Below are 222712 nucleotides of genomic sequence, written 5' to 3' on the forward strand. Positions count from 1 at the left end.
GGACAGCGCGTGGCTCCAGCAGGTCGTGGACACGGTGGGGCTCGCCGACCGTCTCCAGCACCGTCCGACCCAGCTCTCCGGCGGCCAGCAGCAGCGCGTCGCCGTGGCCCGCGCGCTCGCCGCGCGGCCCGAGATCATCTTCGGCGACGAGCCGACGGGGAACCTGGACTCGCGGGCCGGCGCCGAGGTCCTCGGCTTCCTGCGCCGCTCGGTGGACGACCTGGGGCAGACGATCGTGATGGTCACGCACGACCCGGTGGCCGCCTCGTACGCGGACCGGGTGCTGTATCTCGCGGACGGCCGGATCGTCGACGAGATGACGCGCCCGACCGCCGAAGCCGTACTCGACCGGATGAAGGACTTCGACGCGCGGGGGCGTACCTCGTGACCGTCCTCAAGACCTCGACGCGCAACTTCCTCGCGCACAAGGGACGCATGGCGCTCTCCGCCGTGGCGGTCCTGCTGTCGGTGGCGTTCGTCTGCGGCACGCTCGTCTTCACCGACACGATGAACACGACCTTCGACAAGCTCTTCGCCGCGTCCTCCGCCGATGTCACCGTCAGCGCGAAGGAGGCCGAGGACGCCTCGGAATCGGGTGGTTCGCAGACGGGCCGTCCCGGCTCGCTGCCCGCCTCCACGATCGGGACCGTACGGAAGGCGGAGGGCGTACGGTCCGTCGAGGGCGCCGTCAGCAGCATGAGCGTGACCGTCGTCGACGAAGCGAACAAGGACGTGGGCGGCAGCAACGGCGCCCCGACGATCGCCGGCAACTGGACCCGTAACGACCTGCGGTCGATGCGGATCACCTCCGGCCACGCGCCGCGCGGCCCGACCGAGGTGATGGTCGACGCCGACACCGCCGAGAAGCACCACCTCGCGATCGGCGACGAGCTGCGCACCATCGCCGTCACGGGCGACGTCACGGCGAAGATCTCCGGCGTCGCGACCTTCACCGTCACCAACCCCGGCGCGGCGGTCGTCTTCTTCGACACCGCCACCTCCCAGCGGGTCCTGCTGGGCGCCACCGGCCGCTTCACCCACCTCAACGTCACCGCCGACCAGGGGGTCGGCGACACGCGGCTCAAGCAGGACGTCGCGGCGGCGCTCGGGGCCGGCCCGTACCAGCTCCGGACGCAGCAGGAGGCCGCCGACGCGAACCGTTCCGACGTCGGCTCCTTCCTCGACGTCATGAAGTACGCGATGCTCGGCTTCGCCGGGATCGCCTTCCTCGTCGGCATCTTCCTCATCGTCAACACCTTCTCGATGCTGGTCGCGCAGCGGACCCGGGAGATCGGCCTGATGCGGGCCCTCGGGTCCAGCCGTAAGCAGGTCAACCGCTCGGTGCTGCTGGAGGCGGTGCTCCTCGGGATCATCGGCTCGGTGGCGGGCGTCGCCGCCGGGGTGGGGCTGGCCGTCGGGCTGATGAAGCTCATGTCCTCCATCGGCATGGACCTGTCCACCGACGATCTGACGGTGAAGTGGACGACCCCGGCGCTCGGCATGGTCCTCGGCGTCGTCGTCACGGTCGTCGCCGCGTACGTACCGGCACGGCGGGCCGGGAAGATCTCCCCGATGGCCGCGCTGCGCGACGCGGGGACCCCGGCGGACGGGCGTTCCGGATGGGTACGGGCGGTCATCGGCCTGGTCCTGACCGGCGCCGGCGGAGCCGCGCTGCTCCTGGCGGCGAGCTCCGGCAAGGCGAGCGAGGGCTCGCTCTACCTCGGCGTCGGCGTGGTCCTGACCCTTCTCGGCTTCGTCGTGATCGGCCCGCTCCTCGCGGGCGGCCTGGTCCGGGTGCTCGGCGCGGTGGTCCTGCGGATGTTCGGCCCGGTCGGCCGGATGGCGGAGCGCAACGCGCTGCGCAACCCGAGGCGTACGGGGGCGACGGGCGCGGCCCTGATGATCGGGCTCGCACTGGTGGCCTGCCTGTCGGTCGTCGGCTCCTCGATGGTGGCCTCCGCGACGGACGAGCTGGACCGGTCGGTCGGCGCGGACTTCATCATCCAGAGCGGCAACGGCCAGCCGATCGTGCCGCAGGCCCAGGCGGCGCTGGAGAAGGCGCCGGACATCGCGCACTTCACCGAGTACAAGTGGGTCGAGGTCCGGATGACCGCGCCGGACGGGAGGACGGACCGCGTCGGCCTGGCGGCGGCCGACCCGACGTACGCGACGGACCTGCGCCGCGAGACGGTGGGCGGTGAACTCACGGCGGCGTACGGCAAGGACGCGATGTCGGTCGGCGACGACTACGCGAAGCGGCACGGCGTCGAGGTCGGCGACGAGATGGCGGTGACCTTCGATGGCGGGCGGACCGCGAAGCTGAAGGTCGCGGCGATCACCTCGGACGACGTGAACGTCGACAAGGGCGCGATGTACGTCAACATCACGACCGTCGAGCGGTATCTGCCGGCCGACAAGCTCCCCAAGAACATGATCATGTTCGCGGCGGCCGAGGACGGTAAGGAGAAGCAGGCGTACACGGCCCTCAAGGACGCGCTGGCCGCCTACCCGCAGTACAAGGTGCAGAACCAGACGGACTTCAAGCAGGACCTGAAGGACCAGATCGGCCAGCTCCTCAACATCGTCTACGGCCTGCTGGCCCTCGCGATCATCGTCGCGGTGCTGGGCGTGGTGAACACCCTGGCCCTCTCGGTCGTCGAACGCACCCGCGAGATCGGCCTGCTCCGCGCCATCGGCCTCTCCCGCCGCCAGCTCCGCCGCATGATCCGCCTGGAGTCGGTCGTCATCGCCCTCTTCGGCGCGCTGCTGGGCCTGGGACTGGGCCTCGGCTGGGGCACATCGGCCCAGAAGCTGCTGGCCCTGGAGGGCCTGGGCATCCTGGAGATCCCCTGGCCCACCATCGCCACGGTCTTCGTGGCCTCGGCCTTCGTCGGCCTGTTCGCGGCCCTGGTCCCCGCGTTCCGGGCGGGCCGCATGAACGTCCTGAACGCGATCGCGACGGAGTAGGACGTACGAGGCGCGTGCGCACGCATGTACGTACGCACACCCCGGACCGGTACGGTGGTCACCCCGGCCCCGGTGGGCGTCCTCCAACGCCCATCGGGGCCGGAGTGCGTCTGCGGTGGCGCGGGCGGGGCCTGTCGGGGCGGGCCCGGGGTGTGTCATGACGGGCGGCCCGCCCCCTCCAGCTCCGATGATCGCGGCTCCAGGGCGCGCGTCAAGGGCGCTCCTGCGTCGCGTCGGCTGCGCCGATGTCGCTGCGCTCCACCCTTGACCCGCACCCTTCCGCCGCTGGTAGAGCTTTTTCGGGAGGGGGCGGGGGGGGGGGAGGGGTCCCCTGGGACACACGGCTGTGCCCTCGCTCCGTTCCAGGCTGGCGGTGGGTTCGCCCTGCGGGGCGCGCGGTAGTGGAGTGGGGCGGTGGCGCGTCTCGTCAAGCGTCCGTCGACCGGATGGCGGCCGGGCTTCATGCCCCGCTGGTCACTCGCCGTGGGTGGGGGCGGTGGTGAATGCGGCTTGGCCGGGACCGACTTGGCGGAGCTGGCCGACTTGGCGGAGGGGGCCGCCGTGACGGAGGAGGCCGACTTGGCGGAGGGGGCCGCCGTGACGGAGGAGGCCGGCTTGGCGGAGGGGGTCGACTTGGCGGAGCTGGGTGTGGCGCCGGGTCAGGTTGCGGTGCCGGGAGACCGATAGGGCGGCCCCATCAAGAAGCATGCACTATGCCCCACTTTGCCCTGGTTGGTTGGGGGTTGGTCATTCGTTGTTCCGTGACTGCGCGCAGCCAGCGCATCCATGCGGGACTCTCGGCACACAGATCCCCGTTGCGCACCACTCCCGCCCCGCACGTCACATCCGCCCCGACTCCACCCGACCCCTCCCACCCACGGCGGGTGACCAGCGGGGCATGAAGCTCAGCCGTCATCCGGTGGGGAGCCGCTTGACGAAAGCCGGGCCACCCCACTCCACGACCGCGCGCCCCGCAGGGCAAACCCACCCGCCAGCCTGGAACCGACCCCAGCGACAAGCAATGCTCCCCAGGGGACCCCTCCCCCCCCGCCCCCTCCCCACGCCTTTTCCAGCGGCGCAGGGGTGTGGGTCAAGGGTGGCCGGAGGCCATCGGCGAAGCCGACGCGAAGCGCCCTTGACGCACACCCCGGAGCCGCGATCATCGAACCAGGGAGGGGGCGGGCCGCCCGCCATGAAGCACCCCCGGCCCACCCCGATTACGTGACGAGCAGCGACACCTGTTCGCCGTCGCGCGTGACGCTCAGGCGGGCCCGGTCGCGTTCCGGGCGGCCGCGCTCCTCCCAGCGCCGGTAGGAGCGTTCCGCCTCGTCCCACAGGGAGCGCGGTCCGTACTGCGTGACCGCGTACTCGCCGGCCCCCGGGACGTGGTCGGCCGCCGCCCAGGAGCTTTGGTCGTCCGCCAGGATCCAGAAGGTCGCCTCACCGCTGTCGTCGTCCGCGTCGACCCGCACGTACCAGGCGTCGGGCAGGTCGAGGCCGATGAAGAACAGGGCGTCGGGGTCGCCGTCGAAGGTGAGGGGCGACAGGGCCGTACGGGACTCGACGGCCTCCTCCCGATGGTGCAGGAAGTCGGCGAGGTGGCCCCGGTGCGGGCGGTTGTGGCGGGTGCGCATGAAGGCGGGGTATCCGGTGAAGCGGCCGTGTGCCTCGCCGTCGGTCACCTCCAGCACGGCGAAGCTGTACGGGAAGAAACTTCCGCCCCAGGGGGTGATGATCCGGCCCGTGGGCGCCTGCTCGACCCAGGCGTACGGGACCTCGGGCACGGTGTACGTCGCGATGACGCGATCGTAGGGAGCCTGGTCCGGCCATCCGTACTCGCCGGGCCCGCAGAACACCTGGGGGTGGAAACCGGCCGCGTCGAGGTTCCTGGCGGCCTGCTCGGCCAGTGCCGGATCGATGTCGACGCTGGTGACCTGGTCCGAGCCCAGGCGGTGGGCGAGCCAGGCCGCGTTGTAGCCGGTGGCCGCGCCGAGCTCCAGGACGCGCTGTCCCTCCCGTACCTCCAGGAGGTCCAGCATCTCCAGCATGATGCTCGGCAGGGAACTGGAGGAGGTCGGCAACCGATAGGTGCCTTCAGGGGTTTCCCGGCCGTCGTTGATCTGGGTGATGATGTGCAGGTCGTCGTAGACGGCGGCGAGCCACCACTCCGGACTCTCATCCCGGGAGATCGCGGAACCTCCGGCCTCGATCGTGTCCGGCAGGAACAACTCGCGCCGGACGGCGCCCACTGTGTCCGCCCATCCGGTGGGGACCACCCCCTGGGAGGTCAGGATCTCCAGCAGGCGCGCCGGGGTGCTCACGTCAGGTCACGTGTCCTTACTTCTTAGGGGGCGGCTCTCTGTCCAGAAGCCTCCCGCACCAGCATGACGCCACGCAGTCTTCCGTATGCACAACGTCACGACAAAGGGGCACTGTTGAGCGCCCCCACTCCCACCGCCCCCCGCCCCCGCACCGCCGGGAAACAGCCATCGCCCCGCCCCCTCCGGCCCCGTACCCCCGCTCCGGCCGCCACTGTCGTACCGGCGTCGTACGCTGGAGAACCCCGGCCCGTGCGACGTGTCGGGCCCTTCGCGTTGTCCCTCACGCCCCCTCACGAGCCACCGCTTGTCCCTCACGCCCCACCGCTTGTCCTCACGCCCCACCACACCTCACCGGATCTGGACGGAAACCCCCTTCATGAGCCTGCACGGTCTGCTCGACGCCGTCATCAAGGACCCGGCGCTCGCCGAAGCGGTGAAGGCCGCCACCGACGGTCACCGCACGCATGTCGATCTGGTCGGGCCGCCCGCCGCCCGGCCCTTCGCCGTCGCCGCGCTGGCGCGGGAGGCGGGGCGGACCGTGCTGGCCGTGACCGCCACCGGGCGGGAGGCGGAGGATCTGGCCGCCGCCCTGCGGTCGCTGCTCGATCCGGACACCGTCGTGGAGTACCCGTCCTGGGAGACGCTGCCGCACGAGCGGCTCTCGCCGCGTTCGGACACCGTGGGCCGGCGGCTCGCCGTGCTGCGCCGGCTCGCGCACCCGGTGGCGGACGATCCGTCGGCCGGGCCGGTCAGCGTCGTGGTCTCGCCGGTACGGTCCGTGCTCCAGCCGCAGGTCAAGGGGCTCGGCGAGCTGGTGCCCGTCGCTCTGCGCAGCGGGGAGAGCGCCGATCTGGGCGAGGTGACCGAGGCGCTGGCCGCCGCCGCGTACGCGCGGGTCGAGCTGGTCGAGAAGCGCGGCGAGTTCGCCGTGCGCGGCGGCATCCTGGACGTCTTCCCGCCCACCGAGGAGCACCCCCTCCGGGTGGAGTTCTGGGGCGACGACATCGAGGAGATCCGTTACTTCAAGGTCGCCGACCAGCGCTCCCTGGAGGTCGCCGAGCACGGGCTGTGGGCGCCGCCCTGCCGTGAGCTGCTGCTCACTCCGGAGGTACGGGAACGGGCCGCCGCGCTCGCCGAGGACCACCCCGAGCTGGGCGACCTGCTGGGCAGGATCGCCGAGGGGATCGCCGTCGAAGGCATGGAATCCCTCGCTCCGGTCCTGGTGGACGACATGGAGCTGCTGCTCGACGTCCTCCCCAAGGGCTCCATGGCGCTGGTCTGCGACCCCGAGCGGGTCCGGACCAGGGCCGCCGACCTCGTCGCGACCAGCCAGGAGTTCCTGGCGGCGTCCTGGGCGGCCGGCGCGGGCGGTGGCGAGGCGCCCATCGACGTCGGCGCGGCCTCCCTGTGGTCCGTCGCGGACGTCCGGGACCATGCCCGCGAGCTGGGCATGATGTGGTGGTCCGTCTCCCCCTTCGCGGTCGACGAGGAGCTGGGCGACGAGGCCATCACGCTCGGCATGCACGCCCCCGAGTCGTACCGGGGCGACACCGCCCGCGCCCTCGCCGACACCAAGGGCTGGCTGGCGGACGGCTGGCGGACCGTCTTCGTCACCGAGGGGCACGGCACGGCCTCCCGTACGGTCGAGGTCCTGGGCGGCGAGGGCATCGCCGCGCGGCTCGACACCCCGGGCGCGCGCACCGCGGGCGGGCTCGCCGAGATCGTCCCGGCCGTCGTCCATGTGGCGTGCGGCTCGATGGACCACGGCTTCGTCGACCCGGCGCTCAAGCTCGCCGTCCTCACCGAGACCGACCTGTCCGGGCAGAAGGCGGCCGGCAAGGACGGCGCCCGGATGCCCGCCAAGCGCCGCAAGACCATCGATCCGCTGACCCTGGAGCCGGGCGACTACATCGTCCACGAGCAGCACGGCGTGGGCCGGTACGTGGAGATGGTGCAGCGTACGGTGCAGGGCGCGACCCGCGAGTACCTGCTGGTGGAGTACGCGCCGGCCAAGCGCGGCCAGCCAGGCGACCGGCTCTACATCCCGACCGACCAGTTGGAACAGGTCACCAAGTACGTCGGCGGCGAGGCCCCGACCCTGCACCGCCTCGGCGGCGCGGACTGGACGAAGACCAAGGCGCGCGCCAAGAAGGCCGTCAAGGAGATCGCCGCCGACCTGATCAAGCTCTACTCGGCGCGGATGGCCGCCCCCGGGCACGCCTTCGGCCCCGACACCCCCTGGCAGCGCGAGCTGGAGGACGCCTTCCCGTACGTGGAGACGCCCGACCAGCTCTCCACCATCGCCGAGGTCAAGGAGGACATGGAGAAGACGGTCCCGATGGACCGGCTGATCTGCGGCGACGTCGGCTACGGCAAGACGGAGATCGCCGTACGGGCGGCCTTCAAGGCGGTCCAGGACGGCAAGCAGGTCGCGGTCCTCGTCCCCACGACGCTGCTGGTGCAGCAGCACTTCGGGACGTTCTCCGAGCGGTACGCGCAGTTCCCCGTCTCCGTGAAGGCGCTCTCGCGCTTCCAGTCGGACGCGGAGGCGAAGGCGACGCTCCAGGGGCTGCGGGAGGGCGCCGTCGACATCGTCATCGGTACGCACCGGCTGTTCTCCTCCGAAACCAAGTTCAAGGACCTGGGCCTGGTCATCGTGGACGAGGAGCAGCGCTTCGGCGTGGAGCACAAGGAGCAGCTCAAGAAGCTCCGCGCCAACGTCGACGTGCTGACCATGTCCGCGACGCCCATCCCCCGCACGCTGGAGATGGCGGTCACCGGCATCCGCGAGATGTCGACGATCACCACGCCGCCGGAGGAGCGGCATCCGGTGCTCACGTTCGTCGGACCGTACGAACAGAAGCAGATCGGCGCGGCCGTACGGCGCGAGCTGCTCCGCGAGGGCCAGGTCTTCTACATCCACAACCGGGTCGAGTCGATCGACCGCGCGGCGGCGAAGCTGCGCGAGATCGTCCCCGAGGCGCGGATCGCGACGGCGCACGGACAGATGGGCGAGGCCGCGCTGGAGAAGGTCGTGGTCGACTTCTGGGAGAAGAAGTTCGACGTGCTGGTCTCCACGACGATCGTCGAGTCCGGCATCGACATCTCGAACGCCAACACCCTGATCGTGGAGCGCGGCGACAACTTCGGCCTCTCCCAGCTCCACCAGCTCCGCGGCCGGGTCGGGCGCGGGCGCGAGCGCGGCTACTCGTACTTCCTCTACCCGCCGGAGAAGCCGCTCACGGAGACCGCGCACGAGCGGCTGGCGACCATCGCCCAGCACACGGAGATGGGCGCGGGCATGTACGTGGCGATGAAGGACCTGGAGATCCGCGGCGCGGGCAACCTGCTGGGCGGCGAGCAGTCGGGCCACATCGCGGGCGTCGGCTTCGACCTGTACGTACGCATGGTGGGCGAGGCGGTCGCGGACTACCGGGCGGCGCTGGACGGCGGGGAGCAGGAGGAGGCCCCGCTGGAGGTCAAGATCGAACTCCCGGTGGACGCGCACGTTCCGCACGACTACGCCCCGGGCGAGCGGCTGCGCCTCCAGGCGTACCGCGCGATCGCCTCCGCGAACACGGAGGCAGACATCGCCGCCGTACGGGAGGAGCTCACCGACCGTTACGGCAAGCTCCCGGAGCCGGTGGAGAACCTGCTGCTGGTGGCGGGCCTGCGGATGCTGGCTCGGGCGTGCGGGGTGGGTGAGATCGTGCTCCAGGGATCCAACATCCGCTTCGCGCCGGTGGAGTTGAGGGAGTCGCAGGAGCTGCGCCTGAAGCGGCTGCACCCCCGTACGGTCATCAAGCCGGCCGCTCACCAGATCCTGGTGCCGCGCCCGACGACGGGCAAGATCGGTGGAAAGCCGACGGTGGGGCGGGAGTTGCTGGCGTGGACGGGGGAGTTCCTGACGACGATCCTGGGCTGAGGCCGCTACGACGATCCTGGGCCGAGGGATCCTGGGCCGAGACGGGTCGCGGGGCCCGGCCGAGACCGGCCGCGGAGCCCCGCCGGCCTCCGGGAGGGGCCCGGCCGGTCCGCGGGAGGGGCCCGGCCGCCGGAGTTGTCCACAGGCCCGGCGGGCGGGTGGCCACCGGTGGCAGACTCCGTCCATGACCACTTCGGAGAAGATCACCGCGTCCGACGCGGGTACGTGGCGGCTCGGCGACCTGACCGTCAACCGGATGGGGTTCGGCGCGATGCGCCTGCCGCAGCACGGCGCGGCGTTCGGGGCCGACACCACCCCGAGCGACCGCACCCGGGCGATCGGCGTGCTGCGCCGTGCGGTGGAGCTGGGCGTGAACCACATCGACACGGCCGCGTTCTACTTCTCGCCGCTGCGCTCCGCGAACGAGCTGATCAACCGGGCGCTCGCGCCGTACCCCGAGGACCTGGTCATCACGACCAAGGTGGGGCCAGGGCGGGACCACACCGGAGAGTGGGTGTGGGCCGACACGCCGAGAGAGCTGCGCGGCCAGGTCGAGGAGAACATACGGCAGCTCGGCCGGGACCATCTCGACGTGGTGAACCTGCGCATGGGCGGAGACCGCTCGATCGCGGAACTCTTCGGCACGCTGGCCGAGTTGCGGGACGCCGGGCTCATCCGCCACCTCGGGGTCTCCAACGTGACAGCGGAACAGCTCGCCGAGGCGCGGGCCATCGCGCCGGTGGTCTGTGTGCAGAACGCGTACGGCATCGGCGCCCCGGACGGCGACGCGCTCCTGCGCCTCTGCGGTGAGCAGGGCATCGCGTTCGTGCCGTTCTTCGCGATCGCGGGGCAGGGGCGCGAGGCGGGCGCGGGCGCGGGTGCGGGGGAGAGCGCCGAACTCCTCGCCGTGGCGCGGGCGCACGACGCCTCGCCCCAGCAGATCCGCCTCGCGTGGTCCCTGTCCCGCGGCCCCCATGTCCTGGCCATCCCGGGCACCGGAAACCCGGACCACCTGACGGCCAACGTGGCGGCGGGCGCGCTGCGGTTCACGGACGAGGAGCTGGCCCGGCTGGAAGCGGTGCACCGGGGAGGGGAGAGCGAGGGCGAGGGCGAGGGCGAGGCGTCCTGACCCGACGCGCCTCAGTCGGACGGCGGTCGGACGGCGGCCGGACAGGGGTCGGGCTTCAGTCGGACGGTGGCGCGTCGTCGAGGGTCGACAGGTGGGTCGTCACATCGTCGGCGAAGCGTGACAGCAGCCGGCCGAGGTCCTGGCGGTCCTGCTCGGGCCAGTGGGCGACGGCTCCGGTGAACCAGCCGATGAGGGTGCGCGCGTAACGGTCCGCGGCCGTCGCCCCCTTGGCCGTCGGCTCGATCAGGCTGACGCGCCGGTCGTTGGGGTCGCCGATGCGGTGCACCAGGCCCCGGCGTTCCAACTGCTGGACCTGGCGGGTCACATGGGGCTGGACCACCTGCATCTTCTCCGCGATCTGGCTGATCCGCAGCGGCTTGTCGGCCAGGTGCAGGGCGACGAGCATGGAGAGAGCGGGCCGGTCCAGGGTGATCCCGGCGGTCTCGATCGCGTGCTCGACCAGTCGGCCGCGGGTGATGGCGTTGCTGAGCTGCGCGAGACGGGGCATCACGGCCAGGATGTCGTCGCCGTCGCCGGGGGTGCTGCGGTCGTCGCGGTCGTCCGGCGGTGGCGTGCTCATCACAGCTCCATTTACATACTTAATAAAAGTATCTACAGTGTAGTGGTCGGCGGCGCGCGCAGGTGCACCCTGTGCGCAGTAAACATACCTACAGTAAGTATCTATCGCGGGAGGCCCTCTGATGAACCACCGTACGATCCTCATCTCCGGCGCCAGTATCGCCGGTCCGGCCCTCGCCTACTGGCTGGTCCGCCACGGCTTCGAAGTCACCGTGGTCGAGAAGGCCCCCGCCCTCCGGGGTGGCGGATACCCCGTCGACATCCGGGGCACCGCGCGCGACGTCGTCGAGCGCATGGGGCTGCTGCCACGGCTCCGGGAGGCCCACGTGGACACCCGCAGGCTGACCTTCGTCGACCCCGACGGGGCCGTGCTGACCACCCTCCGCCCCGAGGCCGTCACCGGTGGCGCGGAGGGTCTGGATCTCGAAGTGCGCCGGGGGGACCTCGCCGACAGCCTCTACGGCGTGGTCGGCGAGCGGGCCGAGTTCCTGTTCAACGACTCGATAGCCGCCCTCCAGGAGCACGCGGACCGTGTGGAGGTCACCTTCGACAGCGGGGCCCGGCGCGTCTTCGACCTGGTGATCGGCGCCGACGGACTGCACTCCCACACCCGCGGGCTGGTCTTCGGCCCCGAAGAGCGGTTCCACCGCTACCTCGGCTACTGCTTCGCCGGCTTCACGCTCCCCAACGACCTGGGCCTCGAACACGAAGGGGTCACGTGGAACGTCCCGGGCAGGGCCGCGACCCTGTACGCCCCCACCCCCGGCAAGCCGGTGCACGGCTTCCTGACCTTCGCCCGGGACGAGCCGCCCTTCAGCGCCTTTCGTGACCCGCGGGCGCAGCGCGACCTGGTGGCCTCGATGTTCACCGACACGCGCTGGGAGATCCCCCGGATGGTGGCGGCCATGCGCGACGCCGACGACCTGTTCTTCGACGTCGTCAGCCAGATCCATATGCCCGCCTGGTCCGCCGGCCGTGTCGCCCTCGTCGGGGACGCCGCCCACGCGACCTCGTTCATGTCGGGCCAGGGGTCGAGCGTCTCCCTGGTCGGCGCCTACGTCCTGGCCGGCGAACTGGCCACCCACGCCGACCACACCGCCGCCTTCACCGCCTACGAGAAGAAGACCCGCGCGTTCGTGGAGCTGAACCAGGCGCTCGCCACGGCGGGCGGGGCCATGGTCGCGCCCCGCACCCAGGAACAGCTCGACGCGCGCAACGAGGCGCTGCGCGCCCCCGCCCGCCTTCCCTCCGGTGAGCTCGGCCGCGACGCCAACACCGCGCTCGTCCTGCCGGACTACGGTCCCACCACCCGCCCGTACGCCCCCGGCCTCCCCCAGCGGAACTGACGCTCCGTCATATGCGCACGTGGGGGGCGGTCCTGACCCCTGGGTGACGTTAAAGTGCCCAGGTGAGCAGAGTTGGGGAACACATAGCGCGGACCTGTCGTCGCGGAGGGGCCCTCGCCCTCTCCGCCCTGGTGCTGGCGGGGTGCGCGGAACCGTCGGGACCCGACGCCAAGCCCTCGCAGTCGGCGACGGGAAGCACGACCGGCGGCGGTGGCGGCGGCGCCGACGCCGGTACGTTCGGCGTCAGCCCGCTCGACAACGGCGACGGTACGAAGCCGGGGCTGGCGCCGCTGGCGTCCGACGCCGACAAGAAGGCCGGGCTGAAGATCGTCGAGCAGGTGACCACCAAGGGCCGGGGGCCCAGGACGGGCTACGACCGGAAGAAGTTCGGCTATGCCTGGATGGACACGGCGGACGGCGTGCCGCTCGCCAGGAACGGCTGCGACACCAGGAACGACCTGCTCGCCAGGGACGGGAAAGACCTCACGTACCGCTCGGGATCCGACTGCGTCGTCATCTCCATGAACCTGAACGACCCGTACACGGGCAAGGAGATCGACTGGCGCAAGGAGGCGGCGGCCAAGGTCCAGATAGACCATGTGATACCGCTCTCCTACAGCTGGCAGATGGGCGCGTCCCGGTGGGACGAGGCCAAGCGGAAGCAGCTCGCCAACGACCCGCTCAACCTCGTTCCCGTGGACGGCCCGACCAACGGCTCCAAGAGCGACTCGGGCCCGGCGTCCTGGCTGCCGCCGAGCAAGGGGATTCGCTGCTCGTACGCCGTACGGTTCGCGCAGGTCGCGCTCAAGTACGAACTGCCGGTGACCACGGCGGACAAGAAGACGATGCTGGCCCAGTGCGGCGGCTGACGTCCGTACGCACGACAAGGGACAGCGGACAGCGGTCGTGACGACGGGGTCCGGTCAGGCGCGGGCCCGGAGGAAGGCCGACGTGGAGACCTGTCCCAGCATCTCCAGCCGTGAGTCGCCGCCCGCCAGGTGCTTCTCGGTGGCCTGCTGGACACCCTGCCAGTGGGCGTCGCCGTAGTCGTCCAGGACGACGATCCCGCCGGGCGCCACGATCTCCTCGGCCCACTCCAGGTCGGCGAGGACGCCCTCCGCGGAGTGGTCGCCGTCCACGATGATCACGCCGTACTTGCGGTCGGAGACCGCCTCCCGGACCTCGGGATCGCCCGAGAAGCCCTGCTGGACCCGGGCTTCGGCGCCCGGCCTGCCGCCCAGCGCGAGGTTGGCGCGTACGACGTCCATCCGTACCGGGGTGCCGGTCGGATCGGCCGCCTGCTTCGTGCCCGGCTGGAGCTGGCTGCCCGCCAGCGGGTCCACGATCGTCAGCCGGGGTTCCGTACCCGCGCGGTGCAGCATCCGCGCCAGCGAGGCCGAGAACAGGCCGTACAGCGTGCCGATCTCCAGGACGTCCCGGTTCGGCGGGTCGAGCAGCGGCACCGTGGCGAGCTTGCCGCACACGTTCGACGTGGACCCGGCGAGCCGGCCGAGGGCCAGCGTCTCCAGGGCGATCACCTGGCGGAAGGCGACGGTGACGTTACGGCGCGCGTGCGTGGGGCTCTCGCCGGTCACCTGGGCGATCTGGCGTACGAGGGTCTCGATCTGGCCGGGGGTCGGCACCCGGGAACCGTTCCGGCCCGTCTTGTCGAACAGCAGACTGAACGCGTAACTCTGACCACGCAGTTCCGTGATCTCGCGCCGGAGGGTGTCGAGGTCGGAGCGCAGCGGTCCGGTGGATCGCCCGATGCGCCGGTCGACCAGGGCGGCGGCCGGACGAAGGATCCGCTTCGTCAGCCGGTTGCTCAGCAGAGAGGACATGCGCGGAAACTACGCCTCGTCAGGTCGCGGCGGACCACACCGCCGTGCTCAATGGGTGAAGGGTTGATGGCGCGCGGGCGACGCGTAGGGGGCGTGACGGCGGTCGGTACCGGTGGGCGGGGTGCCGTGATGTACGGGGGCGGTCCACCCCGTTGTGTCACACTCCTGGTGGTGCGGCACCCCGCCGCAGTCTGCCGTAGCCAGGGGGGAGGAGCCCGTACGCGGATGACGGTCCGTAGCCAGATGGTGCGATTCGCGCTCGTGGGAGCGGCGAACACGGGCACGTACTACGCCTTCTATCTGCTCCTGCTGACCCGGCTGCCGTACGTCGCCTCGCACCTCGTCGCGTCCGGGCTGAGCATGATCGGCTCGTTCTTCCTGAACAGTTGGTTCACCTACCGGACCCGCCCGACCTGGCGGAAGTTCCTGCTCTTCCCGCTCACCAACGCGGCGAACCTCCTCATCACCACCGTCGGCGTCTATCTGCTCGTCGACCTCGCGCACCTCGGCAGCCGGTACGCCCCGCTGATCGCGGCGGCCGGAGCGGTCCCCGTCACCTTCGTGGTCTCGCGGGCGATCATGCTGCCCCGCGACCCGGCGCCCGGCGGAGGCACACCGGGTCACGGGGCTCCGGCCCCGGGGACCACGGCCCCGGCGGCCGCTACGGCGCCGGCGGAGCCGGCAGGGAACGGGCGGTGAAGACGGGCGCGCCCGAGGCGCCGTCCGTCGCCCCGGCGCCCGGTCCGGCCTTGGCATCCGGCGCGGCCTTGGCGCTGCGCGAGAAGCGCAGGTCCAGGGAGTAGACCCGGGTCTGGTTGTCCGCGTTACGGAACAGGTAGGCCCAAGTCGGCCCCGACGCGTCGGTGTACGTGAACGCGGTCGGCTCGGTGGCCGCCTGTTCGGTGCTCGGCTGCTGCCAGGGCCGCCAGACGCCCGTGCCCTGGCTGGTCTCGCCGGTCTCGTGGACGGTGCCGTCCGTACCGAGCACCAGGACCTCGGTCACCCCGCTGGTCGGGCTGATCACCGCGGTGGGCGAGCCCTTCGCGGTGACCCCGTCGATCGGGGACCACGCCTCATACGCGCCGCCCTCGGCGGACTGGGCGGCCGTGACGACCGTCCCGTTGCCGTCGGTGGCGAAGACCCGCAGCCGGTAGCCGGGGTAGACGACGACCGCCGGGGTGCCGGTGACGCCCTGCGCGCCGAGCGTGCTCCACGCGGAGAGTGTGCCGGCCTCCTTGAACAGCGCGGTGCTCAGCACACCGGAGGCGTTCCGTCCGAAGAGCTGGATCCCGTCCCGTACGGTGGCAGCCGTGAACGGGCCCGTGAAGCCCGAGCCGGCCAGCGGCATCCACCCCATGAAGTCGACATTGGCGCGCTGCTGGATCCGGTACCAGGGCTTGCCGTCCGCGTCCGCCGCGAACTGGACGAGCAGCCCGGACGGGGTCGTCCCGGTGACGGCGTGCTGGGCCATCGCCCCGCCGAGGTTGATCCAGTTGCCCCAGTCCGCGGACGACGCGGAAGTCTGGTTGAGCTGCCAGACGCTGCCCGAGGTGTTGTGCGCGCTCAGCACGACGCGGCCGTCGGCGTGCGAGGCGAGGGACGGCTGCCCGGTGAAGGCCTCGTTGCCGGAGACCGTCGACCACTTGACGCTGTTGAAGTCGGACGGGTCGGACTGCCTGCCGTGCACCAGTCGGCCGATGTTGTCGGTGTACGCGTACTCCAGCGCGCCCGAGGAGGAGCGCATCGCGGAGCCCCGGCTGTACGGCTCCAGCGCCTGGGCCGGCGACGGCGGCGTGTGGTTGGAGTCGAGCCGGCAGGAGTCGGGGTTCGTGGACACCGAGGTGTACGCCGCCCAGCCGCTGCTCTCCACCAGCTTGTTGTAGACGGGGAAGTCCTTCGTCGTCTCGTCGTAGCGGTAGTAGCGGACCTCGCCGTTGCCCTTGACCCGGAACAGCGTGTCCCCACCGTACGAGCTCATGAACTTGGTGTCGCTCCAGTTGGCGGCGGACACCAGGACATGGCGCTCCAGCCAGCGCTGGCTGGTGTAGTCGTAGCGGGACCGGTAGAGCTTGCCGTCGGCGGCGGCGCGGCCGAACACGACACCCCGGTCACCGGCGTAGATCGCGTCGTAACGGTCCCAGCCCATGTCGACGATCTTGCCGCCCTCGTCGGCGAAGTCGTCGGCGGCGGCGTCGTAGCGCCACCAGCGCAGCCCGCCGCTGTCGGGGGAGAACGTCCAGAGGTTCCCGCCGCGGTCCATGGTGATGTCGTCGGTCCTGGTCCCGGACCGGAACTCGCTGAAGCTGGTGCTGATCTTCTTGTGGTGCACGTCCCAGGTGGCCGTCGCGCTGATGCGGTGGCTGTAGTAGATGCCGTCCGCCTTGATCCCGTAGAACGCGCCCGCGGGACCGGCCAGCATCCTGCCGTAGCCGGACCATCCGGTGTCGATGGTGGTGGCCGTGGGCAGGGCGTTGCCGACGCCCGGTGACGGCATGTCCTGGCGGAGCAGTTTGCCGGCCGTGTCGACCGCGTAGGTCGGGCCGCTGGTGTTGCAGGTGAGCGCCACGGCCGCCTGGGCCGTGCCGGGCACCGCGCCCAGCAGGGGCAGTGCGACGGCGGCCGCCATGGCGAGGGTCGTCCAACGCCCGGATCTTCGGGGCGAATTGAGAGTCATGTGCTGGACGCTAAGCGTCGCCGGGTGAACGGTGCGGTAGCGCCCACGTGAACAACAGCCTCTCGTAAGCGGCCAGTTGATGAACCTTTCGTGCCGCTCTCGACATGTCCATCACAGGTTCCTCATGCTCTGGTTGATCTTCTGCTCTGGTGGATCTTTTCGTCTCGGCTCAGTGGGGGGCCCGTGCCGGCGTACCGAAGACATGTGCGGAAGTTCCTGATGGCCCGGCTGCTCGGTGGCGGCTGGGTCAAGCTGATCGCGCTCTCCGCGATCGGCTTCGTCGCCGTCGGTACGCTGACCGTGGCCGGCGTGGGCTTCCCGCTCCTCCCCGAGCCGCTGCCCGCCGCGAAGGGGCCGGGGCAGCGCTGGGGCAGCGCCGAGGGCCGGGACCACCTCGTCGTGGACGGCGCCAACCGCACCACCGGGCAGTCGCTGCGCGCCAAGTACCCCCTGGACACCCGGCCCATGAGCCGGCCCGCCCCGGGGCGCAACACCGCCTCCGTCGCCGAGGCGCCCGCGCCCGAGGTCACCGGGTTCGACCGGAGGACCAGCAAGGAGATCGTCTCCGGGCGCGACGCCCGCACCCGTACGTACGCCAACGCGGACGGCACCGAGACCACCGAACTCTCCACCAGCCCCGTCAACTACCAGGACTCCCACGGTGACTGGCGGGCCATCGACGCGACGCTGACCGAGGCGGCCGACGGCTGGACCAACACCGCCGACTCCCTACGGGTACGCCTCGCCGGCCGGGCCGACGCCCGGCGCCTCGCGGCCCTCACCCTTTCCTCCGGCGAGTCCTTCGCGTACGGCCTGGAGGGCGCGGCCCCGGCGGAGGGCAGCGCCGGGCCCGCCGCCTCCACCACTGACTCCACCACCCCGACCGCCGACGGCCGCGTCGGCTACGACGACGTCCTCCCGGACACCGACCTCTGGCTGGACTCCCAGGCGGGCGGCGTCAAGGAGACCCTCGTCCTGCGCTCCGCCGACGCGCCCGCCGACTTCGTCTTCCCCCTGGAGCTGACCGGCCTCACCGCGCGCACCGGCGACGACGGCTCCGTCGTCCTCGCCGACACGCACAGACGTACGAAGGCGGTCATCCCCGCCGGATACATGGAGGACGGAGCCGGGGCCGTCTCACACGCCGTCCGCTACGAACTCGTCGAGCGGGCCGGCGGCGCGACGGCGCTGCGCGTCTCCGTCGACCGGGCGTGGCTGGCCGACCCGGCGCGCGTCTTCCCCGTCCTGGTCGACCCGTCCGTCGAGACGAACACCGCCACCACCTCCATGTACGTCACGCCCGGCGGCTCCGTCGTCGGCTCGAACGAACTGCGCGTCGGCAAGGGCCCCGACGGCGCCACCGCCTCGTACCTCGGCTTCCCCGGGCTCACCACCGAGCTGAGGAACCACAAGATCTTCGGCGCCCAGCTCCAGGTCGTGAACTACGACGCGGCCTCCTGCAAGCCGCGCCCCGTCACCGTCCACCCCGTCACCCAGGCGTGGACGGCGAGCACCGGCACCGGCACCGCCTACCCCGGCCCCTCGGTGGGCGCCTCCCTGGCGTCGAAGTCCTTCGCGTACGGGTACATCCCGCTCGGCTCGTCCTCCTCGGCCTGCCCCGCCGCCGGTGAGCTGTTCGACCTCGGCAAGGGCGGCCGGGACCTGGTGCAGGGGTGGGCGGACGGCAGCCGGCCCAACCACGGTCTTTCCCTGCGCGCCTCGGCCACCGACGCGCTCGGCTTCAAGAAGTTCACCGGGCACGCCTCCGCCAACCCGCCGAAGCTGTTCGTCACGCACTCCCCGTACAACGCGACGTACACCTTCCCGAAGCCGGTGCCCGACCCGCCGGTGCTCCAGAACCAGGCGGGCAAGGTCAAGGTCACCGTCACCAACAAGGGCGCCGAGACCTGGACCGCGAGCGGCTACTACCTCGCCTACCGGGCCTTCGACTCCAAGGGCAAGCTCGTCACGCAGCAGCGCGCCGCCAATGTCACCGGCCAGGTCGCCAACGGCGGCCGCATCACCTTCGACGCGACGATCAAGGCGCTGCCGCCCGGCACCTACATGCTCGACTTCACGATGGTCCGCACCGGCGGCAAGGTCTTCACCGACGAGCAGGTGGCGCCCGGCCGCCTCGTCCTCCAGGTCTTCGACATCGCGCCGGTGGTGAAGGAACAGTTCCCGCCCAACGGCTACCAGGCGCAGACCCTCACCCCGCAACTCTGGGCGAGCGGGGTCGACGTGGACGCGCCGCCCGGCTCCTCGCTCCAGTACAAGTTCGAGATCTGCACCGCCGACAAGGACGGCAAGCCGACCGCCTGCACCACTTCCGCGTACCAGACGGGCTCCGCCTACACCGTGCCCGCCGGGCGGCTGACCTGGGGCACCACCTACCTGTGGCGCGGCTTCGTCAAGGACGCGTCGAACGAGGTGCCGACCGCGCAGGTCGCGCTGGTCGCCGCCGTGCCGCAGCCCGAGATCACCTCGCGGCTCGCCGAGGCGCAGGGCAAGGAGTTCGACCCGAACGCCGGTAACTTCACCACGGCCGCCGTCGACGCCTCCGTGGCCGGGACGGGCCCGGACCTGACGCTCGTACGGACGTACAACAGCCTGGACCCGCGGCGCGACGCCGCCTTCGGCGCGGGCTGGTCGACGCGGTACGACATGCGGCTCACCCCCGACGGCGACGGCACGGGCAACGTCGTCGTGCGCTACCCGGACGGCCAGGACGTCCGCTTCGGCAGGAACGCCGACGGTACGTTCGCGCCGCCGCCCGGCCGGTTCGCCAAGCTGACCACGGACGCCACCGCCGGAACGTTCCGGCTCCAGGACAAGTCCGGCACGGTGTACGACTTCAGCTCCGCCGGGCTCCTGGTCAAGATCACCGACCCGTTCTCCACCGCCGTCACCTACACCTACTCGGGCGGGAAGCTGTCGACGGCCGTCAACGCCCGCACCGGCCGCTCCCTCACCTTCACCTGGACCGGCGCCCACGTCACCAAGGTCGCCACCAACGCCGTCGACGGAGCGGCCCTGAGCTGGACGTACACCTACACCGGGGACCGGCTGGACACCGCCTGCGACCCGGCGGGCGGCTGCACCCGGTACGGCTACGGCACCGGCAGCCACTACCGCACCACCGTCCTCGACGCCCGCCCGGAGTCGTACTGGCGGCTCGGCGAGGCGGAGGGCACCGCCGCGAACAGTGCCGTCGAGGTCAACCTCGGCAAGGACCGCGGCACCTACACCGACGTCACGCTCGGCGCGGCGGGCGGCATCGCCGGCGACCCGGGCACGGCCGCGGGCTTCAACGGCACCACCTCCCGCGTCGACCTGCCCTCGGGCACCCTCAAGAAGAGCCGGGACGCGGCGGTCGAGGTCTGGTTCAAGACCATCGCGTCGGGTGTCGGCGGCCCCCTCGTCGGCTACCAGAACAAGGCGTGGGGCACCGCGCCGACCAGCGGCGCGCCCCTGCTCTACGTCGGTACGGACGGCAAGCTGCGCGGCCAGTTCTGGACCGGCACCGCCGCGCCCATCACCGACATCACCAAGAACGTCAACGACGGGAACTGGCACCACGCGGTGCTCTCCGTCTCCGGCGCCACCCAGAGCCTCTACCTGGACGGCAAGCTCTCCGGCACCCTCACCGGACAGCTGAGCCAGAACGACCTGACGTACAACCAGATCGGCGCGGCCCGCCCCGCCTCCCCGGCCTCCTGGCCGGGCTGGGGCGCCACCGCCGCCAAGTCCTTCGCCGGGAGCATCGACGAGGCCGCCGTCTACCACCACCCGCTGGGCGCGGCGGCCGTCTCCGGCCACTACCGCGAGGGCGGACGGGCGGCGGAACCACTGACCTCGACGACCCTGCCGTCCGGCCGGACCGCCGCCGAGATCCAGTACGACGCCTCCCGCGACCGGGTCGAGGAGTACACCGACCGCAACGGCGGCACCTGGAAGATCGGCACCCCCGCGGTCTTCGGCAACGACCGGGAGCTGCGGCGCACCGTCGAGGTCCACGACCCGCTGGACGCCCCGTACTTCTACGAGTACGACGGTCTGACCTCGCGGATGCTGCGCTACGGCGAGCCGATGGCCCTCGGTGTCCGCGCCTCCGACACGCCGTCCGGGACCGATCCGCCGGAGCCGCCGGGGCAGATCTGCACCGAGCCCGACCCGGGCGACCCGGCGTTCTGCACCAACCCGCCCGGCGACGGCGGCAGCGAACCCGACTTCATCCGGCACCCCGCCGACGGCGTGGCCATCCGGACGTTCGGCTACGACGACAAGGGATTCCAGACGCGGATCACCAACGAGAACGGTGACAGCGTCGCCCTGGGGTACGACGACCGGGGCAACGTGGTCCGCCGGACGACCTGCCGGAGCAAGGACGACTGCCAGACCTCGTACACCACCTACCCGGTGGCGTCCGGCGACTTCGACCTGCGGGCCGACCAGCCGTCCGAGACCCGTGACGGCCGCTCCGGCGGCCCGACGGACAACACGTACCGCACCCAGTACCAGTACAACGACAAGGGCGCGCTGCTCAGCCAGACCGCGCCCGACGGCGGCACCGTCCGCCACACGTACACCACCGGCGCCGAACCGGCCGTCGACGGCGGCAACACGGCGACCGGGCTGCCGCTGACCACCACCGACCCGCTCGGCAAGATCACCCGCTACCGGTACTTCAAGAGCGGTGACCTGGCGCAACTGACCGAGCCCTCCGGCCAGATCACCAAGTACACGTACGACACGCTGGGCCGCAAGCTCACCGAGACGACCGTCTCGGACGCCCGGCCGGCCGGGGTCACCACGACCTTCACCTACGACAAGCTCTCCCGGGCCACCACCGTCACCGACCCCGTCGCGACCAACGCCGTCACCCTCGGCAGGCACCAGCAGCGGACCACCTCCGCCTACGACGCCGACGGCAACGTGGTGCGCACCGAGGTCGGCGACCTGCTCGGCGGCGACACCACCCGCGTGATGACCTTCGCCCTCGACGACCGGGGCCGGCCCGAGACGGTCACCGACGCCGAAGGCAGCGAGACCTCGTACACCTACGACGTCCTCGGCAACCGGACCTCCATGGTCGACGCCAACGGCAACCACTTCGACTACCTCTTCACCGCGCGCAACATGGCGGCGGAGACCCGGCTGCGTGACTGGGAGGACGACGGCGGGGACGACGACGAAACCGTCCTGGAGTCGTTCGCGTACGACATGGCCGGACGCGTCGCCAGGAACACCGACTCGATGGGCCGCACCGTCGCCTACGACTACTACGGCGACGACCTGATCAAGTCCGTCACCCTCAAGGACTTCCACAACCCCGACGGCACCAAGCGCGATGTCGTCGTCGAGGCCAACACCTACGACGGCGCGGGCAACGTCCTCACCGAGACGGCGGGCAACGGCAAGCTCGTCACGCAGTACACCTACGACGCGGTCGGCCGGACGAAGTCCACGGTCACCGACCCGAGCGGGGTGGGCCGCCGCACCACCCTCACCTACGACCTCGCGGGCAACGTGAAGGTATCCGCCTCCTCGGGGCTCGCGTCCAACGTGCCGTGGCCGGTGAGCGTCAACCCGGAGACCGTCAGCTACCTGTACGACGACGCGGGCAACGCCGTCCAGGAGACCGTCGAGAACGGCGCCGCCTCGCGCACCACGAAGTACACCTACGACCAGCGCGGGCTGACCACCTCACAGACCGACCCGGGCGGCCGCACGACGGAGTTCCTCTACGACGAGCTGGGCCGGCCGCTGGCCACCAAGGCGCCCGAGGTCACCACGGAGTCCGGCGGCTCGGCCCCCGTCAGGACCCGGCCCACGAGCTGGACCGGGTACGACACCTTCGGCGCGGCGACCGAGTCCGTGGACGCGCTCGGCAACACCAACCGCTCCACGTACGACCGGCTCGGCCGGCTGCTCACCACCACGGCGCCCGCCTACACGGCGCCCGGCAGCAGCACGCCCGTCACCCCGACCGTCACCAACACCTATGACGCGCTGGGCAATGTGACCGGGTCGACCGACCCGCTCGGCCGGATCACCCGCTACACCTACGACCGGCAGAACCGGCTCATGACCCGGGACGAACCGACCGGCTCCGGCCCCGGCGACGACCGGGCCCGCTGGTCGTACACGTACACCCGCACCGGCGAGGTCCTCTCGGTCACCGACCCGAACGGGGCGCGCGCCGAGACGACGTACGACGACATGGACCGGCCGGTCACCACGACCCAGCTCGAACGCGCCCCGGAGCCCGGCTCCTTCACCACCCGCAACGAGTACGACGACGCGGGCAACGTGGTGCGGCAGACCGCACCGGGCGGCGGCGTCGGCCAGTTCGGCTACGACGGCATCGGCCAGCTCACCCGGCTCACGGACCCGGCGGGGGTGGTCACCCAGTTCGGGTACGACATCGCCGGGCGCGAGGTGCGCCGCAGCGACGGCGAGGGCCGGACCTCGTCGAAGCTGTACGACGGGCTCGGCCAGCTGGTCAGGGACGCCGACCTGGACGCGTCCCACAGCGAGCTGCGCAAGGTCGGATACGGCTACGACCAGGCGGGCAACCTGATCAGCGCGACCGACGCGCAGGGCCGCAGCACGACGTACGCCTATGACGCGCTGGACCGGCTGAGCAGCCAGACCGAGCCGGTCTCGGACACCAAATCGATCACCACCTCCTTCGGGTACGACGCCCTCGGCAACCGCACCCGCTACACCGACGGGCGCGGCAACAGCACCCTCTACACGGTGAACACGCTCGGGCTGCCCGAATCCGTCGTGGAGCCGTCGACCGCGCGCGACCCGTCGCCCGCCGACCGCACCTGGACGACGGCGTACGACGCGACCGGCCAGGCCGTACGGGTCACCGCGCCCGGCGGCGTCACCCGTGAGCGGGAGTACGACAAGGCGGGGAACCTGCTCCGCGAGAGCGGCGCGGGCGCGGAGGCGGCCACGGCGGAGAAGCGCTACGGCTACGACCCGGCGGGCCGGCTCACCACGGCCTCGTCCGCCAAGGGCGACAACACGTACGCGTACAACGACCGGGGCCTGCTGCTGAAGGCGACCGGCCCCTCGGGCGACGCCTCGTACACGTACAACAGCGACGGCCTGCTGACCGCCCGTACCGACGCCGCGGGAACCGCGTCCTTCACCTACGCGCGGCAGCAACTGGCCTCGGCCAAGGACCCGCTGACCGGGGTGCAGCAGAGCTACGGCTACGACGGCTCGGGCGCGGTGGACCGCGTCGACTACGGCGCGGGCCAGTCGCGCGCGTACAGCTACGACGATCTGGGCCGGCTCGACACCGACACGGTGAAGAGCAGCGGCGGCGCGACCGTCGCGTCCACCGACTACGACTACGACAACGACGACCGCCTCACCGGCAAGACGACCACCGGCACGGCCGACGCGGGCAGGAACACCTACGGCTACGACCAGGCGGGCCGCCTCACGTCCTGGACGGCGGACGGCACGACGACCGAGTACGGCTGGGACGACAGCGGCAACCGGGTCGAGAACGGAACCAGGACCGCAAGCTTCGACGAACGCAACCGCCTCCTGACCGACGGCGACTACACCTACGACTACACGGCGCGCGGCACCCTTGCCTCCCGCACCAGCTCCGGCCTGACAGAAGAATTCACCTTCGACGCCTTCGACCGCATGACCAAGGGCGGCGAGTCCGGGACGGCGTACACCTACGACGCGCTCGACCGCGTCGCCACCCGCGACGGCAACGACTTCACCTACGCGGGCTTCGCCCCCGACCCGGTGAAGGACAACTCGGCGACCTACGGCCGGGGCGCGGCGGACGAACTGCTCTCGGTGGCCGAGGGCGGCCCGGCGCAGCTGTCGGTCACCGACCAGCACGGCGATGTGGTCGGCGGCATGTCCCCGACGAACGGCGCGTCGGCGTCCCTGGCCTCCTCGACGGCGTACGACCCGTTCGGGCGGACCCTCGCCACCTCGGCGGCCGAACCACCCGGCAGCGCGGGCTTCCAGGGCGACTGGACCGACCCGGAGACCGACCAGGTCAACATGGGCGCGCGCTGGTACGACCCGGGCACGGGCACCTTCGACTCACGGGACGCCTATACGTACGCGGCGGGCGCGTCGATCCTCGCCAACCGGTACGCGTACGGGGCGGGCGCGCCGCTGGACTTCACGGACCCGGACGGCAACTGGCCGAGCTGCGGCTGGTGCAAGAAGGTCTACAACAAGGTCAAGAACAGCAAGGCCGTCCGTACGGTGACCAAGGCGGCCAGGACGGTGTGGAAGGCCGCGGTGTACACCGTGCGCCATCCGCTCTCCGCGCTGAAGATCGCCACGAAGGCGCTGGGCCGCGCCGCGAGCTGGGTCTACCAGAAGTCCGGGCTCAAGACGGTCGTCAACGCGGTGGCGAGCGCGACCCGATGGGTCGGCAACAAGATCAGCGCGGCGGCGAAGAGCAGCGGCGAATGGCTCAGGGAGAAAGCGGCCGAGGCCCAGCGCCAGTACCGCGCGGCCCGGGCGGCGATCACCCGCAAGGCCAAGTCGGCCGCGGCGTACGTGGCCCGGCACAACCCGATCCCGGACATCGTCGCGGCGGCGAAACCCCTGATGGCGGTGGCCGCGGCGATCGTCACGGCCAATCCCAACCTCCCGGCGATCATCGTCTCGGCGACCCGTGACGTCATCGCGGACGTCGCCAAGGTGACGAACGCGATCCGGGACGCGGCGGTCGAGCAGATGGGCAACGTCGTCGAGACCGTGTCTGCGGCCGTCGACTACGCGATCGACATCGCCCCCGCGGTCTGGGACGGGGTGAAGACGGTCGGCAATGTCGTCGGCGAGGTCACCGGCTTCAACGACATCAAGAACTGCGTCACCAAGGGCGACATGGAGGCCTGCGCCTGGGCCGTCGCCACGGTGGGCGGCCTGGCCCTGGGCGGCGTCGGCGCGGGCGCGGTCCGGGCGGCGAAGGCCGGCCGGATGGGCATGAAGGCGATGAAGTACGCGGACGACATCGCGAAGGCAGGCCAGAAGCTCGAAAGGGTCGAGAACGCGGTGGACAAGGCCGAGACGGCCGTCTCCTGCGCGACGACGGCGGCGGCCCTGGCCGGCAACAGCTTCCTGCCGGGCACGGAAGTGGTGATGGCCGACGGGACGCGTAAACCGATCGAGCAGGTCGGGACCGGCGACGAGGTCAGGGCCACCGACCCGACGACGGGCCGCACTTCCGCGCAGGAGGTCACCGCGACGATCGAGGGCAAGGGCCTGAAGAAGCTGGTCGAGATCACGGTCGACACGGACGGCGCCAAGGGCGACGCCACCGACACGATCACGGCCACGGAGGGCCACTCCTTCTGGGTGCCCGACCTGAAGAAGTGGCAGAAGGCCGGCGAACTGAAGCCGGGCCAGTGGCTCAGCACCGGCGCCGGCAGCTGGGTACAGGTCGACGCGGTCCAGGGGTGGACGCAGCAGGCGGCGGTCTACAACCTGAGCGTCGACCGGGCGCACACCTACTACGTACTGGCGGGGGCCAAGCCGGTACTCGTCCACAACTGCACCGACCTCGCCGACGCCACGGACTTCGACCTGAGCGTCGCCGCCCTGCGCCCCATTCCCCCCAAGAAGGGGAAGGCATTCCAGTACGAGTACGACATGACGGAGGCGGGCAGGGCCCTGCAGAAGCACACCGATCCGGTCAAGCGGACGCCGGAACATGTCACGAAGTATGCTCCGTTCCTCGGTGGTGCCAACCGCCTCACCAACAAGGGTGCGCTGAACAGGGGTGGCGTGGACCTCCTGGGTGAGCTGCTCGGAAATCCGGCCGCGACGAGAACCGTCGAACCCTCGACGGCCCACTACGGCGGGTCGGTCCTGGACGTCATCGATTCGGCCACGGGACGCGGTGCCAGGTGGAGCAGACGCGGGGGCGGAATCCAGTTCGAGGGGTGGTTGTGAGAGGTTTCTCGGTTCAGGGGCGTGACTACGCCGCGCTGATCATTCTGGGTGACGACGACTTCGAGGCGATGGAAGTCGTCGAGATGACCGACGGGGTGCGGGGGAGCCTCCTCCTGGAGTTCCGGGTGGACGCGCACTCGGCCCGCCTGACCTTCATCCGCCCGGAGATCGAGATTCCGCTTCTCCGGGCCTCCCTCAGGATCTTCGAGGAGGAGTTCCTGGAGCCGAGGAGGGCGGGGGAGCCGGGGGGCCTGCCCTCCCCGCCCTGACGCCGCCGGTGTCGGGGCCGGCCGCAAGCAGATCCAGCAGCCCCGCGCGCAGGCCGCCGAGGGGTAGCGGGGGTGGGTCGGTGGTTGGCGGGTTGCCGTGGGCGAACGGGTCCGCGTCCTGGACGTCGGTCCCTGAGGGCGGGAGGCGGCGGCCCCGCGTCGGTACGTGCCCCGATCCGCTCGTGAATCGTTGGTCGAAGCAGTGGCCTGCGCCACGTCCACTGCCTACCATCGATCACTGCAAGGTCTTGTGCATCGCCGCACAATCACGCCGGGAGGCCCCCTTTGCACCGCCGCCGTCGCACCGCGCTCTCCTTGTCCGTCGCCCTGCTCGCCGCGGCCCCGCTGCTCACCGCCTGCGGCGGTGACACCCATCCCGGAGCGGCGGCGGTCGTCGGCGGGCAGCGGATCGAGGTGTCCACGCTCCAGTCCGCGGTACGGGATGTACGGGACGCGCAGCGGGCCACACCGGAGTCCGCCCAGCTCATCAAGGACACCGCGCAGCTCAGCCAGGCCAAGCTGAACGGCATGATCTTCGACAGGGTGCTCCAGCGCGCCGCCGACGACGCCGGGGTCGGCGTCAGCCGCAAGGAGATCCAGGACACCCGTGCGCGGGCCGCCGTGCAGTCGGGCGGGGAGAAGCGGTTCGCCGCGATGCTGCTCCAGCAGGGCGCGCTCTCCTCGGGGCAGATCGACGCCGCGATCCGCCGCGAGGTGCTGCTGACCAAGGTCGCGGGTGCGTTCGGCGCGAACACCTCGACCCCGGAGGGGCAGCAGAAGGTGCTCGCCGAACTGACGAGGACGTCGAAGGAGATGGGTATCGACGTCAATCCGCGGTACGGAAGCTGGAACGACCAGGAGGTGCGGCTCGGCGAGACCAAGACGCCGTGGATCACCCAGGTCACCCGCCAGGCACCGGAGCAGCAGCCCCCGGACGCCTGACGCCCGACCTCCGTCCGTACGTACGTTCGGGTCGTGATGCCCGTGGGTCGGGCGGGGTCCGGGCGGAGGTAGGTTCGAGAGGTGACAGACGAAGCTTCCGCAGCCCCCGGCCGTATCGTCCTGCTGACCGCCAGCCACCGGGTCGCGCCCGGCCTGCTGTCCTGGCCCGCCTGGCGGACGCTGCACGCCGCCGACCGCGTGGTGTGCGCCGACGCCGGTCATCCGCAGTTGCCGTATCTGCGCGAGGCCGGCGTCACCGTCGAGCACACCGCGCCCGGCGCGCAGGACCTGGTCGACGCGTGCGCCGGCGGCCGTACCGTCGTGGTGATCCCCGCCGCCGACGGGGACGGGACGGACGCGAGGCTGACGGACGGCCTCGCGCGGCTGGCTGGATCGGGCCGGGTCCGGATGCCGGACCTGGAGCTGCTGCCCGGATCGTACGACCTGCCGGGCGCCCGGCTCCTCGATCTCGTCCAGGTCATGGACCGGATCAGGAACGAGTGCCCCTGGTCGTCCGGCCAGACGCACGAGGGGCTCGCGAAGTACGCCATCGAGGAGGCGTACGAACTGGTCGAGGCGATCGAGGACGGCGACGCCGACGAACTGCGCGAGGAGCTGGGGGACGTCCTCCTCCAGGTCGTCTTCCACGCCCGGATCGCCCAGGAGGGCCCGGTAGGGGAAGAGGAGGAAGAGGGGGACGACGGGGAGGGGGACGGGAAGAGCGGGGCGTTCTCCATCGACGACGTCGCGGGCACCATCGTCGAGAAGTTGATCCACCGCCACCCCCATGTCTTCGGTGACGAGAGCGCCGACACCCCCGAGGAGGTCAAGGCGCACTGGCTCCGGATGAAAGCGGTCGAGAAGCGGCGCGCATCGGTCACCGACGGCGTACCACTCGGTCAGCCGGGGCTCGCCCTCACCGCGAAGCTCGCGAGCCGCGCCCGTACCGCCGGTCTGGAGGTCGCGCTCCCGGAGGGCGAGTCCATCGGATACGAGCTGCTGGCCCTGGCCGTACGGGCGGACGAGGCGGGCGTCGACCCGGAGACGGCGCTGCGCGCGGCGGCGCGTGTATATAGGGACAGGATTCTGGCCGCCGAGCGTGCGCCCGAGGGCACACCGGGCGCGTAAGGCGCGTAAGGCGCGTAAGGCAGACGGGGCGCGTGGGGCCGCCCCTCGGGCGCCGGGCGCGCTCTGCCCGTACGCGCCCCTCCGGCCGTGACCGTACGGTGCAGCGGTTACGGTCGGGGCGTGCCCGATGCGTCCGAGAATTCCGCTGCCAGCGCCGCTCCCACCCTCTTCACCTGGGAGTTCGCCACCGATCCTTACCCCGCGTACGCCTGGCTGCGCGAGCACGCGCCGGTGCACCGCACCGAGCTGCCCAGCGGGGTCGAGGCATGGCTCGTGACCCGGTACGGGGACGCCCGGCAGGCGCTCGCCGACGCGCGGCTCTCCAAGAACCCCGCGCACCACGCCGAGCCGGCGCACGCCCGGGGGAAGACGGGCATCCCGGGGGAGCGCAAGGCGGAGCTGATGACGCACCTCCTGAACATCGACCCGCCCGACCACACCCGGTTGCGGCGGCTGGTGTCCAAGGCGTTCACGCCCCGCCGCGTCGCCGAGTTCGCCCCGCGCGTACAGGAGCTGACCGACCGTCTGATCGACGGCTTCGCCGAGCGGGGCAGCGCGGACCTGATCCACGATTTCGCCTTCCCCCTGCCCATCTACGCGATCTGTGATCTGCTCGGGGTGCCGCCCGAGGACCAGGACGACTTCCGGGACTGGGCGGGCATGATGCTGCGACATTCAAAGCCGGGCCATACGGGCGGTCCGCGCGGCGGGGTCGCCCGCTCGGTGAAGAAGATGCGCGGCTATCTGGCCGAACTCATCCACCGTAAAAGAGAGAATCCGGGCGACGATCTGATCTCCGGTCTGATCCGGGCGAGCGATCACGGTGAGCATTTGACCGAGAATGAGGCCGCGGCGATGGCCTTTATCATTCTGTTCGCCGGTTTTGAGACCACGGTGAATCTCATCGGAAATGGCATGTACACGCTAATGCGAAATCCGGCCGAGCGTGAACGATTGCAAAGTTCGCTCGCGGCCGGTGAAACCGGGCTGCTGGAGACCGGGGTCGAGGAACTGCTCCGCCATGACGGACCCGTGGAGATGGCGACCTGGCGGTACGCCGTCGAGCCGCTGACCCTGGGCGGGCAGCGGATCGCGGCGGGCGACCCCGTGCTGGTCGTGCTGGCCGCCGCCGACCGCGACCCGGAGCGCTTCCCGGACCCCGACGTGCTCGACCTCGGGCGGCGTGACAATCAGCACCTCGGATACGGGCACGGCATCCACTACTGCCTGGGCGCGCCGCTCGCCCGCGTGGAGGGGCAGACCGCGCTCGCCACCCTGCTGACCCGCCTTCCCGACGTGCGGCTTGCGGAAGATCCTTCCGATTTGCGCTGGCGCGGCGGGCTCATCATGAGGGGGTTGCGCACACTTCCGGTGCAGTTCACGCCATTGTCCGGCCGGTAATTGCCTGACGGTTCGTCAATACTGTGACTTTCACGTGATCTCCGCTGCATCGACTTGTGACAAGCATTCGAGTACCGCTACGTTCACGACGACTCGGCAGCACCATGCCGGAGTTGAATTGACAGTCACACGGAAGGCAACCGCATGTCCCGGAACGGCCGACACCGTCGACCTCGTCAGGCCCCTGCTCTTCTCGTCGCCGCCGGGGTGGCCGGATCCGCGATCGCGATCCCGTTGCTCGGCGCCGGCGCCGCCAGCGCGGCGGACGGCTCCACCTGGGACCACGTGGCCGAGTGCGAGAGCGGCGGCACCTGGAGTGCCGACCTCGGCAACGGGTACTACGGCGGGCTCCAGATGTCCCAGGAGATCTGGGACGAGTTCGGGGGCGCGGACTACGCCGCGCGCCCCGACCTGGCCAGCCGCTCGCAGCAGATAGCCGTGGCCGAGAAGGTGTTCGAGGCCCAGGGGGCGCAGGCGTGGTCCAGTTGCGCCGGTGTCTCCGGGCTGACCAAGGCGGTCGGCGGCGCTGTCTCCGACGTCGTGGAAGGGGTGACGGGCGGGGGCGAGAGCGCCGACACGTCCGGAACCCCGTCGACCGACGCGTCCGGGAGTACGTCGCCGTCGGCTGACGGTACGACCGGCAAGGGCGCGGACAAGGGTACGGCGACGGAGCGGGACGGGGACGAGTACCCGGACGCCACCAGCCCGAGCCCCGGAGCCACCGGTTCCGCGACCGGCGAGGACGACGCCGACGACAAGGGCGGCACGTCCAAGGGCAAGCACCGCGGCCAGGCGGCCGACGAGAGCGCCACGCCGGGCGATGCGACGGAGGAGCGCGGGGCGGACAGCCGTGCGTCCCGCGGGGCCGCAGGGACGCGTGACGCCGGCAAGCTCACGGAGGGCGTGGAGCGCGAGGTCGAGCGGGTTGTCGACGCGGTCGGCGGCCACCTCTCCCTGTCGACCGGCGGACAGAAGGTCGTCGGCGGCTGGGTCTGAGGCGCCCGCGCCGGGGGCCGGGGGGCCGGGGGGCCGGGACCGACTGTTCCGGACCGGAACCGACGGCTCCGACCGGAACCGACGGCTCCGACCGGAACCGACGGCTCCGCCGACCGGAATCAAGGATTCCGGGACGGGATCGGCCGGTTCCGGGATCGGCGCGTACGGATCCGGCGGCCGGACGCGTACGGATCCCGCGGCCCGGAACGGACGGATCCGGAGCGGGCGCGGGCGAGTGCCGTTGAACGGCGCCCCGTTGACGCCTCCTCGGCCGCGTCCGTCCTGGCCGGCGCCTCCGATCTCCGGCCGGAACGCGGTGAGTTAGCGACCGTATGTCCCCTTCTGTGCAAGTGAGACAAGGGTCTCTTCACCGCAACTCGGGCTCTGTGTCTCGGCGGTTGGGCGAATTCGGTTCCCACCTGCGGAAACGTATTGTCCGTCGGAGGAGGTAAGGGCGTTTTTTCCGGGATGTTCCTCTTTGAACAACCGGCAGGCCTGTGATTACGGTCTGAACCGCTCGCACCGCGGGCCTCGTCGACCGTCACGCCGAATCCTGCCGTCGGTCGGGGGGAGTAATCGTCGCTTCAAGCGCCGAAGGCAGGAGCGGGGGACCCATAGGTTCGCGCCGGGCCCGGCCGTCGAGAGACGGGCGGTGACCGGCTTGGGGTGAAGCCGCGTGTGAGAGCACGCGGCCGGGCAACTCATTGGCCCGAACCCGACAGCTCACCTCGTAGGCGTCGGTGAGGAGATGTGTTCCATGCTGCTGCGTTCCAGCAAGGCCAAGCACCGTCGCCCGTCCAAGGCCGTCCGCTACGCGACGCTCGCCGGGATCACCGGTGCCGCCGTCGCGGCCCCCCTGCTCGGTGCCACCGCCGCCTCCGCCGCCACCGCCTCCGAGTGGGACCAGGTCGCCCAGTGCGAGTCCGGCGGCAACTGGTCGATCAACACCGGCAACGGCTTCTACGGCGGTCTGCAGTTCACGCCCTCCACCTGGGCCGCGTACGGCGGTACCTCCTACGCCCAGCGCGCCGACCAGGCCTCCAAGTCGCAGCAGATAGCCGTCGCCGAGAAGGTCCTCGCGGGCCAGGGCAAGGGCGCCTGGCCGAACTGCGGCGTGAACCTCTCCGGCGCCTCGTACGGCGGCGGCTCGACCGGCTCGGGCTCCGGTTCCGACTCCGGTTCCTCCAGCTCCAGCAACTCGGGCAGCTCCAGCAATTCCGGTAGCTCCAGCAATTCTGGTAGCTCCAGCAACTCCGGTACGCAGAAGTCCGCCCCGAGCCAGCAGGCGCAGCCGCAGCAGTCGAGCCGTGACGAGGCGCAGCCGGCCTCGCGCGGCCAGAGCCGTCCCGCCACGATCAAGAAGGGTGACGGCGAGTACAAGGTCAAGTCCGGCGACACCCTCTCCAAGATCGCCACCGCCCACAAGGTCAAGGGCGGCTGGGAGAAGATCTTCGACCTGAACAAGGACATCGTCCCCGACGCGGACGTCATCTACCCGGGTCAGCAGCTCCACCTGAGCTGATCCGTCCTCCCCGGCCCGGCGCGTCACCCCCGTACGCGCCGGGCCGGGGCCTTTTCGGGCACGGAACCGGGCCTCATGTCGCCCGGGAGGGTCCACGGCGGCGCCTTAGGGGCGGGCACCGGCTGGCCGATGACCCGGAGCCGGTTAGGCTCATGTCGCAAGGCCAAGAGACCCTGCACCCACGCGTCACATCCAGAAGGAGATGCTCGTGCCGTCCATCGACGTCGTCGTAGCCCGGGAAATCCTCGACTCCCGAGGTAACCCCACGGTCGAGGTCGAGGTCGGCCTCGACGACGGCAGCACGGGTCGTGCTGCTGTCCCCTCCGGTGCCTCCACCGGTGCGTTCGAGGCCGTCGAACTCCGCGACGGAGACGCCAACCGCTACCTGGGCAAGGGTGTCGAGAAGGCCGTCCTCGCCGTCATCGAGCAGATCGGCCCGGAGCTGGTCGGGTACGACGCCACCGAGCAGCGCCTCATCGACCAGGCGATGATCGACCTGGACGCGACCGAGAACAAGGGTTCGCTGGGCGCCAACGCCATCCTCGGTGTCTCGCTCGCCGTCGCGCACGCCGCCTCCGAGGCGTCCGACCTGCCGCTCTTCCGCTACCTGGGCGGCCCGAACGCGCACCTGCTGCCCGTTCCGATGATGAACATCCTGAACGGTGGCTCGCACGCCGATTCGAATGTCGACATCCAGGAATTCATGATCGCCCCGATCGGCGCGGAGTCCTTCTCCGAGGCGCTGCGCTGGGGCGCCGAGGTCTACCACACGCTCAAGAAGGTCCTGAAGCAGAAGGGCCTCTCCACCGGTCTGGGCGACGAGGGCGGCTTCGCGCCCAACCTGGAGTCCAACCGCGCCGCGCTCGACCTCATCCTCGAAGCGGTCAAGGAGGCCGGTTACGTCCCCGGCCGTGACATCGCGCTCGCGCTCGACGTCGCCGCGTCCGAGTTCTACAAGGACGGCTCGTACGAGTTCGAGGGCAAGTCGCGCTCGGCCGCCGAGATGACCGAGTACTACGAGGAGCTGGTCGCCGCCTACCCGCTCGTCTCCATCGAGGACCCGCTCTTCGAGGACGACTGGGCCGGCTGGAAGATCATCACCGACAAGCTGGGCGCCAAGGTCCAGATCGTCGGCGACGACCTCTTCGTCACCAACCCGGAGCGCCTCGCCCGGGGCATCGAGGAGGGCTCGGCCAACGCCCTGCTCGTCAAGGTCAACCAGATCGGCTCGCTGACCGAGACCCTGGACGCCGTCGAGCTGGCCCAGCGCAACGGCTTCAAGTGCATGATGTCCCACCGCTCCGGTGAGACCGAGGACGTCACGATCGCCGACCTCGCGGTGGCCGTGAACTGCGGTCAGATCAAGACCGGCGCCCCGGCCCGCTCGGACCGCGTCGCCAAGTACAACCAGCTTCTGCGCATCGAGGAGATCCTCGACGACGCGGCGGTGTACGCGGGCCGCAGCGCGTTCCCGCGCTTCCGCTCCGCGAACTAGTTGATCAGAGGGCGGGCGGCGCGTAACGCGTAGCCCGTCGCGGGCGGCGAACCGCCCGTCGTCCGTACGTCCCCGGCCGCGGTCCCGTACCGTGTCCGGGGACGTACGTACGTGACAGGGGAGGCGGGCCATGGCCGGGAACCGCGACCGGTTCTCCACCTCGACCAGACTGCGGCTGCTCGGCGAGCAGACCGCGGCCCGGGTCTACCGCTCGCAGAACCGCAGGCAGGACCGCCGGTCCCGGCTCACGGGACGGGCGGCCTTCCTCGCGCTGGTCGTCTGCACCCTGGTGGTGGCGCTCGCGTACCCGATGCGGGAGTACGTGTCGCAGCGGAACGAGATCGCCGACCAGGAGCGGCTGAGCCAGGAGGCCCAGCGGCAGGTGGAGGAGTTGCGCGACGAGAAGGCGCGGCTCCAGGACGACGCGTACATCGAGCGGCTGGCCCGCGAGCATCTGCACTACCTGCGGCCGGGGGAGACGGGTTTCACCGTCATCGACCCGGCGGAGGCGGAGGAGCGGCGCGCGGAACAGGGCGCGGCGGACCGGCCCTGGTACTCGAACGTCCTGGACGGCGTGGACGAGGCGGACCGCCCCGGCACCTAGCCCCCCGCCCCCGCACGCACGCACCGTATGACACGAATCCGCATGACATGAATCCGGAACGGCAGAACCAGGCAGGCATGAAGACGCCCCCTCCGCAGACCGTACGCACCGAGCCCACCGAGGCGGACGTCGCCGCTTTCAAGGAACAGCTCGGCCGCCCGCCGCGCGGGCTGCGCGCCATCGCGCACCGCTGCCCCTGCGGACAGCCGGACGTGGTCGAGACCGCCCCGCGGCTCCCCGACGGCACGCCCTTCCCGACGACGTACTACCTGACGTGCCCGCGCGCGGCCTCGGCCATCGGCACGCTGGAGGCGAACGGTGTCATGAAGGAGATGACCGAGCGCCTCGCGACCGACCCCGAGCTGGCCGCCGCGTACCGCGCGGCGCACGAGGACTACCTCGCGCGGCGCGACGCCATCGAGGTGCTGGAGGGCTTCCCCAGCGCGGGCGGCATGCCGGACCGGGTGAAGTGCCTGCACGTCCTGGTCGGCCACTCGCTGGCGGCCGGCCCCGGGGTGAACCCGCTGGGTGACGAGGCGTTGGCGATGCTCCCGGAGTGGTGGGCGAAGGGCCCGTGCGTCACGCCGTGCGGGTCCGGTCCTTCCGACGCGGGGGCGGGCGCGGCATGACCAGGGTCGCGGCCATCGACTGCGGTACGAACTCGATCCGCCTGCTCGTCGCCGACGTCCACCCGGAAACGGGCGAACTGGTCGATCTCGACCGGCGGATGACGATCGTACGGCTCGGCCAGGGCGTCGACCGGACGGGCCGGCTCGCGCCGGAGGCGCTGGAGCGTACCTTCGCCGCGTGCCGGGAGTACGCGGCGGTCATCGCGGAGCACGGCGCGGAGCGGATCCGCTTCGTGGCCACGTCCGCCTCGCGCGACGCCGAGAACCGCGACGACTTCGTGCGCGGGGTGCTGGACATCCTGGGCGTGGAGCCCGAGGTGATCACCGGCGACCAGGAGGCGGCGTTCTCCTTCACCGGCGCGACGAAGGAGCTGCCCGGGCAGGACAGCTTCCTCGTGGTGGACATCGGCGGCGGCTCCACCGAGTTCGTCGTCGGTGACGACCGGGTGCGGGCGGCGCGGTCGGTGGACATCGGCTGCGTACGGCTGACGGAGCGCCACCTCGTACGGGACGGCGGCGACGTCCTCGACCCGCCGACGCCCGCCGCGATCGCCGCGGTCCGTGCGGACATCGAGGCGGCGCTCGACCTCGCGGAACGGACCGTCCCGCTGCGCGAGCCCCGTACGCTGGTCGGCCTGGCCGGCTCGGTGACGACGGTGGCCGCGATCGCGCTGGGCCTGGAGACGTACGACTCCGCGGCGATCCACCGCTCCCGTGTCCCGTACGAGCGGGTCAAGGAGATCACCGACCGCCTGCTCGCCGCCACCCATGCGGAACGGGCCGCGATCCCCGTGATGCACCCGGGCCGGGTGGACGTCATCGGCGCGGGCTCTCTCGTCCTGCTCGCGATCATGGAACGGACCGGCGCCCAGGAGGTCGTCGTCAGCGAACACGACATCCTGGACGGGATCGCGTGGGACTGCGCGCTCGACGGGGCGTGACGGTACGGAAGTGAACGGGCCGCCCCGGGTCTTCGGACTCGGGGCGGCCGTGCCGTGCCGTGTACGCGGACTCATCCGTGTTCTGCGCGGAGACGTGAACCCCGTGGACACCCGGTGATCCACATGGAAACATTGCGCTCTCTTCGCCCGGGTTTACCGAGCGAATCGAGACGGGGGGAACAGTTGATTCCGAATAAGCGTGTCCGTATGCGTCGCCCGCTGCTGAGAGCGGGAATGGTCGCCGCGGCGACCGCGCTCGTCGGCACGATGCTGACCGGGGGAACGGCCTCCGCCGTACAGGCCGATCCGCCGATTTCGACGGGGGCCGTGTTCAATAATCCGCAGGGTTCCGCCGACGCGCAGAACGCGGTGAAGAACCACATCATCGGCGCCATCGACAATACCCAGAGCGGGCGGCTGATCCGTGCCGCGCTCTACGCCCTGAATGATCAGGACTACACGAACGCGCTGAAATCCGCCCATGCGCGCGGTGTCATGATCAGGGTCGTGCTCGACGCGAAATACGCGGACTCGGCGGCGGCCAGGAGCCTGGTCGCCGAGCTGGGGACGGATCGTACCGCCACCTCGTGGGTGCGGGTCTGTACGGCGGGTGGGGCGTGTATCTCCACCGGTCACAGCTCGATGATCAACCACAACAAGTTCTTCACCTTCTCCCGTATCGGCAGTGCGGGAGAGGCCGAGGACGTGGTGATCCAGACATCGGCCAACCAGACAAGTCTCAACACCGCGAAATACTGGAACAATGCCTATACCGTCGTCGGAAACACCGATCTCTATACGGCGTACGTGGGCTATTTCAATGACCTGGCCGCGATGAAGAAGAACGCCAACTACTTCACCAGCGGCAAGGTCGGCACGGAGAAGTACTACTTCTTCCCGCAGAGCACGGGCGACATCGTGGTGGGCCTTCTCGACAACGTTTCCTGCGCCGCCCGGAGCAAGGTGAGCGTGGCGGCCTTCGCGCTGCACCGGGACGAGGTCGCGGACAAGCTGAGGTCCATGGCCGCCCAGGGCTGCGTCATCCGGATCGTGTACGCGGAGAGCAACGACGCGTCCAAGCTCGCGGGCCGGGAGAACATCGACATCCGCCAACTCAACACGGCCGACGGCCACCTGGTGCACTCGAAGTACTTCCTGGTCGAAGGGACGTACGCGGGCCACGCCGACACCAAGTGGACCTTCACCGGCTCCCACAACCTGGACTACGCGTCGCTCCAGCGGAACGACGAGGCCCTGCTCCGTCTGGAGGGCGCCGCGCCGTACGACGCGTACAGCCGGAACTTCACGAACCTGCTGAACGCCGCCACCCGGGTCTGACGCCGGTACCCGGGACCGGCGCTGCCACCCGGGACCGACGCCGGTACCGCCCCGTCCGCGGCGCCCCCGGACCCTTCGCCGGAAACTTCGTGAACTTCTTCACAAGGAAAACGCTCCCGGTGGGCGCCGTACCCCGTCAGGAGGGTCCGCTGTCAGGAGTGCCGACCCTCCGAGCCCTTGTACCGGGTGGTTCGGGGTGCGGGGTGGCGGCGTGAATCGTATGGCCGGTTCGGTGCCCGGAGGGCGGCGGAATGGCCAGCTCACGAGGGGTGGACAACGTCTAAACACCCCGTCTGGTTCCCCTGGGTCGGCATGACCTGGATCACGTGAGCCGCGCAGTGTAACACAAGGGGGGTAACACCTTGTGAAGGGGCTCACGAGCACCCCCTCCGAGGGGGGTGGATACTCGATGGCATGAGCACCACGGAGCGTCCCAGGATCCTCGTTGTAGGCGGTGGGTACGTAGGCCTGTACGCAGCTCGTCGCATTCTGAAGAAGATGCGCTACGGGGAGGCGACCGTCACGGTCGTCGACCCTCGCTCGTACATGACGTACCAGCCCTTCCTCCCCGAAGCCGCCGCCGGCAGCATTTCGCCTCGGCATGTCGTCGTACCGCTGCGACGCGTGCTGCCCAAGGCTGAGGTGCTCACCGGCCGTGTCACCACCATTGACCAGGACCGCAAGGTCGCCACGGTCGCGCCGCTCGTCGGCGAGTCCTACGAGCTGCCCTTCGACTACCTCGTCATCGCGCTCGGCGCGGTCTCCCGTACCTTCCCGATCCCCGGCCTCGCCGAGCAGGGCATCGGTATGAAGGGCATCGAGGAGGCCATCGGCCTGCGCAACCACGTCCTCGAACAGCTCGACAAGGCTGACTCGACGACCGACGAGGAGGTCCGCCGCAAGGCGCTGACCTTCGTCTTCGTGGGCGGCGGCTTCGCCGGCGCGGAGACCGTCGGCGAGGTCGAGGACCTGGCGCGCGACGCGGCCAAGTACTACACGAACGTCAAGCGCGAGGACATGCGCTTCCTGCTCGTGGATGTCGCCGACAAGATCCTCCCCGAGGTCGGCCCGAAGCTGGGCGCCTGGGGCAAGGAGCACCTCGAAGGCCGCGGTGTCGAGGTCTACCTCAAGACCGGCATGGACTCCTGCGTCGACGGTCACGTCGTGCTCAACAACGGCCTTGAGGTCGACTCCAACACCATCGTGTGGACCGCCGGCGTCAAGCCGAACCCGGCGCTCGCCCGCTTCGGTCTGCCGCTCGGCCCCCGCGGCCACGTGGACACCAGCGAGAAGCTCCAGGTCCAGGGCACCGACTACATCTGGGCCGCCGGCGACAACGCCCAGGTCCCGGACCTCGTCGGCCGCAAGGCCGGCAACCCGAACGCCTGGTGCCCGCCCAACGCCCAGCACGCGCTGCGCCAGGCCAAGGTCCTCGGTGACAACGTCATCTCGGGCATGCGCGGCTTCCCGCAGGGCGACTACAGCCACGCCAACAAGGGTGCGGTCGCCGGTCTCGGGGTCCACAAGGGCGTCGCGATGATCGTCATGGGCAAGATGAAGATCAAGGTCAAGGGCCGGCTGGCCTGGTACATGCACCGTGGCTACCACGGCATGGCCATGCCGACCTGGAACCGCAAGATCCGGGTCTTCGCCGACTGGACGCTCGCGATGTTCCTCAAGCGCGAGGTCGTCTCGCTGGGCGCCATGGAGACGCCGCGCGAGGAGTTCTACGAGGCCGCGAAGCCGACCCCGGCGCCCGCCGCCGCGTCGGCCGCGCCCGCGGAGAAGGCCAAGGCCTCTTAAGCACGCGGTACTGAAAGGGCCGTCCGCCATCCGTGGTGCGGGCGGCCCTTCCGCATGCCCGGACCGCGCGCCCCGGAGTGCGCCGGTCGCTCTGACGGACCAGCAGGCCCGTTCTGGATCTTCGCGCCCTGAAGGGCAGGGAGGAGGCCGGGAGAGCGCTGGGAGGGCGCTGGGAAGGGGCCGGAAAGGGGCGGGGGGCGGGGCGGGGGAGAGCGCGGGCGCGGGTACGGGCCGAGGGCGCGGGGCCACACCCGGCCAAAGTCCGTGGTAGATGCAAGTATTTTGCCGTCTCATTGCCCGTCACAGGGACTGCATCCGTACCCGACCGGTGTTTACGTGGTGTTGAGCATGTCCGGTATCCACCACCACGGAGGTGTGCGCCATGGCCGACGCCGCGCTGCGGCTGACCACTCTTGCCGAAGAGTTGCTGGGGGCCCCGCTCCCGGTCCGTATCCGCGCCTGGGACGGCAGCGAATCGGGTCCTCCCGGCGCTCCCACTCTGATCATCCGTCATCGCCGCGCCCTGCGCCGTCTCCTCTGGAAGCCCGGTGAGCTGGGGCTCGCACGCGCCTGGGTCGCCGGGGAGATCGACGTGGACGGCGATCTGTACGCGCTCCTCGAACGTCTCGCCGGGCTCATCTGGGAGCGCGGCGCCGACCCCAAGGACAGGATCCACCCCGTACGCGACCCCCGGATGCGCGCCGCGGCCCGCGGGCTCGTGGGGATCGCGGGGCCCTGGCCGCCGCCCGCCCCGCCCGTCGAGGAGATCAGACGCAGGCACGGCGCCCTGCACACCAAGCGCCGCGACAAGGAGGCGATCAGCCACCACTACGACGTCGGCAACGACTTCTACGCACTGGTCCTCGGCCCGTCCATGGTCTACTCCTGCGCCTACTGGGACGCGGGCCCGGGCTTCACCCTCGAAGACGCGCAGCGCGACAAGCTCGACCTGATCTGCCGCAAGCTCGGCCTCCGGGAGGACGAGCGGCTCCTGGACGTCGGCTGCGGCTGGGGCTCCATGGCCATCCACGCGGCCCGCGAGTACGGCGCCCGGGTCACCGGGATCACGCTCTCCCGGGAGCAGGCCGCGTTCGCCCGCAAGCGCATCGCGGAGGAGGGGCTGACCGACCGTATCGAGATCCGCGTCCAGGACTACAGGGACGTCAGGGACGGCCCGTACGACGCGATCTCCTCCATCGGGATGGCCGAGCACGTGGGCTCGGTCCAGTACCGCGAGTACGCCGACGACCTGTACGGCCTGCTCAAGCCGGGCGGCCGGCTGCTGAACCACCAGATCGCCCGGCGCCCCGAGAAGGACGAGGGGCAGTACCACATCGACGACTTCATCGACTCGTACGTCTTCCCCGACGGCGAACTGGCGCCGCTCGGCCGCACCGTCTCCACCCTGGAGGAAGCGGGCTTCGAGGCCCGTGACGTCGAGTCGATCCGGGAGCACTACGCGCTGACCCTGCGCCGCTGGGTGGCCAACCTGGAGGAACACTGGGCGGAGGCGGTGCACGCGACCTCCGTGGGCCGCGCCCGCGTCTGGCGGCTCTACATGGCGGCGTCCGCGCTCTCCTTCGAGCGCAACCGGATCGGCGTCAACCAGATCCTGGCCGTCCGGCCCCCGGACGACGGCGCGTCCGGGATGCCGCTGCGGGCCCGCCGCTGGGGCGCCTGAGCAGACGAGAAGGGTCGGACCCCTGGAATCCGCCAGGGGCCCGACCCTTCCGTACGCCTGTCGCTGTACGTCGCCGTACGCCGTTCCGCCGGCCGCTACTCGGTCTTGATCGCCGTCAGCATGTTGAGCTTCGCCGCGCTGCGCGCCGGCCACAGCGACGCCAGGACGCCCACCAGCGCGGCCAGCGCCAGGAAGAGCGCGATCCTGTCCCACGGCATGAACAGCGCGTACCCGGGGATCGCGTTCATGATCGTCTGGCCGATCGCCCAGGCCAGGAAGGAGCCGAGGCAGATACCGACCACCGCGCCGAAGAGCGAGATCACCACGGCCTCCAGCCGGATCATCCGCTTCACCCTGCGCCGGTCCAGACCGATCGCCCGCAGCATGCCGATCTCCTGCTGCCGCTCGAAGACCGACATCGCCAGGGTGTTGATGACTCCGAGGACCGCGATGATCAGGGCCATCGCCAGCAGGCCGTACATGATGTTCAGCGCCGTGTTGATCATGCCGCTGGTCTGGTTCCTGATGTCCTGCTGGTCCATCACCGTGATCGCCGGGTTCTTGCCCAGGGCGTCCACGAGGGCCTGCTCATGGGCGCTGCTCGCGCCGCCGTCCGCCTTCACCCAGACCTCGCGGACGTGCTGCGTGGTCTCGTGCGGGTTGGCCAGGTCGGTCGAGACGAGCAGGGGGGAGAGGAACTCGATCCCCTTGTAGATCGCGCCGACCTTCAGGTTCTCGGTCTTGCCGTCGGCGAACTTCACCGGGACGGTGTCGCCGGTCTTCCAGCCGTTGGACTTCGCGGTGTCCTCGGCGACAGCGACCGCGTCGCCGGAGAGCGAGCTCAGCGAGCCGGAGACCGTGGTGAGGTTGAAGACCTTCTCGATGTCCCCGGGGGTGACCGCGGAGCCCGAGTGGTACTCGCCCTTGATCTCCAGGTCGACTGCCTGCTGCGGGGAGACCGCGCTGACGCCGGGCGCCTTCTCCAGCGCGCTCAGGGCGGTCGGGTCCAGCGGGCTGCTGTTGGCCATCATGACCATGTAGTCGGCCTTGATGTTGTCCGTGGTCACCTTGTCGATGGCCTGGCCGACCGTGACACCGAGCACCGTCAGAGCGGTGACCAGGGTGAGTCCGATGGCCAGAGCGGAGGCGGTCGCTCCGGTACGCCGCGGGTTCCGTACGGCGTTCTGGCTCGCCAGCTTGCCCGACACCCCGAAGGCCCGTACGAGCAGCGGCCGGACCAGCGCGATGACCGGCCGGGACAGCAGCGGGATCAGCACGATGACGCCGATCATCGTGACGAACGCGCCCGCGGCCAGGATGAACCGGCCGTCGGAGCCGATGTTCGCGCCCGCCAGGATCCCGCCCACGCCGAGCAGGGCGATGACGAGGCCGATGGAGTTGCGGACGACGAGGGACTTGGTGGTGGCCACGGCGTGCACGCTGTTCATCGCCGCCACCGGCGGGATCTTCGCGGCCCGGCGGGCGGGCAGCCAGGCGGCGAACACGGTGATCAGCACCCCGACGCCGAGTGCGGCACCGATCGCGACCGGGGAGATGATCAGCGGCCCGCCCGGGATCTTCGCGCCGAACGAGTCCATCAGGCCGCGCAGTCCGATCGCCAGGCCGAGCCCGAGGGCGAAGCCGATCACCGACGCGATGACCCCGACGATGGTCGCCTCGGCCAGCACCGAGCGCTTGACCTGCTTGCGGGAGGCGCCGACGGCGCGCAGCAGCGCCAGTTCCCTGGTGCGCTGGGCGACCAGCATGGTGAAGGTGTTGGAGATCAGGAAGATGCCGACGAACAGGGCGATGGCGGCGAAGGCCAGCAGCATCTGGTTGATGCCTTCGAGGCCCTTCTCGATGTCCTTCGCCTGCTGCTCGGCCAGCGCGTCGCCGGTGTCCGCCTCGGCGTTCTTCGGGAGGATCTTCTTGACCTGGGTGAGGAGCGCGGCGTCGGAGGCGCCGGACGCGGCGGTGACCGTGGCGTCCGAGTAGTAGCCGGGCTCCAGGTAGAGCTTCTGGGCGACCTTCGTGTCGAAGAGGACCAGGCTGCCGCCCGCGTTGACCGCGCCGTCCTTGGAGGTGAAGACACCGGAGAGGGTGTACACCTTCACCGGCCCGTTGGTGGCGACCCGTACGGCGTCGCCGACCTTGTACTCACCCTTGGTGGCGGTCGACTCGTCGAGGGCGATCTGGCCGGCCTCGCGGGGGCCGGAGCCGTCGGTGAAGGTGTACGCCGAGTCCTTGCCGTTCTCGCCGGGCGAGAAGTTGGAGCCGGTGTTCGACCAGCCGTCGCCGATCAGCTTGCCGTCGGGGTCGGCGACCCCGGCGAAGCCGTTGACGCGTCCGGTGACGGAGGCGACCCCGTCGAGCGCCTTGATCCGGTCCATGGCGGCCTCGCTGAGGCCCGGGCCCGACGCGCGTTCCTCCTTGTCGCTGCTCTCGCGGAGGTCGTAGGAGGTGACGGAGACGGCGACGTCCTTGTAGTTCTTCGCCGACTCGTTGCGGAAGGCGTTGCCTAGGGTGTCGGTGAAGACCAGGGTGCCGGAGACGAAGGCGACGCCGAGCATGACGGCGAGGACGGTCATCAGCAGCCTGGCCTTGTGCGAGAGCACAGTGCGCAGGGCGGTACGGAACATGGTGGGAGTCCTGGTGAAGGTGGGCCGGACGGGACGGGGACAGGGCGTACGGCGGGGACGTACGGACGCGTATACAGGCAGGCGTACGGCCGTACGGTCAGGCAGGCGGCCGTACGGTCGGGAAGGGCGGGCGTCCGGTCAGCTCGTGCGGCCCTTGGCGTCGAACGCCTTCATCCGGTCCAGCACGCCGTCGGCGCTGGGCGCGAACATCTCGTCGACGATGCGCCCGTCGGCGAGGAAGATCACCCGGTCCGCGTAGGACGCGGCCACCGGGTCGTGCGTCACCATCACGACGGTCTGGCCCAGCTCCCGCACCGAGTTGCGCAGGAAGCCCAGCACCTCGGCGCCGGAGCGCGAGTCCAGGTTCCCGGTCGGCTCGTCACCGAAGATGATCTCGGGCTGCGAGGCGAGGGCGCGGGCGACGGCCACGCGCTGCTGCTGGCCGCCGGAGAGCTGCGTGGGCCGGTGGCCGAGCCGGTCGGCCAGTCCGATCATCGTGATGACCTGGTCCAGCCACTGCTTGTCGGGCTTGCGGCCCGCGATGTCCATGGGGAGCGTGATGTTCTCCAGGGCCGTCAGGGTCGGCAGCAGGTTGAACGCCTGGAAGATGAAGCCGATCTTGTCCCGGCGCAACTGCGTGAGCTTCTTGTCCTTCAGGGTGGACAGCTCGGTCTCGCCTATGCGTACGGAGCCGCTGCTGAAGCTGTCGAGGCCGGCCACGCAGTGCATCAGCGTGGACTTGCCGGAGCCGGAAGGGCCCATGATCGCCGTGAACTCGCCCTGGCGGAAGTCGACGGAGACATGGTCGAGCGCGACCACTTGGGTCTCGCCCATTCCGTAGACCTTCGAGAGATCGGAGGCGCGGGCGGCCACCGCGGTGGCGCGGTGGGCGAGCGGGGTGGTGGTCACGGAAGAACACTCCTGTCGGGACGGAGCCGGCACGGAGCCGGCGGCGAGGACGCGGCGAGTGGAGGAACCCCTCCCTCGGCGACCCCTCCATCCTCGGCGCGGCAGCCCCCCGGGGCGTCCCTCCCGATGCCCGTTCCCGTGGCCCTCTTGGGGCTGACCGTCGGGGCGCGTTCTCCTCCTCGGGTATGACACCGTCCCTGAGAGGCTGTACGTACGCCCCCCTGAGGGATCCCCGATCATCCGTGACCATCCGTGCGCCCACACGCGCGCCGGAGGCGCCCCGGCGCTCGTCCGGAGCCGCGACTGTGCCGGATGCGTGACCGGGCGGCGACTTTTCGTCATTCTCATGTGCCTCGGTACGAGATGACCACCCGCGCCCGGCATGTGCCGATGGCTCGTTACGTGCCCTGACGCACCCTCAGACGTCAATAAAATAAGACAACATCGGGTAGGCGCTCGGCTGTTCGAGTGGTGTGTCCCGATAGGCTCCTGTGCCAACGCGGCGTCGCGCGCCTTGCCCGGATGGTGGAATGCAGACACGGCGAGCTTAAACCTCGCTGCCCCTCGGGGGCGTGCCGGTTCAAGTCCGGCTCCGGGCACATCACGCGCCACGTGCCGGTCGGCGCCGCGATCCCTTTGGGGTGGCTTTGTGACGAGCGGCACGTCGTGAGCGTCCCGATTTAACGAAAGATCCTCCCCGAGCACTAGGGCGTACGCTTTGCTGTCCCATTACTCTTGTCGCAAGGCCGCGCTGGGCGGCCATGGAGGAGTGAGATGAGGAGCAGCAACCCGGTCTTCTCGCGACGGGGCTTCAGCCGCGACAACGGCCACGCGGGCTTCAACGCGGCGCCGCAGGCCGGGGGCCCCGCCGTAGGAACCAACCCGTACGCGACGAACCCGTACGCGACCAACCCCTACGCGCAGCAGCAGGGCGCCCCGGTCGGCACGCCGCAGGCACCGCCGAACACCGGCGCCATGACCATCGACGACGTCGTCACCCGTACGGGTATGACGCTGGGCACGGTCGTGCTCACGGCGGTCCTCTCCTGGGTGCTGCTGCCGGTCGACCAGGCGAACATCGGCAAGTCGTACGGCATCGCCATCGGCGCCGTGCTCATCGCCTTCGTCCTGTCGATGATCCAGTCCTTCAAGCGCAAGCCGTCCCCGGCGCTGATCCTGTCGTACGCGGCGTTCGAGGGTGTCTTCCTCGGAGTGATCAGCAGCGTCGTCAGCACCTACATCGCGCCCGGTGTGGTGGTCCAGGCGGTGATGGGCACGATGGCGGTCTTCGCCGGCGTGCTGTTCGCGTACAAGATGCGCTGGATCCGCGTCACGCGCCGCTTCTACGGCTTCGTGATGGCCGCCGCGATGGGCTTCGTGCTCCTCATGGTCGCCAACATGCTCTTCAGCGTCTTCGGCGGCGGTGACGGCCTCGGCTTCCGCAGCGGCGGCCTCGGCATCCTCTTCGGGATCATCGGCATCATCCTCGGCGCGTGCTTTCTGGCGCTCGACTTCAAGCAGGTCGAGGACGGCGTCGCGTACGGCGCTCCGCGCGAGGAGTCCTGGCTGGCGGCGTTCGGCCTCACGCTGACCCTGGTCTGGATCTACATGGAGATGCTGCGGCTCTTCTCGATCCTCAGCGGCAACGACTAGCAGGACCGGGCGGAACGGCCGGGAGACCGGTGGCGGCCGACCGAGTGACGGAGGGGTGGGCGGGGGCGCGGGGCCCCCCCCCCCCCCGGGGGTGGGGGGGGGGGGGGGGTGGGGGGGGGTGGGGGGGGGGGGGCGGGGGGGGGGGGGGGGGCGCCCCGCCCCCCCCTCACCCCTCCGTCGTATTGCGTCGTGGTCGGTTTCCGTCGTGGTCGGTGCGGTTGACCGGTCAGGTGAGGCGGCGCGCCGCGCGCCTCAGGTCGTACTCGTGGACGATCGCTTTCGCGTGTCCGTACGCGAGGTCGTGCTCACTCCGCAGCCAGCTCACCTTTTCCTCGAAGCGGAAGAGGGACGGGCCGTCCTCGACGGTGCGGAGCCAGTCGGAGATCTCACGACCGGTGCAATGGGGGATACGGGCGAGCAGATTGCGATGGGTCTCTTCGGAGAAGACAAGGGACATCGGCGCCTCCGGACGCTCTGCGCGTGCTGGTCCTTCTGGACAGGATCCTTTCGGTCCTTCGGGTCCTTCTGGTCCTTTACGCCCACCGTGCCTGAGCCGGGAGCCGTTGGCAAGAGCTGTTGGCAAGCCGGTGGCCGTGCGTCCCGACAGCCGCGTAGGGTCGGGCGGGTGCTCGATACAACGCCGCTGACGGCTGCCGTGGACCGCTTCGCCGACCGGCTGAGGACCGCCCCGCAGAGCCGGCTCCAGCGCGGCGCCGCGGCCCGCGCCCTCGAACTGGCCAGGGAGTTGTCCGTACGGGCCCAGCGTCTGGAGAGCCCGGAGGCGGCGGTACGGATCATGCCGGACGCCGGTGTCTTCGCCGTCGCCGACCAGCTCACGGTCGCGGCCGTGGACCTGGCCGAGGCACTGCGAACGGCCCCGTCCGAGGCGGAACTGGACGAGGCCGTGCGGTCGGTGGGGAAGGCGGTCTCCGAGGCGTCGCTCTGACGCTCCGAAGAGCTCTGAGCTCAGAGCTCAGAGCTCAGAGCGAGGCTATGACGCGGTCCGCCAGGATGTAGATGTGCTCGGCGCCGGTGTCGCCGTGCCGGTAACCGTCGCCGCCGCAGGAGAACGTCAGGGTGTACGCGCCCGACACGCCGGACCCGCCCAGCAGGAACGGGGCCTCGCCCTCGCGCAGCGCGTCGGAGAGCCGCTCGGCGGTCTCGCGGTGGCCCGGGGTCATGCACAGCGTCGTACCGTCCGCGAAGACGTAGACGTCGAGCGTGCCCAGCGGCCCGGGGCGGACATCGGCCAGCGCCGTACGCGTCCGGGCCAGCTCCTCCAGCCGGGCGACGGTGCGCTCGTGGTCGGTGACGACCGGGGTCTGCACGGGGACGAAGTCCGGGTGGGAGGGGTGGCGGCGGCGCGCGGCGGCCAGCTCGGGGGAGTCCTCCGCGAACTCGACGGCCTCGCCCATGCCGGTCATGCCGCCCATGCCGAGCGTCGTGCCGACCGGCTCCGTCAGCTCACCGGCCGCCGAGTGGTCAGGGTGCCCCGCGTAGTCGTCGAACGCCTCCGCGGCGTCCAGGTCGAGCGCCTCCAGGGCCTCCAGCGACTCCAGGCCGACGAAGTCCATCTGGCGCGGCACGTAGAACGGCGTGTCCTCCGTGCCGAGGCCGGAGAGCCCGCCCAGCATCGACGGCGAGTCGGTCGCGTCGCGCGCCTCCTGCGCGGCCCAGAAGGCCCGCGCCTCGGCCAGCTCGCGCTCCCGCTCCTCCGCCAGCGCCTCGGCGACGGCGGTCCGTATGGCGTCGGTCTGCGCGGGGTCGGACGCGCTTCTGGCCTGCGGAACGGCGGCGGTGAGACCACCGGGGTGCGTCGCGGCCAGTTCACCGCGCAGGGCGCTGACCTGGCGACGCAGCGAGTGAGCGGCGTGCAGGGCAGCGACGCCCACGGCCGTGGCGGTGGCCGTGGTCAGCAGCAGGGCAAGAGACATGGTGCTCACTGACTACTCCCGATTCCGATCGATACCCCCGACTTCCTACCTCAGCTTGTCGGGGGCGGGGACCGCGCGGCAGTGCATTACGTCATGAAATGGACAGGTCTTTCGGCCTTACGTATCGTCGGTTCAAGGTCCTGACCAGGGCAAACGAATCTCCCCCGGGCATAGGTCACATCCTGGGGGAGATTCAGTCACGACTGGGGTTCGGGGGCGTCGGGGTCACCCTTCCGGAATTGCGCGGACACGCTGAGTGATCGAAGGGGGGGGGCTCAGCTCAGCCGCTCGTGTTTTCGGTCGCGCTGGGCTTCGCCTCCGCTGCGGGCAGGTGCCGCCCTCGTGCCTCGGGCGACCCCTACCCTCCGCTGCGCCTCAGCTCAGCCGCTCGTGCTTTCGGTCGCGCTGAGCTTCGCCTCCGCTGCGGGCAGGTGCCGCCCTCGTGCCTCGGGCGACCCCTACCCTCCGCTGCGCCTCAGCTCAGCCGCTCGATCACCATCGCCATCCCCTGCCCGCCCCCCACGCACATCGTCTCCAGGCCGAACTGCTTGTCGTGGAACTGGAGGCTGTTGATCAGCGTGCCGGTGATGCGCGCGCCGGTCATGCCGAAGGGGTGGCCCACGGCGATCGCGCCGCCGTTGACGTTCAGCTTCTCCAGCGGGATGCCCAGGTCCCGGTAGGACGGGATGACCTGGGCCGCGAACGCCTCGTTGATCTCGACCAGGTCGATGTCGCCGATGGTCAGTCCGGCGCGGGAGAGTGCCTGCCGGGAGGCCTCGACCGGGCCGTAGCCCATGATCTCCGGCGACAGGCCGGTGACGCCGGTGGAGACGATCCGGGCCAGCGGGGTCAGGCCCAGCTCGCGCGCCTTGGTGTCCGACATGATCACGAGCGCGGCGGCGCCGTCGTTGAGCGGGCAGCAGTTGCCGGCGGTGATCCGTCCGTCGGGGCGGAAGACGGGCTTGAGGCCCCGTACGCCCTCCAGGGTGACGCCCGCGCGCGGTCCGTCGTCCGCCGTGACGACCGTGCCGTCCGGCGTGGTCACCGGGGTGATCTCGCGCTCCCAGAAGCCGTTCTTGAGGGCTTCCTCGGCGAGGTTCTGCGACCGTACGCCGAACTCGTCCATGTCCTCGCGCGTGACGCCCTTGAGGCGGGCCAGGTTCTCGGCGGTCTGCCCCATCGCGATGTACGCGTCGGGCACCAGGCCGTCGGCGCGCGGGTCGTGCCACTCGGCGCCCTCGCTCCCCGCGACGGCGGCGGTCCTCTCCTCGGCGTCAGCGAAGAGCGGGTTGTGCGTGCCCGGCATGCCGTCCGAGGAGCCGTTGACGGAGCGCGAGACCATCTCCACGCCCGCCGAGATGAAGACGTCGCCCTCGCCCGCCTTGATGGCGTGCAGGGCCATCCGGGAGGTCTGGAGCGACGAGGAGCAGTAGCGGGTGATCGTGCAGCCCGGGAGGTGGTCCATGCCGAGCTGTACGGCGACGATACGGCCGAGGTTGTGGCCCTGTTCGCCGCCCGGCAGGCCGCAGCCGAGCATCAGGTCGTCGATGTCGCGGGGGTCCAGCTCGGGGATCCGGTCGAGTGCGGCGCGGATGATCGTGGCGGTCAGGTCGTCGGGCCGCAGGTCCTTGAGCGAGCCCTTGAAGGCGCGGCCGATCGGGGAGCGGGCGGCAGAGACGATCACGGCTTCGGGCATCACGGCTCCAGAGGTGCGGAAGGTGCGAGTGCGGGGCGCGGCGTATGGGGTCGGGTCGGGGTCGGGGGCGGGTTCGGGGGCGGATTCGGATCCGGACTTGGACTCGGGGGCAGGACTCACTGGGAAGTTACCCGTACGTAGCGCACGGGTCACCCGGCCCGGCGTGTGATGCGGGCCTCTTTTCTAAGCGCTTGCTCACGTCCCGATGCGGCGACTCACGCCTCCCGTCCCACCCCGTGCGCCTCCGCCGTGCTCGCGTCCTCCGGTGTCGCCTCCGCCGGGGACGGCAGCGGGTGCCGCCTGCGCCGGTGCTTGAGCAGGGCCCACGGCGCCCGGACGCCCGTGACCTCCGTACCGGCCCGGGACGCCGCCGCCGAGGCCGCCTTCGCGACCGGCAGCATGTCCTCGTCGCGCGAGGCGTCGAGGTGGTCCGTCTCCGGCCACAGGCCGAGCACCGCGCAGAGCGTGGGCAGGACCGCCATGGCGGCCGTCGCGTACCCCTCCGCCGAGGGGTGGTAGTTGTCCGGGCCGAACAGCTCGCGCGGGTTCGCCGCGAACTCCGGGCCCAGCAGATCGCCCAGTGAGACCGTACGGCCGCCCTGCTCCACCGCGACGATCGTCTGCGCCGCCGCGAGCTGACGGCTCGCGCGCCGCGCCAGCCAGCGCAGCGGCTGGTACACCGGCTCGATCGTGCCCAGATCCGGGCAGGTCCCGACGACCACCTCGGCTCCGGCCGTACGCAGCCGCCGTACCGCCGCGGCCAGGCACCGTACGGACTCGGTGGCCGGCATCCGGTGCGTGACGTCGTTCGCGCCGATCATGATCACGCAGACGTCCGGGACACGGTCCGCGGCGGATCCGGAGGCGGCGCCGGAACCGGAGGCCGTCAGGAGCTGGCTCACCTGCCGCTCCAGATCGTCGGACCTGGCCCCGGGGAGCGCCACGTTCCGCAGGTCCACCGGGCGCTCGGCGACCGCCGCCAGCCCCGAGGCGAGCAGCGCCCCCGGGGTCTGCCCGGCCCGCCGTACGCCCTGCCCCGCCGCCGTGGAGTCACCCAGCATGCCCATCCGCAGCGGCTGCGTATGGCCGAAGGCCAGTCCGTACCAGCCGTCGCCGCTGGGCGGTACGGGGGCGGTCCCGCCGCCCACCGACCGCTTCGCGAGCTGGACCTCCGCCAGCACCACCCCGATGCCCGCGGCTCCCAGCAGGCCGATGGACCCGCCGCCGTAGGCCGCGCCGGCCGCGATCCGTCGTGCCACCCTCGCCCTCGACACAGTGCGAGCCTCCTCGTCGTCTTACGCACGAGTGCGTACACCAGCTAACTGCCCCGTGGGTACGGTCGCCCAATCTCACCCACGGGCGCATACGCTGGCCGGACCATCACGGAGACCCCGGAGACAACGGTGCAATTCCACGACTCGATGATCAGCCTGGTCGGCAATACCCCGCTGCTGAAGCTGACCAGCGTGACCGAAGGCATCCAGGCGACAGTCCTGGCCAAGGTCGAATACTTCAACCCCGGCGGCTCGGTCAAGGACCGGATCGCCCTGCGCATGATCGAGGCGGCCGAGGAGAGCGGCGAGCTGCTGCCCGGCGGCACGATCGTCGAACCGACGAGCGGCAACACGGGCGTCGGCCTTGCCATCGTGGCCCAGCAGAAGGGCTACAAGTGCGTCTTCGTCTGCCCTGACAAGGTCTCCACGGACAAGATCAACGTGCTGCGCGCGTACGGCGCCGAGGTCGTCGTCTGCCCCACGGCGGTCGACCCCGGGCACCCCGACTCGTACTACAACGTCTCCGACCGGCTGGTGCGGGAGACGCCGGGCGCCTGGAAGCCGGACCAGTACAGCAACCCGAACAACCCGCGCTCGCACTACGAGACCACCGGTCCGGAGCTGTGGGACCAGACGGACGGGAAAATCACCCATTTCGTCGCGGGCGTCGGCACCGGCGGCACGATCACCGGTACCGGCCGCTATCTGAAGGAGAAGAGCGGCGGCCACGTACGGGTCGTGGGCGCCGACCCCGAGGGGTCCGTCTACTCGGGCGGCTCCGGGCGGCCGTACCTGGTCGAGGGGGTCGGCGAGGACTTCTGGCCGACGGCGTACGACCGTACGGTCACGGACGAGATCGTCGCCGTGTCCGACAAGGACTCCTTCCAGATGACCCGCCGTCTCGCCAAGGAGGAGGGCCTGCTCGTCGGCGGCTCGTGCGGGATGGCTGTCGTCGCGGCGCTGAAGGTCGCGGAGGGGCTCGGCCCGGACGATGTCGTGGTCGTCCTGCTGCCGGACAGCGGACGCGGCTACCTCAGCAAGATCTTCAACGACGAGTGGATGAACGACTACGGCTTCCTCGACCACGAGGGCGACACGGCGAGCGTCGGGGACGTCCTGCGCCACAAGGCGGGCCCGATCCCCACGCTCGTCCACATGCACCCCGAGGAGACCGTGGGCGAGGCCATCGACGTCCTGCGGGAGTACGGCGTCTCCCAGATGCCGATCGTGAAGCCGGGCGCAGGCCACCCGGACGTGATGGCCGCCGAGGTCATCGGCTCGGTGGTGGAGCGGGAGCTGCTGGACGCGCTGTTCACCCAGCGCGCCTCGCTCGGCGACCCGCTGGAGAAGCACATGTCGTCCCCGCTGCCCCAGGTCGGCTCGGGCGAGCCGGTCGCCGACCTGATGGCCGCGCTGAGCGGTTCGGACGGCGCGGACGCGGCGATCGTCCTGGTCGAGGGGAAGCCGACAGGGGTCGTGAGCAGGCAGGACCTGCTGGCGTACCTCGCCGGTGGCGCGGTCGGCGGCCCGGCCGGCGGCGCGAAGTAGCCGCTGGTGGGTGGCCGGATCCGGCCACCCACGAACGGCCGGCGCCGATACGGAAGCTCAGGTTCGCGAAAGTGGTACGAGCGCGACACGTCCGCGCAGCACCCGCTTAACACGCGACCTGCATAGTCGTTGTTGTCGGCGTCAAGGACCTCCGGAGCGGCTCCCGGACCTCCATGGACGCCAGGACACGTCAGCCGGCCCTGACCCGGACCGTGTCCCTCGCGGGGACCGCCGTCGTCCCGCCCCCCGTTCACGGGGGTGCGGCGGTCCCCGCGACTATCCTCCCGCTCAGTCCTCCCCGCCCCTCAGTCCTCCCAGTCGGACTCCGTACGCTGCCGACGGGACATCCAGGGCCGGCCGCGTGAGGCGTGCACCGCGTTGACCGCGACGATGCCGATCCAGCAGACCACCAGGCCCTTGAAATCCGCGTTCACCACGGCGATCGCGGTGAGCGGGACGGCGAGGATCAGGGAGACGAGCCCGAACCCGAAGCGTTCGCCGAACCCCTCCATGGGTGCGGACGAGGGCGCGCTGCCACGGGCGACGACCATCTGTTTCTCGGCGAGTTGACGCCGGACACGGCGGTCGACCGTGCTGTCCAGCCGCTGTTCCACTTTCTCCAGGAACGACTCGACGAGCGCCGAGTCGTACTCCGCCCCCAGATCGTGGCGGGCCTGGAGCGTGGCGTCGAGTTCCTTCTTCAGCTCAGGGTCGCGGGCTTCCATACCGGTACCGTACGAAGCGGGCGGGCCCCGGTCAGTGGGGCTGTCCCCCGTCTTTACCTGCGGAACACCCCATGCCGCCCCGGGCCGCCCGAGACTCTTCGGGACTCTTCGGGGCCTTTGAGGAGATGGTGAAAGGCCGTGGGTTCGAGTTTTCTGAAGGGGGCTCGGACTCGAACTCGCGGGTGGGTCGGCCATAACGGTACGTGGGCGGGCCCGGGTTTGTCTGAGCCCACCGAACTGGCGGCACCAAGGTGCCGCTGCGCGCAGAGCGACAGGCGACGGGAGGGAATCTGCGGCGACGCCGAGGACTACTGGCCCGCCAAGAGGGCCGGGCCGAGGAGTAGCCCCGGCGGCCGAACGCCGGAGAACCGGAACGGCGCGGTGTCGTTATGCACGGTATGAGTGACAGCTCGCAGAACATCCAGCCCCCGCGCGACCTGACCGCCCGGTCCGTTGACCGTACCGACGGCGACCGCACCCTCCACGGCATCCAGCTCGACTGGACCGTAGGCGAAAACGGCGGCGCCGACTGGCCCCCGCCCGCCGACTGGAACGGGGCGGACTCCCCCTACCCGCACGATTACGAGGTCTGGCTGAACGGCGACAACAAGGAGACCTTCCGCCTCGACTGGGGCTCCGAGGCGGGCGAGTGGAAATCATCCTGCACCCACTGGGTGGGCCTGGATCCCGAGCCCGGTGTCAAGTACAGCGTGAAGATCCGGGCCCGGCTGAAGGACGACATGTGGAGCGCGTTCACCGACGAGGTGAGTGTCTCGACCGACGAGGTGAGTGTCTCGATGGACGGCAGTCGCTGACCTGGCGGCTTCTGGGCTCACCCCCTGCACGCCGCGGCCATCCGCCAGGCCCTCCTCGACCTCTGACGATCAGCCGGCGTGCCGGAGCCCTGGTACCCGTGCGGAAGCACGGGTACCAGGGCTCCGGCCGTCAAGGGCTGCGAGGCTACGCGCTGTAGAACCCCCGCAGACGCTGCTCGAACTCTGTATCGTCCGGCAGTTCGCCCTGGGGTGTCACCGCGTCGGTGGCACCGGACAGCTCCTGCGCGAGCTGGTCCGCGTACTCCTGCACGCTCACCCCGGCCTCCTCCGCCGCTTCCGCCACTCCCTCGGCGTTCAGCACGCTCAGTAGCTGCGCGCCCGTGATGGGCTGGTTCTCCGTGACATCGCTGACCCACGAACCCACCTGGTCGGCGAACCCGTTGTCCGCCAGGTACAGCAGTAGTTCACCGAGATCCGTCGACCTGATCCCGGAAACGGCCTCCGTCGTCACTTCGAACCCTCCTTCGCCGCAGCCGCCTGTCCCAGCTTCAGCAGATCACCGTGGATGTTAATCCCGGAGCCGGCGACCTGCGCGGTGCCCTTGAGCATGTCCTTGACCGATTCGTTCTTGTGCCGTTTGAGAAAGTCGGCGAGTCGCATACGGGTTCCTCACTGTGCCTACTGATCACGCAAGGTGGCGATCGTCACCAGGGAAACGAATGATCACCTTCTGAGTCACTACCGAGCGCGCCTCGCCCCTGAACAGGGAAGGGAGTGTCAACCAGTGCCGTCAACGGGCTCCGGCCTCGGCGCCGGGCCCCCGTTGCGGAGACTGTGTTCGATGAGGCCCGCCTGGTCGATGGTGCCGGTGTAGCGCAGGGCCGCGCCGACGGTCAGGCCGAACAGGTCACAGATGCGGCGGGGGTCGCCGCCGGTGGCCTCGGCCTCGTGAAGAAGGCGGTCCTCGCGAAGCCGGCTGGTGGGCATGCCGAGCACGTCGTTGATCCAGACGTTGCTGACCGGCTCCACGCCGCAGCCCGTGGTCTGGGAGACGAACAGGTGGGGGTTGGCGGTGCGGGGCCACCGGTGGTTGCGGTAGTCCAGGTAGGCCGCCAGGCGCGTGCGTACTGGGGCGGCGAGCAGGACCGTCCGGTTCGGCAGGAACAGCCGCCCGTCGCGCAGGTCCGTGGTTTTCACCATGCGCAGATGCCCGGTGGTGAGCGCGTGGAAGATCGCCAGGGCCGCCAGGGCCGCCCGCGGTACTTCCTGGTCGTGGAGAACTCTGCGGAGGTCGTCGACCTCGACGGGCAGGGGGATGGTGGTGGTCGGCATGCCGCAGAAGATCCGGGCGGTGGGGTCGGTGAAGATGACCCGCCGGTTCTTCAGTGGCCGCAGGATGTGCCGCAGGCCCTGGAGCATGTCGACACGTGGGGTTCCGCTGTCGGGCAGGACAGCGACGACGTCGGCCCGGGTGATGGACCGCAGCGAGTCCTTGCCCTGGTCCGCCCACGCCCGAAGGGCAGGCAGCGCCTTCGTCACCATCCGCTGAATCCACCGGTGCGGTCGCGCCTTGACGCGCGGCGCAGTGGTGCTGCCGGACAGTTTCAGCTCGAACCAGACGGCCAGCTCGTCGGCCATCGGTTCGGGAAGGCCCGCGGTGCGTTCACGGAACCAGGGGACGATGTTCGGGATGCGGTCGTCATCGAGCATGCCGCGGTGAGCGAGCAGCCTCAACAGGGGTTTGACCGGAAGTTCGAGGGTCCGCAGCAACAGGACGTCGGACGCCAGGAACCGGGCGCCGGGCGTGTCCTGGATGCTCAACAGGACACGCAGACCGCGGTCCAGACCGTAGGCGGTGCAGTACCCCAGCCCGTGGTGTTGCGCGTAGTCGTCGACCGCGGCCCTCAGCGCCGCCGCTACCTCGGGTGCGTCGACGTCGGGGAAGCCGTGCTCTTGGCCGCGCCGCAGGTCTCGGCCCTCCGGAGGGAACAGGACGAGCTGCCGGTGCCCCGCTGGCACCAGCGGGGGCGGAGGCTGCGGAGCCGGTTCGTACTTGCGCCGTGACCACTTCGGGTTCAGCAGTTGTAGACGCCGTTCGGTGTCCGCGAAGTACAGCTGCTGCCCGTGCCGGTTCGCCCCCTCCAGGTCCAGGGCATGGCGGCGGGGCCGTAGTACGTATGCCTGCTTCGTGCACAGCCGACAGGCGCCGGTGTCGCCCAGGTGAAGCTCGCGGCCGCAGATCCGGCACGGACCGGACTTCGGATAGAGCCGACGCCAGGCGCGGCACCCCACGCACATCCTGCCGTAGCGCCGCAGCATCCCCCAGGCGAAGCAGTCCGGGCAGGACGCCGGGCGCTCAGCCGACGAACCGCGGTAACACTCACGGCACTTGTGCGCTGACCAGTAGTCCTCGGTCGATCCGCACTGACGGCACGGCGGCGGGTCACACGGTTGCGGCCGGCACCCGTGGCAATACTTCGCCCCGTAGGTAGAGACTGGCCGCTGTCGGCACCGGGGGCAGATCCTCGGCGGCGCCATCAGAGCGGCGGAAGGGTCCGGCCGCGGCCCAGCCGCGGCACCACCGACGAGGACCCGGTCGCCGCCTGCTGCTCGGCCTGGGGCCGCCTGGACGCCGCCACCTCCGCCTCGTGGATCAGCAGGTCCGCCGTGGTGCATTTCAGCACCAGACAGATGATGTCCAGGTCATCGAGCCGGACCGTCGTGGGCGTCCCCGTCCACAGTGCCGACATCTTCCCTGTGCTGATCTCCAGCCCGGCATCCGCCAGGCGCCGGCGCATCTCGGTGGACTTCCAGATCCCCCGCTCGGCGGCCTTCATCCGCAAGTTCCAGCGCATATCCTCTCCCTCAGCCCAATCCCAGCCGGTCTGTGACCCGCTGGTTCGCCGTCGCCCACGTCTGCTCGATGTGGTTGTCGTGTACGTGGATGTACCGGGTCGTAGTGGACAACCATTCGTGGCCCAAAAGCTCCTGCACCGCCTTCAGATCGACGCCTTGCAGATAGAGCGACGAGGCACAGAAGTGCCGCAGCACGTGCGGTGTCAGTCGCCCGGACCACGCGGGCAGGAACGTCCCCACCGCACCCTTCAGGCCCGACCGCAGCGCGTCGTCACCGGCCCGCAGGCAGAACCCCGTCAGGGGATCGCGGCGCTCACTGGGGAACATCGGGGCGTCGGGGTTGGCGTAATCGTCACCGAACTGGTGCCGTACGTCGCCGAGCCACCAGTCCATTAAGGCGTCCGTCGAGTTGATGGCCGGCACCAGGCGGCCCTTCGGCCCCCGCCCGCGACTGCCCTTGCCGTGCCGGACGTGCAGCTTGCCGAAGTCGCCCAGGTCCGGCCGCCAGTCGCGGATGTCCAGCTTGAGCGTCTCGGTCATGCGCGTCCCGACCCGGCGCCACAGCGAGGCGACCATGTAGTCCCGGGCGGCGGGCAGGAACTTCCTCGCCCCGCCCAGCGACTCCCGCCACCCGGTGAACAGCCGGTCCACCTCCGTCTCCGACGGCGGAATCCGCTGCGTTCCGTACTCGCTCTTGGCCGGACGGTTGAACTCGTCGATCGGCTGCACCAGCACGTGACCGGTCAGCGCGTGGATGTCGCCCTGGTAGCGGGTGATCAGGAATTCGAAGAACTGCGCGAGCGTCCACGCCTTCGTCTGAACCGTGCTGTGCGCCAGCCGCTTGACCTTGCGCTGATCCGCGAGGAACCGGTCCGCGTCCTCCGGACCACTGGTCCACACCGGCCGGCCGAGGAACCGCACGAACTCGAAGATCGCCCGCCGGTCGTCCGCGATCGAACCGTCCGCCATCCCAGCGCCGACCCCGGCAAGCAGGAACTGGTCAACCAGCTCCTGCTCGAAGTCCTCGTACTCCTGCGCCGTCGCCAGCCGCCGCGGTGTCCCGATCGACCGGACGACCGCGAGCGTCACCGACGCCTCAGCTCACTGCGAACGACCATGCGTCATGGATAGCGGGATGCCGTCAGGAATCTCGACGGAACGTCGGACTCTCCATGCGATTGAGTGAACCCCCGCTCACCAGTACCGCAGGTCAGAAGATGATGGCCTATGCAGAAAGAACTCACGGGAGTCCCGACACCGTGATCGAGCCGCGTCACTACGGCCACGGCGACCTGCCGCACATCCGGCAGGTGCTCCTCGACATCCACGCGGCCGTCCCCGAGTACCCGCCCGACGACCCCTTCGTACAGCGGTTCCCGTGGTTCGTCGACCAGTGGGGCGGGCGTCCTGGATTCACCTGCGTGATCGGGTACGACGGGGACGAGCCGGCCGGATTCGCCTACGGGGCGCCGCTGGCCGAGGGCCGGGAGTGGTGGCGCGGCCACCACACGCCGGCCGCCGGGGCGTCCCGTACGTACGCCGTGTCGGAGCTGATGGTGCGCCCGCGGTGGCGGGGGACCGGGGCCGCGGGACGGCTCCACGACGCGCTGCTGGCGGGCCGGGAGGAGGACCTGGCGGTGCTGCTGTTCGACGCGGCGCACCCCAGGGTGCGGGCGCTCTACGCGAGGTGGGGGTACGAACGGGTCGGTGACGACCGGCCGTTCCCCGACGCGCCGGTCTTCAGCGTGATGGTGAAGCCGCTGAAGCCCTGACTGTTCTCTTTTGGGTTACGGGGTACGGGTCGGCGCGTCCGCGTAGTGGGGCAGGGGGACGACGCCCACGCACGCCCCGTCCCGGTCGAGGAGCCGGCCCATGTGCTTCGTGGTGCGCAGGACCACCGAGCGGTCGTCGACGGTCAGGCGCGGCAGCCGCTGGGCGAGATGGGCCTCGAAGGTGTGCACATCGGCCAGGGTGCGCAGCCAGACGTCGAGCACCACATTGTGCGGGCCCGCGGTGATCGAGCACGACCGTACCTCCGGCACCGAGGAGAGCAGCCGGACCGTCTCGTCGAGGTGTTGCGCGGGCACGGACGCGAAGTACACGGCGGACAGCGGCCAGCCGGAGAGCGGTCTGGCCAGGTCGCAGCGGAGCCACAGCCAGGAGGAGAGCAGCGTCTGGAGCCTGCGGCGGACGGTGGTGAACCCCGCGCCCGTGGCCTTCGCCAGGTCGGGGACGGACATCCGGCCGTCGGCGCCGAGGAGTTCGGCGAGCCGGGTGTCCAGCTCGTCCCGGACATGCGTACCCGCGCCGTGGGCCCCCGGTCCGTGAGTGGCGCTGCCCGGCGCGTCCCGGGTGTCCCGGGTGGGGGCCGTGCGCGGCAGCGCTCGCTCCAGCCGGGCCCGCTGCGTCGCGTCCAGGCTGCGCAGCCGCCAGCGGCTGCCTTCTGTGGGGACGGCCGTGGCCACGTGTGTACGGGTCGCCCGTACCCCGGGCGTCGCGCGGAACAGTTCGTTGGTGAAGTGGGCCAGCGCTTCGAGACCGCCCGCCTGGATGGTGGCCACCAGGTCCCGGCCGCCCGCCGTGAGCTTGACGTTCACCACTTCGGGGTGGATACCCAGCGCGTCGGCGACGTCCTCGCCGAAGCCGGGTTCGGTGTCGATCTCGACGACCCCGGTCACCACGATCCGGGGGTCGGAGAGCCGCCCGTACGCGGTCACCCACGCCAGCCCGGCCCGCTCCAGCCGCTGCCAGCGCCGGGCGGCCGTCACCGGGTTCACCCCGAGGACCTCGCCCACCAGCGTCCAGGGGGCGCGCGGATGGATCTGGAGCGCCTGTACGACGGACCGGTCCAGTTCGTCCAGCGGCCGGGGCCCGGCGGATTCCGGCTCCCGGGCGGCAGAAACCTGCATGTCCATGGATGGCCTATTCCTGCGATCGGAGTGCCGGAGACGGAGGAAGGCTGCACATTAACACGGGATTCACCTGATCTTCCGACACTCGCTGCCATGAAGCATCCCCTGAACCCCGATGCCCCCAGGACCGCGCTGCGCGTCGAGAACGCCACTCTCGTCGACGGCACCGGAGCCGCGCCCGTCACCGACGCCGTCGTGATCGCGGACGCCGAGGGAACGATCACCTACGCCGGTCCCGCCGCGACGGCGCCCCCGGCGCTCCCCGGGGCGGCCGGGTCCGCCGGGTCCGCCGGGTCCGCCGGGTCCGGAGCGGCGGCCGGTACGACCGTCGTCGACGCGGGCGGGCGCACCGTCCTGCCCGGCTTCTTCGACTGCCACGTCCACCTCGCGTACGCGCACGGCGCCCACCCGGGCCGCCGCGGCGAACTCGACCCGGTCCTCGTCACCCTCGACACCGCGGCCCGGCTCCGCCAGACCCTCGACGCGGGCATCACCACCGCCCGCGACCTGGCCGGGCTCTCCGCCGGCTTCCGTACCGCCGTCGAGTCCGGCCGGATCGCCGGACCCCGGCTGCACACCGCCGTACGGGTCATCAGCCACACCGGCGGGCACGCCGACGTACGCCTGCCCGACGGCACCGACCTCAGCGGCGGCATGTCCGAACTCGCCGACTCCGTGGACGAGTCGCGCCTCGCGGTACGGCGGGTGCTGCGCGAGGGCGCCGACCTCGTGAAGATCTGCGCCACCGGCGGCATGGGCAGCCCGTACGACCAGCCCGACGACGAAGGGCTGCTGGAGGAGGAGATCCGGGCGGTCGTCGACGAGGCCAGGCGTCACGGGAACAAGCCCGTCGCCGCGCACGCCCAGGGCAACGCGGGCATCCTCAACGCGATCCGCGGCGGCGTCACCAGCATCGAGCACGGGTACGGCATGGACGACCGGGCCATCGAGATGGCCGGCGAGCGGGACATCTTCGTCGTCCCGACGCTCTCCACGGTGTACGCGGGCATCAACAAGGACACGATGGCGCCGTACCACTACGAGAAGAAGGTCCGCTGGTCGGGCCTGACCAAGGAGAACATCGCCCGAGCCATCGCCCGCGGCTCCCGGATCGCGCTGGGCACCGACGCCGCCGTCGGCCCGCACGGCCAGAACCTGATGGAGCTGAGCTATCTGGTGGATCTGGGGATGAGTCCCATGGACGCCATCGTCGCCGGTACCCGCACCTCCGCCGAACTCCTCGGCCTGGCCGACCGGCTGGGCACGCTGACCGCCGGGCGCACCGCCGACCTCGTCATCGCCGACGGCGATCCGCTCGCGGACATCGGGGTGCTGGGCGACCCCGCGAACATCGTCTGTGTCGTCCAGGACGGGCGCGTACGCAAGGACACCCTGGGCGCTACCGCTACCGCTACGACGTCGTCCTCCGTGGCCTCTCCGGACCGGAGGGAGCCATGACGAAGCCAGTGACGACCGGCGCGCCCGCCCCTGAGCAGGAGCAGAAGCCGCAGCAGGAGCGGGAGTCCCGTACCGGACTCGACCGCGTGCTCGCCACCATCGAGCGCGCGGGCAACGCCCTCCCCAACCCCATCGCCCTCTTCGCCTCGCTCTTCGTGCTCCTGGCGGTCGTCTCCACCGTCCTCGCCCTCGCGGACGTGGCCGTCGAGGTGCCCGGCACGGACGAGACCAAGAGTGTCAACGGGCTGCTCAGCGGCGCGGGTGTGGCGTGGCTGCTGGAGAACCTGGTCCCGAACTTCGCGACCTTCCCGCCCATCGCGGCCGTACTGGTCATGATCATGGCGGTCGGCCTCGCGGAGAAGACCGGACTCCTGGAGACGGTGATGCGGGCCACCCTGGCCCGCGCGCCCCGCTCCGTCCTGCCGTACGCCGTGGCCCTGATCGCCTGTCAGGCGCACCTCATGAGCGACGTCGCCAATATCGTCATACCGCCGCTCGCGGCCATGGTCTTCAAGAGCGCGGGACGCCACCCCGTCGCCGGCCTGATCGGCGGTTTCGCCTGTGTGGGCGCCGGGTATGCCGCCGGGTTCACCATCGGCTCGCTCGACGCCCTGTACGTCGGCATCACCCAGCAGGCGGCGGCGGTGCTCCCCGGCGCCGAGTCGCTCCACATCCACCTGCTCATCAACTACTTCTTCACCGCCTCCAGCAGTCTGGTGCTCGGCGCGCTCGGCGGCTTCCTCATCAGCCGCGTACTGGAGCCGCGCCTCGGCCCGTACACCGCCGCCGGTGACGAACCCCCGCAGGAGGACCTGACCCTCACCGGCGCGCAGCGGCGCGGTCTGCTGTGGACCGGGCTCGTCCTCGCCGGGTACGCGGCGGTGGTGCTCGTCCTGTGGCTGCCCTCCGGGGCCCCGCTGCGCGGCGAGGGCGGGGCGTTCGTGCCCTCGCCGGTGCTGAGCGGGATCGTCCCGATCCTGTTCGGCGCGTTCCTGCTGGCCGGGCTCACGTACGGGGTCACGGTCAAGACGCTGACCGGCACCGAGGACGTGGTCACCGCCATGTCCGACTCGGTCAGGAACATGGCGGGCTACGTCGTCCTGATGTTCGTCGCCGCCCAGGTCATCGCCGTCTTCAACTGGTCCAACGTCGGTGTCCTGCTCGCCGTGAAGGCCGCCGCGCTGCTCAACTCCGTGGGGTTGACGGGGTTCTGGGCCGTCGTCGCCTTCGTCGTACTCGTCGCCGTCCTCAACCTCTTCATCGTGTCGGGGTCGGCGCTCTGGTCGCTGGTCGGGCCGGTCTTCGTGCCCGCGTTCATGCTCCTCGGGATGAGCCCGGCGCTCAGCCAGGCCGCGTTCCGTATCGGCGACTCGGCCACCGGCATCATCACGCCGATGAACCCGTATCTCTTCCTGCTGCTCGCCATGCTCCGCCGCTACGAACCCGACGCCCGCCTCGGCACGCTCATCTCCCGGCTCGCCGTCTTCGTCGTCCCGTTCCTGGTGGTGTGGCTGGCGATCCTGGGGATCTTCTACGGGTTCGGGCTGCCGCTCGGCCCGGGTGCGGAGATCGGCCTGGACGCGAACACGAACGGCGGCTGACCGACCGGCTGACCGGCTGACGGAGCGGCACCCGCACCCCGTATCTCCGTCAGGCCCGCACCTTCTTCGTCACTTCTTGGTCAGGCCCCGCTCGGCCGTCCACTCCCTCGCCACGTCCTCCGGGTCCTTCTTGTCCTTGTCGACCTTGCGGTTCAGCTCCGTCAGATCCTCCGTCGACAGCGCGTTGCCCAGCCGTGCCAGCGCCCTGCGCACCGTCGAGTCGGCCTTGCGGTCGGCGATCAGGGGGACGATGTGCTGCCCGGGGATCAGGTTCTTCGGGTCGGTGAGCACCACCCAGCCCTCGTCGGCGATGTCCGTGTCCGTGGTGAAGAGGTTGGCGACGTCCACGTCCCCCTTCCTCAGCGCCCCCTTGACCAGCGGCCCCGAGGAGTCCAGCGACTTGAACTCCTTGAACTCCACGCCGTAGACCTCCTTGAGCCCCACAACACCCACCACCCGCTTCTTCACCTCGGGCGCCGCCCCGATGACCAGCTTCCCGTTCTGCTTCTTCAGGTCCGCCAGCGTCCGCAGCCCGTACTTCTCGGCGGTCGCGCGCGTGACCGCGAAGGCGTCGGAGTCCTCGGCCTTCCCGTACGGGAGGATCTGGAGCCCCGTCGGGAGGGCGACGGCCAGGGCGTTCTGCATCTCGCCCTCCTCCGCGGCGGTGGCCTCGGGGGAGAGGTAGTGGAGCAGCGCGCCCTGGTACTCGGGGAGCAGATCGATGTCGCCGCCCTTGAGCGCGGGGATGAGGATCTCGCGGGTGCCGAGGCCGGGGCGGACCCTCGTCTTCACCCCGGCGGCGCCGAGGACGGACGCGTAGAGGTAACCGAGGATCTGGTTCTCGGTGAAGTTGGCGGTGCCGATGGTGAGGCCGTCCGCGCTGGAACCGCCGCCTCCGCTCCCACCGGCCGCGCTCTGGCCGTCGAGGGAGGTGATGCCGCCGCCGCACGCGGCGAGCACGGGGACGGAGGCCGCGGCGAACAGGCCGCCGAGGAGGGTGCGCCGGTTCATCGGTGCGTTCATTGGAAGGGCTCCCGGGAGGGGTACGGAGGAGGGGCGGAGGGGGAGGAGAGGGCTGTCACGCGGGCTGTCACGCGGGCGTGCGGTGGCGGAACAGGACGCGCTGGAGCCCGGAGAGCGCCAGGTCCAGTACGACGGCGACCATCGCCACCAGTACCGCCCCGCCCAGCACCTGGACGAGGTCGCGCTGCGCCAGGCCGTCGAAGACGTACCGGCCCAGGCCGCCGAAGCTGACGTACGCGGCGATCGTCGCCGTCGCCACCACCTGGATCAGCGCGAGCCGCAGCCCGGTCATGATCAGCGGCAGCGCGAGCGGGATCTCGACCTGGAGCAGCACCTGGTGGCCGCGCATGCCCTGGCCCCGTGCCGCGTCCTTCACCTCCGGGTCGATCGCGCTCATCCCCGCGTACGTGTTCGTCACGATCGACGGGACGGCGAGGGCGACCAGCGCCACGTACACCGGGGTCATGGAGAGCCCGCTGGCCAGGAAGACCAGCACGACCAGACCGACCGTCGGCAGGGCGCGGCCGAAGGAGGCCAGGTTGATGGCGACGAACGCGCCGCGCCCCGTGTGCCCGATCAGCAGCCCGACGGGCAGCGCGATCACGGCGGCGATGAGGGTCGCGAGCAGCGAGTACTGGAGGTGCTCGGCGAGCCGGTGGCCGATGCCGTCGGACCCCGTCCACTGCTCGCCCGCGGTCAGCCAGGAGCCGAGGTTCTTGAAGAGTTCGTACATGCCGGGGTCAGGCCTTCCCGCTCGATGACCGGGTCCTGGGACGCCTGGGCCGTCTCGTCCAGGGGGTGAGTACGTACTGCACACCGACCAGAGCCGCGTCCGCGATCAGCGCGAGCAGCAGGGTCAGTACGACGCCGGCCACCACGGGGGTGGGGAAGTTGCGCTGGAACCCGTCGGTGAAGAGCTGGCCGAGGCCGCCGTCACCGATGTACGTGGCGACGCTGACGAGCGAGATCGACATGACCGTGGCGATCCGCACGCCCGCCATGATCACGGGGAGGGCGAGCGGCAGCTCGACGGTGAGGAGCGTACGGAGCGGGCGCGTCCCCATCGCCACGGCGGCCTCGCGGGCCTTGGCCGGTACGGAGTCGAGCCCTTCGACCGTGTTCCGCAGGAGGACGACCAGCGTGTAGATCGTCAGGCCGATGACGGTGGTGGTCCTGGTCAGCCCGGAGACCGGCAGGAGGAGCACGAAGACCGCGATCGACGGGATCGTGAACAGGACGTTCGAGAGCCCGAGCAGGAAGCCCCGCAGCGGGCGCACCCGGTGCGCGAGGACGGCGAGGGGGAGGGAGATCAGCAGCCCGAGGAGTACGGCGGTGAGGGCGGCCTGGAGGTGCGAGAGGGTGAGGGTGGTGAGATCGCCCGCGTGGTCGGATATCCACGACCATTGGATGGTCATACGGCCGCGTCCTTCGACACCGTCTTCGGCGTCCCGCCCGCCGGCGCCGCTGCCACGGCCGGGACCGCCTCCGTGGCCGCCTCCCGGTGGCTGCGCCCCGCGTGCTCGTGGATCGCCTCGCGCGAGGTGACCCCCGTCAGTACGCCGTCCGCGTCGACCCGGGCTATCAGCCCCGTGGGCGAGGCGATCGACTCGTTCAGCGCCGCGAGCAGCGAGTCCGTGTCACGCAGCGGCCGTACGGGGGCGAGGGTCTCCCCGCGCGCCGAGCCTGTGGCCGAGCCCGTGCCGGAGCGCGCGCCCGAGCCGGAGCCCGTGCCGGAGCTGTCGGGGTCCAGCCAGCCCAGCGGCTCGCCCTTCTCGGAGACGACCAGATGCGGCCCGCTGCCGCGCGCGGGCACCGGCGCGTCCTCCCGTACCGTCGTCGCCCGCTGGACCGGCACCCGCGCAAGCGTCGTCAGCGACAGCAGCTTCAGCTCGCGCTCCGCGCCGAGGAAGTCCGCGACGAACGCGTCCGCCGGGCGGGCCAGCAGCTCGGCGGGCGCGGCGCACTGGACGAGGTGGCCGCCCGTACGGAAGACGGCGATGCGGTCACCGAGCCGTACCGCCTCGTCGATGTCGTGGGTGACGAACGCGATGGTCTTGTTCAGCTCCTGCTGGAGGCGGAGCAACTCGTCCTGGAGCTGGGTCCGTACGACCGGGTCGACCGCGCCGAACGGTTCGTCCATCAGCAGCACCGGCGGGTCGGCGGCGAGCGCCCTGGCCACGCCGACGCGCTGCTGCTGGCCGCCGGAGAGCTGGTGCGGGTAGCGCTTGCCGGCGTCCGCAGTCAGCCCCACCGTCTCCAGCAGCTCCGCCGCCCGCGTCCGCGCCTTCCTGCGGCCCCAGCCGAGCAGCAGGGGCACGGTCGCGATGTTGTCCAGGACGGTGCGGTGCGGGAAGAGCCCCGCCTGCTGGATGACGTAACCGATGCCGCGCCGCAGCTCGGCGGCGTCCTGGTCGAGAATGTCCTTGCCGCCCAGCCGGATCGTGCCGGAGGTCGGGTCGACCATCCGGTTGATCATGCGGAGCGTGGTGGTCTTGCCGCACCCGGAGGAGCCGACCAGCACGGTGATGCCGCCCTCGGGCATCTCCAGCGTCAGGTCGTGGACCGCCGTTGAGAGCTTCCGCCGAAGGTGAGAGTTGACGAGGCCGTTGGCCTGCTCACTGTCCATTTGAAGGACGTCGAAGTCTTCGGTTTCGGGCCACTGAGAATGACAGTGAGAACGCAGGGTGGCGATGGCGGCACCGGCTGGTGCTGGTGCCTGATTCACATTCCGAGTAGTCGCCCAAGTGCGCAGCCGTCCTCAGCTGCGTACACGGTGAAGCAGGTTTGCGTACCACCAGGCGAGAGCCGCGCCACTCAGCCATCCTGATCCGCCAAACAGGAGTAGTCCCGCCAGGTAGAGGGCTGTTCATCTGCGCAGCGCGCCGGCGTAGCAGCGGCCCAGCGCCGTACCACTTCCGCGGGCGCCTTCGAGGAGCGGTTCTGCGCGGCCACGGTGGGCTGGCTGTCCGCGGCGACGAGGTCTCGGCTGGACGACCTGATCGCCGAGGACGCGGGCACGGGCGAGGAGAGCGCGCGAGCGCTGGGGGACTTCTTCACCGAGCTGAAGGCGGACCCGGGCGCGCTCAGGCTGCTGGCGGAAGTGAACAAGCTCCAGCGAGTGCGAGTGCGAGTGGGGTTGTTGGAGTGGCGGAGCCGTCAACTCCCCGCGCCGGATACCGGGTTCATGGGCGCAGCACGCCCTGGGCGAGGAACTGCGGGATGAGTTCGAAGTGACGGGAGACGCGCACGCCGATGGGGTCGGGTTCGAAGTTGACCTGCCAGATCTCGACGCCGCGCTTCACGGCCTTTGCGACCTCGGCTTTGACTTCGCTGTGGTGGCTGCTCTGACGGACCTGGAAGCCGGGGTTGTCGTAGAGGAAGCAGACCAGGAGGATCGCGCGTTCGTGGGCTTCGATGCTGCGGCCGAGTTCGCCGATGTGCTTGACGAGCCGGTGGGGTGTGACCGAGATGCGCGTCAAAGGGGCAATGAGATGATCTTGATGCCCTGAGTGGCGCACCAACTCACTCGTCGGCGTTGTCGGCGGTTTCGGCGAGGAGGCGGTAGACCGTGGCGACCGAGGGGTGCTCGCCTTTGTTCTTGCCCGAGGGGATGACGAGCTTGCGGGCGATCTGCGGGACGGTGACGCCCTGGGCGCGGGCGTAGTCGGCCATATCGTCGTCGACGACCTTGGGGCGCCCTCCGTGACGGCCGCGCTCGCGGGCGGACGCCTGGCCTTCCAAGGACTTTTCCCGGATGTACTCGCGCTCGGACTCGGCCGTGCCGGCGAAGAACGCGAACAGGGCGGCGCCGTGCCCGGACGGGTCGTAGACCCCCTGGCCAGCTCGGCGGCGCCGCGGCCCAGGCGCTTCATCTCGTGCACCGTGAAGATCACCCGCTGGTGCGGGACGGCCTTCTTGATGGTGCGGGCGAAGTCGCCTTGACGAACTCCGGCCGGACCTTGATCCGGGGGCTGATCTTCTCCGAGAAGACCGGATCGCACCCGGCGTCGGCGAGGCGTCGAGCTGGCTCTGGAGCTCTTGCTGGGCGGTACTGCACCTTGCGTAACCCACTCTCGTGGGCTTCGTGGTGGCCTCCGGCACGGCGGCGTCGATGGTCGGGCCCCTCCTCCCACGCGCGGCCCGGGAGGCCGGCTCAAGTCCGATCACCTGAGGGCCGTTGTCGGGGCTCGCGGACTCGGCGACGGGGCTTCATTGCTCGTCGATCGCCTGGTGCCGGTCGTGGCCGGTCGGGTTCCGGCCCTTGCCGGAGGCCGCCAGGCTTCCCAGGATCGCGAGCAGTTCGGCGCTGCGGCTGCCAGGTTCGGCGTGGAAGACCTTGAGGACGAGGCCGTCGGTGCCGACGATGGCCAGCTTGCTGGCATGCAGTTCGAGGTCGCCGACCTGTGGGTGGTGCAGTCGGTTGACCCGCGGTCGCTTGGGGTGCACGTCGTGGCGGCCCCAGAGACGGCGGAAGTGCTCACTGCGCACGGACAGTTCGCCCACGAGTTCGGTCAGGCGCGGGTCGTCGACGTCGGGCCCGACGTTGGCCCGCAAGGAGGCGATCAGTGCCTCGGACAGTTCCTCCCAGTCCTGCAGCAGTTCGCGTTCGCTGTCGTCGAGGAGGACGGCGCGCAGGAGGTTGACGCCTGCTGAGTAGTTCGGGGAGACGGCCGTGGCCAGCGCGTTGGCGGCGAGCACGTCGGTGAACTTGTTTTCGACGTAGGCGGGATTGGTGGTCCAGCCCTCTATGAGCTGGAGGATGCCGGGCGGCACGGGCTCGGGTTTGCGTGCAGCCCGTGCACGGCCTGTGGAGCGGGGTGCCCGGTGGGTTCGGGAGGGGCGCGTCTGGGTCAGGCCGATGAGGTGGGCGGTGGCGTCCGCGTCCAGGTTCAGGACGTCGGCCAGGGCTTCGAGGACCTGAAGCGAGGGGTTGCGGTCGCGGCCCTGTTCCAGGCGCAGATAGTAGTCGGCGCTGATCCCGGCGAGCATCGCGACCTCCTCGCGGCGCAGCCCCGGCACGCGCCGGAGCCCGCCGGCGCGGATTCCGGCGTCCTCGGGCCTGACCAGTGCCCGGCGGGCGCGTAGAAACTCGCCGAGCGCGTTGGTGCCGTCCATGCCTCAACCGTAGGCCCGTACCGGCGCGCGTGCCTGTCCCTGTCACTCCCAGGAACAGCGGGGTACTGCCGCATCCGCCCGGAAGCGCGCACAGTCAATACGGGACAAGCTGTCCACACGGCCGCACAACGGAAGGCGCACCATGACCGGCACCACCCCCGGCGGAACTCTCACCCTCGCCGACGACCTGACCATCAGCCGCATGGGATACGGAGCCATGCAGCTGGCGGGACCCAACGTGTTCGGGCCGCCCAAGAACCGGGGCGAGGCCGTCGCGGTGCTACGGGAAGCCGTCGAGCGAGGCATCACGCACATCGACACCAGCGACTACTACGGGCCCGCCGTCGTCAACGAAATCATCAAGGAATCCCTGCACCCCTACCCCCCGGACCTGCGCATCGTGACCAAGGTCGGAAACCGTCGCGGCGACGACGGCAGCTGGAACGTCTCGCGGGACCCCCAGGACCTCAAGGCCCAGGTCCACGAGAACCTCCAGCACCTCGGCGTGGACACGCTCGACGTGGTGAACCTGCGCCTGGGCACCAACGAGGGGCAGACGGTCGAGGAGCCGATCGGCGACATGTTCGGCGCGCTGGCCGAGCTGCAGCAGGAGGGCCTGATCCACCACCTCGGACTCAGTGCCGCATCCGATGCCCAGCTTACCGAGGCGCAGGCCATCGCCCCGGTCGTCACGATGCAGAACCTCTACAACCTGGCCAACCGCCAGGACGACGCCCTCGTCGAGCGGTGCGCGGCGGAAAACATCGCCTTCACCCCGTTCTTCCCCCTGGGCGGCTTCTCCCCGCTGCAGTCGCAGACCCTGACCGACGTCGCCGCACGCCTGGACGCCTCACCCCAGCAGGTCGCCCTGGCCTGGCTGCTGCAGCGCTCGTCCACCATCGCCCTCATTCCGGGCACCTCCTCGCGCGCCCACCTTCGCCAGAACATCGCCGCCGCCGACCTGACGTTGCCGACCGACGCGGTCGCGGAACTCGACACGATCGGCAGCTGACACCGAAGCAGGAACACCCCAGTCAGCATCGGACGCACGGTGCTTGCGAGTCCGACGCGTCGGCGAGCTCGACGCGATGATGATCACCCCTCATGTACATGGTCACCTCGCGGAGTGTGAACGGTCACGAAATTCCCCGGGCTGAGCGTCACGTAATTCCCCAGGCCCTGGCCTCGTCCCCGTCTATTTGATCGAGGGTTTGGTTGTCTTGTCGGAGCCTCCTCGAGGGCGCTTGTTGGGCCGGTAGCTGGGGCCGTTCATGATGACCTGGTGGCTGGTGTTGATCAGCCGGTCCAGGAGCGACTCGGCGACGACGGGGTTGAGGAAGAGCGGGTACCAGTCGCTCGGAGCCCTGTTGCTCGTCAGGATCAGAGACCGGCCCTGCCGCTCGGAGACCAGCTCGTAGAGGTCGTCGGCCTGGGCCGCGGTGAGCTGGCGCATCGCGAAGTCGTCGAGGATGAGCACGTCGGGACGTACCAACTCGCGCAACCTGCGGTCCCAGGTGCGGTCCGCGTGCCCGCCGGCCAGGTCCGCGAGGATCCGGCTGGCCTTGGTGGATGGCGAGGTGCCCGAATGCCTGGGCGACGTGTGTCTTCCCGACGCCGACTGGACCGAACAAATTACGGACTCTCCGGTGTGCAGCCAGCGCAGGGCGGCGAGGTCGCGGATCTGGGCTGCGGGCAGCTTCGGAGAAGCCGCGAAGTCGAACTCTTCCAGGGTGGCTTGCTGCTCGAACTTCGCCCGGTGCATGCGGCGTTGGAAGGCGACGGTCTCGCGGCGGGTGCCCCGACGAGGCACTGACGCACCAGCAGCAGAAGTCACGCAACTACTAACGATCAACTACTGGCGCAGGACACTAGGCGCGGTGCTTGTCGATCTCGGGCCAGGTCACCTGCCGCAGCCGCTTGTCGGTGAGGTCGGGGAACCAGCCCTTGATCAGCTCGGCCCAGTCCTGCCCGGTCATCGCCGCCCCGCCCGGGGTCATCCCGGCGGCCTCGGCCGGGGTCAGGTACTTCCTGATCGTCTTGCGGTCCAGTCCGAGCGACGCGGCCAGCTCGCTCGTCGAGCGGCCCGCGTACCAGTGATGGCGCTCTTTGAAAGCGGCCACCCCCTGCTCGGAGGGGGCCCAGACCTGCTCAGTGGATCTCCCCACCCACAGAGCCCCTGACCTGCGGACGGGCGCGACAAGGGAGGGGCCGCCCGATAGCCAGCCAGGTCCAGCGACGGGACGGACTGTCCAGGGTGGCCGAAGGCCAGTGCGTGGCGCCGCCGTAGGGGCCCTTGACCGGCCGGGCACGGCCCGCACCGGCTTTGCATCTCAGCGCGCGAGCCACCGCGAACACCACGTCGATGTGGCCAGAGGGCCGACGTCTAACCCGTTCAACCGGGAAGTCCTCCGTGCAGGCCGCCGATGGCAGCATGAGGGTGACCGGTGCCGGTCCCCTCGCGCTGGGGACAAAGGCTCTGGTGGCAGAGTGGAGCGACTTGTTCCGCCCTGTGGAGGTAATCCCGCATGCGTCTGCTCCTCATACGCCATGGCCAGACTCCGTCGAACCTCAAGCACCTGTTGGACACCGAGGCACCGGGGCCCGCGCTGACCCCGCTGGGGCAGGAGCAGGCCGCCGCGCTGCCGCAGGCTCTGGAGGCGGAGCAGATCGATGCCCTGTACGTCTCCACGTTGGTGCGCACCCAGCTGACCGCAGCGCCATTGGCCGGCGCGACGGGGCTGGAGGTTCAGGTCCGGGACGGGATCCGGGAGCTGGCTGCCGGAGACCTGGAGATGCGTGGCGATGACGATGCTGTCGCCGCCTACCTCTCCACCGCCTTCGCCTGGGCCGAAGGGGACACCGGCCGCAGGATGCCCGGCGGCGAGAACGGCGTGGAGGCCCTGGGCCGCTTCGACGCGGTCGTCGCCGAGGCAGCGGGAACAGGGGCGCAGACGGTGGCCATGGTCAGTCACGGCGCGATGATCCGGGCGTGGGTGGCAGCCCGAGCGGCCAACGTCGATGCGGCGTACGCGTCCAGCCACCCGCTGGGCAACACCGGCGTCGTTGCCCTCTCCGGCTCGCCCGGCCAGGGCTGGCAGGCCTTCCTGTGGGAGGAACACCCGCTCGGCCCGGAAAGAAGCTTCCCCGAAGATAGCGGCCCGGCCGGCGCGGCCGACCCTGCTCGCTGACGGGTTGCCCTCTCTTCTGTTCAACTCTGGCTGCCGTACCGCCCTGTCGAGACGTGGCGGTCTGCAAGTCAAAAGCCCCCGGCCGTCGAGAGAAGACAAGCAGGGCCGCTGACGAACATACGAGCGACATCAACAGTCACCGACAATGATCATGCCTTGCGGCGCTGAGTGACTCCCGAAACCACGTCCAAACGGCGTCCACGGACGGTGACACAGCCACCCGCACACTCCACGAGCGGGCGGCCCGGCAGACAACCTGCGAGGCGCTCGCTGGAACTCCCCACTCGCTTGAACGACGGAGCAAGTGAGGCGACGAGCGGCCCTGGCCGATTTCAGAGATCCCCATCACCAGTGGACGTAGATCTCGGTCTCATCGACCACGTTGAACGTTCTCCTTGCCATCGTGCGCTTCCCATGGCTGAGCGCCCCCGTTGGCCATGGCGTGCGCTGCTTGGCCGGTGTGGCGCTCAGTCTCGGTGTGCCCGGCCATCTGCTGCGGCTCGCGGGCGATCAGTGGGCAGCGCCGAGTTCGATTTTCAGGACGCCGACGATGATCAGGCCGATCCCGCCGCCCATGACCTTGGTGAGCGGTTCGTCGAACAGGACGCGGGAGGCCATGGCGGTCAGCGCGACACCGGAAGCGGCCCCGATGCCGTACGCGACGCCGAGCCCCATGCCCGCACCCCAGCGGCCCGCGGGGCCTGCGTCGGCAACCGCAGCGGTCAGGGGACAGCCGGGCAGTGTCAGTTGTTGGGGCCGGCGAGGATCAGGCCCTTGCCGTTGATCTTGCGGCCGTTCTCCAGGCCAGCGATCAGATCGATGGCGCCCTCCAGGGGAACGGTTTCGCCGATGGACATCTGGATGTCCCCTGCGGCGGCCCGGTCGGCAGCGGCGGTGAGGGTCTTGGTATCGGGCTTGCAGAAGAAGATCTTGTGGCGGTGGATGAAGGCGGCGTGCGCGAATTTGGCGGGGGTGGCGTTGATGTCGAGGTAGACGCCGGTCTTGTTCAGCAGCCGCATCGCGGTCTTGACCGGCAGGAAGCCGTTGGTGTCGAAGACGACGTCGAACGCGCCCTGAAGCTCTGCCTGGTCGGCGGGGTCGGCGGCGGTGTAGTCGTAGACGCGGTCGATGCCGAGGGCGCGGGCCCGGTGTATCGAGGTGGGGCCGCTGGTGCCGGTGACGGTGGCGCCGAGGGCGTGGGCGAGCTGGACGACGGCTTCGCCGACGCCGCCGGTCGCGCCGTTGACGAAGACCCGCTGACCGGACTGGAGATGGGCGCGGTCGACGAGTCCGGCAAAGGCCATGGCCGCGGGGGTGGCGAGCGCGGCGGCCTGCTCGAAGGACAGGCCGGCGGGCTTGAGGGCCAGGTTGGAGGCGGGGACGATGGCAGCTTCGGCGAAGGCGCCGCTGGGTTTGAGCGCGGCGATCCCGTACACCTGGTCGCCGGGGTTCAGGCCGGTGACACCGGGGCCGGTCGCGGTGACGGTCCCGGCGAAGTCCGAGCCCATCGCGCGGGGGAAGGACCGGCCGGTCATCATTTTCAGCTCGCCCCGGCGGACCTTCCAGTCGATCGGGTTGACCGCAGCCGCGGCGACGGAGACGGCGACCTGTCCCTCCTGCGGTGAGGACAGGACGAAGCCCTCCAGCCGCATCGTGTCCGGGCCACCGTAGCGGTGGTATTGAATCCTGCGCATGAGCTGTGCTCCTTGAGTAGACCCGTTCGGTTGAACGGGGTGGGCGGTACGGGGCTCGGGTCGAGCCGGCGTTCCCGCACCGTGGGAGCGAGGCGGCCGCCCTCAGACGACGAACCGGCCGGTGAGGTCGGAGTAGCGCGCGACGCGGACACCCGTCGTATCCAGGCGGAAGTTGACCTGCCAGATCTCGACACCGTCCTGCACGGCCTGGGAGACCGACGCCTGGACCTCGTCGTGGTGGCTGCTGGGGCGGACCTTGAAGCCGGGGTTGTCGTACAGGAAACAGACCAGCATGACGGCGCGCTGATGCGCCCTCAGGCTGCGGCCGAGTTCCCCGATGTGTTTGACCAGCCGGTCGGTGGAGGCCAGCGGCGGGCTGGGACGGGTGCGGACGTGATCGCCCAGAGCGACCTGGAGACTGTCCAGCGGGGTCTTCACCTCGACGTAGGTGTCGTCGACGAGGAAGTCGAGACGGGAGCGGCCCAGGGTCTGCTCGCGCAGCACACTGTGCGCGGTGACGATCTTCGGCAGCATGTGGTGGACCAGGGCCTGTTCGACATACCGGTTGGCGGCGTTCTGGTTGATGCCGATCCAGACCGGATGGTCGGCGCCGGGGGCATCGACGCTGACGGCCTCCACGGTGTACGGGGTCTTGCGGGCGGGGTTGTGGCTGCGCGAGAGCAGGCAGTCGAGCCCGTCCAGGACCAGGTTGCCGATGCGGCCGGTGGTCGGGCAGTGGCAGGCGGTCTCGCTCCCGTCGACATCGGCGTCGATGATGAACCTGTTCGGGCGCCGGACGATGGTGGCCCGTGTCAGGGGCTCGGGAAAGTAGATCTTGTCGCCTCTGGCCGTAAGTGCTGCGGCGGTGTCCGTCATGCTGCCTTCGTTCACTTGTGTACGGGTGGTGCGGCCGGCGGTCAGCCCTGCTGCTGGGCGAGGGCCTGGGCGAGGGCCTCCCTGGCGGAAGTGGCGGGACGGCCGAGTAGCTTCTGCAGTTCCTTGCTGTCGGTGTACCAGCCGCCGCGCGCGGCGCCGGCACTGTTGTCGGCGATGGCGTCGGTGAGGAACTGCGGCAGACCCGCACTCGATAGCGTCTTGGAGTATTCGTCCGGCGGCATGTCGGTGTAGGTGACCGTGGTGCCAGTCTGGGCGGTGGTCTCAGCGGCCAGGTCGCTCATGGTGAACGGGGTGCCGCCGAGTTCGTAGACCCGGTTGGCGACCGGCGCGCCGACGGCCACGACGGCGGCTGCGGTTGCGAGATCCGCGCGGGTCGCGCCGGAGATCTTCCCGTCGCCCGCGGAACCGATGATCGTGCCGTACTGGAGCCACATGCCGATGTTCGCGGTGTAGTTCTCGATGTAGGAGCCGTTACGCAGGATCGAGTACGGGATCCCGGAGGCACGGATGAGTTCCTCGGTGCGGGTGTGCGGCTCGGCCATGGCGATGCCGCTGCTGTCGGCGTTGAGGTAGCTGGTGTAGATCAGCTCGGTGGCTCCGGCGTCCTTCGCTGCGCGGACCACGTTGGCGTGCTGTTCGGCCTGGCGGCCGAACTCGCTGGAGGAGATGAACAGCAGCCGCTCCATGCCGGTGAACGCGGTTGCGAGGGTCGCGGGATGGTCGTAGTCGGCCTGGCGGATCTGGATGCCGCGTAGGGCCAGGTCAGTGGCCTTCTCGGGGGTCCGGACGGCGGCCACGATCTGGTCGGCGGGGACGCCGCGTATGAGGAGTTCGTCGATGGCCAGGCGGCCGAAGTGGCCGGTGGCGCCGGTGACGGTGATCATGTTGGGGAGCTCTCTTCGTGAAGGTGGCGGAGGCGGGGCTTGCAGGCAGCTGCTCGACGTCTGGTGGATGCAGTTGCCAGATGTGCAGCTGGGTTGGAGTCGGTCTGCCGCCGTCGCGCGGACGGACGGCAGACCCGCGCTCTGGCCTGGTCAGTGCTGGGGGTTGCCGCCGGCCTGAATCATCGGGCTGAGGTCGAAGACACTGATCACGTGGGTGATCTTGCCGTCCTTGACGGTGAGGTATTCCATGCCGCGGAAGTCCTTCGCGAAGGGGACCTCGGTGGTGTAAACGCTCGCTGCGTGAGTGTCGTCGCCCAGCACGCCGATCACCTTGCTGCTGATGATGGAGCTTGCGAACGGCTCCAGGAACTCGCGGTAGCGGTCCAGGCCCTCGAAACGGCCGTTCGGTGCTTCGCACACGACGTCGTCGGCGATGAAGCTCAGCGCCTTCTTGATGTCGCCGTCGAGCCAGGCCCGGACGTACTCGTCGGCGATCTTCTGGGCGGATCCGCTGGTGGCAGTCATGGGAAGTGTTCCTTTCGTGATATTCCATCCCCCACTACGGGACAACGTGGCACGGGCGCACGGGACTCGCATGCCGGGGGAGCGCCAGATCGCCTGGTGTGCGGAACTGGCAGGTTCGTGTCCCATCATGGGCCGTGATACATGACAGGGTGCGTCATGTATCACTGGGGTTTTCTGAAGAGTTTCGGGCGATCCTCATGCCCTGCGGCACACGGGGGGCCGACCTCGTTGTTCTGCTGGGAGGAGAACGTCGATGGCGGAGGCGGGCCAAGCGCCGTGGGCGCGGCGGCGACGTTCACGGGCGCTGCGGAGGGCGCATCGGCGCGCGGCCCCGGTGGTCACTGTCCGGGGCGTGTACGGGGTGGTTCGTAGGTCAGGCGTTTCACATGACGCAGGGCCAGTGCGGTTTCCACGGACTGCACCCCGTCCAGGGCGCCGACCCTCTTGCTCAGGTAGGTATACAGATCGCCGACGGTGGGGTGCAGGGTGGAGATCACCATGTTGGCTTGGCCGGTGGTGGCAGCGGCGAAACGCACTTCGGGGTGTGCTGCAAGCGCGTGGCCGACCTGGGCGAGCCTGGAGGGCGCCACGGTCAGCCAGAGCATGGCCTCGACGTCGTGGCCCAGAGGTTCGTGGTCGTGCTCGATGTCGAAGTAAAGGACGCCCGTTGCTTTCAGGTTCTCCAGACGCCGCTTGACCACGGACTCCGTCAGGCTGGTTGCTGACTGGAGTTCGGTGAGCGTGGCTCGCCCGTCGCGTTGGAGCACGGCCAGCAGACGTTCGTCGTCGGGGTCGAGTGATACGGACTCCGTGGTCGGCTCACCGGCCATCGGCCGGAGCGCGGCCTCCTCCTCCGGCGTGAGAGCGCTGATCTTCGTGAGCCAGCCCAGAGGCCCGCCGTAGAAGGAGTGCAGTACGCAGTGGGCGTTGACGGAGGTGACGCGGGGCGTGCGTGGCAGCCGGTCGAAGAGCAGTTCGTCGCGTTCCTGCCGACTGCGCGGTTTCATGGCGCACATCACCTCGGTGCCGCCGGAGATCAGGACCACATGCGCGGTGTCGGGTCTTTTAGCAAGTCCTTCGGCGAGTCGCTCGGCCACGTCTGGTGTGCAGCGCAGCCGGACGATCCATCTGCTGCGGCCGAGTTTTGTTGCGTCGGTCACGCCGAGTACGCGCAGGCCCGCCGTGACGTGCAGGCGGCGGAACCGTCGGGCGATGGTCTGCTCGGAGACGTCGAGCACCTGCGCGATGCGGCTGAATGGTGCCCGCCCGTCGAACTGCAGAGCCTGGAGCAGCTTGAGGTCGAGCGCGTCGGGTGTGCGGGCGTTCACCAGGGCGTCTCCTGCGATGCGGGGGTGGTCGGAAAGGGTCGGGGCTTATCGTCCACGACTGGGGGCGGCGAGGACCGGAGCGCCCTTCAGCGTGGCGTTCCGGGCCTCCCGGGAGTGTCCGCCCGTCCCCACGGTGGGCGCTCACGCCGAGGCCGGCCGTATCCGCAGCGGCTTTGATGCCAGGCGGGCTGTCACCGGCCGACGGCCTCCTGGGCTGCCGCGGGCGTCGAGTCGGGCTTGGTGCCGATGGCCACCGGAACCGAGGTCCGCCGAGGGCGACGCAACAGGATCGCGCTGAGAGCGGCCGCGAGCAGCATGAGGACTGCGGAGACGACCAGGCAGAGGTGGAGGCCGTCGACGAAGGCTTCTGCCAGGGCCTCAAGCGCTCTGCCCCTGGCCGGCCCGAGGTCCATCCGGGCCACCGCGCCGAAGCCGCCCGTGTCCACAGCGGAGACGATGCGCCCGCTCGCCGGGCCGCCGATGCCGGTGTCGGCGAGGTGGCCGGGCAGGGCGTCGACAGCCCTGGTGGTCAGGAGCGTTCCCAGGACGGCCGGCCCGAGCGCGCCGCCGACCTGCCGGAAGGCGTTGTTGCCGGCCGCCGCCATCCCGGCCAGTCGGTGCGGCACCGAGGCGACTGCGGTGGCCGTGATCGAGGTGAACGCCGTGCCGAGTCCGAGGCCGAGCAGAGCCAGACGCCAGGCCAGCGAACCGAACGAGGTGTCCGCGTCGATCGTGGTCAACGCGAGCAGCGTACCTGCAGTGACCAGCAGTCCGCCGGTGATCAGGACACGCGCCGACACCCGCCGGGACAGGCGCCCGAACACCCCGCCCAGCACTACGGGCACCAGCGTGACCATCAGCATCCGCAGGCCCGCGTCGAGCGTGCTTAGGTGCTGCACCATGCCGAAGTAGAGGCTCAGAACGAAGAAGAAGCCGATGAGCCCCAGGAAACTGATGAGGATGACCACGGTCGTCGCGGTGAACGCCGGGCTGCGGAACAATGACAGATCGAGCATCGGGCTCTCACTGTGCCTCTCCACCAGCACGAAGGCCACCAAGCCGGCCACCCCAACCGTCAGCGCGACCATCACCGGGGTGTCCGTGAAGGAGCTGGCCCCGCCTTCGATGACGCCGTACACGAGCGCGGTGATGGCGATGGCGGCGGTGATCTGGCCGGGCCAGTCCAGCCGCCGCGAGCCAGGAGCACGGGAGTCGTCCAGCAGCGGGACAGCTAGACCCATCACCAGGAGCGCCACCGGGATGGTCAGCAGAAAGATCCACCGCCAGGCGAACTGCTCCAGAATCACTCCCGCGATCAGCGGGCCTACCGCGAGTGCCGCCATCAGCGACGTCGCCCACAGCCCGATGAACTTCCCCCGCTCCCTCGGATCCGGGACCGCGTGACTGATCAGCGCCAGCGTCATTGGCAACAACGCGGCCGAACCCATACCCGAGAGCGCCTGCCCAACCCACAGGGTCTGAATGGACTGCGCGGACAGCGAAACGGCCGCCCCCAGCGCGCAGAAGGCCAGGCCCGCCTGGAACACTTTTTTGCGCCCATGCACATCACCGAAGACACCGGCGGTCAGGATCAGCGCGGCCACCGGCAGCACGAACGCCGAGGACACCCACGACAGTTCGGACGTCGACGCGTTCAACGCCCGTTGGATGGCGGGCAGACTCACCGAGACGGTGGTCACCGGCAGATAGGCGACGAACACACCGACGCAGGCCATCACGAGCGTCACCGCCGGCCGACCCGCAGGCGCGTCTCTTGTCTTGACGTTCAAGAAGCTCTCCCTCACTGCGCCAGGCACGTACGCCCGGCTCCGACCACGCCACTTTCCGCCTCGCTTCACACCAGTGCGAGCCACGGCCGCTGAAACCTGGAGAACCGACACCGGCCACATGGATACCGGTGATTTCCTCCACGGCGACCGGCACAACGGGCCGGATGTGACGACTCATATTCGTTGCATTTCCAGGAGAAATGTGGACACCTGGTATTGGTTCTGTACAGGCATGGAGCTGGAATGCAAGCACTTCTGAAGAAGTCCTGAGTTTCGTAGGCACACAGTTCTCGCATGCCTGTCAAGTGTCGAAAACGCCACATGGGAGCTGTCTGGGAGCTGCCGGTTCCAGTGTTGCGGCGGTGCTAGAGTTCCGATTCGCATCAAGCCCGGTCAGCTCCGCGTCAGTGCGGCTCATGCGAAGAAGCGCCCCTCCGGGCATCCGCAGTGCTCCCACTTCTTTAGGAATTGAATTCAGGAAATCAATGCCTGTCTCGTTCCCGGGGAATTAAGCGCGGCTGTGGCTACTCTCTTTTCTCAGGAGTTCTTTCTATGCCCATTGACAGCGCGCCTGTCGTTGGCTCCTCACCCCCCGAGACGTCGACGGGGGGACGTCATCTGGGTCTGGCGCTGATCGTGATCGCCTCGGCGCAGTTGATGCTGATCCTGGACGGCACGATCACGAACATCGCGCTTCCGAGCATCCAGACGGACCTGGGTGTGTCCGATGCGAATCTGGCGTGGATCGTGAACGCCTACGCGCTGGCCTTCGGCGGGCTGCTGCTGCTCGGTGGGCGGGCCGGTGACTTGTTCGGGCGCCGGCGGATGTTCCAGGCAGGCATCGCGTTCTTCACACTCGCTTCCCTGCTGGGAGGCTTGGCTCCGAACGAGGAACTGCTGATCGGCGCACGGGTGCTGCAGGGGATCGGCGCGGCACTGGCCGCTCCGAGCGCTCTGGCGTTGATCACCACGACGTTCCCGGAGGGCAAGCCGCGCAACACGGCGATGGGTGTGTATGCGGCGATGGCCGGTATCGGCTCGACGGTCGGTCTCCTGCTGGGCGGCGTCCTGACCGAGGCGCTGGACTGGCGATGCGTGTTCTTCGTCAACATCCCCATCGGCATTGCCATCCTGGCCGGGACTCGCCTCCTCGTGGAGGCCGAGCGTCACCCCGGACGGCTGGACATTCCCGGAGCGATCACTGGCACCGGCGGCCTGCTCGCTCTGGTCTACGCCATCACTCGTGGCGGTGAGCACGGCTGGGGCAACGGCATCACCCTCGCCTCGTTCGCCGCTTCGGCTGTGCTGCTCGCCGTGTTCCTGTTCGTCCAGAGTCGCAGTGATGACCCGATGATGCCGCTGAGCCTGTTCCGGGACCGCAATCGGTCGGGGTCCTACGTCACGATGCTGTTCATCGGCGCGGGCATGATCGCCATGTTCTACTTCCTGACGCTGTACATGCAGCTGGTCCTTGGCTACGACGCGGTCAGCACCGGCCTCGCCTATCTCCCCTTCAGTATCGGCATGGGTGTCGCTGCCGCGCTCAGTTCCAAGCTGATCGCCAGGTTCGCTCCCCGCACGATCGCCGGACCGGGACTGGTGGTCGCCGCAGCGGGCATGTTCTGGTTCGCCACCCTGGAACCTCACTCCTCCTACGCCGGGCACCTCATGCCGGCCATGTGCGTCACCGCCCTGGGACTGGGGATGTGCTTCGTCCCGATGACGCTGGGAGCGGTCAGCGGCGTGAAGCACCAGGAGACGGGCATCGCCGCCGCCCTGCTCAACACCGCACAACAAGTAGGCACTGCCCTGGGCCTGGCCGTCCTGGCGACGATCTCCACGTCCGCCGCCAACAACAAGCTCTCAGATGCCGCGCAGTCCCTCTACCGGGGCCAAGGGGCCAGGGACACTGCCCTGATCGAGAAGGCCAGTTCGGCCCTTACTCACGGCTACACCATGGCGTTCGCCGCCGCCGGCGTCATGTTCATCGCTGCTCTGCTCGTCACGGCGATGGCCGTCAACGCACGCAGGCAACAGAACACCGAAGCCCCCTCCGTCGTTCACATGGGCTGACGGCACCCGCACCAGCCAGTGCCCGACGCACATCAGCGCGTCGAGCACTGCCGCCTGCTCGCGTACACTCTTCAGCCGCTCGGCAGCCCCCCAGGAGGCACCCCCTCAGCGTCGGCCAGGTACTCGACCACTGCAACGAATCGCCCTTACGCTTCGGCCGCTCACTGATCCAGCGTTCAAAGCTGGGGCTGTCGGGCGCCGTCTCCCCTGGAGTACAGGGAGGTGATCTCCTGTGCCCGGCGCACCAGCACCTCGCGCAGTTCCGCAGGCTCTAAGACCTCGACCGCCGGGCCGAACATCAGCAACTGTTCGGCCGAACGAAGCGCCGGGAACCGCAGCTCCAGCTCCACCGGTTCTCCCTCGCCGCCCGCCTCCACCCCGGCCTCCTCCGGGGCAGGCGCAGGATCTGCGAGGTCGGCTTCGTGGTAACGCAGGAACCGGGCCAGCACCGACCGCTGTACCCGCACTACCACGCGCACAGGGGCCGGGATCCGGTCGATGCTCTGCCGCAGCACCTCCCACGCATCTGCCAGCTCCACCCCGTCACGGCGGCGGACTGGCTCATCGACCACCGACGCCGACAGCATCCGGTCCGAGCGGAACATCATCGGCTGCCCCCGGTAGTCCGCCACCAGATACCAGGCCCCGGCCTTGCTCACCAGCCCGTACGGATCCAGCGTGTACGAGCTCACCCGGGCATCGCGACCGTGCCGGTAGCGAAGCCGAAGACGCCGGTCGTTGAACACAGCCACCTGCAGCACACCAAGATCCACGGCCGAAGGCCGTGGACTGCTGCGCCAGCGCACCGGATCGATCATGATGCGCCGACTGGCCAGATCGGCGTCCCCACGAAACGGCGCCGGCAGCGCCGCCATCACCTTGCGCAACGCCGAACCGATCGCCTGCCCCAACCCCAGATCCGCATGCGCCTGCTCCGTGACCAGCACGAACAACGCGCGAGCCTCCTCGGCGGTCAGCCCCGTGACATCCGTCCTGTACCCCGGCAGCAACGCGATACCGCCTTTGCTTCCGCGCTCCGCGTACACCGGCACCCCGGCCGCCGACAGCGCCTCCACATCCCGGAAGATCGTGCGCACCGACACCTCCAGGCGCGACGCCAGTTCAGCGGCAGGCACCTGCCCGTGCGTCTGCAGCAACAGCAGAATGGAGAGCAACCGGTCCGACTTCATACCACAAGCATCCCGCACATACATGACGATCAACGTCATGTATCGCCGAACGCGGACCGAGCCGCGGGCGGAACACGGGAGGCGCTGAAGCTCTCGCCAACACTCCTTTGCCGAAGCCGCCAGCCCTCTGGTGATCTCGGATCGGTTCTCAGAATCCGTTCTCCTTTCAAAAGCCGGGCTCGCCGGACGGCAGATGGAGCCCAGGAAGCGAGGTCTCAGCTCTCGTCGGTGGCGTCCGGTTCGTGCAACGGGCGGAGGCCGCCTCCACCTAACTCCGGTCACCCCGGAGCCTCCAAGATCTCGGGGCCGGTCAGTCGGCTGGTGACACTCAGGACAACAATTGCCTCATGGCTCCCTCGCTTCCGCCGGATCCTGTAACGGTTCAAGTGACCTTCTCTGCCGCGGATTTCGCTGTGATCAGAGAGCAGGCCAGGGCTTCCGGCGTCACCGTCGAGAAGTACATTCGTCAGTTTGCTGTCGAGCAAGCGCACGAGGACGAGCGCTTGGCGTCCAAGATCCCACCGCCTCTGCCCTGGCCTCGCAGGATGGTCCTTGTCCCGCCGCCGGTGACCGGTGAGTCCTTCACCAGTTGGATGGATGCCGTGGCCCGGGAGAATCTCTGCGGCCGAAACGCACTGCTCATGGAGTTCTGGAAGGTCAGGAGGTCGCCCTCCAGTAACACGCACCTGCTGGCCGCTGCCCTCTCCGAGGACGACATCGCCCGGATATCCGCAGCCACAGGGCTTCCCGCCGAGGGCATCACAGCCCTCCTTATCCGCCGGTACACGGACGGTATCCCGGCGCTGCCCACCGATGGCGAGTGGTATGAGCAGGCCCGTTCTTTCATCATGGACTACTTCTTCAACGCCAACCATTCCCGCTGGTGCCCACAGTGCATCGAGGACAACGGTGGCCGCTGGCCCTTGCGTTGGAAGCTCGCCTGGTCCTACGCCTGCCCCGACCACAAGGTGTTCCTCAACGTCGTCTGCCCCGACTGCAGGGAGTCCCAGGACAGCCGCAACTGGCCACCGGACATGCGCTTGTGGTGCCCCGGCCAGTCTCGGGGCGGTGAGGGCCGACGAGGTGGCAAACGGTGCGGATACCCTCTCGCCGAGAGCACCCCGCAGCCCGTCACCGACTCGCGCCTGATCGAGGTGCAACGATGGATCAACTACGGTTTCGGAGAAGGCGATCGGCCAGGAGATGGCAGGAACCCACGAGGTCTCTTCGTCTTCCCTGCCCTGGTTGATCTGATCCTGCGCCTGCGTACCCCAGCCATGTTCGGGGACGCCGACCCGGTGATTGCGCAGGCCACCGGGGACGAATCCCGCTCCTACTCAATGTTCACCGGCTTAGTGAGCTACCGTGACCAAGCTGATCCCCTGATCGTCGCCGGTGCCATCTATCTGGCCGACCGGCTGATGACTGCGAAGGATCGCAGGGCGGAATCCGACTGGTTCGCCGCTCTCGCGCGCGAGGGTCAGGAGGCGCGGTCCCGCTGGGACAGTGAGCCGCTGTATGTGCCGCCGGGTATCGGCCAACTCGTCTATCCATTTGTGTACGAAGCACTCCTGCGCCAACAAGTCATACGGGATTCGCCCTGATCTCCTCGGACGAGTCACGCGGAACCGGATCCGTCGGCCACGTTCGACCTGCCGGCATTCGGAGCGCTCTTCCGCTCCTTGAGTTGAAGGACTTTCGCGTAGCCGCGTTCGTGCGCGTAGGAGAGCGTGATGGAGTCCATCACTTCGCGGGTGACGGCTTCGGTGCCGCGGCGTACGGCGCGTACGGCGCTGCGGCGGATGAGGGCATGCAGGCCGGCGAGACTGCCGCCAGTGCGGTCGTGCAGGTACTGCCAGTGGCGGCGGGTCAGGCTCTGCGGCTCGTGCCGGTACAGCTGCAAGGAGTCTTCAAGGGAGCGGATGACCGCGATCCACGCCAGGGCGTCGGCTTCGGTGTCCAGGGCGAAAGGGGTGAGCACTTGGCGGCTGAAACGACCGGAGGTCTGCGTACTGCGGCCGGTCGCTCCGCCCTCGCTGAGCAGGGGGCTCGCCTCAAGGTCGACGCCGGTGCCGACGATGGTGCACGGGGCGTGGTTGGCGAGGAACTTGATGTGGTCATTGGAGGCGCGGCCGTCCTTTTGGGAGCAGTCCAGGAAGTGCAGGTCATCGAAGATGATCAGCTGGCTGCCGCACGCTTTGAGTGCGGTCAGGACACGGTCGTCGACAGCGTCTTTGGTACCGCGGGTGGGAGTGTTCAGATAGCGGGCGAAGGCGAGGGAGATCTGCTTGGGGGTGACTTGGTCGGCCAGCGAGATGTAGACGACGGGGACGTAGGCGCCCAGGCGGTCGCTGCTGAAGCGCTCGGGGAAGTCCGTCCGCAGCTGCAGCTCGAATTTCCGGGCGATCATCTTGGTCAGGGTGGACTTGCCGACGGTGGGCGGGCCGTCGATGAGCAGGCCGGGCCGTGCTCCGGGCGGGGCGTCCTCATTGGCTTCCAGTAGTTCCATGATCTCGTTTTCGAAGTGGCGCACGGCAGGAGTCCAGGCCAGCACCAAGGCGCTGTGGTAGCGGCTGCGGCACCGGTCCAGGCGCCTCCGGTCGTCCTCATCCAGGAGCAGGTACTGCTCATAGGTGGGTACTGCCGGCCGGGGCGGCGGCTCATAGGAGATGTACGCGAACCAGTCTTCCTTGGTGCGCGGTTCGGCCAGGCCGGGATGGTGGACAGTCTCAGGCTCCCGGTCCGGCGGCGGCGCCATCACGCGGGGCCGTCCTCATCCGGGCCGCCGCCCCATACCTCGTAGGAGGGCAGGGAGTCGAAGTCGATGCTGAACCTCTCCTTCTCCGTATCGTCCGGCAGGGGAGGAACGGCTCGTAGCCGAGCTTCTTCGAGCGGGACGTAGGCGGACGAGTCGGCGAGCTCGGTTCGGGCCCGGTCGCGGGCCGCCGCGCGGGCACGCTCGGCATCACGGGCTCTGGCCCGGCGGTCGCGGGCGGTTGACGCCTCGGCCGCGTCGGTGCGGTTCTGCAGATCCAACAAGGCGTCCAGTACGGCCTCTTGGTCCCTGGGGTCGCAGCCGCGATCACGCAGCTCGCGCTTGACCTGGCGCAGGGTGATGTCGGTGAAGGGCTCCAGGCCGTGCAGGGCGTGGGACCAGCGCAGGGTGTGCCAGATCCCGGTGTACGGGTCGTGGAAGTACACCTGGGTGACATCGCGCGGGTCGTAGCGGATCGGCCACTTCCCCTTGGCGTGCGGATACGGGGATGGCGTGTTGTTGTGGTTACGCATGACCGGAGCGCTGTAGTGCAGGTAGTCCTTCTGGATACGGAAGTTGGTGATTCCGGTCCAGCGGATTGGCAGTAACTCCAGGAATAGGTTCGCATCGCGCGGAGCGGCGATATAGCCGCAGCGATGGACGGCGAGCCGGTAGGCGTCGTTCGGCGACAGATTCAATTCCGGAAAGCCCGGCAGGACCAGGCCTTTGTGGCGGCGGCGCTGGTACACGGCGACGACGTACTCGGCGAAGAACTCCTCCAGCTCCGCGATGGTCCACCGTGCCACCGCGTCCACGTCGCCGCCGCGATGCACCACGTTGTGCCCCTTGAACCCGGCGATGTGCTCGGCCAGTTGAGTTCTGATCGTCTTGAACGCGGCCTCGACCTGCGGTTTGTCGGTGGGGCGGTATTTGCGGGCGTCCTGGATTGTGATCCCGTAGCGGCGGCAGACGTTCTTGACCGGCTGTGAAGCGAAGGCCTTTCCATGGTCGATAACGATCGTCTCCGGGTAGATCACCGGGCGTGCCGCGGCGGCAGCGAACCGCTCGTCCAGCGAGAGGAGCGGCTCGCAGGGCAGGCGCAGCATCTTGTGCCGCAGGGCCTCGGGCCAGCCCGGCCGCATCGGTTCCGGCAGCATCGCGTCCGCGATGACCATGCCCGCGTCCACGCCCTTGGTTCCCTTCGGGACCAGTCGCCACCCCAGCAGGCTGCGGGTGCACACATCGATCGCGATCGTCAGGTCCACCGAGACGACGGTGTCGGTGTCCGGGTCGTAGGCGCGTACGTCCAGCCAGCTGGTGTCGATCATCACCAGTTCGCCGGGCCGGTTGGCGAGGATCGGCCGGTAGTGGCCGTCGGGCCGGTTCGCCACCGAACGCCGCGTGGTCGCCTGCCCGGTGGTGTATCGGCCGGGCAGCAGCAGAGCGACGTAGCGTCGGAACGACGTCTGAGACGGAACCTTCACCACGCCGACACCATGCATGTCCTCCAGACGCCGTTCCACCCGGCGGCGCAGCCGGTTGAGACTGCCAGTGGAGTCGTCCTCCTCAGTCGCGTAGTGCTGAGCGATGATTGCGTCGACCAGCCGCTGGTCCACTCCCGCCAACGGGTCCGAGGCCCGCTGCGTGCGCAGGTCCACCAGCCCCCAAAGCCCCTCCTCCCGCCATTTCTTCAGACGCCGCCACATCTGAATGCGGCTGTATCCGAGCTCTTCGGCTTTGTTGTGCACGCGCTGGGTCAGCGGCAGGTCCGGGGCGTAGGTGACAAGGGGCTCGCCGGGCAGTGCGTCATCAGGGTCGCCACTGCGATAACCGGTGGTCACCTCCAAGAGGTGTTCCTGGGCGCGCTGCAGGTCTTCGCGCTGCTTCTCGCTGAGTCCGTCGAGCATGGCGCCTGCATCCAGCCACAGCCGCCTTCCTCGGTTCTGACCGTTCAGTGTGTTGCCTTCGTTCGTGCCTTCCTCATCGGTGTCACCCTCGTACGGACGAAACGACGGGTCCGCCAGTAGGTCCCCCACCCCGATCACGGTCCAGGAACCGGTCTCGGACCGCAGTCGTACCCCGTCGTCGGTCACCCCGGTTACGGTGTGCACGACACCGTCCAGCCACACCTTGACCCCACGCCGCAGCCGCACCGATCCGCCCGTCATACTCGCGGGCCCTCGGCCGTCTTCACCATTGTCGAGTCGCGCAGCGGGCGGTCCAGGTCGGTGACGATCTTCTGGAACCACATCAGGTGGAACAGCACTCCCCGTGCCAGATCTGGGAACTGCATGAAGCTCAGCAACTCTCCGATCGCCACCGGTCTGTGGGCCAGCTTCAGCAGCCGGGGCGCCAGCTCCTCGCCGAGATGCAGCGGACGGCGGGCACTGGAGAGCAGGTCGATGTTCACCCACCGTTGCCCGTCCGGCTCCGACACCATGGCGTAGTCCCAGCCCAATCGGCCGCACGCGCGCAGGGTGCGCTCTTCCTGTCGCTGCACCTTCGGCTCGTCGCGCAGCTCCGGGTTCTTCACATCCAGCAGCAGAACGCTGCCGTCCCGCCGCCGGGCGAACACATCCGGAGTGTGCTGCCATGCGCCGAGACCGTCGACCGCGTCGAACTCCAGCGGCTGCGTGGCAAATGAGATCACGTCAGAGTCGAAGTCCAGCAGCATGAGCCACTTGCTCTCCAGATAGCTCTCGTACTCGACGAAGTCGCCCAAGGTCGCGGCCCAGTACCTGCCCGGCATATGCCCCTGATCGCGATAGCTCGGGATCGATCGGACCGTGCGCCCGTCCTCGATCGGAACCCTGACCGCCTCTTCCAGCCTGACCAGACGCTCCGTCCCCTCGTGGTCGACGTAGCGCACCCGCACCAGATCGATGTCCCGCGTTCCCGACCCTGATCCTGTATCGCTCACCTTGAAACTCCTCGCCACCACGGACTCCTGATGCCGCTACCCACCCGGGCATGGACGCCGACCGCTTCCGCGAAGACCTCTGGCACCGCTAACCGCCCCAGCGGCCTCGCTTCGAAACACCCCTCATCGATCGCCGCCCGCGCCAGCGGCGCCACCTTCTTCGACAGCTCCCGAACATCGGTCGCCTCCAAGAGCGGCATCACGACCCAGAGGAACGCGGAAGCCGCTTCCGCCGATGCCGGGCCCCAGCTGAACCGGGCCCCCCGCGCCCCGCGTTCGGACTGCTCTTTCATCAGTGCCTGCCCGCACCAGGCCGGCGGCGTACGGAGCCGTCGCAGCACCCTGGGCAGCCCCAGCCGCAGCAGAATCACGCACGCCCGAAACGTCGCGAACCATTCCGCCGCCGATACCTCCACCCCGCCCAGCAGGGGGCGTACTCGCCCGTAAGCGATCTCCAGCCACAGCCGCTGAAAGTCGGCAACGCCAGGGGCTGCCGTCTGCGCTCGCACGAGCGGCAGCCACTGCCCGCACGGCCTCCTGTCGACCGGACTCGCACATCCCGTGGGCGGCCTGCACCACTGGCGTGGCAGCATCCGTGGCCGCTCTCCGCCCCACCGCAGTACGCAATCGCACGAGGGGCATCGGTCCAGCAGCACCATCCCGTGGATCGGGCACACCCCCGCGCAGGCCAACTTCCACCACACCTGCCACACCCCGCCCGACACCAGCAGACAGCACGGACAGGCACGACTCCCGGACAGCTCCACCCACTCCCGGCCGACTGACCCACGTGAGGCCACCTCACCCGCTGCCAGAACATCCGAAAGGATCAGCGGCCCGCGGTCAAAGGCGGCCAGATGCATCCGTTCGACCGTTCCGGCTGCGACACCCGTCGCCGCGTACACGGCTCGCCGTACCCAGTCGTCGGCCCGAACGCCGAACACCGGCGGCCGCACATCCGCCGAAGCCGGTCGGATCGGTAGTCCCAGCAGATCCACCATCACGCTCGGAGGACACCGGTTCAGCCACGCCATCCGGTCCACCCAGGAGCCGAACGCCTCATCTGTCTGCGGGGCTGTGACCAGCGATAATCGCCGAGGAAGCACCCGTCTCACCCCCTGAGAGTGACCCGCGTCACTGTCGTTTAGGCGGTCAACGCTAGCAAGTGCACTGTCATGTTGGGGTGCTCGCTGTCATTTCCGGCGACGGTTCTCAGCCGTGGTGCCGTTGGGGAAGCGTTTGTTCACCGCGTCGAATGTGATCATCAGTAGTCCCTTGAGTCGGCCTGACCGCGTCCCGTACCCGCGTCTCTTGCCTCGCTGCATATAGTCATGCAGAGTTCTTGTTCTCTGAATAGATTGTCAATGCCTGCGCGTAAATCACAGGTTACGGATGACCGCAGGGTGAGACGCGAGGTTCGAAAAGAGGCATTTGAGCATGATGTCGTCCCGCATGACGGACCCAGGCAGTGGTCGGGGTACGAGTCCGGCCACTGCGACTATTCCATCCATTGTCGTGCTCGACGGACAGAGCCTCCCGGTGGCCGACATCGTCCGACTCGCCGACGGCGCCGCCCGTCCGGTACCCGGGACCGAGGCGATCAAGCGCGTCGAGCAGAGCTGGCACGTCGCCCGCGAGCTGGCCGCCTCCGGGCGGGTGTACGGGCGCTCCACCGGCGTCGGCGCCAACCGCACCGAGGCCGTGCCCACCGAGGCCGCCGCCGACCACGGGCTGCGCCTGCTGCGCAGCCACGCCGGCGCCATCGGGGATCCGCTGCCCGCCCGCGAGGTCCGCGCCATGCTCGCCGTACGCGCCAACCAGCTCCTGGCGGGCGGCGCCGGGCTGCGGCCCACCGTCGTCACCGCGCTCTGCGACGCCCTGGAGTCCGGCGCGTACCCGCTGGTGCACGCGTTCGGCTCGGTCGGCACGGGCGACATCGCCGCCCTCGCGCAGATGGGCCTCGCCCTCGCCGGGGAGCACCCGTGGCGGCTCGCCGACGAGGACGACGGGAGGTCCACCGGCGGGAGGTCCACCGGCGGGCGGTCCACCGGCGGGCGGGGCGGGTGCTCCCCGGCGAGGGGCGGGCAGCCGCCCGCCGCCCAGCCCCTCGACAACAACGACGCCCTCGCCCTGATCAGCAGCAACGCCCTGACCCTCGGCCAGGCCGCACTCGCCCTGCACGAACTGCGCCGGCTCGTCGCCGCCACCGAACTCGTCGCCGCCCTCTCCCTGCTGGCCGTCGACGGCTCGTACGAGGCGTACGCGGAGCCCGTGCACGCCGCGCGCCACCACCCCGGCTCGTACGCCGTCGCCGCCGACCTGCGCGCGATACTCGGCGCCCCCGAACGCCCGGGGCCGCCGCTCGGCCGCATCCAGGACCCGTACGGCTTCCGCTGCGTCCCGCAGATCCACGGCCCGGCCCGCGACGCCGCCGACGCGCTGGAGCGCGCGCTCGCCGTCGAGATCAACGCCGCCGCCGAGAACCCGCTGATCCGCCCCGGCACGGACGAGGACCCGCTGCCCGCCGCCTACCACCACGGCGGCTTCTACCTGGCGCAGATCGCCCTGGCGCTGGACCACTTCAGGCTCGCGCTCGTCCAGACCGCGCGGCTCTCCACCTCCCGGCTCTCCGCGCTCAACGAGCCCGGCTTCACCCGGCTGCGCCCCTTCCTCGCCGACGCGGAGCCCGCCAGCTCCGGCGTGATGATCCTTGAGTACGCGGCGGGCGCGGCCCTCGGCGATCTGCGGTCGTTCTCCGCGCCCGCCTCGCTCGGCCACGCCGTGCTCTCCCGGGGCGTGGAGGAACAGGCCAGCTTCGCCTCCCTGGCCGCCCGGCAGACCCTGCGTCTCGCCGACCCGTACCGCCTGGTCGTCGGGTGTGAACTCGTCGCCGCCGTACGGGCGTTGCGCCAGCGGGGGCTGCGTCCCGAGCCGGACCTGCCGGTCGGCAGGGCGTTCACGCTGGCCGAGTCCGTACTCGACGAGGAGGTGGGGGACCGGCCGTTGACCGATGATGTGACGGCGGCGGCCACCCTGCTCGACCGGTTCACGGAGCTGACGAACGACCTGACCGCCCACCCGCCGGCCACGACGGACCACGACGGATCCCACGACCGGTATCAGGACCGGTACCACGGGTACTACGACCTGTCCCACGACCGTTTCCATGACCGATCCCATGACCGATCCCACGAAGGGAATTGAGGGAATCTCGCATGAGCGACAGCCCCGCCGCCCGCCTCCAGCAGCTCTTCGAGGGGCACCGCCTCACCCCCACCCAGCGGCGCATCGCGCACAGCATGGTGCGCCAGGCGGTGGACGCGCCGTTCCTGTCCAGCGTCGAGCTGGCGGAACTGGCCGGGGTCAGCCAGCCCTCCGTCACCCGCTTCGCGGTCGCGCTCGGCTTCGACGGCTACCCCGCGCTGCGCCGGCACCTGCGGGAGGTCGCGCCGGGTGAACGGGCCGAGGGGGAGACCCCGTACAACGAGTACCAGCAGGCCGTACGCGGCGAGATCGAGAATCTGCGCCGGCTCGCCGAACTCCTCGCCGACCCCGAGCCCGTGGAGCGCGCGGGCAAGCTCCTCGCGGGCTCCCGGCCGCTGCCGGTGCTCGGTCTGCGGGCGGCCTCCTCGCAGGCGCGCGGCTTCGCCTACTTCGCGGCCAAGGTCCACCCGGACGTCCGGCTGCTGGACGAGGGCGGCACGATGCTCACCGACCGGATCGACACGGCGCGGAGCGCGGGCGCGAGCGCGCTGCTCTGCTTCGCGCTGCCACGCCATCCCAAGGAGGTCGTGGACGCGCTGGCGTACGCGCGCTCGGCGGGGCTGACCGTGGTGACGGTCGCGGACTCGGCCTTCGCCCCGGTCGCCGCCCACAGCGATCTGCTGATCCCGGCGGCGGTCGGCACGGGCCTCGCCTTCGACACGGCGTGCGCGCCGATGCTGCTGGGCCGGGTGCTGCTGGAGGCGATGTGCGACGGGCTGCCGGACGCGCAGGCGCGTCTGGAGGAGTTCGACGCGCGGGCGGCGGCCCGGGGTCTCTTCGTGGAGTGAGGGGGCGTGAGGGGAGGCGTGAAAGGGGCGGTGTGAGGGGCGGCGTGAAGGGGACGTGAGGGGGCGTCCGGTCTGCCGGAGGCGTCCGTTCCGCTGGTTCTCAGGAAACGCTCAGAGTCCGTCACTGGCCTGCCGCCACACAGTTGGCAGCACGCTCAGGACCGGTCCGTGACGGTACGGAACTGGCGGCGCGTCCACCGGTGGTGGCTGCTCGGGGTGTTTCTCTTGGCGGTGGGATTCTCGTTCGTGGTGCCCATCACCGGGGGCCTGGCCCTCGCGGGCGCGGGTGAAGGGCTACCGGACGACGGGGCTGGGCGCGGGCGACGCCGCGCCCGGCGGGGCACGGCGCCGTCGCTGAACGGGTTCAGAACGGTTCCGAACGTGTTCAAGGCGGTTCCGAACCGGCAGTGAACCGGCACCGAACCGGATCAGACCTCCAGGCTGGACTCGATCCTGCCGAGCTGGTGGCGGGCCATCGCCAGGTTCGCCCGCGACTTGTCCAGCGCCAGGTAGAGGAACAGCCCGCTGTTGCCACGGCCCTTGAGCAGCCGGATCAGGTGGTACTGGGTTCCGAGGGTGATCAGGATGTCCTCGATCTCGTCCTTGAGGCCGAGCAGTTCCATGGTGCGGACCTTCGACCGGACCACATCGGTGTTGCCGGCCGCGGCGACGGTCAGATCGAGATCCTTGCTGCCGCCGACCGTACCGAGGGCCATACCGCTGGAGTAGTCGACGAGGGCGACCCCGAGGGCCCCTTCGATGGTGGTGACCGCTTCTTTGAGGGCGGCTTCGGTGTTGGCCATGAACGTCGCACTTCCTTTCCGTCGTACGGGCGTCCGGGGTGTTCCGGACGCCCGGGGGGCGCGTGTTCTGCGTGAGGGGGAGGGGGTGGAGGAGCCTGCGGAACCGGAGGAGTCTGCGGAACCGGAACCGGAACCGGAACCGGAACGGGGCGAGGGTCGCTGGGAGTTGGAGGAGGCCATGGGTCAGGCGTTCTCCAGCCGTTCGAGGGCGCCGTCGACCAGTTCGCCGATCCGGGCGCTCGAACGGCGCGCCTCCAGATGGAGTCTGCCCACATTGGTCCTCGGTTCCGCCAGGAGTGTCAGAACCGCCGAGGAACCCGCCGCGTACGTCGCCACGTACCCCAGCTCACCCCGGATCAGCAGCTCCTTGAAGGCGCCCTGTCCGGTGGAGTCCGTGAGCCGCATGGCGACGCCCAGCGCGGCGGCGGTGAGCGCCGCGACCCCCTCGGCCTCCACGTCCGCGGTGTCCTGGGCCAGCACCAGACCGTCGGTACTGGCCGCGAGGGACCCGGTGAGGTGCGGGAGTCGGGCCCGAAGGCGCCTGAGTTCACCGAGCACGTCGGCCTCCGCTGTCATGAGCTGTCTCCTCTCGGCGCGCGCCCGCAGAGCACGCCTCATGACGCCGTGGCGCGGCCTGCTCGGACCGGGCCGCACGGGCCCTGTCCAGGCCGGGGACCCTCGGAGTCTCGGTGGATGGGGCGGAAGGTCACAGGGTTGCCTCCAGTGCGTCGCGGAGCCGGCGTAACAGGGCGATGTCCGGGGCCGCGGAGACCGTCGCGATCCAGGAGGGAACGGTCGCGTGGGGGACCGACGACGGGTCGTCGGGTGTCTCGACCAGACCCGCGGCGGCCAGCCTGCGGATGTCGAGAAGGGTGTGGAACGCGGGCCGCCCCAGCGTCCAGGCGATGGCCACCGGGGTCCGTACGCCGTCCGCCAGCTCCAGCAGGGCGCGCTGTCTGCGGGTGACCGCCTGGCCGGGGGCCGGTCTTCGGGCTACCACGGGAGCGGTGTCGACGGCGGCGTACGGCCAGACCTGGTCGAGGAGTTCGCGCCGCCGCAGGGTCTCGCGCTCCACGGCCGTCGCGGTGACGGGCCGTACGGAGCCGAGCCAGTGGGCCACTCCGTAACGGAAGCGGGTGGGGCCGCCGGTGGGGGCGAGGGCGAAGAAGGCGGCGTCGAAGAGCGCGCCTGTATGGGCTATCTCCAGCTCGCCGTTGTGGAGCCGGCCGCTGTCGACGAGGAACCTGCCGACCTCGCGGCGGGTGCCCGCCCGGTCCACGGCCTCCTCCCAGCCCGCCCGGGGCAGCCGGCCGCCGGCGGTGAGGAGGACGTCGATGCCAGGGGCGGCGGGGCTCTCGGCGTGCACGACGCGGCCGTCGGTGAGGTAGAGCGTGCCGTGGTCACGGAGGAGGGCGCCGGTGGCGCGTTCCCCGGCGAGCCGCACGAGCATCGGGGAGACGGCGGAGTGGCCGGAGGAGAGCGGGGGTCCGGAGGGGAGCGGGGGTCTCGCGGCGGTCATCCCAGCACCAGCCGTTCGGCGAGGCGGCCGAGGCGTAATCGGGCGAGGGCGAGATTGCCGGTGTCGCGGTCCATCCAGAGATGCAGGAAGACGCTGCTGTCGAAGGTCGTCTCGACGAAGGTGAGGATGTGGTAACCGGTGCGGGTGGTGACGATGAGGTCCTGGACGGGGGGCCCTTTGCCGCCCTCGCCTTCTCCCTCGTCGTCGCCCTCACGCGTGTCCGTGGCCTTCGTGGCGGGCCCGTCCGCCGCCTCGGACGCCTCGGACGCTTCTGACGGCGAGGGTGGTGCCGGTATTGCCGGTGGTGCCGGAGCTTCGGGTGCGAAGGCCGTGTACTCGGCGGCGGCGCGGGCCAGTTCGGCCGTCTCGGCTGCCGTGGCCTCGTGGTCGCCGTTGGGCGACTGTCCCGCCGTGCCGAGCGCGAGTCCGCTCGTCCAGTCGACGATCGCCGCGCCGCGCGCTCCCGGCAGGCTCATGGCCTCTTCCAGGCACGCATCGATTCCGGGCACGCGGACTCCCCTCCCAGCCGGGCGTGCGGGCGCACTGCCGTACAGCAGTAACCGCGAGGTTACGCAACGTCCGTGCGAGGGGTGGGCGTTCTGGCATTTTCCATCGGAACATGCGCGCGATTCAGAGGCAGTTGATATGAAGAAGGCTGGATGTGATGGGTCCGGCCCGGTCGTGCCCGCGGTGATGCCGAGGCGCTCCGCTCCTCAGTCCAGCAACGCGTCGGCGTACGCGCCGCCCGACTCGGCCACGATCTCGTCGGTCGTCTGCTGTTCTCGTACGGTAGCGAAGCGCACCTCGGCACCGGTACCCGCTTTCACGACAAATCCGTGAATCCCAGGCCTGGCAAGGCTGTTGTAGGAGTAATGGGCGGTGAAGAAGTACGCCCCCGTGTCGAGCGCGGCGACCAGATCGCCCTGCTCCAGCAGGGGCGCCGGCCGGTTCTCGGCGAGCAGATCGCCCGCGAAGCAGGCCGGGCCCGCGATGTCCTGCGCCACGACGGGGCCCGTCCTGGGCCGCCCCTCGGCGTCGTAAGCGGCGATACGCACTGGCCAGGAGGCCGGGGCGTAGACGGTACGGGTGGCGACCTGCGCGCCCGCGTGGGTCACGGCGATGGGCCGGCCCCCGGCGGACTTGGCGTATTCGACGCGCGTGAGGACCGTGCCGTGCCTGGCGAGCAGCGAACGGCCGAACTCCGTCACCAGCCCGTACCGTCCGTCCAGCATTCCGGGCACGGTGTCCTTGAGGAGCCGGGCGTACGCGGCGTAGGTGGGCGTCTCCTCGTCGGAGGCGAAGTTGACCGGGAGGCCGCCGCCGATGTCGAGGGTGTCGATCTGCCGGCGGCCGGCCGCCGCGTTGATCTCCTCGGCCAGCTCGTACAGGGTCCGTACGCCCTGGGCCATCAGATCGAACGGGATGCCCTGCGAGCCCGAGTGGGTGTGCAGCCGGGTGAGCCACGGGCGGTCCAGGTAGGCCTGGATCACCCAGGCGCGGGCGCCCTCGTCGCGCAGCGCGACGCCGAACTTGGAGGTGGCGGTCGCGGTGGACAGCGCCCCGATGGACCCGGCGCCGAGCTGCGGATTGACCCGCAGCCCGCAGGGCGGGGCGGCCGGCGCGGACTTCGGTGCCGAGCCGGCGGGTGCCGAGCCGGCGGGTGCCGCGCCGGCGGGTGCCGCGCCGGCGGGGGCCGAACCGACCAGGGCGTCGAGGCGGGCCAGCTCCTGCGGGTTGTCCGCGTTGACGGCGATGCCGAGGGCGAAGGCCTCGCGCAGTTCCGCGGTGGTTTTGGCGGGGGAGTCGAGGACGGTGCGGTCGGCCCGTACCCCCGCCGCCCGCGCGAGCGCCAGCTCCCCGGGGCTCGCGACCTCCGCGCCGATGCCCTCCGCCGCCAGCAGGCGCAGCACGGGCACGAGGGGCGCGGCCTTGACGGCGAAGGCGTGCAGCACGGGCGTGCCGGGGGCGGTGACCTCGGCGAAGGCGGTACGGAGCGAGGCGGCCGAGGAACGGATTCCGGCCACGTCGAGCAGGGCGACGAGCGGGGTCGCGTCGCTGATCAGCCCCTGCTCCACCGCGGCCCGTACGGCCCGGTCCCGGCGGGCCGCGGTGGAGTGCGGGGGCGTCTCCTGTGGCATGTCTGAAGGCGGGTCTGAAGGCATGGACGCCAGCCAATCATCCGGGGGCCCGCGACGCAGTGGTTGACTACTTCTATTCATCCGGACAGGATGTGAATAGATTATTCAACAGGAGCGTCACGGAGGAGGCACCCGCCATGTCAGGACCCCGCCCCGTACGGGCACCGCGCGGTACGGAACTGAGCGCCCTGGGATGGCAGCAGGAAGCCGCCCTCCGCATGCTCCAGAACAACCTGGACCCCGAGGTCGCGGAACACCCCGACAAACTCGTCGTCTACGGCGGCACCGGCAAGGCCGCCCGCGACTGGCGCTCCTTCGACGCCATGGTCCGTACGCTGCGCACCCTCAAGCAGGACGAGACGATGCTCGTGCAGTCCGGCCGGCCCGTGGGCGTCATGCAGACCCACGAGTGGGCGCCGCGCGTGCTGCTCGCCAACTCCAACCTGGTCGGCGACTGGGCCAACTGGGAGGAGTTCCGGCGGCTCGAATCCCTCGGGCTGACCATGTACGGCCAGATGACGGCCGGGTCGTGGATCTACATCGGCACGCAGGGCATCCTCCAGGGCACGTACGAGACGTTCTCGGCCGTCGCCGCGAAGAAGTTCGGCGGCACGCTCGCCGGGACGATCACCCTCACCGCCGGTCTGGGCGGCATGGGCGGCGCGCAGCCGCTCGCCGTGACCATGAACGACGGCGTCGCGATCTGTATCGACTGCGACCCGCGCGCCATCGACCGCCGTATCGAGCACCGCTACCTCGACGTGCGCGCCGACAGCCTGGACCACGCGCTCCAGCTCGCCACCGAGGCGCGCGACGCCCGCCGGCCGCTCTCCATCGGGCTGCTGGGCAACGCGGCGGAACTGCTTCCGCGCATGCTCGCCGAGGGCGCGCCCATCGACATCGTCACCGACCAGACCTCCGCCCACGACCCGCTCGCCTATCTGCCGCTCGGCGTCGACTTCGACGACATGGCCTCGTACGCCGCCGAGAAGCCCGCCGACTTCACCCAGCGCGCCCGTGAGTCGATGGCCCGGCACGTCGAGGCGATGGTCGGCTTCATGGACGCGGGCGCCGAGGTCTTCGACTACGGCAACTCCATCCGCGGCGAGGCCCAACTGGCCGGATACGACCGCGCCTTCGCCTTCCCCGGCTTCGTGCCCGCCTACATCCGGCCGCTGTTCTGTGAGGGGAAGGGCCCGTTCCGCTGGGCGGCGCTCTCCGGCGAGGCTTCGGACATCCACAAGACCGACCGGGCGATCCTCGACCTCTTCCCCGAGAACGAGTCCCTCCACCGCTGGATCAGGATGGCGGGCGAGCGCGTCCACTTCCAGGGCCTGCCGGCCCGGATCTGCTGGCTCGGCTACGGCGAGCGCGACAAGGCGGGCGAGCGCTTCAACGACATGGTCGCCTCCGGTGAACTCGCCGCGCCGCTCGTCATCGGCCGCGACCACCTGGACTGCGGCTCGGTCGCCTCCCCGTACCGCGAGACCGAGGCCATGCTCGACGGCTCCGACGCCATCGCCGACTGGCCGCTCCTCAACGCCATGGTCAATGTCGCCTCCGGTGCCTCCTGGGTCTCCATCCACCACGGCGGCGGCGTCGGCATGGGCCGCTCGATCCACGCGGGCCAGGTCACGGTCGCCGACGGCACCCCGCTCGCGGGCGAGAAGATCCGCCGCGTCCTCACCAACGACCCCGGCATGGGCGTCATCCGCCATGTCGACGCCGGATACGACCTCGCGGAGACGGTCGCCGAGGAGCGCGACGTCCGTATCCCCATGCGGGAAGGCGCCGGGGAGGACGCCCGGGAGGGCACGCGGGGGGACGCGCAGGGGGACGCGTCCGCCGCCGCGCCGGCCGAGGACGCCACGGCATGACCTCCCCGGCACCGCGCCCACCGGCCCCCGCCGGCCCCTCCGCCCCCGCCTCCTTCCAGGAGATGTGGCGCGACCTCGCCCCCCTCGGCCGCGACCCGGGCAGCGGCGGCTACCGCCGCTACGCCTGGACCGCCGCCGACACCGACTGCCGCGCCTGGTTCCGCGCGCAGGCCGAGGACCGGGGGCTCACCTACGAGGTCGACCGCAACGGCAACCAGTGGGCCTGGCTCGGTGACCCCCTAGCCGGGGACGCCGTCGTCACCGGATCGCATCTCGACTCCGTACCCGACGGCGGCGCCTTCGACGGGCCCCTCGGTGTCGTCTCCTCCTTCGCCGCGCTGGACGAACTCCGGCGCAGGGGAGCGCGGTTCACCAAGCCCCTGGCCATCAGCAACTTCGGCGACGAGGAGGGCGCCCGCTTCGGTCTCGCCTGCGTCGGCTCCCGGCTCACCGCGGGGCGGCTCACCGCCGCCCAGGCCCATGAGCTGCGCGACGGCGACGGCGTCCCGCTGCCGAAGGCGATGGAGGCCGCCGGGTACGACCCCGCCACCCTCGGGCCCGACCCGGAACGCCTCGCCCGGATCGGCGCGTTCGTCGAACTCCACGTCGAGCAGGGACGCGCCCTCGACCTCTCCGGCGACCCCGTCGGCATCGCGTCCGCGATCTGGCCGCACGGCCGCTGGCGCTTCGACTTCCACGGCGAGGCCAACCACGCGGGCACCACCCGTCTCGCCGACCGCCGCGACCCGATGCTGACATACGCCGAGACCGTCCTCGCCGCCCGCCGCGAGGCGGAACTCGCCGGGGCCCTCGCCACCTTCGGCAAGGTCTCCGTCGAGCCCAACGGGGTCAACGCCATCCCCTCCCTCGTCCGCGGCTGGCTGGACTCCCGCGCCGCCGACCAGTCCGCCCTGGACACCGTCGTCGCCGCGATCGAGGCCGCCGCCCGCGAGGCCGCGGACCGCACGGGCATCGACGTACGGGTCGTACGGGAGTCCTTCACCCCCGTGGTCGAGTTCGAGCACGCCCTGCGGGACGAACTCGGCCGGATCCTCGGCGACCGCCCCGGGACCGACTGCCCTGGACCTGACCGCCCCGGGACCGACCGCCCCGGAGTCGACCGCCCCGAAGCCGGGCGCCGCGGGATCCCCGTGCTCGGCACCGGCGCCGGACACGACGCGGGTATTTTGTCCGGCTCCATCCCGACCGCCATGCTGTTCGTACGGAACCCCACGGGCGTCTCCCACTCCCCGGCCGAATCCGCGACCGAGGACGACTGCGCGGCCGGGGTGCTGGCCCTCGCCGACGTACTGGAAGGACTCGCGTGCCCATGACGCAGCCGACCGCCGCCCCGGGCAGGACCCAGGTCACCACCCGGCCCGGGACGTCCACCGGGACCACCGGACCCGACGCCCAGCCCGAACCGGCCCGCACCTACTGGCTGGAGCACGCCTGGCTCACCGACGGGCGGCCCCACGTCGAGCCCGGTGTGACCGTAGGCGTCACGGACGGCCGGATCACCGGCGTACGCACCCAGGTCACGACCCCGCCCCCGGGCGCCACCGTCCTGCGCGGCCTGACCCTCCCGGGCCTGGCCAACGCCCACTCCCACGCCTTCCACCGCGCCCTGCGCTCCACCGTCCAGGTCGGCTCCGGCACCTTCTGGACCTGGCGCGAGATCATGTACGGGATCGCCGCCAAGCTCACCCCCGACTCGTACTTCACCCTCGCCCGCGCGGTCTACGCCGAGATGGCGCTGGCCGGCATCACCTCCGTCGGTGAGTTCCACTACCTCCACCACGCGCCCGGCGGCACGCCCTACGCCCATCCCAACGCCATGGGCGAGGCCCTGATCGCGGCGGCGGCCGAGGCCGGGATCCGGATCACACTCCTCGACACCGCCTATCTCTCCTCCGGCATCGCGAAACGGCGCGGCGGCGAGCCCCCCGAGAGGCATCAGCTCCGCTTCTCCGACGGCGACGCGACGGCCTGGGCCGAGCGCGCCTCCGCCCTCGCCTCGGCCGTCAAGGACAGCGACCAGGCGCTGATCGGCGCGGCCATCCACTCCGTACGCGCCGTCCCGGCCGAGCAGCTCGCCACCGTCGCCGCCTGGGCCGAGGAGCACGGAGCCCCGCTCCACGTCCATCTCTCCGAGCAGACCGCGGAGAACGAGGCCTGTCTCGCCGTCCACGGCCGCACCCCCACCCGGCTGCTCGCCGACCACGGCGTGCTGGGCGCCCGTACCACCGGTGTCCACAACACCCACCTCACCGACGAGGACATCGCCCTGCTGGGCACCGCGGCCACCGGCACCTGCATGTGCCCCACCACGGAGCGAGATCTCGCCGACGGCATCGGCCCCGCCGAACAGCTTCAGCGCGCGGGCTCGCCGCTCTCGCTCGGCAGCGACAGCCATGCCGTCATCGATCTCTTCGAGGAGGCCCGCGCGATGGAGCTGAACGAACGGCTGCGCTCGCGGCGCCGCGGTCACTGGACGGCGGTCGCGCTGCTGCGCGCGGCCACCGCCGACGGCCACGCGGCCCTCGGCCGGCCCGACGCGGGCCGTATCGAACGCGGCGCGTTCGCCGACCTCGTCACGGTCGCGCTGGACTCCGTCAGAACAGCGGGTTCGCTGCCACGGCTCGGAGCGGAGACCGCCGTATTCGCCGCCTCCGCGGCCGATGTACGCCATACGGTCGTGGGTGGCCGTCATGTCGTACGCGACGGAACCCATGCCCTGATCCCCGACGTCCCGGCAGCACTCGACCGGTCCATCGCCGCCCTGCGCGGCTGACACCCCGGCCCGCGCCGCCGCCGACACGGCCGACGTGGCCGAAGCCCCAGCCCGTGTCGCCGACACCCCGGCCGACGCCGCCGACACCCCGGCCCGCGCGGCCGAAGGAGAGCATTCCTCCCATGACGACGACCACGACCGTCATCACCAACATCGCCAGTCTGGTCACCAACGACCCCTCTCTCGGTGACGGAACCCCCATCGGTCTGATCCAGGACGCGGCCGTCGTCATCGACGGCGACCGCATCGCCTGGGTCGGTGAATCAAGCAAAGCACCCGCCACTGACAACGCCGTCGACGCCGGTGGCCGGGCCGCCCTCCCCGGCTTCGTGGACTCCCACTCCCACCTGGTCTTCGCGGGCGACCGGACCCAGGAGTTCAACGCCCGCATGTCCGGCCGCGCGTACTCCGCCGGCGGTATCCGCACCACCGTCGCCGCCACCCGCGCCGCGACCGACGCCGAGCTGGCCGCCAACGTCGCGCGCTACCTCGCCGAGGCGCTCCGCCAGGGCACCACCACGCAGGAGACCAAGTCCGGCTACGGGCTGACCGTCGCCGACGAGGCCCGTGCCCTCCGTATCGCCGCCGAGCAGACCGACGAGGTCACCTATCTCGGCGCGCACATCGTCCCGCCCGACCACGCCGCCGATCCGGCCGCGTACGTAGATCTCGTCACCGGCGAGATGCTGGACGCCTGCGCCCCGTACGCCCGCTGGATCGACGTCTTCTGCGAGCAGGGTGCCTTCGACGGCGACCAGGCCCGCGCGATCCTCACCGCGGGCCGCGCCAAGGGCCTGCACCCCCGTGTCCACGCCAACCAGCTCTCGTACGGCCCCGGTGTCCAGCTCGCCGTCGAACTCGACGCCGCATCCGCCGACCACTGCACCCACCTCACGGACGCGGACGTCGACGCCCTCGCGCACGGCGCCACCGTGGCCACACTGCTGCCCGGCGCCGAGTTCTCCACCCGCGCCGCCTGGCCGGACGCCCGCCGTCTGCTCGACGCGGGCGCGACCGTCGCGCTCTCCACGGACTGCAACCCCGGCTCGTCCTTCACCTCCTCGATGCCGTTCTGCGTCGCCCTCGCCGTACGCGACATGGGCATGACCCCGGACGAGGCCGTCTGGTCGGCCACGGCGGGCGGCGCGGCGGCCCTGCGCCGGACGGACATCGGCCGCCTCACCCCCGGCGCCCGCGCCGACCTGGCCCTTCTCGACGCCCCGAGCCATGTCCACCTCGCCTACCGGCCCGGGGTCCCCCTGGTCTTGTCGGTCTGGCGGAGCGGCATCCGCGTCCACTGACTCCGCTCCGTCGAAAAGAGGCCCCTCACCCCTTCAGTGCGGCTATCTCGTCGATCCTCGGCCGCAGTTTCCGTACGGCCAGAGTCTTCGCGTACGGCCGCAACCTCCGCCGCATCGTCTCGAAGTGCTCGTCCCCCCGGGCCGACGAGACATGCTCGTAGTCGTCCAGGAACTGCCACCAGCTCCCGCACGCCGCCTCCAGATGCCCCAGCTCCAGTTGGCGCTGGGCCAGGACGGCGAGGAAGTGGACCCGGCCCTGCCGCTCGTGTTTCTGCTGCACCTGAAGGGACTGCTGGAGGGCGGTGATCGAGCCCGGCAGGTCCTTGAACTCGTACAGCACGTGCGACACGTGGAAGAGGTACGCGGTCCTGTCGTAGCCCCCGATCGACTCACGCCGGTTGTCCGCCTTGGTCAGGGCGGCCTCCGTCTGGCGCAGCCGGCCGAACGCCTGCCGCTTGTCCCCCACCATCGCCGCCGCGTGCGCCTGCTGCCCGGACAGGAACGCCTGGAGCCGCGGCTCGGCCTTCGGTGACGCCTCGGCGGCCGAGTCGGCCAGTTCCAGCGCCCGTTTGCCGTACCCGAGGTTCGACGCCTGGAGCGACATGCCGCGCAGCGTCCGGCAGTACGTGACATGGTCCCCGGCGGAGCCGGCCAGCTCCAGGGCCCTGAGGTAGTACTGCTGGCCCAGCCCGTGCGCCCGCTCGTACATCGCCATCCAGCCGGTCAGGTAGACCAGATCGGAGGCGGCGGCCAGCATGTCGTTGCGTACGGACTCGGCGGCCTCCGCCTTCAGCCACGGCATGACCGTGTTCACCAGAAAGGCAGCGGCCATCGGGCGCGCGTGACCACCCCCGAGTTCATCCAGAATGTCCGCTATCCGGTCCGTCATTGTGCGTACGGCCTGTACCTGCGGCGCCCCTATACGTACGGTCCGCTTCCCCGGAGCGGGTGTCGAGGGGGCTGCCGCGTGGGCCAGATCCGGGAAGAGCGGAACGACGACGGCGGCGGAGAACAGCCCTGCGGCGATCAGCCCGCGCCGTGACGGATCCATGTCTGCTCTCCCCATGTCGACCAGTTCTTCGAGCGTGTTGACCCCGGAGATGCCGGAGACACCAGAGGAACCGGAGACACCGGAGGAGCCGGCGGAACCGAAGGGGCCCGAGGGACCGGCGGCGCCGGAGCCCGAACGGCCCGAACGGCCCGGTGGTTCCCCGGCCGACGAGGAGAAACGAGCGGACGGTACGACGGGAAGGCCGGCCTCCGAGTGGGTGACCGGGCGTCCGAGTTTCCGTGCGAAAGCCTCCACGATCAACGGCCTGACCTGGTCCTTGGGCATGGTGCCCGCGACCCAGTGGGAGACCGCCGACTGGTCGTAGTGGAGTTCGAGCCCGGCCTCGGCGCCGATGCGGTTGATGATCAGTGCGAACTGTGCGCGGGACCACTTCGCCTGCGCCAGCAGACCGGCCAAACCGGTGTTTGGTGTGCGGGAATTACTCGCCATGTGTCCAACTCCCCCAAGCGTTCATGGCTTTCATCATCAGACAGTTCTCCACGGTACTCGTGGAGGGTCTTCAGGCTGTTTTCTGTTCAACAGGGCCAAGCAGCACAGCACACGAAGACGGGGGCCAAGGTGAACACAGTGACAGACAACAGAACAGGTGGCACTGCCGAAAACGCGCACACCACCTACACCGCCGACTCCACGCAGACTCCGCACACTTCACACACTCCGCACGACCGGCACGCCGTCCGGAACCACGCCGTGGACCACAACGCCATAGGTCTCGACGCCGATCGCGCACTGGCGCCGCATCGCATGATGCCGCCGCCCGCCGAGATCGCGGACCTCACCGACCGGCTCGTCGGCCACGGCGCGGGGCTCGTCTCCCTCGTCGAGGCGATCCCCGAGAGCGAGCACACCGTACGGACCAAAGGAGCGCTCAAGGACTGGTACGACCTCACCGACAGCGGGCCCGGCGCCGGCGCCATGGCCAACTGGGTCCACATGCGGGCACTGGCACGCATGTGCCGTACGTTCATGGACTACCTGCGGGAGCGCGAGCGCGAAGGCCGGTACCGGCCGTGAGCCCAGAAGGGAAACAACAAGCCTGGTTCGTGATCGCGGTCTGCACCCTGGGACTGACCATCGCACTCACCGTGGGGCTGCGCCTGTAAGGCGGAGGCAGCCCCGTAGACCGGTGGGAAGGTCAGGACGCCGACCGCCCCAGCACCACCGGAAGTTCCCGCACGCTGTTGCCCACGAAGCTGCGCTGGCGGGCCAGTTCCGTTTCCGGGACCGCGATCCTCAGGTCCGGGAACCGGGTGAACACCTGCCGCAGGGCGATCGTGGTCTCCATCCTCGCGAGAGGGGCGCCCAGGCAGTAGTGGGCGCCATGTCCCAAGGAGAGATGGCGTGTCGTGGAGCGCCGCGCGACATCGAAGCGGTCCGCGTCAGGTCCGTGCGCCGCGGCGTCACGGCCCGCCGCCGAGAACCCGGCCAGCACGGGTGTGCCGCGCGGGATCACCGTCCCGTCCACCGTCACGTCGCGCGTCGGATAACGGAACGGGAAGAAGCTGACCGGACTGTCCCAGCGCAGGGTCTCCTCGACCGCGTCCGCCCAGTCCGCGGCGCCGGTCCGGATCAGCTCCAACTGGTCCGGATGGGCGCACAGCGCGCGGACCGCGTTGGTGATCAGGTTCAGGGTCGTCTCATGGCCGGCGACGATCATCACCAGCATCGTGCCGATGAGTTCGTGCTGACTGAGCCGGTCGCCGCCGTTTCCGCTGCTACTGCTACTGCTACTGCTACTGCTGCTGTCGCTTCCGTCGTCGTCCCGCGAGGCGATGAGGGCGCTGGTGAGGTCCCGACCCGGGCGTGCCCTGCGGGACGCGGCCACCGCGCCGAGCACGGCCACCATCTCCCGGTTCGCGGCCACCGCCTCCTCCGGGGCGATGTCGGTACTCACCACCTGCGTCGAGAGGGTGTGCAGCCGGTCCCGGAACTCCGCGTCCACCCCGAGCAGTTCGCTGATCACGCTCATCGGCAGCGGGAGCGCGAAGTGCCGGCGCAGGTCCACCACCCCGTCGTCCGCCGCTGCCGCCGCCGCGGCCACCCCGTCCAGCAGCTCCGCCGTCAGCCGTTCGACGCCCGGCCGCAGCGCCGCCACCTGCCGCGCCGTGAACGCCTTGCCGATCAGCGACCGCAGCCGCCGGTGCTCGGCGCCGTCCGCGGTCACCATGCCCGGTACGGTCGCGAAGGTCGTCAGCGGCCAGCCGACCGGGATCCGCCCCTCCTGGAGCGCCGTGAAGTGCTCGGCGCTCTTGGCGACATCCGGGTGGCCCATGAACTCCTTCAGCGCCTCGTGCCCGAGGACCGCCATGCCCGGGACGTCGCCGGGCAGCACGACCTCGGCGACGGCGCCCCGCGCGAGCATCTCGGCGTTGAGGGCGTGCGGGCAGGAGCCGGACGGGTCGAGCCGATACACGTACGGGGGCTCGGAAGCGTGGGACCGGGTCACGGGAACCCTCCTCACCCAGATCCTATGAGTCAGTCCGAGGTTACGGAAAGGAGCGGTTCGGCCGCAGGCCGTTCCGGTATCTTCCGCAATCTCCGGCACCTCCAGCACCACAGGCCGCACCCGTTGCGTGCGATCCCCCGATCCGTGACGAGATGGGCGACTGCCCCTGTCCCGGAGGGATTTGGGCCGGTACCGTCCTGTCGGGTGCGGGCCCACAGGGGACACGGGCTCGTGGGGGGATGCGACCGGGGGGTCGAGTTGAACGATGTACGGAGTGCCGCGCGCCTGCGCGTGGTGGCGCCCGGGGATCTGGACGAGGCGGAAATCGAGTCCTGGCGCGAGCTGCGCGCCAAGTCGGGGGCTCCGGCCAACCCGTTCATGGAACCGGAGTTCACCCTGGCCGTCGGCCGGGTACGGCCGGGGGCGCGCGTCGCCGTCGTACAGGAGGGGGCGGGGACGGAGGGGGCCCGCGCGGAGGGGGCCGGGGCGCCCGCCGCGTCCGGAACGGCCGCTGCCGAGCCCGTCGGGTTCTTCCCGTACGAGCGCGGTCCGCTCGGGCGCGGAAGGGCCATCGGCCTGGGCGTGTCCGACTGCCAGGGCGGGGTGTTCCGCGGCGGACTGCGGCTCACGGCGCGCGAACTGCTCGGCGGCTGCTCGCTGACGTCCTGGGAGTTCGACAACCTCGAAGCGGGACAACGGCTGTTCGTCCCGGCCGACCCCGGCGTCGGCGCGTTCGCGGGGTTCGAGTCCCCGGTGATCGAGGTCGGGGAGGGGTACGAGGCGTACGAGACGGCTCTGCGTGCCCGGTCGCCCAAGTTCTTCCGTACGACGGCCGCGAAGGAACGGAAGCTCGCCCTCCGCGCGGGCGAACTCCGTTTCGTCTTCGACGAGCGCGACCCGGCGGCGCTGCGCACGCTCATGGAGTGGAAGTCCGCGCAGTACCGCAGGACCGGCCGCCGCGACCGCTTCGCGAAGGAGTGGATCAGCGCGCTGGTACGACAGCTCGCCACGACCCGTACGCCGGGCTGCTCTGGCGTGCTCTCCGTGCTGTACGTGGCGGACCGCCCGGTGGCGGCGCACTTCGGGCTGCGCTCGCGCACCGTGCTGTCCTGCTGGTTCCCGGCGTACGACCCGGAGTTCGCCAGGTTCTCGCCGGGCCTGATCCTGCATCTGAGGATGGCGCGGGCCGCCGCCGCGGCCGGGATCGGGGTGCTCGACCTGGGGCGCGGGGCGGCGGAGTACAAGGACGCGCTCAAGACGGGCGGACTACGGGTCTACGAGGGCGCCGTGACACGCCCGGGCGCGCGGGCCGCCCTCTACCGGCTGGGCAGGGAGCCGGTCCGCCGGGCGCACGGCTTCGTACGGGAGCGGCCCCGGCTGGCGGCGTACACGAAGGCGGCGCTGAACCGGGTGGGCCGCCTGCGGGACAGGTGACGGACCGGCCGCCGGAAGGGCACGGACCGGCCGCCGGAACGGACAGGGCGGCAACGGCACAGGGCGGCAACGGCACAGCGCATCAACCGAGCAGGGGGAGCCGATGACGTACACACCGCACACGACCGGCACCGGCACCGGGACCGCGCGGGGGAGGGGGAGCGCGGAAGACGGGCCGGGCCGTCCGGCGCCGCGTCGCCTGCCGATCCCCCCGGCCGTCGCCGTCGCCGAACTCGATCTCCGCGCGGCCGACGGCGCCGTCCTGTCCCTCCGCCCCGCGCCCGGCGGCCCGCCGGTCGGGGAGGGGGCCGTGTTCGCGCTCGTACGGATCGACGGCCACCCCGTCGCCACGGTGACGGGCCAGGTGGCGGCGGGCCAGGATCCGGCGGAGGCGCTGACGGCGGCCTTCCGCGCGCGGAGCGGGGCCACGGCGACGCCGTCGTCCCCGTCCCCGTCCACGGACCCGTCGCTCCCTCCTCCCCGTACCACCGCCGTCGTCGCCACCCGCGAGCGCGCCGGCCAACTCGCCCGCGCCCTCGACTCGCTCCTCGCCCAGGACCACCCCGACTTCCGCGTCCTGGTCGTCGACAACGCGCCCGTCACCACCGCCACCCGCGACCTCGTCACCTCCCGCTACGCGGGCCGCGTCGCCTACGCGCACGAGCCGCGCCCCGGCCTGGCCGTCGCCCACAATCGGGGCATCGCGGCGGCGGACCGCGCGGCCCCGGTCCTCGCGTTCACCGACGACGACGTGATCGCCGACCCGCACTGGCTCTCCGCGCTCACCGCGCCCTTCGCGGCCGACCCCCGCCTCGGCTGCACCACGGGCCTGATCCTCCCGGCCCGGCTGACCACCCCCGCGCAGATCCTGCTGGAGAGCCACGGGGGCTTCGCCAAGGGGGTCGTGCCCCGGCTGTACGACCCGGCGGCGCCGCCCGCCGACCAACCCCTCTTCCCGTTCACGGCGGGAAGCTTCGGCTCCGGCGCCAACATGGCCTTCCGCGCCGATGCGTTGCGCGCCGTCGGTGGCTTCGACCCGGCCACCGGCACCGGTACGCCCGCCAAGGGCGGCGACGACCTGTACGCCTTCGTCCGGGTCCTGGCCGCCGGACACCGGCTGCGCTACACGCCCGAGGCGCTGGTCTGGCACCACCACCGCGAGACCTGGCAGGACCTGCGGAACCAGGCGTACGGATACGGCGCCGGCCTGACCGCGTACCTCACCGCGATCCTCGTACGCCACCCCGCCCTGCTGCCCGCGCTGCTCGCGAAGGTGCCGCGCGGGCTGGCGCACGCCCGCGCGATCACGGCGCACGGCACGCAGGCGTACCCCTGGCCGCGCTCCCTCTCCCGCCTGGAGCGCCGGGGGATGCTGTACGGGCCGTTCGGTTACGCGAAGGCGCGGATCCGCGCCCGCGCGGGGGCGGCCGGGGGATTACGCGACACGGCGCCCGGAGGCACCCCGTGACGGAGCGGAACGCACCGGAGCGGAACCCATCGGACCGGAACGTACCGGACCGGATCCCCGTCCTCCTCTACCACGCCGTGATGGACGACCCACCCGCCTGGATCGCCGAATTCACCGTCACACCGAGGGACTTCGCCGCCCATCTCGACGCGGTCGTCGCCTGCGGCCGTACGCCCGTCCCCGTCAGCACCCTGGTCGGGCACCTCACGCGGCGCGCGCCGCTGCCGTCCCGGCCCGTCGTGCTCACCTTCGACGACGGCTTCGCCGATCTGCCGGGCCCGACGGCCGACGCGCTCGCCGCCCGCGCCCTGCCCGCCACCGCCTATCTGACCACCGGGGCCATCACCCCGGGCCGCACCAGCCTGCTGCCGCCCGCGCCGATGATGACGCTCGCACAGGCGGGGCGTCTGGAGTCGTACGGGCTGGAGGTGGGGGCGCACACGGTCACCCATCCCCAGCTCGACACCCTGCGCGGACCCGCCCTCCGGCGTGAACTGCGCGGAGCCAAGGACGTGCTGGAGGACCTGCTCGGCCATGCGGTCGCGCATCTCGCCTATCCGCACGGTTACAACAGCCGCGCCGTGCGCCGGGCCGCCGAGGGCGCGGGGTACGCCTCGGCCGTCGCCGTACGGCACGCCCACAGCTCCGGGCGCGACGAGGCGTACCGCATCGCCCGGCTCATCGTGCGCCGTACGCACACCGCGGCGGACGTCGCGTCGTGGATGGCGGGCGGGGCCGCCGCGGGGGAGCGGGCGAGGGTCGCGCCGTACCGGGATTCAGCGGCCACGGTGGGCTGGCGGCTGTACCGGCGCGCGCGGGCCCGGGTGAAGGGGCCGGAATTCGCCGGGTAGTTACGGATAGTCATGGATGACGCTGGGTAGTGACCGAGTGTGACGAGGGGGGAGGGCATCTCATGACCACGCGTACGGACACCAGGACCGGCTCCGGCGACGGCCCGGGGAACGGCTCCGGCTCCGGGAACGGCTCCGGGTGCGGACCCGGAGCCGATTCCGGAGGAGCCGTTTCAGATTCCGTTTCAGATTCCGTTTCGGTTTCCGATTCGGGAGCCGGTTCCGGTTCCGGTTCCGGCTCCGACCTCGGCGCCGCGGCCGGCCCGGAAGCGCGAGCGCCCCGCCCTCCCCACCCGCCCCTTCCGCCGCGCCGTGGCCCGGGGCCGTCGTTCCTGATCCGCTTCCAGCGGTTCCTCACATGGCCGCCGCTGCTGATCGCGGCGGCCCTCTGGACCTGGTCCTTACCGCGGATAGGGTTCCGTGACATCGGGGAGTTCGGGCTCCTCGACCGGTTCCCGGCCGCCTTCTACGCCTCGCTGGCCGTCCTCTCCGCCGGCTTCCTCATCAGCCTGCGCCGGGCGGGTACCGCCCCGTGGTGGCCGCTGACCTACTGCGTCGCGATGCTCGTCGCGCTCAAGGCGCCCCCCGGGATCCTCTACGACTCCGTGCGCTACGCCTGGGCGTCCAAGCACGACGCCGTGATAGCGCGACTGCTCGCCGAGGGCACCTTCCATCCGCAGGCGCGGCTCTCCGGCGGGATGTCCGCGTACGACCAGTGGCCGGGCTTCTTCTCGCTCAACGCGGCGCTGATCAGGGCCTTCGGGGTGCATGGCGCCGCTTCGTACACCAACTGGGCGCCTGTTCTCTTCGGGCTGCTGATGCTCCCGGTGCTGATACTGATCTACCGCACCTTCACCGACGACTGGCGTCTCGTCTGGACCGCAGTCTGGATCTTCCAGCTCGCCAACTGGGTGGGGCAGGACTATCTCGCGCCGCAGGCCTTCGCCTATCTGCTCTTCCTGACCGTGTTCGCCGTGGTCGTACGGCACTTCGTACGGCCCGGATCGGCCGGGCGGCTGCGTGAGCGGTCCCGGCTCGATCCGTCGGCGACCTCCGTGCCGCCGCCCACCACCCTGAGACAGCGGGCGGTCTGCGTGGCGATCCTCGCCCCGCTGATCGGGGCCATCAACGCCTCGCACCAACTCACGCCCGTGATGCTCTGCATGACGCTGACGGCCCTCTGCCTGACCCGCCGCTACCGCAACATCGGGCTGCTCGTGGTCACCGGTCTCCTCATGCTCGTCTGGGATCTCACGATGGGCCGCGTGCTCTTCCTGGACACGCTGTCCACCCTGCGGGACTCGGCGGGCGACCTGCTGAAGAACTCCCGACCCGGATTCGCCGGTGAACCGACGGGCCCGGGACCCGAGTTGGTGGGCACCGCCAACATCCTGATGGTGCTCGTCCTGGGCGGGCTGGCCGTGGCCGCCGTGCTGCTGCGGCGCAGGCTGGCACGGAGCGCGCTGCCGCTGCTGCTGGCCGCCGCCGCGCCCGTACCGCTGTTCGCCGTGAACGACTACGGCGGCGAAATGCTCTTCCGCGTCTATCTGTTCGGGTTGCCGGGCACGGCGTTCTTCGCCGCCGCCGCGCTCGTCCCGCCCGCCGCCGGACGGGAGAAGGCCAGACGCCTCGCCCGCCGGGCGACGGCCTTCGCGCTCCCGGTGGCGCTGGCCGCCCTGCTCGTGGGCTTCCTGCCCTCGTACTACGGCAAGGAGGGCATGCAGTACGCGCCCCCCGCCGAGAGCGCGTTCGTCGAGCGGGCCTACGACCAGGCGCCGGACGGCTCGCTGATCCTCGCCACCACCGGGTCGTTCCCGGGCGCGTACTACCGCTACGACCACTACGAGCGCTGGTTCTTCACCGAACAGGAAGTGCCGGAGAACCTGATCATGCTCAAGGACCCCGCCCGCTATCTCGACGCGGGCATCCCGGACGGACGTCCGGCGTACGTGATCCTCACGCCGTCCCAGGAGAAGGCCACGATCGGCGAGGGATATCTGCCGGCCGGGAGCTTCGCCCGGATGACGGAGGCGCTGAAGCGGTCGCCGCACTTCAGGGTCCTGGAGGAGAGCCGGAACGGCCTCCTGCTGGAACACGTGGAAACCCCCACCCCCGACCCCGTCCCCGAGCCGACCCCGGCCCCGGCCACACCGGCCACTCCCGCCGCCTCCGTCGCCGCCGCGCCCACCGCCGCGGCCACTCCTACTCCTGCTCCTGCCCGATGACGAACCCGGAGGCAGCCGTCATGGACCAACGCACGGCCCCCCAGCCCCAGTCCCCATCCCAGCCCCAGCCCCAGCCCCAGTCCAGGGTCCGGCCCTGGTCCCGGCCCTGGCCCCGGCGCCGGTCCTGGCTCAGAGCCGGGCTCGCGCTCTCCGGGTGGCCGGCCCTCGCGGCGACGGCGCTCCCCGACGGGCAGCCGCTGCGCTGGATCCCCGTCCTGCTCTTCGTCACTCTCGGCCCCGGTTGCGCCCTGCTCCTCCCGCTGCCCGGGAGCCTGCGCCCCGCCGCCCGGCTGGAGGCCCTGGCGCTGGCCGCGCCGCTCAGTCTCTCCCTCGCGACGCTCACCGCCACCGCGCTCTTCCTCGTGGCGGGCTTCTCGGTCCCGCTGTTCCTCGGCTCGCTCGCGGTCTTCTGCACGGTCGTGGCCCCGCTGCCCGCCGTACCCCTGCCCGCCGCGACCCGAGGCGCGGCCGAGCGCACCAAACCCGTTCCGGAGGGCCCTATATGACGGCACGACGCTTACGCGGCGCGGGTCGCGGTACGTATCTGACGCTGGTCCTGGCGGCCGTCGGCGCCCTGCTGGCCGGGCTCGGGGTCTGGGTCGCCCGGGTGGAGAAGGGCGACAAGGAGGCGGACCGGGCACTGCCGGAGAACGCCGCCTCCGGCGCCCTGCCCCACGGGCGGTGCGCGCCCGGCGAGCGGCTGGAGCCGCCGTGCGGGGCCTGGTGGGGCGCGTACGTCCCGTACGCGGCGAACGGCTCGCTCACGGACGCCGTCCACGGCTTCGAGAAGAAGATCGGGCGCAAGCTGGATCTCGTCTACAACTACCACGACATGTCCAACACCCAGCGCGACGGAGTGCTGCTCACCCCCGAGGAACAGGAGCTGGGCCGGGACCGGATGCTGATGCTGGCCTGGGAGTCCACCGTGTGGACCGAGCCGCACCACGAGAACTGGACGGAGACCCAGCTCGGCTGGGCCGATCTCGCGGCCGGGAAGTACGACGAGGAGATCATCGATCCGCAGGCCAGGCGGCTCAAGGCGTACGGCAAGCGGATCTTCTTCTCCTTCGACCAGGAGACGGACTTCCGTACGCCGGACGCGGGGACGCCCGAGGAGTTCGTCGCCGCCTACCGCCATCTTTACGACCGGTTCGAGAAGCTCGGCGTGGACAACGTGGTGTGGGTGTGGACGGTCTCCGGCTATCCGGGGAACGCGGAACTGATGAAGTCGCTCTATCCGGGCGACGCGTACGTCGACTGGATCGGCATGGACCAGTACAACTACTACCGCTGTCAGCGCAACGCGCGCTGGCTGGACTTCGACGACAGCCAGCGCCCCGCCTACGACTGGCTGCGCGCGAACATATCGGACCGCAAGCCCCTCATGCTCTCCGAGTTCAGCACGGCACCCGATCCGGACGACCCGGACCGGCAGCGCGGCTGGTACCAGCAGGTGCCGCGGGTGGCGCGGACACTGCCGCAGGTGAAGGCGCTCGTCCAGTGGAACCGGCCCGTGCCGGGACCGCACTGCGATCTGACCGTCGACCGGGGCCCGGCGCTGGAGGGTTACCGGGAGGCGGGCCGCGACGACTACTTCCGCCAGCCGGTCCCGTCACGCTGACGGCGCCCGCTCCGTACCCTCTGCACTCCCCGTACCCTCTGCACTCCCCGTACCCTCCGTACCCGGCGGACGAGGAGGACCGCACCCGTCACCACGGACAGCCCCAGGAACACCGGCAGGGCCACCGCCGCGAACGGATCCTGCGCCGACCACCCGGCCACCGCCAGCACCCACACCACCCCCGACACGGCCCGCCCGTCCGCCCTCAGCGCCCACAGGGCCAGGGCGACCAGCGCCAGGCAGAGCAGGTGCAGGACGACGGGCAGGGTGCGCAGCACACCGTCGCGCCCGGCCGGCCCGGCCGTCCCCGCCAGCGTGTCCGCGAGCTGCCGGTGCCAGAGCCCCGACGCCCGGTCGGGCCGTACGCCCAGCAGCAGCGGCGCGGTGTGCAGCGCGGCGAAGGTGATCAGCGGTCCCAGGGCGAGCAGGACGGGCCCCGGCCGTTCCAGCGAGACGGCGGCGCACTGGACGACGATCAGCAGCATGCCCGCGACGAGTGTGAGCGGAGGCAGTACGTCCAGAAGCTGGGCGCCGGTGAGCTGATCGCGGCCGATGTCGCCGAGCCGGGCCAGCGGCGTCCAGAACAGCCCGGCGGAGAGCCCGAGCAGCAGCCACAGCACGGTGACGGTCCGGCTCTCGTCGATCCGGTCGGCCTGGACCGGCGGATGCGCGGGCGCGTTGCCAGGACCCCGTACGGGAACGGGGACGGCCATACCGAAGGCGGGCGTCGGCGCGTCATGGGCGCCGCGCAGATAGGCGGTGCGCCCGGCCCAGGTCGTGCCGTACGCGGCGTCCTCCTCGGCCCGCGGGTCGTCCGCCGTTTCCTCCGGCACCCCGGGCGCCCCCGTCCGGCGCAGCGCGGCCCTGCGGGCCCAGGCGGTCCCGTAGTACGCGTCCTCGCCCTCCCGCGCCGCCCCCGTCCGCCGTCCGCCGATCCAGTCGGCGCCGTCCTTCGTACGGTGGCGGTAGCGCAGCGCCGCGCACAGCCCCGGCGCCGCGACCAGGGCGATCAGCGTCATGGACAGCAGCATCGCCAGCCCCGCGCCGGAGATCCCGGCGGGCCCGAGCAGCACCAGCGCACTGCCCAGGACCAGGACGCACATGGCGCCCTGGAGCGCGGCGAGCATGCCCGTACGGCCCTGGACGCGCAGCACCCCGATGTACAGCTCGACGACGACCCGGGGCAGCGCGGCGGCGGCGAGCAGCCGGAGCACGGTGGTGCCGTGCTCGGCGTAGTCGGCGCCGAACGGGGTGAGGATCTGCGGCGCGAAGACCACCAGCACCAGCACCACGGGCACCAGCAGCAGCGTCATCCGGCGCAGCGCCCCGCGCACGCCCTCCGCCAGCCGGTCGGGGCTGTGCGAGGCGTGCGCGGTGAGGGAGGAGGCCATGTTGATGGCCATGAACTCCATCGTGCCGCCGACGGTGTAGGCGGTGTAGAAGAAGGCGTTGTGCGCGGAGTCGAAGCGGACAGCGACCATCACCGGCAGCAGATTGATCATGGCCAGGCTGAAGAGCGCCCCGACCGAGTCACCGGCGAGGAACCGCCCGATCTCCTGGCGCCGGGGCGGCTCGCGGTCCCGGTCGGCGGCGGCCTGGCGCGGGATGAGCCTGCGGAAGACCAGCCAGCCCAGCGGCAGTACGGAGAGGGCGATGGCAGCCGCCCAGGAGACGAAGACGCCGAGCACGGGCAGGGCGGTGGCGAACGCGGCGAGCATCAGCAGCTTGCCGATGGAGAAGACCGCGTTGCCGACCGGCACCCAGAACGCCTTGCGCAGCCCCGTCAGCACCCCGTCCTGGAGCGTGAGCAGCGCCCAGGCGACACAGGACGCGGTGAAGACCAGCCCGGCCGTCAGCCCGTCGAGCGGCGCGTAGGACGGGCCCCACAGGTCCAGGGTCGAGAGGAACACCACGCACGCGACGCACACCACGAGCGAGCTGACCGCGTACGCGCGCCACACGAGCGGCCCGGTGGCCCGGCCGGCCCGGGGGACGTAGCGGACCACCGCGCCGATCATGGTGGTCGCGGTGATCGAGGCGAGCAGCCGCATGGCGGCGATGGCGGCGGAACCCTGGCCGACGGCCTCCTCGGTGTAGTAGCGGGCGGCGACGAGCCAGAAGCCGAGGCCGAGGGCGGCGGAGACGCCGGTGGAGAGCATGAGCGCGTAGGCGTTGCGGAACATGGAGTCGCGCTCCCGGCCGTCCTCCTGGCCGCCGGAAGCGGGCGCCGGCGCGGTGGAGGAGACGACCGCACTCCCCGAACCACCGTCCACGAGGCCTTCGCCTCCCCGGTGCGCCCCGGGGAGCCGGGCGGTGTCAGCCACCGCTGCCGGTCTCCTCCCACTCCACCGGGCGGGCGCCCAGTCCGGTGAGGACGGCGATCGCCCGGTCCGCGTGGCGCGGATCGACGGGCAGGGCGTGCCGGGCGAACCAGGCCGCCGGGGCCGGTACCGGCGACGGGTCGGTGAACTCCGCGCCCGCGTACACGTCGAGCGGCGGATCGTAGAGGTAGCCGGTGGTGAGACGGTGCCGCGCCAGGGCGGCGATCGCCGCGTCGCGGTCCTCGACGAGCAGCGGCACCCGGAAGAGCGGCTGTACGGGCCCCGCAGCGGCGCCCGGCGCGGCCCACGGGCTGGCCAGCAGCCGCCGCGTCCCCTCGCGGTGGGCGGCGAGCGTCCCGTCGAGTCCGCGCAGCAGCCGTTCGGTGCGTCCGAGGCGCGCGCGGCCGGGGCGGAGCCGGTAGTCGTGCAGGTCGACCCGGATCCAGGAGTGGAATCCGCCGAGCCCCGGCGCTCCGGCGAGGGCCGTGCGTAACTCCGCGCCCCGCAGGGGCATCCGGATCTCCTCCCGCTCCTCCTGCCCGAGCAGCCGCAGCGCGGCGCGCGCGGCCCGTACCAGCCGCAGCCCGCGCACCCCGGCCTCGGCGTACGGCCGTACGGCGTAGGCGAGTTCGGCGGTGAGCCGGGAGGGCCGGAGCAGCGCGTCGCGGGCCCGCGCCAGCTCCGTACGCAATCCCGGGTCCGCGACCGCGAGGAAGCCGCCGGTCTTGGCGCCCACGTGCTTGGAGAGGCTGAACACGGCCGCGTCCCCGAACCCGCCGACGGGCCGGCCGCCGATCTCGCTGCCGATGGCGTGCGCGGCGTCCTCGATCAGCGGGATGCCCAACGCATCGCAGCGGGAACGCAGTTGGGGCGCGGGGTCGGGGTTCCCGTACAGATTGGTGGTGAGTACGGCGGAGAGCCCGCGCCAGACGGACTCCGGCACGGCCGCGACATCGAGGGACCCGTCGCGCGGGTCCAACGGCGCCTGCACGGGGCGCAGTCCGGCGGCGAGCACGACGAAGAAGATCACATCGTCGTTGACCGGCGACATCAGCACCCGCCCGCCGGGCGGACACCAGTGGCGCAGCGCCACATACAGCCCGAGCCGGCACGACGGCATGTACAGACACTCCCTGCCGAGGCGTTCGCCCATCAGCGACTCCAGCACGGCGTACGAGAACGCCGATTGCGCCGAGCGCGCCGGGCGCGCCGACGGCTCCGCCGGGCGGCCCTCCCCACGAGCCATTCCGCATCCCCCCTGCCCCGGCTCAATGTGTCCCATACCGGACGCCCCGTCAATAAGGCACGGCACCCCGGTACGGGCCACCCGCTCACCCCACCAGTTCCCGCACGAACCGCAGCCCGGGCCGCCCGTTCAGCTCCACCTCGCCGACGTGCGTGAACCCGGTACGGGCGAGCACGGCGCGCGAACCGGCGTTGTCCACCGCCGCGGAGGCCCGCAGTGAGGAGAGCCCGTACTCCGCGACGGCCAGCTCACACACCCGCCGCACCCCCGCGCTCGCCACCCCACGCCCGGCCACACGCTCGGCCACCCGGAACCCCAGCTCGGCGGCCCCGTCCGCCACATCCACCAGATTGACCCGCCCCCACACCGCCCCGTCCCCGTCCACGAGCAGATGGAAGTGGCACACCCCGGCCTCCTGCTCGGCGAGCAGAGCGCGGTGCCGCTCCTCGAACCGGGCGAAGTACGCGTCGCCCCGGTCGGGAATGGACGCCGCGAAGTAGGCCCGGTTCTCCCGCTCGAACGCGAGCAGGGCGGCGGCATGACCGGCACGAAGACGCTGTATCTCAGGCACGGCCCCACGCTACGTCCGCCCCGCGCCCCGGCGCCCCGCGAACGGGGCGACAGCCGTCCGTCGCATCCCGCGCAGCCATCCGACACCGGCGGCACCCTCCAGTGGGCATTTTGAGTCTCGCTCTCGCCACCGGCCGTCACTACGGTCGGTACCTGAAGGGACACGGGGAAGAATGCAAGACAAAGAACAATCATCACCGAGTGGGGGAAATATGAGAACGAAACGCCGCATTGCCACGTTGATCGCGTCGACCGCGCTCCTGGTCGGCGGAACCGTCACAACGGGCGCGGGCACAGCCGCCGCTGATCCCAACTTCACCTTCGAGGTTGACAACGTAAGCAGCAACGGGACCTTCAGCGTCGTGGCGTACAACAACGGCCGCTACGCAGGGATGGCCCATTGGAACGCTGATCCCGTCGCCTACTCACCCGGCGATGCCATGCATGCGGTGGACGCACTCGCAGACGGCTGGGGCATTGAGGCGATCCTCCAGAGCCCCTATCGTTTCGCCACGACAGTGGGCCATGACTCCCCGTACATCACGCCTTGGAAAACCGGAAATCTTCCGGAAGGCCAGAAGGTGAAGATGCGGGTCGCCGTGACCAGGGGAGGCGCCACTCACCTCTCCTCCTACTACACCGGTCACGCGTAAGCGATCCGCCGCGCCTTGCCCCGTTCTCCGAGCCTGTCCGCCGGTCGTTTCCGGACTGCCCCGGTTGGTGGGTGGTGGCTGGCGGCTGACGGATGGTGGATGGTGGATGGTGGATGGTCAGGATCGAAGGCCACCGTCGGGGTGGGCCGTGGCGCCGGCGAGTCCGTTCATGGTCATGCATGGTCATCCTCGATGCGCGCCCGGACGTTCCTGTCCGGTTTCTCCGCGGTCGAGAATCTCCATGGCCAGCCAGAGGTCATGACGCGCGTTCGGGGCCTGTACCAGTGACCGGTGCAGGACCTGTTCGAGTCGTACGAGTCGTTTACGGGCTCCTGTCACCGACACCCCGAGCGCCTGTGCCGTCGTACTCAGCCGCGTGTTGTTCCGGAGCCAGGCGCGCAGCGTGGCCTCCAGCGCGGGCGCGCCCTCATGTACGGGGCGCAACTGCGTCAGCGCCCACTCCTGTACGGCCGGCAGGCGGAGCAGCGCCCCGAAGCCGTCCCCGGCCGGAGCCGGCGGTGCCGGTCCCACTGCGCCCGGCCCGTGGTCCGTCACGCGCGGCAACGCCGCGGTCCGCAGGGCCAGATCGAGCTTCGCCTGGTCACCCACGAGCTCCAGGTTCAGGCCGAGGAGTGCGTCGATGCGGCGGAGGCGTGCGGCAAGGGTGTTGCGGTGGATCTTCATGTGCCGGGTCGCGGCAGAGGAGAAGGCCAGCCACGACCGGAGCGTGTCGGTGAGGACGCGGCTGTCGGGGTCGGTGGCGCGGGCGGGGACGTGTCCGGTCAGTGGCGCCAGCAGGTGGTCGGCCCAGGCGTGGCCGTCGCGGCCTACGACGACGGACAGCCCGAGTGCGGCGTCGAACCGCGCCCAGCGCTCGGGGCGGCCACGGGCCACCGCGAGCGCGTGGAACGCCTGTTCGTAGCCGACGGCCGTATCACGCAGCGCCAGCGCGTCGCCGGTCCCCACGACACAGCCCTCGATCCCGGCCGTGAGCGCGGCTTCCAGCGGGCGGGCGTCGGCGGGAGCGGCGGGGGGCGCGGGAGCGACGGGGGTCGCGGGAGCGACCACGAGCACATGGTCGGAGTGGACGGGACACCGTACGATCCACGCCCGGCCGCCCGTGAGTTCGGTGCAGATACGGATCGTCTCGGCCCGCCGGTCGGCGCCGCACTCGATGATATGGAACCGGGCCGGGTCGTAGAGGCGCGGCGCGAGGACGCTCGCGATCTGATGGGCCGTCGTGAGGTGCCCGGACATCAGCAGATGCAGCACGGCCTCCCGTCCGCGCGCGTCGGCGATCTCCACGCGCCGCCGGGCCCGTTCAGCCTCCTGCGCCCACCAGCAGAGCCCGAGCAGCGGCCCCGCGTCGGCCGGCGCGGCCGTCCCGAGGGGGTCGTCCCCGACGACCGCGAGGACGAGTGCGGACGGGACGGATCCGGACCGGTCCCCGGGGCCGGGTGTGTCGACGGCCAGCAGCGCGGCCGAGCGGCCCGGCGACTCGCCGACGACGAACGTACGCAGCCTCCGCTCGCGCATCACCCGCAGTCCGTCGGCGACGAGCGACATCACCTCGGAGTCGCCCCCCTGGGGAGACGCCGCCTGGACGCCGCCGACCGGATCCACGAGCCCGACCCAGCACCCCGTCCGGCGTGCCAACCACCCCACCAACGCCCCTACGCTGTCCGCCTTGCGAGCCAGTCGGTGCATGCTCAGGATGTCGGCGGCGCGCCGGGAATCCGGGGACGGCGCCACTGACTTGCCCACGCCGCACCCTTCATCTGACCGGTCAGCGTGTCGGGGGACTGGAAACCCGCCACGGGAGGAGACGGATTATCCCCGCTGCAGCGGGACGCGGTACACGGATACGTGGGAACGCGCATCGGCGGTGAATTCGGCGCCCGCCCAGTCCGCGTGCCTGCTCTCCAGCTCGAAACCGGCCAGTTGGGCCATCAGGTCGAGTTCGGCCGGCCAGATGTAGCGGTGCGGACTGCGGAAGAGCTGCGCCTCTCTGCTGTCGCCGAAGTGGAAGTGGTGCGACACGACGTGCTGACGCAGCACGTCGTACGTGTCCAGCCCGATGTAGCCGGTCTCGGAATGCCAGACGGTGGCCGCCTGGCCCGGCGGCAGCTTGCGCAGCTCGGGGACCCAGAGCTCGACCACGAACCGGCCGCCGGGCGTGAGATGGCGGGCGGCATTGCGGAAGCACTCGACCTGCTCGGCCTGGGTGAGCAGGTTGGAGATGGTGTTGAAGACGAGATAGACGAGTGTGTACTTCCCGGGGGCGGTGGCCGTCGCCATGTCACCGACGACCACGGGGATCGTCACCTCGTCGGCCCTGGTACGCAGTTGAGTGACCATCGGAAGCGACAACTCGATGCCGGTGACGGGCACCCCGCGCTCGGCCAGCGGAATCGCCACCCGGCCCGTCCCAACGGCGAACTCAAGCGCCGCCCCGTCACCCGCGAGCGCGGCGAGACGTTCCACGGCGGGCGTCACGACCTCGGGCGCGAACATGCCGACGCCGGGTGTGTCATAGCGCTGGGCGGTCTCCGTGTCCCAGATCTCTTCCTGCTGCATGCCTCCCACGTTCGGCGCCGACCTCTGCGAAGTCCAGTGATTTTCCGTGAGGCGGCTCAGACGCCGAACCGGCCGGCCTTCTTGAACGCCGTGACTCTGCGGGGGTTCGGGCGGGGGTCTGTCGGGGTGGGCCGGTGGTGCTTTATGGCGGGTGCCGCCCCCTCCCTGGTTCGATGATCGCGGCTCCGGGGTGTGCGTCAAGGGCGCTCCTGCGTCGCGTCGGCTTCGCCGATGGCCTCCGGCCACCCTTGACCCCCACCCCTGCGCCGCTGGAAAAGGCGTGGGGAGGGGGCGGGGGGGAGGGGTCCCCTGGGAAACACCGATGCCCTTGCGGTCCGTTCCAGGCTTGCCGGTCGGCTCGCCCTGCGGGGCGCGCGGTCGTGGAGTGGGGCGGTGGCGGCTTTCGTCAAGCGGCTCTCCGCCGGATGACGGTTGGGCTTCATGCCCCGCTGGTCACCCGTCGTGGGTGGGAGGGGTCGGGTGGAGTCGGGGCGGATGTGACGTGTGGGACGGGAGAGGTGCCCAACGGGGAAGTGTGTGCTGGGAGTCCCGCGTAGGTGCGCTGGCTGCGCGCAGTCACGGAACAATGGAGCCAACCCCCAATCAGCCGGGGCAAACTGGGGCATAGCGCATGCTTTTTGGGTGGGGAAGCGCCCTATCGGCTACCAAGACCGCACCCTGCCCCGGCACCGCATCCCGCCCCGGCACCCCGCCACCCCGCCACCCCGGCTCCGCCAAGTCGGCCCTCTCCGCCAAGTCGCCCCACTCCACGCCGCATTCACCACCGGCCCCACCCACGGCGAGTGACCAGCGGGGCATGAAGCCCAGCGCACGACCGGTCGGCGGACGCTTGACGATGCGCGTCACCGCCCCACTCCACTACCGCGCGCCCCGCAGGGCGAACCCACCGGCAAGCCTGGAACCGACCCCAGCGACAAGCAATGCTCCCCAGGGGACCCCTCCCCCCCCGCCCCCTCCCCACGCCTTTTCCAGCGGTGGAGGGGTGTGGGTCAAGGGTGGCCGGAGGCCATCGGCGAAGCCGACGCGAAGCGCCCTTGACGCACGCCCCGGAGCCGCGATCATCGAACCAGGGAGGGGGCGGCACCCGCCATCACACGCCACCGGCCAGCGCACCCGGGCCCGCCCGCACCGCCACACCCCGGGCAACGAGGCCGCGCCCCAAAGCCACCAGCATTGGGCTCGGGTGATCTCGGAGTGGTGCGGTCAGCCAGTTTCGGTTCAGACGCCGAAGCGTCCCGCCTTCACCCCGTCCAGGAAGGCGGCCCATTCATCCGGGGTGCAGTACTGGATGCCGCCGTCGGGGTTCTTGCTGTCCCGTATGGCGCGGCCACCGTTCGCTGTGTGGGCGATTTCTACGCAGTCCTGGGCTCCGCCTGCTGAGCGGCTGGCCTTTTTGAACGCCGTGACTATCTGCTGATTCTTCATTCTGCTTCTTTCGCGTCCGTGTGGAGGTCCTTCAGCGTCTGTCTGATGAAAGCGAGACTCTGATCAGTGGTCAGGGCGGCAGACCTCAGGGCTTCGAAGATCTTGGCGTGCACAGCCATGTCTTCCAGGTCTTCGAGAAGCACGGTACTCATCGTCGTGTCGTACGCAACGACTTCCGGCGCGGGTTCCGCCCCGAGGCTGAGCATGGTGAAGTGCGGCGAAAGATGGGCGGCCCGCCACTCGGTGAGCGGCAGTACCTGGATGCTGACGTTCTGCTGCTGCGCGACCTCGGCGATGTGCAGAAGCTGTTCGCGGTGCACCCTCGGTGAGGGCATGGGTGCGGTCAGGGCCGGCTCCCAGATCACCGCCGCGAACTGTGAGCAGCCCTCCGCGATGAACTTCCTGCGGGTCTGGCGAATGGCCACCGACTCCTCGACCGCTTCCGGGGCTTGGACGGTCGGGCTCTGGAGCACCAAGGCCCTGATGTAGTCGTCAGTCTGGAGCAGACCGGGAACGAAGAGAGGCTGCCAAGTACGGATGTACGTGGCGTCCGTCTCCAGGGTGGCGAAGTCGGAGAAGCCCGGACGCCTGCGTGCCCAGGGGAAGTTGAGCCACCAACCGCGCTTGTTGGACTCCCGGGCGAGTTGTTCGAGCTCTATGTGGACCGCGCGGTCCTCGACCCCGTACAGCTCCAGCAGCAGCCGGACGTCACCAGGACGGGCGGAGACCTGGCCGGTCTCCATCCTGCTGATTTTGGTCTTGGAGCCCGCGATGTGGTCGGCGGCGTGCTGCTGATCCAGCTTCGCCGTCTCTCGGTACCGCTTGAGCGTCGCTCCAAGTTGCCTACTGCGCACGGTAGGCCGTCCACCTGCGGGCATGTCTGTTCCTCCACTGTCCGTGATCAGTCTGCATGGCTGCGAGCGCCGGCGGCCAGTCAGCAGGCGGCCTCTTTGGTGTGCGCAATTTGCGACTTGTTCGGTTGCGTGACGATTCAGTCGCGCCCTACTGTGGATTCTGTCACAGAAAGTCGCCATGTCGGGACGTTAAGTAACTCTGGTTCCGTCTGCCCACTCACCTTGGGAGCCCCATGTCCGGGCGCACGCACATCAAGAGATTCCGGATCCGCAAGCACTCCGTACCGGAGGCCCGGCATCACGTCCAAGCTCTGCTGAGGCAGTGGAGACTCGGCTGCCTCATCGAGGACGTCTCGCTCGTCGCCACCGAGTTGACGACCAATGTCGTCCAACACGCGCGGGGCACCGGCGACTTCTTCGACATCGCGCTGCGGTGCCGCGACAGCGTGCTGATTCTCGAAGTGTCCGACTCGTTCCGGTGGAAGATGCCCGAACTCATGAAGCCCGGCGACGACGACACCGGCGGGCGCGGCCTCGTCATCGTCGACTCGCTCTGCGAGAAGTGGGGTGTACGGCCGCGTGACCCCGGCAAGACCGTATGGGCCCATCTGCCGTTCGCACCCGAGGTGTCGGCGGGTCTGCCGTTCGCACCCGAGGTGTCGGCGGGCTCGACGTGAGCGGCGCGGTCGGCGCGGCCGGTACGCGCGGGGCCCGGGTCGGCATCGCACCGTGATCCCGGCCGCCCGCCGGGCCGAAGCGCACCGCCCGGGGGCTCCCGGGCGGCAGGCCACGGCCCGTAGGGCGAACGGGTGCAGGGCTCAGCGCGCGAGGTGCCCCAGCGTCGCGCGGACCTGGTCCAACGGGGCGTCCCCGACCGGGCGCAGGACCACCGTGTCGGCGCCCGCGGCCCACAGGCTCTCGATACGGCGGGCCGTCGTCGCCGCGTCGCCCGCCGCGAGGAAGACCTCTTCGGGCGGGATGCCCAGCCAGCCGGTGTACTCCTCGATGACCGGCGCGACGGCCGTGGCGACACGGTCGGGGTGGTCGTCCACGTACAGGTGCGTGAAGGCGATGAGTTCGTGCGGGCGCGGCGTGGTCGCGGAGGCGCGGCCCTTCGCGATCGTGTCGAGCGCGGCCTTCAGTACGTCGGGACCCTGGCCCTCGGCCATGACCGTACCGTCGGCCACGCGCCCGGAGAGTTCCAGCGAACGGGGGCGTACGACACCGGCGACCAGGGGCGGCGCCATCTCCGGGGGGTGCACCAGACGTACGCCGTCGATGTGCACCGCGCGGCCGTCCACCGTCGTGGTCTCTCCGGCGAGCAGGCTCCGTACCGCCGTGATCGTCTCCTCCAGCAGCGCGAGCTTGGTGGGGGAGGAGGCGCCGACCTGGGCCATCCAGTCCGGGGAGCCGTGTCCGATGCCCGCGATGATCCGGCCGGGGAACACCCGTGCCAGCGTGGCGATTTCCATGGCGAGGAGGGCCGGGTTGCGCAGCGGCGCCGGCATGATGCCGAGGCCGACCCGCAGCCGCGTGGTGGCGGCCAGCGCGAGCGTCGCCGAGGAGACCGAGCCCGCCCAGGCGAGATCCTCCACGACCCACAGGTCGTCCACGCCGAGCTCTTCCACCGCGGTGGCGTACGCCGTGAGCTCCTCCGGGCGTCCGTCTCTGTCGAACATCACGCCGATACGGCGGGTGGCAGCGAATTCACTGGTCATCCGATGACCCTACTGAGCCCGGCGCGGGAGTTCGGCGGGTTTTCCGGGACTGCCCCGGTGGCGGACTGCCGCGGACGGCCCGTCCGCCACCGCGGCGGCAGCACCGGCCGAACAAGGTGTCGGGCACGCCCTGTTGTGCGCGACGGTCAGGCCGGATTGGATCAGGGGGACCACCATCCAGTGAAGGGGACCCAGTTGACAGTCCGACACGGTGTCAGATCTACGCAGTCGGCGAACGTTATACGTATCGCCCGGACCGTACTCCCCACGCTGGCCGCAACCTTCGGCCTTCTCGCGGCCGCCGGCGGCACGTACACGGCGAGCGCCCAGCAGCCCGCGGAATCCGCTCCCTCCGCGCTCGCCGCCGAGTCCCTCAAGGTCATGGACTGGAACATCCAGGGCGGCCAGGGTTCCGACGGCGTCACCGACATCAACCGCATCGTGAGTGTGATCGGGGCGCAGAACCCGGACGTCGTCACCCTCCAGGAGCTGCACGACAACAGCTCCATCGGCGGGCCCAACCAGTGGCAGGTACTGCTCGACGCCTTCCCTCAGTACTTCGCGCACTTCGCGAAGAGCGACACCAACGCCCTGGGCGGCGTCGCTGGCAACCTCATCCTCAGCAAGTACCCGATCAAGGAGAAGCTGACCTTCCAGCTTCCGCAGTACCCGAGCGGCACCACCGCCGTCCTGCGCAGCCTCGGCGGTGCCCGTCTCGACGTCAACGGGACGGACGTACGCGTGTACACCACGCACCTCTCCGCCGGCGTCGGGACCGAGGCCACCGAGCGGCGCAACCGGCAGGCGCGCGCCGTCATCGACAAGGTGTCCGGGGCGCTGATGACGACCCCGATGCTGCTCACCGGCGATCTCAACGTGCGCCCCGACGACCAGATCAGGCCCTGGTTCGCCGCCGACGAGTGGATCGACTCCTGGACCCGGGTGAACGCCAACACGGGCAGCGGCGCCGTCACCCACCCCGGGGACGGGCTCGACGATTCCCGTATCGACTACATCTACACGACGCCCGCGTTCGACGTCGGCGGCGCCCGCACCGCGACGACCAACGCCTCCGACCACCTGCCCGTCGTCACCGACCTGACCGTCCGCGCGGCGCCCGTCACCAGGACCGGGTCCGTGCTCGCGGGCTCCGACTCCCTCGCCGGGTGGGCCCATCTCGCGACGCAGGGCGACGGCGCCGCCGCCCTGCGCGTCTGTGACAACAAGGCGGACGGCTGGGGCGTACGCGCCTACGTGTACAAGACCTCGGGCGGCGCCCAGGTCCTGACCGGGGCGGACGGCGCGTACGCCGACCAGTGCACCACCTTCGCCACGGCGGCGGGGGCCGTGACCTCGCCTGTCGTCAAGGTCTGCCTGTACCAGGCCGGTGTGGAGAAGGACTGCCGGCAGCGGCAGCTCACCTGATCCGCAGGGAGCAGGGAGCAGGGAGCAGGGAGCCGGGAGCCGGGAGCCGGGAGCAGGGGCCCGACAGCCGGATGCGCCCGTCCCCTCGTTCAGGGGGCGGGCGCACGGCGTGACGGAAAGGGGCAGCGAGGAGAGGCGCGCACTCCGGCCCGCTCACTCCTCCAGCGTCAGACCCTTTCTGAGCTTGACCAGGGTCCGGGTGAGCAGCCGCGACACGTGCATCTGCGAGATACCCAGCTCTTCCCCGATCTCCGACTGCGTCATGTTCGCGACGAAGCGCAGGGAGAGGATCGTACGGTCGCGCGACGGCAGCGTCGCGATCAGCGGCTTCAGCGACTCGACGTACTCGATGCCTTCGAGCCCGTGGTCCTCGTACCCGATCCGGTCGGCCAGCGCGCCCTCGGTGTCGTCGTCCTCGGGCTGTGCGTCCAGCGAGCTCGCGGTGTACGCGTTGCTCGCCGTCATGCCCTCGACGACCTCCTCCTTGGTGAGGCCGAGGCACTCCGCCAGCTCACCGACGGTGGGCGCGCGGTCGAGCCGCTGCGCCAGTTCGTCGCCGGCCTTGGCGAGGTCGAGGCGGAGTTCCTGGAGCCGGCGCGGCACCCGTACCGACCACGACGTGTCGCGGAAGAAACGCTTGATCTCACCGATGATCGTCGGCATCGCGAAAGTGGGGAACTCGACGCCTCGGCTGAGCTCGAAGCGGTCGATGGCCTTGATCAGGCCGATCGTGCCGACCTGGACGATGTCCTCCATCGGCTCGCTGCGGGAGCGGAACCGGGAGGCCGCGAACTTCACCAGGGCGAGATTCAGCTCGACCAGGGTGTTGCGGACGTACGCGTGCTCGTGGGTGCCCTCTTCCAGGGCTTCCAGACGGGCGAAGAGAGTCTTCGACAGGGCCCGGGCATCCACCGCGCCCACCTCGTCGAAGGGCGGGATCTCGGGCAGGTCCATGAGCCCGTCGGAAACGCCCTCGGACTGCCAGGTGACGTCGGACGGAGTGACGTCGGTCTCAAGAGCTGCGGGCGGAGTTGCCGACGGCGCGTTCTGGGTACGCGGTTCGTCGAGCCGGGGTGACATGGTCTCCTCCATACGTTCTCGGCATATGGCTGCCGAAGCCGATACGTGTTGCTACGGTTTGCGGCGCCTCCAAAGCCGGTCGCGGTGGACGTGTCCCTACTAGCCCTACCCGGTAGGTACGTACCGTTGCAAGTGTTAATTGCGGCATATGTCCCTATTGTGGGGGAGTTTGGGTACCACCTGACGTGTGAAAGGCGTAATGTTCGACGGGCGTCATCAGCTTGTGATGACGTCGAGACGGACCACTGTCGGCATGATCGACACCATCGGCGAAGAGGGACGGGCATGGACCGCCAGACGGTCGGCAGCACGAACCGGGGCCGACTTCAGGTCGGAGTTCGGGCCGAGGGCCGGAGCGAGGTAGTGACGGCGGCCGGTGAGTTGGATCACCATACGGCCGAGCTGTTGCGCGAACCTCTGGACGACGCCCTTGAGCGGGGCCGGGTACGCCTGGTGATCGACTGCTCACACCTGGAATTCTGCGACTCCACCGGGCTCAACGTGCTGCTCGGCGCCCGCCTGAAGGCCGAGGCCGCCGGAGGCGGGGTCCACCTGGCCGGGATGCTGCCCGTCGTCGCGAGGGTCTTCGAGATCACCGGCGCGGACGCGGTCTTCACCGTCCACGACTCGCTCGCGGACGCCCTGGCCGACTGAGCACCGGCCCGGATCGAGGCGGACCCGCCCCGGTCCGGCCCACGCGCTCCACGGCGGCCCGGTCCGAGCCCGGCCCGCGCCCACCGATCCGACACCCCTTTCATGGCGTCTTTTCCGCCTTGTCGTGGCGCCGGAGACCCGTGTGTTGCGTGTGTCACGACGTCCGACCGGTGAAGTGGGTGTTGTCACGATTCGGAGGGGCAGAAGACCCCGGGCAGGCCCTGCGGGATCCTGTTGCTCGCACGAATGATGAAGTTGCGTTGAAGATGAAGTTGCATGGAAGACGTACTGAAATTGACGTCGTACTGAAGTCGCACTTCGTACTGAAGTCGTACTGATGAACTCACGCATTGGTGAATCGGTGAGGTGAAGCGCTGATGAGCACCACCCGGCAGCCGCCGCCGGGCGACCTCGGCCCCGAGTCGGACCGGCCGGGGCATCCCCCCGTGGCGTCCGACGCGCGGGTGCGGACGCTCGTACTGGCCGGCGCCAGCGGTGTGGTCCCGCTTGCGCGTGACTTCACCCGCCAGGCGCTCCACGACTGGGGCTGGCTCCCGGCCGCGACCGCCGACCGCCGCGCGGCGGCGGAGGACGTGCTGCTCGTCGTCTCCGAGCTGGTCACCAACGCCTGCCTGCACGCCGACGGCCCCGAGGGGCTGCGCGTCGCGTTCACCGCGAAGGTGCTGCGCCTGGAGGTCACCGACCGGGGTACGGGCCAGCCCGCCCCCCGTACGCCGCACCGCGCGGGCCGCCCCGGTGGGCACGGCATGTTCATCGTGCAGCGCCTCTGCCTCGACTGGGGTGTCGTCAGGACGCCCGGAGCCGCCGGCAAGACCGTGTGGGCGGAGTTGTCCGCCCCGGCGTGACGCGCGTAGCCGTACCGGCCCGTCGCAGCCCCCGTACGCAGCCCCCGTACCCAGCCCGTGCGCCCCAGCCCGTGTGCGGGCGGGCGCGAAGAGCCGCCGCACCGATGACCGGCGCGGCGGCTCGTCCCGTATCCGTGGGTCCCCGTGTCCGTGGGTCCCCGTCCTCGTGGGTCAGGGGCTCCCCGTGGGATCAGCGGCTCAGTGGATGTCGCCCATCAGCGACCTGACCTTCTTCCGGTACATGAAGACCGCGACCCCCGCCAGCGTGGCGAGCAGCGCCTCCAGGGCCACCACGCCCGTACGGCTCAGGTCCACGCCGCCGATCGAGAGCAGCCCGGTCACCGAGTCGCCCGCCGTCACCGCCAGGAACCAGACGCCCATCATCTGGCTCGCGTACTTCGTCGGCGCCATCTTCGTCGTCACCGACAGGCCCACCGGGGAGATGCACAGCTCACCGACGGTCTGGATCAGGTAGATGCCCACCAGCCACATCGGGCTGACCAGGGTCCCCCCGCCCGCCATGAAGAGCGGGATCAGGAAGAAGAAGAACGAGACGCCGACGAAGAACAGTCCGGCGGCGAACTTCACGACCGTGCTGGGCTCCTGGCCCCTGCGGTTGAGCCACAGCCAGAACCAGGCGATGACCGGCGCCAGCGCCATGATGAAGACCGGGTTCAGCGACTGGTACCAGGACGTCGGGAAGGACAGCCCGAAGAGCGAGTCGGCTGCCTTCGTCGTGCCGAACGCCTGGATCGTCGAGCCGCCCTGGTCGTAGATCATCCAGAAGACGGCCGCGGCCACGAAGAACCAGATGTACCCGGACATCTTGGTCTGCTCGGCCGCCGACAGCTCCTTGTCGCGCTTGATCCGGATCAGTACGGCGGCCGGGATGGCCAGGCCCGCGAGGGTCAGCGGGACCATCGCCCAGTTGAGGGTGAAGTGGCCGCTGAGGACGACGGCGGCGTAGAAGACGGTCGCGATCAGCAGCCAGGTCATCCCCTTGCGCAGCCAGGTGGCGCGCTCCTCGCGGGAGAGCGGGGTGGGGACGCGGCTGCTCTCCGGGCTGAGGTGCTTCGTACCGAGCAGGAAGACGGCCAGGCCGATGCCCATACCGACCGCGGCGAGCGCGAAGCCGAGGTGCCAGCTGTATTTCTCGCCCACGGTGCCGATGATCAGCGGTGCGAAGAAGGCGCCGATGTTGATGCCCATGTAGAAGACGGTGAATCCGCCGTCGCGCCGCGGGTCGTTCGGGCCGTCGTAGAGATGGCCGACCATCGTGGAGATGTTGGCCTTCAGCAGGCCGGAGCCGAGCGCCACCAGCGCCAGGCCGCCGAAGAACGTCCCCGATCCCGGCAGGGCGAGGGTCAGGTGGCCCACCATGATCGTGCAGGCCGCGATCGTGACCGTCCTGCGCGGTCCCCAGACCCTGTCCCCCAGCCAGCCGCCGGGCAGCGCCAGCAGGTAGACCATGGACAGGTAGATGGAGTAGATGGCCGTGGTCGTGGCCAGGTCCATCGCCAGGCCGCCGCCCTGAAGCCCCTTCGAGGCATCGGGTCCGCCGGAGATCAGGTAGATGGTGAGCAGTGCTCTCATGCCGTAGAAGCTGAAGCGCTCCCACATCTCGGTCATGAAGAGAGTGGCCAGGCCGCGGGGGTGGCCGAAGAAGGTCTTCTCCGTGCCGCCGGGTGCGCCGGGCGACTCGGGCGAATCCTTCGTCAGGCTGGACGCCATGGATCGATCCTTCGTGGGGGGTTGGCACATAAAAAGGACCTTCGGCGCTCAGCAGGCCAAAGGTCCCCAGGTGGTACTACAGGCGTCTCGCCACCATACTGCACCACAGAGCATGATATGGAAGGACTTGAGAGATGGATCACAGGTTTTCGTGCCGCCGAATGCCTATATTCGAAGGCTGATCATCAGATCGCACCGTAGGGCCGCAGGCGTGACGCCGGGGCCCCTCCGCGCCTCGTCCACCGGGCGCCGGGCGGTCCGCCGCGCCCCGGCGGACGTCGCCGAGCACTTCCCGGCTGCCGCCTTTTGCGGTCTACCATCACCCCATGACCCGTGTACTGCTCGCCGAGGACGACGCTTCCATCTCGGAGCCGCTGGCCCGCGCCCTGCGCCGGGAGGGATACGAGGTCGAGGTCCGTGAGGACGGTCCGACCGCGCTGGACGCCGGACTCCAGGGCGGCATCGACCTCGTCGTCCTCGACCTGGGCCTGCCCGGTATGGACGGCCTCGAAGTCGCCCGCAGACTGCGCGCCGAAGGCCACACCGCCCCCATCCTGGTGCTGACCGCCCGCGCCGACGAGGTGGACACCGTCGTCGGCCTGGACGCCGGCGCGGACGACTACGTGACCAAGCCGTTCCGGCTCGCCGAACTGCTGGCGCGCGTACGGGCGCTGCTGCGGCGCGGCGCCGCGGACCCCGCTCCCGCCCCGGCCACCCACGGCGTACGGATCGACGTCGAGTCGCACCGCGCCTGGATGGGCGACGAGGAACTCCAGCTCACGGCCAAGGAGTTCGACCTGCTGCGGGTCCTGGTCCGGGACGCGGGCCGGGTCGTCACCCGCGACCAGCTCATGCGCGAGGTCTGGGACACCACCTGGTGGTCGTCCACCAAAACGCTCGACATGCACATCTCGTGGCTGCGCAAGAAGCTCGGCGACGACGCGGCGAACCCGCGCTACATCGCGACGGTACGGGGCGTCGGCTTCCGCTTCGAGAAGAGCTGACGGGCCGAGAAGAGCAAACGCCCCGGAGGGCACCGTGCGCCGTCGCCTGATCAACTCCACGCTCGCCGTGGTGCTCGTCGTCATCGCCGTCTTCGGGGTGTCGCTCGTCATCGTCGAGACCCGCACGATCAGCAACAGCGCACAGGAGAGCGTGGACTCGGAGGCGCTGCGGCTGGTCAGCATCGTCGACAGCCGGCTGCTCGGCGGTGACCGCGTCACCGCCCGGATCCTCTCCGAACAGGTCGACCAGAAGCGGTACGCCCGGATCGAGATCCCCGGCCGGGCGGCCGTCGAGATCGGGACGCGCCCGTCCGGCAGCGTCATCCGGGCGAAGGCCGAAGGCGAGGAGGGCGAGACCGTCACCGTCGAGGAGGCGCGCTCCTCGGTCACCCGCGAGGTCGGCCGTACGCTGCTGATCATCGGCGCGGTGGCGCTGCTGGCCGTCATCGCCGCCGTCCTGCTCGCCGTACGCCAGGCCAACCGGCTGGCCTCGCCGCTCACCGACCTCGCGGAGACCGCGGAACGCCTGGGCTCCGGCGACCCGCGCCCCCGCCACAAGCGGTACGCGGTGCCCGAGCTGGACCGGGTCGCCGATGTCCTGGACTCCAGCGCCGAGCGGATCGCGCGGATGCTCACCGCCGAGCGCCGGCTCGCCGCGGACGCCTCGCACCAGCTCCGTACGCCCCTGACCGCCCTGTCCATGCGGCTGGAGGAGATCTCCGCCACCGACGATCTGGACACGGTCAAGGAGGAGGCGACCATCGCGCTGACGCAGGTCGAGCGGCTCACCGATGTGGTGGAACGGCTCCTCACCAACGCGCGCGACCCCCGGACCGGCTCCGCCGTCGCCTTCGACCTCGACGAGGTCGTCAAGCAGCAGATCGAGGAGTGGCGGCCCGCCTACCGCAGCGCGGGACGGGCCATCGTCTGCTCGGGGCGCCACGGCATGCGGGCCGTCGCGACGCCGGGCGCGGTCGCCCAGGTGCTCGCGGCGCTGATCGAGAACTCGCTGATGCACGGCGGCGGTACGGTCGCGCTGCGCACCCGGGTCACCGGCAACCAGGGGGTGATCGAGGTGACGGACGAGGGGCCCGGCGTCCCCGCGGACCTCGGGGCGCGGATCTTCGAGCGGACCATCAGCGGCCGGAACTCCACCGGGATCGGCCTCGCCGTGGCCCGGGACCTCGCGGAGGCGGACGGCGGGCGGCTGGAGCTGCTGCAACAGCAGCCGCCGATCTTCGCGCTCTTCCTCAGCCGGGAGGCCACCACGCGCACGGCACGCAAGGAGCCGGACCGCCCGGTCCGCTGACGCCCTGTGCCGCTGACGTGCCGGTCCGCTGAAGGCCGCGACAGCGGGGACAGGCCGGCGGGTACGGCTGAGTGGGTACGGGGCAGCGGGGTACGGGTCAGCGGCCGAGGCGGCTGACCGCGGGCTCCCCGTCCGCCACCCCCTCCACTCCGGCCTCGGCCCCTTCGGCGTCGCCGGAGGCGGGCAGGGCCTGGAACACCCAGGTGCGGTACGACCAGAAGCGGAACAGCGTGGCTATCCCGGTGCCGAGGAACTTGAAGACGTTGCTCTGGAGCGGGGTGTCCCAGCCGAAGCCGTACGTCGCCGCGTACAGCACCCCGTTCTCGATCACCAGTCCGACCGCGCTGAACAGCAGGAAGAGCGTCAGCTCACGGGTGCGACGGCTCTTGTCGCGGTCCCGGTAGGTGAAGTAGCGGAACCCCACGTAGTTGAAGGCGATCGCGACGACGGTGGCCAGGACGCTGGCCCGGACCACGGGCAGCTCCGTCGTGTGCCGTACGAGGTTGAAGACCAGGAGGTTGACCAGCAGCCCCATGCCGCCCACCGCGCCGAACTTGGCGGCCTCGCGCACGAGCTTGCGCAGTCGCACGCGCAGTGCGCCCTGTTCGCTCATCAGCCTGCTCAGCCCCGTCCGGTCGCTGTCGGTGTGTGGTGCCGGTGATCGGCATCACCGTCGAACCATGCTAACCAGCGCTCTCCGGGGCCGCCCCCTTGTCCACAGCCCGGCGGCCCCGCGCGGAGGGCGCCTGTGGACAAGGGGGCGGGCCGGTCCTGACGGCGGCTACGCTAGGTACGTGACGTTCCCGGTAGTCGGCATGGTCGGCGGCGGTCAGCTCGCCCGTATGACCCACGAGGCGGGCATCCCCCTCGGCCTCAGATTCAAGCTCCTCAGTGACACGCCCCAGGACTCGGCGGCCCAGGTGGTGAGCGAGGTCGTCGTGGGCGACTATCGCGACCTGGACACGCTGCGTGACTTCGCGCGCGGCTGTGACGTGATCACGTTCGATCACGAACATGTCCCGGTCGAGCACCTGCGCGCCCTGGAGGCCGACGGCATCCCCGTCAGACCCGGCCCGGAGGCGCTGCTGCACGCCCACGACAAGGGCGTCATGCGCGCGCGGCTCACGGAGCTGGACGTGCCCTGCCCGCGCCACCGGATCGTGGCCGACCCGGCCGACGCCGCCGCCTTCGCCGCCGAGGTGGGCGGCTTCCCCGTCATCCTGAAGACGGTGCGCGGCGGGTACGACGGCAAGGGCGTCTGGTTCGTACGGTCCCAGGCGGACGCCGAGGAGCCCTTCCGCGCCGGGGTCCCCGTCCTCGCCGAGGAGAAGGTCGACTTCGTACGGGAGCTGGCGGCGAACATCGTCCGCTCGCCGCACGGCCAGGCCGTGGCCTACCCCGTGGTCGAGTCCCGGCAGGTCGACGGCGTCTGCGACACGGTCATCGCGCCCGCGCCCGGACTCGACGAGGCGCTGTCGGGCGAGGCCCAGCGGCTGGCTCTGCGCATAGCCGCCGAGCTGGGCGTGGTCGGCCATCTCGCGGTGGAGCTCTTCGAGACGCGGTCCGACGACGGCACCCCGGGCATCCTCGTCAACGAACTGGCGATGCGCCCCCACAACTCCGGGCACTGGACGCAGGACGGCGCGATCACCTCGCAGTTCGCCAACCACGTACGGGCGGTCCTGGACCTGCCGCTGGGCGACCCGCGCCCGCGCGCGCCCTGGACGGTCATGTGCAACGTCCTCGGCGGTGACTACCCCGACATGTACGCGGCGTATCTGCACTGCATGGCCAGGGACCCCCAGCTCAAGATCCACATGTATGGCAAGGACGTGAAACCCGGCCGCAAGGTGGGGCATGTCAACACCTACGGCGACGACCTGGACGACGTGCTGGAGCGCGCCCGTCACGCAGCCGGCTACCTCAGAGGAACGATCACCGAATGACACCCCCTGTCGTGGGCATCGTCATGGGTTCCGACTCGGACTGGCCCGTCATGGAGGCCGCGGCCACGGCCCTCCACGAGTTCGAGATCCCGTACGAGGTCGATGTCGTCTCCGCCCACCGCATGCCGCAGGAGATGATCGCGTACGGCGAGGACGCGGCGGGCCGGGGCCTCAAGGCGATCATCGCGGGCGCGGGCGGCGCGGCCCACCTGCCGGGCATGCTGGCCTCGGTGACCCCGCTGCCGGTGATCGGCGTCCCCGTACCCCTGAAGTACCTGGACGGCATGGACTCGCTGCTCTCCATCGTCCAGATGCCGGCCGGCGTCCCGGTCGCGACGGTCTCGGTGGGCGGCGCGCGCAACGCGGGCCTGCTGGCCGCCCGCATCCTCGCGGCGCACGACCCGGAGCTCCAGGACCGGATGCGTGAGTTCCAGCAGGAGCTGAAGCAGCAGGCGACGGAGAAGGGCCAGCGGCTGCGCGCGAAGGTCGAGGGCTCGGAGCACTTCGGGTTCGGCACGTGACGGCGCCGGAAGCCTCCGCCCACGAGGCCGACGAGACCGGCGCCGAGGACCTGCTGGCGGAGGCCCGCGCCCTCCTGGCCGACGCCCCGGTGGTCGACGGCCACAACGACCTGCCGTGGGCGCTGCGCGAGAACGTACGGTACGACCTGGACCGCCTCGACATCGCCGAGGACCTGACGGGCCGCCTCCACACGGACATCCCCCGGCTGCGGCGCGGCGGCGTCGGCGGCCAGTTCTGGTCCGTGTACGTACGGTCCGACATGGCCGGGGACGACGCGGTCAGCGCGACGCTGGAACAGATCGACGTGGTCGGCCGGCTCCTCGACCGCTACCCCGACGACCTGGCCCGCGCGCTGACGGCGGACGACATGGAGACCGCGCGGCGCCAGGGCAGGATCGCGTCGCTGATGGGCGCCGAGGGCGGCCACTCCATCAACAACTCCCTCGCCACCCTGCGCGCCCTGCACACGCTGGGCGTCCGCTACATGACGCTCACGCACAACGACAACCTGCGCTGGGCCGACTCGGCCACGGACGCCCCGTCGGTGGGCGGGCTCTCGCCCTTCGGCCGTGAAGTGGTCCGCGAGATGAACCGCGTCGGCATGCTGGTCGACCTCTCGCACGTGGCCGCCACGACGATGCGCGACGCGCTCGCCGCGACGGCCGCGCCGGTGATCTTCTCGCACTCGTCGGCGCGGGCGATCTGCGACCACCCCCGCAACATCCCGGACGACGTCCTGGAGCGGCTGCCCGCCAACGGGGGCGTCGCGATGGCCACGTTCGTACCGAAGTTCATCCTCCCGGCGGCGGTGGACTGGACGCGGGAGGCCGACGCGAACATGCTCGCGCACGGCCTGCACCCGCTGGCCACGACCGCCGACGCCATGCGGGTCCACGAGGACTTCGAGGCGGCGAACCCGCGCCCGGTCGCGACGGTCGCCACGGTCGCGGACCATCTCGACCACATGCGCGCGACCGCGGGCATCGACCACATCGGCATCGGCGGCGACTTCGACGGCACGGCGTTCACCCCGAAGGGCCTGGAGGACGTCGCCGGGTACCCGAACCTGATCGCGGAGCTGCTGGCCCGCAAGTGGTCGACGGCGGACATCTCCAAGGTGACCTGGGGCAACGCGGTCCGGGTGCTCCGGGCGGCGGAGGGCGTCTCGCGCGCGCTGCGCAGAGAGCGCCCGGCGTCACAGGCGACGATCACCGACCTGGACGGCTGAGCCCCAAGGCCCGGCTGTACGAGGGCGCCCTCCCCGGACCCGGGGAGGGCGCCCTTCGCCGTCAGCGGCGCGCCGGTCGGCTTTCAGCGGTACGCCGGCCGGCGCGCCGTCACTCGGCGCAGAGACAGAAGGGATGCCCGGCAGGGTCCGCATAGACCCGGAATGATCGGTTCCGGTCCGTCGCGTCCAGCGGTACGGCCCCCAGCGCCAGCAGGCCCTTCTCCGCCACGTCCAGATCAGGGACGCGCAGATCCAGGTGGAACTGCTGCGACCCCTCCGACGCGGGCCACGCGGGCGGTACGAGGCCGGGCGCGGCCTGGAAGGCGAGCGGCGCGCCCGGGGCGCCCGTCAGGGTGACCCAGTCGTCGCTGTCCTCCCTGACCTCGCCGCCCAGCACCTGGGCGTAGAAACCGGCGAGCGCGAGCGGGTCGGGGCAGTCCAGGACGACGGTGCCGAGTGTGGCGATGGTCATGGCGTTCGCTCCTCACGGATCGTGGCTACTGCTGGGGTTACTGCTAGATGCCCTCAACGGGTAACCGTTACTGCATGGTCCCCCATGGGGGGTAACGTCGCAACCATGAATGACCGTCCGCCCGCCCCCGGAGGGCTCGCCCTGATCGAGTCCCTGGTCAACTCGCGGGACATCGAGACGGGCACCGACCTGCTCGCCACGGCGGACGGCCGGGCCGCCTTCGGTCTGGCCGAGCAGGACGTCCCGGCGGCCCGCGCCCTGCGCGAGGCCCTGCGCACCGCGTGCCTCGCACACGCGGGCCTGCACCCCCGGGGCCGCTCCACCGCCACCCTGGACGGACTGCTGGCCGAGGCGCCGCTCCGGGTCGCCGTCGGACCCGCGGGCGAGGTGGCGCTCCGCCCGGCGACCGCGCCCGAGGCCCTGCTGTCCCGCGTCGCGGAGGCCGTCGCGGCGGCGTTCGCCGACGGTACGTGGAGCCGGCTCAAGGCGTGCGAGGCGACGGACTGCCACTGGGCGTTCTACGACCGCAGCCCGGCCGGCCGTGGCCGCTGGTGCTCGATGTCGGTCTGCGGGGCCCGGGCCAAGATGCGCGCCTACCGGGCCAGACTCATGGACGGCGGCGGCGCGCCCCTCTGACGCGTACGTACTCCGCGGGCCCGCGGAGTACGTACGCGTCAGGCGCGCGGGCGCCCCATCGCGCGGTACGTCCACCCCGCCGCGCGCCACTGCTCCGGGTCCAGCGCGTTGCGCCCGTCCAGGATCAGCGGGCGCGCCGCCACCGCGGCCAGGGCCGCCGGGTCCAGCTCGCGGAACTCGCGCCACTCCGTCAGATGCAGGACGACATCGGCGCCGCGCACCGCGTCCAGCGCCGACTCCGCGTACCCCAGGGTCGGGAAGAGCCGCCGGGCGTTCGCCATGCCCTTAGGGTCGTAGACCGTGACCTGGCCGCCCTGGAGGTGGATCTGGCCCGCGACATTGAGCGCGGGGGAGTCCCGTACGTCGTCGGAGTCCGGCTTGAACGTCGCGCCGAGTACGGCGACCCGCTTGCCCAGGAACGACGAGTCGGCGCCCACCGCCTCCCGTGCCAGCTCCACCATGTGGCCACGGCGGCGCATGTTGATCGAGTCGACCTCGCGCAGGAACGTCAGCGCCTGGTCCGCGCCCAGCTCACCGACGCGCGCCATGAACGCCCGGATGTCCTTGGGCAGGCAGCCGCCGCCGAAGCCGATCCCGGCGCGCAGGAACTTCTTCCCGATGCGCTCGTCGTACCCCAGCGCCTCCGCCAGCTTCACGACATCGCCGCCGGCCGCCTCGCAGACCTCGGCCATAGCGTTGATGAACGAGATCTTCGTGGCCAGGAAGGAGTTCGCGGAGGTCTTGACCAGCTCGGCGGTCGGGAAGTCCGTCACCACGAAGGGCGACCCCTCGCCGATGGGCGTCGCGTACACCTCGCGCAGCGTCCGCTCGGCCTTCGTGGTGCCCGTACCGTCCGCACCGCCCATACCGTCCGTACCACCCGAACCGCGCACGCCGATCACGATCCGGTCCGGGCGCAGCGTGTCCTGCACGGCGAAGCCCTCGCGCAGGAACTCCGGGTTCCAGGCCAGCTCCACCTCGCGCCCCGCCGGCGCGACCTCCGCGATCCGGGCCGCGAGCCGGTCCGCGCTGCCGACGGGCACGGTGGACTTGCCGACGACCAGCGCGGGCCGGGTCAGATGCTTGGCCAGGCTCTCGACCGCCGCGTCGACGTAACTCATGTCGCAGGCGTACTCGCCGTGCTTCTGGGGGGTGTTCACGCAGACGAAGTGCACATCGCCGAAGTCCGCGACCTCCGCCCAGTCCATGGTGAACCGCAGCCGCCCCGTCGACCCCTCGATCCCGGCCACGTGCTTGCGCAGCAGCTCCTCCAGGCCGGGTTCGTACATCGGCACGCGGCCCGCCGAGAGCAGCTCGATCTTCTCGGGCACCACGTCGAGCCCGAGGACCTCGAAGCCCAGTTCCGCCATGGCCGCGGCGTGGGTGGCGCCGAGATAGCCGGTGCCGATCACGGTGATCTTGAGGGCCATGTGGGTGCTCCAAGGAGAGACGGGCGGTGTGCGGCCCGAGCATATCCGCGCGTCGGAAGCGCTCCGCAGGGGCACTTCTTCCTCAGGAGGAGGCTGTCGGCAAACTCACCTATGCCTGCGCCGCCACCGCCGTCTAAAATTGGGTTACTTAACGGTAGTTAGCATCTTGGGGAGTGAAAGACCGTGGCCGGACCGGCTGATTTCGACCTGTACCGCCCCTCCGAAGAGCACGACATGCTCCGCGAGACCGTGCGCGCGCTCTCCGAGGCGAAGATCGCGCCGTTCGCCGCGGCGGTGGACGAAGAGGCCCGCTTCCCGCAGGAGGCGCTGGACGCGCTGGTCGCGTCCGACCTGCACGCCGTCCACGTCCCCGAGGAGTACGGCGGCGCCGGCGCCGACGCCCTGGCCACCGTGATCGTCATCGAGGAGGTCGCGCGGGTCTGCGCCTCCTCCTCGCTGATCCCGGCCGTCAACAAGCTGGGCTCGCTCCCGGTGATCCTCTCCGGCTCCGAGGAGCTGAAGAAGAAGTACCTGCGCCCGCTGGCCCAGGGCGACGCGATGTTCTCGTACTGCCTCTCCGAACCGGACGCGGGCTCCGACGCGGGCGGCATGAAGACCCGGGCCGTACGCGACGGCGACCACTACGTCCTCAACGGCGTGAAGCGCTGGATCACCAACGCGGGCGTCTCCGACTACTACACGGTCATGGCCGTCACCGACCCGGAGAAGCGCACCAAGGGCATCTCGGCGTTCGTCGTCGAGAAGGACGACGAGGGCGTCTCCTTCGGAGCCCCGGAGAAGAAGCTCGGCATCAAGGGCTCACCGACCCGCGAGGTCTACCTCGACAACGTCCGCATCCCCGCCGACCGCCTCCTCGGCGCGGAGGGCACCGGCTTCGCCACCGCGATGAAGACCCTGGACCACACCCGCATCACCATCGCCGCCCAGGCCCTCGGCATCGCCCAGGGCGCCCTCGACTACGCCAAGGGCTACGTCCAGGAACGCAAGCAGTTCGGCAAGCCGATCGGCGACTTCCAGGGCGTCCAGTTCATGCTGGCCGACATGGCCATGAAGCTGGAGGCCGCCCGCCAGCTCACCTACGCGGCGGCGGCCAGGTCGCAGCGCGTCACGGCGGGCGCCACGAAGGAGGACCTCACCTTCTTCGGCGCCGCGGCCAAGTGCTACGCCTCGGACGCGGCCATGGAGATCACGACGGACGCGGTCCAGCTCCTGGGCGGCTACGGCTACACCCGCGACTACCCGGTGGAACGCATGATGCGCGACGCCAAGATCACCCAGATCTACGAAGGCACGAACCAGGTCCAGCGCATTGTCATGGCCCGCAACCTGCCGTAGGAAGGGTCGCCAGCACATAACCCCAGCTAGGTGGGGGTGCTCGGCCTAAAAGGGAAGCCTCTCGCGGAGATCGCGAGAGGCTTCGTTTTTTGAGCCGTAGATCATTTGGGAGATTTCTGGGAGATCATCTTCAGATCCGTGTTCTCGGGAGACGGGACGGCTTCGTAGTCCTTCCGTCCAGGCGCCGGACGCAGCGAATTCTCCCACAGGGCCTGAAGTGAGTCGGAGATCCGCTTCTCCATCGTCAGCGTCGTATGCGAGTACGTCCCCTCTACGCCCGGGACCTCGTGCCCCATCCTCTCCTCGATGGCCACCCTCGGATGGCCAGCTTCGTCCAGTGATACGCGGTGACCGTGGCGCAGGCCGTGCGGAACCATGCCTGTGACCCCGAGTACCGGCCGGATTCCCGGCCGGGCCTTGTGGCCCCTGCTGGACGGGATCGGTGCGCGGCCGTCGACGATCGGATGCCAGGTGTCCGTGTACCAGTCGCCGCCGATGAGGAGCCGGCCGCCTTTCGGCGCCAGGAACACGAACTCGCTCTTGTGCGAGGCGATGAGTTGGAGCAGCAGTTCGGCCAGGAACGGCGGGATGATCAGCGGGCGGCCAGACTCGTACTTGGCAGGTATGAGAGTCGGCTTCCCGTCGACGTACTGTGTCTGGGATTCCAGCAGGATGCGAGAGCCGCGGGCGGGTTGTGCCCAGCGGTCCACGTGCGGCGTGATGAAACCGTCGAAGAACGGTGTCGGCTCAGGCGACTCCTTCTTCCTCCGGATGGGGAGTACGAGGCGGCTGCGCTGGAGGCCGGCCAGCTCTCCGATCCGCAGCCCCGTGTAGAAGGAAGTCAGCACCATCACATAGAGGCCGAATCCGCGTAGGTGAAGCCCGTTGTGCGCCACCATTAGAGCCTGCCGCGCATCCGCGAAGATCTTCTCTTCCTCCGTCTTTCGCGGCTGGTACTTCCCTCGTCGGGTCCCCTTCTGGATCGGGACAGGGTTAGAGCCGATCACATTGGACTTGACGGCGTCTTCCATCATCGTCCTGAACACTGCGCGGATGCCGCGGATACTGTTCGGCTTGCGTCCTTCCGCCCGCAGTTCTTTCTCCCACGTCATGTACGCGATGGCAGTGACGCGTCGCATGGCGACGTCATTCCACCTCGGCAGGATGACGGCTCGAAGGCGGCTCCGGTAATCGCGTTCGCTCAGTGGGCCGACCTCGATGGATTCAATCCACATCTCGGCCCACCCGCCGACCGTGATATTTCCGTCGCGAGGGTTGACGAAGACCTTGCGGTCGATGTCCGTCTCCAGCGCCTGGCCGTACTTCTCGGCAGACCGCTCGGTCGTGAACCGATTGTTGTCGGCATCGCGGGATGCGGACCCGTACGAGCCGTCGGGCAACCTGTACTTGACTCGCCAGTAGAACCGCTTGTCCTTCTTCGACCATCGCTTCTCAGCGTGGGCCACGCCCCGCTCTCCTTACCTGTCGCCGCCTCGCGCCCAGGTCGCGGTACGGCCGATGAGTACCTGTTCGAAGGCGCTCGCACCGCCCTCGGTGATGGCGTACGGGTCGAGCGCGTACATCACGTCGGAATCCGTGTCACTGATGAGGACTCGGGCGTCGCCTGGCAGATCCTTGACGCGGCGTACCGTGATCGCGATCGGGCCCGATTTGGCACTGCTGGCACGGCTTCGCTCCGCCCACCTTTGGGCCTGGATGGTGATTGCGCTAGACAGCTCGTGAGCGACCTCGACCGCCAGATCCTCAGTGTTGAATCGAATCCGAATGCCGACGATGCCGCTGGCGTTGTAGACGTCCTCGATCGAAACGGTGGCGCGCGGGATGGTGTTCACGCGCAGGACTGTGACGTGCATGGGTCCCCCATAGACCAGATACGAGGTGGCCCCCCTCGCGACTTTCAGCCATGCAACCACAACACTCAGCCATTTGTGCAGGCTTTGTGAGTGACAGATTTAACCTTAGTCGTCACCCTCGGTATCTGACGAGTCGTCACCTAGTCGCTGAAGCCTCCGCCGCTCCTTCCTCCATTTCTCCATATAGCGGCGTACATCGGAACTGCTGGCACCGCCTGGCCCCTTGACGATCACGATGAGCTGAACGTCCGGCCCTTCGGTCAGATCGAAGACCCCGCCGTCCAGAAACTGCCCCTCGTCCAGCTCGGCCTGGATGCCCGGCGGGAGCTGCACCCCTGCACCCGATGACTGCCCCCGCTCTGCCCCCTGGTGAGGGGGTGCGAGTGTCGGTTCGCCGCCGTCCAGTACCGCGTCCGGCGAGCCCTCGGTCCACCCAACGGCGCGAGCCATGGTCCGGATCGACGGCGTCACCCTGGCGAACCGCTTGCCTCCTTCGACCGCCTGAACCGTGCCTTCCGACAGGCCGGCCAGCTCGGCCAGTTGCACCTGGGTGATCTTCTTCCCTTCGCGGGCCGCCTTCAGGTAGGCGCCGAGCCGCGACCAGTCTCTCGTCATGGACCCCAATCTTGCCCTAGAGATCTGCAACCCGGGGCATTAGTCCTGAGCTTTTGACCTGCATATTAGGCCCACTTTTGTAGCACTGCGGTTGCACTTTTCACCCCATCGGAACCCATCCGCCGCACCTCCGGGCACCTAGATGTTGGGGGTGACTGTAGGGAGAGTGCTTGCCCTTTGGGTGCAAGACATCTAGATTCTGGGTGTGACAGTGAACGGCGCCTCGATACGAGCACTCAGGAGTACCCAGAAACTCGGGCTCCGGGCGCTCGCCGAGCGGACCGGTCTCGATCGCGGCTACCTCTCCCGAGTTGAGCGTGGGCAGGTCAGGCGCCCCAAGCGGGAGCGAGTCCAGCGCATCGCGGACGCCCTTCAGGTGCCGCCCGAAGCGATCGACCCCGAGGACCCCTCATGACAACGAACGTCCGAAAAAGGCCCCCCGCCATCCAACAGGCGGATCACCAGGACGACTTGAGGCACTACCGGCCGGAGGAGCTGGTGGACCCCACGGGCGAGTTCCGGCTGCCGACCACGGCCCGAATGCTCCGCGAGTGGGCCTACAAGCGGGAGATCCCGTTCTCCAAGCTCGGCGGAAAGATCACCTTTCGCCGGGAGCACGTCCGCGTGATTTCCCAGCGGTGGGACGTCCCCGCGCTTGCGATGCAGAGGGTCAGTCGCACCGCCTGACCTGCGAACTCATGCCACGGGGCTGCTCCGACTTCCCGGCCTGAGCAGCCCCGCCGGCCCTCATCCACTCAGAAACGAGGACCAGTGATCCACCCTATCCACCCCTCGGGAACGTCGGGCCAGCACCGGCCGCCGCTCCCCGCCGTGCAAGCGGTGGTGGCCGACGGTCATCGCCCGTTCCAGCCGCTGGCGCTGACCGGCCACGACCAGGCGCTGGAGTCGACGCGCCTGGCCGTGGACGCGGTGACCGCGGACCCGTACAGCACGTCGCAGATCCGCAGCGGCCCCGGTGTCTACAGCGTGATCATCTACTACGGCGAGGACCAGAACGCGGTGACCGCGTTCGCCGAGCACTTCGGCGGCACGACCACCGTCATCCCGGTGGAGAGCACCGGGGGCGAGTCCGATGTGGCGGTGACCGCCAGCGTCGGCGGTATCCCCGTCACCGCCTGGACCCGCGTCTCGACCTCCGCGTTGACGGTCGAGGTGGACCGGTGAAGAAGACGGACATTCTGAAGGCCGTCAGCGAGATGGAGTCGAGCGCGTTCCGCGTCGGCCAGGTCGTACGCCGCCTGCTGGCCGAGGAACCGGCCCTCGCCCGTTCCATGAACGGTATCCGCACGTCCGTGTTCCACGACAGCGCGCGTATCGACGTGGATCTGGACTCCCTTGACGGGGTGCGGGTGTGGGCCGCTGAGGCCGGTGTCGAGCCGGTCAACCGTTTCCACCAGTACCCCCATGGCACGGGCTACGAATCGCTGAGGGCGGTGGGTGAGGCCGACGGGGTCGAGATGCAGGTGCTCGCGGTGAAGCTCTACCTCAGCGTGGAGGACTGGGAGGCCCGGCTGGCCGAGGCCGCTCCCCCCGAGGTCACCGGGCGTGCGGCATGAGCGAGCACCCGTTTCCGCGTCACATCGTCGGCGAGGGCGGCCTTGCCCTGCCGTACGGCTCGGTCGTGGCGGTCGCCCGCGAGGCGCTCGCCGAGGCCAAGAGGGCCGACCTGACGAATCCGCTGGACATCGCCGCGTCGTACGGCAGCCTGCGCGCGGTCGTTGAGATGTTCCTCGCCAGCACCGGCCCCCAGGAGAAGGACACCCCCGCGGCTGCGGGGGCGGAGTTCACTCCCCTGACGGTGGGCTGGGACCGCGAGATCATCCCGCCCGGCGACGGTGACGAGTCGGTGGTGTGCTGCTCCACCGGGGAGGGCCGGCCGGTCGCGCTGGTCCTCGGCCCCGAGGAGGTCGACGCCCTGGGCGCCGAACTGCTCGGCGACGACGACGGCCTGGCGTACCAGGCGTACTACGACACCGAGCGGGTGGGCCCGTTGTACCGCTCGCTGCGGCTCGCGGTCGGTTGCGTCACCGGCTTGTTGGTCCGGGAGTACGGCGAGGGCGTACGGGAGCGCGTCTCGTGGGCGACGCCCGCCGAGCCGGACGAGGCGGTGCCGGTCTGGGATGTGCTCCTGGACCCGGCCGGCGGCGGTGCGCCGGAGCCCACCGGCTACACCGTGGCCGCGCTGGCCGTCCTGTCCGCCCACTCGGGAGAGGAGGACGGCGAATGAGCCCCGACGCCCTGACCTTCCTGATCATCGGCGTGGCCGCGGTCGTCACGGTCGCCGCGTACATCGTCGCCTACGCGATGGACCAGGCGATCACCCAGGCCGAGAGGGCCGCCGGGCCCGACGTCGTCCGCTTCACCACTGGCCCGGGGACCGTTCGGTACTCGTTCCCGGACCGGCCGACGGGAGGGTCCCGCTGATGTCCGACATCCGTATCGACCCGTACGAGCACGTCGGCCTGGACGAGGCGATGAGCGCGGACGAGATCCACGAGTACGACCGCCACACGGAGTTCGTGCTGGACGCCCAGGACGAGGCGCGCGACGCCGCGGAGCAGGCCAGGCAGAACGCCGCGGACGGACCGGACGACGACGGCGAGTGCCACGCCGAGCTGATCGACGGCACCTGGACGAACTGCGGCTGCCAGGACTGCATCGACCGTGCGGCCGAAGACGAGGAAACGGACGGTGACTGGTGATCAGTAGCGACGCCTGGGCGCCGCGCGCGGCCTGTCTCGGGATGGCGGATCTGTTCATCGCCGCGGAGGACGAGAACGCCGGGCAGGCGGGCCGGCGCAACCGGCGGGCCAAGCAGGTGTGCGGCCGGTGCCCGGTACGGGCCGCGTGCCTGGCCGACGCGCTGACCAGGGAGGGCCTGGCGAGCACGTACGTACGGGCGGTGGTCCGGGGCGGCATGAGCCCGTACGCCCGGTTCTCGCTCAGCGCCAAGTCCCGGGCGCGGCTGATCCGCCAGGGTGCTCTGCCGTCCGCCCAGGTATGAGCGGGTCCGCGACGGAGTGCGGCGACCACGGGTTGCCGCACTCCGGCCCCGTCCGGCTCTACCCGCGCGGCTGGTGCTGCGCCCTGCACACCCCGGCGGCGCTGGCCGGACGGCCGGAGCCCCCGCCGGGCCCCGGCTGGCCGTCCGCCGCCTGGATCAACCTCACTGACCCCGACACCGACGAAGGACAGGAGCAGGGATGACCACTACCGCCCGCCGGCCGTCTCCGGCCGATCTCGCGGCGCGTGCCCAGCGGCAGCGCGACCAGGCCGCGGACCGTGTGCTCACGGAGCACTGGACCCGCGCGCAGGGCGATCTGCCGTTCCGCGCGGTCTGGGAGACCGGGATCCGTACGAGCAGGTCCATCCCCCACGCCCACCGCCTCGTCGCGCTGACGCTGGCGACCCACGCGGACTGGGAGACCGGCGTCATCCCCGAGGATGCGCAGCCCCGCCTGGACGGCCTGGTCCGCGAGGCCCTGCTGACCACGCCGCGCGTTGTTGTGGCGCTGCACGCGCTGATGCAACGGGGCTGGATCCGTCACGTCGGCCGCGCGCGGTACGAGACGGCCTCCCTCCACCTGGAGGTCCCCGGGCTCCTGGTCCCGCAGCTCATCCGCCGCGCCATGGGGGAGACCTCCCGCCGGTGACGACCGCTCTGCTCGCCCTCGCCGAGCCCCGCCGCACCCGCGGCGGGGCCGGTGGCGTGCGCCCCAACCGCCCGGGGCGCAGGGCCGAGCAGACCGTATGGATCCCCGAAGTCCTCTTCCGTGGCGCGAACTTCTGCGACGAGGCTGTCCTGGTCTACGCGAAGCTGGCCGCGCTGGACGCGCGCCGCTCCTGCCCGGGCAGCCGCGGCACCGACATCGAGCCGTGCACCGCCTCCGTATCCGCGCTGGCCGAAGCGTGTGGCGTGTCGAAGTCCACCGCCGAGCGCGGCCTGCGCGCCCTCAACTCCGAGGGCCCGGACGGCGAGACGCCGTGGGCGTTCACGAAGCGCCGTACGCACAAGGGCGGCACCGGCCGCACCGCGTACCGCGCCGCCCGCCTGGTCCCCGCCGACGAGGCTGCCCTCCAGGTTCCTGTACGCGCCGCCGAGGCCCTGGGCCCGCGCCTGTTCCGGGCCTGGCTCCACCTGATGCGCGCCACCGCCCTCGGCCTGCCGGTGACGGCCGCCGAGCTGGCCGGCGAACTCTTCCACCACACCGGCGCGAACGCGGGCGCCCCGCTGGGCGAGCGCACCGGACGGCGCCTCATGGCCGAGCTGGACCGCCTGGGCTGGATCACCCTGGACCCGCGCGCCGGACGGCAGGGCCGCCACCTCATCACTGTGAACACCACCCCGCTGCACGCGGTCGGCCAGCCCGGCGCCATCGATGAGCAGCCGCCGGCCACCGCGACCGCGCAGGGCCCGAGTGCGGACATCCATGACGGATCCGGTGCGGACGATCACGACGGATCCGTCGCGTCTAAGGAAGACAGCGGGGTTACTACTGACGTTGAGGCGCAGGTGGTTGGTGGTATCCGCCGTAGGCGAGGTACCGGTAGTAAGCCTGTGGATAACCCCGGTGATCAACTTCCGGCCGCGTTCGCTGCCCGTGATCGCGGGCTACGCCCGGAGCGCACACCCCACCCCAACTCGACCCCTGCGAGCCCCCCGTACACCGGGCCCGGCCTCCAGCTCTCCCCCCGCGTCTGGACGGTCCTGGAGCCCGTACGGCACGAACTGCCCGGCATCCGCCCGTTCCTGCTGCGGCGCATCGCCCACGCGATCGGCCGCCAGCTCGATGACGGCACCACCGCCGAGCGGCTCACCGCGCGGCTGACCCACCGCTACGCCAGCACCGAGGACCCGCGCTGCGGCGACGTCGGCCGCTGGATCCTCGGCGCAGGACTGCCCCGTCGCGGGTGCGGGCTGGCCGACTGCGAGTCCGGGACGCTCTGGCACTCCGGGGAGCGCTGCCAGGTCTGCCTGGACAACGCCCTCCACAAAGCGCAGCAACAGCAGCGGCAGGCCCCTCCCGCCCCACCGGCCACAGCCGCACCGCCTCGTCCGCCGCGCGCCGCACCGGCCGCCGTGGACGACGACCGATGGCGGCCGGGCCTGCCACCCCGGCCCGAGTCCACCGCCCCGGTCCTCACCCGCGCCGAGAAGGCCCTGCTGCGCGCGTCCGCGACCCCCGAGGCCGTACGGGCCGCGATCGACCAGCACGGCCAGGCCGCCGCCGTCGACCTCTACGGCCGCGCCCTGGTGTTCCCCCTCGTCCTCGTCACCGGCTCTGAAGGAGATGCCCGTGAAGCCCGCTAGCCGCCACATCGTCGCCTGTAGGCGCTGCCCCGGTCTGATCTGCTGGGCCCTCACCACCGCCAACGGCCGCCCTCAACCGGTCGACGCCACCCCCAACGCCCTCGGCAATCTGGCCGTTTCGCGAGGCTCGGACGACCTGCTGTACGTCCGGTCCCTGACGAAAGCGCACCCGGAGCCCCGGCCGGGCGAGTGGCGTGCGATGCCGCACCACGCGACCTGTGCCAACCCGCCGGCCAAGCGCAGCACCGGGGTGCGATCCGCCCCGTGGAAGCGGTGAGCGCGGTGCGCCTGGTCCTGCTGGGCCTGGACGCCGAGGAGTGGCCCGACGGCAGTTTCGGCGGCGCCCGCACCGTACGCGGCACCCCGTCCACACCGGTCCGCACGCCTCGGCCGGATCCGGCCGCCGCCGAGCACGTCGCCGTCCTGGTCGCCGCTCTCCACCGCCGTCGAAAGGCAGATGCCGCATGAGCACCATGAGCACCACCACCGTTCACTGTCAGGTGTGCGGCCGGCCGCTGCGCACCGACGGGTCCCGGAACCGCCGGACCGGCCCGAAGTGCGCGGCCAAGCTGCGCGCACTCGCCGACCGGACGGCCGATCAACTGACCGTCGGTGCGCCGTGATCGCCGCGAAGGTCCGCGCGACCGCCCTGTACGCGGTGGCGTTCACCTGCCTCGCGACCAGCGTGGTGTACGCCCAGTCCGGACTGTGGGTGGTGGGCCTGGTCGTCGCGACCGGCGCGCCCGTGTGCGTGGACACCGCGCTCCACCTGATCACCGCCGCCCGCCGCCAGGGCCACGCCGTACGCCCGCCGTACGACGCGCTCGACACCGCGTGCTGCGAGACCTGGTGGACCTCCCTGGGCACCGACCACGACACCCGCCGCTGCACCCACCGGAAAGACCGATGAGCATGAGCATGGATCCGTCGGTGGAGCACTTCCGCCTCCACCCCCGCTACGGCGAACCGATCGTCGGCCGGTTGCTCCCCGACGGCCGCGCCCTGGTCCTGGACGACCCCGAGTACGGCCTCGTCACCGGCGCCGCCAGCACCGAGGACCTCGTACGCGGCTACCCCGGCAGCCACATCGAATGGCCCCAGGAGCAGGAGCCGACATGCTGACCCCCTGCCTGGACTGCACCACGCCCACCGACGGCCGCCTGTGCACCGGTTGCGCCCGCGCCACCCTCGACCGCCTCACCAGGATGCCTCAGCTCTACCAGGCCCTCGGCGCCTATCTGCGCCCCGGCGGCCGGTCCACCGCCCAGTACGGCTCCAGCCGCCCGGCAGAGGCCGGCCTCCCGGTGGCCGAGGCGCCGCTCGTGCTGCGCGGGCCCGGCGGGATGGTCGGCATCCTGGAGGACTGGCACGCCGCGCTGCGCGCCGACCGAGACTGGAGCCCGCCGGTCATCCGCTCCGGCATCGGCGCCCGCCTGATCGCCGCAGCGCACGGGCTGCGCGCCAACATGCCCTGGATCGTGCAGTCGTGGCCGCAGGCCGGCCAGTGCGCACGCGAGATCCGCGGCCTGGAGAAGTCCGTACTGCGGATCGTGGACCCGCCCGCGCCCGAGGCCCGGCCGGTCGAACTGGGCACCTGCCCGGCCATCGACACCTCCGGCGTCATCTGCGGCGCCGTCCTGCACTACCAGCCCGGCGAGAAGCTCGTCACCTGCACCTGGTGCCTGTGCTCGTACCCGCCCGCAACATGGCTCGGCCTGGCCGCGCTCATCGCCCACGACGCAGGCGAACGGAAATTCGAGTCCAGCGACGCAGCCTGAACCACCACTATCACACCCCCCCTGTGATACCTTCGTCGTGATGGACACAACGCCCTGGCGGGAACGGGTTCGCGAGGAGGACAGGCTGCTCGAACAGCTTCGACGCCTCGTCTCCGAGTCAGCCAAACGTAGGGCGATCGCCCTCGCTGAGGGTGTCGCCGACCTCGGCAGCGTGTACGCGGTGGCCCACGAAATCGGTAAGTCGTGGACGGCCGTGGACAGCGCGATCAAGAAGAACGGGCCCGGCAAGAAGGGCCCGACAACCGCATAACAAAACGGGAGCCAGACGGCAGCTCCTCCGGTGCTCGAACACCAGAGGGCCCAGGCGCCGCCTGACTCCCACACCGAACACCCTGACCTAACCAGGAGTCGGCATGACAGATCATTTCTTGCGCGCCACCACGCCCGCAAGTCCGCTACGTACCAGTGCGCTGCTGCGCGCCATCGTCCAGCACCTGACGGCCCACCGGCCGGACGGCCGGATGACCGACGGTGCCCGCCTCACGGTCGCCGTCGGCACCGCCGGTACCGCCACCGCCGCCCGCCCGGTCCTGCGGATCATGCCCTGGCCCGCCCGGGGCATCACCCGCGGTGAGTACGCCCTCCACCTCCGCAAAGCGGCCTGGTCCGCCGGGTGCGACGCGCGGCCGGCCAGCCACACCAGCGGCTCCGACCCGGACATGGACGAGGCCCTCCGCCGCGCCCGCCGCGCGCCCGAGCGGCGGACGTTCGAGGACGGCGACGACGTGTGCCCCCTCTGCGAGAACTGGACGTGCACGTGCCCGCGCCCCACCGGCGCCACGCGCACGATGGCGGTGGCCCGATGAGCGGCGAGTCGATGTCGGACGCCATGCGTGAGTTCCTCGCCGAGATCGTCACCGCCCTGGACGTGCCCCTGGCGGCCGACGACACCGGCGACCGCGCGCACCAGCGCATCCTGGCCGACCGCGTCAGCAGCGTCAGCATCTCCATCCAGGGCCTCCTCCAAGACGGCGACCCCGTGTTCGACACCCGGTGGTTGCGCAAGCGGATCACCGAAACGCCCATCACCTACGAGCCCTACGTCCGCCGCGACGAGACGGCCATGACGGACGCGGAGGCCAGCGAGCAGCTCACCCGCGGCGACCTCGTCGACACCGTCATCTGCCCGACCTGCAATGTCGCGGTGGGCGTCCGCTGCATCACCCGCGCCAGCAAGCCCGCCCGCGAGCCGCACGGCCGCCGGTACAGCGCGCTGGAGCAGGCCGCCGGTATCACCCAGCACCGCGCCACCGCTCGCCGCGAGGCGCAGGCCCGCGGCTACACGTCGAACGGCCTCGACCACAAGGCCGAAGCGTCCCTGTTGACGGCCTACGCCGCGCGCCGCCGCTCCGCGCAGACCACCGCGAGCGGCACCACCGCGCGCTGACCCGCCCCTGACCGGCCGGGCGCGCGGTGTCCACCCCTGCGCGCCCGGCCCCCACCGGGAGACCCACATGCACTTCACCGTCGTACAGACCTGGGCCATCACCCACCCCTGGCCCGCCCTCGGCATCATCGCCGCCCTGCTTGCCCTCACCACGGGCGTCCTCTGGTACACCGTGCGCAGCATCCGCCGCGCCGCCGCGCCCGTCGCCGTCGCCGCGGTCGGCGCGATCGTCTGCACCATCTACAGCGCGGACACGAGCTGGCGCTTCGCCGGCACGAACCTCGGAATGACCGACGTCACGGAGCGGGCCGTCATGTTCGGCGCCGGCGAACTCGCCCTGCTGGCCTGCGCCGTGATGGCGCGCGCCAACAAGCTCGCCACCGCGACCGAGACCGACGCGGGCACCGGTGGAACGCCCGGCGTCCTCGTCTGGGTCGTCACCGCCGTCCAGGTCGTCGCCTGCTACAGCACCTCCGGTTTCACCGGCGGCACCGTGCGCGCGATCATCGGCCCGATCATGGCCGCCCTGCTCTGGCACCTCGCCATGGGCCTGGAGATCCGCGTAGCCACCCCCGGCGCCCTCTCCTCCGGCCTCGCCGCCCAGATCGGCCGGGACCTGCGTGAACGGCTGCTCTCCCGCCTCGGGCTGGCGACCCGCGACCGCACCGCCGAGCAGATCAGCCGTGACCGGGCCATCGCCCGCGTCGTCCGCCTCGCCTCCCGCCGCTGGCTCAGCCCCTGGGGACGCGCCAGCCTCGCCGCCGCCGTCGCCCGCTCCGGCGCCGGCACCAACCCCCAGCAGTACGACCGGCTCATGCACCAGCTCGCCGCCCGCCGCTCCGCCGACCAGCTCACCACCCTCGCGATCAACTCGCCCTGGCGCGCCCCCGAGTACCCGGCCAGCCGGGTACCCGTACCCGCCGCAGTGGTGAACGGCCCCGGACCCTACCCGGCGCTCCCCGCGCCGCCGCCCGATGTGGTCCCGGCCGGCGCGCACCTCCTGCCGATCGTCCCGCCCGGTCCGGCCGCCGAGGTACCCGTACCCGAGATCGTCCCCGCCGGTACCCGGCTCCTGCCCCTCATGGCCCGCCCGGCCCCCGAACCGGCCGTCCAGCACGCGCCCGCCCGGACCACGGCCGCCGCCCCTACCCGCCCCATGGTCCACGCCGAGTACGTACCCGAGGTACCCGTACCCGCCCTACCCGAGTACCCCCTACCCCAGGTACCCGACCCGGCCGGCCAGGACGACCCGGCCGCCGACGAGGAGGTACCCGAGGGCGACCTCGACGTACCCGACCCCGACCCCCTCATCGAACGCGCCCGCGCCGACTTCGGCACTGAGATCCCCGGCGTCGCCCGCCTCAAGAAGGCGTACGGCATCGGCCAGGCCCGTGCCCAGCGCATCCGCGACGCCATCGGGAGCCCCGTATGACCACCGATCCCGGCGCCGACGAGCGCCGTGACGACCGCGACGGCGACGGTGAGCGGGTTTTGCAGCGCTGGCTGCGTCGCCGTATCGATGGTCCCCGCGCGGGCGAGCAGCCCGAGCCGGAGCCCCTCGTCCGTATCCACGTCGTCCCGGACCGTACGGCCCCGGCCGCCGACACGGACGAGGACGAGCTGGAGAACGACGAGGACCAGGACGAGGACGGGGGCAACGCGGTCCAGGAGCCGGAGCAGCCCGCGGCCCCCGCGCCCCGACCGATTCCCTGGTATTCCATCCCCTTCGCCAAGACCGCACCTGACTCTGCCCCGCCCGCCCCCGGGCCGGTCGAGTACGCGCCGGGCGTGCACATCACCGTCAACCAGCCCACCGAGCCCACGCCCGCCCCGGCCGCCGACGAGCGGGCGCAGCAGCGCCGTTCCGTCATCCGCCGGTGGCTGGCATTCCACGGATCGGCCGCCGGCGTCGGCTGGTACCTCGGCCTCGGCCCGCAGATGGCCAACCTGCTGACCGACAGCGGGCAATCGGCCCCCGCCGTCGGCGTCGCCCTCATCCTCGTCACCACCATCTTCGGCAGCTACCTGCCCGGCCTGACCTTCATTCCGCCGCCGCTGCGCCCCGTCGCCGTCTGGGTCTGCCGGATCCCCGCCGCCACCGCCGCCCTCGCCCTGGCGCTCCACGCGCCCGGCACGCTCTAGGAGTTCACGCACCATGTACGTACTCGCTGCCTCTGACACAGGACCCGCGCTCGGGGCGCTCGGCGCCGGTGGTATCGCCCTGGCCATGGCCTTCCTCCTCGTCCTCGGCGTCAAGGGCAAGGGCAAGGTCAAGCTCAGGGACAACCCCGCCCTGATCTGCGGATTCATCGCCGGAACCGCGTTCAGCGCAGCCGGTGCGATCTGGTCCAACCCCGAGCGCCTCACCGGCCAGGGCCTGGCCGGCCTCGGTGTCGGCACCGGCGACGGCGGCGTGTTCGGCAACGTCGGACTCGGGGCCGTCTCCCTGATCCTGCTCATCCTCATGCTGTGCTGGTCGCTCACCCCGTTCCGCGGAGCCGTCCTGGGCCTGGTCGCCGCCGTCGTCTGGCCCGCAGCGGGGGACGGCACGATCTGGGCTGTCCCCAGCGAACTCGCCGCCGGCGTCCTGATGATGTTCGGCGGCGCGTGATGGAGCACTGGATCGGATTCTGGACCGCCCTGTGGATCGGCTCCGCGCGCATCTCGAAACGGCTGGTCGACTGGCTGTTCGGCGTCCCCCGGCCCGCGAAGCCCGGCCCCAAGAGCACGGCGGGCAAGGCCGCGAAGCCTGAAGTACCGAAGAGCAAGGAAGAGTCCGGGGCCCAGCCTGAACCCAAGGAACAGGCGCCGGCCAAGGCCAAGAAGCCGAAGTCAGAGGAGGCCGCCGGGGGATCCGTCGCGCTGCGCTTCGTGTCACTCGCCCTGGCCGCCGGGTTCATCAAGGGCCTCCCGTACACCACCCTCATCGCTGAGGCGCTCGCCGTGGTGTGGCTGCTCCTGGCGCTCGTCCTCGGCTACGCGGCCGCCCCTGCCACACCCTCCAAGGCCCCGAAGCCCGATGCCTCCGAACCGTCTGCCGAGGCCGTCTTGGAGGCGCCGCCGCACCCCTCCGAGGCCCTCTCCGCGGAGTACGTGACGGCCCTCCTCCACGCCGTCTACACGACCGGCTCCGGGGTCCACCTGACCACCCTCGCCGAGCGGCTCGGCGTGCTCTTCCCCGAGGCCGAATGGCGCACCCGGGATGTGCGCTCCCTCCTGGCCCGCGTGGGGGTCCCCACCAAGCCCGTACGCGCGGGCGCCACAGGCGCTGTCTCTGAGGGCGTCCATCGAGACCACTTCCCTCCCCTCCCGGAAGAGACCCCTGAGGGTGTTGTTGCCGCAGGTCAGACCGCCAACAACAACACCAACAACAGTCCGGAACGGGAGGCCCGAGAGGGGTTCTCGATCTTGAAAGACCCCGGACATCCGAGCCGCCACGACGTCCAGCACCACAACCGCCGCACGGCCTGACGGCTGCCCGATCCGCCGAGTGAGACGGCGGTGAAGGGGAGCCGGAGCAGCCCGCACCGGACGTGACGAGAGGACCCCGAGATGGACAAGACCGGAGCCGTCCGCGAAGCCGCCAAGGCGGTACTGGAGCACGGCGGACCGGAGCACCGCACCGACCCGTTGATCCCCACCCGCGCGATCGGCGCGGCGCTCAACCTCGGGGCGACGCACGACGACATCCGCGCCGAGATGGCCCGTCAGCGCCAGAGCTGACGGCTGCCCGATCCGCCCGAGTGAGACGGGCGGTGAGGAGAGCCGGGACAGCCCCGGACACCGCGCGAAAGGACCCCTCCATGCCCACCACGACCATCGCCACCTCGGCCGGACCGATCACGGTAGAGGCCACCGAACCGCTTCCCGGGCTACACCTCTACGAGGTCCCCGCCACCGTCAGCACCAGCTCGACGTACCGGTGGATCCTCGCCCTGCACGACGGCCAGGCCCTCGCCGCGTTCCGCAGCGAGCACGATGCGGCCGGCGCCGTTGACTCGATCACCGGGTTCGCCGACTGGACCCAGCCGAGCGCGGCGATCACCACCGAGCTCGGCGCCAGCGGCATGAAAACCCTGACCGCGCTCCTGACCTCCGCCGGAGGCCAACACCCGAACACCTGAGAGCGGTCACCGAGACCGACGACAACCGCTGACCGCCGGAGGAACCGCTATGCCCCGCTACACCTACCTGATCCAGCGCGCCGACACCGGCCGCCGCATGAGCACCGGCGTCGTCACCGCCAGCTCCAGCCCCTACCCCACCACCGCCCAGCTCGCCGCCGACCTGGTCGCGCAGAACCGCATCGAGCACTCCTACTACGCCGGTGGGCGTACCTGCTGGATCTGGCCGTACGACAGTGAGCAGGCCCTGGCGCACATGGACACCGCGCCGGCCGAAGCCGAGCGGTACGACTACCCGGCGAGCGCCCCGGCCCGAGAGGCCGTCATCGCCCGGACGTTCTTCGCGGATGACCTCGAACTCTCGCTGACCGGCGGATGTCCCGCCTGCGGCCTGGAGCACGACCAGATGTGTGTCGCCTGCGGCCGGTGCAACTGCGACACCCACGCCTCGTGCGTCCGGCCCACCTGACCGTCGCTCAGCCCCGGGGCGGCCACCGCCTGGCAGCACAGGCCGCCCCGGGCTCCCATCCCCACTCAAGAGACAGGACCAGCATCATGGCACTCTCCCGGCTGACCGCCACCGTCCTCCGGTACACCAGCCCGACGCTCGACTACTGCCCGCCGTGCGGCGGCCACTACCCGCCCTCGCACTTCCCCTGCCGATAGGAGACGACCGACATGGCCTCCGAGTCCCCGGCCGACGACACCGCGAGCGTGGTCTGGCTCCGCCCCGAGTACCAGAACCGCCAGGACGAGCTGGTCACCCTGGCCGACGGTGCCGACCTCGTAGGCGTCACCCGGTCCGCCGTGTCGAACTGGGCCAAGAGGCACGGGAACTTTCCGAAGATCGTGCTGCTGGCCGGGCCGCCCCGCAAGCGCACCAAGTGGGTGGTGCGCGGGGAGTTCCTCGACTTCGCCCGCGTCCAGCGGAACAAACCGCCCGGCCCCCAGGGCGGCACGCGGCGCCCGCACCGCCCCAGCACGCAGATCGCCGCCGATCAGGCAGCGCATTATGAGCGGGTGGTACGCACCCTGACCGCGCGGGAAGACCGTCAGGCGCGGACGCTGGAGCGGACCCGCGCGGCCAAACGGGACGCCGAGGCGAAGCTGGCCGCCGCCCGTCGTCGCCTCAATGCCGAGATCACAGCGGTGGCGAAGCTCCCGGCGCCGAACGACGAGTGCCCCACTGTCAGACCCCGGCCGTAGCCTGACGACATCCCATCCGCGCTTCATGGCTGCGGCGCTGCTGGACCCGAGGCCCACCGTCACCCGGCGGTGGGCCTCACTCCATACCTGACGCCCTGAAAGTGACGATGATCATGAAGCGACTATGGCGCAGCGAGCAGGGTGAGCGGTTCATCGAGCCGAGCCTTCCCCCCGGCCATACTGCCGGTCCGGGCCAGTGGCTCGACCGCGAGGGCGACGGCGCGCCCCGGTGGATGGTCGGCCTGCTGCCCGCCGCACAGGACCCGGACACCGGCCGATGGTCGCCGCGGACGGACCTCGCCCCGACCCAGATCCCGCTGTCCTCACTGACGGCCCCGGCCTGGACCGAGGTGTCGCCCGACCCTCGCGCCGATGAACGTATCGCCCGCCTGGCGGATCTGGTTGCCACGCTGCTCGCCGACTACCAGCGAGATACCGGCGCCCCCTGTCCGTACGAGGGCGCCCTTGCTGTCGCTCTGGAGGACGTGGCGTTTATTCCCACAGAGGGGCGCCGCCGCGCCCAGAGCCGGGCGCGGAACGCCGCACGCGGCTGATGACCACCCCCGGCCGCCGCACGCGCGGCATCATGGGCCAATGAACACCCCGACCATCGTGGACATCTACGCCGCCGCAGCAGCCACCGGGACCGACCCCCGTACGCTCCGCAAGCGCCTCAGCCGCGGCACCCTCACCCACCACGGCTACGACCGCCAAGGGCGCGCCCTGGTCGACCTTGCGGAGGTCCAGACCCGCGCCGCCGTCAAGGCTGCTTGACCAGCACAGACACCGATGTCACACTCTGAGGGCGTTCGGCATGCCCGGACACCACAGACATCAAGGCCCCGTACCGGCACCCGGACGGGGCCTTCGCCATGTCACAGGATCGTCATACGCCTTCACGCCCCGTGCACCTCCTGGCACGGTGTTCCCCTCATCACCAACCGTGGGGGGACACCATGGGATTCATCAACGACGCCAAGGCACAGGAAGCCGGCAAGCGGGCACGCCAGGCGTACGACAACGGCGACTTCGTCCTCGTCTACAAGTTCATCGAGGCCAACGCCACCAGCAAATCGACGGCGCCCATGACCGGCGTCGCCGAACAGATCCAGGCCGTTGAGTCCAACGGGTGGATGCTGTCGAACATGGCCGCGGCGGAGGGCAAGGCGCTCACCGGCGAACGCGTGGCGCTGGTCTGCCTGTTCCGCCGCCGCTCCTGACCACAGCCCCGCGTAGGCCCGGCCGGCACCCGATGCGGCCGGGCCTCGGCACGCCTGGAGGTGACCGTGGCCGGCCGTGCTGACCTCACCAGCTACGAGTACCGCCAGGCCCGCGCCCGCGTTCTCGCCGCGTCCGACGTGTGCATCGTCTGCGGCCACCAGGCCGCCGACGCCGTCGACCACATCCACCCCGTTGCCCGCGGCGGCGCGGTCGCCGACCCCGACAACCTCGCCCCCGTCCACGGTGTCCTCGGCTGCCCCACCTGCCTGCGCAAGTGCAACAACGAGAAGGGCGACAAGCCGCTGTCGGCTGTCACCCGGCTGGTCACCTCGCGCGACTGGTACGCCGGACCCTGACGAGATCGCATCGCAGCAGGTCAGGGCGGTGAACTCGCCGAAATTTCGCGGAGATTTTTTGGAGAGATCGTCTTTCCAGCCCCGCGCCCAGCTTTTATTTTTCTCTCCCCGGGCTGACCAGGGCAGACGCCATGATGGCGCGCGGCTGATGTGGAGGCGCCATGGCAGCCAGAACCCTGGAGATCGGCCCCGCCGGTCGGCACGTTGCCCAGGTGGTGGCGCGTCTGCGCGCGGCGCGCGGATGGGACCAGCGCGAACTGGCCGTCCGTCTGGGTGCGGTGGGGCGTCCGGTCTCCCGGTCGATGCTGGGGAAGATCGAGTCGGCGGCCCGGCGGATCGACGTGGACGACCTGGAGGCGCTGGCCCTGGCCCTGGAGGTCTCGGTGTCGGCTCTGCTCCCCGCCGAGCCGGACCGTTCGCCGGCCACCGTCGCACAGCTCGGTGGCACCTCGGACGCCGGGCCGGTGGAGGCCGCGCTCACCGACGACATCGAGGCGCTGGGCGACCTCTGCGGCATGGAGCCGACGCACGCCGCGGTGGCCTACCGGCTCGCCCGCCAGATGGACGGCCATCGGCCTGTGGCCTGTGAGGACTGCGGCTCCTCCGTGTTCATCCCGAACGACGCGCGCATCCTGCCTCAACTCGCCCGCGAACTGCGGGCCACGGTGGCGGCGCTGGTGGAGGGGCGTGCCGTGGATGACGACGACGATGACGGACTCGACCTCGGAGGCGGAGCGTTCTGAGACCTGGGCGCCGCCGCCCGAGTTCGCCGCCGAGCTGCTGGACCGGTACGGGCTGACGTGCCCGCCGCGCTGGGGTACGCCGCGGCGGCCGGAGTTCCCGAGCCTGGGGCCGGCTGCCTGGAAGGTGATGGAGAAGCTCGGCTATCCGCCGATGCCGTGGCAGCGCTACGTCCTGGATGTGGCACTGGAGATCGACCCGGACACGGGGCGGCTGGCTCATCGTGAGGTAGGGCTGTCGGTACCGCGTCAGCAGGGCAAGACGCAGCAGATCCTCGGCCTGATGGTTCACCGCATGGCGGCCGGCCAGCGGCAGAACATCGTCTACGCGGCGCAGACCCGGACGATGGCCCGCACGAGGTGGGAGGACGAGTTCCTCGTCACGCTGGAGGACTCGCCGCTGGGCAAGCGGATCCGTGCCCGCAAAGGCAATGGGAACGAAGCGATCATCTGGACCAGGACCCGTTCGCGGCTGGGCATCACCGCCAACACCGAGAAAGCCGGACACGGCCCGGCCCTGGACCTCGGCGTGATCGACGAAGCTTTCGCACACGAAGACGATCGCCTCGAACAAGCCTTCTCGCCCGCGATGCTGACGCGTCCGATGGCCCAGTTGTGGTGGGCGTCCGCCGGCGGAACGGAGCGCTCGGTGTGGCTCAACGGGAAGCGGGCCACGGGGCGGGCGCTGATCGAGGCCCTGTGGAAGACAGGCGTACGGCCGCGCAGCGCGTACTTCGAATGGTTCGCCCCGGAGGAGATGGACCGCAGCGACCCGGCGACCTGGCGGGCGTGCCTGCCCGCGCTCGGGTACACGGTGACCGAGGACATCATCCAGGCGGAGCTGGAGAAGATGGCCGCCGACCCGGGCGCGTTCGACCGGGCGTACCTGAACCGTACGAGGAAGGCGGCGCCGCCGGTCGACCCGAACGTGCCCAAGGGCGCGTGGCCGGCGCTGGCCGACAGCGGGTCGGGGATCGGGGAGACGGTGGCGTTCGCGCTGGACGTGGCGCAGGACCGGCGCTCCGCGTCCCTGGCCGTCGCGTCCGTACGGGCCGACGGCCTCGTGCACCTGGAGGTGATGGACCGGCGCCCGGGCACGGACTGGGTGGTGCCCGCGCTGGTCCGGCTGTGCACGCTGTGGCGTCCGCTGGTTGTCGCGGTGGCCGGCTCCGGGGCGCCCGCCGCCTCGCTGATCGATGACCTCCAGAACGCGGGCATCACCGTGCCGGAGGACAAGGAGCGCCCGCACCGCGGGCACCTGGTGGTCCTGCGCTCGGGTGATGCCTCGGAAGCCTGCGGGCAGATGGCGGATGCGATGAACCAGAGCATGGCCCGGCACCTGGACCAGGTCCCGCTGACCGCCGCGGTGAACGGCGCCCGCTCACGTCGCATCGGGGACGCCTGGACGCTGGACCGCACCAACTCCCTGACCGATGCCGCACCGTTCGCCGCTGTGACGTTCGCCCGGTGGGCGTTGCTCACGAAGGGGCCGGCGGTGCTGGACGACTACGACCCGATGGATTCGATCGGGTGAGAACGGAGCGTGGATGCGCGAGCGGATGACGACGTGGCTGGACACGCTCGGCCTGGTGCTCATCGCCGCGGGCGCGGGCGCGGGTGTGTGGCCGCTGATCGGCTGGGCGGGCCTGGCCGTCGCGGGCGCGGTGGTCCTGGCGGGCTCGGCGCTCGCCGCCCGCCAGGACAAGGCCGGCCGTACGGGGGGTGAGGGATGAGCCTGTTCTCCCGGCGGTCGGGGCAGAGCGCGGACCAGGCGTTCCCCGCGCGGCCGGTCCAGCGGACCGGCGGCACGGTCGTCACCCCCGACACCGCGCTGCGCAACAGCGCGGTGTGGGCGTGCCTGCGCCTGCGCGCGAACCTGGTGTCCACGATGCCGGTGGACCTCTACCGGCGGGTGGGCGGGATCCAGGTGGAGGTCCCCAAACCCCCGGTGCTGACGAACCCGGGCGGCGCCGCGGTCGACCTGCCGGAGTGGCTGTACTCCTCCCAGTTCGACCTGGACCGGTCGGGCAACTGCTTCGGGATCATCACCGCGCGCGACGGCCTGGGCTTCCCTGCCGCCATCGAGTTGGTGCCGGTGTCCGACGTGACCGTCCGCGTACGCAAGGGTGTGATCGCGAAGTACCTGATCGGCTCCGAGACGTACGACCCGGAACTCGTCTGGCATGAGCGGCAGTACACGATGTCCGGTCTGCACGTCGGCCTGTCGCCGGTGGCGTTCGCGGCCTGGTCGATCGGCGAGTACCTGTCGATCCAGCAGTTCGCCCTGGACTGGTTCGGCAACGGCGCCGTGCCCTCCGCGCATCTGAAGAACACGGCGAAGACGATCGACCCCGACGCGTCGGAGGAGATCAAGCGCCGGTTCAAGGCGGCGACGTCGAACGGCGACGTGTTCGTCACCGGGCAGGACTGGGACTACAAGATGATCCAGGCCGAGAACGCGGGCGCCGACTGGATCGCCGCGAAACAGTACGGCACCAGCGACATCGCCCGGTTCTTCGACGTCCCCGGCGACCTGATCGACGCAGCCGTGGCGGGCAGTTCGATCACCTACGCCAACATGACGCAGCGGAACCTCCAACTGCTGATCATGCATCTGGGTCCGGCGATCATCCGCCGCGAGAACGCTCTGTCCCGGCTCACCTCCCGGCCGCGGTTCGTGAAGCTGAACACGAATGCCCTGCTGCGGATGGACCCGCAGGCGCGCGCCGCGATGCTCCGTACGCAGATCGAGTCCCGGCAGCTCGCCCCGTCCGAGGCCCGCGCGCTGGAGGACCGCGAGCCGTTCACCCAGGAGCAACTGGCCGAGTTCGACCGGCTCTTCGGCAAGGGCGCCACGCCCGTTCCGCAGCCCGCCACCCCCGCAGGAGGAGTGACCCCATGACCACGATGACCGCCCTGCGCGCGCAGGCCGCCGCCGCGCGGTCCGCCGCCGCAGGCGCCACCGGCACCGCCGCAACCGCCCTGCCCCGCGACCGGCCCGAGTCCCCCGACCTCCGCTTCTCCTCCCAGCTCCGCGCGAAGAAGGTGATGCGCGAAGACATGGAGTGGTACCAGGTCGAGGGCTACGCGTCGGCGTTCGAGCAGGGCTACGAGATGTGGGACTTCTACGGCCCCTACACCGAGATCGTCAGCCACGGTGCGGCCGACGCGACGCTGGCCGCCGACCCGGAGGTGGTGTTCCGCTTCAACCACGCCGGGACGCCGATGGCCTCCACCCGCAACAGCCGGTTGCAACTCTGGTCCGATGACGCGGGGCTGGGCCAGCGGGCGTGGCTGAACCCGAAGCGCGCGGACGTCGCGCTGCTGGTCCAGGCGATCGAGGACCAGGACGTGCGGGAGCAGTCGTTCATGTTCCGCATCACCTCGGGCCAGTGGTCCCCGGACTACACCGAGTACCGCATCAACTCCTTCGACCTGGACCGCGGCGACGTCGGCCCCGTGACCTACGGCGCCAACCCGCACACCTCGGTCTCCTCCCGGTCGGGGGAGTTCCTGGCGTCGATCGCCACGCTGCCGCCGATCGTCGCGCGCGAGGCACTGGCCCGCCTGTCCGAGCGCACGGACCTCACCGGCGCCCGCACCCCTGCCCCCGCTGTTCCCCCGGCTCCGGTAATCGCGCCCGCGACGGCGCGCGCCGAGGGCCGCTCGATCTCCATGGTGCGCACGCAGTTGCTCGCCACGCTCGCGTCCGAAGAGGACTGACCGCGCGCACGCCGCGCACCGCTCACCCACGGCTCGCCCTCCGGCAGATCGCCCGGAGACGGGACCGGGCCCGGCCGGCAGACGCCCGGCCGCCGGTCACGCCGCACCACACCACCGGATCTACCGAAGGGGCATCACCATGCCTGGAACCATTGACGACCTGATCGCCTCGATCGAGGTCGAGCTGGAGGCCGCGCACAAGCGGCGCAAGAAGTGCGGAGCCGAGATCCAGCTCATCCTGGACAAGGCCCAGCAGGACGGCCGTTCCTCGCTGTCCGCCGAGGAGGACGAGCGGGTCGCCGAGCTGTTCGCCGCGCGCGACCAGTCCGGCTCCGACATCACCGGCATCGAGGGCAAGCTCGCCAACGCCAACAAGATCAAGACGGAGGAGATGGAGCGGCAGGCCCAGTCCAAGAAGACCGAGCCGACGCAGGCCAAGCGGCGCGCGTACGACCAGGTCGCCCGGGTCGGCAACGAGGAGCGGACCTACCGCAAGGACCAGGACCCGCACGGCAAGAGCTTCCTGATGGACATCTCCCGGCAGTTCCTCTACCAGGACGTTGAGGCCGCGCACCGCCTGTCCCGCCACATGGCCGAGGAGCGGGTGGAGCGCGCCGATCAGCTCCAGCGCGCGACCGGCACGTCCGCGTTCTCGGGGCTGACGGTCCCGCAGTACCTGACCGACATGTACGCCCCGGCGACGGCGAACCTGCGGCCGTTCGCGGACGTGTGCAACCAGCACACGCTGCCCGAGACCGGCATGTCGGTGAACATCTCCCGGATCACCACCTCCAGCAGTGCCGCCAACCAGACGGTGGAGAACGGGAGCGTGGCCGAGCAGGACATGGACGACACGCTGCTCACGGTGCCGATCAAGACGGCCGCCGGGCAGCAGACCGTCTCTCGGCAGGCCATCGACCGGGGCACCGGCATCGAGGACGTCACGATGCAGGACCTGTTCAACCGGGTCGCGACCGTACTGGACTCCACCCTGATCAACGAGGCGACGACCGGGCTGTCCGCGGTCGCGCAGGCGACCAGCTACACCGACGCCACGCCGACCGGCGCGGAGCTGTACCCGAAGATCCTCGGGGCGGCGGCCGGGGTGGAGGCGGCGCTGCTGGCGATGGGCCGGCCGTCGCACGCGGTGATGTCCTCGCGCCGCTGGTACTGGCTGTCGTCCCAGATGGCGGCCGTCTGGCCGATGATCAACTGGTCGGGCGTCCCGGTCCAGGCGGCCGGCACCGCGAACTCGAATTCCTCCTACGCCTCGGGGCCGCGCGGTGTCCTGCCCTGCGGGCTGGAGGTCGTCGTGGACAACAACGTGCCGACGAACCTCGGCGCGGGCACGAACGAGGACGAGCTGTACGTGGTGCCCCGGGACGAGTGCCACCTGTGGGAGGACGGCGACAGCCCGCTGTTCATCCGCGCCGAGCAGGCCAAGGCCGCGTCCCTCGGAGTGCTGCTGGTCGCCTACAAGTACTACGCCTACACCTTCGGCCGGTACGCCAACGGCATGCAGAAGGTCGGCGGCACGGGCCTGGCCACCCCGGCGTTCTGATCCCCCGCGGCGAGGGGCCCGGCCGGTGCTCCTGGTGGGGAAGCACCCGCCGCCCCTCGCCTCGGGCCAGCCCCGGAAAGGGGAAGACATGGCGATCATCCAGGCGTACGGCGGCGAGCGGCTGCCGAACTCCGCCCGCCTGTCCGCCGCGCAGGCGGGCAACGGCGTCTCCACCCACAGCGTCGACCGGGGCGCGGCGACCGAGCGCCCCGCGCTCCTCACGCTCACCACCACGGTCGGCGCGACGCCGACCTGTACCTACGCCATCGAGGGCAGCGCGGACGGGACCGGCTGGTGGCCGGTCTCCTACGCCGACCCGGCGACCCCCGAGACGCCGACGGTGGAGCCCCTCACCCTCACCACGGCCGGCACCGTCCGCAGGATCCTGCGGCCCGGCCAGCCGTGGCGCGTCCTGCGGCTGACGTACTCGGCCAACACCAACGTCACTAACACCGCCGACCTGACGGTCTTCTGAAAGGGGCGTGCCGATGAGCACCCGCAACGAGACGATGGTGGCCGCGCTCCGCCGTGAGCGCGCCGCCTACCGGAGCCAGGGCAAGAGCGAGCGCGTCGCCCAGGTGGACGAGCAGCTCCGCCTCCTCGGCCACGATCCCGACGAGACGGACAGCGGCAGCGTGGCGCCTGAGGGCCGCACCCCGGCGGACCCCGGCCGGCAGACCGCCGAGACCGCCGCACCGCAGGACCGCGGCGCCGAGCAGGACGACGGCCAGGAGGACGGCGAACAGGCGCCCGCCCCCGAGACGAAGCCGGCCGCGCGCCGCCGGGCCAAGGCCAAGGAGTAGGGGGTGGCGGCGCACGACTACGTCGACCTGGACGCGGTGCTCTCCCAGCTCAAGCTGGAGGACGACGACCCGCGTCGCAGCGACGTCCAGCGGGCGCTGACCGCCGCGTCCCGCTCGATCGACACGACGTGCGGCCGGCGGTTCTGGCTGGACGAGACGCCGGTGGCCCGCACGTACCGCACGCACCGGCGGACGGTCCGCGAGGCTGACGGCGAGGTCCTGCTGATCGATGACCTCGGCTCGATCGAGGACTTGGTGGTGGAGACCGGCTCCGGTCAGGCGTGGACCGAGGTGACCGGGACGGTGGAGACCGTCCCGGAGAACGCCCACGCGGACGGCCGGGCCGTCACCGGGCTGCTCCTGGTGGGCGGCTGCTGGCCCGGCGGCACCGCACGGGTACGGGTCACCGCACAGTTCGGGTGGCCGGCCGTGCCGGACGACATTCAGCAGGCCACCCTCATCCAGGCCAACCGGCTCGTGCGCCGCCGCGACAGCCCCGAGGGCGTCACCGGTTCCGCCGAGTGGGGCGTCGTACGGCTCTCCCGCCGCGACCCGGACGTCTGGAACCTCATCGAGCAGTACGTGCTGCCCGGCTTCGGATAGAAGGGAACCCTCATGCAGATCTCCGCCGTTCGCGATGCGCTCGCGGACGCGGCCCGTACGGTCGTGCTGCCCACCACCCGGGCCAAGCTCACCTGCACCGGCTACACCCCCGACGCCGTCAGCGAGCCGCACTTCTTCGTCGGCGAGTACGACGTCGACTTCGACAAGGCGTACGGCCGAGGCTTGGACATCGCCCAGTTCACATGCCGGGTGCTGGTCGGCCTGGCCGACGACCAGGCCACCCAGCGGCTCCTGGACGCGATGCTCTCCGGCTCCGGCCCCGCCTCCCTCAAACAGGCCCTGGAGACAGCACGCGGCGCCCCGGGCGAGTACGCGCTCGGCGGCGCGGCCGACGATCTGCACGTGATGCGCATCCAGGGCTACCGCTGGTACGAGCACCAGGCCACCTCCTACGTCGGCGCCGAACTCGTCGTCAAGGTCATCGGACAGGGGGCGTGATGGGGAAGTTCACACTGCTCGACGCCCGTCTGTTCGCGCCCGGCGCGGACCTGTCCGGCGCCTCCAACAAGATCGAACTCACAAGTGAGATCGAGGACAAGGACACCACCAACTACCGGTCGAACGGCTGGAAGGAGGTGATCGGCGGGCTGGGCTCGGCGGAGATCTCGGGCGAGGGACAGTGGGAGGCCGGCGACCCGTCGATGGTCGACAACGCCTCCTGGTCCACGTTCGGCGGGCTCGGTCCGTACACGGTCTGCCCGACCGACTCGACGGTGGGCGCGCTGGCGTACTTCACCAACGGGCTGCGTACGGACTACACGGTCGGTGACGCGGTCGGCGAGGTCGCCCCCTGGTCCGGCACCATCAAGTCCAGTTGGCCGCTGGTGCGCGGGCAGATCGGGCACCCGCCGGGCCTGGCCCGCACCGCGACCGGCATCGGCACCGCCCTCCAGCTCGGCGCCGTGCCCGCGGGCAAGCGGCTGTACGCCGCGCTGCACGTGCTGTCGGTGGCCGGCACGACACCGTCGATCACCGTACGGATCGAGTCCGACGACGCCGCGGGATTCGCCACCCCCATCACCCGCGGCGCGTTCGACGCGGCCACCACGCCGGGCGGCCAAATCCTGCGCGGTGACGGTACGGCCGTCACCGACACCTACTGGCGCGCCGCCTGGACGGTCTCGGGCACGGCGCCCTCGTTCATGTTCGCTCTCTCCCTGGGAATCAGGTGATCACTCATGGCCAAGATGGTTCTGCTGGCCGCGTTCGTCTCGGTCGGCGGCACAGACCTCTCCAGCTACGCGCGCAAGGCGGAGCTGACGGTGGAGGTGGAGGACAAAGACGTCACGACCTACGCCTCCCTCGGCTGGAAGGAAGTCCTCGGCGGCCTCAAGTCCGGTGAACTCAGCCTGGAGTTCCTCCAGGACGTGGCCGCCACGAAGATCGACGCGATCATGTGGCCGCTGCTGGGCACGGTCGTCCCCTTCGTGGTCCGCCTGGACAACGCCGTGGCGGGCCCGTCCAACCCCCAGTGGTCGGGGAACATCCTGATCAACGGGTGGAACCCCATCGAGGGCGGGGTCGGTGACGAGGCGTCCGTATCGGTCGGCTACCCGACCTCGGGCGCGGTGACCCGCGCCGTCGCCTGATGGCCGGCGGGCCGCCGTTCGACCTCCAGGTCACCCACGAAGGGCTCGATGCGCTGGTCCGCGCGATCCGCCGGGAAGCCGACGGCAAGGCCCTGCGCAAAGACCTCGCGAAGAACATGCGCGACGCGCTGCGCCCCGGGGCGGCGCAGGCGAAAAGCAGCATCATGGCGATGCCCTCGGCCGGCACCGGCACCGGGCCCGGCCTGCGCGCCGGAATCGCCAAGAAGATCCGCCCCGAGGTCAAGCTCGGCGGCCGGTGGACCGGCGCCCGCGTCAAAGCGTTCAAGACGCCGGCCCTGCGCCGCTTCCCCAACGCGCCCAAGAGATTGAACCGCCGTTCCGGCGGCTGGCGCACCCTCACCTACGGCCACCAGCCGTGGCGTACCCAGCAGGGCAAACGGGGCTGGTTCGACGACAGCTTCGTCAACGACACGGCGGCCTACCGTGCCGCCGTGCATGAGGCCATGGAGGACATGGCCCGGCGGCTCGCCGACCGATCCCAGTAAGGAATCCCCACCATGTTTCTGATCTACCAGCCCGAGGGCCAGGACGAGCCGACCCGCTGGCGCTACCAGCCCAAGAAGTTGATGAGTGTGGAGCGGGAGGACATCGAGCGCCGCACCGGCAAGAACTTCTCCGACTTCACGACCGCCGTCGTCCAGGGCAACTCGTTGTGCCGCCGCGCGCTGCTGTTCACCTTCCTGCGCCGCGACCACCCCAAGACGCGCTTCGAGGACGTCGACTTCGCGTGGGACGAGCTGAAGCTGGAGTACTCCCGCCAGGAGCTGGAGCAGATCCGTAAGAACATCCTGGAGAACACCCACGGCGACCAGCTCGCCGCCGCGCTCACCGCCATCGACCAGCAGATGGAGACGGCGTTCGATGACGTGGCCGAAGAGGGAAAAGCCGAGCTGCCGATCGCCGACTGAGGCAGCTCGGCAATGCCGCCCGCCTCCTGGGGATCCGCCCCTGGGAGTGGAAGCTGATGACCGTCGAAGAGACGGACGCGCTTCTGGACTGGCTGGACGAGTACCAGAAGGCCAACGAAGAGGCCGCGGAAAAACTGAAGAGCTGACCTGAGGGAGGTGCCCTATGGCTGACACCTCCCTGGTCTTCAACCTCGTGGCGCGGGACCGCGCGTCCGCAACCGTGTCGCGCATGGGCGAGAAGTTCAACACCGCGGCGGCCGGGATCGGGGTCGGCTTCGCCGCCGTCCTGGGGGCCTCCGTGGTGGAGGGCCTCAACATGGAGTCCGCGAACGCCAAGCTGACCGCGCAGCTCGGCCTCGGCCCGGCCGAAGCGGCGCAGGCCGCCGACGCCGCAGCCTCCGTCTACGCGGACGCCTGGGGCGAGTCCATCGATCAGGTCAACCTCGCCGTCAAGGGCGTGTACCAGAACATCGGGGACACCAGCGCGGCCGAGGGCGGGCTGGAGGGCGTCACCTCCAAGGTCCTCGCCCTGGCCCAGACCTACGACCAGGACCTCACCATGGCCACCGCGGCGGCCGGCCAGATGGTCCGTACCGGTCTGGCCGAGAACACCGACGAGGCCCTGGACATCATCGCCACCGGCCTGGGCACGGCCGCCGACAAGTCCGGCGACCTCCTCGAATCTCTCAACGAGTACTCCACCCAGTGGCGCCGCGTGGGCCTGGACGGCGAGACGTCCATCGGCCTGATCAACCAGGCCCTGCAAAACGGTGCCCGCGACGCCGACCAGGTCTCGGACGCGATCGGCCAGTTCGGCGAGCGCGCCCTCGCAGGCGGCCCTCCGGTCGAAGAGGCGTACAAGTCCATCGGCCTGTCCGCCGACGACATGGCCAAGAAGATCGGCGCCGGGGGCAGCAGCGCGGAGCAGGCGTTGCAGATGACCCTGGACGCGCTGCGCGGCACCAAGGACGAGACCGTCAAGCTCAACGCCGCCGCCGCACTGTTCGGGGACCCGGCGAACGTCATGGGCGACGCCCTGTACGCGATGGATCCGGCGTCCGCCGCGGCGGCGGCCGGGATGGGCAAGGCTGAGGGGGCCATGGACCGGCTCATGGCCTCCATGGGCGGCACCTCCGCGAAGCAACTGGAGTCGTTCAAGCGGAAGGTGCTGGTGGAAGTCGGGCAGATCGCCGGTTCCCTGATCTCCTTCGTGTCGCAGAACAAGGACGTTGTTCTGCCGGTCGTCCTCGGTTTCACCGCCCTGGCCGCCGTTGTCCTGGCCGCCCGCGTCGCGATGTTCACGTACTCCACCATCAGCTCCGTGGTGAGCGCGGCCCACGCCGTCATCTCGTCATCGACGTGGACCGTCATCGGGAACTGGGTACGGATGACGGCGATGGGCCTGATGGCCTACGCCCGGATCGCCGGTGCGGCCGTCCTGTCTGCGGCGACCACGGGCGCGGCCTGGGTGGGCTCCGCCCTCGTCAGTATCGGCACGTGGATCGCCGCGGTGATCCGCGCGGGCGTGACGGCCGCCGGCCAGTTCGTGATGATGGCCGCGCGCGCGGTCGCGTGGGCTGCGGTGATGGCCGCACAGTGGCTGATCGCTATGGGTCCGATCGGCTGGGCGATCGCCGCGGTGATCGGCCTGGCCGTCCTGATCATCGCCAACTGGGCCAGGATCAAGGCAGCGACGAGCGCGGCCTGGTCCTGGGTGTGGGGGAAGATCAAGTCGGTGGCGGCGTCCATCGTCACCTCGGTCTCCGGTGCGGTCACTCGGGCGCTCGCGGCGTGGGATCGGTTCAGGGCGGGTGCGGTCGCCAAGGCGAGCGCGGTGGTGGCGTGGATGCGGGGCCTGCCCGGCCGTCTCGCTGGCGCGCTCGGCAACCTCGGCAGTCTCCTCGTCAGCAAGGGCCGCGCCGTGGTCCAGGGTCTGTGGTCCGGGATCGTCAGCATGGGCGGCTGGATCCGCAGCAAGCTGATGAGCTGGGCTCGCAGCATGATCCCGGGGCCGATCGCGAAAGCCCTGGGGATCGCCTCGCCGAGCAAGGTCACGACAGCTCAAGGCAGATGGGTCGCGCGGGGCCTGGTGGCCGGTCTCACCGGCAGTACGAAGCAGGTCAAAGCAGCGGCCACGAAGCTCGCGGACATCGTGCGCGACTCGATGCGCCCCGGCAAGGCCCGTACGGCGGCGCTCGGCAAGATCAGCAAGGGCACCAGCCAGCTCGTCACGCTCGCCAACAAGGAGGCGGCGCTGGCCGCCCGGCTGAAGACCGCCACGAAGTCCCTGAAGGACCAGATCGCCGCCCGCGACAAGCTCGCCGCCGACGTCCGAAAGGGCGTACTCGACGGCGCGGCCATCACCCAGGGCACCGACGGCGCCACCACCGCGTCCAGCATCCTGGCCCAGCTCACCCAGAAGACCAACCAGGCCCGCCAGTTCGCCACCCAGCTCGCGACCCTCCGCAAGAAGGGAGTAAGAAGCGACCTGATCGGACAGACCGCGACGGCTGGAGTCGAGCAGGGCATCGGCGCTGCCAACGCCCTCGCCACCGCGAGCACCGCGCAGATCCGGCAGATCAACGCCACCCAGGCCAGCCTCGTCAGCGCGGCCGGCGCCGCCGGCGCCACCGCCGGAAACGCGATGTACGGGGCGGGGATCCAGGCCGCGCAGGGCATCGTCAAGGGACTCCAGTCCCAGCAGAAGGCCATCGACAAGCAGATGGCGACGATCGCCAAGTCCATGGCGTCCTCGATCAAAAAGGCCCTCGGTATTCGCAGCCCCTCGCGGCTGATGGCCGACCAGGTGGGCCGCTTCGTGCCGCTCGGCGTGGCCGCGGGGATGGCCGACACCCAGGGCGTGCTGGACCGGGCCATGACCGCCATGGTCCAGGCGCCCCCGCCCGCCGCCGCAGGCCCCGGGCGCACAGTCGCCCCGGCGCCCCTTCCCGCCAGCAGCAGCGGCGGGCGGACCGTCCTGGAGATCCGCTCCGGCGGATCGCGCGTGGACGACTTCCTCGTAGAGCTGCTCCGCAAGGCCGTACGCGACCGCGGCGGCAACGTCCAACTCGTGATCGGACAGAAGTGATCGCATTCCCCACCGACCCGCTGGACGTCCGGACCGAACTCCAGCTCGCCGGCCGTTGGACAGACATCAGCCCGTACGTCTACACCCGCGAGCCCATCACCATCACCCAGGGCCTGGCGAACGAGGGCACGGTCGTTGACCCTGGCCGCTGCGAGGTCACCCTCAACAACCGGCAAGGCAGGTTCTCCCCGAAGAACCCCATGTCGCCGTACTACGGGCTCATCGGCCGCAACACCCCGCTGCGGGTGTCCGTCCCGGGGCCCGAGTCCTACCTCGCGCTGGACGGAACCCCCGCAGCGACCGCGTCCACCCCGCACGTCGCCGCGCTCGGCATCACGGGCGACCTGGACGTGAGGGTGGAAGCGACGGTCGACTGGTACGCCACCCGCCCCCAGAACCTGATCGGCAAATGGGACTCGGCGAACGCGGCCAGGGCGTGGATGCTGCAACTGGAGAACGGGCTGATCCGCATCCGGATGTCACCGGACGGCGCTCTGAGCTACTTCGCCGCCTGGCTTCTGCCAGCGCTGCCGGAGTGCGCGGCCCTCCGTGTCGCTGTCGACATCGACAACGGCACCACCTGGACGGCCTGGGCGTACTGGGCACCGACCCTGTCCGGCCCGTGGACGCCCATCGGTACGCCGATCACGGGATCTGTGGTCATCGGCTCGCTGTACGCCGCACCCGGGGTGCCGCTGCTGATCGCGCCGACGTCCACGACGATCGTCCCCAACTGGACGCCCGCCGCCGGCCGGATACACCGCGCGGAGGTCCGTTCCGGCATCGGCGGCACGGTCGTTGCGGCGCCCGACTTCCGGGCCAGGACAGCGGGAACCGTCACCTTCACCGACACCCCCGGTCGCACCTGGTCCGTGAACGCGCCGGCCGTCGTTGATGACCGGGCGTACCGGTTCGTGGGTGAGGTGTCCGCGTGGCCGACGGAGTGGGATGTCAGCGGCGAGGACGTGTGGACCAGCGTGGAAGCCTCGGGGATCCTGCGGCGCCTCGGACAGGGCAACAAGCCCCTCGACAGCACGCTGCGGCGCCGGGTCCCGAGTGCACCGTCCCTGCTGGCGTACTGGCCCATGGAGGACGGCGCCTCCAGCGTCCAGGCGTACAGCCCCGTCCCCGGCGTCCGGCCCGCGGCACTGTCAGGGGTGGACTGGGCCGCCAACGACAGCCTCGCCGGATCCTCCGCCCTGCCCAAGCTGCAAAACCCCGCAGCACTGTCCGCGGCGGTGCCGCGCAGCACCACCGCCGGGTGGCAGGTGGAGATGGTCTACAACCTGCCCGTACTGCCGTCCTTTCAGACGGAGATCCTCCGCGTGGCCGTCACCGGGAGCGTCATGCGCACCGCCGTCGTGTACGCGTCCGGTGCGGGAATCCGCCTGGAAGCCCGCGACGCGGACGACAACCTCGTCAACTGGAACATCAACACGATCCCCTTCGCCATCGCCGCGTTCTGGGGGAAGTGGAACAGGCTCCAACTCTTCACGAGCATCTCCGGGACGACGACCACGCTGGCGCTGGCCTGGCGCGACGTCGGGGCGAATAGCTGGATCTTCGTCACCACCTCGTTCACCGCGACGATGGGCACGGTGACCGGCATCTCCGGCACGTGGGGTGCGGCAACCGAGGGGATGGCGCTGGGGCACCTGTCTGTGTGCGCGACCCCGGGCACCGGCAGCAACCCCGGCTCCACCATCTACTCGGGGGCCGACGACGGGTTCGCGGGGGAGACAGTCCGCACCCGTATCCTGCGCCTGGCCGACGAAGAGGCCCGGCTCGCCCTCAGCTACTACGGTGACGCCGGAGCCGACACCGAACGCCTCGGGCCGCAACTGCCCGGCGCCCTGACGGAGATGCTCCAGGCCGCCGCAGAGACCGACGGCGGGATCCTGCACGAGCAGCGCGACGCCCTGGCCCTCGTCTACCGCGACCGGGCCAGCCTCTACAACCAGGCCCCGGCCCTGACCCTCGACTACCTCGCCACCGGCGAAGTCGCCCCGCCGCTCAAGCCGGTGGAGGACGACCAGCGGGTACGCAACGACGTCACCGTCCAACGCGACCGTGGCAGCTCGGGGCGGGTGGTCATCGAGACCGGGCCGATGTCCGTGCTCCCCCCGGAGCAGGGCGGCATCGGCATCGTGGACGAGTCGGTCACCCTGTCCCTCGCGTCCGACGCGCAAACCGAGCAGATCGCCGGGTGGCGCGCGCACCTGGGAACCGCCGACGAGCCCCGCTACCCGGCCGTCCACGTCCAGCTCCACACCGCCACCCATCTGATCCCGAGCGTGCTCGCCCTGCGGATCGGCGACAAAGGCGTCATCCGGCGCACGCCCGTGTGGCTGCCGCCCGGCGACATCGAGTTCCTCGTCTACGGGTACACCGAGGTCCTCGACCAGACCACGTGGGACCTCACGATGAACGCCGTACCGGGCGGCCCCTGGACCGTCGGCGTGGTCGATGACCCCGTCCAGGGCCGCGCGGACACCAGCGGCACAGTCCTCGCCGCCGCGGTCACCAGCACCGAGACCGGCCTGGAACTCCACACGGACCTGACGGCCAGCCCCCTGTGGGCCGACAGCTCCGGCTACCCCGGCGAGTTCCCGTTCGACCTGCGGTTCGGCGGGGAGGTGGCCCGGGTCACCGCCCTCACCAACCGGCTCGACCAGTTCACCCGCACCGTCGCCAACTCGTGGGGCACCGCCACCTCCGGCCAGGCGTGGACGCAGGCCGGCGGACTCGCCTCGGACCGGTCGGTCACCAGCGGCAGAGGCGTCATCACCCTGCCCGCGAACATCAGCTCCATCCGATACCAGCAACTCGTAGACGCCGCCGTCACCGACTGCGAGGTCCGCGTACGGATGTCCGTGTCCGCGGTCGCCACCGGCGCATCGATCGTGCCCGGGGTACTCCTGCGCTGCTTCGACACCAGCAACTTCTACCGAGCGCGGATCCACTTCGGCACCGGCGGCACGATGTTCGTGTCCGTCACCCGCGACACCACCCAGATCGGCGCCAGCCCCGCCCTGCCCTACAGCTACGCCGCCGGAGACGAGTTCGAGCTGCGGGTACGGCTGGCCGGCCACACCATGCAGATGCGGGTGTGGCCCGTGGGCACGGTGGAGCCCATCGGCCTCTGGCACCACACCGAGACCGTCATCACCAACACGATCCCGGTCGGCACCATCGGCATCACCGCGTCCGCGTTCGCGGGCATGACCAACGTCAACCTCGCAATGAGGTTCGACAACTTCGAGGTCGTCACCCCGCAGCTCGCGACCATCGTTCGGTCGGCCAACGGCATCACCAAGCCTCACGCGGCCGGCACCGACGCGCGCCTGGCCGTCCCGACCATTACCGCACTGTAGGAGGACCCGATGGCCTGGCTCGCAGGACAGCGCATCACCGCCCAGCGGCTCCGTGACGAGACACAGAACACGGTGAACTACTCGGCGATCACCGCGAACACGGCCACCACCACCGCGGCGGAAGTGATCGGGATGACAACGACCCCCGTGACCTTCCGCTCGGGCCGTGCCTACCGCGTCACGTACAAGGGCGCCATGGCCTCATCGACCGCCGGCCAGCAGGGCACCATGGCCGTGCGGAAGGGCACTGTGACGGGCATGACGTTCGTCAACGGCTTCCGCCTCTACCTGCCCGCGAACGGCACGGTCGCCTTCGTCTTCTCCGGGATCTCCTCCAACACGACGGGGTCGGACATCACCACCACCCTCGTAGGGACCTACGGACTCACCGTCCAGGTCACCAGCGGCACCGTGAACCTCGGCGCCTCCCCGTCCAACCCGGCCTACATCCACGTGGAAGACATCGGACCGTCCGGGGACTACACCGGCGTCACAGCAATCGTCTGACCCACACCCGAGCCCCGAGCCGACCCGGCCGGGGCTCCTTGCACGCCCTCACCCTGGGAGGCACCCATGTCCGACGTCCTCGGCATCGACCCCACCCCGCTCCAGCTCGGCCAGCTCGCCGCCGCCGCGTACAGCGAAAGCACCGGCGGCCGTACCCACGACGGCCGGCCGATCCCCGCCTGGGACGACCTCGGTGCCAGCGTCCAGGCCGCGTGGATCGCAGCGGCCACCGCCGTCGCCCACGCCGTCACCCCCCTCACCGAACCGGCCGAACAGGAAGAGGGCTGACAAATGTCCGTCGATCCCACCCCGGTCGACCACGACCACCTCTGGTGCACCACCACGGAGGCGTACCACCTGCACCAGCCCCTCCTGGCCGAGCAGCTCGGGCTCCTCACTGAAACCTCCGCGACCAATCCGGCTGCGATCCCCGCCGCGCTGCGCGGCCCCAACTGGACCCCAGAGGACTGATCATGGCCAAACCCCTGTCCGCCGCTGCGTTCCTCGCGGCCCTACGCGCCGAGGGCGTGAAGGTCAAAGAGGTCGGCGACTGGCCTACGCACAACCGCAATCACAAGGGCCCCTGGGGCCCGGCCAACGGCGTGATGATCCACCACACCGTCACCTCCGGCACCGACGCGTCCGTACGAATCTGCCGCGACGGATACGCCGCCCTGCCGGGGCCGCTGTGCCACGGCGTCATCGACAAGACCGGTGTCGTCCACCTCGTCGGCCACGGCCGGACGAACCACGCCGGGGGCGGCGACCCGAAGGTCCTCGCGCGCGTGATCGCCGAGGACTACGGCGACCGGCCGCCCAAGCCCACCCAGGGCAACACCGGCGGCGAGGACGGCAACGCCCGCTTCTACGGCTTCGAGTGCGTCAACCTCGGCGACGGGAAGGACCCGTGGCCACCGGCCCAGCTCGACGCGATCGAGCGAGCCTCGGCCGCGCTGTGCCGGGCGCACGGGTGGGGGGCGAAGAGCGTGGTCGGGCATGCGGAGTGGTCGAGCGACAAGGTCGATCCCCGAGGGGTCGGGATGCCCGGCATGCGCGACCGGATCGCTACCAGGCTCAAGCACCCCGCGTCCTGGTCACGCGGCAGCTCGAAGCCCACCAACCCGGCCCCGCCGAAGGAGACACCCGTGGCCACCACCGACAGCAAGGTCACTGCCCTCCACTCCAACCTGCTCACCATCGGCTCCCTCACCGAAGTCGACGGCAAGGGCGCCCGAGTGAACCACGGCGCCGGCTACTACCTCGCCCACATCGAGCGCGACACCACCGCGCTCCAGCTCAAGGTCGACCGGCTGGAGAAGACGCTGGCCGAAGTCCTCGCGCTCCTCAAGACCAAGTCCTGACCCGCACAGACGAAGGGATTCACCATGACCACTTCCGCGTTCTGGACCGCCACGTTCGAGCGGATGATCCGCACGTTCGCCCAGGCCGTCCTCGCGCTCCTGGGCGGCGACGGCCTCGGCCTGGTCGACGTCGACTGGGGCACCGCGCTCTCCGTCGGCGGCCTGGCCGCCGTCGCCGCACTGCTGACCGCCATCGTCGCCAGCGGCGGCACCACCGGGCCGGGCATCACCGAGACCGTCGCAACCGCGGCTACCCCGCGCGGCCCCACGAGCATCTGATGCGGGCGGCGGCACGGACCGTCAGTCGCCGCCGCGCCATCCTCGTGACCCTCGGCGCGGGTTGGCTCGGCTACGGAGTGCTCGGCATCCTCGCCAACCCCCGCCAGGGCACAACCCAGCTCCTCGCCGACATCACCCGCTGGGTGCCGATGACCGCGCTCGGCTGGCTGTGGGTGGCGGCCGGGGCCGTCGCAATGGTGGCCGGCGCGGCGGTCCGCTGCCCGCGCCTCCAGTCCGCCGGGTACGCGGCACTCGCCGCGCTCGCCGGACTGTGGGCGGCGGCGTTCACCATCGCCATCCCCCGGACCCCAACCGCGTCGGGGTCGGCGTGCATCTGGGTGGCGATCGCGCTGGCTGTGGTGCTGGCCGCGGGCATGGACGATCCACTGCCCGCGCATCTGAGAAAGGCGCGCGCGTGGACATCGCAGGAGTAGCCGCGGCCGTCGTCGGCCTGGTCGTCGGCGTCCTCGGCTGGACCCAGAGCAGGGCCACCAACAGGCGGAGCGACTTCACCACGATCACGGAAAGGCTCGATCGCGAGCTGCGGGTGGAGCGCGAGCAGCGCCGGATCCAGACGTACTACCTGGTGGCCCTGGTGAAGTGGGGCCGCCGGGTCGCCCCTGAGGGTGATCCGGTCCCGGAGCCTCCGCCCGAGCTGGACCTCAGCCCCTGGGCATGACCGCGCCCCGCCCTCCTCCGGGAGGGTGGGGCGCTTTGTCATGTCCGGGAAACGGAGAGGGCCTTGCGGTCACAGTTCCGCAAGGCCCTTCCATGTAACCCGGCCGTCTGACGGGGGTACATTTCCCAGTGGACGCTAGGAATGGAGCCAGTATGCCCCACTACAGCGATGCCCACGGGACCGCAGACAACAACGGGCAGCGCCTCGCGCGCCTCCGGATGCGCCGCCGCTGGACACAACAACGCCTCGCCACCGAGACCGGATACTCCCTCTCCTCCGTGAAAGCCTTTGAGCAAGGCCGAAGGGCACTCGACAGGCCCGCGGTCATCCTTCCTCTGTGCAGGGCACTCGACTGCCACCCCACCGAAATCACCGGCGGCCCCGTCGTCCCGCCACAGAGCGACCAGGAGGGCCAGGACGCGGTCGCCGGGGTAGCGGCAGTGCGGCGCGCGATCCTCCGACACGGCCGGCCTGCACGTCCCACCGAACAGGAGGCCCTGGAAGTCGACCTCCAGGGCCTGCGCCGCCGCACAGCCGAGGCCAACAGCCAGCGCGCCTCCGCAGCCTTCTCGAAGTCCAGCCAGAACCTTCCGGCGCTGCTCCGGGACCTCCAGGTGGCCGCCGAGATCTGTGAGGGAGACGAGCGGCGGACGGCCTTTGCGTTGCTCACGTCGGCGTACGAGTGCGCCATGCAGTACCTCTACAAGCTCGGGCATGTCAGCGACGCGACTCTGGCCACGGAGCGCGTGGTCTGGTCGGCCCAGGAGACCGGGGACCCGCTGCGCATGCTGGCGGCCCACTGGTACGACGCTGGAGAGTTCCTGTCCATCGGTGAGCACGACGAGGCCGGCGCCATCATCGACTCGGCGCTCTCCGATCTGGCAGCCGTCAAGAGCCCCGGTCCTGAAGCAGTGTCCCTGCTCGGCGCGTTCGAGTTGAAGGCCTCGCTCAACTACGCCCGTGCCGCCGACGGGAAGGCGGCAGAGCAGCACTGGAAGCGCGCAGGTAAGACCGCGGACCGGCTCGGTGAGGACCGCAACGACTTCCAGCTCCAGTTCGGTCCCACCAACTTCGCCATCTGGGGTGTATCTCTCCCAGTCGAGATGGGTCGGGGGCGGCTTGCCGTAGAGCGTGCGGAGAAGGTGAAGCTCCCTGCGGAGTACTCGCCTGAGCGGAGGTCGCACCACTTCATCGACGTGGGCCGTGCCCACTTCTACAACGGCCAGCGGGAGGAAGCACTCGGGGCGTTCCTCGAAGCCGAGCGCCTGGCACCGCAGGCGACACGGATGCACTCCGGTGTCAGGGAGACCGTCGGCACCATGATCCGCACTCAGAAGCGCGGTCAGCTCGCGGAGTTCGGGATCCGCCTGGGAGTCGTCTGACCGCAAAGGGCTACATTCTGTAGCCCTTGTGTCACCCCTCAGTCCCTACCGTCAGTGGTGCAGATCACAGACTGCCAAGGACTGAGGGGCCCCTATGCCCGAGACACCGCTCGTCTTCATCTACGACCGCCACCCCAGCCTGCGCGCCCGAGGCATCCTCGACCTCCGCTTAGAGGGTTGCCAGAACTGGGCCGCAAGTCGGGCCTGGGAGATCGCCGGCCGCTGGGTCGACCTCGGAGACGACGCCCTCAGCGACGCACACCGGCCGAAGTTCACCGAACTGGCCGCGTTCATGCGCGAGGTCTCCGAGCTGACCCCGGACCGCACCCTGATCTGCCTCGTGCACCACTGGGACCGCCTCACCCGACACGGCGACCGCGCCACCTATCAGCACCGGATCGCGGCGGCGGGCGGCTACACGGCGACAACGTTTGGCGACGACGACCAGGCCGACATCCTCGCCGCCGCGCAGGACGTCCGGTGACCCGGTGCCCCGGAGGCGGCCACAACTTCCCGCACGAGGACGACCAGGCCGCGCGCTGCGACGAGCACGGCATCACCCTGATGTGGCACGGCCCGCCGATCGTGGACGCAGACCTCACCGAGGGCACTCCCTGCCTCTGTGGCTGCGGCGAGCCGGGCGGCTGGGGCGTCGACCTCGCGCGCCCTCGCCCCTGACTCCCGTGCGCCGTCGGGGTGCTCCCTGGCGTACGGGCCGGGCCCGGCCGTCCCACCCTTGCGGCCGGGCCCATCTACCGCACCAGCATCCCCAACTGAGCCCCCGACCCGGCCGAGACGCTATTACGCCGCTTCGGCCGGGTCGGGTCTAACCCGCTGACAGACTGAGGACCATGAGCGATCAGACCTGGCCCGACGCCTACCGCCCCTCGCAGAAGCCGGTTCAGTGCATCAAGTGCAAAGGAACCGCGGTGATTCTTTCCCGAGCGCTGCATCCTGGCTCGGGCGAGGTGCAGTGGCGCCTTACCTGTCTGGACTGCCGCATCGCATGGCCTCAGGACCAACACGGCGGGGAACCCGACGAATACATGTGATTGGAGTCGATCATGCGAGAGCCCGAGGCCACCAAACCGTTACAGGACGATTGCGCCAACGGCCACAAATCCACGATCTCCCTGCCCAATGGTAAGCACCGCTGCCTGGACTGTGGGGCCGAGTGGTAGCCCGCTGAAGCGGGCCAGCCGGTCCGCTGCCACGGCAACACTCGCCCCACCTACCGCCCCGGCCGGTCCACGTCCCCCGTCGTCGCCGGCCGGGGCTCTGTCTCGCGGACGAGGTCAGCGAGTGGCATGTCGAGCACCCAGGCGATACGGAGCAAGGTCGTGATCAGAGCGTCCTCGCCGGCCTCGATCCGCTGGAGAGTCACCCGGTCGATCCGGCAGGCGAGGTGCAACCGCTCCTGGGTGAGGTTCTGCGCGGTGCGCGCGGCCCGTACGCGAGCCCCTATGGCCCGGCGTCGTTCGATGGTCCATGAGTCATCATCTGGCAGTTCGCGCACTCGACAAACGCTCTGACCTGGGTCATCGTAAGTCTGCTGAATGCATTCAGCTTTTTTTGATCTTGGTATCGCATGGCGTAGCGCAAGCAGGCACTGGTCGAGCGATCGGAACGCATGTAACGTACAGGAATCGATTGTGTGTTCGATATCTGGGGGGTGGTGGCTCTGCCCACTCCTCCGGCCCCGAACGCACCAGGGTGAGCAAGGGTGGCCCCCCTCGCTGACGCCCTGGTGCTGCGCCGCCCCTCCCGCCCCCGGGAGGGGCGGCGCTCTGCTCTCAGGTCGTACTGAGGGCTGGATTTCTGGGAGGTTTCTGGGCGATGATCATGAACGGGGAGGGCGTAGGGGGAGTGTAGGGAGAGTGGTCTAGGTTGCGCTCTACGGCCCCATGGAGGCGTGATTGACCAGGCCATATCCCAGAATCGGCCCCTATTTGAGCTGGTCGTGAAGGCGGTGGCCTTTGAGTGAGCGGAGATCACCCAGATCTACGAGGGCACGAACCAGGTCCAGCGCATCGTCATGGCCCGCAACCTGCCGTAGCGGTTTTCCCGGGTCGGACCGTTCCCGTCCCGCGCGCGCCCCCGCCCCGGTCTCGTGCCGGGGCCGGGGCCGTGCAAGGGGTCCTGAACCCGGACTCCGAACGAGAGGACCTAGCGGACGTCGACGTAGTCCTCGCGCCCGCTCGACGCGTAGTGCGTCTTCACCGTGTCGACGTAGCGCATCTGCCAAGTCCCGTCCTGCTGCGCCGTGAACTGCTTGCTGAACGTGCCGTTGGTGAGGGTCTTGGCGCTGCCCAGTTCCTTCCAGGCCGCACCGCGCGTGGCGGGCTTGAAGTAGACGCGGACCTTCTGGCCCGCGTACGCCTTCCACGTGGAGCCGGACTTCTGCGTCAGCTTGCCCTTGGCCGTCAGCTTCGTGCCCTTGCGGACGCCCTCGGGGGTGACGTCGTCGCTCCGGATCTCGGTGTACGTGCGGCCGAGCTTGTGCACGCGGCTCTCCACGCCCGGGGCCGCCAGGTGGCGCAGGCGCCAGTAGCTGCCGGCCGTGCCTTTCAGCGGTGCCGTCTGCTGGAACGCGGTTCCGTACGTGGCCGTGAACCGGCCCGCGCTCGACCAGTTCTGGCCGTCCGTGGAGTGATCGATGGAGACCTGCCCCGTCGTCCCGGCGGGGTACGAGCCCGAGGTGACGTTCAGTTTCCCGCCGAAGGTGACCTTCCGGTACTTGTCCACCCCGGCCTCGACCGCCGAGAACGTGCTCGTGGCGGCCGTCCTGACCTGGACGTCGTACGGGGCGGCCGTCCCGAACCACGGCTCCTGGCCGAGAGCGAGGCGCGTGGCACCGTTCCTCGTGGCGGGGAAGGCGCCGGAGAAGGTGCCGTCGGCCTTGGTGCTCGCGAGGGGCTTGCCGTCCACCAGGACACCGACGCCGCCCGCCGGCTTCCGGGTGCCGTCGTCGGCCGTACGGGTCACCGTGCCGCGCGCGGGGACGTCGCTGCCGTACGGGGCCGTGACCGAGCGGGCGGGGGTGTCCACCGTCAGCTTGAGGGGCTGTCTGCGGACCGTCACCGGGAACGACACGTCGTTCTCCTGGAACCAGACCCTCAGGAGCGTGTCACTCTCGTAGCCGCTGAAGCCGAAGGGGATGGAGAAGCGTCCCGCCGCGTCGACGGTCGTCGTCACGAAGTCCTGGGACGTGCGCCGCGACAGGACCCCGGCCCCCGCGAACGGCTTGACCTCGCCTGTGTTCGGGTCCTGTGCGACGAGCGTGCCGTTCACCGTGGCGACGCGGTGGTCGTACGACACCGACCCGCGGTCGGCGGTGGCGGTCAGCTTCGGGGCGAGGCCGTAGGTGAGCTCACCGTTGTCACGGTCGACGAGTTCGCCCGCCGTACCGGCCCTGACCACGAGGTCCACGGTGTACACACCCATCGCGGGCAGCTCGACCGGGTCGGTCCAGAACTGCTGCTCCTCGCAGTCGTACGCGGTGGTGCACCGCCCGGCGTCCCTGAGGCCGAGCGTGGCGAGCACCGCGTCACCGCCCTTGGCGCGCACCCGGACGGTGACCTCGGACGGAAGCGAGCCGCGGTCCCAGTGCTCGTAGAGCACATGGATCCTGCCGTCCTTCTCGGCGCTCCACGCGAACGACCGGAGGTCCACCTCGGCCGCCCGCGCGGTGGGCGCGGCGATCAGCGTGGATGCGGAGAGCGCGACGGCCGTGCTCACCACGGCCATGGTCTTTCTCAAGGGTCCTCCATCGGACGTGTGCGCGTTGATCTACGGCACATTCGACCCGTCGGTCAGGAGGAAGGTTGTACGCGACATCCACCGGCCGCGGGCCCCCGCGCCACCGCCGCCGGGCCAGGGAGGCCGCGGCGGCGGAGGACGGAGAGTGGAGAGCGGAGGACGCGGGCGTCAGTCGCTGGTGACCGTGACCTTCTCGTCGTTGTTGAGCTGGTTCACCAGCTCCTTGACCTTCGTCTTGTCCCAGACCAGGTTGCCGCCCACGCTGCCCGAGATCGGCATGTTCATGGAGACGCCGTCGCCGCCCGTGATGCCCTTCATCGCGAAGAACATCTGGCCCAGCGACCAGAGCGACATGTCCTTGTCCACGATCAGGGTGTCCAGGCCCGCGCTCATCGTCGGGTAGAGCTTGAACGGGTTCAGGATCTTGCCCGGGGTGGCCGTCTGCGAGGCCAGGGCCGCCAGGAACTTCTGCTGGTTCTTCGTACGGTCCAGGTCACTGGCGGCGAACGCGTACCGCGTACGGACGAAGGCCAGCGCCTGCTCGCCGTCCAGGGTCTGCTTGCCCGCCTGGAAGTCGGCGCCCGACTTCTTGTCCTTGAACGCCTTCGGGATGTCCATCTCCACCCCGCCGATCGCGTCCACGATGTTGGCGAAGCCGGCGAAGCCGATCTCCACGTAGTGGTCGATGTACAGCCCGGTGTTGAACTCGACGGTACGGACGAGCAGCTCGGGGCCGTCCTCCGCGTACGCCGCGTTCAGCTTGGTCTGGCGGCCGGTGCTCGGGTACTCCTTGCCGGACTCCGAGCCCACGAACGACGGGATCGTCACATTCGAGTCGCGCGGCAGCGAGATCAGCGTCGGACCGTTCGACCCGTCGTGCAGGATCATCATCGAGTCGGTCCGCTTGCCCTCGGCGGAGCCCGTGTGGAGCTTCTTCTTGTCCTCGTCGGACATGCCCTCGCGGCTGTCGGAACCGACGATCAGATAGTTCGTGCCGTCGCCCTGGCTCGGCCGCTCGATGACCTTCGAGAGGTCGACCTCGCGCTTGAGCTTGCCGTCGGCCCAGAAGTACGTACCGATGGACGTGACCAGCAGCGCCACCACCAGGACCAGCGCGCCGATCTTGATCCGGCGCCCCCAGTCGGGCGCGTACCGGGGCCCGGGGGCCCCGCCGGGCTGCGGCGGGATGTAGCCGCCTCCGCCGCCCTGGCCGCCGCCCGCGCCGGCGGGGGAGCCGTAGACCTGGCCCGTGTTGTACCCGCTGTCGTAACCGGCGCCCTGCCCCTGGCCGCGCCCCTGCGCCTGCTGGGGTACGCCGCCCCGCTGCACATGCGGCATGACGCGCGCGCCTTCGGGCTGTGTGCCTCCGCTGCCGCGCCCGTAACGGTCGTTGCGGTCGCCGGTCCGCCCATCGGGCCAATCATTCATGCGCACAGTGTGCCGGGCCCGTCCGCGTCCGATCCAGGGAGGTGGGAAATCGGACCAGGCCCGTTGCGAATCTGATGCAATGCGAACCGGAATGGAGCCCTTGTGAAGGTTTGACCTCGGGACGGCCGGGCGGACGGTCGGCCGGGCGGGGCATCGGTTACGGGCAGACCGCCTGGTCGCCGGTGGTCGCGTCGAACTCGCCCTTCGGGTTCTCCTCCGCCCGTACCGGAGTCACCGCCTTGTAGTCCGTCCCCGCCATCACCTTCAGCGTCGCGCCCTGCTGCTTCACCGCCCGCAGCTCGCTGCCCGGCAGCGCCGCCGCCAGGGACTTCGCCGAGCGGTCCCAGCGTGGGTCGTACATCACCACCGTCCGCCGGACGTCGTCGCCGTCCGAGGTGAGCGGCGAGCCGGTCGTACGGAATCCGGTGGCGTGCAGCGCGTCGTCGACCCGCTTGCCCAGACCGTCGGCCGGCGTCCCGTTGTAGACCTGTACGCGGATGTCCCGCGGGCTCACCTCGACGACCGTGGCCTTCCCGCCGGACGGGGAACCGGAGCCCGTCCCGCGCGGCGGTGCCAGCGGCTCGTCCTCGCGCAGCGCCTGGAAGAGCCGCTTCGACTTCACCGGGTCCCACTTCACCGTCGCGCCGACGCCCTTCACCGGGACCGAGGCACCGCCACCGGCCAGCGGTACGGACGTGAACTCCGACGAGGAGGGCGAGAAGCCGCGCATCGCCTCGTTGACGGCGAGCATCTGCTCGGCGCCGAACCCGGCGTCGGCCCTGACCGAGCCGAGGACCGTCGAGGTGACCTCCTTGAACCGCGCCGGGTTCAGCAGCACACCGCTGCTGGTCGCCCGGCCGATCAGGGCGGCGACGAAGCGCTGCTGGCGCTGCATCCTGCCGAGGTCCGCCGCGCCGTCGACATGGCGGGAGCGTACGTACTGAAGGGCCTCGCCGCCGTTCATCCGGTGCGTGCCGGGCGCCAGATCGAGCCCGGTGTACGTGTCCTTCATCGGCCGGGTCGTGCAGATGTCCACGCCCTCCAGCGCGTCCACCGTCTTCATGAAGCTCGTGAAGTCGACCTCCAGGTAGTGGCTGATCTTCACGCCCGTCAGGTGCTCGACGGTACGGACGGTCAGACCCGGCCCGCCCTCCGCGTACGCCGCGTTCAGCTTGACCGGGTGCGGGGCGTGGTGCTTGCCCGTGGTGCCGTCGGTGTGCTCGGGCAGCTCGGCGAAGCTGTCGCGGGGGAGGCTCACCACGCTGGCGCGCCGCCCGTCGGCCGAGAGATGGACCAGCATGATCGTGTCGGTGCAGTGGCAGGGCGCGCCGCCGAGGCGGTACTTCTGCCGCTCCTCCTCCGTGATCTTGTCGCGGCCGTCGGTGCCGACGAGCAGCAGGTTCAGCCCGCGGCCCGCACCCGGCCGGTTCTTCATGTCCTTGAACGGGTCGATCCGGCCGATCCCGGTGTCCAGGCTGGTCATCACGGCGTGGCCGATCCCGCCCGCCCCCAGGACCAGGACGGAGAGCGCCGTCGCCATCCGCATCCCCCAGCGGGGCCGCCCGTCCTTCTTTCCCCCGCCCTTCCTCCGCCCGTTCTCCTTCCGGGCGTCCGGACGACGGCGTACGTCCGGACGGCGGGTGGTGCGGGGCGGCGTGGGCACGGGAGACACCTCCGCGGTGAACAAGGCGGGCACGGGCGGGCACTGGCGAGCACGGTGGGAGCGGACCGTGAGCACGGTAAGCCCATACGATCAGCGACGCCGGTCCGCAACCGGACGGCGCGCTTCGCTGTCCCCCGTTCGCGGTAACGTGGGCGGCCATACCGCCGTAGCCCGAAGGCCCCGAAGGACCCCATGCCTGCCCTGCCTCCCGCAGTCTCCGTGATCATGCCGGTGCTCAACGAGGAACGTCATCTGAGGAACTCCGTCCGGCACATCCTGGAGCAGGAGTACGAGGGCGAGATGGAGGTGGTCATCGCCCTGGGCCCCTCCACGGACCGTACGGACGAGATCGCCGCGGAGCTGGTGCGGGAGACCGCGTCCCACACGCGCGCCCAGGTGCGGACCGTGCCCAACCCGACGGGCCGCACCCCCGCCGCGCTCAACGCCGCGATCAAGGCGTCCAAGCACCCCGTCGTCGTACGGGTCGACGGCCACGGCATGCTCTCGCCGAACTACATCGCGACCGCCGTCAGGCTGCTGGAGGAGACCGGCGCCCAGAACGTCGGCGGCATCATGCACGCCGAGGGCGAGAACGACTGGGAGAACGCGGTCGCCGCCGCCATGACCTCGAAGATCGGCGTCGGTAACGCGGCCTTCCACACCGGCGGCGCGGCCGGCCCCGCCGAAACCGTGTATCTGGGTGTCTTCCGGCGCGAGGCGCTGGAGCGGCTCGGCGGCTACAACGAGGAGTTCATCCGCGCCCAGGACTGGGAGCTGAACTTCCGGATCCGCGAGTCCGGCGGCGCGATCTGGTTCTCCCCGGAGCTGCGCGTCCAGTACCGGCCGCGCCCCTCGGTGCGCGCGCTCTCCAAGCAGTACAAGGAATACGGCCGCTGGCGCCATGTCGTCGCCCGCTACCACTCCGGCTCGATCAACCTCCGCTACCTCGCCCCGCCGACAGCCGTCTGCGCCATCGCCGCGGGCTTCGTCGTCGGCGCGCTGCTCACGCCGTGGGGCCTGGTCGTGCCGGGCGGCTACCTCGCCGCGATCGTGGCCGGCTCCGTACCGGCCGGCAGGGGAATGGCGCCGAAGGCGCGGCTCCGGATCCCGGTGGCGCTGGCCACCATGCACATGTCGTGGGGGTACGGCTTCCTCACCAGCCCGAAGGCGCTGGCGAAGAAGGTCATCGCGAGCCGCCGCCCGGCGGCACGGCCGGCCGAGGCCCCGGGGGCCGGAGTCGAGGCCGACGCGTAGCCGCCCGCCCCCGTACGAGCCCAGGACGCCCCCCGTGCGCGGGCACGGGGGGCGTCCTGGGCTCGTACACACCTGTACGGCGATCCCGTACGGGGATCAGAAGCGGTACGGCGCGTACACGTCCATGCACGCGTCCTTCTCCGAGCCGTTGAGGGCGTCCGCCGTGTCCGGGACCCCGCCCGCCTCCGGCTTGCTCTCCTTCGGGAAGGACGCGCCGTCGCGCCAGTCGGCGCCCACGTCCACCGTGACGCCCGAGACGTCCGTGGACCGCTTCACCGAACTCGTCGGAATCCCGAGGGCCTTGGCGACCGCCTGCGCGTTCCCCTCCAGATCCGCGCTCGGGTAGCTGACCGTGGTCTTCTCCTGCGGCGTGAGCCGCGCGTCCGCCTTGGCCAGCGTGTAGCCCTTGGCCACCAGGGCCTGGGTGACGTCGGCGGCGCGGCCCTTCACCGGGGTCTGCTCGCCGCCGGTGCCGTTGCGGACGATCACACCGGTCTCGGCGGGCGGTGTGGTCGCCTCCTTGACGGTGTTCTCCTCGGCCTTCTTCCGCTTGGCCGCGGCCTCGGCCGCCGCCTTCTCCTCGGCCGTGTCGCCGTTGCTGTCGAAGGCCACGTCGTCGCGGACCATCGTCCACAGGTCGTCCGCGTCGCCGTCGGCGACGAGATGGTTCGGGTCCTGGGGGTCGACCACGGTCGGCATCGTCGTCATGGTGAGCCGGTTCGTCGGCACGCTCTTGAGCTGCATGGCGAGGTCGAAGAGCTTCTTGACCGTACCGATCTCCTCGGACACCTCCAGCGACTTCGTGGCCGCCTCGGCCAGACCGGTCAGCCGGGGGGTGTCGGTGAAGACGTTCTGCGACTTCAGCTCGCGGATCATCGCGTTCATGTACATGTGCTGGGCCTTGGCCCGGCCGAGGTCGCTCTCGAAGGCGTGCCGGGTGCGCAGCCACTGAAGCGCCTGCTGACCCTGGATCCGGTGCGTGCCCGCCGTGAGCTTGAGCCCGGAGCCGCCGGGCACACCGGGCAGCGGCCGGTCCCAGACGTTGTTCTTGACGCAGACCCCGACGCCGCCGATGGCGTCGGCCATCTTCACCACACCGGAGAAGTCGATCGTCATCCAGTGGTCGATGTAGACGCCGGTCATCTTCTCCCAGGTGGCGAGGGTGCAACCGGGGCCGCCGCGCGCCAGCGTCTCGTTGATGATCGTGTTCGTCGCGGGGTGGACCGTGCCGGTCTCCGCGTCCTTGCACTCGGGTATGTCGACCCGGGTGTCCCGGGGGATGCTCACGACCGAGGCGTTCTTCCGGTCGGCGGAGACATGGACGAGCATCTGGACGTCCGCGAGGGGCGGGCTCCCCACGGAGCCCTTGCTCCCGCCGAGCTTGACGTTCTCCGGCTTGTTACGGCTGTCGGAGCCGAGCAGCAGGATGTTCAGCGGGCGCTGGCCGGCCGCGTTGGCCCCGGGCTTGTCCAGGCCGTCGGCGCCGCTGCTGCGCTCGCCGCTGCGGATGTTGCCGTTGAGGTGGCGGTAGTACAGGTAACCGGCGCCGGCCGTCCCGAGTATGAGGAGCGAGAGGACGGCGGTGGCCCAGCGCAGTATGCGGCGGCCCAGAGGCCGGCGGCCCTCGGCGCCCGTCGCGGCCTTCCCCGTCTTTCCGGCCTTCCCCGTCTTTCCGGCCTTCCCAGGACTCCCGGGCTTCCGAGGATTCCCGGGTCCCCCGGCCTTTCCGGGCTTCCCCGGATTCGCGGGTTCCCCGTTCCCGGCGCCCTCGACGCCGGGAACGCCGACACCGCCGGGACCGCCGGAAACACCGCCGGGACCGCCGGCCGCGCCGGAAACACCGCCCTCGCCGCCGTCGTACAGGCTGTCGTCCCAGCCCAGTTCCCCGGCGCGCGGGCCGCGTTCGCGCGCCCCGTCCCGCCGTACACCGCTCGTACCCACCGGATCCCCCTCAGGCCGGCCGTACGAGCCGGTGCCCACATGTCACTTGGAGCAGACCTGCTTGTCCGCTTCCACCTTCTGCACACCCTCCGGCGCCTTCGCCGATCCGGTGATGGGCACACCCGCGCCCTTGAAGTCGGCCCCGAGCGTCAGCGTCATCGCCTCAAGCCCCACGGCGTCCTCCGTGCCCGGCTTCAGGGCGGCGGCGGGCAGCCCCATCATCGCCGCGAGGGCGCGCGCCTGGTCCGCCTGGTTGGGCGCGTACTCCAGCGTCGTCTTCGACACGTTCGCCGGGGCGTTGCCCTTGTTGGAGGACTTCAGCACGCCCTCGGTGTTCTGGAGCCAGTTGAGCGTCTCCTGCGCCGAACCCTGCGGGCCGCCGCCGTTGAAGACGTCGACCCGTACGTCGGCCGGATCGGCCTTGTCGCCCTTCAGCAGCGCTTCCTGCTTGCTCGCGGCGGCCTTCTTGTCCGCCTTCTCCTTCGCCTCCACCTCGGTCAGCGAGACATCGTTCTGCATCATCGTGAACAGCGGATTGGCCCGGGCCTCGTCGACCACGACGGTGGCCTTGACGACCTCCGCCGGGTTGTCGAGCACCGGCAGCGTGGTGAAGGTGATGTTCTTGGCCGGGACCTTGGCCAGCTCCTGGGCGAGGTCGCTCAGCTTGTTGATGCTGCCGATGCCGGTGTCCACCGTCAGCGCGTCGGTGGCCGCCTCCGCCAGCTTGAACAGCTTGCTGGGACTGGTCAGCGTGTCGCCGGACTTCATCGTCCGGATCATCGAGCTGAGGAACTGCTGCTGCGTCTGGATCCGGGTGAGGTCGCTCTCGTCGCCGAACGCGTGGCGCGTACGGACGAAGGCGAGCGCCTGCTCCCCGTCGATGACCGTCTTGCCCTTGTCCAGCTTGAGGTGGGACTTCGGGTCGTCGATGTCCTTCTCGACACAGACCTCGACCCCGCCGACCGCGGTGGACAGCGTCTTGACCGCGTTGAAGTCGGCCATCATGAAGTGGTCGACGGTGACGCCGGTCAACTCCTTGACCGTACGCATCGTGCAGCCGGGGTCCCGGTCGTCCTGGCCGAGGCTCGTGTTGAAACGGACCTGCTGCGTCCCGGGGATCACCGTGGTGCCGGACTCCGTCTTGGTCTCGCAGTCGGGGACGTCGGTGATCAGGTCGCGCGGGATGGAGAGCACCGTCGCGTTCGAACGGTCCTTGGAGACATGGAAGAGCAGGGTGGTGTCGGCGTGGCCGACACTGCCCTTGTCCCCGTATCCCTCGTTGCCCGCACCGGTCCGCTTGTCCGTGCCGATCACCAGGATGTTGACGGCCTGGTCCTTCTTGAAGCCGCCGCTGCCCGCGCCCTCGACATCGATCGTGGCGATGTTGCCGTTGAAGTGCTGGTACGCGGCGTACGCGGCGATGGAGCCGCCGACGAGGACGAAACCCATCACCCCGCCGGTCCAGACCAGCGCCCGCTTCTTGCCCGCCTTCTTGGGCTTGCGCTTGCGTCGGCCCGGCGCGGTGTCGGCCGCCGCTCCCTTGCCCGCGCGACGGCTGCGCTGCCCGGGGACCTCAGCGCGCTGCGCCCCGTTCCCGCCGCCCCGGCTCCGGCCGCCCGACCGGGGGCCGGGGGGAGTGGCGGCGCCGTCCTCGGCGGCCGCTGTTCTCCTTCTGCCGCCGGTGGGGGCGGTGCGTGACGGGGCGGTCGGCGACTGCCCTTCGGAGTGGTCCAGTCGCAGCTCGTAGTTACCGGTCTGCGGGTTGAGGACCCACTGGTCGGCGGGGTCGATATTGTCCGCCTGTCCACGGCTTTGCGCATCCACGGTTGCTTGAATCCTCCGTCGGTGCCACGCGAGTCGTCTTCCCCGGAAGACGCTCGGTTTTCGATCCAGCAGTGCGCGACCATGCGGCCGGATGCACCGGATCGCGTCACACTATCCGCCTAGTTCAACGTCAAGCGACGTCCGTGACAAATTCCTCACCCCTTACAAGCGGGCAATCTGCCCAATCTCCATGGAGTGTGCGCTTCTCCTTGCCCATTGCTTTACCCGCACATGCCCGCCTCGGCATTGGAGCCGGTGAAAGTGGGCTCCGAAGTCGCACGCGGAGCGGACGACCCGGTGTCCGGCTCCGCGTCCGATGCGGAGCCTGACGAGGAGCCCGACGAGGAGCCCGCCGGGGTGTCCGACGGTGAGGCGGTCGTGGCGATCTCGACGGGTTCGTCGTCGCGCAGCCGCTCGAAGAGCTTCTTCGCACTGGACTCGACGAGTTCGTCGCGATTGGGGTCCAGGGTGTACGGCTGCCGGGGCACGGTCAGGAACTGGACCTTCTCCGTCGGCACGCCCCGCATCGAGCTCGCCAGGTCGTACAGGTCGCCCAGGCTGTTCAGCCCCGCGTCGGTGGTGATGGACTTCGTCACCGCGTCCAGCACCGGATAGAGCCGCGTCGGATTGAGCAGCACCCCGTTGCTCTGCACCTTCTTGAACAGGGCACCGAGGAAACGCTGCTGCCGGTCCATGCGCTGGGTGTCGCTGCCGTCGCCGATGCCGTGCCGCGCCCGTACGTACCCCAGCGCCTGCTCGCCGGTGAGCTTCTGGCGGCCTTCGGGGAGCTTGAGATGCGCCTGCTCGTCGTCGACCGGCTCCTTCAGACAGACCTCGACGCCGTCGACCGCGTTCACGGTGTCCTCGAAGCCACTGAAGTCGATCACGATGTGGTGGTCGACGCGGACGCCGGTGAGCTTCTCGATCGTACGGATGGTGCACGCGGCGCCGCCGAACTGGAAAGCCCAGTTGAACTGCGCGAACCGCTCCCGCGTGCGGCTGCCGTCCGAGGAGCGGCAGCCGGGGATGTCGACCATCAGGTCGCGCGGTACGGACATGGCCGTCGCGCTCTCCCGGTCGGCCGCGAGATGCAGCAGGATCGCGGTGTCGGAGCGTTGTGAACCGCCGTCGTCCCGCCCGTACTTGCCGTTGCCCTTGCCGGCCCGGCTGTCCGAGCCGATCAGCAGGATGTTCTGCGCGTCCAGGGCGACCGGGGTGGGGCGTTCCTTCTCGTACGTGCGGAGTTCGGCGGCGGCGGAGGTGTCGGTGGTGATGTTCCGGTCGAGCTTCCGGTACGCCCACCAGCCCGCGCCGGAGGCGCCGAGCACGAGGACGGAGGTCCCGGCCGCGACCCAGCGCAGCCAGCGGCGCTTGCGACGGGGCGGTGCGGCGGCCTCGGCGGTGTCTTCCGCAGCGTCCTTCGCGGTGTCCTCGGCGGTGTCCTTCGCGGTGTCTTTCGCGTCGCCTTCCGCGCTGTCGGCAGTGCTGTTGGCAGTGCTGTCGGTACGGAGTGCGGTGCCCGCCTCGGTCTCCTCGGGGTCCTCCGGAGCGGTGGAATCCGTGGACCTCTCCTCCGGTTCGGGCGGCGTGCCAGCACTTTCGGTCACGTCTTCGTCCATCCTTCAAGGCGTCGGCGACGCACACAGGCCGCCGGTCGCTGTCGTAGACGGGCGAGCACCACGCTTGGTTGTGCTGTGCGTTGCACGTTTCGCCGATCATGTGCTGCGGTTTGGTCACGGCGCCGGAAGCGGTGTCCGGAGCGGTGTCCGCTGTGCACCTGACAGGCGGTTTCCGCCCTACCGCGCAGTCATTGCACAGTCATTGCGCAGTCATGACGAAGGCGTGGCGAAGCCGTCCTCGACGGAGGACGAGGCGCGTCACACGACGCTGTCGGTCACCCGCTCACGGGCCACGCGCTCCGCGAGCGCCGGCGCCGGCAGCGTGTCGAGATGGCGGCACAGGACGACGGAGCCGCCCGCGGCGAGCGGCGCGAACAGACCCGCCGACAGCCCCTCCCAGCTCTCGTACCCGAGCCCCGACAGCAGCCGCGAGCCGGGCCCGAGCCCGCGCTCCCTCGCGTCCGCGCGCGCCCGCGCGACCAGCGCGGCCGAGGTCAGCTCCGTACCGCCGACGCGGAGCGCGGGCGCTTCCGGGTCCACCGGGGCGTACGGCGCGAAGCGGTCGCCCTGGCCCGGCACCTCCACGGCGTAGTCGGCGAAGCCCTCCGGAGGCTGCGGGAACCGGCCGCCGAGCGGGCGCAGCGCGAGCGCCATCCGCTCGCCGGTGCAGGCGCGCGCCGCGGCGAGCGCGTCGGGGTCGGGGCCGCTGACCACGAGGTCGGCCGCGGCCGGGTCGCCGCCGATCTCGACGGTCACACCGACCGAGGAGCAGGCGAGCAGCCAGACGGCGCTCTGCCAGTGCGCGGGGAGCAGCAGCGCCAGCCGGTCGCCGGGCTCCGCCGACAGGTCGCCCTGGAGCAGGTTGGCGGTCTTGGACACCCAATTGGCGAAGGTGGCCACGGACAATTCGACGCGTTCACCGGTGGCATCGTCGTAGAAGGTGACCAAGGGGCGGGCCGGGTCCGTGGTGAGAGCGGATCGCAGCAGGTCGGCGGGGGTACGGTCGCTGGCGTTCACCCGGGAAAGGGTACGCGGGCGGCCGACGCGGCTACCGCCGTACCGGTGACGGCGTACACCGGTTGGACCGACGGGCCGTCAGTTTCCCCGACGCGCGCGGCGGGCGGGACGCGCCGAGGATCGGCCCATGCGTGCCTACCTTGCAACCTCGATCGGCGTGGCGTGCACCGCCGTACTCGTTCTCCCGCTGTCGCTGCCGTCGGGCGCGCTCGCCGCGTCCCCGGCAGCCCCACCGTCCGGTCGCGACGCCGGCCCCTGGACCGTCCCGCGGGCCCACCCCGACGCGGCGGCCGTGCCGGGCTCCACCGAGTCCGTACCGCTGCGGCCTCTCGGCTCGACCCGGGCGCCGGGCGCCGTCGCGGAACAGGGGGTGGTCGCGCGGGACGTACGGCCCTTCTCGCTGCTCGGCGTCGTCTGGGACAACGCCGACGACGAACTCCGCGGCACGGTCCAGGTCCGTACCCGCGCGGCGGGTACCCACGTCTGGTCCGACTGGCAGGACGTCGAGACGCACAACCAGGAGCACGGCGCCGACCTCGGGACGCAGGAGCGCGACTCCGGGACGGTACGCGGCTCGACCGCGCCCCTGTGGGTCGGCGGCTCGGACGGCGTGGAACTGCGCGTACGGGCCACCGAGGAGGAGGACGAGACAGGACCGGCCCGCTCGCTGCTGCCGCAGGGGCTGCGCCTGGAGCTGATCGACCCGGGCGAGGAGCCGGACCTCCAGTCGGAGACCCGGCCGGACGCCCCGTCGGACACTCAACAGGACACGCAGCAGGGCACAGAGTCCGGTACCCCGGCGAGCCTGGAGACGGGAACGTCCCCCGCGAGCGGCACCATGACCGGCGAGCCGGCGGGCGGCGCCACCATGTCCGCCGAGGACATGGCCAGTTCGGCCGCCAACGAAGGGCTCGCGGAGCTGGGCGCCGCCGAGATCCCCGCCCTGACCAAGGCGGCGGTCGAGGCGCAGGTGGCCGAGGCCGCCGCGAGGCCGTACGCCGCGCCGCGCCCGCGCATCATCACCCGCAAGGGGTGGGGCGCGAACGAGTCGCTGCGCGAGAAGCGGTTCGGCTACGCCAGCACGGTGAAGGCGGCGTTCGTGCACCACAGCGCGACCGGCAACAACTACACCTGCAAGCAGTCGCCCTCCGTCCTGCGCGGTATCTACCGCTACCACGTCAAGAGCAGCGGCTGGCGGGACATCGGCTACAACTTCGCCATCGACAAGTGCGGAAACATCTACGAGGGGCGCGCCGGAGGCGTGGCCAAGCCGGTGCTGGGCGCGCACACGCTCGGCTTCAACAGCAACACCACGGGCATCGCCGTCCTCGGGTCGTACGGCGGTACGAATCCGCCGTCGGCGGCCACCACCGCCGTCGCCAAGCTCACCGCGTGGAAGCTCGGACTGCACGGCAGGAACCCGCGGGCCAAGGTCACGCTGACCTCCGGGGGGAGCGGGAAGTACGGCAAGGGCAGGCGCGTCAGCCTGAACACCATTTCGGGTCACCGGGACGGGTTCAGCACCGACTGCCCGGGGAGTCGTCTCTACGGGAAGCTCGGCTCCGTACGCACGTCGGCGGCCAGGTACCAGGGCCGCTGACGCCGGGTCGGACGCCACCACTGGTCGGCTCTTCGTGCGTACGCCTGTATGTATGTGCGTATGTACGTATGCACGAGGAACCGGCCCCAGCAGGAAGCGGAGACGACACGGTGACTGAAGCGATCCTTCTGGTCGGCGGCAAGGGCACCCGGCTCAGGCCCCTGACGGCGCGCACCCCGAAGCCCATGGTCCCGGCGGCCGGCGTCCCGTTCCTCACGCACCAACTGGCGCGGGCGAAGGCGGCGGGCGTCGAGCATGTCGTCCTCGCCACGTCGTACCTCGCCGAGGTCTTCGAACCGTACTTCGGGGACGGCTCCTCCCTCGGGCTGAGCCTGGAGTACGTGACCGAGCGCGATCCGCTCGGCACGGGCGGCGCCCTGCGCAATGTGGCGTCACGGCTGCACTCGGGCCCCGACGAACCGGTGCTGATCTTCAACGGCGACATCCTGACCGGCCTCGACATCCGGGCCCTCGTCGCGACACACACGGCGTCGGGGGCGGACGTCTCGCTGCACCTCACCCGGGTCCCCGACCCGCGCGCCTTCGGTCTGGTGCCGACGGACGCGGACGGGCGGGTGACGGCGTTCCTGGAGAAGCCGCAGACGCCCGAGGAGATCGTCACCGACCAGATCAACGCGGGCGCGTACGTCTTCCGCCGCTCGGTGATCGACGCCATACCCGCGGGCCGGCCGGTCTCCGTGGAGCGGGAGACCTTCCCCGGCCTGCTGGCCGCCGGGGCCCATCTCCAGGGCATGGTCGACTCCACGTACTGGCTGGACCTGGGCACGCCCCAGGCGTTCGTACGCGGCTCCGCCGACCTCGTCCTCGGCCGCGCCCCGTCCCCGGCGGTGCCAGGACGCTGCGGCGACCGGCTGGTCCTGCCGACGGCCTCGGTGGCCGCCGACGCGAAGCTGACGGCCGGCACGGTGGTCGGCGAGGGCGCCAGCATCGGCGCGGGCGCACGCGTCACGGGGAGCGCGGTCCTGGACGGCGCGGTGGTGGAACCGGGCGCGGTGGTCACGGACTCGCTGATCGGCGCGGGCGCGCGGGTGGGGGCCCGCACGGTCCTGTCGGGGGTGGTCGTCGGGGACGGCGCGGTGGTGGGCGCCGACAACGAACTGCGCGAGGGCGTACGGGTGTGGTGCGACGCGGTCCTCCCGGCGGGGGCGGTGCGCTTCTCGTCCGACGCGTAGGGCGGGCCGCGAGGACCGGCGCGAAGAGAGGCTGTCCGCCCGGGGACTACCCTCGTGGGGACCCCGACCCCCGAGGACCCCACCCGTGGCAGGACGCTTCGCCCCCCGCCCCGAGCACACAGCGCGCCCCGAGCGCCCCGCGCGCACGCCGGGTGCCGTCGTGCCCGCCCCCACCCGCTCCCCGGAGGGACTGCGCCGCCGCTGGACGCCTCCGGAGGGCGGGTACGACCTCGGGCTCACCCTGGGACCGCTGCGGCGCGGCCCCGGCGATCCGACCTTCCGGGCCGAGCCGGGCGGCGCGGTGCGCCGGGCGAGCCGGACGCCCGCCGGGCCCGGCGCGCTGCGGCTCGTCGCGCGGGGCGGCGGCGTGGACGCCGAGGCGTGGGGGCCGGGCGCGCAGTGGCTGCTGGACCACCTCCCCGACCTGCTCGGCGGGTCCGACGAGCCGGACGCCTTCGTGCCGCGCCACCGGCTCCTCGTCGACGCCCTGCGGCGCAGGCCGGGGCTGCGGCTCTGCAGGACCGGGCTCGTGCTGGAGTCGCTGATCCCGTCCGTGCTGGAGCAGAAGGTCACCACCGTCGAGGCGTACCGCGCCTGGCGCCTGCTGGTCCGCGCGCACGGCGAGCCCGCGCCAGGACCGCCCCTCGCCTCCGGCGAGCCGCTGTACGTCATGCCGGACGCCAGGACGTGGGCGCTGATCCCCTCCTGGGAGTGGCACAGGGCAGGGGTCGACGCGAAGCGCTCCTCGACCGTTCTGCGCGCCGTACGGGTCGCCCGCCGACTGGAGGAGGCCGCGGCGATGGAGCCGGAACAGGCCGCGGCCAGGCTGGAGCTGATCCCCGGCATCGGCCCCTGGACCTCGTCGGAGGTGATCCAGCGGTCCAACGGCGCCCCGGACGCCGTCACCGTCGGCGACCTCCACCTGCCGGGCATCGTCGGCCACGCCCTGGCGGACGACCGGCACGCGGACGACGCGGCGATGCTGGAACTCCTGGCCCCGTACGCGGGTCAGCGCCACCGGGCGACCCGCCTGATCCTCCTCAGCGGCCGTACTCCGGCCCGCCGGGCGCCCCGTATGCCGGTCCGCGACATCGCCCGCCTCTAAGGCGCCTCCACAGGGTCCCGCCTGCCTGCTCCCGCCGCCCGCACGGCCACGGCGACGCCGAGGGCGGCCCCCACGAGAGCGGCGATGACCACGACGTTCACCCAGTCGGCGACGAGCTCGACCTGTGTGCCGTCGCCCCAGTGGCAGCGGGTGGACAGCGGAAGGTACCTCTCGACGATGGTGAGTTCGCCCCGAGGGCCCCCGTCGCCCAGGGAGGTGCCCACCGCCCGGAAACAGGCGGTGCCCGTGCCCCCGCTGTCCCAGCCGACGGAGAGCCCGGCCACATAGGCCGGGAGCCCCGCGCCGAGACTCAGCGCGGTCAGCTCCACCCCGCGCCAGGGACCGTCGGCGCTACGGGAGAAGAACCAGCGTCTGCTGACGAGCAGATGGACGACCTTGACCAGGAGCAGCCCGACGCCGAACGGCAGGGCGATGACCACCGCGTTGATCAGGACGCTGACGAAGTCCACGTTCAGCCTCTACCGCACCTCGATGAACGTCTCCGCCGACCGTCCAGGACGGTCCTTCGGCGGGGCCGCGGCGTGGCCCACCGCGACCGCGCCCATCGGGTCCCATGCCTCGGGCAGGTCCAGCACCTCCCGTACGACCTCGCGGCAGAACATCGTGGACGAGACCCACGCGGAGCCCAGCCGCTCGCCGGCCAGCGCGACCAGGAGGTTCTGGACGCCCGCGCCCATCGCCACCACGAACATCTCGCGCTCCGCGCCGTCCCGCCGGGCGTCGCCGTACGTGTGCGAGCCGTCCGCCACCAGGCAGGGCACCACCAGATACGGCGCCTTGCGCAGCACGTCACCGCGGCGGACTCGGCGGGCGATCGACTCCTCGGACTTGCCGTCACGGCGCAGGTCCGCGATCCACGCGTCGCGCATCGCGTCGAGGAGCCGCAGCCGTGCCGCGGGGGTCTCCAGGAGGACGAAGCGCCACGGCGTCGTGTGGTGCGGCGCCGGGGCCGTGATCGCCGCGGCGACCGCGCGGCGGACCGCGCCCGGGTCGACCGGCTCGTCGGTGAACTCGCGGACCGTACGGCGCTGGGTGACCGCTTCCCGTACCGCCTCCGAGGTGCCGAGCCGGAACATGTCGTCGGCGGCGACCCGCACGAGCGCGCGGGCGCCGGTGTCGGTGTCAGTGTCGGTGTTCGCGGTGCCCTCCGCGCTCTCCGCGCCGTCAGGGCCGGACGCGGTGGCCGGGGTCACCAGGTGTCCCAGTCCGCTCACCACCGCCACCGGCAGGTTCTCCGCCTTGCCCTTCACCAGGTCACCGGCCGCCGCAAGCTCGTCCGCGAGGGCCACGACCGTCGCGGACAGCGGATTGCCGTGCGCGTCCGTCCCGCCGCGCAGGTCCTCCAGGACCCGTACGCCCGCCGCCCCGATCGCCACATCGGTCAGTCCGTTGCGCCAGGGCCGTCCGAAGGTGTCCGTGACGATCACGCCGAGGTTCAGCCCGAGAGCGTCCCGCAGCCCGTCCCGTATCACCCGCGCGGAGGCGTCGGGGTCCTCGGGCAGCAGCAGGACCGTCCCGGGCGCGGTGTTGGAGGCGTCGACCCCGGCCGCCGCCATGACGAGCCCCTGCCGGTTCTCGACGATACGGAGCGGTCCGCGCCGCGCGACGACCCGTACCGTCTCCGCGTCGATCGCCGCCTCGCGGTCCGTCGCCTCGACGATCCGGCCCTCGGCCTTGGAGACGATCTTCGAGGTGACCAGCAGGATGTCGCCGTCGGCCAGCCCGGCACCGGCCGCCGCGATCAGCTTCGCGAGGTCGTCGCCGGGGCGCACCTCGGGCAGTCCCGGCAGCGCGCGGACGCCGTACCCGTCCTCACCAGGGCTCATGCCCGTACCTCCTCGGCCAGCGCCAGCGCCTCGCGCGCCATGGCGGCGGTGGTGTCCACGTCCGTCATCATCAGCGGGACCGCCCGGCTGCGGATGCCCGCGCCCTCGATCGCCTCCACCGCGCCGGCGTCCACCGTGTCGACCAGCCAGCCGTCGAGCAGCCCGGAGCCGTAGTGCAGGGCGACGGCGGTCGCCGTCGACTCGACGCCGATCGCGGCGAGCACCTTGTCGGCCATCCCGCGCACCGGCGCGTCCCCGACGATGGGGGAGAGGCCGACGACGGGCACGCCCGCCTCGGCGATGGCCTCCCGTATGCCGGGCACGGCCAGGATCGTGCCGATGCTGACCACCGGGTTCGACGGCGGAAAGAGGATGACGTCGGCCGCGGCGATCGCCTCCAGCACGCCCGGCGCGGGCTTGGCCTGGTCGGCGCCGACGGGGACGATGGCCTGCGCGTCCACGGACGCCCGCAGCTTTACCCAGTACTCCTGGAAGTGCACGGCCTTCCGCTCGCCGTCCACATCGACCGCGACATGAGTCTCGACGCGGTCGTCGGTCATCGGCAGCAGCCGTACGCCCGGCTTCCAGCGGGCGCAGAGCGCCTCCGTGACGGCGCTGAGCGGATAGCCGGCGCCGAGCATCTGCGTACGGACGATGTGGGTGGCGAAGTCGCGGTCGCCGAGGCCGAACCAGCCGGGCCCCACGCCGTACGCCGCCAGCTCCTCCTTGATCAGGAACGTCTCGTCGGTACGTCCCCAGCCCTGTTCCTCATTGATGCCACCGCCGAGGGTGTACATCACGGTGTCGAGGTCCGGGCAGACCTTCAGCCCGAACAGATGGATGTCGTCGCCGGTGTTGCCGATCACCGTGACGTCCGCGTCGGGCGCGGCCTGCTTGAGGCCGCGCAGGAAACGGGCGCCGCCGATGCCGCCGGCCAGAACTACGATGCGCATGCGGAACAGTGTGTCAGCCGCAGGCTGCTCGTTGAGGGGTGGTGGCCGGGTGACGGGTGGGGCTGTCAGCCGCAGGCTGCTCGTTGAGGGGTGGTGGCCGGGTGACGGGTGGGCATGTCAGGCGGGTACGACATCCGTGGCCGCCGGGGCGCAGCGGGCCGAGTGCATCGGCATGTCGGTCAGCCCCGGGTAGTAGATGTGCAGGCTCACGGCCGGTTCGATCGCCGCGTTGACCACTTCGTGGACGTAACCGGGGGCGAAGACCCGCTGGGCGCCCGGTGCGAGCGTCCGGCTCCCGCTCTGCGAACGCTCCGTCAGTTCCCCGTCGAGCACCGTGAGTACGCCGGAGGAGCGGCCGTGGTCGTGTGACCCGCTGCCCTGTCCTGGCACCCAGGAGAGCAGCCAGACCTCGTAGCCGGGGCCGGTGCGCAGCCGGTGGTACCAGCGGCTGGTCGCGTCGTACTGGACGTGCGGGGCCCACTGGGCGCGGTCGGCCGCGAGGGTACGGGCGAGGCCGGCGAATTCGGCCACCGTGACCGGGTGCTCCCGGGCGGGGCGGAGAAGGTGCTGGACCTCCAGGAGGTCGCCGGCGATCTGGATGTCGCTGTCGCTGTTCATGGGGTGCTGTGGTTCCTCGGCAGAGAAAGGACGTGCGCTACCGGAAAAGGGAGGTGGGGGAGGTGCGGCCGGAGCCCGTGGGCTTCAACAGCCGGAACAGCTTGAGCAGCAACAGCGCGCCTGGACAGCACTGCGGAATCCACGGAGGTGGGTCGCGGGGTGCGTGCGGTGCGCTGGCATGAGACCTAAGGTCGCGAATCCTGTTCCGGATGTCAACTCAATGACCGATTTGGCGGCAATGTTTCACCTCATCCGGTTACTCCGTCCGGAGAAAGGTTTGTGCAGGTGGAGGTGCGGACACATGGGGCAGCGACCGTGCTCGTAAACACCTCGGCGCCCTCGTGATCAGACTGTGATCCGGATCGCTTCCGCGATCGGATCCGCAACAAGATCGGGGTGCGTGACGTCTCTCCTCCCAGGAGGGGGTCGGAGGTGGTGGATGCGGTGATGCGGGCAGGCCAGTGGCATGTGTCAGGTTTTTGGTGATTTGAACACTTTCCGCATAGCCTTGGTTCCGCAGAGTGAATACCGGGCCCAATAGCAGATCTCGGCTTGACCGGACCGGAGCACACACTTGTAATTTCACTCGTGTCGTTCGGCCGAACTCGACAGCGGCCATACCCACGGGGACGCAAAAGACAGACGAGGGGCGCACATGACCGAGCTGTTCCAGCAACTGCTGGTCGAGGACGCGGAAGAGGAACTCGGCTGGCAGGAGCGCGCCTTGTGCGCCCAGACCGATCCCGAGTCCTTCTTCCCCGAGAAGGGCGGTTCCACCCGCGAGGCCAAGAAGGTCTGCCTCGCCTGTGAAGTCCGTTCGGAATGCCTTGAGTACGCCCTCGCCAACGACGAGAGATTCGGTATCTGGGGCGGGTTGTCCGAGCGCGAGCGGCGCCGTCTGAAGAAGGCCGCCATCTGAACGTCGTCCGGCGGGCCACGGGCCGCCACCGAGGAAGACGACCGCACGTTCCCTTACGTATATGGCACGGTCCGCAGTCTGCACCTCCCCGCAGACGGCGGACCGTTGTGTTTCCCGGCCCGCCCTTCCCCGGTTCGCGCCGCCGCGCCCTCGCATGCCCGCGCGCCTTTCCGCGCCCCCGCGCCCGTCCGTACCCCCGCGCGCTCCGGCCCCGGGACCCGGCGGAGCGTCAGGTGCTCCGCCGGGCACATCGAGCGCCGGGCGCCCGGCGCGTATTCCTACCGTTAGTGTGGGGCCCCGTCCGAGACGCTCCCACGCCCCTACGGGGCGACCCCCGGCCGGAGGGCCCGCCACCTCAATGTCCCCCACCACCGCCGCGTTCGTTCCCGCCACCACCAGCGCCCCCGAGTTCCCGCGGCACGTCGTCACCGCGGTGCTCGTCGCCCACGACGGCGCGCGCTGGCTGCCCGACGCCCTCGCGGGCCTCCTCGGCCAGGAACGCCCCGTACAGAACGTCATGGCAGCCGACACCGGCAGCGCCGACGACTCGGCCCGGCTGCTCACGGAGGCGCTCGGCGACGAGCGGGTGCTGCATCTCGCGCGCCGCTCCGGCTTCGGCACCGCCGTGGAGGAGGCCGCCACGACGGCCGGGGTGCTCACCCCCGACGATCTGCCCTATCTGAAGCGGCCCGGCGGCTGGGACCCGGTCACCAGGACCTGGCGCGACGAGAACTACGACCTGCCCGAACTGCCGCACGGCGAACCGGTGCAGTGGCTCTGGCTCCTCCACGACGACTGCGCGCCCGCCCCCGACGCGCTCGCCGAACTCCTGCGCGTCGCCGACTCCGACGAGTACGCCGCCGTCGTCGGCCCCAAACTCCGCGGCTGGTACGACCGCAAGCAGCTCCTCGAAGTCGGCGTCACCATCGCCAACAGCGGACGCCGCTGGACCGGGCTCGACCGCCGCGAACAGGACCAGGGCCAGCACGACCAGGTCCGTACCGTCCTGTCCGTCTCCTCCGCCGGCATGCTCATCCGCCGCGACGTCTGGGACGAACTCGGCGGCTTCGACCGCAGACTTCCGCTCATGCGCGACGACGTCGACCTGTGCTGGCGCGCGCACGCCGCCGGACACCGGGTCCTCGTCGCCCCCGACGCCGTCCTGCGGCACGCCGAGGCGTCCGCGCGCGAGCGCCGTACCGTCGACTGCGCGGGCCGCTCCGTCGTCAACCCGCACCGCGTCGACAAGGCCGGCGCCGTCTACACCATGCTCGTCAACGCGCGGGCCGCCGTCCTCCCCTACGTACTCTTCCGGCTCGTCCTCGGCACCCTCCTGCGCACCCTCGCCTATCTGGTGGGCAAGGCACCGGGCCAGGCCGTCGACGAGGTCACCGGGCTCCTCGGCACCCTGCTGCGGCCCGGACGGATCATCAGCGCCCGCAAGGAACGCGGCAAGGGCGTCGTCGAGGCGGCCGAACTGCGCCCCCTCTTCCCGCCCGCCGGCGCGACCGTCCGCGCCACCGTCGAACAGATCGCCACCAGCCTCGGCGGCGACTCCGACTCCGACACCGGCGGCTCACGCCACGGCGCCGTCGAGTCGGGCCCGGGCGGCGACGACGCCGACTACATGGAGATCGAGCAGTTCGCCCGGCTGAAGAAGCTCGCGCACAAGCCGGGACCCGTACTCTTCGCGATCCTCCTCCTCGTCTCGCTCGTCGCCTGCCGCGGCCTCCTCGGCGGCGGCGCGCTCGCCGGCGGCGCCCTGCTGCCCGCGCCCGCCGACATCTCCGACCTCTGGTCCCGGTACGCCGACGGCTGGCACCCCGTCGGTACGGGCGTCACCGAGACCGCGCCGCCCTACCTCGCCGTACTGGCCGCCCTGTCGGTCCTCTTCCTCGGCTCCACCGGCCTCGCGCTGACCGTGCTCCTGGTCTGCTCCGTGCCGCTCGCCGGGGTCACCGCCTACTTCGCCTCCCGCTCGCTCGTCCCGTCCCGGCTGCTGCGCGCCTGGGCGAGCGTCGCGTACGCCTTCCTGCCCGCAGCGACCGGCGCGCTGGCCACCGGCCGGCTCGGCACGGCCGTCCTCGCCGTCCTGCTGCCGCTGCTCGCCCGCGCCGCCGTCTCCGCGTACGCGATGCGCGGCGGCGGCGACCCGCAGGCGCGCGGAAGCTGGCGCGCCACCTGGGCGTACGCCTTCCTGCTCACCTTCACGATGGCCTTCACGCCCATCGTCTGGCCGCTCGCGCTGGTACTCGCCCTCGGCGTGCTGGTGTTGCGCCGCCGTGACCTCGCCGGATACGGACCGCGCGTCCTCGCCGGGCTCGGCACACCCGTCCTGCTCCTCGCGCCCTGGTCGTTCTCGCTGCTCACCGACCCCTCCGCGCTCTTCCGCGAGGCCGGCCTGGAATTCGGTACGGGGACGGCCTCCCCGATCGACCTGCTCGGGATGAGCCCCGGCGGCCCCAAGGCCGTCGGCGGCGTCCTGATGGCCGGGATCGTGCTGGCCGCGCTGGCGGCGCTGCTGCGTGCCGAGCGGCAGTTCGCGATCCGCTCGGCGTGGCTGGCCGGGCTGGTCGCGCTGGTCTTCGCCGTGCTGTCCAACAACTCCGGCTGGGCCGGGCCCGCCACCCTCGTGTACGGCCTCGCGATGATCGCGGCGGCCATCCTCGGCGCGGACGGCGCGCGGATCAGGGTCGCCGCCGAGAGCTTCGGCTGGCGCCAGCCCGTCGCCGTGCTCATCGCCGCCGCCGCCGGACTCGCCCCGCTGATCGCCGCCGTCGGCTGGATGTTCAGCGGCGCCGCGGGGCCGCTGGAGCGCCGCGACCCGGTCCAGGTGCCGGCGTTCGTCGCGGAGGAGAGCGTCACCCGTGACCAGCCCCGCACCCTGGTCCTCGGCGGCACCTCGCCCGCCGACGTCTCGTACTCCCTGGTCCGCGGTTCGGGCGGGCGGCTCGGCGACGCCGAGCTGACCGTGGCGGGCGGCGGCGACGCGCGGCTCGACAAGGTCGTCGCGAACCTCGTCGCGGGCTCCGGCGCCGACCAGACCGACACGCTCAGCGGCTTCGCGATCCGTTACGTCCTGGTACGGGGCGGGGCCCCCGCGGAGACCGGCCGCACCCTCGACGCCACCCCGGGGCTGACCCGGCTGAGCCAGCTCGACGGCAGCGCGCTGTGGCGCGTGGACCGGCAGATCTCGCGCGCCACGATCGTCGACGGCAAGGGCGCCGGAGAGTCGCTCGCCGTCGCATCCGGGCCCGTCGAGGCGCACACGGAGATCCCGGCGGGCGCCGCCGGGCGCGTGCTGCGGATCGCGGACCGGGCCGCCGAGGGGTGGCAGGCCACGCTCGACGGTGAGGCGCTGACGAAGAAGACCGTCGACGGCTGGGCCCAGGGCTTCGAACTCCCCGCCGAGGGCGGCCGGCTCGACCTCACCTACGAGGACCCGATCACCCACACCGCGTGGGTCTGGGCCCAGGGCGCGCTCGCCCTCTTCCTGCTGGTGCTCGCCCTGCCGGGGCGGCGCCGCGAGATCGACGACGACCTGCCCGAGGAGGACGTGGAGATCCCGGCGCAGCCGGTGGAGGGCGAGGGCCGCAGGGCCCGCCGTCTCCGCGCGGCGGCCGAGGCCGAGGAGGCCGCCGGAGTCACCGGAGCCGCTTCAGTCACCGAGGCCGAGGCGGTCGCCGGGTCGGCGACGGCGGTGGCGGAGGAGGGGCGGCAGCAGGCGTACGGGGCCGTGCCCGCGCAGCCGGCGTACGACGAGTGGGACAGCTCCACGTACGCCAACGCCAACGCCAACGCGGACGCGGACTCCAACGTCAACGTCAATGTCAACGCGACCGTGAACCCGGACGCGGCGTACGGGCAAGGCCAGGCTCCGGCCGAGGGCCAGGACCCGTACCGGGCCGGGCCGTACGCGGAGGACCCGTACCAGCAGCAGTACCAGCAACAGCAGCCGCAACAACAGCAACAGCAGCCCTATCAGGGTGACCCGTACCAGCAGCAGGGCCCGTACGCGGAGCCCGGCGCGTACGACCAGCAGCAGGCGTACGACCAGCAGCCGTACGACCCCTACGGGTACGGCCAACAGCAGCCCTACACCGACGGCGACCAGAACGACCCGCGCCGGCGCCCCGACGGGAGCAGCAACCAGTGAACCGTACGACTCTCTCCCTCATCGCGGCCGCCACCGCCCTCGCCGCCGTCACCGGCTTCGCCTCGCTGTCCGCCCCGGCGGACGCGGAAACCACGGCCGCGGCCACCGTCGCGCGGCTCCCCGTGGAGCGCACCAGCCAGCTCTGCCCGGCGCCCAGCGTCTCGGACGTCGCGGAGACGACGTACACCTCCGTCACGCCCACGGGGAAGGGCGGCGCGGACAGCGAGCCCGCCGCCGACGCGGGCGGCTCCGCCGAACTCAAGGAGTCCACGGTCACGCTCGCCGAACCGGGCGGTACCGACGACGACAAGGACGACAAGAAGGAGGAGGAGAAGCAGGACGACGCGGCTAAGGGCTCCGCCTCGGACGGGAAGCCCTTCGTCACCCTCAAGGAGCCCGGCACCCCCGTCTCCGCCGAGTCGAGCGGCGCCAACTCGCCCGCGCTCGTCGGCACGGCCACCGGCCGCTTCGCCCCCGGCTGGACCACGCAGCAGACCACCACGGTGAGCGTGGGCGGCGCGCGCGGACTGCTCGGAATGACCTGCACCGCGCCCGACACCGACTTCTGGTTCCCCGGCGCCAGCACCGAGCGCTCCCGCCAGGACTACGTCCACCTCACCAACCCCGACGACACCGTCGCCATCGCGGACATCGAGCTGTACGGGCCGGACGGCGCCCTCAAGTCCGAGACGGGGGAGGGCATTCCGGTGCCCGCCCGGTCCAGCGTCCCGGTGCTGCTCTCCACCCTGACCAGCGAGGCCGCGCCCAATGTGACCGTCCATGTCTCCACCCGCGCGGGCCGGGTCGGCGCGGCCGTGCGCGCCGCGGACGAAGCGGGCGGCAGCGACTGGCTGACCGCCTCCGGCACCCCGGCGGGCAGCGTGGTGCTGCCCGGTATCCCGGCGGACGCGACGGACGTACGGCTGGTGGCGCTCGCGACCGGGTCCGCCGACGCCGACCTGAAGGTGCAGCTCGCGACCCCCGACGGCACGATCACCCCGGCGGGACACGAGAGCCTGCACGTCAAGTCGCAGATGACGGCCGCGCTCGAACTGGGGGACATCACCAAGGGCGAGCCGGGCTCGCTGGTGCTCACCCCGTCCGGGAGCGCGGCCCCGGTGGTCGCGGCGCTGCGCGTGGTGCGGGGCAAGGGCGAGAAGCGGGAGATCGCGTTCATCCCGGCGACCGCCCCCATCGTGTCGCGCGCGACCGTGGCCGACAACCGCGCCAAGGGCTCGACGCTCTCGCTGACCGCCCCCGGCGCCGCCGCGAAGGTCAAGGTCACGTCCTCGCCGGGCACCGAGGGGGGCGAGGCGACGGTGGAGACGTACGACGTCAAGGCCCGGTCGACCCTGGCCGTCACCCCGAAGGTACCGGCCGGCCTGAAGGGCGCGTACGCGCTGACGGTCGAGCCGGAGTCGGGCGGCCCCGTCCACGCGGCGCGCACGCTGGCGCTGCCGGAGGACGGCATCGCGATGTTCACGGTGCAGACGCTGCCGGACGACCGGGGGACCGTGTCCGTACCGAGGGCCAAGGAAGACCTGTCCATCCTGGACAACGGCAAGTAGCGTCCCTCAGCGAGCGCTCCTCGGTAAGCGCCCCCCGGCGAGCGCTCCTCGGTAAGAGCCCCTCAGCCCCCGGTACGGCCGGTCACTCCTGGCCGTACCGGGGGTCGACGGACTCGGGCGCCAGCCCCAGCAGGTCCGCGACCTGCTCCACGACGACCTCGTGCACCAGGAGCGCGCGGTCGTCGCGGTTCTTGGTACGGAGCTCCACCGGCCGGCGATAGACGATGATGCGCGCCGGATGGTCCTTGCCCGCAGGGGCCGAGCTGCCGAGCGGAACGCTGTCCTCCAGGGTGCTGGGCACCTCCATGACCAGGAAGTCGACATCGGCGAGCTGCGGCCAGCGGCGCTCCAGCCGGTCCACGGAGTCCCGTACGAGATCGCGGAAGGACTCCGAGCGGCTGATCGAGAGCGGCACCTGCGGCGGGGCGACCGGCCCGCGCATCCCGCGGCCGTGGCGGTCGCGGCGGCGCGGCCGTGGCTCGGGCGAACGGGGCGGTACTGGACTGTCCATCACTGACGCAGGGTAGCTCTCCACGGCGCCCCGTCAGCGAGGCTCGGACCCCGTCGGACCCCATGTCGCATATTGAACATTCAGGCCAAGCTTGGGCTCGGTTCCCGGCGTACGCATGATCGTCGATCACGCCTTCCTTGACGGATTTGTCCCAAGTCGCGACCGCATTACGGGCTGTCGCCGACTCGTCACGTCTCTTTCCGTGCAGGTCAGGGCAGTTGATTCCGGCCAACTTGTGCGGGATATCACGCCGCGACACGGTGGAGTGACCTGGTGGCGAGTCGTCGCAGCCCGCTCAAGAGTGCGGTACCGTCCAACATCGTGAGCCCTGTACGTCGCTGTTCGCGCACCGCGTGCGGCCGCCCTGCTGTCGCGACACTGACGTACGTCTATGCCGACTCGACCGCGGTCCTCGGCCCGCTCGCCACCTACGCCGAGCCTCACTGCTACGACCTGTGCGCGGAGCACAGTGCGCGGTTGACCGCGCCGCGTGGCTGGGAGGTCGTCCGGCTGACGGACGGCTCGGCCCCCGCGCCGCCGAGTGGTGACGATCTCGAAGCGCTGGCCAATGCCGTACGGGAGGCCGCCCGCCCGCCGGAGCGCGCGCCCGACGGCGGCGGCAAGGGCGCACGCGGGGCGGATCCCATGGAGGTCGGGCGCCGGGGACATCTGCGGGTGCTGCGCTCGCCCGAGTCCTGAGCCGCCCCCCTGCCTGGACCCCGTTGACGCACGGCGGCCCCGGATCGCGCTGATGCGCGACGGGCCCGGATTCCGCTGACGCGGGGCGGGCCCGGATCCTGTTGATGTACGACGGGCCCGGATTCCGCTGACGCGTGGGGTTTCCGCTACGGATCCTGCACGGGGCATTGACCTCCGCTTGGCGCGGACACGACCATTCCTCCACCCGTGAGAGATCACTTTCCGTATCGCGGAATTCCGGAGGACTGTCGTGTTCGTACAGCAACTGGAACCTGTCGCCGATTCGCTCGCACTCTCCGCCCTCGTCGCCGCGCTGCCCCTCGCCACCGTGCTGATCCTGCTCGGTGGCGTCCGTATGCGAGCCCACCTCGCCGGGCTCACCGGCCTCGCCGTCGCCGTACTCGTCGGGTGGTTCGCCTTCGCGATGCCCCTCGGCCAGACCCTCTCGGCCGGCGCGCAGGGCGTGCTCTTCGGGCTCTTCCCCATCATGTGGATCGTCGTCAACGCCCTCTGGGTCTACCGGATGACGGTCAGGACCCAGCACTTCGACATCCTGCGGCGCTCCTTCGGACGCCTCTCCGACGATCCCCGCATCCAGGCGCTCGTCGTCGCCTTCTGCTTCGGCGCGCTCCTCGAAGCGCTCGCGGGGTTCGGCGCGCCGGTCGCGATCTGCTCGGTGATGCTGGTGGCGCTCGGCTTCGACCCGGTCAAGGCCGCCGTCGTCTCGCTCGTCGCCAACACCGCGCCCGTGGCCTTCGGCGCGATGGGCACCCCGGTCGTGACGCTCGCCCAGGTCACCGGATTGCCGCTGGACACGGTCGCCTCCGTGGTCGGCCGGCAGACCCCGCTCCTCGCCCTCGTCGTCCCGCTGGTGCTCATCGGCCTCGTCGACGGCCGGCGCGGGCTGCGCGAGACCTGGGTGCCCGCGCTGGCGTGCGGAGTCGCCTTCGCCGTCGCGCAGTTCGCGTCCGCCAATTACCTCTCCGCCCAACTCGCCGACATCGCCGCCGCGCTGGCGGGTGCCGCGGCGCTGGTCGCGGTGCCCTCGGCGCGCCGGCCCGCGGCGGAGCCGGTACGCGCCGCGGTGCTCACCGGCGTACGGAGCGAGGACCTGGACCACGACGACCCGCGCCCCGAAGTGGTGCGCGCCTACGCCCCGTACGCCCTGATCGTCGTGATCTTCTCCGTCGCGCAGATCCCGCCCGTCAAGGAGCTGCTGGCCAAGGCGACCCAGGTCTTCGACTGGCCCTTCCTCGATGTCGCGAACCCGGACGGGGAGCGGGTCGGCGCCAATGTCTTCACGCTGCCCCTCATCGGCACCGGCGGCACACTCGTCCTTCTCGCGGGGCTGATCACGGCCGTGGTGCTGGGCGTACGCGCGAGGGACGCGGCGCGCGAGTGGACGGCGACCGTGCACGAACTGCGGTACGCGATCCTCACCGTCACCTCGGTGCTGGCCCTCGCGTACGTGATGAACCTTTCCGGACAGGCGGCCACCATCGGCCACTTCGTCGCGGCGGCGGGCGCCGGGCTCGCGTTCCTCTCACCGATCCTCGGCTGGTTCGGCGTCGCGGTCTCCGGCTCGGACACCTCGGCCAACGCCCTGTTCGGCGCGCTCCAGGTGACGGCGGCGCACCAGTCGGGCCTCGCGCCGGAGCTGCTGGCCGCCGCGAACAGCTCCGGGGGCGTGCTCGGCAAGATGATCTCCCCGCAGAATCTGACGATCGCGTGCGCGGCGGTGGGGCTGGCGGGTAAGGAGGGGGACGTGCTCCGCAAGGTGCTGCCGTGGAGTCTGGGGCTGCTGCTGGTGATGTGCCTGATCGTGGTGGGGCAGAGTACGGCCGTACTGGGATGGATGCTGCCGTAACGGTGTCACCCGGCCGGGTAGTTTGAACCGACTTACCGCACTGAACCGAGCGCACTGAACCGACCGCAGTGACAGGAACCTCTGGAGGGCGTGACCGTGGCCGATGTTTCGCATGTGCCGCATGTGGCGAACGCGTCGAACGCAGCGAATGTAGCGAATGCGTTGAATGTGGAGAGTCTGGCGCAGATCGTGAAGGCGTACGACGTGCGAGGGGTGTACCCGGACCAGCTCGACGACCGGATCGCGGAGCTTTTCGGCGCCGCCTTCGCCGAGGTCACCGACGCCCGCGCGATCGTCGTCGGCCACGACATGAGGCCCTCCTCGCCCGGTCTCGCGGCGGCCTTCGCCCGGGGCGCCCTCGCGCGCGGGGCGGACGCCACCCTCATCGGGCTGTGCTCCACTGACCAGCTCTACTTCGCTTCCGGGAACATGAACGTCCCCGGCGCGATGTTCACGGCGTCGCACAACCCGGCCCGGTACAACGGCATCAAGATGTGCCGCGCGGGCGCGGCGCCGGTGGGCCAGGACACGGGACTCGCGGAGATCCGCGCCCTGGTGGAGAGTTGGCTGCGCGAGACGCCGGAGACGCCGGAGACGCCGGAGACGCCGGAGACACCCGAGACGGCGGAGACACCCGAGACGGCGGAGACACCCGAGACGGCGGAGGCGGCGGAGACGGCAGGCACGGGAGAGGCGACGGAGGCGACGGGAACCCTCACGCAGCGTGACACGTTGGACGATTACGCCGCGTATCTCCTCTCCCTGGTCGACCTCTCCGCGATCCGCCCGCTGAAGGTCGTCGTGGACGCGGGCAACGGCATGGGCGGCCACACGGTCCCGACCGTCTTCGCCGGCCTGCCGCTCGATGTCGTGCCCCTGTACTTCGAGTTGGACGGTACGTTCCCGAACCACGAGGCCAACCCCCTGGACCCGAAGAACATCGTCGACCTCCAGGCCCGCGTCCTCGCCGAGGGCGCCGATCTCGGCCTGGCCTTCGACGGCGACGCGGACCGCTGCTTCGTCGTGGACGAACGCGGCCGGGGTGTCCCCCCGTCCGCGATCACCGCCCTGGTCGCGGCCCGCGAACTGGCCAAGCACCCGGGCTCGACGGTCATCCACAACCTGATCACGTCCCGGTCCGTCCCCGAGGTCGTCAGGGAGAACGGCGGCACCCCGGTCCGCACCCGCGTCGGCCACTCCTTCATCAAGCAGGAGATGGCCACCACGGGCGCGGTCTTCGGCGGCGAGCACTCCGCGCACTACTACTTCCGCGACTTCTGGAACGCGGACACGGGCATGCTCGCCGCGCTCCACGTCCTGGCGGCGCTCGGCGGCCAGGACGGCCCGCTCTCGGAGCTGGTGTCCTCGTACGACCGCTACACGGGCTCGGGCGAGATCAACTCCACGGTGGACGACCAGAAGGCGCGGATGGCGGCCGTCCGCGCGGCGTTCGCGCCGCGCGACGGGGTCACCCTGGACGACCTGGACGGCCTGACGGTGGAGTCGGCGCACTGGTGGCTCAACGTCCGCCCCTCCAACACGGAACCGCTGCTGCGCCTGAACGTCGAGGCGCGGGACGAGGAGACGATGGCGAAGCTGCGGGACGAAGCCCTGACCCTGATCAGGGACTGACCCCTACCGGCCCCGGTGCCTGACCCGTGTACCGGCCCCGGTGCCTGACCCGTGGCCGCCCCGCACACACCCGCCGCCCCCGCCCGGGGACGGCGGGCGCGGGGCCCACCGGCGGTAGGCTGACAAGCGTCTATCCACCTGTTCGAAGGGACACCCACCCCATGCCGCTCGAAGCCGGCCTCCTGGAGATCCTGGCCTGCCCGGCCTGTCACGCGCCGCTCAGCGACCGCACCGCGGCCGAGACACCCGAGCTGGTCTGCACCGGCGAGGAGTGCGGCCTGGCGTACCCGGTCAGGGACGACATCCCGGTGCTCCTCGTGGACGAGGCACGCCGCCCCGCGTAGGCCGCACCGCCCGCGGCAGTACGCCCCGTACCCCCCGTACCCCCTGTACGCCGGTACCCCTGTACCCCGCACCCCCCGTACCAGCCCTGCTCACGTGCCACACCAGCGGAGGCCCACCCCTCATGCTCGACGAGTCGCTGCTCGACGCCCCCGACGCGCTCACCCGCGCCGACCACCGCGGTCTGCTCCGTGACGCCGCCGAGGCCGGGGCCCGGGTCCGTACCGCCCTGCGGCACACCGCCGAGGCCGGGGTCGGCGCGCTGGCGCCCGAGGGCCGCCCCCGCGCCGTACTGATCGCCGGTTCCGGCGCCGCCGCGACCGGGGCCGCCGACCTCGTGGCCGCCCTGACCGACGGGGCCGCGCCCGTGACCCGGCTCCGTCCCACCGGCGTCGCCCCCGCCGCGGGCGCCCTGCGCTGGGCGCTCCCCGGCTGGGCCGGCCCCGTGGACCTGCTGCTGATCGCCACCACGGACGGCAGCGAACCCGGCCTGGCGCTCCTCGCCGAACAGGCGTACCGGCGAGGCTGTACGGTCGTCGCCGTCGCGCCGGGACACTCCCCGCTGGGCGAGTCGCTCGGCGGTACGCACGGACTCCTCGTACCCATGGCGACGGCACCGAACGAGTGGGCCGACTCCGTCGAGGAGGACACCCGCGTGACCGGGCCCGGCGCGCTCTGGGCCCTGCTCGTCCCGCTGCTCGCGCTCCTCGACCGGGTCGGGCTGCTCACCGCGCCGCCGGAGACCCTCCAACGCGTCGCCGACCGGCTGGACCGTACGGCGGAACGCTGCGGCCCGGCCGTCGTCACCTACAGCAACCCGGCCAAGACCCTCGCCGCCGAACTGGCCGACAGCCTCCCGCTGATCTGGACGGAGGGGACGGCCGCGGCCCCCGCCGGGCGCCGCTTCGCCGCCGTACTGGCCGAGCTGACCGGCCGCCCCGCCCTCGCCGCCGAGCTGCCCGAGGCGATCCAGGCCCACGGCGCGCTGCTGTCCGGAAACTTCGCGGGCGGCACCGAGCCCGACGACTTCTTCCGCGACCGGGTCGAGGAGAGCCAGGCGCTGCGCGCCCGGGTAGTGCTGCTCAGGGACCGCCCGGTCGGCGGCCTGACCGCCGCCCCCGCCGCGCGCGAACTGGCGCTCGGCCACGACACGGCCATCAGCGAACTGGAGCCGGAGGAGGGCACCGAGATCGAAGCCCTCGCCGAGGTGATCGCCGTCACGGACTTCGCCACGGTCTACCTGGCGCTCGCCGCGGACACCACCCCCGCCTGACCCGACGCCCCCGCGCATGCCGTCCCCCGTGGCACACGGCACGAGCCCCGCGCACCCGTACGCCCCTCGGCGCCGCGACACCACCACCACACCACCGCGCCGCCACCCAGCCACCACCGCCACGCCACCGCGCCGCCACCTCGCACCAGAAGGCTCACCCCATGGACCGCCTCTCCAACACCGTGCGCCCCTACGCCTGGGGTTCGACGACCGCCATCCCCGACCTGCTCGGCACCCCTCCCACGGGCGAGCCGCAGGCCGAGATGTGGCTCGGCGCCCACCCCGGCGCCCCCTCGCGGCTCGACCGCGGCCACGACGACGGCGACCAGGCACTCTCGGACGTCATCGACGCCGACCCCGAGGCGGAGCTGGGCCCGGCCACCACGCGGAAGTTCGGCCCCCGGCTGCCCTTCCTGCTCAAACTGCTCGCCGCGGGATCGCCGCTCTCCCTCCAGGTGCACCCCGACCTCGCCCAGGCGCGGCAGGGGTACGCGGACGAGGAGCGCCGCGGCGTCCCGATCGACGCCCCGCACCGCAACTACAAGGACGCCAACCACAAGCCCGAACTGATCTGCGCGCTCACCCCCTTCGAAGGGCTCTGCGGCTTCCGTGCCCCGGAAGAGGCGGCCGACCTCCTCGCACGGCTCGACGTCGACGCGCTCAAGCCGTACGTGGACCTCCTGCGCGCCCACCCCGAAGAGGCCGCGCTGCGCGAGGTCCTGACCGCCGTGCTGGGCGCGGACCCGGACGAGATGGCCGCCACGGTCACCGAAGCCGCTGCCGCCGCCGACCGGCTCGGCGGCGCGTACACCCCGTACGCGTCGATCGCCCGCCACTACCCGGGCGACCCCGGCGTCATCGCCGCCATGCTGCTGAACCACGTACAACTCCAGCCGGGCGAGGCGCTCTTCCTCGGCGCCGGTGTGCCGCACGCGTACCTCGACGGCCTCGGCGTCGAGATCATGGCCAACTCGGACAACGTCCTGCGCTGCGGCCTCACCCCCAAGCACGTGGACGTCCCCGAACTCCTCCGCATCGTGCGCTTCGAGGCGACCGAGCCGAACATCCTGCGCCCCGAGGCGTCCGCGTCCGGCGAGGAGCTGTACGACACGCCCATCGACGAGTTCCGGCTCTCCCGCTTCACCCTCGCGCCGGGCGCCGCGCCCCGCGACCTCACGGCGGCCACCCCGCAGATCCTGCTCTGCACGGCGGGCACCCCCGAGGCGGGCGGTCTCGGGCTGACACCCGGCGGCGCGGTCTTCGTCCCGGCAGGCGAAAAGGCCGAACTGTCCGGTACCGGCACGGTGTTCCGTGCCACAGTCGTGGCCTGATCCACCGACCGCCCCGGCGGCTGCAACAATGTCCCGCCGTACCGCGGCGCCAGGGCCGCAGACCAAGGAAGGGACACCACGCACCCATGAGCGCGTCCGGCGGAACCAAGGCGATCGTGGCGGCGCTCGGCGCCAACCTCGCGATCGCAGTAGCCAAGTTCGTGGCATTCGCCTTCAGCGGGTCCTCGTCGATGCTCGCGGAGGGCGTGCACTCCCTCGCCGACTCCGGCAACCAGGGGCTGCTGCTCCTCGGCGGCAAGAAGGCCAAGCGCGAGGCGACGCCGGAGCACCCCTTCGGCTACGGGCGCGAGCGTTACATCTACGCCTTCCTCGTCTCCATCGTGCTGTTCTCGGTCGGCGGCATGTTCGCGATCTACGAGGGCTACGAGAAGATCAAGCACCCGCACGAGATCGAGGCGTGGTACTGGCCGGTCGGGGTGCTGATCTTCGCGATCATCGCCGAGTCGATCTCCTTCCGTACGGCCATCCTGGAGTCGAACGCCCTGCGCGGCTCGCTCTCCTGGAAGAACTTCATCCGCCGCGCCAAGGCGCCCGAGCTGCCGGTGGTCCTGCTGGAGGACTTCGGCGCGCTGATCGGTCTGATCCTCGCCCTCGGCGGCGTCGGCATCTCCCTGGCGACCGGCGACGGCATCTGGGACGGCATCGGCACGCTCTGCATCGGCATCCTCCTCATCGTGATCGCCCTGGTCCTCGCGGCCGAGACGAAGTCCCTGCTGCTCGGCGAGGCCGCGGGCACGGAGGACATCGACAAGATCAAGAACGCGATCGTCGACGGCGAAGTCGTGACCGGCATCATCCACATGCGTACGCTCCACCTCGGCCCCGAGGAACTGCTGGTCGCGGCGAAGATCGCGGTCGAGCACGACGACACGGCCGCAGAGGTGGCCGCCGCGATCAACGCGGCCGAGTCCCGCATCCGCGAGGCCGTCCCGATCGCCCGGGTCATCTACCTGGAGCCGGACATCTACAGCGCCTCGGCCGCCGCCGCGGGCACCAACCCGGGCAAGGACACGGACGGCCCCACGACCCCGGGCGCGCCGGAGTAGCACAACCGGCGGCCCACCATGGCAGCCACCAGGGTGGGCCGCCACGGCAGCCCACCACGGTGGCCCACCTCGGCGGCCCACCCGTGTGGTCCGCAGCGGTCCGCGGTGGTCCGCAGTGGCCACCCGGCGGAGGCCCCCTCGTCCCTCGTTCCGCTCCCTTCCTGGCTCGGCTGTAGCTCACTGGGCCGATCGGTGTAGATTCGTGACCAGAGCCAGACGTCGCTGCTGATGGCGGTCGGGCGGTCCGTGCTGTGGACCGGCCGAGGGAGAGAGGGCCTCCGACGGACTGCCCCGCGTAGCCCGGGCATTCGTATGCCCGCCGCCGCAGAGTCAGCCGTACGTACCCACCCTCGACCCGATTTACGAGGAGCAGCTCGCTATGACGACTGTCGCCAACCGACAGGACTTCAAGGTCGCCGACCTCTCGCTCGCCGAGTTCGGCCGCAAGGAGATCACGCTCGCCGAGCACGAGATGCCCGGCCTGATGTCGATCCGCAAGGAGTACGCGGCGACGCAGCCCCTGGCCGGCGCCCGTATCACCGGCTCCCTGCACATGACGGTGCAGACCGCGGTCCTCATCGAGACCCTGACCGCGCTCGGCGCCGACGTCCGCTGGGCGTCCTGCAACATCTTCTCCACCCAGGACCACGCCGCCGCCGCCATCGCGGTCGGCCCCGAGGGCACCCCGGACGCCCCCAAGGGCATCCCCGTCTTCGCCTGGAAGGGCGAGACGCTGGAGGAGTACTGGTGGTGCACGGAGCAGGCCCTCACGTGGCCCAACACGCCCACCGGCGGCCCGAACATGATCCTGGACGACGGCGGTGACGCCACCCTCCTGGTCCACAAGGGCGTCGAGTTCGAGAAGGCCGGCGCGGCCCCCGACCCGGCGACGGCGGACAGCGAGGAGTACGGCTACATCCTCGGCCTGCTGAACCGCACCCTCTCCGAGAACCCGCAGAAGTGGACCCGGCTGGCGTCCGAGATCCGTGGCGTCACGGAGGAGACCACGACCGGTGTCCACCGCCTGTACGAGATGCAGCGCGACGGCGCCCTCCTCTTCCCGGCGATCAACGTCAACGACGCGGTCACCAAGTCCAAGTTCGACAACAAGTACGGCTGCCGCCACTCCCTGATCGACGGCATCAACCGCGCCACCGACGTCCTCATCGGCGGCAAGGTCGCGGTCGTCTTCGGCTACGGCGACGTCGGCAAGGGCTGCGCCGAGTCCCTGCGCGGCCAGGGCGCCCGCGTGATCATCACCGAGATCGACCCGATCTGCGCGCTCCAGGCGGCGATGGACGGCTACCAGGTCTCGACGCTGGACGACGTCGTCTCCATCGCCGACATCTTCGTCACCACGACCGGCAACAAGGACATCATCATGGCCTCGGACATGGCCAAGATGAAGCACCAGGCGATCGTCGGCAACATTGGCCACTTCGACAACGAGATCGACATGGCCGGCCTCGCGAAGATCGACGGCATCGTCAAGGACGAGGTGAAGCCCCAGGTCCACACCTGGACCTTCCCCGACGGCAAGACGCTCATCGTCCTGTCCGAGGGCCGCCTGCTCAACCTGGGCAACGCGACCGGCCACCCCTCCTTCGTGATGTCGAACTCCTTCGCGGACCAGACCCTGGCCCAGATCGAGCTCTTCACCAAGCCGGAGGAGTACCCGACCGACGTCTACGTGCTCCCCAAGGCCCTGGACGAGAAGGTCGCCCGTCTCCACCTCGACGCGCTCGGGGTGAAGCTCACGACCCTCCGCCCGGAGCAGGCCGCGTACATCGGTGTCGAGGTCGAAGGCCCGTACAAGCCGGACCACTACCGCTACTGATCCACACCCCGGCTCCCGGGACCCGCACGTCACAGAACAGGCCCCCGCACCCCCGTGTCGGGGGCTTGTTCCGTGCGTGACGTGTGCGCCGGAGCGCCGACCTACGGTGTGCTGTCAGCCGCCGAGTACGCGAAGGACCTGAAAGCCTCCATGCCCCGCGGCCGTTATTCGCTCCATGACCCGCACGACCACACCCCTCTCGGTGACGAACACTTCCACTGCGCGCCCGGCCCCTCCGGCTGGCGCTACGTCTCCCAGATCACGGCTCCCTCCGGCGACCACGCGGGCTCCGTCGATCTGGCCCTCGACGAACTCGGCCGCCCCATCCGTCTTCAACTCCACGCGGCGAGCTGGCAGATCCGTGGCGCCGCTCTCGACGGCGTCAGTTGGGTCCGAACCGACCCCACCGGCACCCACGCCACGGAAGGCAACGTCAACGCCCACGCCTTCACCGGAACCTCCCCCGCATTTCTCGTCGCGACGACCCGCCTCCTGCGTCTCACCCCTGATGCGCCCACAACGCGCGTCCGCCTCGTGGCCTTCACGGACCCGGTCCTCGCCCCTCGCACGCTCGACCAGTCCTGGGCCCTGGTGAACAGTGAAGCGCACGCCACTGACAACGGCCCCCTGATCGTGGACGAGTACCAGGTCAGCGCCCTGGACACCGGTGAACAGCACACCGTTCACATCGCCGGCGACGTGGTGCTCTCGGCCCCGGGCATCGAGCTGGAAGACCTCGAAACCCCGCCGTCACCGCCGACCTGACGCCGAGGCCGGCACCCGCGCCCTGCCTACGCGGGCGGGGCGAACCCCGTGACGGGCGGCGACCCGGCACCGGCCGCGGGCCCCGCGGGCGGAACCGGCGACGGCGCGGAGGGGGAACCCGCGGGAAGGTCCGCAGGCCGGGGGAGGGGTGCCACAGGAGAACCGACCCCGGCCCCCGGGACGACAGGAGCCGGCCCCGGACGCGCGCCGGGGCCGAAGGCGCGCCGCGCGTCCCGGGCCTGCCGCTCGTTCACCACAGCCGCCAGATACGCACCCGCGGGCACCTCCCGGGGCGCCGGGGTGCCCGTACGAGCCGCGAGATCACCCGCGAGACGCTCGGCCATCGACCGGCTCACCCCCGCGTCGAGCTGCCCCATCCGCGTCAGGTACTGGCGAATCGCGAGCCACAGATCGTCCGGCACGGCAGAGAGATCCAGCTCCGCGAAGCGCCCCACGAGCCACGGCGGAGGCGGCGGCACGGCAGCCGTGTACGGCGTCGGCACCCTTTCCCGTACGACGAGCGTCCCCGCGAACACGTCCCCGATCCGCCGTCCCCGCGCCGACACCAGCGACGCGACAGAGGCGACGACCCCGACCGAGAAAAGGATCTCCACCACGCCCATCGCCCCGCGCACCAGGGCGTGCCGGAACCGTATGGGCCCGCCGTCGTCCCGTACGACCCGCAGCCCGCAGGCCATCTTGCCCAGCGAACGCCCATGGCTGAGGGTCTCCACGGCGATCGGACCACCGACCAGCACCAGAAGGAACGAGGCGACGGCCAGGGCGGCGACCGCCGCCTCGTCCAGCGAACCGGCCGACAGCACGATGCCGACCGACACCGTCAGATAGGCCGCCCCCGCCACCGCGAGATCGATCGCCGTCGCCAGCGCACGGCTCGGCAGCCGCGCCGGACGCAGCCCCAGTACGACCGCGTCGCCCGTTACAAGCTCATCCACCGGTGTCCACCCTTCGCCGACCTTCCCCGCCCTGGAGAAAGGCCAGTCTGCCAAGCTGGCCCACAACGCGCCGCAGCCAGCCGTGCCGACGCCGGCGGTACGGACCGTACGCACCCAGTGCCTGGAGCAGCAGCCGACCATGGACCTCGATGTCTTCGTGACCAGCCACCGCGCCGAGTGGGACCGCCTGGACCACCTCCTGGGACGCGGCCGGCGCCTCACCGGCGCCGAGGCCGACGAACTCGTCGCCCTCTACCAGCGCACCGCCACGCATCTCTCGCTGATCCAGTCCAGCGCTCCCGATCCCGTACTCACCACCCGCCTCACCCAGCTCGTGGCCCGGGCCCGCGCGACGGTCATCGGCACGCGCCGCGCCGGCTGGCGGGACGCCGCACGGTTCCTGACCGCGGGGTTCCCCGCCGCCGTCTACCACGCCCGGCGCTGGTGGATCCCGACCGCGCTCCTCTCCACTCTCCTCGCGGTCGTCATCGGCTGGTGGACAGGCGTCCACCCCGAGGTGCAGGCGGCGATCGCGGCGCCCGAGGAACTGCGCCAGATGACCCGTCCGGGCGGTGAGTACGAGACGTACTACTCCAGCCATCCGGCGGCGTCGTTCGCGGCACAGGTCTGGACGAACAACGCGCAGGCCGCCGCCATGTGCCTCGTCCTGGGAGCCTTCCTCTGCCTGCCGGTGATCTGGATCCTCTTCGTCAACGTCCTCAACCTGGGAGTCGGCATCGGGCTGATGTCCTCGGCGGGCCGTCTCGACACGTTCCTCGGCCTGATCCTGCCCCACGGCCTGCTCGAACTGACAGCGGTCTTCGTCGCCGCCGGTACGGGTCTGCGCCTCGGATGGACCCTGATCGACCCCGGCCCGTACAGCCGCAGAACAGCCATGGCCCAACAAGGCCGTGCGGCGCTGGGCATGGCCATCGGCCTGGCCCTGGTCCTCTTCGTGTCGGGCGTGATCGAAGGCTTCGTCACCCCGTCCGGCCTGCCGACCTGGGCGCGCATCGCCATAGGGGTCGTCGCCGAACTGGCCTTCCTCGCCTACGTCTACATCCTCGGCGGCAGGGCGGCCCGGGCGGGCGAGACGGGCGACCTGGAGGCCGCGGGCCGCAGCGCCCGACTTCCTGTCGCCGCCTGATGTGCGTGGGGCGTACCCGACCTGTTAGTCTCCTCTTCGCCCCACAAAAGCCGTTGACACGGTCGGAGTGGGGAGGTAGATTTGAACGGTTGCCTCGGAGTTGGACAAGCTCCAGGTCCACCGAACAATATCTACGCGGCTTCCGGTGGGATTGGATTCCTGCGGAGCCCTCCTCGATTCGACAAGTAGATGATTCCGGCCGGTGAAATTCGGCCGCTTGCTTCTGCTAAAGTCGAGTCCGTCGAAAGACAAAAGGCCAATCCAAAGGCCACCGGAATTCTTGAGGCAGAACACGCCGAATGGATCTGGTAGAGTCGGAACCGCCGGAAAGGGAAAGCGCGAAAGCGAAGAACTGGAAAGCGAACCCCGCTCCGACGGGGAATCGGACACGAAAGAGTCTGATAGAGTCGGAAACGCAGGAACGAAGTACAGAACAAAATGAAGCACCGAAGGGAAGCGCCCGGAGGAAAGCCCGCAGGGGTGAGTACGAAGGAAGCGTCCGTTCCTTGAGAACTCAACAGCGTGCCAAAAGTCAACGCCAGATATGTTGATACCCCGACCTGCCGATTCTTCGGCGGGTTGAGGTTCCTTTGAAGAAACACAGCGAGGACGCTGTGAACCACTGGTCTTATTCCGACCGGTTGGTTCCGCTCTCGTGGTGCTACCGGATATCCGGTAAACATTCACGGAGAGTTTGATCCTGGCTCAGGACGAACGCTGGCGGCGTGCTTAACACATGCAAGTCGAACGATGAAGCCTTTCGGGGTGG

The 222712-nt window shown here is 70.8% G+C and carries 208 protein-coding genes, 1 tRNA gene, 1 rRNA gene, 2 pseudogenes and 1 riboswitch (1 of these 213 only partly in view); of the genes and pseudogenes, 136 read left to right on the plus strand and 76 right to left on the minus strand.

What is annotated here, in order from left to right; translation table 11 throughout:
* Positions 1 to 388: the 3' end of an ABC transporter ATP-binding protein gene (locus ACIBJC_RS14480; RefSeq protein WP_399291963.1), read on the plus strand. The gene continues 401 nt to the left of window position 1, outside the view; 388 of the gene's 789 nt are visible here — the last part of the coding sequence; its start codon lies beyond the left edge, outside the window; its stop codon occupies positions 386 to 388.
* The gene (locus ACIBJC_RS14485) at positions 385 to 2967 is read left to right on the plus strand and encodes an ABC transporter permease (RefSeq protein ID WP_399291965.1); all 2583 of its coding nucleotides are present in this window, start codon (positions 385 to 387) and stop codon (positions 2965 to 2967) included. Before ACIBJC_RS14480 ends, ACIBJC_RS14485 begins: the two co-directional genes overlap by 4 nt.
* A gap of 1217 nt (positions 2968 to 4184) precedes the next feature.
* On the opposite strand, the gene ACIBJC_RS14490 is transcribed toward ACIBJC_RS14485, so the two are convergent.
* Positions 4185 to 5288, minus strand: a complete 1104-nt coding sequence (locus ACIBJC_RS14490) for a methyltransferase domain-containing protein (protein WP_399291967.1) — start codon at positions 5286 to 5288, stop codon at positions 4185 to 4187.
* A gap of 376 nt (positions 5289 to 5664) precedes the next feature.
* Here ACIBJC_RS14490 and mfd point away from each other — a divergent pair, with 376 nt between their 5' ends.
* Both mfd and ACIBJC_RS14500 read left to right on the plus strand, forming a co-directional pair.
* Positions 5665 to 9213: a transcription-repair coupling factor gene (gene mfd, locus ACIBJC_RS14495; RefSeq protein WP_399291969.1), complete on the plus strand. Its 3549-nt coding sequence runs from the start codon at positions 5665 to 5667 to the stop codon at positions 9211 to 9213.
* Positions 9214 to 9397: 184 nt separating this feature from the next.
* Positions 9398 to 10342: an oxidoreductase gene (locus tag ACIBJC_RS14500; RefSeq protein ID WP_399291971.1), complete on the plus strand. Its 945-nt coding sequence runs from the start codon at positions 9398 to 9400 to the stop codon at positions 10340 to 10342.
* A gap of 55 nt (positions 10343 to 10397) precedes the next feature.
* Here ACIBJC_RS14500 and ACIBJC_RS14505 read toward each other — a convergent pair whose 3' ends face one another.
* Positions 10398 to 10922, minus strand: a complete 525-nt coding sequence (locus ACIBJC_RS14505) for a MarR family winged helix-turn-helix transcriptional regulator (protein WP_399291973.1) — start codon at positions 10920 to 10922, stop codon at positions 10398 to 10400.
* 121 nt (positions 10923 to 11043) lie between these two features.
* Between ACIBJC_RS14505 and ACIBJC_RS14510 the strand changes: the two genes are divergently transcribed.
* Positions 11044 to 12267, plus strand: coding sequence for an FAD-dependent monooxygenase (locus ACIBJC_RS14510; RefSeq protein WP_399291974.1), 1224 nt, complete (start codon positions 11044 to 11046; stop codon positions 12265 to 12267).
* A gap of 62 nt (positions 12268 to 12329) precedes the next feature.
* The gene (locus tag ACIBJC_RS14515; protein ID WP_399291976.1) at positions 12330 to 13136 is read left to right on the plus strand and encodes an HNH endonuclease family protein; all 807 of its coding nucleotides are present in this window, start codon (positions 12330 to 12332) and stop codon (positions 13134 to 13136) included.
* A gap of 54 nt (positions 13137 to 13190) precedes the next feature.
* On the opposite strand, the gene ACIBJC_RS14520 is transcribed toward ACIBJC_RS14515, so the two are convergent.
* A complete protein-coding gene (locus ACIBJC_RS14520; protein ID WP_399291978.1) occupies positions 13191 to 14108 on the minus strand; it encodes a class I SAM-dependent methyltransferase in 918 nt (305 codons plus the stop codon).
* A gap of 225 nt (positions 14109 to 14333) precedes the next feature.
* Here ACIBJC_RS14520 and ACIBJC_RS14525 point away from each other — a divergent pair, with 225 nt between their 5' ends.
* Positions 14334 to 14807, plus strand: coding sequence for a GtrA family protein (locus ACIBJC_RS14525; RefSeq protein ID WP_399291980.1), 474 nt, complete (start codon positions 14334 to 14336; stop codon positions 14805 to 14807).
* Here the strand turns inward: ACIBJC_RS14525 and ACIBJC_RS14530 are convergent.
* On the minus strand, positions 14770 to 16782 hold the full coding sequence (locus ACIBJC_RS14530; RefSeq protein ID WP_399291981.1) for a tachylectin-related carbohydrate-binding protein: 2013 nt from the start codon (positions 16780 to 16782) through the stop codon (positions 14770 to 14772). The genes ACIBJC_RS14525 and ACIBJC_RS14530 overlap by 38 nt on opposite strands.
* Positions 16783 to 16986: 204 nt before the next feature.
* Here ACIBJC_RS14530 and ACIBJC_RS14535 point away from each other — a divergent pair, with 204 nt between their 5' ends.
* The 14 genes from ACIBJC_RS14535 to ACIBJC_RS14600 all read left to right on the plus strand — a co-directional run bounded on the left by ACIBJC_RS14535 (position 16987) and on the right by ACIBJC_RS14600 (position 41491).
* Positions 16987 to 26742 (plus strand): LamG-like jellyroll fold domain-containing protein, encoded by a 9756-nt coding sequence (locus ACIBJC_RS14535; RefSeq protein WP_399291983.1) that lies wholly within the window; start codon positions 16987 to 16989, stop codon positions 26740 to 26742.
* Positions 26739 to 27011, plus strand: coding sequence for a hypothetical protein (locus ACIBJC_RS14540; protein ID WP_399291985.1), 273 nt, complete (start codon positions 26739 to 26741; stop codon positions 27009 to 27011). Before ACIBJC_RS14535 ends, ACIBJC_RS14540 begins: the two co-directional genes overlap by 4 nt.
* A gap of 285 nt (positions 27012 to 27296) precedes the next feature.
* Positions 27297 to 27953 (plus strand): SurA N-terminal domain-containing protein, encoded by a 657-nt coding sequence (locus ACIBJC_RS14545; RefSeq protein WP_399291987.1) that lies wholly within the window; start codon positions 27297 to 27299, stop codon positions 27951 to 27953.
* Between the two features lie 81 nt (positions 27954 to 28034).
* Entirely contained in the window at positions 28035 to 29081 is a 1047-nt protein-coding gene (locus ACIBJC_RS14550; RefSeq protein WP_399291989.1) for a nucleoside triphosphate pyrophosphohydrolase, read from the plus strand.
* 120 nt (positions 29082 to 29201) lie between these two features.
* Positions 29202 to 30482 (plus strand): cytochrome P450, encoded by a 1281-nt coding sequence (locus ACIBJC_RS14555; RefSeq protein ID WP_399291991.1) that lies wholly within the window; start codon positions 29202 to 29204, stop codon positions 30480 to 30482.
* Between the two features lie 207 nt (positions 30483 to 30689).
* Positions 30690 to 31478, plus strand: coding sequence for a transglycosylase family protein (locus ACIBJC_RS14560; protein WP_399291993.1), 789 nt, complete (start codon positions 30690 to 30692; stop codon positions 31476 to 31478).
* Positions 31479 to 32057: 579 nt separating this feature from the next.
* Positions 32058 to 32230: riboswitch (cyclic di-AMP (ydaO/yuaA leader) on the plus strand.
* 8 nt (positions 32231 to 32238) lie between these two features.
* Positions 32239 to 33000 (plus strand): transglycosylase family protein, encoded by a 762-nt coding sequence (locus ACIBJC_RS14565; RefSeq protein ID WP_399292354.1) that lies wholly within the window; start codon positions 32239 to 32241, stop codon positions 32998 to 33000.
* 202 nt (positions 33001 to 33202) lie between these two features.
* A complete protein-coding gene (gene eno, locus ACIBJC_RS14570) occupies positions 33203 to 34495 on the plus strand; it encodes a phosphopyruvate hydratase (RefSeq protein WP_399291995.1) in 1293 nt (430 codons plus the stop codon).
* Positions 34496 to 34625: 130 nt separating this feature from the next.
* Complete coding sequence (locus tag ACIBJC_RS14575; RefSeq protein WP_329823436.1) at positions 34626 to 35099, plus strand: septum formation initiator family protein; 474 nt, start codon at positions 34626 to 34628, stop codon at positions 35097 to 35099.
* Positions 35100 to 35176: 77 nt separating this feature from the next.
* Positions 35177 to 35728: a DUF501 domain-containing protein gene (locus tag ACIBJC_RS14580; protein WP_399291997.1), complete on the plus strand. Its 552-nt coding sequence runs from the start codon at positions 35177 to 35179 to the stop codon at positions 35726 to 35728.
* Positions 35725 to 36669 (plus strand): exopolyphosphatase, encoded by a 945-nt coding sequence (locus ACIBJC_RS14585; protein WP_399291999.1) that lies wholly within the window; start codon positions 35725 to 35727, stop codon positions 36667 to 36669. The genes ACIBJC_RS14580 and ACIBJC_RS14585 overlap by 4 nt, the downstream gene beginning before the upstream one ends.
* Before the next feature lie 207 nt (positions 36670 to 36876).
* A complete protein-coding gene (locus ACIBJC_RS14590) occupies positions 36877 to 38007 on the plus strand; it encodes a phosphatidylserine/phosphatidylglycerophosphate/cardiolipin synthase family protein (RefSeq protein ID WP_399292001.1) in 1131 nt (376 codons plus the stop codon).
* A gap of 414 nt (positions 38008 to 38421) precedes the next feature.
* Positions 38422 to 39810, plus strand: coding sequence for an NAD(P)/FAD-dependent oxidoreductase (locus tag ACIBJC_RS14595; RefSeq protein ID WP_329823444.1), 1389 nt, complete (start codon positions 38422 to 38424; stop codon positions 39808 to 39810).
* A gap of 382 nt (positions 39811 to 40192) precedes the next feature.
* Complete coding sequence (locus ACIBJC_RS14600) at positions 40193 to 41491, plus strand: class I SAM-dependent methyltransferase (RefSeq protein WP_399292004.1); 1299 nt, start codon at positions 40193 to 40195, stop codon at positions 41489 to 41491.
* Positions 41492 to 41586: 95 nt separating this feature from the next.
* Here ACIBJC_RS14600 and ACIBJC_RS14605 read toward each other — a convergent pair whose 3' ends face one another.
* Positions 41587 to 44130 carry an ABC transporter permease gene (locus tag ACIBJC_RS14605; RefSeq protein WP_399292006.1) on the minus strand — a complete coding sequence of 848 codons (2544 nt, stop codon included), beginning with the start codon at positions 44128 to 44130 and terminating at the stop codon, positions 41587 to 41589.
* A gap of 138 nt (positions 44131 to 44268) precedes the next feature.
* Positions 44269 to 45039, minus strand: a complete 771-nt coding sequence (locus ACIBJC_RS14610) for an ABC transporter ATP-binding protein (RefSeq protein ID WP_399292008.1) — start codon at positions 45037 to 45039, stop codon at positions 44269 to 44271.
* Positions 45040 to 45555: 516 nt separating this feature from the next.
* On the opposite strand from ACIBJC_RS14610, the gene ACIBJC_RS14615 reads away from it, so the two are divergent.
* Positions 45556 to 45638 (plus strand) — tRNA-Leu (locus tag ACIBJC_RS14615).
* 175 nt (positions 45639 to 45813) lie between these two features.
* Positions 45814 to 46692 carry a Bax inhibitor-1/YccA family protein gene (locus tag ACIBJC_RS14620; RefSeq protein WP_399292010.1) on the plus strand — a complete coding sequence of 293 codons (879 nt, stop codon included), beginning with the start codon at positions 45814 to 45816 and terminating at the stop codon, positions 46690 to 46692.
* A gap of 226 nt (positions 46693 to 46918) precedes the next feature.
* On the opposite strand, the gene ACIBJC_RS14625 is transcribed toward ACIBJC_RS14620, so the two are convergent.
* Positions 46919 to 47149: a DUF4287 domain-containing protein gene (locus tag ACIBJC_RS14625; protein ID WP_329823452.1), complete on the minus strand. Its 231-nt coding sequence runs from the start codon at positions 47147 to 47149 to the stop codon at positions 46919 to 46921.
* Positions 47150 to 47317: 168 nt separating this feature from the next.
* Between ACIBJC_RS14625 and ACIBJC_RS14630 the strand changes: the two genes are divergently transcribed.
* On the plus strand, positions 47318 to 47638 hold the full coding sequence (locus tag ACIBJC_RS14630) for a hypothetical protein (protein ID WP_399292013.1): 321 nt from the start codon (positions 47318 to 47320) through the stop codon (positions 47636 to 47638).
* A gap of 34 nt (positions 47639 to 47672) precedes the next feature.
* On the opposite strand, the gene ACIBJC_RS14635 is transcribed toward ACIBJC_RS14630, so the two are convergent.
* The 3 genes from ACIBJC_RS14635 to ACIBJC_RS14645 all read right to left on the minus strand — a co-directional run bounded on the left by ACIBJC_RS14635 (position 47673) and on the right by ACIBJC_RS14645 (position 51581).
* Positions 47673 to 48611, minus strand: a complete 939-nt coding sequence (locus ACIBJC_RS14635; protein WP_399292356.1) for a hypothetical protein — start codon at positions 48609 to 48611, stop codon at positions 47673 to 47675.
* Between the two features lie 490 nt (positions 48612 to 49101).
* Complete coding sequence (locus ACIBJC_RS14640; RefSeq protein WP_399292015.1) at positions 49102 to 50322, minus strand: acetyl-CoA C-acetyltransferase; 1221 nt, start codon at positions 50320 to 50322, stop codon at positions 49102 to 49104.
* Between the two features lie 215 nt (positions 50323 to 50537).
* Complete coding sequence (locus ACIBJC_RS14645; protein WP_399292357.1) at positions 50538 to 51581, minus strand: SGNH/GDSL hydrolase family protein; 1044 nt, start codon at positions 51579 to 51581, stop codon at positions 50538 to 50540.
* A gap of 144 nt (positions 51582 to 51725) precedes the next feature.
* Here ACIBJC_RS14645 and ACIBJC_RS14650 point away from each other — a divergent pair, with 144 nt between their 5' ends.
* Positions 51726 to 53144 (plus strand): cystathionine beta-synthase, encoded by a 1419-nt coding sequence (locus ACIBJC_RS14650; protein WP_399292017.1) that lies wholly within the window; start codon positions 51726 to 51728, stop codon positions 53142 to 53144.
* A 305-nt stretch (positions 53145 to 53449) separates the two neighbouring features.
* Here ACIBJC_RS14650 and ACIBJC_RS14655 read toward each other — a convergent pair whose 3' ends face one another.
* Complete coding sequence (locus ACIBJC_RS14655) at positions 53450 to 53869, minus strand: hypothetical protein (protein ID WP_399292019.1); 420 nt, start codon at positions 53867 to 53869, stop codon at positions 53450 to 53452.
* A gap of 398 nt (positions 53870 to 54267) precedes the next feature.
* On the opposite strand from ACIBJC_RS14655, the gene ACIBJC_RS14660 reads away from it, so the two are divergent.
* Positions 54268 to 54684 (plus strand): hypothetical protein, encoded by a 417-nt coding sequence (locus ACIBJC_RS14660; RefSeq protein WP_399292021.1) that lies wholly within the window; start codon positions 54268 to 54270, stop codon positions 54682 to 54684.
* A 145-nt stretch (positions 54685 to 54829) separates the two neighbouring features.
* Here ACIBJC_RS14660 and ACIBJC_RS14665 read toward each other — a convergent pair whose 3' ends face one another.
* From ACIBJC_RS14665 to ACIBJC_RS14685, 5 genes are all read right to left on the minus strand, one after another.
* Positions 54830 to 55156 carry a YidB family protein gene (locus ACIBJC_RS14665; protein WP_399292023.1) on the minus strand — a complete coding sequence of 109 codons (327 nt, stop codon included), beginning with the start codon at positions 55154 to 55156 and terminating at the stop codon, positions 54830 to 54832.
* Positions 55153 to 55305, minus strand: coding sequence for a hypothetical protein (locus tag ACIBJC_RS14670; protein WP_399292025.1), 153 nt, complete (start codon positions 55303 to 55305; stop codon positions 55153 to 55155). The genes ACIBJC_RS14665 and ACIBJC_RS14670 overlap by 4 nt, the downstream gene beginning before the upstream one ends.
* A 117-nt stretch (positions 55306 to 55422) precedes the next feature.
* Positions 55423 to 56964, minus strand: a complete 1542-nt coding sequence (locus ACIBJC_RS14675) for a hypothetical protein (RefSeq protein WP_399292027.1) — start codon at positions 56962 to 56964, stop codon at positions 55423 to 55425.
* A 218-nt stretch (positions 56965 to 57182) separates the two neighbouring features.
* A complete protein-coding gene (locus ACIBJC_RS14680) occupies positions 57183 to 57500 on the minus strand; it encodes a helix-turn-helix domain-containing protein (protein ID WP_399292029.1) in 318 nt (105 codons plus the stop codon).
* 10 nt (positions 57501 to 57510) lie between these two features.
* Positions 57511 to 58590, minus strand: a complete 1080-nt coding sequence (locus tag ACIBJC_RS14685) for a tyrosine-type recombinase/integrase (RefSeq protein WP_399292031.1) — start codon at positions 58588 to 58590, stop codon at positions 57511 to 57513.
* A 170-nt stretch (positions 58591 to 58760) separates the two neighbouring features.
* Between ACIBJC_RS14685 and ACIBJC_RS14690 the strand changes: the two genes are divergently transcribed.
* Positions 58761 to 59273: a GNAT family N-acetyltransferase gene (locus ACIBJC_RS14690; protein WP_399292033.1), complete on the plus strand. Its 513-nt coding sequence runs from the start codon at positions 58761 to 58763 to the stop codon at positions 59271 to 59273.
* A gap of 15 nt (positions 59274 to 59288) precedes the next feature.
* Here the strand turns inward: ACIBJC_RS14690 and ACIBJC_RS14695 are convergent, their stop codons facing one another.
* Positions 59289 to 60416, minus strand: a complete 1128-nt coding sequence (locus tag ACIBJC_RS14695) for an Lrp/AsnC family transcriptional regulator (RefSeq protein WP_399292034.1) — start codon at positions 60414 to 60416, stop codon at positions 59289 to 59291.
* Between the two features lie 90 nt (positions 60417 to 60506).
* Here ACIBJC_RS14695 and ACIBJC_RS14700 point away from each other — a divergent pair, with 90 nt between their 5' ends.
* Both ACIBJC_RS14700 and ACIBJC_RS14705 read left to right on the plus strand, forming a co-directional pair.
* The gene (locus ACIBJC_RS14700) at positions 60507 to 61871 is read left to right on the plus strand and encodes an amidohydrolase family protein (RefSeq protein WP_399292035.1); all 1365 of its coding nucleotides are present in this window, start codon (positions 60507 to 60509) and stop codon (positions 61869 to 61871) included.
* Complete coding sequence (locus ACIBJC_RS14705) at positions 61868 to 63472, plus strand: AbgT family transporter (protein WP_399292037.1); 1605 nt, start codon at positions 61868 to 61870, stop codon at positions 63470 to 63472. The genes ACIBJC_RS14700 and ACIBJC_RS14705 overlap by 4 nt, the downstream gene beginning before the upstream one ends.
* A 69-nt stretch (positions 63473 to 63541) precedes the next feature.
* On the opposite strand, the gene ACIBJC_RS14710 is transcribed toward ACIBJC_RS14705, so the two are convergent.
* The 7 genes from ACIBJC_RS14710 to ACIBJC_RS14740 all read right to left on the minus strand — a co-directional run bounded on the left by ACIBJC_RS14710 (position 63542) and on the right by ACIBJC_RS14740 (position 69610).
* Positions 63542 to 64483: an ABC transporter substrate-binding protein gene (locus tag ACIBJC_RS14710; protein WP_399292359.1), complete on the minus strand. Its 942-nt coding sequence runs from the start codon at positions 64481 to 64483 to the stop codon at positions 63542 to 63544.
* Positions 64484 to 64562: 79 nt separating this feature from the next.
* Positions 64563 to 65228, minus strand: a complete 666-nt coding sequence (locus ACIBJC_RS14715; protein WP_399292039.1) for an ABC transporter permease — start codon at positions 65226 to 65228, stop codon at positions 64563 to 64565.
* Between the two features lie 7 nt (positions 65229 to 65235).
* A complete protein-coding gene (locus ACIBJC_RS14720; protein ID WP_399292041.1) occupies positions 65236 to 65910 on the minus strand; it encodes an ABC transporter permease in 675 nt (224 codons plus the stop codon).
* Entirely contained in the window at positions 65907 to 67121 is a 1215-nt protein-coding gene (locus ACIBJC_RS14725) for an ABC transporter ATP-binding protein (RefSeq protein WP_399292043.1), read from the minus strand. The genes ACIBJC_RS14720 and ACIBJC_RS14725 overlap by 4 nt, the downstream gene beginning before the upstream one ends.
* Positions 67122 to 67677: 556 nt before the next feature.
* On the minus strand, positions 67678 to 67974 hold the full coding sequence (locus tag ACIBJC_RS14730) for a DNA/RNA nuclease SfsA (protein ID WP_399292045.1): 297 nt from the start codon (positions 67972 to 67974) through the stop codon (positions 67678 to 67680).
* A gap of 43 nt (positions 67975 to 68017) precedes the next feature.
* Positions 68018 to 68236: a hypothetical protein gene (locus tag ACIBJC_RS14735; protein ID WP_399292047.1), complete on the minus strand. Its 219-nt coding sequence runs from the start codon at positions 68234 to 68236 to the stop codon at positions 68018 to 68020.
* Positions 68237 to 68704: 468 nt separating this feature from the next.
* A complete protein-coding gene (locus ACIBJC_RS14740; protein WP_399292049.1) occupies positions 68705 to 69610 on the minus strand; it encodes a helix-turn-helix domain-containing protein in 906 nt (301 codons plus the stop codon).
* Positions 69611 to 69752: 142 nt separating this feature from the next.
* On the opposite strand from ACIBJC_RS14740, the gene ACIBJC_RS14745 reads away from it, so the two are divergent.
* Complete coding sequence (locus tag ACIBJC_RS14745; RefSeq protein ID WP_399292051.1) at positions 69753 to 70622, plus strand: oxidoreductase; 870 nt, start codon at positions 69753 to 69755, stop codon at positions 70620 to 70622.
* Positions 70623 to 70805: 183 nt separating this feature from the next.
* On the opposite strand, the gene ACIBJC_RS14750 is transcribed toward ACIBJC_RS14745, so the two are convergent.
* A complete protein-coding gene (locus ACIBJC_RS14750; protein ID WP_399292053.1) occupies positions 70806 to 71444 on the minus strand; it encodes an ATP-binding protein in 639 nt (212 codons plus the stop codon).
* Positions 71445 to 71478: 34 nt separating this feature from the next.
* Positions 71479 to 71775 carry a hypothetical protein gene (locus ACIBJC_RS14755; RefSeq protein WP_399292055.1) on the minus strand — a complete coding sequence of 99 codons (297 nt, stop codon included), beginning with the start codon at positions 71773 to 71775 and terminating at the stop codon, positions 71479 to 71481.
* A 360-nt stretch (positions 71776 to 72135) separates the two neighbouring features.
* On the opposite strand from ACIBJC_RS14755, the gene ACIBJC_RS14760 reads away from it, so the two are divergent.
* Entirely contained in the window at positions 72136 to 72798 is a 663-nt protein-coding gene (locus tag ACIBJC_RS14760) for a histidine phosphatase family protein (protein WP_363243459.1), read from the plus strand.
* Between the two features lie 510 nt (positions 72799 to 73308).
* On the opposite strand, the gene ACIBJC_RS14765 is transcribed toward ACIBJC_RS14760, so the two are convergent.
* From ACIBJC_RS14765 to ACIBJC_RS14795, 7 genes are all read right to left on the minus strand, one after another.
* The gene (locus ACIBJC_RS14765) at positions 73309 to 73473 is read right to left on the minus strand and encodes a hypothetical protein (protein WP_399292057.1); all 165 of its coding nucleotides are present in this window, start codon (positions 73471 to 73473) and stop codon (positions 73309 to 73311) included.
* A gap of 68 nt (positions 73474 to 73541) precedes the next feature.
* The gene (locus ACIBJC_RS14770; RefSeq protein ID WP_399292059.1) at positions 73542 to 74492 is read right to left on the minus strand and encodes an NAD(P)-dependent alcohol dehydrogenase; all 951 of its coding nucleotides are present in this window, start codon (positions 74490 to 74492) and stop codon (positions 73542 to 73544) included.
* 102 nt (positions 74493 to 74594) lie between these two features.
* On the minus strand, positions 74595 to 75368 hold the full coding sequence (locus ACIBJC_RS14775; protein WP_399292060.1) for a DNA/RNA nuclease SfsA: 774 nt from the start codon (positions 75366 to 75368) through the stop codon (positions 74595 to 74597).
* Between the two features lie 41 nt (positions 75369 to 75409).
* Complete coding sequence (locus ACIBJC_RS14780) at positions 75410 to 76273, minus strand: NAD(P)H-binding protein (RefSeq protein ID WP_399292062.1); 864 nt, start codon at positions 76271 to 76273, stop codon at positions 75410 to 75412.
* 150 nt (positions 76274 to 76423) lie between these two features.
* Entirely contained in the window at positions 76424 to 76798 is a 375-nt protein-coding gene (locus ACIBJC_RS14785; RefSeq protein ID WP_399292064.1) for a nuclear transport factor 2 family protein, read from the minus strand.
* 338 nt (positions 76799 to 77136) lie between these two features.
* A complete protein-coding gene (locus ACIBJC_RS14790; protein WP_399292066.1) occupies positions 77137 to 78126 on the minus strand; it encodes an Lrp/AsnC family transcriptional regulator in 990 nt (329 codons plus the stop codon).
* A 191-nt stretch (positions 78127 to 78317) separates the two neighbouring features.
* A complete protein-coding gene (locus ACIBJC_RS14795) occupies positions 78318 to 79862 on the minus strand; it encodes an MFS transporter (RefSeq protein ID WP_399292361.1) in 1545 nt (514 codons plus the stop codon).
* A gap of 606 nt (positions 79863 to 80468) precedes the next feature.
* On the opposite strand from ACIBJC_RS14795, the gene ACIBJC_RS14800 reads away from it, so the two are divergent.
* Positions 80469 to 81989, plus strand: coding sequence for an MFS transporter (locus ACIBJC_RS14800; RefSeq protein ID WP_399292067.1), 1521 nt, complete (start codon positions 80469 to 80471; stop codon positions 81987 to 81989).
* Positions 81990 to 82165: 176 nt separating this feature from the next.
* Here the strand turns inward: ACIBJC_RS14800 and ACIBJC_RS14805 are convergent, their stop codons facing one another.
* On the minus strand, positions 82166 to 83179 hold the full coding sequence (locus ACIBJC_RS14805; protein ID WP_399292069.1) for a helix-turn-helix transcriptional regulator: 1014 nt from the start codon (positions 83177 to 83179) through the stop codon (positions 82166 to 82168).
* Between the two features lie 347 nt (positions 83180 to 83526).
* On the opposite strand from ACIBJC_RS14805, the gene ACIBJC_RS14810 reads away from it, so the two are divergent.
* The gene (locus ACIBJC_RS14810) at positions 83527 to 84783 is read left to right on the plus strand and encodes a TniQ family protein (RefSeq protein WP_399292071.1); all 1257 of its coding nucleotides are present in this window, start codon (positions 83527 to 83529) and stop codon (positions 84781 to 84783) included.
* A gap of 14 nt (positions 84784 to 84797) precedes the next feature.
* Here ACIBJC_RS14810 and ACIBJC_RS14815 read toward each other — a convergent pair whose 3' ends face one another.
* The 5 genes and pseudogenes from ACIBJC_RS14815 to ACIBJC_RS14835 all read right to left on the minus strand — a co-directional run.
* The gene (locus ACIBJC_RS14815; RefSeq protein ID WP_399292363.1) at positions 84798 to 85937 is read right to left on the minus strand and encodes a TniB family NTP-binding protein; all 1140 of its coding nucleotides are present in this window, start codon (positions 85935 to 85937) and stop codon (positions 84798 to 84800) included.
* On the minus strand, positions 85937 to 88102 hold the full coding sequence (locus ACIBJC_RS14820; protein WP_399292073.1) for a transposase: 2166 nt from the start codon (positions 88100 to 88102) through the stop codon (positions 85937 to 85939). The genes ACIBJC_RS14815 and ACIBJC_RS14820 overlap by 1 nt, the downstream gene beginning before the upstream one ends.
* Positions 88099 to 88854 (minus strand): TnsA-like heteromeric transposase endonuclease subunit, encoded by a 756-nt coding sequence (locus ACIBJC_RS14825; protein ID WP_399292075.1) that lies wholly within the window; start codon positions 88852 to 88854, stop codon positions 88099 to 88101. Before ACIBJC_RS14825 ends, ACIBJC_RS14820 begins: the two co-directional genes overlap by 4 nt.
* The gene (locus ACIBJC_RS14830) at positions 88851 to 89363 is read right to left on the minus strand and encodes a hypothetical protein (protein ID WP_399292383.1); all 513 of its coding nucleotides are present in this window, start codon (positions 89361 to 89363) and stop codon (positions 88851 to 88853) included. Before ACIBJC_RS14830 ends, ACIBJC_RS14825 begins: the two co-directional genes overlap by 4 nt.
* A 153-nt stretch (positions 89364 to 89516) precedes the next feature.
* Positions 89517 to 89969 (minus strand): annotated as a pseudogene (locus tag ACIBJC_RS14835) (TniQ family protein); the annotation flags it as partial.
* A gap of 325 nt (positions 89970 to 90294) precedes the next feature.
* Between ACIBJC_RS14835 and ACIBJC_RS14840 the strand changes: the two are divergent.
* The 3 genes and pseudogenes from ACIBJC_RS14840 to ACIBJC_RS14850 form a co-directional block, all read left to right on the plus strand.
* A complete protein-coding gene (locus ACIBJC_RS14840) occupies positions 90295 to 92058 on the plus strand; it encodes an aromatic amino acid ammonia-lyase (RefSeq protein ID WP_399292365.1) in 1764 nt (587 codons plus the stop codon).
* 11 nt (positions 92059 to 92069) lie between these two features.
* Complete coding sequence (locus ACIBJC_RS14845; protein WP_399292077.1) at positions 92070 to 92906, plus strand: MurR/RpiR family transcriptional regulator; 837 nt, start codon at positions 92070 to 92072, stop codon at positions 92904 to 92906.
* A gap of 156 nt (positions 92907 to 93062) precedes the next feature.
* Positions 93063 to 93264, plus strand: a pseudogene (locus tag ACIBJC_RS14850) (hypothetical protein); the annotation flags it as partial.
* 70 nt (positions 93265 to 93334) lie between these two features.
* Here the strand turns inward: ACIBJC_RS14850 and ACIBJC_RS14855 are convergent.
* The 5 genes from ACIBJC_RS14855 to ACIBJC_RS14875 form a co-directional block, all read right to left on the minus strand.
* Positions 93335 to 93709 (minus strand): hypothetical protein, encoded by a 375-nt coding sequence (locus tag ACIBJC_RS14855; RefSeq protein WP_399292078.1) that lies wholly within the window; start codon positions 93707 to 93709, stop codon positions 93335 to 93337.
* 183 nt (positions 93710 to 93892) lie between these two features.
* Positions 93893 to 94327 (minus strand): roadblock/LC7 domain-containing protein, encoded by a 435-nt coding sequence (locus ACIBJC_RS14860; RefSeq protein ID WP_329823474.1) that lies wholly within the window; start codon positions 94325 to 94327, stop codon positions 93893 to 93895.
* Between the two features lie 88 nt (positions 94328 to 94415).
* Positions 94416 to 95228 carry a transcriptional regulator gene (locus ACIBJC_RS14865; protein WP_399292080.1) on the minus strand — a complete coding sequence of 271 codons (813 nt, stop codon included), beginning with the start codon at positions 95226 to 95228 and terminating at the stop codon, positions 94416 to 94418.
* Entirely contained in the window at positions 95225 to 95737 is a 513-nt protein-coding gene (locus ACIBJC_RS14870; protein ID WP_399292082.1) for a hypothetical protein, read from the minus strand. Before ACIBJC_RS14870 ends, ACIBJC_RS14865 begins: the two co-directional genes overlap by 4 nt.
* 204 nt (positions 95738 to 95941) lie before the next feature.
* Positions 95942 to 97366, minus strand: a complete 1425-nt coding sequence (locus ACIBJC_RS14875; RefSeq protein WP_399292084.1) for a diaminopimelate decarboxylase — start codon at positions 97364 to 97366, stop codon at positions 95942 to 95944.
* Between the two features lie 137 nt (positions 97367 to 97503).
* Between ACIBJC_RS14875 and hutU the strand changes: the two genes are divergently transcribed.
* The 4 genes from hutU to hutI all read left to right on the plus strand — a co-directional run bounded on the left by hutU (position 97504) and on the right by hutI (position 103338).
* Complete coding sequence (hutU, locus tag ACIBJC_RS14880) at positions 97504 to 99243, plus strand: urocanate hydratase (RefSeq protein WP_399292086.1); 1740 nt, start codon at positions 97504 to 97506, stop codon at positions 99241 to 99243.
* On the plus strand, positions 99240 to 100577 hold the full coding sequence (locus tag ACIBJC_RS14885) for an allantoate amidohydrolase (protein ID WP_399292087.1): 1338 nt from the start codon (positions 99240 to 99242) through the stop codon (positions 100575 to 100577). The genes hutU and ACIBJC_RS14885 overlap by 4 nt, the downstream gene beginning before the upstream one ends.
* Positions 100574 to 102037, plus strand: a complete 1464-nt coding sequence (locus ACIBJC_RS14890) for a formimidoylglutamate deiminase (RefSeq protein ID WP_399292089.1) — start codon at positions 100574 to 100576, stop codon at positions 102035 to 102037. The genes ACIBJC_RS14885 and ACIBJC_RS14890 overlap by 4 nt, the downstream gene beginning before the upstream one ends.
* A gap of 122 nt (positions 102038 to 102159) precedes the next feature.
* Entirely contained in the window at positions 102160 to 103338 is a 1179-nt protein-coding gene (gene hutI / locus ACIBJC_RS14895; protein WP_399292091.1) for an imidazolonepropionase, read from the plus strand.
* 25 nt (positions 103339 to 103363) lie between these two features.
* Here the strand turns inward: hutI and ACIBJC_RS14900 are convergent, their stop codons facing one another.
* Positions 103364 to 104839, minus strand: a complete 1476-nt coding sequence (locus tag ACIBJC_RS14900; protein ID WP_399292094.1) for a hypothetical protein — start codon at positions 104837 to 104839, stop codon at positions 103364 to 103366.
* Positions 104840 to 104977: 138 nt separating this feature from the next.
* On the opposite strand from ACIBJC_RS14900, the gene ACIBJC_RS14905 reads away from it, so the two are divergent.
* On the plus strand, positions 104978 to 105424 hold the full coding sequence (locus tag ACIBJC_RS14905; protein WP_399292096.1) for a DUF6415 family natural product biosynthesis protein: 447 nt from the start codon (positions 104978 to 104980) through the stop codon (positions 105422 to 105424).
* Positions 105425 to 105545: 121 nt separating this feature from the next.
* Here ACIBJC_RS14905 and ACIBJC_RS14910 read toward each other — a convergent pair whose 3' ends face one another.
* Complete coding sequence (locus ACIBJC_RS14910; RefSeq protein WP_399292367.1) at positions 105546 to 106772, minus strand: cytochrome P450; 1227 nt, start codon at positions 106770 to 106772, stop codon at positions 105546 to 105548.
* A 342-nt stretch (positions 106773 to 107114) separates the two neighbouring features.
* Between ACIBJC_RS14910 and ACIBJC_RS14915 the strand changes: the two genes are divergently transcribed.
* The 6 genes from ACIBJC_RS14915 (at position 107115) to ACIBJC_RS14940 (ending at position 114455) form a co-directional block, all read left to right on the plus strand.
* Positions 107115 to 108290, plus strand: a complete 1176-nt coding sequence (locus tag ACIBJC_RS14915) for a GNAT family N-acetyltransferase (RefSeq protein ID WP_399292098.1) — start codon at positions 107115 to 107117, stop codon at positions 108288 to 108290.
* A gap of 103 nt (positions 108291 to 108393) precedes the next feature.
* Positions 108394 to 109758 (plus strand): glycosyltransferase family 2 protein, encoded by a 1365-nt coding sequence (locus tag ACIBJC_RS14920; RefSeq protein WP_399292100.1) that lies wholly within the window; start codon positions 108394 to 108396, stop codon positions 109756 to 109758.
* An 80-nt stretch (positions 109759 to 109838) separates the two neighbouring features.
* Positions 109839 to 110609 (plus strand): polysaccharide deacetylase family protein, encoded by a 771-nt coding sequence (locus ACIBJC_RS14925; protein ID WP_399292369.1) that lies wholly within the window; start codon positions 109839 to 109841, stop codon positions 110607 to 110609.
* A gap of 62 nt (positions 110610 to 110671) precedes the next feature.
* Positions 110672 to 112834 (plus strand): hypothetical protein, encoded by a 2163-nt coding sequence (locus tag ACIBJC_RS14930; RefSeq protein WP_399292102.1) that lies wholly within the window; start codon positions 110672 to 110674, stop codon positions 112832 to 112834.
* Between the two features lie 20 nt (positions 112835 to 112854).
* On the plus strand, positions 112855 to 113340 hold the full coding sequence (locus ACIBJC_RS14935; protein WP_399292104.1) for a hypothetical protein: 486 nt from the start codon (positions 112855 to 112857) through the stop codon (positions 113338 to 113340).
* On the plus strand, positions 113337 to 114455 hold the full coding sequence (locus ACIBJC_RS14940; protein ID WP_399292106.1) for a glycoside hydrolase family 26 protein: 1119 nt from the start codon (positions 113337 to 113339) through the stop codon (positions 114453 to 114455). Before ACIBJC_RS14935 ends, ACIBJC_RS14940 begins: the two co-directional genes overlap by 4 nt.
* Here the strand turns inward: ACIBJC_RS14940 and ACIBJC_RS14945 are convergent.
* The 3 genes from ACIBJC_RS14945 to ACIBJC_RS14955 all read right to left on the minus strand — a co-directional run bounded on the left by ACIBJC_RS14945 (position 114425) and on the right by ACIBJC_RS14955 (position 118593).
* Complete coding sequence (locus ACIBJC_RS14945; protein WP_399292108.1) at positions 114425 to 116779, minus strand: lipopolysaccharide biosynthesis protein; 2355 nt, start codon at positions 116777 to 116779, stop codon at positions 114425 to 114427. The genes ACIBJC_RS14940 and ACIBJC_RS14945 overlap by 31 nt on opposite strands.
* Positions 116772 to 117929, minus strand: coding sequence for a DegT/DnrJ/EryC1/StrS family aminotransferase (locus ACIBJC_RS14950; protein ID WP_399292371.1), 1158 nt, complete (start codon positions 117927 to 117929; stop codon positions 116772 to 116774). The genes ACIBJC_RS14945 and ACIBJC_RS14950 overlap by 8 nt, the downstream gene beginning before the upstream one ends.
* 178 nt (positions 117930 to 118107) lie before the next feature.
* Positions 118108 to 118593 carry a GNAT family N-acetyltransferase gene (locus tag ACIBJC_RS14955; RefSeq protein ID WP_399292110.1) on the minus strand — a complete coding sequence of 162 codons (486 nt, stop codon included), beginning with the start codon at positions 118591 to 118593 and terminating at the stop codon, positions 118108 to 118110.
* Between the two features lie 211 nt (positions 118594 to 118804).
* Between ACIBJC_RS14955 and ACIBJC_RS14960 the strand changes: the two genes are divergently transcribed.
* Positions 118805 to 119245 carry a hypothetical protein gene (locus ACIBJC_RS14960; protein WP_399292112.1) on the plus strand — a complete coding sequence of 147 codons (441 nt, stop codon included), beginning with the start codon at positions 118805 to 118807 and terminating at the stop codon, positions 119243 to 119245.
* A gap of 183 nt (positions 119246 to 119428) precedes the next feature.
* On the opposite strand, the gene ACIBJC_RS14965 is transcribed toward ACIBJC_RS14960, so the two are convergent.
* The 4 genes from ACIBJC_RS14965 to ACIBJC_RS14980 all read right to left on the minus strand — a co-directional run bounded on the left by ACIBJC_RS14965 (position 119429) and on the right by ACIBJC_RS14980 (position 124122).
* Positions 119429 to 120952 (minus strand): helix-turn-helix domain-containing protein, encoded by a 1524-nt coding sequence (locus tag ACIBJC_RS14965; RefSeq protein WP_399292114.1) that lies wholly within the window; start codon positions 120950 to 120952, stop codon positions 119429 to 119431.
* Positions 120953 to 121075: 123 nt separating this feature from the next.
* Entirely contained in the window at positions 121076 to 121822 is a 747-nt protein-coding gene (locus tag ACIBJC_RS14970; RefSeq protein ID WP_399292116.1) for a class I SAM-dependent methyltransferase, read from the minus strand.
* 1239 nt (positions 121823 to 123061) lie between these two features.
* Positions 123062 to 123268, minus strand: a complete 207-nt coding sequence (locus ACIBJC_RS14975; protein ID WP_399292118.1) for a DUF397 domain-containing protein — start codon at positions 123266 to 123268, stop codon at positions 123062 to 123064.
* Complete coding sequence (locus ACIBJC_RS14980; protein WP_399292120.1) at positions 123265 to 124122, minus strand: helix-turn-helix domain-containing protein; 858 nt, start codon at positions 124120 to 124122, stop codon at positions 123265 to 123267. The genes ACIBJC_RS14975 and ACIBJC_RS14980 overlap by 4 nt, the downstream gene beginning before the upstream one ends.
* Before the next feature lie 233 nt (positions 124123 to 124355).
* Here ACIBJC_RS14980 and ACIBJC_RS14985 point away from each other — a divergent pair, with 233 nt between their 5' ends.
* A complete protein-coding gene (locus ACIBJC_RS14985; protein ID WP_399292122.1) occupies positions 124356 to 124799 on the plus strand; it encodes an ATP-binding protein in 444 nt (147 codons plus the stop codon).
* Between the two features lie 141 nt (positions 124800 to 124940).
* Here the strand turns inward: ACIBJC_RS14985 and ACIBJC_RS14990 are convergent, their stop codons facing one another.
* Positions 124941 to 125840, minus strand: a complete 900-nt coding sequence (locus ACIBJC_RS14990) for an LLM class flavin-dependent oxidoreductase (protein ID WP_399292124.1) — start codon at positions 125838 to 125840, stop codon at positions 124941 to 124943.
* Positions 125841 to 126035: 195 nt separating this feature from the next.
* On the opposite strand from ACIBJC_RS14990, the gene ACIBJC_RS14995 reads away from it, so the two are divergent.
* On the plus strand, positions 126036 to 127265 hold the full coding sequence (locus tag ACIBJC_RS14995; RefSeq protein WP_399292125.1) for an endonuclease/exonuclease/phosphatase family protein: 1230 nt from the start codon (positions 126036 to 126038) through the stop codon (positions 127263 to 127265).
* A gap of 153 nt (positions 127266 to 127418) precedes the next feature.
* Here ACIBJC_RS14995 and ACIBJC_RS15000 read toward each other — a convergent pair whose 3' ends face one another.
* Positions 127419 to 128357, minus strand: coding sequence for an RNA polymerase sigma factor SigF (locus tag ACIBJC_RS15000; protein ID WP_399292126.1), 939 nt, complete (start codon positions 128355 to 128357; stop codon positions 127419 to 127421).
* Between the two features lie 273 nt (positions 128358 to 128630).
* On the opposite strand from ACIBJC_RS15000, the gene ACIBJC_RS15005 reads away from it, so the two are divergent.
* Both ACIBJC_RS15005 and ACIBJC_RS15010 read left to right on the plus strand, forming a co-directional pair.
* The gene (locus tag ACIBJC_RS15005; protein ID WP_329823505.1) at positions 128631 to 128999 is read left to right on the plus strand and encodes an STAS domain-containing protein; all 369 of its coding nucleotides are present in this window, start codon (positions 128631 to 128633) and stop codon (positions 128997 to 128999) included.
* Positions 129000 to 129376: 377 nt separating this feature from the next.
* Positions 129377 to 129865: an ATP-binding protein gene (locus ACIBJC_RS15010; RefSeq protein WP_399292128.1), complete on the plus strand. Its 489-nt coding sequence runs from the start codon at positions 129377 to 129379 to the stop codon at positions 129863 to 129865.
* 198 nt (positions 129866 to 130063) lie between these two features.
* On the opposite strand, the gene ACIBJC_RS15015 is transcribed toward ACIBJC_RS15010, so the two are convergent.
* Positions 130064 to 131596, minus strand: a complete 1533-nt coding sequence (locus ACIBJC_RS15015; RefSeq protein WP_399292129.1) for a peptide MFS transporter — start codon at positions 131594 to 131596, stop codon at positions 130064 to 130066.
* 326 nt (positions 131597 to 131922) lie between these two features.
* Between ACIBJC_RS15015 and ACIBJC_RS15020 the strand changes: the two genes are divergently transcribed.
* Both ACIBJC_RS15020 and ACIBJC_RS15025 read left to right on the plus strand, forming a co-directional pair.
* Complete coding sequence (locus ACIBJC_RS15020; RefSeq protein WP_329823508.1) at positions 131923 to 132600, plus strand: response regulator transcription factor; 678 nt, start codon at positions 131923 to 131925, stop codon at positions 132598 to 132600.
* A gap of 34 nt (positions 132601 to 132634) precedes the next feature.
* On the plus strand, positions 132635 to 133909 hold the full coding sequence (locus ACIBJC_RS15025; RefSeq protein WP_399292130.1) for an ATP-binding protein: 1275 nt from the start codon (positions 132635 to 132637) through the stop codon (positions 133907 to 133909).
* Positions 133910 to 134006: 97 nt separating this feature from the next.
* Here ACIBJC_RS15025 and ACIBJC_RS15030 read toward each other — a convergent pair whose 3' ends face one another.
* The gene (locus ACIBJC_RS15030) at positions 134007 to 134522 is read right to left on the minus strand and encodes a GtrA family protein (protein ID WP_399292132.1); all 516 of its coding nucleotides are present in this window, start codon (positions 134520 to 134522) and stop codon (positions 134007 to 134009) included.
* Positions 134523 to 134703: 181 nt separating this feature from the next.
* Here ACIBJC_RS15030 and ACIBJC_RS15035 point away from each other — a divergent pair, with 181 nt between their 5' ends.
* The 3 genes from ACIBJC_RS15035 to ACIBJC_RS15045 are packed head-to-tail and all read left to right on the plus strand — an operon-like array spanning position 134704 to position 137605.
* Positions 134704 to 135855 (plus strand): 5-(carboxyamino)imidazole ribonucleotide synthase, encoded by a 1152-nt coding sequence (locus ACIBJC_RS15035; protein ID WP_399292134.1) that lies wholly within the window; start codon positions 134704 to 134706, stop codon positions 135853 to 135855.
* On the plus strand, positions 135852 to 136376 hold the full coding sequence (gene purE, locus ACIBJC_RS15040; protein ID WP_399292135.1) for a 5-(carboxyamino)imidazole ribonucleotide mutase: 525 nt from the start codon (positions 135852 to 135854) through the stop codon (positions 136374 to 136376). The genes ACIBJC_RS15035 and purE overlap by 4 nt, the downstream gene beginning before the upstream one ends.
* Positions 136373 to 137605, plus strand: a complete 1233-nt coding sequence (locus tag ACIBJC_RS15045) for a dipeptidase (protein WP_399292137.1) — start codon at positions 136373 to 136375, stop codon at positions 137603 to 137605. Before purE ends, ACIBJC_RS15045 begins: the two co-directional genes overlap by 4 nt.
* Positions 137606 to 137714: 109 nt before the next feature.
* Here the strand turns inward: ACIBJC_RS15045 and ACIBJC_RS15050 are convergent, their stop codons facing one another.
* Positions 137715 to 138077 (minus strand): VOC family protein, encoded by a 363-nt coding sequence (locus tag ACIBJC_RS15050; protein WP_399292138.1) that lies wholly within the window; start codon positions 138075 to 138077, stop codon positions 137715 to 137717.
* Positions 138078 to 138182: 105 nt separating this feature from the next.
* Here ACIBJC_RS15050 and ACIBJC_RS15055 point away from each other — a divergent pair, with 105 nt between their 5' ends.
* Entirely contained in the window at positions 138183 to 138713 is a 531-nt protein-coding gene (locus ACIBJC_RS15055) for a CGNR zinc finger domain-containing protein (RefSeq protein ID WP_399292140.1), read from the plus strand.
* Between the two features lie 38 nt (positions 138714 to 138751).
* Here ACIBJC_RS15055 and ACIBJC_RS15060 read toward each other — a convergent pair whose 3' ends face one another.
* Positions 138752 to 140143 (minus strand): UDP-glucose dehydrogenase family protein, encoded by a 1392-nt coding sequence (locus ACIBJC_RS15060; protein ID WP_399292142.1) that lies wholly within the window; start codon positions 140141 to 140143, stop codon positions 138752 to 138754.
* A gap of 183 nt (positions 140144 to 140326) precedes the next feature.
* On the opposite strand from ACIBJC_RS15060, the gene ACIBJC_RS15065 reads away from it, so the two are divergent.
* Positions 140327 to 141499, plus strand: coding sequence for an acyl-CoA dehydrogenase (locus ACIBJC_RS15065; protein ID WP_399292143.1), 1173 nt, complete (start codon positions 140327 to 140329; stop codon positions 141497 to 141499).
* A 101-nt stretch (positions 141500 to 141600) separates the two neighbouring features.
* Here the strand turns inward: ACIBJC_RS15065 and ACIBJC_RS15070 are convergent, their stop codons facing one another.
* The 3 genes from ACIBJC_RS15070 to ACIBJC_RS15080 all read right to left on the minus strand — a co-directional run bounded on the left by ACIBJC_RS15070 (position 141601) and on the right by ACIBJC_RS15080 (position 143988).
* The gene (locus tag ACIBJC_RS15070) at positions 141601 to 142965 is read right to left on the minus strand and encodes a tyrosine-type recombinase/integrase (protein WP_399292145.1); all 1365 of its coding nucleotides are present in this window, start codon (positions 142963 to 142965) and stop codon (positions 141601 to 141603) included.
* A 12-nt stretch (positions 142966 to 142977) separates the two neighbouring features.
* Positions 142978 to 143352 (minus strand): hypothetical protein, encoded by a 375-nt coding sequence (locus tag ACIBJC_RS15075; protein WP_399292147.1) that lies wholly within the window; start codon positions 143350 to 143352, stop codon positions 142978 to 142980.
* A 126-nt stretch (positions 143353 to 143478) separates the two neighbouring features.
* On the minus strand, positions 143479 to 143988 hold the full coding sequence (locus ACIBJC_RS15080) for a helix-turn-helix domain-containing protein (RefSeq protein WP_399292149.1): 510 nt from the start codon (positions 143986 to 143988) through the stop codon (positions 143479 to 143481).
* A gap of 205 nt (positions 143989 to 144193) precedes the next feature.
* Here ACIBJC_RS15080 and ACIBJC_RS15085 point away from each other — a divergent pair, with 205 nt between their 5' ends.
* The 59 genes from ACIBJC_RS15085 to ACIBJC_RS15375 all read left to right on the plus strand — a co-directional run bounded on the left by ACIBJC_RS15085 (position 144194) and on the right by ACIBJC_RS15375 (position 181104).
* Positions 144194 to 144403, plus strand: coding sequence for a helix-turn-helix domain-containing protein (locus ACIBJC_RS15085; RefSeq protein WP_399292151.1), 210 nt, complete (start codon positions 144194 to 144196; stop codon positions 144401 to 144403).
* The gene (locus ACIBJC_RS15090; RefSeq protein WP_399292153.1) at positions 144400 to 144675 is read left to right on the plus strand and encodes a hypothetical protein; all 276 of its coding nucleotides are present in this window, start codon (positions 144400 to 144402) and stop codon (positions 144673 to 144675) included. The genes ACIBJC_RS15085 and ACIBJC_RS15090 overlap by 4 nt, the downstream gene beginning before the upstream one ends.
* An 84-nt stretch (positions 144676 to 144759) precedes the next feature.
* The gene (locus tag ACIBJC_RS15095; RefSeq protein WP_399292155.1) at positions 144760 to 145173 is read left to right on the plus strand and encodes a hypothetical protein; all 414 of its coding nucleotides are present in this window, start codon (positions 144760 to 144762) and stop codon (positions 145171 to 145173) included.
* The gene (locus ACIBJC_RS15100; RefSeq protein ID WP_399292157.1) at positions 145170 to 145565 is read left to right on the plus strand and encodes a hypothetical protein; all 396 of its coding nucleotides are present in this window, start codon (positions 145170 to 145172) and stop codon (positions 145563 to 145565) included. The genes ACIBJC_RS15095 and ACIBJC_RS15100 overlap by 4 nt, the downstream gene beginning before the upstream one ends.
* Positions 145562 to 146236, plus strand: coding sequence for a hypothetical protein (locus tag ACIBJC_RS15105; RefSeq protein WP_399292159.1), 675 nt, complete (start codon positions 145562 to 145564; stop codon positions 146234 to 146236). Before ACIBJC_RS15100 ends, ACIBJC_RS15105 begins: the two co-directional genes overlap by 4 nt.
* On the plus strand, positions 146233 to 146433 hold the full coding sequence (locus tag ACIBJC_RS15110; RefSeq protein ID WP_399292161.1) for a hypothetical protein: 201 nt from the start codon (positions 146233 to 146235) through the stop codon (positions 146431 to 146433). The genes ACIBJC_RS15105 and ACIBJC_RS15110 overlap by 4 nt, the downstream gene beginning before the upstream one ends.
* A complete protein-coding gene (locus ACIBJC_RS15115) occupies positions 146433 to 146711 on the plus strand; it encodes a hypothetical protein (RefSeq protein WP_399292163.1) in 279 nt (92 codons plus the stop codon). Before ACIBJC_RS15110 ends, ACIBJC_RS15115 begins: the two co-directional genes overlap by 1 nt.
* Positions 146708 to 147013, plus strand: coding sequence for a WhiB family transcriptional regulator (locus ACIBJC_RS15120; RefSeq protein WP_399292164.1), 306 nt, complete (start codon positions 146708 to 146710; stop codon positions 147011 to 147013). Before ACIBJC_RS15115 ends, ACIBJC_RS15120 begins: the two co-directional genes overlap by 4 nt.
* Complete coding sequence (locus tag ACIBJC_RS15125) at positions 147010 to 147216, plus strand: hypothetical protein (protein ID WP_399292166.1); 207 nt, start codon at positions 147010 to 147012, stop codon at positions 147214 to 147216. Before ACIBJC_RS15120 ends, ACIBJC_RS15125 begins: the two co-directional genes overlap by 4 nt.
* A complete protein-coding gene (locus tag ACIBJC_RS15130; RefSeq protein WP_399292168.1) occupies positions 147213 to 147662 on the plus strand; it encodes a hypothetical protein in 450 nt (149 codons plus the stop codon). Before ACIBJC_RS15125 ends, ACIBJC_RS15130 begins: the two co-directional genes overlap by 4 nt.
* Entirely contained in the window at positions 147659 to 149320 is a 1662-nt protein-coding gene (locus ACIBJC_RS15135) for a hypothetical protein (protein WP_399292170.1), read from the plus strand. Before ACIBJC_RS15130 ends, ACIBJC_RS15135 begins: the two co-directional genes overlap by 4 nt.
* The gene (locus ACIBJC_RS15140; RefSeq protein WP_399292172.1) at positions 149307 to 149597 is read left to right on the plus strand and encodes a hypothetical protein; all 291 of its coding nucleotides are present in this window, start codon (positions 149307 to 149309) and stop codon (positions 149595 to 149597) included. Before ACIBJC_RS15135 ends, ACIBJC_RS15140 begins: the two co-directional genes overlap by 14 nt.
* Positions 149585 to 149788, plus strand: coding sequence for a hypothetical protein (locus ACIBJC_RS15145; protein ID WP_399292173.1), 204 nt, complete (start codon positions 149585 to 149587; stop codon positions 149786 to 149788). The genes ACIBJC_RS15140 and ACIBJC_RS15145 overlap by 13 nt, the downstream gene beginning before the upstream one ends.
* Positions 149785 to 149943 carry a DUF6011 domain-containing protein gene (locus ACIBJC_RS15150; protein WP_399292175.1) on the plus strand — a complete coding sequence of 53 codons (159 nt, stop codon included), beginning with the start codon at positions 149785 to 149787 and terminating at the stop codon, positions 149941 to 149943. Before ACIBJC_RS15145 ends, ACIBJC_RS15150 begins: the two co-directional genes overlap by 4 nt.
* Complete coding sequence (locus ACIBJC_RS15155; protein ID WP_399292176.1) at positions 149940 to 150230, plus strand: hypothetical protein; 291 nt, start codon at positions 149940 to 149942, stop codon at positions 150228 to 150230. The genes ACIBJC_RS15150 and ACIBJC_RS15155 overlap by 4 nt, the downstream gene beginning before the upstream one ends.
* A gap of 2 nt (positions 150231 to 150232) precedes the next feature.
* Positions 150233 to 150442: a hypothetical protein gene (locus ACIBJC_RS15160; protein WP_399292178.1), complete on the plus strand. Its 210-nt coding sequence runs from the start codon at positions 150233 to 150235 to the stop codon at positions 150440 to 150442.
* Positions 150436 to 151098: a hypothetical protein gene (locus ACIBJC_RS15165; RefSeq protein ID WP_399292180.1), complete on the plus strand. Its 663-nt coding sequence runs from the start codon at positions 150436 to 150438 to the stop codon at positions 151096 to 151098. The genes ACIBJC_RS15160 and ACIBJC_RS15165 overlap by 7 nt, the downstream gene beginning before the upstream one ends.
* Before the next feature lie 40 nt (positions 151099 to 151138).
* Positions 151139 to 151369, plus strand: coding sequence for a hypothetical protein (locus ACIBJC_RS15170; protein WP_399292182.1), 231 nt, complete (start codon positions 151139 to 151141; stop codon positions 151367 to 151369).
* 103 nt (positions 151370 to 151472) lie between these two features.
* Positions 151473 to 151925: a hypothetical protein gene (locus ACIBJC_RS15175; RefSeq protein ID WP_399292184.1), complete on the plus strand. Its 453-nt coding sequence runs from the start codon at positions 151473 to 151475 to the stop codon at positions 151923 to 151925.
* Positions 151922 to 152506 carry a hypothetical protein gene (locus ACIBJC_RS15180; RefSeq protein WP_399292186.1) on the plus strand — a complete coding sequence of 195 codons (585 nt, stop codon included), beginning with the start codon at positions 151922 to 151924 and terminating at the stop codon, positions 152504 to 152506. Before ACIBJC_RS15175 ends, ACIBJC_RS15180 begins: the two co-directional genes overlap by 4 nt.
* Before the next feature lie 67 nt (positions 152507 to 152573).
* A complete protein-coding gene (locus ACIBJC_RS15185; RefSeq protein WP_399292188.1) occupies positions 152574 to 153938 on the plus strand; it encodes a hypothetical protein in 1365 nt (454 codons plus the stop codon).
* Positions 153935 to 154648, plus strand: a complete 714-nt coding sequence (locus ACIBJC_RS15190) for a hypothetical protein (RefSeq protein WP_399292190.1) — start codon at positions 153935 to 153937, stop codon at positions 154646 to 154648. The genes ACIBJC_RS15185 and ACIBJC_RS15190 overlap by 4 nt, the downstream gene beginning before the upstream one ends.
* 13 nt (positions 154649 to 154661) lie before the next feature.
* A complete protein-coding gene (locus ACIBJC_RS15195) occupies positions 154662 to 155117 on the plus strand; it encodes a hypothetical protein (protein WP_399292192.1) in 456 nt (151 codons plus the stop codon).
* Positions 155117 to 155977: a hypothetical protein gene (locus ACIBJC_RS15200; RefSeq protein WP_399292194.1), complete on the plus strand. Its 861-nt coding sequence runs from the start codon at positions 155117 to 155119 to the stop codon at positions 155975 to 155977. Before ACIBJC_RS15195 ends, ACIBJC_RS15200 begins: the two co-directional genes overlap by 1 nt.
* An 81-nt stretch (positions 155978 to 156058) precedes the next feature.
* Positions 156059 to 156229 (plus strand): hypothetical protein, encoded by a 171-nt coding sequence (locus ACIBJC_RS15205; protein ID WP_399292195.1) that lies wholly within the window; start codon positions 156059 to 156061, stop codon positions 156227 to 156229.
* A gap of 80 nt (positions 156230 to 156309) precedes the next feature.
* Positions 156310 to 156630: a hypothetical protein gene (locus ACIBJC_RS15210; RefSeq protein ID WP_399292197.1), complete on the plus strand. Its 321-nt coding sequence runs from the start codon at positions 156310 to 156312 to the stop codon at positions 156628 to 156630.
* A gap of 49 nt (positions 156631 to 156679) precedes the next feature.
* Complete coding sequence (locus tag ACIBJC_RS15215; RefSeq protein ID WP_399292199.1) at positions 156680 to 157099, plus strand: hypothetical protein; 420 nt, start codon at positions 156680 to 156682, stop codon at positions 157097 to 157099.
* Positions 157100 to 157308: 209 nt separating this feature from the next.
* Positions 157309 to 157836 carry a hypothetical protein gene (locus ACIBJC_RS15220; RefSeq protein WP_399292201.1) on the plus strand — a complete coding sequence of 176 codons (528 nt, stop codon included), beginning with the start codon at positions 157309 to 157311 and terminating at the stop codon, positions 157834 to 157836.
* 113 nt (positions 157837 to 157949) lie between these two features.
* Positions 157950 to 158390 carry a hypothetical protein gene (locus ACIBJC_RS15225; RefSeq protein ID WP_399292203.1) on the plus strand — a complete coding sequence of 147 codons (441 nt, stop codon included), beginning with the start codon at positions 157950 to 157952 and terminating at the stop codon, positions 158388 to 158390.
* 40 nt (positions 158391 to 158430) lie between these two features.
* The gene (locus ACIBJC_RS15230; protein WP_399292205.1) at positions 158431 to 158610 is read left to right on the plus strand and encodes a hypothetical protein; all 180 of its coding nucleotides are present in this window, start codon (positions 158431 to 158433) and stop codon (positions 158608 to 158610) included.
* Between the two features lie 182 nt (positions 158611 to 158792).
* Positions 158793 to 159056 (plus strand): hypothetical protein, encoded by a 264-nt coding sequence (locus ACIBJC_RS15235; protein ID WP_399292207.1) that lies wholly within the window; start codon positions 158793 to 158795, stop codon positions 159054 to 159056.
* 66 nt (positions 159057 to 159122) lie between these two features.
* The gene (locus ACIBJC_RS15240) at positions 159123 to 159413 is read left to right on the plus strand and encodes an HNH endonuclease (protein ID WP_399292208.1); all 291 of its coding nucleotides are present in this window, start codon (positions 159123 to 159125) and stop codon (positions 159411 to 159413) included.
* Between the two features lie 161 nt (positions 159414 to 159574).
* Entirely contained in the window at positions 159575 to 160156 is a 582-nt protein-coding gene (locus ACIBJC_RS15245) for a helix-turn-helix domain-containing protein (protein ID WP_399292210.1), read from the plus strand.
* Entirely contained in the window at positions 160110 to 161687 is a 1578-nt protein-coding gene (locus ACIBJC_RS15250) for a terminase (RefSeq protein ID WP_399292212.1), read from the plus strand. Before ACIBJC_RS15245 ends, ACIBJC_RS15250 begins: the two co-directional genes overlap by 47 nt.
* A 13-nt stretch (positions 161688 to 161700) precedes the next feature.
* The gene (locus ACIBJC_RS15255; protein WP_399292214.1) at positions 161701 to 161886 is read left to right on the plus strand and encodes a hypothetical protein; all 186 of its coding nucleotides are present in this window, start codon (positions 161701 to 161703) and stop codon (positions 161884 to 161886) included.
* On the plus strand, positions 161883 to 163055 hold the full coding sequence (locus ACIBJC_RS15260; protein WP_399292216.1) for a phage portal protein: 1173 nt from the start codon (positions 161883 to 161885) through the stop codon (positions 163053 to 163055). The genes ACIBJC_RS15255 and ACIBJC_RS15260 overlap by 4 nt, the downstream gene beginning before the upstream one ends.
* The gene (locus ACIBJC_RS15265; RefSeq protein WP_399292217.1) at positions 163052 to 163876 is read left to right on the plus strand and encodes an HK97 family phage prohead protease; all 825 of its coding nucleotides are present in this window, start codon (positions 163052 to 163054) and stop codon (positions 163874 to 163876) included. The genes ACIBJC_RS15260 and ACIBJC_RS15265 overlap by 4 nt, the downstream gene beginning before the upstream one ends.
* 139 nt (positions 163877 to 164015) lie before the next feature.
* Entirely contained in the window at positions 164016 to 165437 is a 1422-nt protein-coding gene (locus ACIBJC_RS15270) for a hypothetical protein (protein ID WP_399292219.1), read from the plus strand.
* Positions 165438 to 165525: 88 nt separating this feature from the next.
* Positions 165526 to 165912, plus strand: coding sequence for a hypothetical protein (locus tag ACIBJC_RS15275; RefSeq protein WP_399292221.1), 387 nt, complete (start codon positions 165526 to 165528; stop codon positions 165910 to 165912).
* Between the two features lie 13 nt (positions 165913 to 165925).
* On the plus strand, positions 165926 to 166240 hold the full coding sequence (locus tag ACIBJC_RS15280) for a hypothetical protein (RefSeq protein WP_399292223.1): 315 nt from the start codon (positions 165926 to 165928) through the stop codon (positions 166238 to 166240).
* 3 nt (positions 166241 to 166243) lie between these two features.
* Positions 166244 to 166843: a phage gp6-like head-tail connector protein gene (locus tag ACIBJC_RS15285; RefSeq protein ID WP_399292224.1), complete on the plus strand. Its 600-nt coding sequence runs from the start codon at positions 166244 to 166246 to the stop codon at positions 166841 to 166843.
* A gap of 12 nt (positions 166844 to 166855) precedes the next feature.
* Positions 166856 to 167302, plus strand: coding sequence for a hypothetical protein (locus tag ACIBJC_RS15290; protein ID WP_399292225.1), 447 nt, complete (start codon positions 166856 to 166858; stop codon positions 167300 to 167302).
* Positions 167302 to 168036 (plus strand): hypothetical protein, encoded by a 735-nt coding sequence (locus ACIBJC_RS15295; RefSeq protein ID WP_399292227.1) that lies wholly within the window; start codon positions 167302 to 167304, stop codon positions 168034 to 168036. Before ACIBJC_RS15290 ends, ACIBJC_RS15295 begins: the two co-directional genes overlap by 1 nt.
* Positions 168037 to 168042: 6 nt before the next feature.
* Entirely contained in the window at positions 168043 to 168453 is a 411-nt protein-coding gene (locus ACIBJC_RS15300; RefSeq protein ID WP_399292229.1) for a hypothetical protein, read from the plus strand.
* Positions 168453 to 168959: a hypothetical protein gene (locus ACIBJC_RS15305; RefSeq protein WP_399292230.1), complete on the plus strand. Its 507-nt coding sequence runs from the start codon at positions 168453 to 168455 to the stop codon at positions 168957 to 168959. Before ACIBJC_RS15300 ends, ACIBJC_RS15305 begins: the two co-directional genes overlap by 1 nt.
* 12 nt (positions 168960 to 168971) lie before the next feature.
* On the plus strand, positions 168972 to 169382 hold the full coding sequence (locus ACIBJC_RS15310; protein ID WP_399292232.1) for a hypothetical protein: 411 nt from the start codon (positions 168972 to 168974) through the stop codon (positions 169380 to 169382).
* Positions 169383 to 169545: 163 nt separating this feature from the next.
* Positions 169546 to 172470 carry a phage tail tape measure protein gene (locus ACIBJC_RS15315; protein ID WP_399292233.1) on the plus strand — a complete coding sequence of 975 codons (2925 nt, stop codon included), beginning with the start codon at positions 169546 to 169548 and terminating at the stop codon, positions 172468 to 172470.
* The gene (locus ACIBJC_RS15320) at positions 172467 to 175844 is read left to right on the plus strand and encodes a hypothetical protein (RefSeq protein WP_399292235.1); all 3378 of its coding nucleotides are present in this window, start codon (positions 172467 to 172469) and stop codon (positions 175842 to 175844) included. The genes ACIBJC_RS15315 and ACIBJC_RS15320 overlap by 4 nt, the downstream gene beginning before the upstream one ends.
* A gap of 9 nt (positions 175845 to 175853) precedes the next feature.
* Positions 175854 to 176351 (plus strand): hypothetical protein, encoded by a 498-nt coding sequence (locus tag ACIBJC_RS15325; protein WP_399292237.1) that lies wholly within the window; start codon positions 175854 to 175856, stop codon positions 176349 to 176351.
* Positions 176352 to 176417: 66 nt separating this feature from the next.
* Complete coding sequence (locus tag ACIBJC_RS15330; RefSeq protein WP_399292239.1) at positions 176418 to 176639, plus strand: hypothetical protein; 222 nt, start codon at positions 176418 to 176420, stop codon at positions 176637 to 176639.
* Between the two features lie 3 nt (positions 176640 to 176642).
* Positions 176643 to 176822 carry a hypothetical protein gene (locus ACIBJC_RS15335; protein ID WP_399292241.1) on the plus strand — a complete coding sequence of 60 codons (180 nt, stop codon included), beginning with the start codon at positions 176643 to 176645 and terminating at the stop codon, positions 176820 to 176822.
* 2 nt (positions 176823 to 176824) lie between these two features.
* Positions 176825 to 177712 carry an N-acetylmuramoyl-L-alanine amidase gene (locus tag ACIBJC_RS15340; protein ID WP_399292243.1) on the plus strand — a complete coding sequence of 296 codons (888 nt, stop codon included), beginning with the start codon at positions 176825 to 176827 and terminating at the stop codon, positions 177710 to 177712.
* A gap of 24 nt (positions 177713 to 177736) precedes the next feature.
* Positions 177737 to 177991, plus strand: a complete 255-nt coding sequence (locus ACIBJC_RS15345) for a holin (protein ID WP_399292245.1) — start codon at positions 177737 to 177739, stop codon at positions 177989 to 177991.
* Positions 177991 to 178425 (plus strand): hypothetical protein, encoded by a 435-nt coding sequence (locus ACIBJC_RS15350; RefSeq protein WP_399292247.1) that lies wholly within the window; start codon positions 177991 to 177993, stop codon positions 178423 to 178425. The genes ACIBJC_RS15345 and ACIBJC_RS15350 overlap by 1 nt, the downstream gene beginning before the upstream one ends.
* Positions 178407 to 178670 (plus strand): hypothetical protein, encoded by a 264-nt coding sequence (locus ACIBJC_RS15355; protein ID WP_399292249.1) that lies wholly within the window; start codon positions 178407 to 178409, stop codon positions 178668 to 178670. Before ACIBJC_RS15350 ends, ACIBJC_RS15355 begins: the two co-directional genes overlap by 19 nt.
* 152 nt (positions 178671 to 178822) lie before the next feature.
* Positions 178823 to 180052 (plus strand): helix-turn-helix domain-containing protein, encoded by a 1230-nt coding sequence (locus tag ACIBJC_RS15360; protein ID WP_399292251.1) that lies wholly within the window; start codon positions 178823 to 178825, stop codon positions 180050 to 180052.
* Between the two features lie 94 nt (positions 180053 to 180146).
* Positions 180147 to 180536, plus strand: coding sequence for a hypothetical protein (locus ACIBJC_RS15365; RefSeq protein WP_399292253.1), 390 nt, complete (start codon positions 180147 to 180149; stop codon positions 180534 to 180536).
* Complete coding sequence (locus tag ACIBJC_RS15370) at positions 180533 to 180730, plus strand: hypothetical protein (RefSeq protein ID WP_399292255.1); 198 nt, start codon at positions 180533 to 180535, stop codon at positions 180728 to 180730. Before ACIBJC_RS15365 ends, ACIBJC_RS15370 begins: the two co-directional genes overlap by 4 nt.
* A 173-nt stretch (positions 180731 to 180903) precedes the next feature.
* Entirely contained in the window at positions 180904 to 181104 is a 201-nt protein-coding gene (locus tag ACIBJC_RS15375) for a hypothetical protein (RefSeq protein WP_399292257.1), read from the plus strand.
* Between the two features lie 179 nt (positions 181105 to 181283).
* On the opposite strand, the gene ACIBJC_RS15380 is transcribed toward ACIBJC_RS15375, so the two are convergent.
* The 4 genes from ACIBJC_RS15380 to ACIBJC_RS15395 all read right to left on the minus strand — a co-directional run bounded on the left by ACIBJC_RS15380 (position 181284) and on the right by ACIBJC_RS15395 (position 186785).
* Positions 181284 to 181568: a helix-turn-helix domain-containing protein gene (locus ACIBJC_RS15380; protein ID WP_399292259.1), complete on the minus strand. Its 285-nt coding sequence runs from the start codon at positions 181566 to 181568 to the stop codon at positions 181284 to 181286.
* Positions 181569 to 182218: 650 nt separating this feature from the next.
* Positions 182219 to 183811 (minus strand): hypothetical protein, encoded by a 1593-nt coding sequence (locus tag ACIBJC_RS15385; protein WP_399292261.1) that lies wholly within the window; start codon positions 183809 to 183811, stop codon positions 182219 to 182221.
* 168 nt (positions 183812 to 183979) lie between these two features.
* Positions 183980 to 185239 carry an LCP family protein gene (locus ACIBJC_RS15390; protein ID WP_399292263.1) on the minus strand — a complete coding sequence of 420 codons (1260 nt, stop codon included), beginning with the start codon at positions 185237 to 185239 and terminating at the stop codon, positions 183980 to 183982.
* Positions 185240 to 185396: 157 nt separating this feature from the next.
* The gene (locus tag ACIBJC_RS15395; RefSeq protein WP_399292373.1) at positions 185397 to 186785 is read right to left on the minus strand and encodes an LCP family protein; all 1389 of its coding nucleotides are present in this window, start codon (positions 186783 to 186785) and stop codon (positions 185397 to 185399) included.
* A gap of 309 nt (positions 186786 to 187094) precedes the next feature.
* Between ACIBJC_RS15395 and ACIBJC_RS15400 the strand changes: the two genes are divergently transcribed.
* Positions 187095 to 188156, plus strand: coding sequence for a glycosyltransferase family 2 protein (locus tag ACIBJC_RS15400; protein ID WP_399292265.1), 1062 nt, complete (start codon positions 187095 to 187097; stop codon positions 188154 to 188156).
* 96 nt (positions 188157 to 188252) lie between these two features.
* Here ACIBJC_RS15400 and ACIBJC_RS15405 read toward each other — a convergent pair whose 3' ends face one another.
* The 4 genes from ACIBJC_RS15405 to ACIBJC_RS15420 form a co-directional block, all read right to left on the minus strand.
* Positions 188253 to 190097 (minus strand): LCP family protein, encoded by a 1845-nt coding sequence (locus ACIBJC_RS15405; RefSeq protein WP_399292267.1) that lies wholly within the window; start codon positions 190095 to 190097, stop codon positions 188253 to 188255.
* Positions 190098 to 190139: 42 nt separating this feature from the next.
* Entirely contained in the window at positions 190140 to 191921 is a 1782-nt protein-coding gene (locus ACIBJC_RS15410) for an LCP family protein (RefSeq protein ID WP_399292269.1), read from the minus strand.
* A 221-nt stretch (positions 191922 to 192142) separates the two neighbouring features.
* Positions 192143 to 193540, minus strand: a complete 1398-nt coding sequence (locus ACIBJC_RS15415; RefSeq protein ID WP_399292271.1) for an LCP family protein — start codon at positions 193538 to 193540, stop codon at positions 192143 to 192145.
* Positions 193541 to 193798: 258 nt separating this feature from the next.
* A complete protein-coding gene (locus tag ACIBJC_RS15420) occupies positions 193799 to 194557 on the minus strand; it encodes a TIGR03089 family protein (protein ID WP_399292273.1) in 759 nt (252 codons plus the stop codon).
* A gap of 127 nt (positions 194558 to 194684) precedes the next feature.
* Between ACIBJC_RS15420 and ACIBJC_RS15425 the strand changes: the two genes are divergently transcribed.
* The 3 genes from ACIBJC_RS15425 to ACIBJC_RS15435 all read left to right on the plus strand — a co-directional run bounded on the left by ACIBJC_RS15425 (position 194685) and on the right by ACIBJC_RS15435 (position 198455).
* Positions 194685 to 196157, plus strand: coding sequence for a peptidoglycan recognition protein (locus tag ACIBJC_RS15425; RefSeq protein WP_399292275.1), 1473 nt, complete (start codon positions 194685 to 194687; stop codon positions 196155 to 196157).
* Between the two features lie 110 nt (positions 196158 to 196267).
* Entirely contained in the window at positions 196268 to 197350 is a 1083-nt protein-coding gene (locus ACIBJC_RS15430) for a sugar phosphate nucleotidyltransferase (protein ID WP_399292276.1), read from the plus strand.
* Between the two features lie 85 nt (positions 197351 to 197435).
* Positions 197436 to 198455 carry a DNA-3-methyladenine glycosylase family protein gene (locus ACIBJC_RS15435; protein WP_399292278.1) on the plus strand — a complete coding sequence of 340 codons (1020 nt, stop codon included), beginning with the start codon at positions 197436 to 197438 and terminating at the stop codon, positions 198453 to 198455.
* On the opposite strand, the gene ACIBJC_RS15440 is transcribed toward ACIBJC_RS15435, so the two are convergent.
* The 4 genes from ACIBJC_RS15440 to ACIBJC_RS15455 form a co-directional block, all read right to left on the minus strand.
* Positions 198452 to 198925 (minus strand): hypothetical protein, encoded by a 474-nt coding sequence (locus tag ACIBJC_RS15440; protein ID WP_399292280.1) that lies wholly within the window; start codon positions 198923 to 198925, stop codon positions 198452 to 198454. The genes ACIBJC_RS15435 and ACIBJC_RS15440 overlap by 4 nt on opposite strands.
* Before the next feature lie 9 nt (positions 198926 to 198934).
* Positions 198935 to 200302, minus strand: coding sequence for a coenzyme F420-0:L-glutamate ligase (locus tag ACIBJC_RS15445; RefSeq protein ID WP_399292282.1), 1368 nt, complete (start codon positions 200300 to 200302; stop codon positions 198935 to 198937).
* Positions 200299 to 201255: a 2-phospho-L-lactate transferase gene (gene cofD / locus ACIBJC_RS15450; RefSeq protein WP_329823530.1), complete on the minus strand. Its 957-nt coding sequence runs from the start codon at positions 201253 to 201255 to the stop codon at positions 200299 to 200301. Before cofD ends, ACIBJC_RS15445 begins: the two co-directional genes overlap by 4 nt.
* A 117-nt stretch (positions 201256 to 201372) precedes the next feature.
* Positions 201373 to 201873, minus strand: a complete 501-nt coding sequence (locus ACIBJC_RS15455) for a cysteine dioxygenase (protein ID WP_399292284.1) — start codon at positions 201871 to 201873, stop codon at positions 201373 to 201375.
* Positions 201874 to 202528: 655 nt separating this feature from the next.
* Here ACIBJC_RS15455 and ACIBJC_RS15460 point away from each other — a divergent pair.
* The 3 genes from ACIBJC_RS15460 to ACIBJC_RS15470 all read left to right on the plus strand — a co-directional run bounded on the left by ACIBJC_RS15460 (position 202529) and on the right by ACIBJC_RS15470 (position 208516).
* Positions 202529 to 202792, plus strand: coding sequence for a WhiB family transcriptional regulator (locus ACIBJC_RS15460; protein ID WP_030742398.1), 264 nt, complete (start codon positions 202529 to 202531; stop codon positions 202790 to 202792).
* Positions 202793 to 203150: 358 nt separating this feature from the next.
* Positions 203151 to 206948 (plus strand): glycosyltransferase family 2 protein, encoded by a 3798-nt coding sequence (locus ACIBJC_RS15465; protein ID WP_399292286.1) that lies wholly within the window; start codon positions 203151 to 203153, stop codon positions 206946 to 206948.
* Positions 206945 to 208516 carry a DUF5719 family protein gene (locus tag ACIBJC_RS15470; RefSeq protein WP_399292288.1) on the plus strand — a complete coding sequence of 524 codons (1572 nt, stop codon included), beginning with the start codon at positions 206945 to 206947 and terminating at the stop codon, positions 208514 to 208516. The genes ACIBJC_RS15465 and ACIBJC_RS15470 overlap by 4 nt, the downstream gene beginning before the upstream one ends.
* A gap of 82 nt (positions 208517 to 208598) precedes the next feature.
* Here the strand turns inward: ACIBJC_RS15470 and ACIBJC_RS15475 are convergent, their stop codons facing one another.
* The gene (locus ACIBJC_RS15475) at positions 208599 to 209027 is read right to left on the minus strand and encodes a metallopeptidase family protein (RefSeq protein ID WP_329823571.1); all 429 of its coding nucleotides are present in this window, start codon (positions 209025 to 209027) and stop codon (positions 208599 to 208601) included.
* 273 nt (positions 209028 to 209300) lie between these two features.
* Here ACIBJC_RS15475 and ACIBJC_RS15480 point away from each other — a divergent pair, with 273 nt between their 5' ends.
* From ACIBJC_RS15480 to ACIBJC_RS15520, 9 genes are all read left to right on the plus strand, one after another.
* Positions 209301 to 209726 (plus strand): DUF3499 domain-containing protein, encoded by a 426-nt coding sequence (locus ACIBJC_RS15480; protein ID WP_329823534.1) that lies wholly within the window; start codon positions 209301 to 209303, stop codon positions 209724 to 209726.
* Between the two features lie 250 nt (positions 209727 to 209976).
* Positions 209977 to 211593 carry an L-lactate permease gene (locus ACIBJC_RS15485; RefSeq protein WP_399292291.1) on the plus strand — a complete coding sequence of 539 codons (1617 nt, stop codon included), beginning with the start codon at positions 209977 to 209979 and terminating at the stop codon, positions 211591 to 211593.
* Positions 211594 to 211761: 168 nt separating this feature from the next.
* Positions 211762 to 213225 carry a phosphomannomutase/phosphoglucomutase gene (locus tag ACIBJC_RS15490; RefSeq protein WP_399292375.1) on the plus strand — a complete coding sequence of 488 codons (1464 nt, stop codon included), beginning with the start codon at positions 211762 to 211764 and terminating at the stop codon, positions 213223 to 213225.
* Positions 213226 to 213386: 161 nt separating this feature from the next.
* Positions 213387 to 213569, plus strand: coding sequence for a Trm112 family protein (locus tag ACIBJC_RS15495; protein WP_399292293.1), 183 nt, complete (start codon positions 213387 to 213389; stop codon positions 213567 to 213569).
* Between the two features lie 122 nt (positions 213570 to 213691).
* A complete protein-coding gene (locus tag ACIBJC_RS15500) occupies positions 213692 to 214840 on the plus strand; it encodes an SIS domain-containing protein (protein ID WP_399292295.1) in 1149 nt (382 codons plus the stop codon).
* Between the two features lie 161 nt (positions 214841 to 215001).
* Positions 215002 to 216171, plus strand: coding sequence for a mannose-6-phosphate isomerase, class I (manA, locus tag ACIBJC_RS15505; RefSeq protein ID WP_399292297.1), 1170 nt, complete (start codon positions 215002 to 215004; stop codon positions 216169 to 216171).
* Between the two features lie 86 nt (positions 216172 to 216257).
* Positions 216258 to 217238 (plus strand): cation diffusion facilitator family transporter, encoded by a 981-nt coding sequence (locus ACIBJC_RS15510; RefSeq protein WP_399292299.1) that lies wholly within the window; start codon positions 216258 to 216260, stop codon positions 217236 to 217238.
* 379 nt (positions 217239 to 217617) lie between these two features.
* Positions 217618 to 219075, plus strand: a complete 1458-nt coding sequence (gene ahcY / locus ACIBJC_RS15515) for an adenosylhomocysteinase (protein ID WP_399292301.1) — start codon at positions 217618 to 217620, stop codon at positions 219073 to 219075.
* A 150-nt stretch (positions 219076 to 219225) separates the two neighbouring features.
* Entirely contained in the window at positions 219226 to 219840 is a 615-nt protein-coding gene (locus ACIBJC_RS15520; RefSeq protein WP_399292377.1) for a hypothetical protein, read from the plus strand.
* 26 nt (positions 219841 to 219866) lie between these two features.
* On the opposite strand, the gene ACIBJC_RS15525 is transcribed toward ACIBJC_RS15520, so the two are convergent.
* Positions 219867 to 220796, minus strand: a complete 930-nt coding sequence (locus tag ACIBJC_RS15525; RefSeq protein WP_399292303.1) for an RDD family protein — start codon at positions 220794 to 220796, stop codon at positions 219867 to 219869.
* Positions 220797 to 220935: 139 nt separating this feature from the next.
* Between ACIBJC_RS15525 and ACIBJC_RS15530 the strand changes: the two genes are divergently transcribed.
* On the plus strand, positions 220936 to 221943 hold the full coding sequence (locus ACIBJC_RS15530; protein WP_399292379.1) for a stage II sporulation protein M: 1008 nt from the start codon (positions 220936 to 220938) through the stop codon (positions 221941 to 221943).
* Positions 221944 to 222625: 682 nt separating this feature from the next.
* Positions 222626 to 222712, plus strand: a 16S ribosomal RNA gene (locus tag ACIBJC_RS15535); the annotation flags it as partial.

The organism is Streptomyces sp. NPDC050509, from assembly GCF_044457965.1.
GTDB lineage: Bacteria > Actinomycetota > Actinomycetes > Streptomycetales > Streptomycetaceae > Streptomyces.

Excerpts from the sequence above, each read along its gene's own strand:
- ACIBJC_RS14700 (WP_399292035.1), top strand. The coding sequence starts at position 60,507 with ATGAAGCATCCCCTGAACCCCGATGCCCCCAGGACCGCGCTGCGCGTC.
- ACIBJC_RS15210 (WP_399292197.1), top strand. The coding sequence starts at position 156,310 with ATGCCCACCACGACCATCGCCACCTCGGCCGGACCGATCACGGTAGAG.
- ACIBJC_RS14745 (WP_399292051.1), top strand. The coding sequence starts at position 69,753 with ATGACCGGCACCACCCCCGGCGGAACTCTCACCCTCGCCGACGACCTG.
- ACIBJC_RS14940 (WP_399292106.1), top strand. The coding sequence starts at position 113,337 with ATGACGGCACGACGCTTACGCGGCGCGGGTCGCGGTACGTATCTGACG.
- ACIBJC_RS15125 (WP_399292166.1), top strand. The coding sequence starts at position 147,010 with ATGAGCGGGTCCGCGACGGAGTGCGGCGACCACGGGTTGCCGCACTCC.
- ACIBJC_RS14620 (WP_399292010.1), top strand. The coding sequence starts at position 45,814 with ATGAGGAGCAGCAACCCGGTCTTCTCGCGACGGGGCTTCAGCCGCGAC.
- ACIBJC_RS14795 (WP_399292361.1), bottom strand. The coding sequence starts at position 79,862 with ATGGCCTGCGTCGGTGTGTTCGTCGCCTATCTGCCGGTGACCACCGTC.
- cofD (WP_329823530.1), bottom strand. The coding sequence starts at position 201,255 with ATGCGCATCGTAGTTCTGGCCGGCGGCATCGGCGGCGCCCGTTTCCTG.
- ACIBJC_RS14805 (WP_399292069.1), bottom strand. The coding sequence starts at position 83,179 with ATGAAGTCGGACCGGTTGCTCTCCATTCTGCTGTTGCTGCAGACGCAC.
- ACIBJC_RS14595 (WP_329823444.1), top strand. The coding sequence starts at position 38,422 with ATGAGCACCACGGAGCGTCCCAGGATCCTCGTTGTAGGCGGTGGGTAC.
- ACIBJC_RS15425 (WP_399292275.1), top strand. The coding sequence starts at position 194,685 with ATGCGTGCCTACCTTGCAACCTCGATCGGCGTGGCGTGCACCGCCGTA.
- ACIBJC_RS14530 (WP_399291981.1), bottom strand. The coding sequence starts at position 16,782 with ATGACTCTCAATTCGCCCCGAAGATCCGGGCGTTGGACGACCCTCGCC.
- ACIBJC_RS15060 (WP_399292142.1), bottom strand. The coding sequence starts at position 140,143 with ATGGCCCTCAAGATCACCGTGATCGGCACCGGCTATCTCGGCGCCACC.
- ACIBJC_RS14760 (WP_363243459.1), top strand. The coding sequence starts at position 72,136 with ATGCGTCTGCTCCTCATACGCCATGGCCAGACTCCGTCGAACCTCAAG.
- ACIBJC_RS15175 (WP_399292184.1), top strand. The coding sequence starts at position 151,473 with ATGACAGATCATTTCTTGCGCGCCACCACGCCCGCAAGTCCGCTACGT.
- ACIBJC_RS15310 (WP_399292232.1), top strand. The coding sequence starts at position 168,972 with ATGTTTCTGATCTACCAGCCCGAGGGCCAGGACGAGCCGACCCGCTGG.
- ACIBJC_RS15305 (WP_399292230.1), top strand. The coding sequence starts at position 168,453 with ATGGCCGGCGGGCCGCCGTTCGACCTCCAGGTCACCCACGAAGGGCTC.
- ACIBJC_RS14965 (WP_399292114.1), bottom strand. The coding sequence starts at position 120,952 with ATGCACCGACTGGCTCGCAAGGCGGACAGCGTAGGGGCGTTGGTGGGG.
- ACIBJC_RS15130 (WP_399292168.1), top strand. The coding sequence starts at position 147,213 with ATGACCACTACCGCCCGCCGGCCGTCTCCGGCCGATCTCGCGGCGCGT.
- ACIBJC_RS14715 (WP_399292039.1), bottom strand. The coding sequence starts at position 65,228 with ATGTACGAACTCTTCAAGAACCTCGGCTCCTGGCTGACCGCGGGCGAG.
- ACIBJC_RS15400 (WP_399292265.1), top strand. The coding sequence starts at position 187,095 with ATGCCTGCCCTGCCTCCCGCAGTCTCCGTGATCATGCCGGTGCTCAAC.
- ACIBJC_RS15020 (WP_329823508.1), top strand. The coding sequence starts at position 131,923 with ATGACCCGTGTACTGCTCGCCGAGGACGACGCTTCCATCTCGGAGCCG.
- ACIBJC_RS15415 (WP_399292271.1), bottom strand. The coding sequence starts at position 193,540 with ATGGACGAAGACGTGACCGAAAGTGCTGGCACGCCGCCCGAACCGGAG.
- ACIBJC_RS15445 (WP_399292282.1), bottom strand. The coding sequence starts at position 200,302 with ATGAGCCCTGGTGAGGACGGGTACGGCGTCCGCGCGCTGCCGGGACTG.
- ACIBJC_RS15260 (WP_399292216.1), top strand. The coding sequence starts at position 161,883 with ATGAGCCTGTTCTCCCGGCGGTCGGGGCAGAGCGCGGACCAGGCGTTC.
- ACIBJC_RS15015 (WP_399292129.1), bottom strand. The coding sequence starts at position 131,596 with ATGGCGTCCAGCCTGACGAAGGATTCGCCCGAGTCGCCCGGCGCACCC.
- manA (WP_399292297.1), top strand. The coding sequence starts at position 215,002 with ATGGACCGCCTCTCCAACACCGTGCGCCCCTACGCCTGGGGTTCGACG.
- ACIBJC_RS15350 (WP_399292247.1), top strand. The coding sequence starts at position 177,991 with ATGCGGGCGGCGGCACGGACCGTCAGTCGCCGCCGCGCCATCCTCGTG.
- ACIBJC_RS14625 (WP_329823452.1), bottom strand. The coding sequence starts at position 47,149 with ATGTCCCTTGTCTTCTCCGAAGAGACCCATCGCAATCTGCTCGCCCGT.
- ACIBJC_RS14575 (WP_329823436.1), top strand. The coding sequence starts at position 34,626 with ATGGCCGGGAACCGCGACCGGTTCTCCACCTCGACCAGACTGCGGCTG.
- ACIBJC_RS14580 (WP_399291997.1), top strand. The coding sequence starts at position 35,177 with ATGAAGACGCCCCCTCCGCAGACCGTACGCACCGAGCCCACCGAGGCG.
- ACIBJC_RS15375 (WP_399292257.1), top strand. The coding sequence starts at position 180,904 with ATGAGCGATCAGACCTGGCCCGACGCCTACCGCCCCTCGCAGAAGCCG.
- ACIBJC_RS15345 (WP_399292245.1), top strand. The coding sequence starts at position 177,737 with ATGACCACTTCCGCGTTCTGGACCGCCACGTTCGAGCGGATGATCCGC.
- ACIBJC_RS15215 (WP_399292199.1), top strand. The coding sequence starts at position 156,680 with ATGCCCCGCTACACCTACCTGATCCAGCGCGCCGACACCGGCCGCCGC.
- ACIBJC_RS14680 (WP_399292029.1), bottom strand. The coding sequence starts at position 57,500 with ATGCGCTGGAACTTGCGGATGAAGGCCGCCGAGCGGGGGATCTGGAAG.
- ACIBJC_RS15275 (WP_399292221.1), top strand. The coding sequence starts at position 165,526 with ATGGCGATCATCCAGGCGTACGGCGGCGAGCGGCTGCCGAACTCCGCC.
- ACIBJC_RS14500 (WP_399291971.1), top strand. The coding sequence starts at position 9,398 with ATGACCACTTCGGAGAAGATCACCGCGTCCGACGCGGGTACGTGGCGG.
- ACIBJC_RS14780 (WP_399292062.1), bottom strand. The coding sequence starts at position 76,273 with ATGATCACCGTCACCGGCGCCACCGGCCACTTCGGCCGCCTGGCCATC.
- ACIBJC_RS14720 (WP_399292041.1), bottom strand. The coding sequence starts at position 65,910 with ATGACCATCCAATGGTCGTGGATATCCGACCACGCGGGCGATCTCACC.
- ACIBJC_RS14855 (WP_399292078.1), bottom strand. The coding sequence starts at position 93,709 with ATGGCCAACACCGAAGCCGCCCTCAAAGAAGCGGTCACCACCATCGAA.
- ACIBJC_RS14820 (WP_399292073.1), bottom strand. The coding sequence starts at position 88,102 with ATGACGGGCGGATCGGTGCGGCTGCGGCGTGGGGTCAAGGTGTGGCTG.
- ACIBJC_RS14890 (WP_399292089.1), top strand. The coding sequence starts at position 100,574 with ATGACGCAGCCGACCGCCGCCCCGGGCAGGACCCAGGTCACCACCCGG.
- ACIBJC_RS15295 (WP_399292227.1), top strand. The coding sequence starts at position 167,302 with ATGGGGAAGTTCACACTGCTCGACGCCCGTCTGTTCGCGCCCGGCGCG.
- ACIBJC_RS15325 (WP_399292237.1), top strand. The coding sequence starts at position 175,854 with ATGGCCTGGCTCGCAGGACAGCGCATCACCGCCCAGCGGCTCCGTGAC.
- ACIBJC_RS15500 (WP_399292295.1), top strand. The coding sequence starts at position 213,692 with ATGCTCGACGAGTCGCTGCTCGACGCCCCCGACGCGCTCACCCGCGCC.
- ACIBJC_RS14695 (WP_399292034.1), bottom strand. The coding sequence starts at position 60,416 with ATGGACATGCAGGTTTCTGCCGCCCGGGAGCCGGAATCCGCCGGGCCC.
- ACIBJC_RS15010 (WP_399292128.1), top strand. The coding sequence starts at position 129,377 with ATGAGCACCACCCGGCAGCCGCCGCCGGGCGACCTCGGCCCCGAGTCG.
- ACIBJC_RS14815 (WP_399292363.1), bottom strand. The coding sequence starts at position 85,937 with ATGGCGCCGCCGCCGGACCGGGAGCCTGAGACTGTCCACCATCCCGGC.
- ACIBJC_RS15220 (WP_399292201.1), top strand. The coding sequence starts at position 157,309 with ATGGCCTCCGAGTCCCCGGCCGACGACACCGCGAGCGTGGTCTGGCTC.
- ACIBJC_RS14510 (WP_399291974.1), top strand. The coding sequence starts at position 11,044 with ATGAACCACCGTACGATCCTCATCTCCGGCGCCAGTATCGCCGGTCCG.
- ACIBJC_RS14600 (WP_399292004.1), top strand. The coding sequence starts at position 40,193 with ATGGCCGACGCCGCGCTGCGGCTGACCACTCTTGCCGAAGAGTTGCTG.
- ACIBJC_RS15265 (WP_399292217.1), top strand. The coding sequence starts at position 163,052 with ATGACCACGATGACCGCCCTGCGCGCGCAGGCCGCCGCCGCGCGGTCC.
- ACIBJC_RS15180 (WP_399292186.1), top strand. The coding sequence starts at position 151,922 with ATGAGCGGCGAGTCGATGTCGGACGCCATGCGTGAGTTCCTCGCCGAG.
- ACIBJC_RS15185 (WP_399292188.1), top strand. The coding sequence starts at position 152,574 with ATGCACTTCACCGTCGTACAGACCTGGGCCATCACCCACCCCTGGCCC.
- ACIBJC_RS15105 (WP_399292159.1), top strand. The coding sequence starts at position 145,562 with ATGAGCGAGCACCCGTTTCCGCGTCACATCGTCGGCGAGGGCGGCCTT.
- ACIBJC_RS14960 (WP_399292112.1), top strand. The coding sequence starts at position 118,805 with ATGAGAACGAAACGCCGCATTGCCACGTTGATCGCGTCGACCGCGCTC.
- ACIBJC_RS14785 (WP_399292064.1), bottom strand. The coding sequence starts at position 76,798 with ATGACTGCCACCAGCGGATCCGCCCAGAAGATCGCCGACGAGTACGTC.
- ACIBJC_RS14765 (WP_399292057.1), bottom strand. The coding sequence starts at position 73,473 with ATGGGGCTCGGCGTCGCGTACGGCATCGGGGCCGCTTCCGGTGTCGCG.
- ACIBJC_RS15090 (WP_399292153.1), top strand. The coding sequence starts at position 144,400 with ATGACAACGAACGTCCGAAAAAGGCCCCCCGCCATCCAACAGGCGGAT.
- ACIBJC_RS14935 (WP_399292104.1), top strand. The coding sequence starts at position 112,855 with ATGGACCAACGCACGGCCCCCCAGCCCCAGTCCCCATCCCAGCCCCAG.
- ACIBJC_RS15335 (WP_399292241.1), top strand. The coding sequence starts at position 176,643 with ATGTCCGTCGATCCCACCCCGGTCGACCACGACCACCTCTGGTGCACC.
- purE (WP_399292135.1), top strand. The coding sequence starts at position 135,852 with ATGACACCCCCTGTCGTGGGCATCGTCATGGGTTCCGACTCGGACTGG.
- ACIBJC_RS14925 (WP_399292369.1), top strand. The coding sequence starts at position 109,839 with ATGGACGACCCACCCGCCTGGATCGCCGAATTCACCGTCACACCGAGG.
- ACIBJC_RS15200 (WP_399292194.1), top strand. The coding sequence starts at position 155,117 with ATGGAGCACTGGATCGGATTCTGGACCGCCCTGTGGATCGGCTCCGCG.
- ACIBJC_RS14740 (WP_399292049.1), bottom strand. The coding sequence starts at position 69,610 with ATGGACGGCACCAACGCGCTCGGCGAGTTTCTACGCGCCCGCCGGGCA.
- ACIBJC_RS14775 (WP_399292060.1), bottom strand. The coding sequence starts at position 75,368 with ATGACGGACACCGCCGCAGCACTTACGGCCAGAGGCGACAAGATCTAC.
- ACIBJC_RS15235 (WP_399292207.1), top strand. The coding sequence starts at position 158,793 with ATGGGATTCATCAACGACGCCAAGGCACAGGAAGCCGGCAAGCGGGCA.
- ACIBJC_RS14660 (WP_399292021.1), top strand. The coding sequence starts at position 54,268 with ATGAGTGACAGCTCGCAGAACATCCAGCCCCCGCGCGACCTGACCGCC.
- eno (WP_399291995.1), top strand. The coding sequence starts at position 33,203 with ATGCTCGTGCCGTCCATCGACGTCGTCGTAGCCCGGGAAATCCTCGAC.
- ACIBJC_RS14710 (WP_399292359.1), bottom strand. The coding sequence starts at position 64,483 with ATGAACCGGCGCACCCTCCTCGGCGGCCTGTTCGCCGCGGCCTCCGTC.
- ACIBJC_RS14525 (WP_399291980.1), top strand. The coding sequence starts at position 14,334 with ATGACGGTCCGTAGCCAGATGGTGCGATTCGCGCTCGTGGGAGCGGCG.
- ACIBJC_RS14810 (WP_399292071.1), top strand. The coding sequence starts at position 83,527 with ATGGCTCCCTCGCTTCCGCCGGATCCTGTAACGGTTCAAGTGACCTTC.
- ACIBJC_RS14705 (WP_399292037.1), top strand. The coding sequence starts at position 61,868 with ATGACGAAGCCAGTGACGACCGGCGCGCCCGCCCCTGAGCAGGAGCAG.
- ACIBJC_RS15055 (WP_399292140.1), top strand. The coding sequence starts at position 138,183 with ATGAATGACCGTCCGCCCGCCCCCGGAGGGCTCGCCCTGATCGAGTCC.
- ACIBJC_RS14770 (WP_399292059.1), bottom strand. The coding sequence starts at position 74,492 with ATGCGCAGGATTCAATACCACCGCTACGGTGGCCCGGACACGATGCGG.
- ACIBJC_RS14975 (WP_399292118.1), bottom strand. The coding sequence starts at position 123,268 with ATGAAGAATCAGCAGATAGTCACGGCGTTCAAAAAGGCCAGCCGCTCA.
- ACIBJC_RS15050 (WP_399292138.1), bottom strand. The coding sequence starts at position 138,077 with ATGACCATCGCCACACTCGGCACCGTCGTCCTGGACTGCCCCGACCCG.
- ACIBJC_RS15165 (WP_399292180.1), top strand. The coding sequence starts at position 150,436 with ATGCTGACCCCCTGCCTGGACTGCACCACGCCCACCGACGGCCGCCTG.
- ACIBJC_RS14900 (WP_399292094.1), bottom strand. The coding sequence starts at position 104,839 with ATGGCGAGTAATTCCCGCACACCAAACACCGGTTTGGCCGGTCTGCTG.
- ACIBJC_RS15080 (WP_399292149.1), bottom strand. The coding sequence starts at position 143,988 with ATGACGAGAGACTGGTCGCGGCTCGGCGCCTACCTGAAGGCGGCCCGC.
- hutU (WP_399292086.1), top strand. The coding sequence starts at position 97,504 with ATGTCAGGACCCCGCCCCGTACGGGCACCGCGCGGTACGGAACTGAGC.
- ACIBJC_RS14865 (WP_399292080.1), bottom strand. The coding sequence starts at position 95,228 with ATGACCGCCGCGAGACCCCCGCTCCCCTCCGGACCCCCGCTCTCCTCC.
- ACIBJC_RS15115 (WP_399292163.1), top strand. The coding sequence starts at position 146,433 with ATGTCCGACATCCGTATCGACCCGTACGAGCACGTCGGCCTGGACGAG.
- ACIBJC_RS14920 (WP_399292100.1), top strand. The coding sequence starts at position 108,394 with ATGACGTACACACCGCACACGACCGGCACCGGCACCGGGACCGCGCGG.
- ACIBJC_RS15520 (WP_399292377.1), top strand. The coding sequence starts at position 219,226 with ATGCCCCGCGGCCGTTATTCGCTCCATGACCCGCACGACCACACCCCT.
- ACIBJC_RS14670 (WP_399292025.1), bottom strand. The coding sequence starts at position 55,305 with ATGCGACTCGCCGACTTTCTCAAACGGCACAAGAACGAATCGGTCAAG.
- ahcY (WP_399292301.1), top strand. The coding sequence starts at position 217,618 with ATGACGACTGTCGCCAACCGACAGGACTTCAAGGTCGCCGACCTCTCG.
- ACIBJC_RS15255 (WP_399292214.1), top strand. The coding sequence starts at position 161,701 with ATGCGCGAGCGGATGACGACGTGGCTGGACACGCTCGGCCTGGTGCTC.
- ACIBJC_RS14590 (WP_399292001.1), top strand. The coding sequence starts at position 36,877 with ATGCGTCGCCCGCTGCTGAGAGCGGGAATGGTCGCCGCGGCGACCGCG.
- ACIBJC_RS15460 (WP_030742398.1), top strand. The coding sequence starts at position 202,529 with ATGACCGAGCTGTTCCAGCAACTGCTGGTCGAGGACGCGGAAGAGGAA.
- hutI (WP_399292091.1), top strand. The coding sequence starts at position 102,160 with ATGACGACGACCACGACCGTCATCACCAACATCGCCAGTCTGGTCACC.
- ACIBJC_RS14845 (WP_399292077.1), top strand. The coding sequence starts at position 92,070 with ATGAGCGACAGCCCCGCCGCCCGCCTCCAGCAGCTCTTCGAGGGGCAC.
- ACIBJC_RS14585 (WP_399291999.1), top strand. The coding sequence starts at position 35,725 with ATGACCAGGGTCGCGGCCATCGACTGCGGTACGAACTCGATCCGCCTG.
- ACIBJC_RS15340 (WP_399292243.1), top strand. The coding sequence starts at position 176,825 with ATGGCCAAACCCCTGTCCGCCGCTGCGTTCCTCGCGGCCCTACGCGCC.
- ACIBJC_RS15280 (WP_399292223.1), top strand. The coding sequence starts at position 165,926 with ATGAGCACCCGCAACGAGACGATGGTGGCCGCGCTCCGCCGTGAGCGC.
- ACIBJC_RS14655 (WP_399292019.1), bottom strand. The coding sequence starts at position 53,869 with ATGGAAGCCCGCGACCCTGAGCTGAAGAAGGAACTCGACGCCACGCTC.
- ACIBJC_RS14725 (WP_399292043.1), bottom strand. The coding sequence starts at position 67,121 with ATGGACAGTGAGCAGGCCAACGGCCTCGTCAACTCTCACCTTCGGCGG.
- ACIBJC_RS15000 (WP_399292126.1), bottom strand. The coding sequence starts at position 128,357 with ATGGAGGAGACCATGTCACCCCGGCTCGACGAACCGCGTACCCAGAAC.
- ACIBJC_RS14675 (WP_399292027.1), bottom strand. The coding sequence starts at position 56,964 with ATGCTGCGGCGCTACGGCAGGATGTGCGTGGGGTGCCGCGCCTGGCGT.
- ACIBJC_RS15395 (WP_399292373.1), bottom strand. The coding sequence starts at position 186,785 with ATGCGGATGGCGACGGCGCTCTCCGTCCTGGTCCTGGGGGCGGGCGGG.
- ACIBJC_RS15195 (WP_399292192.1), top strand. The coding sequence starts at position 154,662 with ATGTACGTACTCGCTGCCTCTGACACAGGACCCGCGCTCGGGGCGCTC.
- ACIBJC_RS15270 (WP_399292219.1), top strand. The coding sequence starts at position 164,016 with ATGCCTGGAACCATTGACGACCTGATCGCCTCGATCGAGGTCGAGCTG.
- ACIBJC_RS14860 (WP_329823474.1), bottom strand. The coding sequence starts at position 94,327 with ATGAGGCGTGCTCTGCGGGCGCGCGCCGAGAGGAGACAGCTCATGACA.
- ACIBJC_RS15455 (WP_399292284.1), bottom strand. The coding sequence starts at position 201,873 with ATGAACAGCGACAGCGACATCCAGATCGCCGGCGACCTCCTGGAGGTC.
- ACIBJC_RS15170 (WP_399292182.1), top strand. The coding sequence starts at position 151,139 with ATGGACACAACGCCCTGGCGGGAACGGGTTCGCGAGGAGGACAGGCTG.
- ACIBJC_RS15005 (WP_329823505.1), top strand. The coding sequence starts at position 128,631 with ATGGACCGCCAGACGGTCGGCAGCACGAACCGGGGCCGACTTCAGGTC.
- ACIBJC_RS15390 (WP_399292263.1), bottom strand. The coding sequence starts at position 185,239 with ATGAATGATTGGCCCGATGGGCGGACCGGCGACCGCAACGACCGTTAC.
- ACIBJC_RS14505 (WP_399291973.1), bottom strand. The coding sequence starts at position 10,922 with ATGAGCACGCCACCGCCGGACGACCGCGACGACCGCAGCACCCCCGGC.
- ACIBJC_RS14800 (WP_399292067.1), top strand. The coding sequence starts at position 80,469 with ATGCCCATTGACAGCGCGCCTGTCGTTGGCTCCTCACCCCCCGAGACG.
- ACIBJC_RS15465 (WP_399292286.1), top strand. The coding sequence starts at position 203,151 with ATGTCCCCCACCACCGCCGCGTTCGTTCCCGCCACCACCAGCGCCCCC.
- ACIBJC_RS15190 (WP_399292190.1), top strand. The coding sequence starts at position 153,935 with ATGACCACCGATCCCGGCGCCGACGAGCGCCGTGACGACCGCGACGGC.
- ACIBJC_RS15245 (WP_399292210.1), top strand. The coding sequence starts at position 159,575 with ATGGCAGCCAGAACCCTGGAGATCGGCCCCGCCGGTCGGCACGTTGCC.
- ACIBJC_RS15250 (WP_399292212.1), top strand. The coding sequence starts at position 160,110 with ATGACGACGACGATGACGGACTCGACCTCGGAGGCGGAGCGTTCTGAG.
- ACIBJC_RS15225 (WP_399292203.1), top strand. The coding sequence starts at position 157,950 with ATGAAGCGACTATGGCGCAGCGAGCAGGGTGAGCGGTTCATCGAGCCG.
- ACIBJC_RS15290 (WP_399292225.1), top strand. The coding sequence starts at position 166,856 with ATGCAGATCTCCGCCGTTCGCGATGCGCTCGCGGACGCGGCCCGTACG.
- ACIBJC_RS15030 (WP_399292132.1), bottom strand. The coding sequence starts at position 134,522 with ATGAGCGAACAGGGCGCACTGCGCGTGCGACTGCGCAAGCTCGTGCGC.
- ACIBJC_RS14640 (WP_399292015.1), bottom strand. The coding sequence starts at position 50,322 with ATGCCCGAAGCCGTGATCGTCTCTGCCGCCCGCTCCCCGATCGGCCGC.
- ACIBJC_RS15315 (WP_399292233.1), top strand. The coding sequence starts at position 169,546 with ATGGCTGACACCTCCCTGGTCTTCAACCTCGTGGCGCGGGACCGCGCG.
- ACIBJC_RS14840 (WP_399292365.1), top strand. The coding sequence starts at position 90,295 with ATGTCGTCCCGCATGACGGACCCAGGCAGTGGTCGGGGTACGAGTCCG.
- ACIBJC_RS14885 (WP_399292087.1), top strand. The coding sequence starts at position 99,240 with ATGACCTCCCCGGCACCGCGCCCACCGGCCCCCGCCGGCCCCTCCGCC.
- mfd (WP_399291969.1), top strand. The coding sequence starts at position 5,665 with ATGAGCCTGCACGGTCTGCTCGACGCCGTCATCAAGGACCCGGCGCTC.
- ACIBJC_RS15360 (WP_399292251.1), top strand. The coding sequence starts at position 178,823 with ATGCCCCACTACAGCGATGCCCACGGGACCGCAGACAACAACGGGCAG.
- ACIBJC_RS15475 (WP_329823571.1), bottom strand. The coding sequence starts at position 209,027 with ATGGACAGTCCAGTACCGCCCCGTTCGCCCGAGCCACGGCCGCGCCGC.
- ACIBJC_RS14985 (WP_399292122.1), top strand. The coding sequence starts at position 124,356 with ATGTCCGGGCGCACGCACATCAAGAGATTCCGGATCCGCAAGCACTCC.
- ACIBJC_RS15205 (WP_399292195.1), top strand. The coding sequence starts at position 156,059 with ATGGACAAGACCGGAGCCGTCCGCGAAGCCGCCAAGGCGGTACTGGAG.
- ACIBJC_RS15495 (WP_399292293.1), top strand. The coding sequence starts at position 213,387 with ATGCCGCTCGAAGCCGGCCTCCTGGAGATCCTGGCCTGCCCGGCCTGT.
- ACIBJC_RS14970 (WP_399292116.1), bottom strand. The coding sequence starts at position 121,822 with ATGCAGCAGGAAGAGATCTGGGACACGGAGACCGCCCAGCGCTATGAC.
- ACIBJC_RS14990 (WP_399292124.1), bottom strand. The coding sequence starts at position 125,840 with ATGACCAGTGAATTCGCTGCCACCCGCCGTATCGGCGTGATGTTCGAC.
- ACIBJC_RS14910 (WP_399292367.1), bottom strand. The coding sequence starts at position 106,772 with ATGCTCGCGCGGGGCGCCGTCGCCGAGGTCGTGCTGCCCGGCGACGTC.
- ACIBJC_RS15365 (WP_399292253.1), top strand. The coding sequence starts at position 180,147 with ATGCCCGAGACACCGCTCGTCTTCATCTACGACCGCCACCCCAGCCTG.
- ACIBJC_RS15330 (WP_399292239.1), top strand. The coding sequence starts at position 176,418 with ATGTCCGACGTCCTCGGCATCGACCCCACCCCGCTCCAGCTCGGCCAG.
- ACIBJC_RS15530 (WP_399292379.1), top strand. The coding sequence starts at position 220,936 with ATGGACCTCGATGTCTTCGTGACCAGCCACCGCGCCGAGTGGGACCGC.
- ACIBJC_RS14875 (WP_399292084.1), bottom strand. The coding sequence starts at position 97,366 with ATGCCACAGGAGACGCCCCCGCACTCCACCGCGGCCCGCCGGGACCGG.
- ACIBJC_RS15110 (WP_399292161.1), top strand. The coding sequence starts at position 146,233 with ATGAGCCCCGACGCCCTGACCTTCCTGATCATCGGCGTGGCCGCGGTC.
- ACIBJC_RS15160 (WP_399292178.1), top strand. The coding sequence starts at position 150,233 with ATGAGCATGGATCCGTCGGTGGAGCACTTCCGCCTCCACCCCCGCTAC.
- ACIBJC_RS14605 (WP_399292006.1), bottom strand. The coding sequence starts at position 44,130 with ATGTTCCGTACCGCCCTGCGCACTGTGCTCTCGCACAAGGCCAGGCTG.
- ACIBJC_RS14930 (WP_399292102.1), top strand. The coding sequence starts at position 110,672 with ATGACCACGCGTACGGACACCAGGACCGGCTCCGGCGACGGCCCGGGG.
- ACIBJC_RS14520 (WP_399291978.1), bottom strand. The coding sequence starts at position 14,108 with ATGTCCTCTCTGCTGAGCAACCGGCTGACGAAGCGGATCCTTCGTCCG.
- ACIBJC_RS15230 (WP_399292205.1), top strand. The coding sequence starts at position 158,431 with ATGAACACCCCGACCATCGTGGACATCTACGCCGCCGCAGCAGCCACC.
- ACIBJC_RS15300 (WP_399292229.1), top strand. The coding sequence starts at position 168,043 with ATGGCCAAGATGGTTCTGCTGGCCGCGTTCGTCTCGGTCGGCGGCACA.
- ACIBJC_RS14950 (WP_399292371.1), bottom strand. The coding sequence starts at position 117,929 with ATGGGCGAACGCCTCGGCAGGGAGTGTCTGTACATGCCGTCGTGCCGG.
- ACIBJC_RS15510 (WP_399292299.1), top strand. The coding sequence starts at position 216,258 with ATGAGCGCGTCCGGCGGAACCAAGGCGATCGTGGCGGCGCTCGGCGCC.
- ACIBJC_RS15150 (WP_399292175.1), top strand. The coding sequence starts at position 149,785 with ATGAGCACCATGAGCACCACCACCGTTCACTGTCAGGTGTGCGGCCGG.